The following is a 162,151-nucleotide window of genomic DNA, read 5'->3' as shown; positions in this document are numbered from 1 at the left end:
ACTTTATCCAGAATATCCATCGTGACCACTTTTTTGTCAAAACGTTTGCAAATGGTCGGTTCCTGCATTGCTACGTATTCGTTGAATTCGTTGTTGATGCTCTCGGCAAGGTTCTCGTATAGCCATCCTTTTGTGTGCGATATAAAAGAGATATACTTTTCCATACCAATGGTCTCATTGTCGTCGTCATCGTTATCAGGGCCATCTTCGGGCATTGGAGCATTTCGGAAAATGCTTGCCTTTGGATATTCCGTAAATAGTGCAAAGGCATTGGAAGCTGTCAGCCAACACTCGTGGTCGAATGCATCACTTCTTTTAAAAGTTTCTAAACGCTTTTGAAATACCTGTAAACTCATTGGGTTAAAAATCTTTTGCTCGATACAATCTCCTATGAATTCCACTTTTTCAAACTCAAGTTTATAAGCTTCATTTTCTTCTGTTTCGTCGTCCTGTTCCACCCATTCTTTGTGCATTTCATACATCCAATACAGATAACTGTTTTCGTGTCTGAAATAAGGAATGTCGGCAATGTGGTACAGGTAAGAGCAAACAGAAATAAGCAGTTGGGCGTTTGTTTTGCGCTTGGGGTCGTGGAGCATCTGATACAGTGGTTCAATCGGTATATAATACAGGGTTGTGCCTGTGTTGTATTTTTCCTCACTGATGAAATAGGTTTTCTTACTGTCCTGCACCAAACGTATTTCCTGCCAATTCAGAACACTTTGCCTTAACTTTTCTTCCATATCCCATATAGCCAATGCCATATTGTACGGATACTGAAACTGACTGGTCTGCATTGGTTCTATCTTGTAATGCCCAGCAAGTTTGGAAAGGGACTGATAAAAATCCCTTTCTGTTCTTACTGTTTCTGGGCAAGCATGTACAGTTTGCGTTTCTTTCAGTCTGGGCAGGAACGAAGTCTTTAGAAAACCATTGGCAACATTTCCACAGGTACTGACCGGCGTTTGTCTTTTTGAACCTCGGTGGCATCCTTTGGTTTTTGCATCCATTGGTTGAACTCGCTGAGCTGTTTGTACAACTGCCTTTGTCGTTTTTCTTCGGGTGGCTTTATTGTTCCCGATATGATATGTTTGTGCATAATCCATTGCTTTAAAATTTTAAATTATCCTTTAGTTCCCATTACGCTCTCAAATCGGTACTCCACTGCATCATCCTTGATGGCGGGTGCAGATATTTTGGCGGTTGTCAAAATGGGATATCTGTTAGCATAAAAATTTAGTACTGCTTCCACGCTCCAACGTGGTTCGGGATCGGTCAATATAATATCGTGTCCTTTATCTTTAAGTATAAACACTCTTTCCAATTGCGTTGCTAATAACATGATTATGAATTTTAAGTTATTACATTTAGTTTTCCTCCTCAATTTCTGCTGAGTACTCGGCAGTTACTTCGTCCGCTTTTGCGGGTTCGGGTTTTTCTTCCTCGATAGCTCCAAAAAGACTTGGCGCAGAAAACTTATCGGACAGTTCTCTTTTACGTTTGCGTATCTCGTCAGCCTTTTCAGGAAACTCCGTTATTTCGGGTACTTTAACCCACGCCTCACGGAATTTGCCCTCTTTTTCCAGTTCATCTGCCTTTGCCATTGCGTCTTTGAACTTCTTATCTTTGGCTTCCTGTTCTTTCTTTTGCCTGTCAGCTTTATCTTTCTCCATTGCCGACTGTTTTTTGGTTTCTTCCAACTGCTTCATAAAGGCGTCCATGTCGACCATTAAGCCCGAAACGGTTTGTATGGGTGTGGTTATCTTCTCGAAAAAACCGTTGTCGAGTTCTTCGGCTGTTCCCCGAAGATTAAGGGGCGGTATGATGTTCTTTGCGTTATCTCCGCACTGTTCGTTTTGGAGCATAACCGATACGATTAGGTTGTTTTCTGCTCCTTTTGCTATGGTGAGCTGCAAATCACCTGTAATCTGCAACTGTGCTATCTGATGGAAAAAATTTGTGTTCATCGTTTTAAAATTTTAAAATATTATTTAATAGTTCTTTTTCAGACTACCTGCGGTCAACGAATTGTTCAACTTGCAAGCTTGCCTTTCTGTTTTGCCAATAGACATATTCAAGGGCTCTTCTCTTTATCCTGAACTTTGTACCGTTTACATTCCAACGAACCTTTATCCTTCGGATAGTTGAGGGTGTTCTGAATGCATCATACGTAATTCCGGTAATTTCTTTCTCTTTTTCAATCTTAACAACTTTTATATATACGCCCCTGTGTTCTACATCAGGATAGTGTGTTGAGAGTAATAGGTTATTATTTCTGTCAAAGATTTCAAATCGGACAAAATCCTTATCATTTAATATGATGTTGAACAGTTCCAGTAGATTGAAATTCCAATTGAGCAGTAGCCTTTCATCATATTTCTTGTATGTTATAACTCCAATATTCATATCAGTTATTTTTATAGAAGGTTACCACCGATTAAGGCGGTAGCCTATGGTTATCTAGTTAAGGTTTAGGCTTTCTGCACCGTCCAAGGCAAAGCCTGTACACAAGTCAAATGCTTTCTGTGATTTGAGTTGGGCAGTACCGCCCAAAACAATGCTCTGCAACTTGGCTTCATCATTCTTGTATTTTCTTACGTTCTGATAGTAGCCCGTAACAGCGTTATATGCTCCGAACAATGTGCCTTTAGTAGTATCCATCTGCTGTGTGTCGCTTATCATCGCATACCCAAAAGCATCATCAACGGTGTTTTTGAACACTGTGGAAATTTCATCTTCCGCACCTTTTTTGATAAGGTCAAGTGTTTCCTTGTTTGGACAAAGTGCCAATTGGATTAGCTTTCTTACCTCTTTGTCTGATACTTTTACTTTTGCCCACTCATTGAATATGCCCTCTAACTGACTGCTCAAGGTGTTCGCCAATCCCATAATCTTGTGAGCGTTCTCGATACGCTGTTTTGCTCCCGACGTGTGTTTGATACGCACTACATTGGTCATACTGCGCAAGGAAGCGTTAAGCGTGTTTTGGCATACTATACGAATAGGCGTAAAAGCGGCTGTGATACTTCCGCTACCATCGTGCGAAGTGGTCAGGAAAATGTATTTTTCGATTACATCATCACCATTTCCAACTCGGATATAGTCGGGCAGTTTGGCTGTGATAAATATACGTTCCCCATTACCCAGCGCTCCTGCGGTTTCATATAGTATTCCCTCTCCACCGCCTACAATCGCATCAAAAAAGTTAAATGCTTCACGGTTCTGCACGATATGATAGTCTTTGCCTACCACCCCCAATACTGCATTGTTGTCTGTGCGGATATTGGCAAAGTAGTTAGGAACTTCCAATTCGTTACTGCCAATCTCGATACTGTCGGCAGTTTGAATGATACCCGAACCTTTGGTAAATAGCGGACTTTTAACGACTTCGTAATCTAACCCTGCAAATTTTATAGCTTCCTCGCTTGTTGGGTATTGCTCTACAATTTGCCCTAGTCCGTGCCACGCTTTTTCCTTTACGCTAAAGAATGAATAACGTCCTGTTTCGCTGTTAAAATTGATATTATGTGCCATGATTTTTAAATTTTAAATTGTTTAAACTATTTAGGTGCTAGTTGTTAAAATGGTAGGTCATCCTTTGTATCATCATTGTTGTTTCCTCTAGGAGCCTGTATCGCTTCGGCTTTTTTACCGCCCCCGTGCAGTTTGATTTGCGAGGTATTGAAGTTCAGTCCTGCGTGCGGTTGTCCGTCATTGCCTGTCCAAGCCCTTGCGCTCACTTTGCCTGTAAGTTCTACCACCGTACCTTTTGTGAGTATCTGCGCTACTTTTGGACTAAGCCAATAGGAGCAATCAAAATACGTGGTCTGCTCTATGCGCTCGCCCGCTTTGTTTCTGTAGCTGTCGTTGATCGCTACCGAAAAGTTTACTACTGTTTTGCTGTTTGACACGTTGCGTACCTGCGCATCCGCTGTCACTCTTCCTGTGATGTTCATAATTTCTACGATTTTTAGATTAATTTTTTTTTGAAATTTTATTCGGCAATGAGAGGAGGTGCTGTTTTGTTTCATCAAATCCATTTTTAATATTTTACTTTTCATTGCTGACATTTTTTTTATTCGTCTAAAGAGCCGGAGTATGCTATGTTTCGTTTCGGGAGCATAAAAAGGTTAGTGTTTAGCAATAGCAAGGTTTTGACAAAAAATACAACCCAAATGGGTGGAGATTTTTTGTCAAACCTGAAGGGCCTGGCCTTGCTATTGCGTTAAGGACACGGAAATACCTTTGCTGCTGAAATGAGACAAAAGCATACTGGTTTCTTGATAAAAAAATTGCGGGAAGCAATAAGGTTTATAGTAGACAAATACAGGTGTGATTAAATAACAAACCTGACTCATGAAAATAGAGTTAAATCTTACAGAAATATTTAGGTCTACTGTATTATTTTGATAAGTATCGTAGCATCATTTCTGAAAACTGACATTTCTCCTTAACTACTATCATTATCAATAAGTTAGAGATTTCAACTCGGGTTTTCAACAGTTTACTTCTATTGCCTATTTATAATATGAGTAAAATCATAGGCTAAAGGGGGAAAATAAAATATTCTTAAAGTAAAATAAATGTTTATAAATAAGAGTAGATTTGCAGAAAAATATGTCTACAATTCTCTACTTTTAAAGAGACTTAAATACTTCTAATGACACCCATAAAAAATAAAAAAGTTGAGGGAATAATAGCCGAAATTATTGATCAATATGCTTATGCAGATCAATCAGACAGACCGTGGATAATTGGATTTAGTGGTGGTAAAGATTCAACTGTTTTACTAATGCTTGTTTGGATTGCACTACAAAGAATACGAGAGGACTTGCCATTTCCTTTTCAGTTGAAAAGAAAGATTTATGTAGTATGCAACGATACAATGGTTGAAAATCCAATTATTGCAAACTATGTGGAAGATGTTTTAGTAAAAATTACTGAAGCTGCGAGAGATCAAGATCTTCCAATATTTGTTCAAAAAACAACGCCTAAACTGGAGGAAACTTTTTGGACTAATGTTATTGGTAAAGGATATCCGGTACCAAATAATGCTTTTAGATGGTGTACAGATAAACTAAAAATAAGACCAACTTCCAATTTTTTATTAGAGCAGATAGATGAAAAGGGAGAAGCTATTGTTTTATTAGGAACACGTTATGATGAAAGTGCAACTAGAGAACGCTCTATCAGAAAACATGAGGTAACAGGAAGTAGATTATCAAAGCATCAAACTACAGCAAACACATATGTTTACGCTCCAATTAAGGAAATGATTGTAGATGAGATATGGTATATTATTAATGCTGTAAAAACTCCCTGGGGTTTTGATAATTCAATCCTTTTTAAAATATATGCCGACGCCAGTGCTGATGATTATGAATGTCCAACTGTAGTAGTGAATAAAGAGCACACTTCCTGTGGGCAAAGTCGTTTCGGCTGCTGGACTTGTACTGTTGTTAAAAATGACAAATCGATGTCATCTTTAGTTAACAATGGTCAGAATTGGATGCACCCTTTATTGGAATTTAGAAATAGGTTGGTTGAAGGTAGAAATATCTCTGAAAACAGATCAGATACTAGACGAAATGGTCAAGAAGCAATAAGGGACGACGGTACTTATAATGGTAATTATACTGCAGAATACAGATACCAAATATTGAAAGATTTATTATTGGTTCAAAAAGATATTCAAAAGGAAAGACCTCATATTACACTGATTAATAATCAGGAACTTATTGCTATTCAAGTAACTTGGAATAGGGATGGATATTTTGATCATACTGTAGGAGATTTGTATAAAGAAATTTATAATAAAGAAATCAGTACCAACAATATTAAATCGCTTGATGACACTGAGCGAAGAATATTGAAAGAAGTATGTGAGGATGAACCAGATTATTACCATTTAATTGATAATTTGATTTCTTTACAAGAAACCAAAACTCTAATGATTTCTAAATATGGACTTCACAATGATGTTGAAAAAAGAATTGAAAGTTTTGTAAATGAAAATGAGCTATGAAAATCAATAAAATAAAATTCCAAAACTTTAGAATTTATAAAGATGAAAATGAGATAATTTTTACTCCAAACGCTTCTAAGAATATTAGCATAATTGCCGGTAAAAATGGATTTGGTAAAACAACATTTTTAACATCTCTTATCTGGGTTTTTTATGGTAAGATGATGAGCGAAGTCGAAGACAAGTATAAAAGAGACATTAAAAATGCCGGAGGTTATGAGAAGTTTAGTAAAACGCTTTTAAATAGGGAGGTAAGATCCGACTTTGAAAACACTGGAAAAGGTAGTCCTATCGTATCCGTTGAAATCGAATTAAAAGACATTTTAATACCTTCCATACCTTGCAAATCTGTAGTTATCAAAAGATCGTATGACTTGCGGAAAGATTCAGAGGATTTAAAGATCTACATTGATGGACTAGAAAATGAGCTCACTAAAGAGGTGGGCTTTGAGGTTTTTATTAACGATTTTATTCTACCACGTGAAATCGCTAAATTTTTCTTCTTTGATGCAGAAAAAATAGTTTCGCTTGCTGAGGCTAAGTCTAAATCAGAACTAAAAAATTTAAGTAAAGCCTATTCGGAGGTGCTAGGGATTAAGAAGTATGAGGACTTGAAAAAGAATTTGGAAACTTTGCTAACAAAACTTCGTAGAAGCGGAGCTTCCCCACTACAGCAAACCAAATTATTTGAGTTGACAGATACAGAAACTGAGATAAATGGTTTAATTGAAATCAATCAGGACAAGCAATTAAATATTGACCGTGAAATTGGGAATCATAAAATTATTAGCGATGGTCTGCAAGAGAAGTTAATTCGTGAGGGTAATGGAATCACTTTAGAAGAACTTCAAAAAATGAAGTTAGAAAGAGATAAATTAAAACACGAATCAGCAGACATTAAAAATAAGCTAAAAAAACTAATGGATATTGCACCATTGGTAATTGCAGGTAAAAAAATAGTACAGTTAAAACAACAGTTGGTTTCTGAACAAAGTGCAAACAATAAGTTGATTGATAAAACATTCTTAGATGAAGAATTGAACTCATTTTCGACTGTTTTACTAGCAAAACTAGATGCTTTAAACTTAGATAGCAGTGCTAAATCTAAAGTACAGGAGGCGCTAAAACAAACCATTTCGGAGAAGCAAACTGAGAAACAAGGAAGTAGTTCAGACAAGGTACTTTTAGATTACACCACCGAGCAATTCCGAAACTTTGAGGCTGTTTATAATAACATAAAAGGAGCATTTTCAAGCCAGTTTACCGCTGTAGTTCAAGAAGAGAAGAATAATAGAATTTATCTTAATAAGGTCTATCAACAAATTAAACAGGCAGAAGCAAGAAAAGACAATCCTTTAGCCCAAAAGTTGCGAGAAGAGAAAAAAGAAGCAGAAGACAGAATTACTGTTTTAACCCTAAGTAAGGGTAAGCTACTTGAAGAAAACGAAAGTTTACATACTAGATTAGCCTCGGTTAGAAAGGTATTATCGGAATACGAAAAGAATTTCAAATTGGTGGACACTGATCAGAAAAAACACGAAGTAACGGAGAAGTTATTAATAAAAATTAATTCGATTATACTAAAAATAAAAGAAGATAAAAAATTCTCTCTTCAAAAATCCATTATGCTCGGTTTGAAAAAAATTATGCATAAAAGTGATTTCATTCATAATATTCGTGTAAATGTGATTGATGATGTAATGGATATTGATTTGCTGGATAAAAATGATCAAATTATAGATAAGGATTCATTGTCTAAAGGAGAACAACAATTGTACGCTACAGCTTTGTTGAAGGCATTAGTAGACGAGTCCGGAATTAAATTTCCAGTGTTCATTGATAGTCCATTGCAGAAATTTGACAAATACCATTCTAAAAATATTATAAAAGAATTTTACCCTGCAATATCAGAGCAAGTGGTACTATTCCCGCTTTTGGAAAAGGAATTGTCTGAATTGGAGTATGACTATTTAAAGCCGAACGTAAATAAGGTTTTTGTTATCGAAAACAATAATAACGGTTCGAGCTTTAGACCATTTGCAGTAGACCAATTATTTATACACCTAAAACAAGAGCAAGATGTTTACGCAAATTAAAACTAGTAAAGAAAACAAGGAAGTGGTTGCGCTACTAACTCGTAAATTGGGTTTAGGAACTGAAAATGTGATAGCAAGAATTGCCTATACATATTCTCTTTCCCAAAATAAAAAGCTAGACTTAAATGAAATAAAAGATGCAGGGGGAAAGGAATATTCTAAATCGGTCCTTTTTGGAGATTACTATGACATCTATCTTGGATTGCTTTGTGTAAATTATGGTTTATACAAAACAGACAAAGATATAGCTCGCTATATCAAAATGCACGTAGATGAAGGGCTACAACTTTTAAATGAAGAAGTAAATAATCGTTCGAATATTGATGGTTTTGATTTTTTAACAGAAAAGATCAACCTAGGACTGCAAATGATTCATCTATAAGTAGCTAATAATTTTTGTTTCAATAATTCCCATGCCAAATCATGCTTTGTAAATATAATCGGAGGAGATAATGTTGCTCCTAATCGTCTTCTAACTGTTGTTACAACAGATTTTATATGTGTTAAACTGGTTGCAAATATTTCTTCATTAGAAAGACCTTTATTTCGCAGTAAGTAGAAGCCGGCAATTATATGTAAGTTCGCTGGGCCTAGAATTTTCTTATCCGAAACACTAGATGTTTTAATTTTTTGTTTCACGAATAGTGCATAACTCACGGCTTTAAAAACTTCATTCAAAGCTAAGCTTTCACTAAAGATGGTGTCATATAACGAATCACTGTCATTTGAAAATATTTTAGCCCTTGAATTTTTAGCAAAAGCAGGTTTTTCAAAAATTGTGGAACATAAAATTTGTCCCAATTCAGTGAAAAGCAGCACGTTACTTGCATTAACCTTTATCTCTTTTCGGTTATAATTAATTCCTTTTTTATTCAGGTATGATTCAAGTACTATTTGAATTTTGTCATTGGTTCTCAAATCCCATGGATTAATAGCTACTTGACTGTTGCTAGCAAAACATATTTTTTCTACTTGATTCACATTTGCTGCGAATATTTTGGATATTACAGTACCATATTTCAAAATGTTTGAACCGCGTAAAGTTTCAAAGTGTTTTGATATTGTTGTTACAGTTTGGCATCCGTTAACAATTTGAGGATTGTGAATCCAATATTTACCATTACTTATTGAAGTTATTTGATCACACACTATTGCTATACCGTTATGCAGTTTGTAAAAGTCCTTTGCACTAGCTACAGTATTCAAAGAATTGATAATTTCTTTTGTTACTTTTTTCCCATTTTGCAATCCTCGAACGTTCGATTGAAATATCATTTCCGGATGCGGCATGAAATCATAATAGAAGTCAACAAGTTCTTTTAAGGGAATTCTACAAATAAGCGAAGTAATTTGTGAATTCTCTTTTATGATTATTTGCGATGAAGTGTCACTTACATTATTTTTTGCTGCCGTGATTTTTAATCTATAATTTATTGGAATTTTGTTTAGACTCAATTCAATATCAATTAAATCTTTTAAGCTAAACAATTTTCGTTCTATAATTGAGTCATATGCAATTTGATCTAAAGCAATTTGTCCTTGAGGGTAATTGCTGTTCCCTCCACCTCTAACCACCCTTAATTTAACTTGATAATTGCTATTTGACAACAAATCTCTTGCTTCTATAATCTTATTTTTAACTAATGTATTTAGTGAATCTAAATTTCCATCACCTTTGAAAATATGACTGTCTACACTATCTCTAAAGAGACGGATTTCATTTTCACCAAATCCTACAGATACCTTAAAGTCATAGATGTAAATAATGCCATCAGATATTACTATAGCGTCTATCTGGTCATCTAAATCATCATCTGTAATACTTCTACATAATTCTCTATAAGTAATATTTGGATGTAAAATTCTAAGTCCTCCAATAATGTAACTATATGCTTGAATTGTGCTGCTACCTACATTATTATACCTTCTTATTCTTGTTGCCCAATTAGTATTTGAGCTTTTTATGGCTTCTAAATAATTTACTAAATCCATATTGATATTTAATTATTCAATTAATAACTCCCAAAATGCTTTATCCTTAATCAATATTGGATCAGATCCTGCCAGGTTTATAATACTTTGGTGCTTCTCTAAACCTTTGATGGTTTTAATCAAATTCTCTTTTTGTAATTTACTGTCTAATGAAAATAGAGATTCCACCTCTTTCATTTTGATTTCATTTACTCTGTGGATAACCCAAGTTAGAATATAATTGGAGTATTCATTTTCACTAGTAGCAAAATGGTTTAAAAATTGAGTGGAAAGTATTGTTCCAACACCAAATTCTCTTCCTTCTTTTAATATTTTGCGGATAGAATTAAAATTTTTACTCAGGAAATTATCAGCTTCGTCTACCAAGATCATCTTCTTTATCTGGCGATTATTTCCCCTTATTAAACTATGGCCGTGGCGTTGCATTTGAGTATAAAAAGCATCCAACGTAATAGCCACTATCAAGTTTTGAATAGATTCATCATAGCCTGACAAATTAATTACCACTACGCCTTCGATTAAGGAATAAAGCGACTGTGTTTTGGTAACATCAGGCTCAAAAATTTCAAATTCAGAAAGATTAGAAATAGCAGCGTACAAACTGTCCTGAGAGTTTTTTTCACTTCCCAAATAAATATCACAGACGTCCCCTAAAGTTGGAGGATTACGTGTCCAGGTGTCTTTATTGGCTTTAAGAATGCCTTTATCTTCATAAGCTTCAACGATAACGTCGCGTAATCGTTGTTTTTGCACATTCCCTAAGTTAAAAGCGTTGGAAATAGTCTCCTTTAAATCATTAGCTGTATGAAGAGGCAACATAGGTTTTGATATCTCTGTAGCGTCGAGTGCCAATGGATTGTATGGCAAATGGTAAGGATTTAATACCGTGGCATTAGTTTTAGATACAAAGTCCTCTTTAATATAGTCACCTTTATAGTCGAAGATTAAAATCCCTAGCTTTTCATTTCCAATATTTTTATTTGAATCAGTATTTAATTGAGTAATCAGCGATTTAGTAAATTGTGTTTTCCCTGTCCCCATTGTACCAATAATACCAGTATTAGTGTGCATTACTTTGTTGGTATTATTAGGCTCCCAATAAATAGTTTTTAAACTATTTAAATCAGTACCAAATTCTATCTCGATTCCTTCACCACTGTTATAAACTAAAGGATCTTCATCTAATTTAACATTCTCTGTAGGTTCAATATCCTGTTCATCTGTACTAAGGTAGTCTTGCATAATTGGTCCATCAACTACAGGGGCAATATGTGTAAATATTTCTAAATTTGCATTTGAAAAGGCATTTACTAACAAGCTGTCTTTATCAATTGTAGTTTCTGTGTTATGAAAGAGGTGAATTAAATCGTCGATTGATTTTACAAGAAAGTTATAACCATCAGCTTCTTGTAAATCTACCCGCATATACTCTTCGGTAATGCGTAATTTTCTTTTAAATACATCATTCCCAAAATGAATCAATCCAAAAATTCCAATAGTATTGTTTAATCGATTGCTTATTGTAAAATTATTATTCAATAAATCATTACGATAATTTTTGGTAATACTATCCCAGTTTTGATTATCCCACACGTGAAAAAGTTTCATTTTTTCCGCATTGGTAAGGGCAATTTTGGCAAAGAAATTTTTATAAAACTCACTTAAGAAGCCTTCTCTGTTTAAATGTTCATAAAGTAAATGAGCGGTGCGTCTACCCTGGTCAATCCCTTTTTTTACAATACCTAACCCACCAATTTTTAGTTCGACAGGATATAAATGCATTAGTAATTGATTGTCTAATTCTTCCAGTCCAATAAATAATAAATCGTCACTAAAAGAACCTATTGCCCCAAGATTTTTAGTAGAAAATAAACCGTCACCCATATTTAAGCCGGCATTACCGGAAACTCTTAAAATTTCTTCCAATGAGATTGGAATCCAAATAATATTAGGATGATGTAAAAAAGTTAATGAACTTTTAATACCAGACAAAAGGCTTAATTTTTCTCTTGGGAACTGGCTATGTTGACGAATTAGCTTTAATAGCCATTCGCCATTAATAGCATTGAAAAAATTAATAATATTAATTGTATCTGTAACCGCATTAAATTGGACTTGATGTTTCTCTAAAAATTCTTTTACTACAAATTCATATTGACTGGTTTTACGGCTAACGGTTATTGCATCATATCCATTAGAATTATTGTATTGGTCACTATAATGAATAATAACTAAATCCTTATTCTCCTTAAAAAAATCTAAGTCAACTTTAGGATCAATATATGTTACCCATTGTGAGTCATGATATAACTTTTCTAATTGCTTTTTAATATCATAATCAATTGTGGTACAAAGTGCATTATTACGTCCATAAGGGTGATTATTAGATGCAACACGAACAAATGAATTAAATAAAGAAGTAAGTTTTATTAATTCATTTTGATTTTCAGGCAAATCCATAGTACCAAATCCAGTCCTGTAATTTTCTGGTCCTGGAGTAGAGGCTACATCAGCCATTAAGCCATTAAATGAAATACCTGTTTTCACCAAACTCATTTCATCATACGATTTTTCAGTTTTAGTTACATCAAACTGATAAAAAGTAATATGGGCGTACTCGTACTTCTCTGCTTTTGTCGGCTGTTTTTTAGAATAAAATTTTACTCGTTCGAGAAAGAAATTCAAAAGGTCTTCCTTTTCAAAATTTTTCGTTTTCAATTCTATTTTTAAATGTTTTTCTATATCATCAACCTTTTCGTAAAAAGTAAGTTCTTCAAATTTAGTAACTAATTTTTCAGAGCCATAAATGCTTACTTCAATAGGCAGCAAATCAGTCAAACGTTTAGTTAGGTTGCTGTTCAAGTATTTTCTGTAATATTCAAATATCCCATCTACAACTTCTCTACAATCGCCAAGATTTATTACATTGATTTTTATAGGGGATTTTTTAGATTGATCAAAAAGAAATTCAAAATTTGTGGTGAAGTCTTTAATCTTATCAGTAACTAAATTAGATACAAAGCTTTTTGGAACAGCTTGCTCTGAGTTTAAATAGACGGTGTAATAAAGCCATTCAGGAGAATGACTCGATTCAATCGGTATATAGATTTCATTTGGTTTTCCTTCGATATAAGGAATCAAATTAGTAGGACTTAAACGTTTTAAGATAGCATTGTAAATTTCTTCACTTTTTAAATCATTATTTAATTGAAGTTGATAAGCTACATTGAGGGGATGTAAGGGACTAAATTTAATTTTTTCTTCACCTCCAATTTCCTTGACCACACCTAACCATAAGAGGTTTTTCTGTTTATACGTTAACGGTTTGTTTTCCTCTAACTGTTCCAATTGCATTATAAAGCAGCTAACATATTCAATTGCAATTTGCTTCAATTCTTCATTCAGGTATACTAAACTAGGTTGGGTTTCTTTAACTTTGTAATAAGCTCTGAGTTTATTAAAAGCTAATTTCACGTCATCACTTAATTCTAAGTCATTATTTGAAATGCTATTTTCATTACCTAAGAGCCAGGAATATCCTTCAGAGTTTATAATCTGTTCTTCCTGAATCAGATTATTTCTAAATTCACCACTAACTGTTTTTTCATTATTTTTAAACAACAATTTTATTATAGTTCCTTCCTTTTTGTATTTAAAATCAAGGCAATTAACTCTTTTTTCTTTCCATACATCAAGTCCTGATACTGGTTTTGGTGCCTCAAAATCTGTTTTGAAAGCAATAGGTATTACAACATCAAATAATTCTATTTTAAAATGAATTAGGTCCTCTTGAGCTAGTGAATAATCATTGTTTATTATTAATTTATTTTCTTCTTTTATTTCAAAAGTTCTGTTCAAACTTAAAAGTTCTGTAGTAAGTATTTCACCATCTGGGTTAAAAACTAATGATGGACTTTCTTTTATTTGGAGGTAAGAGTTCGATTTCTGTATGTTTAATTGAAAGTTTCCTTCAAATTGCGAAATGATATTTGGATTAAATGGTAGGTGCAATATCTTGATTACATACTTTTTGTCGGTTTCAGAATCTTTGTACTCAATTAAAGTAAATAAATTCTGAGCATCGAATTCTTTAAACTCTAAAACGATACTGAATCCGCTAGTGGCTGCACTAATGTTTTTTGAACCGTGCTTAATGCTAAGCCCTTCCTTTTTTATAAATTGATCATATTTTACATAAATTTTGAATGGAAGTTCCAATGAAGTATTAAATACAATGAGGTTTACATTCCTCTTTTTAGATACTGAATCACCATCGGTATTGTACCATATGGTTTGCAGTAAATTGTCCCCTTCAATATTTTGAAAGACAGGCGGGGCTTTTTCTTTCTCCTTATCCATCCATTTAACTATTTCCGAATAATCAAAGTCATGCCAGTCCTCTTTTATAATTCTGGTGAGCGCTGTGCTCGGTAAATCTTGCTCTAAATCCGAAGCAGGATTTCCGTTTAAAAAAATATTTTCAAATTTTTCATAAAGACTAAAGTTGCTAATCAAATCTTTTGTGAGGTCTCCATGTTTACTACCTAATTCTTCTTGCGGGAAAAGTCCTAAAAATCGATAATCTTTTAAATCAATTGTGCCTTTTTGCAGTGAATTAATGACCTGTTCATAATCAAAAATAGAGTTATTGTCTTCAACAACACTTTTTGTTTTTCTATCTAATACTGATTTTAAAATTAGCTTCTCGTACTTTTTTAAAGTAGAATTATTTTCAATATCATATTCAATTTGATTTTTAAATCTTGAATAATGCAAAGGCATCCCTTCCTTAATTAAACTACCGCTACCACCTAACAAGCTATCCAATTTTCCGCTAAATAATATTAGAATGGCAGTTCCTTCAAAAATATCATTTTGATCAGCTACTTTATTTCTGAGCATGGTAAAATAATCCTCAGAAGCGAAAGTACTGGAGGCAATAATTACTTTAGTATTATCGATTAATAAGCAGAAAGTAGTATAAGCTTCGCCTCCTTCAGGATGAGTATATGAAAATGGTTCAATAGCTACCGTCGAAGGATGATTCAACGACTCATAAAGAAATTCAATATTTTCCTTGTCTTCCAGATATAGATTGAAACGATCCCCAGGTTGGATTTTCTGTGAAATAAAATATCCGATTATTAAATCAGAAACATATTTATATAGTTGACTTGACGTATTGTGCATCTCCGCTATCACTTTTTTTCTCTATTAAATTAATTTTCTCATACAATTTGGTAATTTCCAATTTTGTCGTTTCATCAAAGACAATTCCCCTTTCTTTAAATTTATCCCATAATGTTTTTAAGCGGATCTTATCATCGCTTCCGATGCATAATCTCGTTAGGAACAATAAAAGTTCTTGCGATAAGACAGTTGTGTTACCTAATCTACCTCTGAACTTAGTGAAATTCACTTTACCAAACTGGGAGTACCACTTAGAATAGTCGCTATAAGGTTTGCTTCTGGACGAGTTTTCAAACTGATATTTTATTTTAAACCAAAGCGAATATATATCTTGAGATATCTTATCTGAAAGATTTTTATAAAATAAATCAAGCTCTAATAGACGATCACAATCTATCCAATTTTTTCCTGTGTCAAAAACGGTAATATTTTCTGTGTAAAAATTGATTAGTTCACTGATACAACCTTGAAATTTTTCTTTTTCATCATAATTAAAGCTATTGCAGATACTTCTAATGTTTTGATAATCTTGAACCAGTTTTCCATCAACATAGATATAATTCAATAATTCTAAAGTGTTAACATGTGCAAAAATAGATTCCGAGGATTTATTTAATTGTTTCCAACCAACAGTATGACTTAATAATCTTGTTTCTGATATGGTTTCCCAATCCATTGTGTAATAGATAGGTTTTATTTTTGCTTTGGTCGTTCCAAAATCATTAAAACGAAGTATTAACTGGCTTAAATAATGAAAATAATAATATTTAAAAAAGTCTTCAACGTGCTTTAATAGAAAAGAATTGTTTTGTGCTAAAAATGCAAAGTCTTCAACAAACCTATCCTTTATTTCTGGAAATAAATTTTGATAAGTTAGACCCTTTGGTTTAGAAGTTAAAATTGATAGTTCAGGTAAACATTGTAGCATTAATTGATGTAAAATGTTTTCATTATCCGTATCCTCATCTAAACTATTTGGATCAAAATTGTCATTTAAAAAAACATCAAAAATAAATTTCGAAACCTCTCTGATGGCATTATTAGAATTGATAAAATTCATATAAGAAAGAGTCTTAATGTTGAATTTTATCAATCCATTTTCTTCATCAAAAAATATTTTGGTAAGCATGTTTTTTAATTCCTCAATATTTTGAGTTTCGACTTTAGATATGGCTTGCTTTACAATAGTTTCTTTAAGTTCAAGCTTGAAGGAACTGTTGCTTTGCTTTAACTCAATTTGAGTTTTATTATTCAAAATTCTAAATAATTCACCAATAATACCTTGAAAAGATTTGAAATCTTCAGTAAAAGTATCGCCGCTAGGATTGGTTTTAAAAGGCAATAATCTTATTTGATTTCCAGTGACATGACTAAAGGTCTTGTTTTTCAAATATCTTTTTTCAAGACTATTTGATCCGGCTTTATTTAATTCTATTTGCATCATATCACTTGAAATTTATAACCACTAAAAGAGTCTTTGGAAAATTTATAATCAACCGGTTTTCCAATATTAACTTCGTCAATATACAATGCGGCTTTATTGTTGTTCTGATTGATTAAAGTATTGATGGAATTAACAAAATAAACATAGTTATTGTTGTCTTTTTTATTAGGCCTATATCCTTGCGAAATCATTTTTAGTATTTTAAACAAACTGAAATCTACATGAATTCTTATCCTTTCTTTTTCATTATTTATTCTAAAGGACAACGAAAATTCTTGTGTGAATTTATTAATAACGGTATCGTTTTTTTCTTTTAATGGATTCACATCTGGAATGACTTCAAAATCTTTAAATACTCTATATTGAGTCTGTTTTTTTCCAACATTTATAACGACTTTGTCATCTGCTTTTGGGTCTCCATTCCAATTCCTTGCCGCATTTTCAACAAGGTTATATATTTTTTTAATGTAAATAGGATTGTGATTATTATAATGGAAGAGCCAAATTAAATACTCATTATAATCAGCATCCTTCAAATAACTTTTTTCAAAATAATTACTAAAATAGTTTAACCTCATAAAGAAACGAGAGAGTTCAGGTTTTGAAATTATGACCTTTGCTAGTTTTGGTTCAATTTTCTCCAAATATTTTTTATCAATATGTTTTGAAAAAATATCAAGTGTATTCTCAGCATTTATCAAGGTCAATAAAACATCATCGGTAGCAGCATCTCTATAGATGCAAGGGTCTAAACTTTCAATTTTTTCAAATAAACTGGAAAGCTCTGGATGCTCAAATAAATAGTTGGGAATTAAATTTGATATATATTGAGGACCACCCATTCTTTCAATTGCCTTGAAATAGTGAACATCATTAAGAACAGAAAGATCAACCGGGACAATTATATCATATATAAAGTTTAATAAAGTACGAATCGAAACTATTTCTTTACTTTTAATTATGGACTTTACTATGAGTTGTGATATTATATTTCTATTATTTTCACTAAAGAGAAATTCATAATTGTGTAGTATTGGACAATATACTTTTTCAGAACTAATAACTTTATACTCTATATATGCTTTGTGTATAGCGTTTTCTTCATTTGCAGTAACTATTTTTTCAAGGAGAGTAGAAATGACATTAGAGGTAGGGCCATTTTCTGTCAATGAATACATGTGATAATCAGTAAAATTCACATGATGAAAATTACTTTTGCTATTAAATTCATCATCATGAATTAAATCTGTATCTAATATTTTACTCGATGAAATATAGTTTTTTAAGATTTTAAATTCTTCACCAAATTCTTCAATAAACTTACTTAAAGTACCAAGATTTATAGCTAGAATAATTTTGTCTTTTGAAGCATTTATATTTTCATCATTAAATCCCTGTAATAACTTATAAAGTGTTTCATTGGAGGATTCATTTGGATTATGGGATTCTGTCGCGTCATTATGAATTCTAAATTTTGCGATAACACTTTTTAGCTCATCATGGAGATGCGAAAGTATATGTGATTTTCCATCACCAACATTGCCACAAACTAGCAATAATTGCGCATTATCTTTTTCACTTGCTCCTGATATGATTTTTTTTAATTTTTTCTCAACGTCCCGCTCAATGTGTAGATACTTTTTAAATTCATTTAAGTTCGAATAAGCACCTTGCGCCACTGCGTACTTTGATGAATCCCTCAGTTTTTTTAATTCTTCTAGTAATGGATTTAATGACATTGAATTTTTATTAGATTAGTTGTGGCTAAAATGTAGAATGAGTCCCGAAATTTTGACAATAAGATCTAATGTTTAGATGCTGTTTGTCAAATCAGAGATTGAAAGTTGAAAAGCTTTCGCTATTTTTTCAATTACAATTATTGAAACATTTCGCTTTCCACTTTCTATACCAGGAATGTAAGTTCTATCTAAATCAGCGAGTTCAGCAAGTTTTTCTTGAGAATAACCTTTTGATATTCTTAATGCTTTGATTTTTGCGCCAAATTTTATTCTAACATCTTCCATGTAGCCAAAATCCGATTTAGTAGACAATTGTACAATAGACGACTGTCAACTATCTAATAAAAAAATGTCGTAAATTAATACTGTTTTAAAAAAACTTTGAGCATCGCTTTGAGTTTCGCGTGCATTAAGGAAGCATTGGCTTTAATATCTATAATCATTAAACATCCTTTATTATTTCATCTAGAGATTTCAATAGAAATATTAAAAATATACTAAAGAAAACTCAATTTTTGAATGTATTTTAATTCCATTTTTCATACATTTACTAAGATGAAAGTACATTGACTGACTGCGGTTAAATTGATTAAGGAAACAAAGGGATATAAGTTAAGTTATTATAAATGAGACCTATTCGGCTACCCTTTTTGGAAAAATACTTGAGAACACCAATAAAATCAACGAATTAAGGAATAGGCATGTAATCCTGCCACCCCGACAAAAGTCTTTTCATCTATTTGAAAAGACTTTTTTTTTGGACTAAACTTCTGACCTTAAAATTAAAACAGTAAGATACAGCAGAACCGTTATAACGTCCCGATTGAAAATCGGGAAGGCCGCACATTAAAATCCTGCCACCCCGACAAAAGTCTTTTCATCTATTTGAAAAGACTTTTTTTTTTGGATTTTTTATTCCTTGTACTTCACATCAACATCAGCAGTCAAAGTTTTCAGGAACGCGACCATATCATTTGCGTCTTTATCCGAAATATCTTTATTCAATTGCAACTTACCCATCATCTTTACCGCTTCATGAAGCGAAGCAACTGAGCCGTCATGAAAGTAGGGAGCTGTTTTTTCTACATTTCTTAAACCCGGAACCTTAAACAGGAATTGATCTGCGTCTTTTTTCGTTAAGTCATAAAGTCCTTTATCAATTTTTTTACTTCCGGTCATTTTAGCATAATCTCCAAAAACTCCAAATTTCTGGAACATCTGCCCTCCAACAGCCACACCGCTATGACAAGTAACGCAACCATTATCTATAAAAGAATTCAGCCCTTTTTTTTCCTGATCACTAAGCACAGATTCGTCTCCGTCTAAATATTCATCAAATTTACTTTTAGGAATAAGCTTTCGTTCAAAAGCACCAATCGCATTTGCAAGATTGTCAAAAGTAATGGGCTCTTTGTCATTAGGGAATACCGATTTAAACATCGTTTGATATTGCGGAATGGCTCTTAATTTTTTCTCCAGAAATTCTCCATTCGGAATTCCGTGTTCAACAGGATTCAACAAAGGACCTTTTGCCTGTGCCTCTACGTCTTTGGCACGACCATCCCAGAATTGCATCGAATGGAGCGAAGCATAAATTACAGTAGGAGAGTTACGCCCGCCAAGTTCTTTACTGTCTCCAAGAGATAATGACTTATTGTCGACACCAAAAGCAGCAAGATTATGACAAGAATTACAACTGATCGTTCCGTTTTTCGACAAGGCTTTGTCATAGAATAATTTCTTACCAAGATCAATTTTTTCCTGCGATATGTTTTCTTCAGATACAGTTGAAACAGATTTAAAAAAATTAGACGCTTTATTTAATAATGCTGATTTTTCGACCACCGGAGCTTTTGAGAAATCATATTCAGACGATTCTTTTTTGCAGCCTACAAATGCCATTCCTAACAGAAACAAAATAACTTTTTTCATTAGATAATAGATTTAGTAATGCAAAAGTCCTCGTAAAACCAAAGTCCCAGAGGTCAATGCATTAGATTAATCATCGAATTTAAACAAAGATTAGAGCAATAAAACTGACTATTATCATGAAGTGTATTTTGGTTGATAATTAAAAATAATCCTAATCAAATATGTCTTTTTATAGCATTAATATGACTTCAGACATCAATCTAATTTTGAATAATTGGCTCTCTTTGCACAAAATTTAGAAAGGATAAAAATGAAAAAAATACTACTCTATATCATCTTCGCTATAACACTGACTGCCAAGGCACAAGAAGCACCTCAATGCATCGAAGAGACGACCAAAACAGAGAATAATAAAGTCTATAAAGAAAGTGCTCACGCTTCTTACTATCATGATAAATTTAATGGCAGGAAAACAGCAAGCGGCAAAAGATTCGACAATAACAAATTAACCGCTGCTCATAAAAAACTTCCTTTTGGCACAAAACTAAAAATCACTAACGAATTCAATAAAAAATCTGTTATTGTAGAAGTTACGGATCGAGGTCCTTTTGTCAATGGCCGTGAAATCGACCTTTCTAAAAAAGCTTTTATGGACATTGCTTCAAACAAGAAAAGCGGGGCTATGAATGTAACGATCGAGATCATCGAAAAGTAAAACAAATTTAATAGTAAAATACTTTTTACAGACATGAGCTGTGAATTGTCTTTTTTACACTAAAAACAAGAATCAAATAGAACGAATTTTCGTTACTTTTTTTGATTATAATCGAAATTAAATTCCGCAAAACACGCACCAAACAACGATTAAACGGAGTTTCACAAATGTTAACAAAATAGATTTTCAAAAACCATAAATAATCGTATTTTTACGGTTCAAAATTCAAAAAATAAATGGGCAAAATCATTGCGATTGCTAATCAAAAAGGAGGCGTTGGAAAGACTACTACATCTGTAAATCTTGCGGCCTCATTGGGTGTTTTAGAAAAAAAAGTATTATTAATTGATGCTGATCCTCAGGCTAATGCTACATCTGGCCTTGGTATTGATGTAGAATCTGTTGAGATTGGTACATACCAAATACTTGAACACAGCCACACCCCGAAAGAAACCATTGTAAAATGTTCAGCTCCAAATGTTGATGTGATTCCTGCTCATATTGATCTTGTTGCCATCGAAATCGAATTGGTTGATAAAGAAAACAGAGAATACATGCTTAAAAAAGCATTAGAAAGTGTAAAAGACGAGTATGATTACATCATTATCGACTGTGCACCTTCATTAGGTTTACTAACCTTGAATGCTTTAACAGCTGCTGACTCAGTAGTTATTCCAATTCAGTGTGAGTATTTTGCACTTGAAGGATTAGGGAAATTATTGAACACGATAAAAAGTATTCAAAAAATACACAACCCGGATCTTGATATCGAAGGATTGTTACTAACAATGTACGATTCGAGATTGCGTTTATCAAATCAGGTTGTCGAAGAGGTTCAGAAACACTTTAACGATATGGTTTTTGACACCGTTATTCAGCGAAATGTAAAATTAAGCGAAGCACCTAGTTTTGGCGAGAGCATCATTAATTATGACGCAACCAGCAAAGGAGCCGTTAATTACATTAATTTAGCGCAAGAAATTATAAAGAAAAACAGCAAATAGTTTTTATGACAAAAGCAATTAAAAAACAAGCCTTAGGAAGAGGATTATCAGCATTATTAAAAGATCCGGAAAACGACATTGTATCAGTAGAAGACAAAAATGCTGACAAGGTTGTTGGAAACATCATAGAGCTTGAAATAAGTGCTATAGAAATAAATCCGTTTCAGCCCAGAAGCAATTTTAATGAAGAATCGTTACGAGAATTAGCCACTTCTATTAAAGAACTTGGTGTGATTCAACCTATTACTGTTCGAAAATTAGACTTTAATAAATACCAGCTAATTTCCGGAGAGCGTCGTTTACGCGCTTCGACTTTAGTAGGCTTAACACATGTTCCTGCCTACATTCGTATTGCCAATGACAACGAATCATTGGTTATGGCTTTGGTAGAGAACATTCAGCGTCATGACTTAGATCCAATTGAGATCGCACTTTCGTACCAACGCTTAATTGACGAAATTCAATTGACGCAGGAACAAATGAGCGAGCGTGTTGGAAAAAAACGTTCTACAATTGCCAATTATTTACGTCTTTTAAAACTGGATCCCATTATTCAAACAGGTATTCGCGATGGTTTTATCAGTATGGGTCATGGTAGAGCAATTATCAATATCGAAGATTTAGACATTCAGACGGATATCTACCAAAAGATAGTGAGCCAAAACTTATCTGTTCGTGAAACAGAAACATTAGTAAAAAATTATCACGAAAGCTTAAAACCAAAAATTGAAGGAAAACCAAAAGCGGAATCTTCATTTGTCATTAAGGAAACACAAAAAAATACTTTTAATGATTATTTTGGTGCGAAAGTTGATTTAAAAGTCGCTGGCAACGGAAAAGGAAAAATTACAATTCCTTTTAACTCAGAAGCTGACTTTAACAGAATTATAAAATTAATAAACGGATAGTGAATAAAATTGTCCCCATAAGTTTGTTGTTCTTTCTCATAGGAACCGTTTCTCTTTTTGCTCAGGTAAAAAAAGACACGGTTTTGGTTGTTAAAGACACTAGCAAGTTACAAGAAATAGATCCGCTTACACCAGCAAAAGCTGCCTTTTACTCTGCAATCTTACCAGGTTTAGGTCAGGCATACAATAAAAAATACTGGAAAATACCATTGGTTTACGGAGCAATTGGTACAAGTTTATACTTTTATCTTGATAACAATAAAAAATACCACGATTATCGCGATGCCTACAAACGAAGACTAGAAGGCTACACTGATGATAAATATAAATTTCTTGACGAAAGCAGACTTGTTGCTGGTCAGAAATTTTATCAGCGAAACAGAGATTTATCTGCTTTGTTTGTTGTAGGTTTTTATGTTTTAAACATTATCGATGCCAACGTTGATGCCGCTTTAATTCAATTTAACGTAAACGAAAGATTATCATTGCGCCCGGAAATTTATCCTGACGATGTAACTTTTAGACCAAACGTTGGACTAACTTTTAATTACCACTTTTAAATAGCATTTACTATTTAAATTCAAAAATAGATACAAAATGAAAATTGCGCTTTTAGGATATGGAAAAATGGGTAAAGTAATTGAACGAATTGCTTTAGAAAGAGGTCATGAAATTGTTTTAAAGAAAGACGAATTCAATAGTTATGACGGACTTTCGACTGCTGACGTTGCAATCGATTTTAGCGTTCCAACTGCAGCAGTAGCCAATATTTCGAATTCTTTTAATAATAATGTCCCTGTAGTTTCCGGAACAACGGGATGGCTGGAACATTTTGACGAAATGATTGCACTTTGCAACGAAAAAAAAGGTGGATTCATCTCAAGTTCAAATTTTAGCCTTGGGGTAAACATTTTCTTTGAATTAAATGAATACCTGGCTAAAATCATGTCCCAATTTGATTCGTATAATGTAACGATGGAAGAAATTCATCATACCCAAAAACTAGATGCTCCAAGCGGAACAGCTATTTCTTTGGCCAAAGGTGTTATCGAAAACAGTACTTATGCAAACTGGACACTGGACGAGGCAAAAACAAACGAAATTCATATCGAAGCAAAAAGAATTGGTGATGTTCCCGGAACTCATACAGTGACTTACGATTCTATTGTAGACAGTATCGAATTAAAACATACTGCTCATAACCGTGAAGGTTTTGCTTTAGGAGCTGTAATTGCTGCCGAATGGCTTGCTGGTAAAACAGGAATTTACAGCATGAAAGATGTTTTAAACCTGAAATAAACAGATTAAAATTTTAGGGTAAAAAAACCTTAAAACTTGAAACTTTAAACAAAATATTATGACACTATATCTTTGGTTTGCATTTTTCTTAGCCGTACAGGTAATTCACTTTCTGGGAACCTGGAAATTGTATCAGGCAGCAGGAAGAAAAAGTTGGGAAGCGGCAATTCCGGTTTACAATTCAATAATTTTGATGAAAATAATTAATAGACCTACCTGGTGGACTCTGTTACTTTTTATTCCGATTATTAACCTGATTATGTTTCCTGTTGTTTGGGTAGAAACCTTAAGAACATTTGGCAAAAAATCTACTTTAGATACCTTATTAGGGATTTTTACTTTTGGTTTTTACATCTATTATGTCAACTATACTCAAAAATTAGAGTACAATGCCAATAGATCATTATCACCGCAAACTAAAACCGCAGACACTATAAGTTCTTTACTTTTTGCTATTATCGTAGCAACATTAGTACATACTTATATCGTACAACCTTATACAATACCAACTTCATCATTAGAGAAATCGTTATTGATTGGTGACTTCTTATTTGTAAGCAAGGTAAATTATGGCCCTAGAGTACCTATGACCACCGTTGCATTGCCAATGGTTCATGATACAATACCATTTTTAAAAAGAAAATCATATTTAAGCTGGCCTCAATTGCCTTATTTCAGACTTCCGGCTTTAGAAAAAATAAAACGAACAGATATTGTTGTTTTCAACTGGCCTGTCGATACCGTTCATTATTTTTATGAGCCAAAAGGAAGACCGGGAGTTATAAAACCTATCGATAAAAAATCAAATTACGTAAAAAGATGTGTTGGTATTCCTGGTGACAGTTTATCAATCGTAGACGGATTTGTTTTCATTAACGGCAAAAAATTAGTTTTACCGGAACGTGCTAAACCTCAATACTCCTACACTGTAGCATTAGACGGAAAAACACCTATCGATATCGAATCTATCATGAAAGAATTGGATGTTACAGATGGTGCTTACCTAAAAAATCCTGCCAGCAGAGATACAATCTATTTTAGAGCTTTAACAGAAGCGAGTGCAGAACGTTTGAAAAATACTCCCGGAGTTACTGCTGTAAAGAGAGAAATTGACAGAGGAAACGACAATGCGATCTTCCCTCATATCAATAAATGGAGTCAGGATAACTTTGGCCCTATTTATATTCCTGAAGCTGGAAAAACCGTAGCCTTAACAAATGAATCTTTGCCATTTTACAAAGAAATCATTACTAATTACGAAGGAAACACTTTGCAATTAGAAGGTTCTCATTTCCTGATCAATGGCAAACAAGCGACAACGTATACCTTCAAACAGAACTATTACTGGATGATGGGAGACAACCGTCATAACTCTGAAGACAGCCGTTATTGGGGTTATGTTCCTGAGAATCATATCGTAGGAAAACCTGTTTTTATCTGGATGAGCTGGGATACAAACGGAAAAGGAATCAACAAAATTCGTTGGAACAGAGTTTTTACCACTGTTGATGGCGAAGGACAACCACAATCTTACTTTAAATACTTCTTATTTATTCTTGCCCTATATTTTGTTGGTGAATACTTCTGGAGAAAAAGAAAAGAAAATAAAGCATAAAAACGTTAATTCGTTGAACTGATAAATCGTTTAATCGTCTCTTAAAAAGAACGATTTACCGATTAAACTAAAATCAAAATGAACGCACTATTACTTCCTACTTATTTTCCGTCGATTAGCCACTTTGCAGTTATCGCACAATCTGAAAATATTACTTTTGAAATGGAAGATAATTTTCAGAAACAAACCAATAGAAACCGCGCTTATATCTATAGTCCAAACGGAATTCAACTACTGAATATCCCGGTCAAACATTCGAAAACACCACATCAAAAAACAAAAGATGTTCGTATTGAAAATGAATTTGACTGGCAGAAACAACATTTCAAATCCTTGGAAGCCGGATATAGGAGTTCTCCTTTTTTTGAGTTTTTTGAAGATGACATTCGTCCTGTTTTCGAAAAACAACATACTTTTTTAATGGATTTAAATCTGGACGTTCTGGACATCCTGACAAAGTGTTTACGAATGAAATTAGTATACGATAAAACTACTGAATACTTTGCCGAAACAGAAAATGTTCTGGATTTCAGAATGCTGGCAAATGGAAAAAAAGATTCTAATTCGTTCGAAAAATACACACAGGTTTTTGATGATAAACACGGTTTTATCAACAATTTAAGTGTATTGGATTTACTTTTTAACGAAGGTAAATTTGCTATGGATTATTTAAAATCACAAAAACTAGTTTAAGTTTCTTACTCCATCGAAAGTCTGGTCATGATGGGATAGTGATCTGAATTTTCGAAATCAGAAAAGCTTTCAAATTGTTTCACTTTCATTTTACTGTCTGTAAAAATATAGTCAATTCGGGCGGGATAATATCGAAACTTATACGTGGCTCCAAAACCTTGTCCTGCTTCTTCAAAAGCATCTTTCAACTTTCCTTTTATGCTTCGGTAAACATACGAAAACGGACTATTATTCATGTCTCCACAAATAATAATTGGATTCTTGCATTCTTTAATATTTTCTTTAAAAATCTCTGCCTGTTCTTGTTGTTGCCTGAACCCCTTGCTTATTCTGGTATAAATAAGCTGTGATTTTTCCTGATTAACATTGTCAATATTATTCGAAATATCTGTTACATCAGGCGAAATTTTGATCGATTGCAAGTGCATATTGTAGACCCTGATGATATCTTTACCACGTTTTATATCTGCATAGATTACATTATTGTCTGAATTGGGAAAAACAATATTTCCTTCGTACAGAATAGGGAATTTAGAAAAAATAGCCTGTCCTGTTTTAATCTGGTTTCCATCAATAAAAATATAACGATGCGGATATACTTTTAAGTCGATATGAGCAGAGTTTGAGTATTCCTGAATACAGATTATATCCGGATCTTTTTCGTCGATAAAAGCTTTAATATTAGATGGTATATCATCACGATCCAACCATTTAAACACATTAAAGAGACGCACATTATAACTCATTATAGAAAAGTCCTTTTCATCTTTTACATATTCTTTGGCCGAGAATTTATAAAACTTGCTTATAAATGTAATTCCGGTCAACAAAACCAAACCAGATAAAATAAGGCGTTTTTTAAACTGAATTGCCCAATAGACAAAGAACAAGCCATTGAGTACAAAAAAGGCGGGCATAAAGAGCGTGAGCACCGATAAAAGCGGAAAACTTTTAGGTGCTAAAAAAGGTAAAATATAAATACTAAATGTCACTACAGTTAGCACTATATTCAAAAAGAACATTATTTTATTAAACCACGAAAGGTTTTTCATATTTCTATGCTAAAAGGATTATTTTCCAGCTTTAAATAAAAACTCTTTTTCTTCTTTTGTCAGACAATCATAACCGGATTGGCTAATTTTATCTAAAATTTCATCTATTTGCTGTTGCGTTTTATCTTTCGCAACAATTCTTGATGTAACTTTTTCTGTAGGTTTTTTATAATTCTTATGAACTTTTTTGAAAGGGGTCGAAGGGGATTTTTTAAATAGATTGGTAAAAAAATCTAATGTTCTGGAAATAACAATGCTTAAATCTGTACCATTTTGAAGTAACTTTATGTAAATAAAACCAAAAAGAGCACCCGCCAAATGCGAAATGTGACCGCCGGTATTATCTAAACGGAACTGCATTAAATCAAGAACCAAAATTACGGCCGTAATATGCCAAAGCTTAACATTGCCAATAAGCAACAGGCGCACATTCATTAAAGGCTGGTAGGTTGTAACCGCAACCAAAACAGACATTATCGCAGCCGAAGCCCCAATAATAGGAGCCGAAATATTTAAAAAATAATAACTTAAAGCAAAAGCTACACCAGAAAAAATCGCCCCTAAAAGGTACAAACCTAAATATTGTTTCTGTGTAAAAAATGTCAAAAACAAATTACTGGCAAAATTCAAAACCATCATATTAAACAATAAATGCCAGAATGATGCATGAAAAAATGCGTACGTTAAAAATGTCCAGGGCTTAAACAAAAACACGTTGGGGTCTGATGATAACGCCAACCAATTTGGATAAACAAAACCTCCTCCTGAATATTGATAAAAGAATACTAATGAGATCGCAAAACAAGCAACGTTCCAGTAAATAACACGCATTGCAATGCCGCCCAATCTATATTGTAGTTTTAAATCGTCAAGAATATTCATATTAGTATCTTTTGGTTTTTATTTTCCGATATTAAAATTAAAAATTAATTCCAACGATTACTATTAAACTGATTCTTTTTCCAGTACCACATGATTAAAAAACCAAACAAAGCACCACCAATATGTGCATAATGCGCTATTCCGGATTCAATTCCCATAAACGAACTACCAAAAATACCAAAGAAACCATCGAACAATAACATGTAGATTGGAACAAAATATTTTGCTTTTATAGGAATTGGTATAAACATAATACCCAGTTCAGCATTTGGAAACATAAACGTAAAGGCTACAAGTAAACCATAAACAGCTCCGGATGCCCCAATAACAGATCCAAAATAAGCATCATAAAAATGTCTAAGCTCAGAGGCTGTTAATAATTGTTGCCATCTCGTGTCCATTTTATTCTCATTCAATAATTGCAAAATCTGCGTTTTATTAAAACCATTCGCAATCAATGTGTTCATTGCATCCTGATAGAAATAATAGTTAACCGCAAAATTGACTAAAGCGGCGCCTAAACCACATGAAATATAGAAAAACAAGAATTTTTTCCCTCCCCAAAAATGCTCCAGTGTCGAACCAAACGAATACAAAGCAAACATGTTGAACGCAATATGGGCAAAACCGCCATGCATAAACATGTGAGTAAGGGGCTGCCAGATTTTAAATGCAGGATTCTCAGGAAAAAACAAAGCAAAATATTGCTCCGATACCGGTACTAACTGAGAACCAATAAAGAATATAATATTGATTATCAATAATTGTTTTACTACGGGAGTTATTTTCATCATAAGGCAAACTTTTTATCTATATCTTCAACACGCATGGTGATGAAGGTTGGTTTTTGAAAAGGTGAAATATTTGGATCTTTACAAGCAAACAAACCGTTTACTAAGTTATCTTGTTCTTTCTCGGTTAAATACGATCCTGTTTTAACCGCCAGACTTTTGGCCATCGATTTGGCTATTGTATCATTCTGACTGTAACTACTCGCCGGGATTCCGTCTTGCAAATCGCTTAACAATTGCTCTATTACCATCGAAACTTCGCTCTCGGTAATATTTACCGGAATTCCCGAAATAACGATATGATCCAATTTTGCTTCTTCAAAAACAAAACCTGTTGTTTCTAAAGAAGGCTTTAACTCTTCGATCAACGTCATTTCATCTGAAGAATAAAACAAATCCAAAGGAAACAACAATTGCTGACTTGAAGCCTGATTTACAGTCATATTCAACAAAAATTGTTCGTACAAAATTCGTTGATGTGCGCGTTGCTGATCGACAATTACCATTCCGGATTTTATAGGCGAAACGATATATTTTTTATGAATTTGGTACGTTCCCTGACTTGTTTGCTCGATCTCATGATCGTTAAACAAAGACGAAGTAACTTCTTCATTTTCGAATGTAAAAGGCGAACTTTCGATAGTATCGGTTTCTAAACCTACATACAAACTTTCCCAGCTTGTTGTGGGTTCAACTCTTTTATTATAGCCAGAATAAGAACCAGATCCTGACCCGGAACTAAAACCGGAACCGGATCCTGAACCCGCTTTAGAATAATGCTGATTGGTTTTATCATCCGTAAAGGGATTAAAAGTTCCGTCGACCTGAATCGTAGGCGTTTCACCTTCTAAATCTTTATAATGGTATGGTGTATCTAAATTGGCATCACGATCAAAATCAAGAACAGGCGACACATTAAATTGCCCTAAACTATGTTTGATCGAAGCTCTTAAAATAGCATACAAAGCTTGCTCATCATCAAACTTAATTTCTGTTTTTGTAGGATGAATATTGATATCGATTGTGTTTGGCGGAACTTGCAGATACAAGAAATAACTTGGCTGAGAACCATCTTTCAAAAGTCCGTCATAAGCCGCCATTACAGCATGATGCAAATAACCACTTTTAATAAATCGATCGTTTACAAAAAAGAATTGCTCTCCCCTGTTTTTCTTTGCAAACTCAGGTTTGCAAACAAATCCCTGAACATTGATAATCTCTGTATCCTCGTTAACCGGAACCAATTTTTCATTGGTTTTACCGGACATAATCCCAACAATACGCTGACGATATCCTGCCCCGGGCAAATTATACATCTCGCTTCCGTTATGATAAAATGTAAAATGAATATTAGGATGTGCCAGGGCTACACGCTGAAACTCATCCATAACATGGCGAAATTCAACCGTATCTGATTTTAAGAAATTACGACGGGCGGGAATATTAAAAAACAAATTTTTGACAGCAAACGAAGTGCCTTTAGGCAAAACTGCCACTTCCTGAGAGACAAATTTACTGCCTTCGATTATAATATGCGTCCCTAACTCTTCCTGATCCTGCCTGGTTTTCATTTCCATGTGTGCAATTGCCGCAATAGATGCCAGTGCTTCTCCGCGAAAACCTTTGGTATGCAATGAAAACAAATCTTCGGCTTTACGAATCTTTGACGTAGCATGACGCTCAAAGCACAAACGTGCATCGGTCACACTCATTCCTAACCCATTATCGATAACCTGTACCAATGATTTTCCGGCATCTTTTATAATCAACTTAATGTCAGTTGCTTTAGCATCAACGGCATTCTCTAACAGCTCTTTTACGACTGAAGCAGGTCTTTGAACCACCTCTCCAGCGGCAATTTGGTTAGCAACGTGATCAGGCAGTAATTGAATTATACTCGACATTAAGAAAAAATAATTAAAAGGTTAAGGTTTAAATTTTCAAACCAAGAAGTACAAATTTAATGAATTTCTCTTGGCTTTTAGAATAAGTGTTATCATAAAAAAAACAAAAAACCTGTACTATTTTACACAGTACAGGTTTTAATATTTTTAAAACAAATGTGTTTTACTCTTTATCAATCTTTATTGGAGTTTCTTCTATTTGGATTGCTCCAGAAGACAACAAAGGTTGGTTAAACGGGTGCGACATTGAAGCTTGTTGGCGAATATAAGCCATTTTTATTGCTGCAATTGCTGCTTCGGTCCCTTTGTTTCCGTGAATCCCTCCACTTCTGTCAATAGACTGTTGTATATTATTATCTGTAAGAACACAAAAAATAACAGGAATATCAGTCTGAACATTCAAATCTTTAATTCCCTGCGTTACACCTTCGCATACAAAATCAAAATGCTTGGTTTGTCCCTGAATTACACATCCAATTACAATAACTGCATCAACATTTTGCGTTTGCAACATTTTTTTTGCACCATAAATTAGCTCAAAACTTCCCGGAACATTCCAGCGAATAATTTGTTGAGCCGGAACTTCATTATCAATTAAGGCATCAAGAGCGCCATTGTAAAGTCCTTCGGTTATAGTTTCATTCCATTCAGAAACAACAATCCCAAATCGAAAGTCTTTCGCATTTGGGATCGTGTTTTTATCGTATTCTGATAAATTTTTATTTTCCGTAGCCATCTGTATATTTTAAATTTTAGATATTAGATTTTAGATTTCAGATTCTGAAATACAAATCTACAATCTTAAATCTTAAATCTAATACTTTTATTGTGCCAATCCAATCAATACATCAACAGAAGCTGCTTCAGGAGTTGTATCGTAGTTTTCTTTGATATCTGTAAAATATTTCAGAGCGTCTTCTTTTTGACCTAATGCCAAAGCTGTTTTACCTGCTTTTAACAAGAAACGAGGTGTTGTAAAATCGTTTTTGTTAGATTCAGCTGCTTTTACATAATAGTCTAAAGCCTCTTTTTGTTGGTTTTTTTGAGAATAAGCATCTCCAATTCCACCAATAGCCAAAGCATTTACGATAGCTTCTTTAGATTTAAAGTTCCCTAAATACTTAATAGCATCATCAAATTTACCGGTATTCAAATAGGCCATACCCGCATAATAGTTTGCTAAATTTCCAGCATCAGTACCAGAATATTCATCAGCAATTTTTACGAATCCAAATTTACCTTCAGAACCATTCAATGCTAATTTGTATAACGAATCGCTAGCTACACCGCTAGTCGCTTTATCAAAATTTTGTTGAGCAACAAACATTTCGTTTGCAGCTTCGTCTTGCTTAGGTGCTTCGATAAATTTTTGGTAAGCCAAATATCCAATAGTAGCAACTGCAATACCGGCTACTAAACCAATAATGATTTTTTGATTTTTAGCAACCCAATCCTCAGTTCTTGAAGCAGTTTCATCTAATTTAGAAAAAACACCAGCTGTTGTGCTGTCTTTTTCATCAATAATTACCTGTTGTTCTTCATTTACTTCTTTAACTTCCTTTTCCTTTGGTGCTTTATATCCTCTTTTATTGTAAGTAGCCATTTAAAATTAATTTAGTGAACGGCAAAAATAAAATTTTTATTGAAACTAAAGCAAAAAAAAGCAAATTTATATCTGTTTTAAAAAAATAATTCACTAAACAGGCACTTCTCCCTGTTTTACAGCGAAATAATTGGGCATGAAATTATCTAAAAGCCTAATTATTTGGAGATTTTTCAATAATTCATACCTTCTTATTTTCTCCTTAGTATGACTTGACAATGTGGTAAAAGCAATTTTTAACCACAGATTTTACAGATTCTCCTAAATTAAGCATTTATTAAATTAAATTTGCTGAACAAAATCCTTTTTAATCTTTTCATCAGGAGCAGAAAAATCCAATCTGCCCGATAAAGCCATAATCTGGAAATGTCAATTTTTATCATTACAGTTTCAAAAAAAATGTATTTAAACAAAATTTCTTTATTCAATTATAAAAATTTCTCCGAGGCTAGTTTTGATTTTGACCGCAAGATCAATTGTTTTGTTGGCAAAAACGGAATTGGAAAAACCAATGTGCTTGATGCAATCTATCATTTAGCGTACGGAAAAAGTTATTTTAATCCGTTGGCCGTGCAAAATATCAAACACGGAGAAGAGTTTTTTGTAATTGATGCCGAATTGGAAAAAAATAACAGAACAGAACAAATTGTTTGCAGTTTAAAAAAAGGGCAAAAAAAAATCTTAAAGAGAAACGGTAAGGCTTACGACAAATTCTCTGACCATATTGGTTTTATTCCGTTAGTTATTATTTCTCCGGCTGATCGTGATTTAATTGTCGAAGGAAGCGAAACACGCCGTAAATTTATGGACAGCGTGATTTCGCAATTAGACTCAACATACCTGCATCAGCTTATTCAATATCAAAAAGTAATCGTGCAACGAAACGCTTTGTTAAAGTATTTTGCACTCAATCATACTTTCGACAACGATACCTTATCTATATATAATGAGCAACTAAATAGTTTTGGACAATCGATTTTTGAAAAAAGAAAAAATTTCCTGGAACAGTTTATACCTATATTCAATGTACATCATCAAGCCATAACAGGATCTGAAGAAACGGTACAACTGGTTTACGAAAGCCATTTGTTCGAAAAAGACCTTTTAAAACTTTTACAGGAAAACATTAATAAAGATCGTGCCCTGCATTATACAAGTGTTGGAATCCATAAAGACGATTTATCTTTTGAAATTGATTCATATCCTATAAAAAAATTTGGATCACAAGGGCAGCAAAAATCTTTTTTGATTGCTTTAAAATTGGCTCAGTTTGAATTTTTAAAGAAACAAAGTGGCGTAAAACCGTTACTGCTTTTTGATGATATTTTTGACAAACTGGACGAAACCCGTGTTGCCAAAATTATCGAAATGGTCAATAGCGAAACTTTTGGACAACTTTTTATTTCGGACACACATCCGGAACGTACCGAAGCGATTGTAAAATCGACGCATCAGAGTTATAAGATATTTAATTTGTGAGACGTTTTTGTACTGTTTTTTTGCCACAAATTGCACTAATTTCACTAATTCTTTATCTAAAATAATTTAACCTTCGGCTTATTCGAAAACTTTATCAAAATTAAACAACAAAGCAATCATCTGGTAATTTGCGCTAATTGGTAAAATTCGTGGCAACCTTTTTTCATCACAACTTAAATTTAAAAACTTTACCAAAGCTTTTTGGTATCTTCGCAATCCTAAAATTAAGTAAAGATCATGAACTCAAAAAAACTTCTTGCCCGTGTGGTATGGTGGCGGTATTGGAAACAACTGCAACGCTTTGAACAGCGTAGGACACCTAAATTGTGCGGGCTTCATATTTTCCTAAATGTTCAAAATCATGAGTACAAACACCCTATCTAAAGAAACCCAATTGCGGTTGACAGATTTTTTTAGTAAATCGATTGATCCCGAAACGATGGCAAAAAAAATGCTACTAGTATAAGAGCTAAAATTTCTAAAAATTGGTGCAATTCGTAGTAACCTTTTTTCATCACAACTTAAATTTTAAAACTTTACCAAAGCTAACAGAACATCAAAGGATTTAAAAATTTCATTTTTCTCCCAAAGTTTGTCATTCAATAAAAAGAACAATCAACACAATATTGTTAGGGTAGGCGAAGTCGAAGCTTCATAATAATAAAAACCTGAGTTCGATTGTTTTTTAATATTAAGTCCCAGCGGGACGACATATTTATAGCAATATTACATTTTGTTTTTCAGAACCCGCGGCGGCGGGTGATATTTTTATACCTAATGCGAAAACAAGTAGCTCCGCTGGATCTTGTGATAAGACATCATTATATAATCGAGTTCAGGTTAATAATCAAAAACCTTTCAAAACGATAGATAAATCCTACTATTTACAAAGGTTTATTTGGTATCTTCGCAGTCCTAAAATTAAGTAAAGATCATGAACTCAAAAAAACTTCTTGCCCGTGTGGTATGGTGGCGGTATTGGAAACAACTGCAACGCTCTCTTTACAGCGTAGGACACCTAAGCTATGCGGGTTTTATATTTCCTTAAAGTAAAGATTATGAGTACAAACACCCTATCGAAAGAAACCCAATTGCGGTTAACAGATTTTTTTAGTAAATCGATTGATCCCGAAACGATGGCAAAAAACATCCGAAGAGTAAATTATGTCATCGCCTTAAGCATGATTCGGGATTGCGAAACTCTCGACCTCGAGAAAGCAAACCTCGAAAAAGGCTTTTATTGGTTAAACGAATTAGCCGAAATTCTAAATCCTTATTTCGATGCTGAATAATTTAGAACAAAAGAGCCACTGCGAAGTGGCTTTTTTTTATAGAGCTCCCTTTGTGATTGCAAACAACGGAAAAATGCTACTAGTATAAAGAGCCAAAATTTCTAAAAATTGGTGCAATTCGTAGCAAACCGAACATATAAAATGAAAAATCATTACTTTAGCATTAAAAATTGAGCCTCATGAAATTCTCCAAAATTGTATTCTTACTACTTTCAATTGCACTGTTTTCCTGTAATGAAAAAAAAGAAGGTTCTATTGAATCAATCGCTCCAAAAGAATTTGCAGAAAAAATTAAAACAACTGAAAATCCACAAATTTTAGACGTTCGAACTCCTGACGAATTTGAATCTGAACATATTGAAAATGCCCAAAACGTAAACTGGAACAGTGACAATTTTGTAGCAAAAGCAGCCTCTTACGACAAAACAAAACCTGTTTATGTGTATTGCTTAAGCGGCGGAAGAAGCCAGAAAGCAGCAGCCAAACTAAATGAGCTGGGTTTTAAGACCGTTTATAATTTAGATGGTGGCATCCTGAAATGGAACGAAGAAGGTTTTGGCAAACCTACAACGACTCAAATAGGAATGACAATGACAGATTTTGATACTTTGTTAAAGTCTGATAAAAAAGTTCTGGTTGATTTTTATGCTCCATGGTGTGGACCTTGCAAACAAATGGAACCTTTCATTTTAAAAATGCAAAAAGAAATGAATGACAAAGTAACGATCATTCGCATTGATGTTGACAAGAATAAAACCCTGGCAACCCAATTAAAAATTGACCAACTCCCTACCGTTATTTTATACGAAAACAAAGCGGTACAATGGAAAAACACAGGATTTATAAGCGAAAAAGACTTAAAAAAACAACTGCAATAACACCAAGAATATGCTAACAAAAGAATCATTGCAATTTTTAGACGATTTAAAAAAGAACAATAATAGAGAGTGGTTTCAGGACAACAAAAAACGATACGAGATTTTCAAGAAAGATTATCACCAGTTGGTAAGTGATTTTCTGGACGCCATGAAACCGCTGGATCCGTCCTTAGAATTATTAGAGGTTAAAAACTGTACGTTTCGCATCAATAGAGACATTCGATTCTCGAAAGACAAATCGCCTTACAAAGCGCATTTGGGCGTTTGGTTATCATCTGGCGCAAAAGGTCAAAATCGTTCCGGATATTATGTACATATAGAAAAAGGTGCCAGTTTTATTGCCGGAGGATTTTATTCGCCGGAACCGGATCAGTTAAAAAAAGTGCGCAAAGAAATTGCTTTTTTTCATGATGATCTAGAAGCGATTTTAAAAGATAAAAACTTCAGAAAAGAATTCGGAAATTTAGATATCGACGAAAACAATTCGCTTAAAAATCCTCCAAGAGGTTACGAAAAAGAACATCCTGCGATCGGGTTTTTAAAATTAAAAAGTTTTACCGCAACTCAAAAATATGATATTTCTGAAGTAACTCAAAAAGATTTCGTTGCCAAAATGAGTCAAAAATTAATCGCTCTAAAACCTTTAAACGAATTTATAAATCGTGCTTTACAAACAGAAGACGAATTTTAAAAAAAAGTTAGCCACGAATTCACGAATTATTTAAATTTATTCGTGGCGAAAAAATAAAAGTTAGCCACAGATTTCAAAGATTAACACAGATTAAAAAAATCATTTTAAATCTTTTAATCTGTGGCAAAAAATAAAAGTAGCACTGAATTCAGGAATGAATTTTAAATAATTCGTGAATTCGTGGCAAAAAAAAACAGTTAAAAAATTACTACGAACTAATTAGTGAAAATTGGTGAAATTCGTGGCAAAACCACACTCCCAAATGACAAAAAAGAAAATACTTTTTCTTGGAGAATCCTATCGCGCAGACGCTATCACTTGGATGAATGGCCTGAAAGAATTTGGAGATTTTGAGATTTGCACTTGGGAACTTCAAACACCAAATAATTCAAAACTTAACCGATTCAAGCGTATTTTAGAATATATCTTCTCTCCTCTTTCAATTCGTAAAACAATTCGAAGAGAGAAACCCGATATGATTATTGCAGAACGAACAACCAGTTATGGCTTTCTGGCTGCGATTTCGGGCATGCATCCCATTGCAATTGCGCAACAGGGCCGAACAGATTTATGGCCGGAAGGCTCTGTATTATTACCTTTTAAAAAAATCATTCAGAAACACGCCTTCAAAAAAGCCGACCTGATTCATGCCTGGGGACCGGTTATGACGATTTCGATGAAGGCGATTGGTGTCGATATGAATAAAGTTCTGGTGATCCCAAAAGGAATTGATTTATCGTTATTTTCTCCTTCAACCAATCATTCGGACAAAATTGAAGCGATTGTAACCCGATCTCTACAACCGGAATATAGACATGATTCGATTTTGAAGGCTTTTGCTATTTTAAACCAAAAAGGAATTGATTTTTCGTTAACGATTGTTGGCGACGGAACAAGATTGCAATTTTTGAAAGATTTAGCAAAAGAGTTACAAATAGAAAACAAAGTAATCTTTACCGGAAGAATTGCCAATACAGCACTTCCTAAATTATTACAACAATCGAATATCTATATTAGCATGCCCATTACCGAAGGCGTTTCGGCTTCTTTATTTGAAGCAATGGCTTGCAATTGTTACCCAGTAGTTTCGGATATTCCCGGAAATCAAAGCTGGATCAAACATCGTAAAAACGGACAATTAATAGAAATTGACAATATCCAAATGCTGGCTAACGAATTGATTTGGTCCTTTGAAAATACTGAATCCCGAAATGAAGCTATTATTCGAAATAGAAAATTTGTCGAGGAAAATGCAAACTATAATACCAACATGAAGATCATTGCCAATAAATATCATGAATTGCTGGATCTGCATAAAAATTAACCGCAAAGTCTTCAAAGTTAATCTACAGGCAGTTTTATCAAAACATTGCACTCTTTGCAGTAAAAAATTCTAATTATATTGAAAGCGTAACTTTTTCAGAATTCCAACGACATATCAATGAATCGTTTAATTTAATTCTAAAAAAGATATGAATAATAGAAGAAATTGGTTAAAACAAATAGGTTTAGGCGCTGTAGGAGTAGGATTTTATCCGTTTGAAACATTTGCAAATCGTCCGGCAGAAGATTATATTTTTCCTGATTTAGAAAAATCTCCCATATTACTACGATCGAACGAAAACCCGTATGGTCCTTCGCCCTTAGCCAGAATCGCTATGACCAAAAGTGTTAATAGCAGCAATCGCTACGGCTGGAATCTTTATTCTGAATTAATTACTGCTATTGCTAAAAAAAATAATGTTGCAGACAATAATATTCTATTGGGAGCAGGTTCTACAGAAATTTTAGATCTGGTACTTCAATACATTGCTCTAAAAAAAGGCAATTTTATAATGGCTGCCAATACTTATGACTACTGGACTGATCCTTATGAAAAATTAGGTTTAAAAAAAATCAGCGTTCCTTTGACGAAAGACAAAAAAATTGATCTAACAGCAATGTTAGCCGCAATAGATTCAGACACCAAAATGATCTATATCTGCAATCCTAACAATCCAACGGGCACAATATGCGATAGAGAAAAACTCGTTTCTTTTATTACAGAAGCAACCAAAAAAGCGATTGTTTTTGTAGACGAAGCTTATATCGATTTTACCAAAGAGCAATCCCTAAGTAATCTTGTAAACGAAAATAAAAATTTAATTATAACCAAAACTTTTTCAAAAATGTATGGTTTGGCTGGAGCACGAATAGGGTATGCAATTGCGGCCTCATCGACAATTGACGAATTAAGCAGTCTAAAATCATCTCCAAGTTTATCGCTTAGCGTAGTTTCTACCGTTGCTGCAATAGCATCATTAGGTGACAAAAAATTTATTCAGGAAGTATCTGCTGCAAATGAGGCCGTAAAAAAATATACTATCGAGCAACTTACCCAACTCCACCTAACCCCTATTCCGTCTTATTCAAATTTTATTTATTTTTCGCTTGACAATTATAAAAAAGATTACTTTAAACAATTAGAACTTCATAATATATTGGGAACAAAAATTTATGAAGAAAACGGAAAGTGGACCCGAATTACAATTGGCACAATGAAAGAAATGCAACAATTTATTGGAGCTTTAAAGTAATAGTATAGCAAAACACTATTTATCACATTTCAAAGATATTTCTTGAGATTTTATTGATTGTTATTTATCAAAATTCTACTCAAATAAATTATAATCGTTACTTTTGAGCACAGAATTCTTCCGATGATTCGGAACTCAAAAAGCCTTTTATTTATGGAAATCCAATCCAATTTTTCTTTAAAAAATTACAATACTTTTGGCATCGAAGCCAAAGCGAAACAATTTGTTGCCGTTCGTTCTATCGATGAATTAAAAACCATTTTGAAAGAAAACAAAAACGAGAAAAAATTTATTTTAGGCGGAGGGAGCAATATGCTTTTAACGAAAGATATCGAAGCTTTAGTAATTCATATCGATCTAAAAGGTAAAAAAGTAATTAAGGAAGACGATGATTTTGTCTGGGTAGAAAGTCAGGCGGGAGAAACCTGGCATGACTTTGTACTTTATACTATCGAAAACAATTTTGGAGGTTTAGAAAACATGTCGCTGATTCCCGGAAATGTAGGTACAACACCGGTTCAGAATATTGGCGCTTACGGCACAGAAATTAAAGACACCTTTGTTTCTTGCGAAGCCCTGAATATTGAAACTCAGGAAATAAAAACTTTTACGAATACCGAATGTAATTTTGGATACCGTGAAAGCATCTTTAAAAACGAAATCAAAGATCAATATATTATTACAGCTGTGGTTTATAAACTAACGAAACGTAATCATAAAATAAACATTTCATACGGAGATATAACGGCTGAATTGGCCAAAAATAATATTACAACTCCTACTCTAAAAGAGGTCAGTAATGCTGTAATTGCGATCAGACAAAGTAAGTTGCCGGATCCTAAAGAATTAGGAAACAGCGGAAGTTTTTTTAAGAATCCAATTCTTTTAAAATCTGATTTCGAAAAGATCCATCAAAAGTTTCCAGAAATGAAATATTATGAAGTTTCAGAAACTGAAGTAAAAGTTCCGGCAGGCTGGTTAATCGAACAGGCGGGTTTTAAAGGAAAACGTTTTGGAGATGCGGGAGTTCATAAAAATCAGGCATTGGTTTTGGTAAATTACGGAAACGCAACCGGACAGGAAATTCTGGCCGTTTCGAAAGATGTTCAAAAAACGGTTTTCGAAAAATTCGGAATTCAGATTGAGGCTGAAGTAAATGTGATTTAAAAGTTTTTTTCCACGAATTATACTAATTCTCACCATTTAAAACATCCATAGCTTAGCTATATGAAAGAAACTATTTCCATAAAAACCATAAATCCGAATGATGAAAAAGTTCTGGCAATCATCGAAGAATTGTCGGAAAATCTTTATCTTCGTTTTGGGAGCGACGGAAAAAATTCGTTTACAGATTGGGAAAATGACAATTCGAAATTTGTATTTGTCACAGCCCAAATCGACAATGATATTGTAGGTTGCGGAGCGATTAGACCCATAAATGACACTACCGGAGAAGTAAAACGAATGTATTCGAAATTTCCCGGAAAGAAAACAGGTCAAACGATCTTAGCCTTTTTAGAGAACAAAGCAATAGCGCTGGGTTATACTAATTTGGTTTTAGAAACACGGGTAAAAAATGAAAGTGCTGTTCAGTTTTATCAAAAACAAGGATATAAAATAATTCCGAATTACGGAAAATATACAGATCGACCGGAAGCTATTTGCCTGGGGAAATCTTTAAATTAAAATGTAAAAAATGTATACGCCAAACTTATACAAAGATGAAGATCCGGAATCGATCAGAACTTTTTTGAAAGAAAATAGTTTTGGTATTCTGATCAATCAGACCCACGGAAAATTATGTGCAACACATATTCCCATAGAACTTGAAATTGATGCAGATGGAAAGGAGATTTTACAAGGACATCTTTCAAAACTAAATCCACAAGCAGAAGGTTTTGCTCAAAACGATCAGGTTTTAGCAGTATTTACCGGTCCACACAGTTATATTTCATCTTCCTGGTACGATCATGAAAATGTTCCTACCTGGAATTACATAGCCGTACATGTTTACGGTAGGATAAAAATTGTAGACGAAGCAACTTCTATAGAGCAGCTTAAAAAACTGGTCGATAAATATGAAGCCAATTCTGTAAATCCGGTTCGTGTTGAAGATTTATCTACGAAGACAATGCGTGAAGCCAGAGGAATCTTTGGTTTTGAAATTGAAATTGATGAAATTCAGGCAACCAAAAAACTATCACAAAACCGGGATGATCATAATTACAAAAACATTATTTCAGAATTAGAAAAAACAGAAAACCCTCAGGCTATTGCTGTTGCAAAAGAAATGTCAAAATGCCGAAAGTAAATCGGCTTTAGCCATTGAAATCTAGGAATTCATAAGTACATTTGCACGCGCAAGATTCAGAAATTAAAAGACATTAAAATCAGATGCTTATAACTTTATTTTACTTCTTTATTGCTATTGTTTTTATTCAGGTTTTCTATTACTTAGGAATTTTTGGAAAGTTTGCTTTTGGGAAACCACAAGAGATCATTCAAAAAAAACTTCCTGTATCAGTAATTGTGTGTGCTAAAAATGAGGAAGAAAACGTTAAAAAATTCATTCCGTTATTAGCAGAACAAGACTATCCTGATTTCGAAATTGTACTAATTGATGATGCTTCAAGCGATGAAACCTTAGAGGTTTTCGAGCAATTTGAACAACAATATCCAAACATTCGTCTGGTAAAAGTACAAAACAATGAGGCTTTTTGGGGAAATAAAAAGTATGCTTTAACATTAGGAATCAAAGCTTCGCAAAAAGAATATTTACTGTTTACAGATGCAGATTGTTATCCAAATTCAAAAGATTGGATTACTGCGATGACATCGCATTTTACAACCGAAAAAACAATCGTTTTAGGATATGGTGGTTACGAAAAAATAGAACGTTCTATATTGAATAAAATTATTCGTTTTGAAACCATTCTAACAGCTGTACAATATTTTTCATGGGCAAAAGCAGGACTTCCTTATATGGGTGTTGGACGTAATTTAGCCTATAAAAAAGAGGAATTTTTTAATGTAAATGGTTTTATCGAACACATTCAGGTACGTTCAGGCGATGATGACTTGTTTATAAATCAGGCAGCAAACAAAGCCAACACTACAATATCTTATGCACCGGAAAGTTTTACTTATTCTAAACCAAAAGAAACTTATAGCGCCTGGTTTACACAAAAAAGAAGACATGTATCTACGGCTCAATATTATAAATCTTTTGATAAATTACAATTAGGGTTGTTCTTTACTTCGCAGTTATTTTTCTTTCTATTGGCAATACTACTGTTGGCATTTCAATTTCAATGGATTGCTGTATTGGCTATTTTAGCAACCCGCTATACGGTTGCATGGATCGTAATGGGATTTTCTGCAGGAAAATTAAGAGAAAATGACCTGAAAGTTTGGTTTCCTATCGTAGAAATCGTGCTTATATTCACGCAAATTAATATCTTTATAACTAATATCTTTTCAAAACCTGTATATTGGAAATAAATTCTAAAATAGAAAAAGCAAAAAAGGGCGATCAAATCGCCTTTACTTTTTTATTAGATTATTTTTGGAACGAAGTGTACGGTTTTATGTTAAAACGTACTGAAAACGAAACTACTGCCGAAGATATCACTATTGAAACTTTTTCGAAAGCTTTTGACAAAATCGCTACTTACAATTCAGAATTTCAATTTAACACCTGGTTAATTGCGATCGCAAAAAATGTATACATTGATTTGTTGCGTAAAAAGAAAACGAATCTTTTTATCGAAATCACTGATACCGAAGACCAACAGGCATACAATATTGCCGACACTACTCCATCTGCAGAAGATGCTTTAATCAAAGAGCAAAATCTTTCCCGCCTGCTACAATGTATCAAAGAACTTAAACCTCATTATCAGGAAGTAATTCAGTTACGTTATTTTCAGGAAATGACTTATCAGGAAATTGCTGTTAAAATTAATGAGCCTTTGAGCAATGTAAAAGTAAAATTACTTCGAGCTAAAAAATTATTAGCAGAAATCATCGAACGTAATAGATAATTTATTATCTTTAGTTAAAGAATAAGATATTGTTTGTTTTATTCTTAAAAAAGTAAATTATCCACACATTAAAACTACAACATCTCTGTTGTTAGCTAAACCCAAAACCTTACCGCTTATGATTTAACGTTACTTAACCTTAAAATCCATAAACTATGTCTAAATCAAGTATCTACGAAGCAAGCTGGACTAACCTTGTTTTCGAAAACAAAAACAAAGAGTACGGTGCGTATCAATTACGCCAGGAGAATTCTAAAACTACCGTTACCGCTCTATTTATGGGTTTGCTATTATTGGCAGCTTTAGGAAGTGTATCAATGTTAATCAACAAATTTGGGACCGCAGATCCCGTAGAGACAGAACCTGTGATTTATGAACCGCTAACACCGGTAAACATAACTCCCATACCTGTTGAACCTGTAACGCCAAAACCAATCGCTCCGCCACAACAAAGTACAACTGCAGCTGCATCTACAAGTACACAACTGTCAAATCCCGTTGTAGCCCCTGTAGATCAGGCTACGCAAGCAGTTATTGCAACAAACAGAGAAAACACTCCTGTTGTTGACAATGCAAATGCCGGAGCCGGAACATCAGTAAATGTATTGCCAACAAGTGGCAGTGGAGATACGGTTGTCCCTGAACCTATTGACAACGGAAGCGGCATTGTAAACACTAACGTTCTTGACAAATTGCCTGAATTTCCAGGCGGAATGGCTAAATTCTACACTTATGTAGGAAACAATTTCAACAGACCTGAATTGGATGCTGAAAGAACCTTAAAAGTGTACGTTTCATTTGTGATCGAAAAAGATGGTTCTATTACTGATATCATGGTAAAAAACGATCCGGGTTACGGAATTGGAAAAGAAGCTGTAAGGGTTTTAAAATCATTAAAAACAAAATGGATTCCCGGAGTATTAAACGGGAAAGCAGTTCGAACTGCCTATAACCTTCCAATCACTATAAAAACGGAAGTAGAATAAAAAAGGAAAAGCAGAACTAACGTTCTGCTTTTTTTATGGGGATTTATTAAAGTATTCGAGATTAATCGCAAAAAACCTAAGCTTAATTTTCCTTAATCTCTTAAGGGCAGAAAATGAGTATTATTTTAATTTTAATTACTTTTACCACTCCTTAAAAGGAAAACTAAATCTATTAAAATTAAAATCTAAAAAATGGGAATATTTTCAGCTATTCTAGGCAACGCTGGTTCAGTAAGCCAGGAAGATTTACTTAAAAAATACGGACAGCTTTTGACTGATAACGAAGAAATCGAAATGGGTTTTAAACTAATCCGTGATACTTTTGTATTTACGAACAAAAGACTTATTCTTGTTGATGTACAAGGGATAACAGGTAGTAAAACAGAGTACAAATCGATTGCTTACAAAAGTATTACGCGTTTTAGTGTAGAAACTGCCGGAACATTTGATCTGGATGCCGAATTAAAAATTTGGGTTGCGAGCGAACTACAACCAAGTATTGTAAAGCAATTTAACAAATCTGTAAATGTTTACGAGGTACAAAAAGTATTGGCTTACCACGTTTTAGGTTAGTCTTAAAAATAAAACCCCGACAAATTTTTCTAAAACTTGTCGGGGTTTATTTTTCTATCAGAAATTATTATTTCTTTTTAGTTGTTTTCTTAGTTGTCGCTTTTTTAGTTGTTGTTACAGGAGCTGTATTTACAATTTTTTGTTGCACATACGCTTTATACAAACCATCTTTTTCGGCTCTTTTTTTGGCATCATCCGCTCTTTGTTTTGAATCCGGATGCGAACTCATCATCTGGTCGATAAATGAAGCTTCTATTCCTTCGCTCATTTTGGCCAAAATCCTAAAAGCAGATTCTTCGGCATTTACGTTGTAACCATTCTTTTTCAGGAAATCATACGAAAACAAATCAGCTTCAGATTCTTGCTTACGGCTAAATTTACTATCGATAATAGAACTTCCTATTTTTCCTAACTGGCTGTCTGTTACTGTCGCCAATTTTGTCGACTGTGATGCTGCAGCATCCATTAAAGCTTCTTTTTTGTAAGCTGCTTTTATAGCATCCTGAGAATCATGATTGGCAACGTGACCAATTTCATGACCAATTACAGCCAATAATTCATTATCGTCCATGATATCCATAAGTCCGGAATATACACGCACACTTCCGTCAGCAGTAGCAAAAGCATTTACTTCTTTTAGTTTATACACTTTATAGTTTAAAGTATAACCATCTCCGGCAGTATGTTTTCCAAACACCCTGTTCAATCTTAAAGTGTAAGGATCTGTTGCGCTTGCAACTTCATGTTCAGCATCCATTTTATCAACAGCAGCTTTAGACAATGCAGCTGCATCAGCATTACTAAAAGTAAAACCCTGTACTCCTTTTTGAACTGCACCTATAGCTTTGTCTCCAAAATTAATCTGTGCATTCATTTTAGTAAAACCAAAAGTGGCCAGCAAAACTCCTAATACAATAAATTTCTTTTTCATGTTTTTTATTATTACAATTTAACAACAAATGTATTACAATGTTTACGTATTTTTATTTCTATTGAATTCATTTTATAACAAATAAAGATATAAATATTAAACGAGTAAAAATCAGACTACTGTCATAATTATTCTTCTTCTTTAAAAAAACGAACAAAAAGAAACTATTTAAATCTGTATTCTGATTAAAAAACAATAATTTAACACAGTGTTAAAACTATCTTCAAAACAGTTTTTATAATTGCAAAGAGATCAATGCCAAATTAAATCTTAAACGAATCTCCAAATAAACTACATTCCTTATCTTTGTACTTTGAATATTGATATATGGAAACAGTCATTGAAAATATACCAACTGGAAAACCTAAATGGTTAAAGGTTAAACTTCCAATTGGACAAAAATATACTGAACTTCGCGGTTTAGTCGATAAATACAGCTTAAACACGATTTGTACCTCAGGAAGTTGCCCAAATATGGGAGAATGCTGGGGCGAAGGAACTGCTACTTTTATGATTTTAGGAAACGTTTGTACACGTTCTTGTGGATTTTGCGGTGTAAAAACCGGAAGACCTGAAACGGTCGATTGGGACGAACCTGAAAAAGTAGCGCGTTCTATAAAAATCATGAATATTAAACATGCTGTAATTACAAGTGTTGACAGAGATGATTTGAAAGATGGAGGTTCTATTATCTGGATTGAAACCGTAAAGGCAATTCGACGAATGAACCCAAATACAACTCTGGAAACTTTAATTCCTGATTTTCAAGGAATCGAAAGAAACCTGGACCGAATTGTAGAAGCAAATCCTGAAGTGGTATCTCACAATGTTGAAACGGTTCGCCGTTTGACCCGCGAAGTACGTATTCAGGCAAAATACGATCGTAGTTTAGAAGTTTTACGTTACCTGAAAGAAAAAGGAATAAACAGAACCAAATCTGGAATTATGTTAGGTCTTGGAGAAACTGAAGAAGAAGTTTTCCAGACGATGACTGATTTACGCCACGCAAATGTTGATGTTGTTACTATTGGTCAATACCTACAGCCCAGTAAAAAACATTTGCCAGTAAAAGAATTTATAACGCCTGATCAATTTGCCAAATACGAAAAATTTGGTCTTGAGTTAGGTTTCCGTCATGTCGAAAGCGGACCACTGGTTCGTTCTTCATACAAAGCACAAAAACATATTTTATAAAAAATGTTATTCGTTTTACTGTTTAATTGTTTAATCGTTAATACACGATAAAGCAATTAAACAACTGAACGACTAAACAAATCATCAAAGGATTGAAAACAAGAATTGCTATTAATGGTTTTGGAAGAATTGGCAGAAATTTATTCCGATTACTTTTAAACCATCCTGAAATTGAAGTCGTTGCGATAAACGACATTGCAGACAATAAAACCATGGCGCATTTGATAAAATACGACAGTATTCATGGTGTATTACCTTTTAAAGTTAGTCATGACGAAGAAGGGATTATTGTAAATGAAAAACATTACTTGTTTTTTCATGAAAAAAAGATTTCAAATTTAGACTGGAAAAGCCATAATATCGATTTTGTAATAGAATCTACAGGAAAATACAAAACACACGAAGAGCTAAATGCACATCTTGAAGCGGGAGCAAAAAAAGTAATTCTTTCTGCTCCATCTGAAGTTGATACGATAAAAACAGTCGTTTTAGGGGTCAACGAGGATATCCTGGACGGAAATGAAAACATTGTTTCAAATGCAAGTTGTACCACGAATAATGCTGCTCCGATGATCAAAATCATCGATGAATTATGCGGAATTGAGCAAGCTTATATTACAACGATACATTCTTACACGACGGATCAAAGTCTTCACGACCAGCCACATAAGGATTTACGCCGCGCAAGAGGCGCCAGTCAGTCAATTGTTCCAACAACTACAGGTGCAGCTAAGGCATTAACGAAAATTTTTCCTAAATTGCATGAAAAAATCGGAGGTTGTGGAATTCGTGTTCCCGTTCCCGATGGTTCATTGACAGATATCACGTTTAATGTAAAACGTGCTGTAACAATAGAAGAAATAAATAAAGCATTTCAAGAAGCCTCAAAAACAAATTTAAAAGGAATATTAGATTACACAGAAGATCCTATCGTTTCTGTTGATGTAATTGGTAACACACATTCGTGTTTGTTTGACGCACAATTAACTTCCGTTATAGACAAAATGGTAAAAGTTGTGGGTTGGTATGACAACGAAATTGGATATTCATCAAGATTAATCGATTTGATTTTGCTTATACGAAAAACATAAGATTCATTGTAAAAGCATAGCCATACATGAAATACTACTTTTTTATTCTTTTTTGTATCCTTCATTCGTTTTTGTATTCTCAAACCAAAAAGAATACAGATAGTGTTATCTATTACAATAAGTTAGTAAAAAACAATCTTAACAATAAAAATTACGACCAAGCGGTTTTTCATACTAAAAAGTCAATCGATTTTTGCGAAGTAAGTCATAATGCCGAGGGTTTAGCCAATCAAACCTTTAAGCTTGGAAAAATTTATTACAATCAAAAAAAATACGAAGAGGCACTAAAAAACTTTCATAAAAGTGTTTCTTTATTTACGGATTTAAAACCCACCTGTACCAAAATTTTGGCCTTGCATTATATCGGGGTAACCAATACTGCAAAAGGCGATTATGAAACTGCCGATCTTTATTATAAAAAAGCCAATGCTCTTTTAAAACAATTAAAGATGGTTGATAAGGCTCAGGTTCTTAACTACCAGAAGGCCGTAGCTTTAAAAACAAATAAAAACTTACCATTGGCTGCCAAGGCTTTTTATGAAATAACCCGGCAACCTGATAATTCTTCTATCTTAAAAACAAAAACCAATTCGTATTATCAACTTGGTTTGATCGAAACTCAACTTAAAAGAAATGATTCTGCTATAATTTATTTTGATAATGCTTTAGATTATAATGAGCGAACAAATGATTTACAGCAAAAATCAAAAATCATTTTAGCAATAAGCAAATACTACAAACAAAATAAAAATTTTGATCTCGCCTACTCTTATTTAGACGAACACTATCAGATCGAGAATTATATTTTAAAATTAAAAAACGCGAAACTCGACCTTAATGAGTTCGAAAAATTCAAAAAAAATCAGTCCTTAAACAATACAATAAAACGCGAAAGCGAAGAGAAAATTCAGCTAAAAACATATCGTTATTCAAAATTAGTAAGCATTTTGGCGATTGCCCTTATTTCGATTTTGTCTCTTTTAAGTTTAGCATTGTATAAAAACAATATCATTAGAAATCAGAATAATTTACTTTTAAGAGAAAAAAACAAAGAACTTATTCTGGCTAAGAATAAAGCCGAAAAAGCATCAAAAGCCCGTTCAGAATTTTTATCAACTGTGAGCCACGAACTTCGAACTCCCCTAAATGCGATCAATGGCATTACACATTTATTACTTGAAGATAGTCCTAAAAAAACGCAGTTAAAATATCTGGAGTCTTTAAAATTCTCCGGAAATTATCTCACTACTTTTATCAACGAAATTCTCGAAATCAACAAAATTGACTCGACAAAAGTTGAAATTGAGAATATTAGCTTCAATTTAAAAGAACTGCTTTTTAACATTCAAAGCTCCTTAAAGGAACTTGCAACTGCCAATAAAAACTATTTTAACCTCGAAATAGACGAAACTATTCCTGATAATCTAATTGGAGATCCTACTAAAATATCTCAAATTATTCTGAATTTAATCAACAATGCTTTAAAATTTACACAAAACGGACATGTAAATGTTATTGCAAAATTATATGCCATAACCGAAGATAGCGCTACAGTATATTTTGAAATTGTAGATACGGGAATTGGTATCCCTGAAGATAAATTACAGACTGTTTTTGAAAGTTTCTCGCAAGGATCTATTGAGGTTAATCGTAAATATGGCGGAACGGGATTAGGACTTACCATTGTCAAAAAATTAATCGAGCTTTTGGGTGGAGAAATTAAACTAAAAAGCGAAGTTGGCAAAGGCTCTACTTTTACCTTTAAATTAGATTTTAAAATCAACACAGAACCTCTAGAAGTGGTAGAAGAAAAAAAACCATACAGTGATACTCAATTAAAACATAAATCGATTTTACTGATAGAAGACAACAAAATCAATCAGATGATTACGCGAAAAATGCTCGAAAACAAAGCAATTACGTGTGAAATTATCGACAACGGCGAAGATGCTGTTGAACTTTTGAAAGTTAAACGCTTTGATATGATTTTAATGGATGTTCATTTGCCCGGAATTAACGGAACAACGGCTACAAAGCTAATTAGGGAATTTGACAAAACAACTCCAATTATTGCTTTAACGGCTATTTCGCTTGACGAAAACAGAGACATGCTCTTGTCTTATGGCATGAATGATGTGATCACAAAACCATTTGTTCCGGATGAGTTTTATAGTATAATTGCCCGGTTTTTCGATTAGGGTTTTCTAAATCTGTTACGTTTAAGTCGCTACGAATCTAAATTGACTTTGACATATTCTAAAATTGTGGCATCAAAATTTTGCTGGTGCTTGATAAAGGTACTTTTTATAGGCAAGTAATATAATTGCGAGAGTACTTCAACATCTTTTAGGCGAACATAATCTTTTTCTGTAGTGATGATTTTTTTATTTTGAGCTTTCTTTTGAATGGTTTCTAAATCTGAATCAGAGAAATTATGATGATCCGGAAAAGTTAAACATTCGTCATTTTCACTTTTCAGATACTCAAAAAAGGGTGTTGGTTTTGCAATTCCTGCAAGAAGTAATTTCGACTCCTTTTTGATTGTATTCACTGCTATTTTTTCATCCTTACCATATATGGCATCATCATAATCTATAAACGTAAAGTAGATTTGTTGCGAACAAGAAACTTTTAATTTCAAACGAATCTCCTCTTGCTTTATCTCTGATAAATCTTTTGGACATTTGGTTACAATTACAATATTTGCTCTGTTGGCTCCACTCCTGCTTTCGCGCAAATTACCTGTTGGCAACATAAAATCATCTGCATATAAATCGTCATAAGAGCTTAGCAAAATATAAAATCCTGCTTTTACTTTTCGATGCTGATATGCATCGTCTAATAAAATTACTTGTGGCTTTTTATTTTGCGAAAGCAATTGTGTGATTCCGTTTGTTCTGTCAGCATCAACTGCTACCTGAATATTGGGAAATTTTTGATAAAACTGAAAGGGTTCATCACCTAAAATTTCAGCATTTGAAGTTGAACTGGCCAATACAAAACCTTCTGATTTACGTTTATAACCACGGCTTAAGGTCGCCACTTTATATTGGACTGAAAGTAATCTGATAAGATATTCTATTTGAGGAGTTTTTCCGGTTCCGCCAACACTTAGGTTTCCAACCGCAATAACAGGAATATCAAATGAATTCGATTTTAGAATTCCTTTGTCAAAAAGAAGGTTCCTGATTGTAGTTATGAATCCGTATAAAATGGCAAACGGGAAAAGTATTTTTCGAAGTAATTTCATAAAGTTATTTATCTGAATAATGTCCCATTGCAGAAATCACAAAAACGATTACAAGTTCGTCTTCAATACGATAAACTAATCGATCTTTTTGATTAATGCGTCTTGACCAAAGACCTGAATATTCATGTTTTAATTGTTCTGGATTTCCAAAACCCTGATCTGGATTTTCTGACAGTTCAATTAAAATTTTAGCAATATTCTTTATCGAAATTTTATTTCCTGATTTTTTATGTTTTTCAATATCTTGATTTGCGATTTTAGTTACTTCAACCCTAAACTTCCCCATATATCTTTCGGATCTAGCGTTGTAGTTTCGCCATTTTTAATATTTTCTTCTGCTTTTTTAACTTTTTCAATAAATTCTGGACTATAGATACTTGGTTCCTCGTTAACTTGTCCATAAGCATCTGTTTCAATAATTTCAATTTCCTCAAAACCTTTAAAACTATCAAACATGGCGATAAAGGCTTTCCCTATCTTAGTTCGTTCGTTTATTTTTATGGTTAGCGTTTTCATGATTCTTGATTTAAACACAAAGATACAAAATTGATACTATTAGTAATATAATGTAATACCACTAGTAACAATAAGTATTACCATTAGTATCAATAAGTGTTACCAGATATAATATTTTTCGTTAATTTGTTTTATGAATTCCTTTCAGATTCTAAGTTTCAAGATTTTCTCAACAACATGAAACTTGAAACAAATCAAACCTGAAACAAAAAGCAAAAAAATGAAAATCAAAGAAATATTAACAGTTCTTGAAGAAATGGCACCTTTGGCTTACGCCGAAGATTTTGACAATGTTGGCCTTTTGGTAGGTGACGCTGAAACAGAAAGCACAGGAGTTTTAGTTTGTCACGATGCTTTAGAAAATGTAATCGAAGAAGCTATTGCTAAAAACTGTAATCTGGTAGTTTGTTTTCACCCGATTTTATTCTCCGGAATTAAAAAAATAACGGGGAAAAATTATGTCGAACGTGCAATTTTAAAAGCGATCAAAAACGACATTGCGATTTATGCTGTTCATACTGCTCTGGACAATCATTCGGCTGGTGTTAATAAAATATTTTGCGATGCTTTGAGCTTAACAAATACTAAAGTTTTAATTCCGAAACAGAATTTCATCAAAAAACTAGTTACTTATACGACTCCTGATAATTCTGATAAAGTTCGAAATGCCATGTTTCAGGCCGGTGCAGGAACGATTGGCAATTATGACAATTGCAGTTTTAATACTGAAGGCTTTTTTACTTTTCAGGGAAATGAGGACAGTAATCCTGTAATTGGAGAAAAAGGAAAATTACATACGGGAACCGAAATAAAAATCGAAGTCGTTTTTGAAAAACAGTTACAATCTAAAATCCTAAAAGCTCTTTTTGCTAATCATATTTATGAAGAAGTGGCTTATGAAGTTTATGACTTGCAAAATTCACATCAGAATATTGGTTTGGGAATGGTTGGTGAACTGGAAAGAGAAATGGACGAAAAGGATTTTCTGTTTTTTGTAAAAGATAAAATGATTGCCGACGGAATTCGTCATTCTGCTTTTAGAGGCAAAAAAATAAAGAAAGTTGCCGTTTTGGGCGGATCCGGTAGTTTTGCCATAAAAAATGCAATCGCTGCCGGAGCCGATGCTTTTTTGACTTCAGATTTAAAATACCATCAATTTTATGAAGCCGAAAACCAACTACTTTTAGCCGATATTGGTCATTTTGAGAGCGAACGCTATACAAAAAACTATATTGTTGATTATCTTCGAAAAAAAATCCTTAATTTTGCCATCATTTTATCAGAAGAAAATACAAATCCAGTTAAGTACTTATAGAATATGGCGAATACGAAAGAATTAAGTGTTGAGGACAAGTTAAGAGCAATATACGATTTACAGCTTATTGACTCTAGAATTGACGAAATCAGAAACGTGAGAGGTGAACTTCCTTTAGAAGTGGAAGATTTAGAAGATGAAGTTGCAGGTTTAAGCACGCGTTCAGAGAAACTGAAAAGTGAACTTGAGGTTATTGAAGATCTTATCAAATCAAAGAAAAATGCGATTGATGAGCACAAAGAGGTTATCAAAAAATACACAAAACAACAAGAATCAGTTCGTAATAACAGAGAATTTAATTCGTTGACTAAAGAGGTTGAATTTCAAGAATTAGAAATTCAATTGGCTGAAAAGCAAATCAAAGAAATGAAAGCTTCTATCGAACATAAAAAAGAAGTTATTTCTAATTTAAAAGAAAAACTAGACGCTAAAAGTTCGCACTTAAAACATAAAAAATCTGAATTGGATGCTATTATGGCTGAAACTCAAAAAGAAGAAATCTTCTTGTCTGAGAAATCAGCTGAGTTTTCAGGTCAGATTGAAGAAAGATTATTAGCTGCTTACACTAGAATCAGAACTAGTGTTCGTAACGGTTTGGCTGTTGTATCTATCGAAAGAGGAGCATCTGCAGGATCATTCTTTACTATCCCGCCACAAACTCAGGTAGAAATCGCTTCCAGAAAAAAAATCATTACTGATGAGCACTCTGGAAGAATTTTAGTTGACAGCGCATTGGCTGAAGAAGAAAAAGAAAAAATGGAGCAATTGTTCTCTAAATTCTAAATACGAGTCCCGATTTTATCGGGACTTTTTTTGTCATTATTTTTTTGCCACGAATTTCACGAATTAGCACGAATTAATTAGTGTGAATTCATGAAATTCGTGGCAAAACTTTTTTACTAATCTTTGAAAATCATTTTAATCTGTGGCAAAACATTTTTTACCTTTAGAAAAAAATTAAGTTTTGGGAATTAAAAAAGGAATTCGTTTTATTACATTAAAATCAGTTGGATCATATATTAACTTCCTGAGTTACGTCCGTCCGCAAAAAGCTGTTGAACTTTCTTATGCCCTTTTTAGTCAGCCCAGAGTTGGGAGATTGCAAAAAGAAAGTTTACCCAAAATATTAAAAAATACAGAAACTGAAACGTTTCATCATAACGAACATAATTTCCAGACCTATATCTGGAAAGGAAATGAAACCAAAATTCTACTCGTTCACGGATGGGAAAGTAATGCTTCGCGCTGGAAAAAAACATTACCACATCTTCAACAATCAGGAAGCACTATTATTGCCATTGATGCTCCGGCTCACGGACAAAGTAGTGGTAAAGAATTTAATATCCCACTTTATGCTGAATTTATAAACAAAGCAGTAGAAAAATACCAACCCACCATTATTATCGGTCATTCTATTGGTGGTGCAGCTTGTGTATATCATCAATATTTATTTCCAAACACAAGCATTAATAAAATGGTGATCCTTGGAGCTCCGTCAGATTTAAAGACCTTAATAGACAATTATATCGCGATGCTGAGTTTAAACACTAAAATGTTTTCGCTCCTGGAAACTAAATTTATCAGCCGTTTCAATTTTAAAATTGGGGATTTCTCCGGTCAAAAATTCGCTTCACAATTTAATGTTTCAGGGTTAATCGCACATGATACTTCTGATACTGTTGTTGCGTTTGAAGAAGGAAAAAAAATCGCCAGCAATTGGAAAAACAGTCAGTTTATCGAAACCAAAGGTTTAGGACACGGAATGCATGATGATGAATTGTATCAAAAGGTAATTGAGTTTTTGTTTGCTTCTTAGAGAAAAGGTTCAAAGTTGGGGAGGTTCAAAGGGACAAAGGTTTTTTTTAGCTTCTAAAGTTCTAAGAAGCGAAGTCTTTTTTAGAAGGAAGAATTTACAGAATTCAAAATAATTCAACAATTTAAAGTTTTAAGAAGTCTGAACAATTATTTTAAAATATTTCAAGAATTCTTTTTCGCCTTTTCCTGTTATTGTTATGGCTCTAGAATCTTTAGTTTTTCTAATCCAGTCTTGTTCGAGCATCTTATTTAATAATGATGTTCCTATTGATCCTGCAATATGATTTCGTCTTTCGCTCCAGTCAAGACAAGGTTTTAAAAATATTCGTTTTTGCTTTTGGGCTTCTGCGGTATTAATCCCAAAATCAGAAAACCATTTTTCTCCTTCGGGGCTAATTTCAAAAGCTGAATCCTTTTCGATAATAATTTTTTGTTCTAATAAACTATCGGCTAATGCAACGCCAATTTTTCCGGCTAAATGATCGTAACAGGTTCTGCAATATTTAATTGGAGGATATTCTCCGGTTTTCTTTTTTAAAGAACGCTCTGGTTTCGGAATAAGATTTGCCATTGCTTCAACGACATAAGCGACTTCTTTATTAAAGAATCGATAATATTTATGACGGCCTTGTTTTTCTACACAGAGCAAATTTGCTTCAAGAAGTTTCCCTAAATGCATACTCATATTTTGGGGAGAGGTATGAACTGCAATCGAAAGCTCAGTAGCTGTAAAAGCCCGACCATCCAGCAAAGTCCACATAATGGCTGCCCTTGTAGGATCTCCTATCAATCCTGCTGCTTTTATAAATTGATCTTCCATTTAAGTTTTCATAGTTAAATACAGAATGAAGTATTCTTTTGTAAAGTTAAATAACTTTGCTAAAAACATACTAATATGACCTCTTCTTTATTCCTGCAATCTGATGTTTGCGATCCTTATTTGATCTATCAATCTATGTTGGACAAAAACCCGATATACTGGGATGAAGAGAATAAAATCTGGGCAATTTATTCTTATCCGTTTTGTGTCGAAATTCTGGAAAACCCTAACGCTTTTATTCCGGTAATAAACCCAAATAATAAGCAGAAACTTAATAAATATGCTTTAGATATCCTGACCAATTTAACCCGATTATCAAATGGTATACAGCATGAAGTAACCAGAGAAATTGCAATGTTGTTATTCACCAATATGAAAGCTATTGCAATTGCCCCAATCACTTCTCAATTGCTACAAAATGATACAACCGAAGACAAAATCGACTGGGTTGATTCTGTATGCAAAAAACTGCCTGTTCTGGTGATCCTGAAAAGTTTTAGTTTTACAGAAAATGATTGTGTTTTTATTTTAAAAAAAATCGAGGTTTTAGTCCAAATAATGCTTCCGGACAAAACGGAAGATCAGGTAAAATTGATAAATGAAGTTTGTGAAGCAATCTTTTCTATCGTCGAAAAACAACTCTTATCGTTAGATTTTACTGAACCTATATTAAGTAAAATATCAGAATCGCATATTCTTTCGCCAGACGAAACCAGAAAAATATTTGCAAGTAACCTGATCGGATTGTTTATCCAGAGTTACGATGCCGGCAGAGGAATTTTGAGTAATTCATTATTACAAATTATGGAACATAATAACTTTCCTGCCAAAGCTGCCATAGAGAAATCGATTGTAGAGACTTTGCGATTCGATCCGCCAATTCATAACACCAGACGCGTTGCAAATACGGCTATTCGTTTAGGAGAAACAATAATAAAAAAGGGCGACAAAATACTCGTTGTTCTTGCAGCGGCAAATCGTGACATTGATAAATTTAAAGAAGCATCAAATTTTGATACAGAACGTTTTAATAACAATGATAATTTGACTTTTGGGATTGGTGGTCATAATTGTCTGGCAAAATATTTTTCGATTCATTTGGCTACTGAAGCTTTATGTTTTTTATTTAAGGAACATAAAACGATTACTCTTTTAGAAAATAATATAAAATATGAACCTTTGATGAATGCCAGATTGCCTAAAGAAATTTGGATTTCAATATCTAATAAATAACATAACTATGATAGCTGTAATTTTTGAAGTAATTCCTAACGAAGGAAAAAAAGAAGAATATCTTGATATCGCAGCAAGTCTGCGACCGGAACTGGACCACATCGAAGGATTTATTTCGATAGAACGTTTTCAAAGCATTAGCAATCCGGAGAAGGTTTTGTCTTTGTCTTTCTGGAAAGATGAAGAAAGTATTCAGCAATGGCGAAATCTGGAAATGCACCGTCATGCGCAAGCTAAGGGAAGAAATGAGGTTTTTAAAGATTATCATTTAAGAATCGCTACTGTTGTTCGCGATTACGGAATGTTTGCCCGGGAAGAAACACCCGCAGATAGTACATCATATCATCGATGAAGGTTCAAAGTGGCAGAGGTTCAGAGGTGCAAAGGTTTTTTTTAAAGCTGCTAAGGTTCTGAGTTGCTAAGTTTTTTTTTAGACATTATTTTACAGATAAAGTAACTGGAAGTTTGCCCTCTTGAGAACGAAAATTAAAATCAGAAAAAAAATCCGTTTAAATCCGCGTCTTTGCGAAGCGAATCCGCATCATCCGTGTACTAATAAACTTTTGTCGGGATTTCGTTCCTCAGGATAATCAGATTGTGCAAAATTCACAATACAACAATACAACAATACAACAATCCAACAATCTAATAATCTAACATTCTAAGAAGTCTAAATTTTGCTTACTTTTGCAGTATGGAAGAGAATTTAAAACGTCTAAATAAATTTATTGGTGAAACAGGGTATTGTTCTCGTCGTGAAGCCGATAAATTGATTGAAGAAGGACGTGTAACAATAAATGGTGTTGTACCAGAAATGGGAACTAAAGTTTCGCCAAATGACGAAGTACGTATTGATGGGAAACTGATTGTAGAGAAACATGAAAAATTGGTTTATCTGGCTTTCAATAAACCTGTTGGAATTGAATGTACAACCAATCTTGAAGTTCGCAATAATATTGTGGATTATATTAATTATCCAAAACGTATTTTTCCAATTGGGCGATTAGACAAAGCGAGTGAGGGACTCATTTTCATGACAAATGATGGCGATATCGTAAACAAGATTTTACGCGCCAGAAACAATCACGAAAAAGAATATACGGTTACGGTAAACAAACCTATTACAGAACGTTTTATACAGCGCATGGGAAATGGTGTTCCGATTCTGGATACTGTAACCCGAAAATGTAAGGTTGAACAAATTAGCCAATTCACGTTTAAAATCATTTTAACACAAGGTTTAAACCGTCAGATTCGTCGAATGACTGAATATCTGGGTTATGATGTAACAGCGCTAAAACGTATTCGAATCATTAATATATCACTTGATATTCCGGTTGGTCGCTATCGTGATCTGACGGAGGATGAAATTAAAGAATTAAATCATTTGATTGAGCCATCAAGCAAAACTGAAGAAGCGAGTTTGCCAAAACCTGAAGCTCCAAGACGAAGAACCGATTTTTTATCCAAAGATGATGTTCCAAAACGACGAACTGATTTTATTTCAAAAGATGATCCCCGATTTAAGAAAAAAGGAGATTACTAAATAAGTGCTCCATAAAAAAATTCCCTTTTGCCAAAACGAAAGGGAATTTTTTTTGTGGTAAAACATTGTATCATTAAAACCATCTTCTTCTTTTAAACAAAAAGACACCTACAGAAGACAGCGTTACTGATATTAGAAGTAAAATCCAGATTCCATACTTACTTTCTTCTAAACCATTAGGGACGTTCATTCCGTACAAACTGGCAATTAAAGTCGGGATCATTAAAATAATAGAAATCGAAGTCATTTGCTTCATTATATTATTCATATTATTCGAAATTACTGATGCATAAGCATCCATCATTCCAGTCAAGATATTGCTGTAAATATTTGCTGTATCTTGTGCCTGACTTAGTTCTATATCAACATCTTCTAATAAATCCTGATCAAAGTTTTCTCTCTGGGCTTTTATATTTTTGATTCGGTGAAACAAAACATCGTTTCCTTTTAAAGAGGTAATAAAAAATACCAGACATTTTTCTATTTGCAAAAGTGCCTGCAATTCTTCATTTTTAATGGATTTCTCCAAATTGTCTTCGGCTAATTTTATCTTTTGATTAATTTGTTTCAGATACTTTAAATACCAAACACTTGATGATAGTAGTAATCTTAAAACCAGATCGAGGTTGTCTTTTATACTGATGTTTTTTCGCTTGGTATATTGTACAAAATCAGTAATTATTTCTGTCTTATAAAAACTAATGGTCACACAAACATCCTCTTTAAAAATTAAACCAATCGGAATGGTTTGAAAAGGTAGTTTTATATCATTACTTTTTATAGGCACACGCATGATAAACAAATTCCAGCCGTCTTCAGACTCCATGCGGGGTCTCTCGTCGATATCTTCAATATCATTATAAAAGGCTTCCGGAATTTGAAGTTCTTCGAGCAAGTATTTTTTTTCTGTTTCTGAAGGAGATTCAATGCTAATCCAGCAGTTTGGAGTCCATTCTTTTGTCTCGATTAATCCGTTGTTGTTTTTGTAAAAGGCTTTCATTTCAAAATTGCAGGGTTTTATCATAGCAATTTGAAAAATTCAAAAAGCTACTTTAATTTAATACTAACGAATAATAATCGTCCATTGGAGAAGTTTTTTTTAGGTGCTGCAAAAGTATCCTTTATTTTTAAAACCCGAAACTTTAAAACAATAATTAGACATTAAAAAACCGTCTTCATAAAATATTAAGACGGTTTTATCAGTAAACTTTTATTTATTATTTACAAAATCATAATACAACGCTTTCGAGAGAAATGATTTGTATTGATATTGCTTAATTTCTTCTTCTCTATAACTTTCGATCAATTTACCATCTAAATGATTTTTTGAAAAATATTCTTTTCGCACTTCATCATTAAAATTCAAATTGCTCAAAAATTCAGGCTCTACAGATTTGTTTACTGAGATATTGTAATTGGTAATCAGGTTTCCCCAATTTACAAAACTGCACAATAAAACTGTTCCATAAAAATACCATACCATTTGATTTGCCAAATAAGCATTTGTTTTTTGTTTCATAATTTTAAGAAAAACAAAAACTAAACCTATAATCGCCAAAATCAGAAAAGCATAAACTCCTAATCGTTTGTAGGTTAATCCGAAAACTGAAATATATTCTGAGTTTTTAATGATCGTACTTAAAATTAAAAGACCATTTAAGACAATCCAAATTTTGGCTAATTTTTTAAGCCACACTGCTTTTTTATCAAAATTAAATCCTCCTTTAAAGTAGAATAAAATTAATCCAACCGCCATTACTATCGAAAAGATAACTGAATTTACTCTCTCGTGAGTATCTGCGCTTAAGTTTGATGTAGTTTTTGCTTCAAAAAATTGTTCGTAATTGTAGGTTATAATAAAAATCAGAAGCATAAAATTGAGCAGTATTAAAGTGATTTCACCACTTTTTCGTTCGAAGTCAAGATCAAGAAACGAAAATGTATTTTGATTTTTAATTTCGGCTCCAGTATCAAAATCATTATTCAGCAAAGCATTTTTATCATAACAAATATCCGGCACCCAGTAATTCCAGAAACTAAATGAAATATAAAAACCAAGTATTCCTATAACGATAACTTCTATAATATCAAGATCTAAGGTATAATCTGTTAGTAATGACAAAAAATGAGTGCTTCCAAAAGAATAGGCAGCAAAAAAAACAACAATAAAAATCGCTGGAATAACAAAATAAGCAACCAGCTTTTTAGCAAAATTATTGTGAATTCTTTTTTCCGGAAGCCATTGACTAAATACAAAAATACGACCCACAGAGCTAATTGCATTTAAGAATACCAACGGAAAAACATGTATTACTTTAAGCTCTGATTCCTGTGTTTTAAATTGCAAAATGAGAACCGACATTGACAAAGCCAAAAAGGAAACAAAATCACCATACCAAGCAAATGCCAGGCAGGACAAAACCGAAGTTACAACTAAGATCAAATGAGATCTTTGAGTAAACCGATCCTGAAAGGAATAACAAATGAGACCCGTTAATAAAAGTGCAAAAATAGAAAGGTTTACTCCTACTGATTCCTTGTAAAAAAGCAGTGTAAAAATTATACTGCAAGCTAGAATAATCTGATGTTTTTTCATGTTTATTTAATTTATTTATTAGACATTGAATCTGTTATCGCCTTTTTATGCTACAATCTTCCAAGGGCAATTTCATGATTTTTAATTTTAAAAGTACTTTGTGTTTCAAAGTATTTAGATAAAAAAATATAGTCTTTACGATTTCATTAATTTTTCCAGATACGAAAGGTGTTCTTTAAAGGCCGCACGTCCTCTTGGGGTAACCTGATAAGATGTTTTGGGCTTTTTGCCTACAAACTCCTTTTTAATCTCTATATATTCTGATTTTTCAAGTGCTGAGGAATGACTGGCTAAATTACCATCTGTTATATTGAGAAGATTTTTCATTTCAGTAAAATCAATCCATTCATTGACCATCAGAACGGACATTATACCCAATCTAACGCGGCTTTCAAAATCTTTATTTAGTTTATCAATGATTCCCATTGCGTGGATTATTTATATTTTTTGAACATTATTAATCCGTATAAGATATGCAAAATACCAAATCCGACGATCCAAAAAACCAAACCATATCCGATATAAAACAGAGAAATAAATCCTAAAATAAGTTCGCAAAACCCCAGATACTTAATATCCGAAAACGTAAATTTCTCTGCATTTACAAGTGCTAAACCATAGAAAATTAAAGTCGTTGGAGCTATTAAACCGTATATGTTGTGATACAAAAGTCCTAAACAAAATAAACCTCCCACCAATAATGGAAAGGCTAGATTAAACAGCATATTTTTTGTAGCAGAAGTCCAGATTGGTAAGTCATATTTTCTACTTTTTCGTATCGTAAAAGTAAGTCCAAAAATAAAAGCAAAAGCCAAAATGATCAGACCGGTAAAAAACAAGTGAGATACTAAACTGGCAGGAATCGTGCTATACTCTCCGCCAAAATACTCAATACCGTTAGCTTTAAACAATTCATAAACATACAATCCGCCAACCAATGCTGACAGTCCCGCAAAAACTCCTGAGAGTCCACTTAAGGATATAAATCTTGAAGAACGCTCCATCATGGAACGAATATGGGCTAAATCTTCTTGGTGCTTCTGATTCATAATAAAAGTACTTTGTCCTGCAAAGTTATGTTTTATTTTGAATTGACAAGTGTAAATGTTGATTTTTTTATTTCGTTTAATAGATCGGTTGTATCTAAAATGTATAATCCCTACGGGATATTTGTGGGGTTCGCAATATATATTTTAGCTACCAACCTGTAACTCCTAGCGGAGTATTTTCTGGAAATTAAATATGGACATTTCTATATCACCCCAATGGGGTTCTGACAAACATGATTAATGAATCTCTATAAATATACAATCCCGAGGGGATTTTATTACATTAATCCCATCGGGATATTTGCAGGGTTGGCTAAATATCTTTTCCTGCCAACCTGTAACTCTTAACGAAGTTTTTTCTGGAAATTAAATATTTGAAGCGATAATTTATTTTACTTTCTACCAATAATACCTATCGGACTATCTAGGAGAGATTACATATTGGTAAAAAATAATTATCCAATAGTCTTTTGTCCCGTAGGGACTACACTCCATTAATTCATTACTAAACAATACAAACCTGCAAGGTTTTTAAAACCTTGCAGGAATAGATATTTTATTAACGCAAAGTTGCGGGAGGGATAGTCCGTCCAGAGTATATAAACCAATAAAGCCTACTCGATTGAATAGGCTTTGGTTGTATTTATTTTGGAAAAAATTATTTTTTGACACTTCTCATTTTTCTGGCGAGAAGTGTGTTTTTAAGCAACATCGCGATTGTCATTGGTCCTACTCCACCAGGAACTGGCGTAATATAGGATGCTTTTTTACTTACTTCATCAAAATCAACATCGCCTTTTATAACATAACCTTTTGAGTTTGATGTATCTTCTACACGCGTAATTCCAACATCTACAATTACAACTCCGTCTTTAACCATATCTCCTTTTAAGAATTCAGGAACGCCTAAAGCTGTGATAATAATATCAGCATTTTTAGTAAATTCGGCTAAATTTTTAGTTCGGCTGTGTGTTAAGGTTACGGTCGAATCTCCAGGGTTTCCTTTGCGACTCATTAAAATACTCATTGGTCGGCCTACAATATGGCTTCTACCAATAACAACGGTGTGTTTTCCGGCAGTTTCTACTTTGTAACGCTCTAGTAATTGCATGATTCCAAATGGTGTTGCAGGAATAAAGCTTTCCATCTCCAGAGCCATTTTCCCGAAGTTTGTTGGGTGAAATCCATCAACATCTTTATCAGGATCAATCGCCATTAAAATCTTTTGCTCGTCAATATGTTTTGGCAATGGCAGTTGTACGATAAAACCATCAAGATCGTCATCTTCGTTTAGTTCTTTGATTTTTGCCAGTAAAGCTTCTTCGCTAATATCTTCCGGTAAACTTACCAAAGTAGAATCGAAGCCTATTTGCTGACAAGATTTTACTTTACTTCCTACGTAAGTTAAACTTGCTCCGTTTGTTCCCACGATTACGGCTGCCAAATGAGGTACTTTTCCTCCGGCATCTTTTATGGATTGAACTTCGGCTGCGATTTCGTTTTTAATGTCTTCAGCTGTTTTTTTACCGTCTAGTAGTTGCATTTCTTGTAAGTTAAATGTTTTGAGTTAAAAGTGAGAAGTTAACTGCTTCTCTATTATTAATATAATTAAAAAATTTAAGGTCTAAAATTCCAAGCAACTTGAAACTTTAAACCTTAAATAAATTTTTCTCTATCTCGGCATTCCGCCTGGCATTCCTTTCATGCCTCCCATCATTTTCATCAGGTTTTTTCCGCCCGGACCCTGCATCATCTTCATCATTTTGCTCATTTGGTCAAATTGCTTCATTAACTGATTTACTTGCTCGACTTTGGTTCCGGAACCTTTAGCGATTCTGGCTTTCCTTTTTACGTCGATTAGGGCAGGTTTGCTTCTTTCGATTGGTGTCATCGAATGTATGATTGCTTCGATATGCTTAAAAGCATCATCTTCTATTTCTACATCTTTCATGGCTTTTGAAGCTCCCGGTATCATCCCAACCAGATCTTTCATATTACCCATCTTTTTTACTTGCTGTATCTGAGTTAAGAAATCATCAAAACCGAATTCGTTTTTAGCGATTTTCTTTTGAAGTTTTCTGGCTTCTTCTTCGTCAAATTGTTCTTGTGCTCTTTCTACAAGAGACACAACATCTCCCATACCTAAGATACGCTCTGCCATACGATCCGGATAGAAAACATCAATTGCTTCCATCTTCTCGCCTGTACCTACAAATTTGATTGGTTTGTTTACAACCGATTTAATCGAAATTGCAGCTCCACCACGTGTATCACCATCTAACTTCGTTAAAATAACTCCATCAAAGTTTAAGATATCGTTGAAGGCTTTTGCTGTATTTACAGCATCTTGTCCTGTCATTGCATCTACAACAAACAAGGTTTCCTGTGGCTGGATTGCTTTATGTACACGAGCAATTTCATCCATCATTTCCTGATCTACTGCCAAACGACCAGCCGTATCGACAATAACTACATTAAAACCATTTGCTTTTGCATGTTTGATTGCGTTTTGAGCAATTTCTACAGGATTTTTATTTTCCGGCTCTGAGTATACCTCAACGCCTATTTGATCCCCAACAACATGCAACTGATTAATCGCCGCAGGACGGTAGATATCACACGCTACAAGAAGTGGCTTTTTATTTTTCTTTGTCTTTAAAAAGTTGGCAAGTTTACCAGAGAAAGTCGTTTTACCAGAACCCTGAAGTCCTGACATCAAAATAACACTAGGAGTTCCGGAAAGATTGATTCCTGCAACATCACCACCCATTAATTCTGTTAGTTCGTCTTTTACCAACTTCACCAATAATTGTCCTGGCTGAAGTGTTGTTAAAACGTCCTGACCAATTGCTTTTTCTTTTACTTTGGTCGTAAAATCTTTAGCAATTTTAAAGTTAACATCGGCATCAAGTAAGGCACGACGAACTTCTTTTAAGGTATCGGCAACGTTTACTTCTGTAATTTTACCGTGTCCTTTTAATATATGGAAGGCTTTATCTAACTTATCACTTAAATTATCAAACATAATTTTTTCTTTATTTGAAGTGCAAAGATAATCTAATTAGATATTTCAGGCAATTTTTATTTAAGCGCAATTTTTTACCACGGAGTTTTGTTTTGCCACGAAGACTCAAAGACACAAAATTTGCTTTTTTAAATTTCTTTGAGCAAAAATTATAAAAAAAGGCACAAAGAAAAAACTTTGCGCCTTTGTGCCTTTGTGGCTATGAACCTTTGAACCTTTTTTTTAAAACTGGAAATAAATAAAAGGCTGTGAACCGGCAACTGCTGTTGCGTAAACAATCCAGTATACAAATCCCAGTACAATTGCTTTTCCTATTAATGGTGTTTTATCAAAAACTAATTTCATTTTTGAGGTAAAAACTTCTGGCAGGAAATGCCATACATATCCAAAAAGCATTAATAAAAACACATTTTTATATCCTAGTACTATTGCTTGCCAATGATCCGGCTCAAAAGTCAACTGACCAATATTGTTGATTACCTGCAAGGCCGTTTCAAAATCTCTGGCACGGAAAAAGATCCAGCAAAAAACTACGAAATGAAATGTAACTACGATTGAGAACAATTTCCATAAAAAACCGGAACCTTTGCCTTCGTTTTTAGAAGGGAAAAATTCTATAAAAATTTTATGAATCGCCAGTGCCAGACCGTGCAATGCTCCCCAAATAATAAATTGTGCTCCGGCACCATGCCATAATCCGCCTAAAAGCATTGTAGTAAACAAATTGAAATTGGTTACCAATGTCTGGTGTTTCTTTTGCGAAAGCAAAAATGTTAAAGAAAACAATACGATTGCCCCAATTGCTATTGCAAGCGGAATAAAACTTTCGTTTGTATTAGAGATTCCCCAAAGCAATAACCCGAAAAAGAATAAACTTGGAAATAAAAACCCTGCAAATGTTCCCTTACGATTTCCGCCTATAGAAATGTACAAGAAATCTTTTAACCAGGTAGATAACGAAATATGCCATCTTCTCCAGAAATCTGTAATTGAGGTTGATTTATAAGGTGTTCTAAAGTTGGCTGGTAATTTGAATCCTAATAACAAAGCGATTCCGATTGCCATATCTGAATATCCGGAAAAGTCACAATAAATTTGAATAGCATATCCGTAAGATGCCATTAAATTTTCGAATGACGTATAATTCATTGGTGTGTCAAAAACACGATCAACAAAGTTTATCGAGATATAATTTGAGATTACCGTTTTCTTGATTAATCCGCCAATGATCAGGAACAATGCATTGTTTACATCTTGCTTTGTCAGGTTTAATTTTTGATAAATCTGAGGCAGGAAGTCTTTTGCCCGAACAATTGGTCCGGCAACTAACTGAGGGAAAAAGGAAACGAAAAATAAATATTCGATATAATTTTTTGTAGGCTTAATTTCTTCTCTGTAAATCTCAATGATATAACTCATGGACTGGAAAGTATAAAACGAAATTCCCACAGGAAGAAAAATATCATGAAGCTGAAAATTACCGTGAAACATATCGTTGTAGGTAACAATCATAAAATTCATGTATTTAAAATAGCCCAGTAAGCCCAAGTTGAGAATTACACTGATGACTAAATAAATTTTCTTTCGGCTGTCTTTTGCTTCTTTATAAATAATTTGACTCAGGCTGTAATCTACAACCGAGGACAGCAACAACAGCAAAAAGTAAATTCCGCTTGACTTATAATAAAAGAAAAGCGAAAAGAGAATAACGTATGTTAGCCTCAAATAAAATGTTTTGCGTAAAAAGGCATACACAAAATAAAAAACGAGAAATAAGCCTAAGAATAACCCGGTATTGAACAGTAGTTTTTCTTCAGGATTGTATATAAACCAACTTTTAGCCTGTTCTAAAGTAACGGTGCCAAAATTGTGAACAAACCAATTATTTATGCTATCAATTGTAATCAACTTAATTTTTTAGTTTAAAATTATCGTATGCTTTTAAAAACGCCTCTGTAAACAAGTTCCCTTGTTTTTCGTATCCTTTTTTAGAATAATGAACCCAATCCGGTCCAATTAATCCTGAAGATTTTAGATTTTTAATTCCGTCAAATCCTCCAAATTCATCATATAAATCCCAAACGGCAAAGCCATCTGTTTTTGCAATTTCAATAATTGCTTTTGCATAATCCCGTACATAAACATTGGGCCTTCTTGCTTTAAGTAAAGAAGGTGGCGGGGTCATGACAATTATAGCAGCATCACTATTTTGATCCCGGATATTTTTTATAAACTCCCGCAATTCTCTAATATAGGCAGCATCTTCCATGTGGTCATAACTTTCATTTGTTCCTAACGAAATAATGAATAACTCCGGATGTAACGCTTTTAATTGTTCAAAAAATAACGGATACTTGATGTAATCTGAAAACTTGGCACCATTTACACCAATACTATTATAGATTAAACCCGGAGCATCTTTTTCTAAAACTATTCCGTTCAATTCATATTTTGAGGCTTCTTTATTGGGCACCAGAAAAATTTTATCTAATGCTTTTTCAGAATGGTAATAATGAGAATTTGCATCTGCTTCTAGCAACAAAGAAACAAACTCTGAACTGGTAATGTTTTTAGGTTTTGTTTCGTTCGTTAGAATTTTTAATGTTCTTCCTGCACGAATATTATTAGACTTTAAATGATTTTCTCTTTTTATTTCGGCGATCGAAATATTGTATTTATCGGCAATCGTAGAAATAGCTTCGCCTTTTTTTATTTTATGCGTAATTATTTTACGTTCTGTTGATTGGATTGTTTTGGTTTGAGATGAGATCGACAAATCAAACATATTCTGGTTTTGCGGCGTAATAATTTCTATCGAATTAAACTTATACGCCGGATCTTTTATATGAACTTCGATTGCAAATCCGCCGGTATCTCTCCACAATGCAATTCCGCTTAAACCTACAGGATCATTTTTATGGGGATGGATGTTTCGATAACTTTCCCATTTTCTATTCGAATAAAACCGCTCGTTATAGGAACCATTTGTTTGAGCCAATTGGTACGGAAAAACGAAACCTCGGCCTGCATTCCCAAATTTTTGCTGTAAATTCTTCCTGATCTCATTGGTCATTAAATCGCTCTGAATATGAGAATCACCAATGTGTACAATATTTATTTTCTGATTATTATATTCCTGGTTCGACTTTAATTTCTCAAAAAAACGCTCTAAGACTTTTGCATTATAGATTCCATCTTCAGAAAAAGAATCAACCGCTGCTGTATCGACTTTATGAATCATATTTTTTGTTATTGGAATTGAATCTGCCTTTTGCGTTTTATCATTTGTTGAGAAAAAAAGACAACAAAAGAAAATAATAAGTTTATTCATTTACACTATCTTTTTTTACAGAAACGGAATCTGTATTTGTTTTTCGGACTGTTTTCCGTTTAGTAACATCAGTCTGTCTATTTTCTCGTAATACTTTGTATTGCTCGTATCCTTTGTTTAGTTGGTCGTATAATAGTTTACCAATTGCTTTTGCACCACGCTGGTTAAAGTGTGTATAATCTTTATTGGCTTTTGCCGGAGTTCCGTCGACCCATTTTACCATCGATCCGTCGCCACCCATTAAGGTATACAAATTTACGAATCCTGATTCCGTTTCAAGTGCATATCTTTTTTGTGATTTCATCAACGGAACTACGGCAGAATCTGTTTTCATTTCCATATCATATTTCGTCGATTTATCAGCTGTTGATATAATTAAAACAGAAACTCCCGGAAAAGATTCCTTAATTTTATTTACTGCTTTTGTCATTCCTCTCTGGTACCAGGAATAATTCTTGGTTCCGTAGTTTAATACGTTGGTTCCGTAATGCAAAATAACCAGATCATACTTTAAACTATTATTAAATCCTTGCATTACACTGGTGTTGAACATAGAGATTGGCAATCCTGAATTTCCTCTTTGAGAGAAGTTATCCACGTGAACCCCAATTCCGTTATCAAAATTAAAACCATAAATTGGAATTGAATCTGCATGATTAAAATTTGCTTTGAATGCTTTTATACTTCCCGAAGTCACTTTTAGAGTATTGATCAGGTTACTTGAAACAAGGCTTTTATGCAGGGTATCTTTACCAATAATAAAACTAACATTTCCTTTTTTAGATGATCTTCCATAAAACAAAGTAGGATTGTCTAAGGTTGTTGCATATTTATTAGGGCCTGCTTCGTATTGAACCCAGGTTGAATTGGCTTTATCATTTGCAAAAAAGACGTGTCCGTTTACGCCAAAAGGGCTTATTGGCTTTTTGACATTTAGATACGATTGCGTTTTCCAGTTTTTAGAATAAGATGATTTTACAGAACCTCTTGAAGCAGAAGATTCTGAGGTTATAGATACAAAACCAACTCCGTTACCACCAAAACGTTCCTGATAATTAGAGCGAACGTCTTGCACAATCAAATCTCCATCTGTCATTGAATCTCCATAATAGGCGATCCTGACTTTGGCTTGCGGGTTGTTTTCAAGTTGATACAGTTTCTCATAGAAAGAAACCAAATATTGATATCCTTTATAATTATCGAAGGTTTCAGATGGAAACTCAATTCCTTCTGAAGCATCAAAAACTATTTTTTCTTTAGCTTCTTTTTTTTCGTCTTCGGTAAGCGTATCGCCTTCCTGTGCCAAAGAATCATTTGCTACTGACTCTAAAAGCAAACTATCGATAAGTACGTTTTTAGAATCGACTTTGCTATCCGGGAAAATTTTATCCGGTAAGATTTGCTTAAATCCAATGAAAGCTATGAATGCTAACGCAACAATTGCAAAAGACTGAAAGAAATAAGATTTTGTATTCACTAGTGGCTATAAATTTGAAGAAAGGCTTTTGGGATATTTTTATTAAAAATTCTTAGTAATTCCTTATAAAAATATCCGCAAAGATAAAATAAACATTAATTTATTGATTGTTTTTAACATATAAATAAAACAAAAAAAAGAGGTTAGAATTATCTAACCTCTTTATCAAAAAAAATAAAAAAAACAAAGCTAATGATTAACTAAACTTTTATCCCGTTTTATGATTATTAGTTTAAGATCGCGTATTCTAAAGCAACATTACCTCTTTCTCCTGCATCATTTGTCATTGCAAGGAATTTAACTTTATAGTAGTTTCCTGCACCATCTTTTACCACATAAAAACGGTCTGTTCTAATACTTGGCAAAGAACCAGGACCTCCCCCGCTTCTCCAGTTAGAACCAATAGCTCTTTGATCTGTTACTGATGCTGTAAAATTAGCCTCAACAACTTTAGTCTTTGTAAAATCAGCATAAGTTCCTCCTGTAGCGACCAAAACCTGATACACTTGTGTTCCTCCTTTAGCATTAGACGACACAAAATCAGCATATCCGTAAGTAACTTCAGTTGGATTTTTGTTTGCATCCTGAGATGGGATGTAATTGGTAAAAGTGGTAAAGTTCAAATCCCATTTACTTTTTGCAGGCTCTACTGAAACAGTACTTCCTGAAGTTAAGCTAAAAAATGAGAAATTAAAATCTGAATCTTTTGAAATTGTTTTTTCAGTAAAAGTTGCAGAATTTAAATCCGCATATTGAATTTTATATCCATTTCCGCTTCTTAAGATTCTAACTTTTTTCCAACCTCTTGCATCACCATCAACACTTACTGAACCAACAGCCGGTTTAGTAGTCGAAATAGCAAATCCCAGATTTACCAAGTACACTTTGTTATCTGCATCTGTAGCAGAAATTTCAGCAATCGAAGTTCCAATTCCTGCTCCTGCACCTGCCAAAACTCCTGTTGGGTTATCAACAAATCCGTTTGACGAAAGAGTTTCTCCAGCTCCAACAGAAACATTTGCATCGATTACTTGTGGTAAAGTAATATCTGAAGTCGCTAATTTTTTAGCTGCCATTTTAAGAGAACCGTTAAGGATTACTCTAAATTCTGAGTTTGAAGAAAAACCAAAATCCCAAGTTGCTCTGTTTACAGATTTAGATTCTGCAGCACTTAAATCAAGATAAACCTGATTTGGCTCATTTGCTCCGCCTACTGTTTCTTTTAATGTTGCTCCAACAGTTGGAATTTCAACCGGAGTATCGTCATCACTTGAGCATGCTGCCAGTGAAAGTAAAGCTATTGATAAAAATAAAAGTTTTTTCATTGTAATTATATTTAATATTAAAGATTAAGGTTATATGCTAATTTTAAAAAATAAGAACGGCCATAAGCAAGCATTACTTCGCTTGACGCAGCATGTGCTGCCCCGTTATTCGTCCCTGTTTGATTTATGTTTGTTATATTAAGAATGTTTCTTGCCCCAATGGTAACTTCAAAATGATCTTTGAAGAAATTTTGTCTTACAGTTGCATCAAGCCAGTTACTTGCATCAATTGTCGACAAAGTATAAGCAGCAGTTCCCTGAATAAACTGTTGCGTTCTGCCATTATATTTGTAGTATGCTGAAAGAACTGTTTTCCATTTTGGCAGTTTATACGAAACACTTGCATTTAAGTTGAAAGAGTAAAGAAACTTATCGTCTGAGGTAAAGACCTGGTTTTTTATTTCCTGAGAAATTCCAATTAATGCAGCTCCAAAATTGAATGTTAGATTGTCTTTTTTGAATTGATTCATCGTCGAGAAATTCCACATTCTGTATTTACTGATATTGATGTATTGATATTCCGGATTTCCTGTATCGGGATTAAACCTGATAAGTGCCATACCAATTCTGTCATCAACATTTAAGTAACTTCCGGCAAATGTGTTCGAAAGTTGCTCTCCTGACGAGAATGTGGTTCCTTTTTTAAGGCTGGCTTCATACGAAGTACTTGTTTCGGGAATAAGGTTTTCATTGCCGGTAAAAAAGTGTCCGTCAAAAATTTGTTTTGAATATAATTCTTCAAACGTTGGGGTTCTAAAAGAGTTTCCATAAGAACCGCGAAGCTCAATTCCTTTATCAAACAAGTATCTTAAACCAAGAGATGAAGCATATTGATTGTCAAATTGTGATTGAGCCGAAAATCTAATTCCCGGTCGGACAGATAATCTCTCTGTTGCCATAATTTCTGAAGAGGCAAAGAAGTCATAGTTCTCAAGTGTTTTACGAACAGGTGTCATGATATTATTTGCTTCCTGAACTAACGAATATCCGCGATTATTCACGAACTCATACCCCAACTGCAAATCAACCGTTTTGCTTGAGAAAAAGTTATTTAAGGTTCCTGTAGAATAAAGTACTTCCATCGACTGATCTTTGACAGTAACATTATTGGCTTCGGTTTTTGTAAATAAATAATACCTGAAATCTTCTACATCCCGCGCTTGCTTCTGGTGAGAAAGCGAAACATTATAATTTAATTGCGAAAACAGTTTACCGGTAGCATTTAAATTATGAAAATATCTGTTGGTCAAATATCTCTTGTCATTTGCATAACGATAAGATCCCAACACATCATTAAATCCTGATTGTACGGTACTGTTATAATAATCTACATTTTCGTCTAAATATTCGAATTTATAAAAAAAGCGAAAATTATCTTTATGATATGCTATCAATGCTGTACCGTTGATCTGGTCTTTTGGCAACCATCTATAACCACGCGTTCCATCATTTTCGATATAGTCAATTCCGTTTTTATCACTCAAAAAACCCTGAAAATCGTTGCGGTTTCCTCCAATCGAAATAAACCAATTTTTATTGAAGGTATGAGAGACTTTTAAAGCCTGAATATGTCGTCCCTGATCAAAAAGAGAATATTCGTTGTTGACTGTTTCTTCCTGAACTGATGCTGTGATTCCCCATTTATATTGCGACGTTTTTTTGGTAATTATATTCAAAACACCACTTACGGCATTCGCACCATAACTAACTCCCATCGAACCTTCGACAATCTCAATATGATCGACATCATTCAGATTGATTTGCGATAAATCTGTATTGTTACCAAAACCTGCCTCATTAACTAACGGAACATTATCGACCAGAATTTTAAAATATTGCGCATCTAAGCCAAATAACGAAACGGTAGAACGCCCACTTGTTCCGCTGGGACTTACCGTAATATTTAAGTATTGATTTAAAACATCGGCTAAACTATTTGCTGCTAAATTTTGTATGTCCTGATTGGAAATAACACGAACATTAAAAACTGATTTCTTAATAGACTGTGGTTCAAATTGTCCCGTTACAACCACTTCCGAAAGCTTATTTACAGCCGTAGTATCTTTTTCCTGTGCAAAAGATATTTGACAAAAAAGAACAACTGTAAAAAGGGTAAATTTTATTTTCATTATTTTTATTGAGTCTTAATAACCGTGCAAATATAGAAACTATTTTTATTTGTTCTAAATAAAATCTCTATATTTGCAAAAATTATAAAAAACAAAATAATAAGTTATGATTTCAAAAAGCCTCTATTTTTCAGCCGTTATGGCTTTGACTTGTAGCCTTGGTTTCAGTCAGGACAAAAAGCAACAGGACATTAAGTCAATCAAATCAATGTGTGGTTGCTACGAAGTGAAATTTAATTTTGCCGAAACTTTTCAGTATCCTAAAGATTCGCTTACTTACAAACCTTCGCAAACAAAACACGAATCTGCTTTAGAATGGGTAGAGTTGCTGGAAGACACTCCAAACAAAATTGTAATGCAACACTTATTAATAGTAAGTGATGATATGATTATTAAACACTGGAGACAAGATTGGTTATATGAAAACACTGATTTATATTCATTTGATAAAAACACTTCCTGGAAATATAAAAAACTGGACAAAAAAGCAGTAAAAGGACAATGGACTCAAAAAGTGTATCAGGTAGATGATAGCCCGAGATACGAAGGTTCATCGACTTGGGTACATGTTGACGGACAAGATTACTGGGCAAATGTTGCTGATGCTCCTTTGCCAAGAAGAGAACAAACAAAACGTAATGACTATAATGTTTTAAAAAGAAGAAACATTCACGAAATTACTGCTACCGGATGGAATCATGAGCAAGACAATGACAAATTGATCAGAGACGATAGCGGAAAAGATGTTTTGTTGGCGCAAGAAAAAGGATTTGATGTTTATACTAAGGTTGCAGATATTAAATGTATTGCAGGACAAAAATGGTGGAAGGAAAACAATGCCCTTTGGAAAAATGTTCGTGACAAATGGCAAACGCTTTTTGACAGACATAAAGACTTAAACCTGGAAGCCAAAGTAGATAGAAAAGCGCTTTATTCTCTTTTGTTTGATTTAAAACCAACCGCTACAAAAGCAGAATCTGATGCAATTATCGACAAATTCGTAAAATAAAAATGTTTGTGTTAGTTATAAAAAAGCCGATAGTTTTAGGACTATCGGCTTTTTTTGTATTCTCTGTTTTCGAACTTTTTACATTCTTTCCGGAACTTCTATTCCCAATAATGTAAAAGCAGATTTTATAACTTCGGCTACTTTTTGAGAAAGCTGAACTCTAAATACTTTTTTAGTCAAATCTACTTCTCCTAATATATGAACAGACTGATAAAAGGAGTTGTACTCTTTTACCAAATCATAGGTATAGTTTGCAATTAATGCAGGACTATGATTTTGAGCTGCATTTTGAATTACTTCCGGAAACAATTCGATTTGTTTTACCAATTCTTTTTCTTTCTCGTGCAATTCTTCTGTATTTGTTGTTGCCGAAAAATCAAAATCGGCTTTACGAATAATCGATTGTATTCTCGCGTATGTATATTGAATAAACGGACCTGTATTTCCGGCAAAATCAACAGATTCCTCGGGATTAAACAAAATACGTTTTTTAGGATCTACTTTTAATATGTAATATTTTAAAGCTCCAAGACCAATTGTTTTGTACAATTTTGCTTTTTCATCTGCGGAATAACTATCTAGTTTCCCCAGATCTTCTGATATTTGTTGTGCGGTATCTGTCATATCCTGCATCAAATCATCTGCATCTACAACAGTTCCTTCACGACTTTTCATTTTACCGGAAGGTAAATCAACCATTCCGTATGATAAATGATATAGACTGGAAGCCCAGTCAAAGCCTAATTTTTTAAGGATTAGAAACAATACTTTAAAATGATAATCTTGTTCGTTACCAACAGTATAAACCATCCCGCCAACATCCGGCATATCTTTTACACGCTGAATCGCAGTTCCTATATCCTGCGTCATATAAACAGCAGTTCCGTCTGAACGTAATACAATTTTACGATCCAGACCTTCATCTGTTAGATCAATCCATACAGAACCATCAGGATCTTTTTCAAAAACTCCTCTGTCAAGACCTACCTGAACAACATCTTTACCTAATAAATAGGTATTGCTTTCGTAGTAATATTTATCAAAATTAACGCCTAAGTTATTGTATGTAATGGCAAAACCGTCATAAACCCATTGGTTCATTTTTTTCCAAAGTGAGATTACTTCTTCATCACCGGATTCCCATTTTTGAAGCATTTCCTGCGCCTCAACAATAATTGGTGCTTGCTTTTTAGCTTCTTCTTCGGTTTTTCCGGTTGCTATCAATTGAGAAATCTCTGCTTTGTAAGCTTTATCAAACTCAACATAATATTTACCAACCAGTTTGTCTCCTTTTAAATGGGAACTTTCGGGAGTTTCACCATTTCCAAATTTCTGCCAGGCAAGCATAGATTTGCAAATATGAATTCCACGATCGTTGATAATTTGTGTTTTGTATACTTTTTTTCCCGAAGCTTTAATAATTTCGGCTACTGAATATCCTAACAAATTGTTACGAACGTGTCCTAAATGCAGCGGTTTATTGGTATTTGGCGAAGAATATTCGACCATAATTGCTTTATCGTCCGGATTTGGGGTTGCATAGCCAAATTTTAGATTTTCTCTTATTTCATTAAAGAAATTCAAATAATAACGATCTGCAATTACAATATTCAAAAATCCTGAAACCACATTAAAACGTGCTACTTCAGGAAGGTTTTCTACCAGATAATTTCCTATTTTATTTCCTAATTCTACCGGATTGCTTTTAATCACTTTTAGTAAAGGAAAGATCACCATTGTAATATCGCCTTCAAACTCTTTTCTGGTAGTTTGAAATTCGATTTTATCAACAGTAACATCAAATAATGCTTGTATTGCTTTTTGTATAGAAGGGGTAAGAATTTGTGATAATGACATGTAAACTTATTTTTAAAGTGAGCAAAGATACTGCTTATTCATCAATTAGAGAAAATGAAAAACATATAAAATACAACAAAACACTTAGAAATCTGTAAAAAGGATTTTGATTTGATTGTTAAAATTATCAAAAAATTAAAAGCGTAAACTATTAAGAAACAGGTTCTCTTAAAAAAAATACAATATTTTTTATTTTTTCCTGTAACATATCGATCGTTAAAGAGTCTTAATAGGAACCTGAATTCGTTTAAGGCAAAAAAAAATCTAGCAAAAAACAAAAAAACAAATCATCATCAATCAAATCAAATCAAAATAATCAATACCACATTATGAAATTAAAATTCTTTCTGTTCGCATTACTGGGTGTAATTGCAACAGCTCATGCCCAGAACGCGGGAACGGTTTCGGGAAAAATTATCGAAAAATCAAATAACGCCCCTATTTCTTACGCAACAGTCTCAATCAAAGACAACGGAAAAGTCGTTACTGGTGTTAACACAGACGAAAATGGAACTTACACGATCAAAAATTTAGCTTTAAAAAGTTATACGATCGAAATTCAATACATTGGGTTTAAAAAATATGTTGCGGCAATTATTTTAAGCGATGCTAAAAAAACAGCAACTCTCAATGTTTCTCTTGAAGAAGAAGCTACACAACTTAAAGGCGTAAATATTGTAAGTGATCGCTCGACAATAGAACAAAAAATCGACCGTAAAGTAATCACTGTGGGAAAAGACCTTACTACTGCGGGAGCTTCGGCATCTGATATTATGAACAACATTCCGTCTGTAAATGTTGATCAGGACGGAAAACTTTCTCTTCGCGGAAATGACAATGTACGTGTTTTAATAGACGGAAGACCATCGAATATTGATCCTGCTCAATTGTTGAAACAAATACCATCAACTTCTATCAAAAAAATTGAGTTGATTACAAATCCAAGCGCAAAATACAATCCCGAAGGAATGTCAGGGATCATTAATATCGTTTTGCATAAAAATGCAAATACTGGTTTTAACGGAACTTATAGCGGGGGAATTACTTTTGGAGAAACGGCAAAATACAACCAATCTTTAAATTTAAACTATAAAACAGGTAAAGTAAATTTCTTTGGAAACGTAGGTCAAAACTTTGGAACGTATTTTAATGACGGCCATATTTCAAGAGTAGATCAGGACATTACTCAAAATTTGAATATCAAAAATGAGAATGATTCGTATTTGTACAAAATTGGAATGGATTATTTAATCGACGATCATAACACTTTATCATTTTATACGAACCAAAATAAATCTAACGGAAAAGGTTTTGTAGACACCAACATTGATTACAAAAATGTAACCGATTCTGATTTGGCCAACATTTTTCAAAAATCAAAATACTCAGGTCCGGATCAGGTTGGAACTTATAATTTAGCATACAAACACATCTTTAAAAAAGAAGGTCATACTTTAGATTTTGAAGGAAACTATAGTGACAACAAAGAAACGCAATATGCTTCTTTTGATACACAGTCCACAAAACTTGACAATACTGTAAACAGTGTTCTTTATGATGATTATATTAGAGGAACCCGTAAACTAAGTACTTTGAATGTTGATTACGTAAATCCGTTAAACGATAAAACTACTCTTGAAGCTGGTGCCGAAGCGAGAATTACTAAAACAGATAACGATTATATTACCGGAAACCCACTTGCAGCGGTTCCTGTTTCTAATTATACGTATGATACTGATATTTATTCTGCCTATGTTACTTTTGGTCAAAAATTTAAAAAATTCAGCTACCAATTAGGGGCTCGTTTTGAAAGCTATAAAGTAGCTGCTAACTTAAACCATGGCGAAACTAAATTTGATGATGATTATATTACTTTATATCCATCGGCTTATTTTACTTATAATCTGAATGAGAAAAATACTTTTCAATTTAGCTATAGCCGTCGTGTAGACCGCCCTAGTTTAGAACAAACAAAACCTATTCGTGAGTTTTCTACTCCGTTAGTAACTTCATTGGGAAATCCGGAGTTAAGACCTCAGTTTACCAACTCGGTAGAAATAAACTATACAAAAACTCTTGAAAAAGGAAGTTTTACTACCGGTATTTTTGTTAGAAGCATTAACGATCAAATTAGTAGAATTTTATATCCGGACGACACAGACCCTAGTGGTAACAAGCAAATCATGACTTTTACAAATTATGATCACAATACTTCTTATGGTTTCGAGGTTTCTTTCAATTACAAAATCACAAAATGGTGGGATATCCAGCCGTCTATCGATTTCTCGAGCATCAATCAACAAGGAGTTGTGTTTTTGTTTGACCCAATTACAAAAACAAGTAATCCAATCGAAAGAAAAGTTACTGTTGCTGCATTTAATGGTCGTATGAACTCAAACTTTAAAGTAAACAAACGTTTAAGCTTTTTATTATTCGGATTTTACAGAGGTGCTGTTGATGGACTTCAAAATAATAGCCATGAAATGTACAAAATGGACATGGGTTCGCGTTATACATTGTTAGACAGCAAGATGAACATTAGTTTACGTTTTAATGATGTCTTTAATACTATGAAATATGCTTTTGATACAATGTATCCTTATCCTCAGTCAGGACAATTTAAATGGGAAAGTCAAACTGTTTATTTAGGATTAACCTATAATTTTGGTGGAGCAAAAATCAAAAACCTGGAACGTAAACAAAGAGAAGATAACACTAATAAAGGTGGTGGCGGAATGTTTTAATCCCACTTTTACTAGTAGATTTTAATAGTTCTTGTAGAAAAAGAAAAGCCTGGAGTTTGCCAACTTCAGGCTTTTCTTATTTAATATTTTAACCCGTCGGGTGTAATTACTTCGTCTGTTCGCTTGGCTTGGGTCAAAATATATATTTAACACATAGAAACATAGATTTTTTTAGCTAAAAAGAATGCAAAAAGAAATACATTTCTTTCCCATAGCCTGGCTATGTGCGTTTTAAATAAGTGAAACGCCTTTTTTGAAGGTTCAAAAGTTATGTTTCTTTGTGTTAAATTAATTACACCCAACGGGTTAATATTTTATAAAAAATCCTTTAATTCTTTTATCTCTTCCGGATTTGCAGTTTCGGTGCCATTTGTAATGGCTGATGAATGGTAAAATGTAGGCTCTAGTTTTTCTTGCAGCAGTTTAATGTTCGAAGATCTTAAACCACCTCCCGGCATAATTTCGATTCGGCCTTTGGCCAGTTTCTGAATCAGTTCTAAATCAGCAATTCCTTCTTCGACATTTTTTCCTCTTCCCGAAGTTAAAATCGTTTGAAAACCACAATCAATTACATCTTCCAGACCTTGCTCTATAGATTTGACAACATCAAAAGCACGATGAAAAGTACAGGAAAGCGGACTTGCCAAATTGACCAATTCCTGATTTTGTTTTTTATTAACGCTTCCGTCCGAATTTAAAATCCCGAAAACAAAACCATCAATACCCAATTTTTTAAGGTGTTTTATATCTTGTTTCATTTCAATAAATTCATCATCGGTATAATTAAAATCCCCTCCTCGCGGTCTGATAATAACATGCATTTTGATCGATACTATTTCACGAACTCGTACTGCCAAAACAGCATTTGGCGTTATGCCGCCCAATTGCATGTTTTCGCATAATTCGATTCTGTCTGCACCATTATCTTGTGCAATTATTGCCGATTCGTAATTGAAACAGGCTATTTCCAGTTGATTTTTTTTCATTTTGATTATTTAAAAAAGGTCTGCAACTTCGCTCAGATTTACATATTTTCTCTAAACAATAATTGTAACTAAATGTCATCCTGAGCGAAGTCGAAGGCGCGCCAATTGTAACGTGTCTTCGACTTCGCTCAGACTGACAAATCTTATAGACAAAACATCAATTAAACCTAATATCACCCGGAGCGAAGTCGTGGGCTAATTTACTACTAAACATTCTTTTTATGAAAATTTTTATGTGTAGTTTCATTTAAACATTCCGAAAGTTTTTTTAAATCTTCCCACTTATCATTTATTATGGCTTCTTTCTTTTTTCTACTCCAGCCTTTTACTTATTTTTCGAATACGATAGCTTGATTCACTTCATTAAATTCAGTACAAAAAACCAATTCAAGAGGTCTCTTATCATAAGTGTAACTTCCTTTATTTAAACCAAAACAATGTTCATTAAATCTTCTTTCTACATCATTTGTAACTCCTGTGTAATAACTATCATCAGAACATTTTAATATATAAACATAATACCTTTTCATTTACTCACTTTTTTAGAAACTCAAAAGTAAGAAAAATGTTTCAAAATTAAATTCTCTTTATTCGGGATGTCATCCTGAGCGGAGTCGAAGGCTTGCCAATTGGAACGTGGGCTTCGACTTCGCTCAGCCTGACATAGAAAATCTAAATAAACAAAGCACAAGAAATCTCGTTTGTCTTCCTGAGCGAAGTCGAAGGCATACCAATTGGAACGTAGGCTTCGACTTCGCTCAGCCTGACATAGAAAATCTAAATAAACAAAGCACAAGAAATCTCGTTTGTCTTCCTGAGCGAAGGCGAAGGCGTGCCAATTGGAACGTGAGCTTCGACTTCGCTCAGCCTGACATAGAAAATCTAAATAAACAAAGCACAAGAAATCTCGTTTGTCTTCCTGAGCGAAGTCGAAGGCGTGCCAATTGGAACGTGAGCTTCGACTTCGCTCAGCCTGACATAGAAAATCTAAATAAACAAAGCACAAGAAATCTCGTTTGTCTTCCTGAGCGAAGTCGAAGGCGTGCCAATTGGAACGTAGGCTTCGACTTCGCTCCTCGCAAAGACAAGATTACCTAACAAAACACGAAAGTATAAAAAAACCTGCCCTTAAAAAGAGCAGGTTTTAAAATATAATGCAAGATGAATTAATTTACCATTTAATGATAGCACTTGCCCAGGTAAAACCACTACCAAAAGCAGCTAAAACAACTGTATCTCCGGATTTGATTTTTCCTTGTTCCCAAGCTTCAGTCAAAGCAATAGGGATAGAGGCTGCGGTTGTGTTACCGTATTTCTGGATATTATTATGAACCTGATCATCTGTTAGTTTGAACTTGTTCTGAATGAATTGTGAAATTCTTAAATTTGCCTGATGGGGAATCAACATATCGATATCTGAAACTTGTAAACCGTTTGCTTCCAGACCTTCGTTAATTACTTCGGCAAAACGAACTACTGCATTTTTAAATACAAATTGTCCGTTCATGTACGGATAATAACTTTCGTCGTTCGGGTCATTATCAGCCAAAATATCAGTTACCCAACGTGCTCCCATTCCCGGTGCCTGCAAAGCTAATTCTTCTGCATGTTGCCCTTCTGAATGTAAATGTGTCGATAAAATTCCTTTGGTCAAATCTTCTTCACGGCTTAAAACTGCTGCTCCTGCTCCATCTCCAAAAATTACAGAAACACCACGACCACGAGTAGTCATGTCTAATCCGGTTGAATGTACCTCTGAACCAATTACCAGAATATTTTTATACATTCCGGTTTTAATGTATTGATCTGCAACCGAAATGGCATAAACAAATCCAGAACATTGATTTCTAACATCTAGTGCCCCAACGGTTCTTAATCCTAAATCACGTTGTACTAAAACTCCTGGCCCTGGAAAATAGTAATCCGGACTTAATGTAGCAAAAACTACAAAATCGATATCTTCTTTGGCTATGCCAGAACGTTCTATAGCAATTTTAGCTGCTTTTACTCCCATTGTAGTTGTGGTATCCTCGCCGCGAATAATATGTCTGCGCTCCTGAATTCCTGTACGCTCCTGAATCCATTCGTCATTGGTATCAATAAGCTTAGATAAATCGTCATTGGTTACAACATTTGAAGGAACATAATATCCTAAGCCTGCTATTTTTGAATGATACATATTCTTTTATTGTTTGTTAAAAATTGGATTGCAAATTTAAGTATACTTTAAAACATAAGCGTACAAATTACTATTTTTTTCGTTATTAGCAATTTAATATACTTTAAATATACAACCTTTTAAAACCATTTATCTTGCAAAAAACCAGCTTTTATCTCAAAAAGATGAAAAGTATGAAAAATAACAAATAAAATGTAACAAGTTTAAAGTACTTTAGTCAAACAATATGAATAGCATTTTTTTTAAACCACTAAAATTCAAATTATGAAATTAAAGGTTACTCTCCTCTTATTTCTAAACATTGGCTTTTTTGCCTTTGCTCAAGAAAACTTAACCTATCAAAAACCATCTAAATCTATCTTAGATTTAGCCGATTACCAAAAGGCTCCAACAGTATCTATGGATACTAAAAACGAGAATATACTATTTTTGTATAGAAACACATACAAAACTTTAGACGACTTAAATCAGGAAGAGCTCCGTTTAGGCGGCTTAAGAATTAATCCCGTTACCAATATTTCGAGCACGGTAACATATACGATCAATCTTAAACTAAGAAAAGTTAGTGAAAAAGATGAAATTCAGGTCGTAGGTCTGCCTGAAAATCCTAAAATCAGTAATATTTCCTGGTCGCCAAACGATAAGAAAATTTTGTTTTCGAATACCGTTGCCACTGGTGTAGAACTTTGGGTTTTGGATGTTGCGACTGCAAAAGCAACCAAACTTACAGAAGCTACTGTAAATGCAAATCTTGGCAATCCGTTCAGCTGGTTTTTAGACAGCGAAACTGTTTTGGTAAAAATGCTTCCTAAAAACAGAAAGCCTTTATTAGATGCTAAAAAAGATTTACCAACCGGACCAATTATTTCAAGCACAGCCGGAGCAAAATCGCAAAACAGAACGTATCCTGATATGTTGAAAAATCAAAATGATGAAATTAATTTTGAAAACATCATTACTTCTGAATTGTATAAAGTTACGCTAAACGGAACTGCTACTTTGTTCAAGGATGCAGCAATGTATGCCGGAGAAAGAATCTCACCGGATGGTAATTATATTATGCTGACTACAATTCAAAAACCGTTTTCGTATGTAGTTCCTCTAAATAGATTTCCGTCTAAAACAATTGTTTATGATGCGAGAGGAAAAGAAGTAAAAACAGTTAACGAAGTTCCTTTAAACGAGGTGATCCCAAAAGGTTTTATGGCGGTTCGAAAAGGAAAGAGAGAGATGACATGGAGAAATGATAAACCTGCAACATTATCGTATGTTGTCGCTTTAGACGAAGGAGATCCGGCAAATAAAGTAGATTTTAGAGATGAAGTTTTTCTTTGGGAAGCTCCTTTTGCAAATAATGCAACTGCATTGGTAAAAGTACCACAACGCTACAACAACATTGTTTGGGGTAATGACAATATTGCTTTTCTTACAGATGAGTGGTACGATACCCGTAACACCAAAACATATTTGATTAATCCATCCAATACAACCCAGCAGCCAAAAATAATTACAGATAGAAATCAGCAAGATGTTTATTCTGACCCGGGAGCTTTTGAGACTAAAAAGAATGAATACAACAAATACGTTTTAGCACTTGAAAAAGACAATGCGTATCGTATTGGTGAAGGATATACAAAAGAAGGTCAATTTCCTTTTATTGATGAATTCAACATCAAAACCTTGCAATCCAAGCGTATTTACACTTCAACTTACAAAGACAAAAAAGAAGATTTACTAGAAATTAGCGATTTAAAATCCGGCAAAATTTTAGTTCAGATTCAGTCTAAAAGCGAAGCTCCGAATTATTATTTCAGAAATATCAAAAAACAAAACAGTCTAACACCAATAACAGCATTCAAAAATCCGTTTGAAAGCATTAAAAACGTAAGCAAGGAAGTAATCAAATACAAGCGTAAAGATGGTGTTGAACTTTCGGGAACTTTATATTTGCCTGCCGGTTATGACAAAGTCAAAAAAGAGAAATTGCCGTTATTAATCTGGGCTTATCCAGCGGAATATAAAGACAAAAACAGCGCCGGACAATCGACTCAGAACTCAAATGAATTTACGGTTCCTTATTACGGATCGTTTGTATATTGGGTAACCAAAGGTTATGCGGTTTTAGATGATGCTGCGTTTCCTATTATTGGAGAAGGAACCACAGAACCTAATGATAATTTTATACCTCAACTTGTAGATAATGCAGCTGCTGCAATTGATGCTGTTGATGCTTTGGGATATATTAACCGCAAGAAAGTAGCGATTGGCGGACACTCTTACGGTGCTTTTATGACGGCAAACTTATTGACTCATTCTAATCTTTTTGCTTGCGGAATTGCCAGAAGTGGTGCTTACAACAGGACTCTGACCCCGTTTGGTTTCCAGAGCGAGCAACGTAATTACTGGGAAGCTCCTGAGGTTTACACAGCGATGTCTCCTTTTATGAATGCAGACAAGATGAAAACACCTCTTTTATTAGTTCATGGTGAAGCAGATAATAATCCCGGAACTTTTACTTTGCAAACAGAGCGTTACTACCAGGCTTTAAAAGGTTTGGGAGCAACTACCAGAATGGTGATTTTGCCTAAAGAAGCGCATAGTTATGTTGCCAAAGAAAACATTTTGCACCTGCTTTGGGAACAAGATCAGTTCTTAGAAAAGTATTTGAAAAACTAGATTTCTTCAAACAATTTAAAATAAAAAACCCGACAGATTTTTAAAGGCCTGTCGGGTTTACTATTTTATTAAGTAAAAAAAGAATTATCTAATTTTCTAATTGACACATTCTCTAATTATAAATAATTTAAGCCTAAAAATATTTCCTGTTCAAGTGGCAAATCAATTTCACTTTCAAAGAACACAAGCTGTCTTTTATAGACTGTTTCGATTAAATAGTGATTTCCTCTAAAATAAGTTCTTCTAATTTTTACCGGCAAATTAGATTCTGCTACCATTTTGAACTGGTGCGGATAGACCAATGTTTTATGAGTTTGATCTTCGTAAGAAAGTAATAAATGAGTAGGAACTTCATTTACTTCTCCAAAAAGTGATGCTACATATTTCGTTTCGGGATCTTCGTATATTTTTATAGGATCGTCCTTTACTATTATTTCTCCGTTTCTCATTACGATCGCCTGATCTGCAAACGACAAAGCATCTGTACTATCGTGGGTTGCAATAATGCAGGTAATCTCTTTTTGTTTTAAGTATCGAAATAAATTCCGGCGTAAAGCATTTTTACGAAAAGCATCAATCTGGCTAAAAGGCTCATCGAGCAAAATAACTTCGGGCTCTAATGCCAAAACTCTTACCAATGCTACTCTTTGCTGCTGTCCTCCACTTAAAAACTTAGCTTTTACATTCGAGAACTGCTCCATTTCGACCATCTCCAATAATTCCTGAACACGTAATTTTTTCATGTTCGCAAAACCATTAGAAAGAAATTTCCCAACATTCTCTGCCACTGTTTCAAAAGGAGACAAATCAAAATCCTGAGCCAGATATTTCATAAATGGCATTCCGGGAATCAAATTGTATTTAGGACCATAAATTGGCTTATCGTTATAAAAAATCTTGCCTTCATCTAAGTCATATAAACCGTACATTAATTTAAGAAGTGTACTTTTTCCGCAGCCACTTTCGCCAATAATAGCAATATTTTCGCCTTTATTAATGGTAAAAGAAACGTTTTTTATAACGGGGCTATCGGTATACGAAAAAGAAATATTTTGAATGTCGAGCATGGGTTGTATTTGAGAGTTCAAATTTACAATGTTTAATTTCTAAAGTCAAAAAAAAGCTGCTTCAATTATGAAACAGCTTTTAAGAAATTTTATTGCGCTTGAAACTTATTTTCCAGCCTGAGTTTTTGCATCATTTACCATTTTGTCATTTGCAGTAATAGAAAACTCTACACGACGGTTTTGTGCTTTTCCTTCGGCAGTATCATTTGTTGCAATTGGATCTGCAATTCCTAAACCTGAAGTTTTGAAACGGCTTGATTTTAATCCTTTTGAAACTAGATAAGCTTGCACTGATGCAGCTCTTTGTCCTGAAAGTGTTAAGTTATATTCTGGCTTTCCTGTATTATCAGTATATCCAAAAATTTGAATATCAGTATCTCCGTACTCATTGAATACAGGAACTAATTTATCAAGATTTGCTTTTGCCTGAGTTGTCAAAGTTGATTTGTTAGTATCAAAACGAACAGAATTTTCATTTAACGTTAAATGAATTCCTTCACCAACTCTCTCTACAGAAGCACCTGGCAAAGCCTGATCAATTTCACGAGCTTGTTTGTCCATTTTATTTCCAATAAGGGCACCAGTTCCACCACCTACGGCAGCACCAATAGCAGCACCTAAAGCAGCGTTTCCGCCGTGTCCTAAATTATTTCCTAAAATACCTCCAATAAGACCACCTGCAACTACTCCAATTCCGGCTCCTTTTTGTGTATTATTTGCATTTTTTACTGAATCGCAACTTGCAAAGAAACTTACTAAAACCAGTAAACTACTTAAACCTAATACTGTTATCTTTTTCATATTATATATTTTTAATTTTAATTAGCTCTTTGAAATTGGTATACAACATCTTTTACCTGTCCACCAACGTTGATATTATCTACTAACTGAAATGAATTATCAGTTAAACCGGCAACTTTTAATAAGTATCCGTCTCTTACTTTTTTTGCTTTTATACCAGCATCAAGAATTTTAAGTACAAACATGCCCTGATTATTGATACTCCAAACAATTGGCGAGTTAAAAGCCGTACAGCTTGGCGCTGTCAAAGCCATTGATCCTTTATTATTGTTTGAGATAAAATTCCAGGTACTTCCAATAAAACATTTAGAATCTGCAAGATCAAAAGAATTTACCTTGATGTATTCAGAACCAGGATAAGACACATTGGTTAAGACCCAATTTCCTTTAATCGCTACCTGAGTCGATTTGTCAAGTTTAGTCGATAGCGTAGTTGCTCCTGATGAAGCAGTTGTAGACGAAGCTGATTTACACGCGAATAACATCGTGGCGATCATGCAAATGAAAATAATTTTCTTCATTTTGTACTTTTATTTAAGTTAATACTTACTTATTTAACAATTATTATAGCACAAAGATACAATTCGTAGAAACATCTTCGGTTTTAAAATCTACTTTTTTTCTTTCAAAATTAACACTTACGCCATTTTGTCACCCAAAAATACATTGGTATTCTATTTGAAGAAATGAGAATCATCACTTTAAACTAAAAAATAATAAAAATATGACAACAGGTAAAATTAATGTTTCGGTAGAAAACATCTTTCCCTTAATCAAAAAGTTCTTGTACAGCGATCACGAAATCTTTTTACGTGAGTTAATTTCGAACGGAACCGATGCTACTTTAAAATTAAAACACCTTATTAGTATTGGTGAAGCCAAGGTAGAATATGGAAATCCGGTTATCGAAATTAAAATTGATAAGGAAGGAAAAAAAATACATATTATTGACCAGGGTCTGGGTATGACAGCTGATGAAGTTGAAAAATACATAAACCAGGTTGCTTTTTCAGGAGCCGAAGAGTTCCTTGACAAATACAAAGACTCTGCCAAGGATTCTGGAATTATTGGTCATTTTGGTCTTGGATTTTATTCTGCTTTTATGGTTGCAGAAAAAGTAGAAATCATCACTAAATCATACAAAGACGAACCAGCTGCACACTGGACTTGTGACGGAAGCCCGGAATTTACCTTAGAGCCTGCTGACAAAACTTCACGTGGTACAGAAATCATCCTGCATGTTGCTGAAGATTCTCTTGAATTTCTTGAAGATTCTAAAATCACCGGATTATTGAATAAGTACAATAAGTTTATGCCTATTCCGATTAAATTTGGAACAAGAACAGAAACACTTCCAAAACCGGAAGATGCTCCTGAGGATTACATAAACGAAACTATAGAAGTAGACAATATAATCAATAACCCAAATCCAGCCTGGACTAAACAACCAACTGAGTTATCTGATGAAGATTATAAAAGCTTCTACAGAGAATTGTACCCAATGCAATTTGAAGATCCGTTGTTCAACATTCATTTAAATGTAGATTATCCTTTTAACTTAACCGGAATTTTGTATTTCCCTAAGTTAGGATCGGATATGCAAATTCAGAAAGATAAAATTCAATTGTACCAAAACCAGGTTTACGTTACAGATAATGTAGAAGGAATTGTACCTGAATTTTTGACGATGCTAAAAGGTGTTATTGATTCTCCGGATATCCCTTTGAATGTTTCCCGTTCAGGATTGCAAGCAGATGGTGCTGTTAAGAAAATCTCAAATTACATTACCCGTAAAGTAGCAGATAAACTAAAAGCGTTGTTCAACGAAAATCGTGCTGATTTTGAAGCAAAATGGAACGATATCAAAATCGTTTTAGAGTACGGAATGCTTTCTGAAGATAAATTTTACGAAAAAGCAGGTGCCTTTGTATTGTATCCAACGGTTGATGATAAATATTTTACTCTTGAAGAATTAAAAGAGAATTTAAAAGACAAACAAACCGATAAAGACGGAAAATTAGTTGTTCTGTATGCCGGAAACAAAGATGCGCAACACTCTTATATACAAACAGCAAAAGACAAAGGATACGAAGTATTGCTTTTAGATTCTCCGATTATCTCGCATTTGATTCAAAAAATAGAAGGGGATAACCAAGAGATAACTTTTGTTCGTGTAGATTCTGATCATGTTGATAACTTGATCAAAAAAGACGAAAACACCATTTCTAAATTATCTGATGAAGAAAAAGAAACGCTAAAAACTTCATTAGAAGCTTATATTCCTAAAGCATACAGTGTACAACTGGAAGCTATGGATAGCCAGGCTGCTCCGTTTATCATCACGCAACCAGAATTTATGCGCAGAATGAAAGAAATGAGCCAATCTGGTGGTGGCGGAATGTTTGGAATGGGTAATATGCCTGAAATGTACAATCTGGTTGTAAACACAAATTCAGATTTGGCTACAAACATCCTGAACACTGAAGACAAAACGCATCAGGAACATTTGGTAAAACAAGCTTTAGACTTAGCTAAATTGTCACAAAACCTTTTAAAAGGCGAAGCTTTGACTGCTTTTGTAAAAAGAAGTTTTGAAATGATCAAATAAGGTTTTTAAAATCTTAACCCAATTATTCAAGCCTCGTAAGTTAAACTTACGGGGCTTTTTTTTGTTTTGTAATAATAATTTATAAATTTAACCTTATTAAAAAACGAGGATTTAGTCCCTTTTTAATAAGGTTTCTTTAATTTTATTTATCCTAAAAAAATCAAACAAGTGATTACCAATCCCTAAATCTAAAAATCATGGATAAAATAAAATTTACTGAAAACGGAGAAATCCTGACTATTCTAAAAGAGCTGAAAGAACAAATCAAGGATAAAAATTTCTCGGATATTGTAGATGCCAACAATTACCAGTATGTCGATCTTGTCCAGGAAGGTGGTGGTGTATTGGGCATCGCACTGGTTGGTTATGTTTATATTCTGGAACAAATGGGTATTCGGTTTTTGAGTTTAGCAGGAACATCAGCCGGAAGTATCAATACGATGCTAATGGCGGCGGCAGGCACAATCGATATTCCAAAATCCGAATGGATATTAGACTGCCTGTGCAATAAAAACTTATACGATTTTGTTGATGGAGATCATGATGCAAAAGAATTTATTGATGCTTTGTTAAGCGATTCCAGCAATCTAAAACTAATTATGAAAGGATATCAGGTGGTCGATAATTTTAAGGACGATCTGGGCTTAAATCCCGGCAACAATTTTCATCAATGGATGACAAATTTACTTTCGCAAAAGGGAATTAAAAATTATGCCGACTTAAAAGCTTTACGTCAAAAAGGTGTTTCGGATCAAAACAAATTATTTCGCATCAATAAAGTTAAACTTGGAGACAGAGCCGAATATGATCGCCCTGACCATTGGAGCGAAATAGCGATAATTGCAGCAGATATTACAACGGAAAGTAAAATTATTTTCCCAAAAATGATTGATCTGTTTTATTCGAATCCGGATATTCAAAATCCGGCTGATTTTGTGCGGGCTTCTATGTCAATTCCGCTATTCTTTACTCCTTTTAAAATAAAAAATATTCCCACAGGTATTGAATCCTGGAACAGGTGGAACGATGCAACAGGTTTGAGAACTTCTGTCCCATCAGAAATTATGTTCATGGATGGAGGGATTATATCAAATTTTCCTATCGACATCTTTCATGAGAATCTTTCTATTCCCGCCTCTCCTACTTTTGGGATTAAACTGGGTTATGATAAAAATGAAATTAATGCAAACGAAAAAATAACAAACGTCATCAGCTCTATGTTTGATACTGCGAGATATGGTTATGACTCTGAATTTTTAAGAAAAAATCCGGATTTTAGAAATCTAATAGGGTACATTGATACCGGAAGTCACAACTGGCTAAATTTTAATCTTACCGATGACGCAAAAATTGACCTTTTTATTCGGGGAGCTCAAAAAGCTGCCGAGTTTCTGAACAGATTTAACTGGGAAGAATACAAGAAAATAAGAAAAGCCAAAAGCGAGTATTACAGAACTGTTTAGAAAAAAAATAGCAATCCCAATTTAGAAATAGATTGGGATTTATTTTTGAGTAAAATTTAAACACTACTTCCTTACATTCAAACTATTTTCTTTATTTTGCAGCAAAATCTAAAAACCAATGAAAAAATCAATTATTGCCTTTGTTACTCTTGCCCTGTTAGCATCTTGTAGCAAAAAAGAATCAACTGACAATTTGCACCTTACAGGAAATATAAAAGGATTAAAAAACGGAACTTTATATATTCAAAGAATCGTTGACACATCCCTTGTAGCTATAGACAGTATTAAGATAGACGGGAACTCAGCGTTTGAAAGCGACATAAAATTAGAGTCTCCGGAAATGCTTTATTTATATCTGGATCGTGGTGTAACCAATTCATTAGACAATAATATTTTATTTTTTGCTGAACCGGGAAATATTAACATCGATACCAACTTAGATAATTTTATTTACGGTGCCAAAATTACCGGATCTAAAAATCAGGAATTATACGACGAATACAAAAAAATAAATTCTCGTTTCAATGACGAAAGTCTTTCTATGGTCGAGACCAGGTTTAATGCTATAAAAAGACAAGATCAAAAAGCTCTTGACAGCATTAATGTAAAACAAGAATCAAATATCAAACGAAAATATTTGTATGCTACAAACTTTGCCATTAACAACAAAGATCACGAAATAGCCCCTTATATTGCTTTATCCGAGATTTACGACATCAATATTAAATTTCTTGATACCATTCAGAAATCAATGACTCCTAAAGTAGCGAATTCTCTTTACGGGAAGAAATTAACGAAGTATGTTGCTGATCGTAAAAAAGAACAACAATAGAAATAACTTAAAAAAATTAAACCATAAAACTAAAACGCCCTGAATTCAGGGCGTTTTTAGTTATAAATTGGTTTGAATTCTACTTGAATTCTTTTAAACATTTGTAGCTAACCCTGAATAAAATATAATAAAGGAGTATCGTAGCACAAATAAACCAAAAGAGCAGAAAAACGAGTCCAAAAATATTTGCCAGACCCGGCATGGCATCGTTCTCGACAGGATATATAAAGGTTGCAACAAAGGGTTCTGCTATAATTCTAACAAGCGTTAAAAAAATGGCAAGACCAAATCCCGAAAATCCTAAAACGGATAAAAGATTGGGCTCTCCTGTTCTCTCTTTTGCGTAATCATTTGCGAGTTGATCATTTTTTAGTTCAACTCCTTCATAACCTGAAGCATCTTCAATCTGTAGCATTTTTCTTAATTTTTTACAAATGTAAGAATTATGCTTCATATAAAAAATTATCTCTTTTAAACTAAAAAAACGCGCTGAATGCTCAGCACGTTTTTTTCTTAGTAAAGGCTTCCCTTAAATAACCAAAATCTGTTATTTGAGTTTATTCCAAAAAAAAACCACCACTAAAAGTGATGGTTTTATGTTGAGCCGGCGGAGGGACTCGAACCCACGACCTGCTGATTACAAATCAGCTGCTCTAGCCAACTGAGCTACGCTGGCGACTCATTATGGGCGCAAAGATAAACATGTTTTTCGTTTTTCCAAAAAAAAATACGCTTCTTTCCCAAGCATTTTTCTGAGAAATTAAATCTAATTTCCTAAAACTCTCAAAATGAATATCCTTTGTATTTTTAAACCTCCTAAATAATTAAAAAAAAATAATTATTCGCATTTTGTTTTTATGATAAGAGAGATCCCAGGCTAATTGCAAAGAAATAAAATTTGAATTTTGAGTTTATTCCAAAAATAAAACCACCACTAAAAAGTGATGGTTTTATGTTGAGCCGGCGGAGGGACTCGAACCCACGACCTGCTGATTACAAATCAGCTGCTCTAGCCAACTGAGCTACGCTGGCGACTCATTACGGGTGCAAAGATAAGCCTGTTTTTCGTTTTTCCAAAAAAAAAATAAACTTTTTTTGCTTTTTTTTGCTTACAATTCGTTGATTTTAGCAATCAATTGATTTGCAGTTTGTTCCAATTCAACATTTATTTGTTTGAAGTGTGCTTTTTTATTTTCAACATTTTTAGCATTTACTTTAGTGATCAAAGTATCAAAAGCAGCGATAGCTTCGTCGATCAAAGTATTTGTTTCCGGAGTAGGACTTCCTGTTGTAGACATTTCAAATAAGTAAACTGCCTCTATAATATCTCCTAATACGAAGTTGATGTCTTTCTTTAAATTTTTAACGTTTGCCATTTTTATTTTAATTTTAATTTGCGACTGCAAAAGTACATATAATCTTTTTATTAAGCGCTATGAAATGTAAATTTCTAAAATTGAAGCTTTTCCATTTAAAATAAATGCATTTATCTCAGCGGGAACCAAAATCGTATCTCCTTTTATATAGGTTTGTTTAAACTCCGGATATTCAATTTCAAAAGTTCCTTCGATACACATATAAACCGTAAATGTTTCTCCTGATTTGACAACATTAATTTTATCTTGCAACGGAATAAAATTGGTGGTAAAATAAGGACAATCTACCACTACATTTGATGTATTTGCTTTTGTCTCATATTTTTTTTGTGTATCGACTTTATTATAGTTTATAGCATCAAGTGCCAGATCTACATGAAGCTCTCTTTTATTGCCTTGTGCATCTACCCGATCAAAATCGTATAAACGATAGGTAATATCAGATGTTTGCTGAATTTCGGCTACTACCAATCCTGCACCAATGGCATGAACGGTTCCGGTTTCCAGAAAGAAAACATCTCCGGCTTTTGCTTTTACATCGTCTAAAATAGAAACCAATGTAGCATCATTTAGATGTTTCAGATATTCGGTTTTACTAGAATCTTCTTTAAACCCAACGATGATTCTGGCATCTGGATCAGCTTGGGTAACATACCACATTTCTGTCTTACCAAAAGAGTTATGACGTTCTTTGGCCAATTGATCGTTTGGATGTACTTGTATCGAAAGATCTTCGCGAGCATCTAAATACTTAAAAAGCAACGGAAATTGTTTCCCAAAGCGTTCGTGAACTTTTGTTCCCAAAATTTCGTTTGGCAGTTCCTCAATAAGTTCTGTCAATGATTTTCCTTTCAAAACTCCATTAGACACAACACTCACGTCACCTTCTACGGTCGACAATTCCCAGCTCTCGCCTGTTATCTTAGAAGTGATTGGTTTATTGAGAATTGTTTTTAACTTTTCTCCTCCCCAGATTCTATCTTTTAAAATGGGCTCAAATTGCAACGGATACGTCTTTATACTCATGTTTTTTTAATGCTAATATCTTTATTAATTCAATATCAATCTGATACTATTTTTTACTTCTATAATACTAATTCTTTGATTGTTTCTAGTGCTTTCGGAATGTGTTTTCCGGCATTCATACTATCAAAAATCAAAATAACAACGCCATTTCTGTCAATAACATACGTTACTCTGCCAGGTAAAAGACCAAACAAACTATCGCGAACACCAAAAAGGTGTCTTAATTTTTTATCCTGATCAGATAATAATATAAATGGCAGTTGATGTTTGTTGGCAAATTTATGATGCGATTTTACACTATCGCTACTAATACCAATTACCTCAGCACCTAAGTCTTTAAAATCTTCGTACTGATCTCTAAAACTACAGGCTTCTGTAGTACATCCGGGCGTATTATCTTTTGGGTAAAAATAAATCACAAGAGGTTTTCGTCCCAAAACACTTTGGCTTTCAAAAACTTCTCCATGACTATCTTTTGCAGTAAAATTGGGAACTATATCTCCTATTTTTAGTGACATTTATTCTTCTCCTTTATAAGTTACAAAATTGCGGTCCGTTTCATTCAATACGATTTCTAAGTCAAAATCGGGTTGAATTCTTTTTTTAATTTTATTCCATATCACAACAGCAATATTTTCAGCAGTTGGATTCAAATCCTGAAATTCCGGAACATCCAGATTCAGATTTTTGTGATCAAACGGTATTTCTACTTCTTCGTGTATAATATCCGCTAATACTTTCACATCTACAACAAAACCGGTTTCGGGATCAATTTTTCCTGTAACACTTACTGTTAAACCATAATTATGACCATGAAAATTGGGATTATTACATTTTCCAAAAACAGCATCGTTTTTTTCAAATGTCCAATCTTTTCTGTGCAATCGATGTGCAGCATTAAAATGTGCTTTTCTTGATATGGTTACTTTCATTTGGGAGGTTGGTTAGTCTTGGGTTAAAGCTTGTGGTCTTCTAAATAATGATCAAATTCATCAAAAATTATTTTAAACCAAACGGTATAAATTTCAGGTTGTTTCTCTATATCTTGTTTTACATCTTCGATCTTCATCCATTTCCAATCTTCGACTTCATCCATATTTATGGCCGGATTATCATTATAATACCCAATCATAACATGATCAAGTTCGTGCTCTGTTAACCCGTTATCAAAAGGTGCTTTATAAATAAAGTGAAAGAGCTCTTTTAACTCTGCATTAAAACCCATTTCTTCAAACAATCTTCTGCTTCCGGCCTGAACATTCGTTTCTCCTTCACGCTGATGGCTACAACATGTATTGGTCCAGAGTAAAGGCGAGTGGTATTTGTGATGTGCGCGCTGTTGCAACATAATCTCGTTTTTATCATTTAAAATAAAAACTGAAAAAGCGCGATGTAAAACAGCTTTTTCATGTGCTTCTAATTTTGGCATTAAGCCAATTTGCTCATCGTTTTGGTTTACTAATATTACGTTTTCTTCTATCATAGGGCTTATTGATCAAACAAAAATACGAAAAAAGAAATGGCTTGAAAATCCTGAACAAGATTGTGAAAAGTTTAACGAGCTTACTTTTGTACAAAAAACTGACTTACAACAAAATACATATCATATACAGGCTAAATTCCTTTAGAAATAAAGCCTTAAAAACTAAAACCCTGTGTTTTACGTACATAATAAAAGTTAAAACATACTTAAAAAACTCTCAATTGTAAAGTACACGACATTTCAAGGCGAAATCTAGTTGTACCTTTGATAAACAGAATTAAAGCTCTCACAAAAATGAAAACAAAAACCCAAATCTTCAGCCTTTGCTTTTTAATTCCGCTCTTTATTTTACAGGCATGCGGACAAAGCGCAAAAAAACAAAATACCACAACAGTAGTCATGGAAAACAAAATTAGTAAACCCGGAAATCCTTATTATTCGAATACAGATACCACCAAACTCAATGTGAGTAATGCAGAGTGGAAAAAAGTATTGCCCGAAGATGTATATGATGTTATGCGAAATGCAGATACTGAAAGACCTTTTACGGGAAAATACTGGAATACAGATGAAAAAGGAACTTATTATTGCGCTTCCTGCGGAAACAAACTTTTTCGCTCCGGCGCTAAGTTTGCCAGTAGTTGCGGATGGCCAAGCTTTTTTGAGCAAGACAACAAAAAAAGCGTAGTGTATAAAAGCGACAACTCTTTAGGAATGGAAAGAACCGAAGCACTTTGCGGGCGTTGTGGCGGTCATTTAGGTCACTTATTTGACGATGGACCCGAGCCAACCGGAAAACGCTATTGCATGAATTCGATTGCACTTGATTTTGTTCCTGATACTAAATAATAAAAAACATGAAAAATATATTTCTGATTGCCATTTTTGCATTATCCGTAAATGGATTTGCGCAAAGTAATAAAACAAAAAGCGCCTCAAATCTTGAAACCATTACACTTGGCGGAGGTTGTTATTGGTGCGTTGAAGCAGTTTACGAAAACTTAGACGGAGTAAAATCTGTGGTTTCCGGTTTCTCCGGAGGAAAAGTTGCCAACCCTACTTATGAAGAAGTTTGCACAGGAACAACCGGTCATGCCGAAGTAGTTCAGATTACGTATGATAAAAATGTAACCGATCTTGACGAAATCTTTAAAGTTTTCTTTACAGTTCATGATCCTACAACATTAAACAGACAAGGTGCAGATGTTGGAACGCAATATCGTTCTGTAATTTTTTATAAAAATGCAGAACAAAAAACTGCTGCCGAAAGTATTATTGCCGAGTTAAACAAAGCAAAAGTCTACAGTAGTCCAATTGTAACAAAAGTAGAACCTTTTAAAGCTTTCTATAAAGCCGAAGATTATCATCAGAATTATTATGCCAATAATAAAAACCAACCGTATTGCAAGATGGTTATTCAGCCTAAAATAGAGAAATTTGAGAAAGTCTTTAAAGACAAACTAAAAAAGAAATAATTATTAATTCATCTAAAGCCGTTCATGTGAGCGGCTTTTTTTTTGCCACAAATTGCACAAATTTTCACGAATTAGAATTAACATTCAGTAGAAAAAAATTTGTGAAAATTTGTGCCATTCATGGCTAACTTTTTTCTCTAACCCAATTCATATTTTTTGTAATTTGCAGCAATCAAAAAACCAGAATCAATCCTCAATAAACCAGAAAATGAAGCAATTACTACTATTTTTCACTTTATTAATCACCATCTCCCCAATTCATTCTCAACAAAATCTCCCTACAGATTATCTCTCAAAAGAATTTCATAAAGAACGTCGCGAAGCTTTTAGAAATCTTATGCCAGCCAACTCTGTTGCTGTAATTTTCTCTTATCCGGAAAGAGTTTTTTCAAAAGATATCAATTATAATTATCATCAAAATCCAGATCTCTATTATTTGTCCGGTTACAAAGAACCTGATGCTGTTTTGTTTCTTTTTAAAGAACCACAAGGAACAGGTGAAACCTATACTGAACTCTTTTTTGTAAGAGAAAAAAATGCCAATCGCGAAATCTGGACCGGAAGACGTTTGGGTATCGAAGGCACAAAATCGAAACTAGGTTTTACAAATGTGCACAACGGAAAAGACTTTAAAGATTTTGTTCTAGATTTAAAAAAATTCGACAAAATAATTGGTGATAAAATTCCAACCGATATTGGCTCTGACAAAAGTGGATTTGATCTTTATGGCTTACTGGAAACTTTTAAAACTAAAGCAGGAATTACAAAAGAAAACGAAAACTCAGCAGACCTTTTTACCACTATCACAAACACACTTCGAGAAATAAAAACTCCTGAAGAAATGGAGTTAATGCGTAAAACTATCAAACTTTCCTGCATTGCACACAACGAAGTTATGAAAGCGGTTGGACCCAATATGAGCGAAAACGAAGCCGACGGAATTCATGCTTACGTTCACAGACATTATGGTGCAGAGGGCGAAGGGTATCCGCCAATAGTAGGCGCGGGAGCAAACGGATGTATTTTGCACTATGGCGAAAACAACAGCACAAAAATCGACAATCAGTTGCTATTGATGGATGTAGGCTCTGAATACCACGGCTATTCTGCCGATGTTACGAGAACAATTCCGGCAAACGGAAAATTTACCGAAGAGCAAAAAGCCATTTATCAATTGGTTTATGAAACTCAGGAAGAAGTTTTTAAAATTTGCAAACCAGGAACTCCTATTCAGAATTTGAACCAAAAATCGAAAGAAGTAATCGCCGCCGGACTAATTAAACTAGGGATCATCACAGATCCTAAAGATGCCAGAATATATTATCCGCATGGCTGTTCTCATTTTCTTGGATTAGATGTTCATGATAAAGGAAATTATATGGGAAACTTAAAAGAAAATATGATCCTGACAGTTGAACCGGGAATCTATATTCCGGCAAATAGTAAATGTGATAAAAAATGGTGGAACATTGGTGTTCGTATCGAAGATGATATCGCAATTACCAAAGATTCATACGAAAATCTTTCGGCAGAATCTCCCAGAAAATGGCAGGATATCGAAAAACTAGCCGCACAAAAAAGCACTTTTAACGAAATGAAATTTCCTAAAATATAATTTGTTTTCAGCCACGAATTACACAAATCCCCACAAATTATAAGCAATATTCTGCAAAAAAATTAGTGCAAATTTGTGTAATTCGTGGCTTATCATTTTTACTGGTAATTTTAAGAAAAGCTTTTAAAACTTAAGCCTGATTTTTACCGTACTTTGTATCCTTAAATATATTAAAAAATGAAAGCACTCACCTTCTCTTCTTTCGGAAATTCTGATGTTTTAGAATATATCGAAATTCCGAATCCTGAATTAAAAAGTGATGAAATTCTAGTCGAGATGAAAGCTATTGGACTAAATTTTGCTGATGTTTACAGGCGAAAAGGGAATTACCACTTAAAAGGAAATCCACCTTTTATTGCCGGTTACGAAGGTGCCGGAATTATAATTGACGCAAACAATCATCCTGAATATAAAATTGGTGATCGTGTGGCGTTCGCCGATGTTCCTTTTGCAAACGCAGATTTGGTTGCTGTAAATATAAACCATGTTTTGCCATTGCCTGAAGCAATTTCTTTTGAAACTGCTGCATCTATTTTGCTACAAGGTTTAACCGCACATTATCTTGCAACGGATAGTCATAAAACCACAAAAGGCGAAACGGTTTTGATTCATGCTGTTGCTGGCGGAGTAGGACAATTTCTAACTCAAATAAGCAAATTATCCGGCGCAACTGTTATTGGTTTAACCTCTTCTTCAGACAAGGCAAAAGTTGCGATCGAACAAGGTGCCGATCATGTTTTTTTATATCATGAAGATTGGAAATCGGATATTTTTAAAGTGGTCCCAAAAGGTGTTGATGTTGTTTATGACAGCATCGGAAGCACCCTGACAGATAGCTTTAAAGTTACAAAAGAATGCGGACAGGTTGTTTTCTTTGGGATGGCGGGAGGAGATCCTGAACCTGTAGACCCTAGAATGTTAATGGATACCTCAAAAACTTTGACGGGAGGAGATCTATGGAGTTACTTAAATTCGAAAGAAGAACGAATTAAAAGAGCCAATCAATTATTCCGTTGGATCATCGAAGGAAAAATTACACTTTCAGAACCTACGTCTTTCAAATTATCAGAAGGGAAACTGGCGCATGATTATCTCGAAAGCCGAAAAAGTACCGGAAAAATAATCCTGATCCCGTAAAAAACCAACATAATTTTTTTCGCCACGAATTAACGAATTACTATAAAACTAAAATTCGTTAATTCGTGGCTGTTATTTTTTTAAGTTTTATTCTATAATTGGTTAACCTCAATTTTTGTCAATTCAGATAATTCTAAAATTCTGGCCACATCCTCTTTATTCGCTACAAAAAACAAGTAATTATCTCCGTTCGTCTCGTAAGTCATTAATTCGAGATTGTGTTTTTCTAAAGCTGACTGAATATAAGGAAACAAATCATGGCTGTAGGTTTCTTCCGGATATTCGAAATTAAGGTCTTTCCCAATCATTTCTGAGATAAAATATTCGGCATCTTCGGGATCAAATTTCCAGTCGCTGTTCCAGCAATCGATACTTTCAAAAAAAGCCCACTGCCCCTGAATAATTGAATCATATTCTGTTACTTCTTTTTTAAAATTCTTCAAAAGCTTTTTTGATTGCTTTTGAGCCAATTTCTTGTCGACATCTCCTCGTGAAACCAGCTTGATAAATTCTTCAAAAGTTTCCTGAGTAACTTCTATTTCTTCCGGTAATAAATTTTCCTGCGAAGGGAGCTCGATACTCTCGGGTAATTCTATTTTCAGGTATTGACAAATTCCCTGTAATACTCTTTCAAATTCTTTAAATCCAATTTTCTGAATATCATTTTTTGGATCATTTATAGTAATAGACTCAGCATCTAATATCCCTTTTGTATAATCCAGAAAATAACTGTTGTTATAAAGCATTCTAAAATCGTTTGTCTCTAAACTATTCGTACAACAAAAGAAAATAATAAAATTATGCAAAACATGTTTTAAGTACTTTTTTGCTTCCGGAGTTGGCTCTGTATAAAACTGAATATGAATATAATCGTACTCTAATTCCTGAAGCATTTGCTCTTCAGAAACGGGTCCAATATTATTTTTTTTATACAGTTCGTTTAAGATTTCGTATGCATTTTTGAAACCGGCTTTCTTAATTTCATTTTGTGCTTCTTCATAATCAAATGATGTTGGAAAAGAATACAAATTCACCAAAACAGTATCATGAATACCTTTTATCTTAAAGTCGAGTTTATTGTGCTCATTGTACAAATAAGAATAAACAGAATTTACAACATCAAAAGAAACGATGGATTTAGGATCGTTATTTCTGCCAAAAAAATTAGAAAAGAAGTTTTTCATAATGAGCTATTATTTCAACGTTTCTGCAATCATCAAAGCACATTTTTCGCCATCTATTGCCGCTGATATAATTCCGCCGGCATAACCAGCTCCTTCTCCACACGGATACAACCCTTTTATTTGCAAATGCTCATAAGTTATTGGATCTCTGGGAATACGAACCGGAGACGAAGTCCTGCTTTCCGGAGCATGCAAAATGGCTTCATTGGTCAAATAACCGCGCATTGATTTTCCGAATTCTTTAAAACCTTCCCGTAAAATCTGTGATAAAAACCCCGGAAAAACCTGTCCCATTTCTACCGAAGTTGTTCCGGGAACATAAGATGTTTTAGGGATCTCTGTCGAAACTTTATTCTGGGTAAAATCGATCATTCGCTGTGCCGGAACTTTTTGAGTCTCTCCTGCTAGATGCCACGCTTTTTGTTCGATGCTTTTTTGGAATTCCATTCCTGCCAAAGCACCAAATTTTTCGAAAGGTTTAAAATCTTCTAATTTTAGTTCGATTACAATTCCGGAATTTGCTGTAACCTGATCACGTTTCGATGGCGACCAACCGTTTGTCACTACTTCTCCGGGACTTGTTGCACAAGGCGCAATTACACCTCCGGGACACATACAAAACGAATACATACCACGACCATTTACTTGTTTTACAATAGAATAGGGTGCCGGTGGCAAGTGCTCTCCACGATAATCACAGCTATATTGAATACTATCTATTAATTCTTGCGAATGTTCTGCACGAACGCCTAAAGCAAAAGGTTTGGCTTCGATAAATATTTTCTTTTTATCTAATAATTCAAAAATATCACGCGCCGAATGTCCGGTTGCCAGAATTAATTTATTTGCCAGAATCTTATCTCCGTTTTGAGTAACGATTCCTTCAACTTCATTATTCTTTACTAAAATATCGGTTACTCTGGTATCAAACAAAACCTGACCCCCAAACTCGATAATCTTGTTTCGGATATCTTCAATAATTTTAGGCAGCTTATTTGTTCCGATGTGCGGATGTGCTTCTACCAAAATATCTTCAGATGCTCCAAAAGCAACCAAAAGCTCCAGAATTCTGGTTACATCACCACGTTTTTTAGAACGTGTATATAATTTTCCATCCGAATAAGTTCCTGCTCCGCCTTCGCCAAAACAATAATTAGAATCTTCGTTGACCAAATGGTCTACGTTTATTGCTTTCAGGTCACGACGACGCCCTCGAACGTCTTTTCCGCGTTCGACTACAATTGGCTTTAAGCCTAATTCTATCAATTGCAAAGCTGCAAAAAGTCCGGCTGGTCCAGCGCCAACGACAATCACTTCTTGTGCTGTAGAAACGTCATTATATATAGGTAGCTCTATTTTGGTTTCCTGAAAAGGTTCTCCTTGCAAATAGATAATTACTTTCAGATTTATTTTTATCGCTTTTTGGCGCGCATCAATAGAACGTTTTAGAATAGAAATATGTTGAATTTCTTTGGGAGAAACCTTTATTTGTTTAGACAAATAGTCTTTTAGCAACAATTCGTTTGCTGCAATTTCTGGAGAAACTTGTAATAGAAGTTCTTTTGGCATCTTTTATGAATTCTGAAATTTTATGGAAATAACTTATAAATATCTTCCCGTTTTGCAAATCTAGCAAGTTCTATGACTTCTTCATCAAAAAAAAATCCTAATCGATATTTTTCAACTCTTATTCTATAAACTTCAGAATGTCCTTTCATCTTTTTTACATTAGATAAGTTGCTTAAATTTTCTGCATTTTTTAGATTTGTAATTACTTCAAACAAACTATCTTTTAAACTTTGATCATTAATTTTTAATAAATCTTTAGAAAATTGTTTTAAATATTCAACCTTCATTTACCTAAGATTTTGAAAATTTCTTCTTCGCTAACTTTGTCATTTCTGTCTACTTCCTGCATCAACATCATCAACCCTACATCTTCTTTTTCTTCATCTGTCAAATTATTGAATTGATTAGCTTGCATACTTTTTACATAAATTTGCACCGCATTTTCAATCAATCCCTTAACACTTGTTTTTTCAAATATTGAAATAACTTTCAATTTTGTCAATGTCTTTTCATCTATATCTATCAATTTTCTCATCTGAAATAAATTTTAAACAAAAATATACCATATATACCATATATACTATATATACAATTTAATTAAATAGTATTCTTTAAATCCATTTTCAAACTAACCTTTGTACCTTTGCACCTTAGAACCTTCGTACCTTAAAAAAAATGTCTAGAAAAATAAAACTGATTTGGGATTTTCGTGGTCCGGCTTCTGCAAAAACAGCTGAACATCACGAAATTCATTTAAAAGAATATATTGCAATTGAAAAATTGCCTTTGAATATTACAGGATTTAAAATCATAAACGATATGCACGCAATCGCTTTTATGGTAGTAAGCGATGAAAATATGATTCCGGTAAGAGATGCCTTGAAGCCGCATCGAGGGGAAGTATACGAGTAGTTTTTAGTTTTCAGTCGCAGTTCTCAGTGGCAGTTTACAGTTTTAATCGAGAATAAATTTAAGTCGCAGTCTCAGTTTTCAGTCTTAGTAAAAAACTGCAAACTGTAAACTGAGACTGTAAACTTTTTTAATTTGCTACTTCGCTAATAAATTTTATTCGCATTAAGCGCAATTCATCAATATCATAATCGCCATCGAATTCCTTAAGAGCATCTTCGATTTTGTCTGATTCTGATTCCATGAAGTAATCGTGAATTTCTTCTTGCTGATCATCGTCCAGCATATCATCAACCCAATATTTGATATTGAGTTTTGTACCAGAGTATACGATCATTTCCATTTCTTTGATCAAAGCATCCATCGAAAGTCCTTTTGCAGAAGCAATATCGCTTAATGGCAGTTTTCGATCAATGTTCTGTATGATGTACAATTTATTTGCTGAGTTGACTCCGGTAGATTTTACTACTAAATCGTCTGGGCGAATAATATCATTATCTTCTACGTATCGATTAATTAAGGTTACAAAATCGTTACCGTATTTCTTGGCTTTTCCTTCACCAACACCATGTATATTGTACAGTTCTGTTAAAGAAATTGGATATTTTAAAGCCATATCTTCAAGAGAAGGATCCTGAAAAACGACAAACGGAGGAACGCCCAATTTTTTAGCTACTTTTTTACGCAGTTCACGCAACATGCCCATCAAAACTTCATCGGCTGTTCCTGATGATTTTGCTGCCGTTACGATTGCTTCATCTTCAGATTCATTATATTCATGATCTTCAGACATTAAAAACGAAACTGGTTTTTTAATAAAGTTCAGTCCTTCTTTGGTGATTTTTACCACACCGTACGTTTCTATATCTTTAGACAAATAACCTGCTACTAAAACTTGTCGAAGCAAGGCCATCCAGTATTTCTCGTCATGACCGGAGCCGGAGCCAAAAAAGGATTGTGTATCTGTTTTATGTGCTTTAATGACCGCATTGATACGACCAATTAAAGTAAATACAATTTCTTTAGATTTATAAATATGTTTGGTGTCGCGAACGATCTCAAGCAATTTAACGACTTGATCCTGGGCTTCAATTTTATTTTTAGGATTGCGAACATTGTCATCCATATCTGCGCCTTCACCGGTTTCGCTGTCAAATTCTTCTCCAAAATAGTGCAGTAAAAATTTCCTGCGTGACATCGAGGTTTCGGCATAAGCTACTACTTCCTGCAATAAAGCAAAACCAATTTCCTGCTCTGCGACTGGTTTTCCGGACATAAATTTCTCCAGCTTTTCTACATCTTTATAGGAGTAATATGCCAGACAATGTCCTTCGCCTCCATCACGACCGGCACGACCGGTTTCCTGATAATAACTTTCTAATGATTTCGGGATATCATGGTGAATCACAAAACGAACGTCGGGTTTATCGATTCCCATCCCAAATGCAATTGTTGCTACAACCACATCTACATCTTCCATCAAAAACATATCCTGATGTTTGGCTCGGGTTTTAGCGTCTAAACCTGCGTGATAAGGCACCGCACTGATTCCGTTTACTTGTAAAACTTCGGCAATTGACTCTACTTTTTTACGGCTTAAGCAGTAAATAATTCCAGATTTGCCTTTATGTTGTTTGATAAATCGAATAATATCCGATTCTATGTTTTTAGTTTTGGTCCGAACTTCGTAGTATAAATTCGGTCTGTTGAAAGATGCTTTAAAAGTATTTGCATCAGACATGTCCAGATTTTTAAGAATGTCTTCCTGAACTTTTGGGGTTGCAGTTGCTGTAAGTCCAATAATAGGCACTTGCCCTAATTGCTTGATTATATTTTTCAGATTTCTGTATTCAGGTCTAAAATCGTGACCCCATTCTGAAATACAATGCGCTTCATCTATGGCGACAAACGAAATAGGCACACTTTGCAAAAAAGCCACATATTCTTCTTTTGTCAAAGATTCCGGAGCCACATACAAAAGTTTGGTCAAACCAGAGGTAATGTCTTTTTTTACTTGTGCAATTTCTGTTTTTGTAAGGGAGGAATTTAAGACATGCGCAATTCCGTTTTCTGAAGAAAGGCTTCGAATCGCGTCAACCTGATTTTTCATCAAAGCAATCAAAGGAGAAACAACAATGGCTGTTCCTTCCTGAATTAAAGCGGGTAATTGATAACAAAGAGACTTTCCACCGCCAGTTGGCATAATTACGAATGTATTTGTTTGGTGTAAAATACTCGTAATAACTTGCTCCTGTAAACCCTTAAATTGGCTAAAGCCGAAATACTTCTTTAATTCCTTGTGTATTTCAATTTCGTTTGAATTCATTCTTTATATTAATGGTATTTTGTATAAATTTGCAACACATAAAGATACAACTTTCTTTTATACATACAAATTTTAAATATTCTGTTTTGATCACAAAAGAAAATATATTGGCCATAGCCAAGAAAACCATACTCTCTGAAAGTGAAGCGATTACAAAGTTAATTGATTTTTTGGACGAAAATTTTTACGAAGCAACCCAACGCATTTACGAAACCAAAGGTCGATTGATCGTTACCGGCATCGGAAAAAGCGCCATAATTGCTCAAAAAATGGTCGCCACTTTTAACTCGACCGGAACGCCCTCAATGTTTTTGCACGCTTCAGAAGCTATTCATGGTGATTTAGGAATGATACAAAAAGAGGATATCATAATTTGTATTTCGAAAAGCGGAAATAGTCCTGAGATTAAAGTTTTAGTTCCTCTATTAAAACGTTTTGGAAACATATTAATTGCCATTACCGGAAATATAACTTCATCATTGGCCAAAGGTTCCGATTATGTTTTGAATACAACGGTTGATATGGAAGCCTGTCCAATAAATTTAGCACCAACAAACAGTACCACGGCTCAACTTGTTATGGGTGATGCTCTTGCAGTTTGTTTGATGGAAATGCGTGATTTTAAACCAGAAGATTTTGCGGTTTATCATCCGGGTGGGGCTTTAGGAAAAAAACTACTGCTTCGCGTAAAAGATATGATTGAACATTCGTTAAAACCAATGGTTACTCCGGATACTTCAGTTAAAAAAGTTATTTTTGAGATCTCTGAAAAAAGATTGGGCGTAACAGCCGTTATCGAAAACGACAAAATAATAGGAATTATTACTGATGGAGACATTAGAAGAATGCTAAACGACAGAGATTCTATTGCAGATTTGACAGCAAAGGATATTATGTCAAAAAACCCTAAATTAGTATCCTCGGAAACTATGGCAGTTGATGCCTTAAATATTTTAGAAGATTTTTCGATAACACAACTGATTGTTTCAGACAACGGCGAGTACAAAGGAGTATTACATTTACATGACATATTAAAAGAAGGAATCGTATAATGGCAAAGAAAAACCTTGGCGAGATGTCATTTTTAGACCATCTTGAAGAATTAAGATGGTTACTGGTTCGAAGCACAATTGCAATATGCATTATGGCTTTTATCACTTATTTTATTAGTGATTATTTATTTGATCAAATTATTTTAGGTCCTATCCGGCCTACTTTTTTTACCTATGTATGGTTTTGCGACTTATCGCATCAACTAGGTTTTGCGGATAGTATTTGTATTACCGAACTGAATTTCATTATTCAAAACACCGAAATGGAAGGGCAAGTAAATATATTTGTCTGGATGTGTCTTTTGGCCGGTTTTATCCTAAGCTTTCCTTATATATTATGGGAACTCTGGAAATTTATTAGCCCTGCTTTATATGAGAAAGAAAGAAATAATGCTAAAATATTCATCTTTACGTCTTCCCTTCTTTTCTTTTTAGGAGTGTTATTTGGATATTATATCGTAATCCCGATGTCGGTAAATTTCGTTGCGACTTTCTCTGTGAGTGATGTGGTAAAAAACCAATTTACGCTTGAATCGTATATGGGAATGGTAAAAACGAGTATTCTTGCGAGCGGCTTGTTTTTTGAATTGCCTATCATTATCTATTTCTTAACTAAACTAGGATTAGTAACTCCTGATTTCTTAAGGAAATACTGGAAATATGCCGTGGTTATTATTTTAATTATCGCAGCTATCGTAACGCCTCCGGATGTAGTAAGCCAGACTATTGTAGCAATACCAATGTTGCTTATCTACGAAGTAAGTATCCTGATCTCAAGGATTGTTTATAAAAATAAATTAAAAGAAAATGTCTGATATCATAAAAGAATTTAACGACTATCGTTCTAAAATGAACGAAAAACTACTTGCTGATAATAACAAAATTGTTAAGCGAATTTTTAATCTTGACACTAATGCTTATGCAGCCGGAGCTCTTGATGTAAAGACCAAAGAACTCTTAGGATTAGTAGCATCAGCGGTTTTACGTTGTGATGATTGTGTAAAATATCACTTAGAAACAAGCCATAAAGAAGGTGTTACTAAAGAAGAAATGATGGAAGCAATGGGAATCGCAACTTTGGTTGGAGGAACGATTGTTGTACCTCATTTGCGCAGAGCTTATGAATTCTGGGAAGCTTTAGAGGAAGCCGAAACTAAATAATTGTTAATAGGTTTATTTGTTGAATCGTTTATTCGTTAATTTGTGGCGAATAAACGATTCAGACGTTTAAACGATTAAACTTAAAAAATGAAATTAAGAGCCGATAATTTAATCAAAACCTATAAAGGTCGTAGTGTTGTAAAAGGAATTTCTGTTGAAGTTAATCAGGGAGAAATTGTTGGTCTTTTGGGACCAAATGGTGCCGGAAAAACTACTTCTTTTTACATGATCGTGGGATTGGTAAAGCCAAATTCGGGAAATATTTACCTGGACGATCTGGATATTACTGATTATCCAATGTACAAACGTGCACAACAAGGTATTGGCTATCTGGCACAGGAAGCTTCGGTTTTTAGAAAACTAAGTATTGAAGACAACATTTTGAGTGTTTTGCAACTGACTAAACTTTCTAAGGAAGAGCAAATTGCAAAGATGGAAAGCCTTATCGAAGAGTTTAGCTTAGAACACATTCGTACTAATAGAGGCGATTTGCTTTCCGGAGGAGAACGTCGTCGTACCGAAATTGCACGTGCACTGGCAACTGACCCTAAATTTATTTTATTAGATGAGCCTTTTGCAGGGGTTGACCCCGTTGCTGTCGAGGATATCCAGAGAATTGTAGCACAGCTAAAAAACAAAAATATCGGAATTCTAATTACCGATCACAACGTTCAGGAAACTTTGGCTATTACTGACAAAACGTACTTAATGTTTGAGGGTGGAATTTTGAAAGCCGGAATTCCGGAAGAATTGGTAGAAGACGAAATGGTTCGTCGTGTTTACTTAGGTCAAAACTTTGAACTTCGTAAAAAGAAACTTGAATTTTAAAAAAAAAGTACACAGTCGCAGTATTCAGTCTCAGTAAAAACTGTAAACTGCGACTGAATACTGTAAACTTATTCAACAGTTATAAACTGAAGTTGTTCTATATCTCCATTGTAAATATTGACATCTACGCGATGTTTGATTCCCGGCAAAGATGCTTTTTCTGTAAATTGCCAAAAAAGCCAATCGTCTTCGATTTTCTCTCTGTAGAAATTGTAATTGGCTATCCAGAATAAATATTCTCCAAACTCTTCTTTTAGAAAATCGCTGTAATAACGTTCTCCTGTATAAATTATGGGACGAACCTGATAATGTGCTTCGACTTTATTCAACCAACGTTTTAGTCCTTTTTTCAAACTATCCAAGGGTTGATTCTTCGGCAATCTTTCGATATCCAAAACGGGTGGCAAATCGCCTTTTTGCAATTTTACTGTTTTTATAAAAAGGTCTGCCTGCTCAATTGAGTTTTCGTTTGGTCGATAATAATGATAGGCTCCACGTATTATTTTATGCTCTTTGGCACCTTCCCAATTTTTTTTAAACTGGCGGTCTACTCTGTCATTTCCTGCGGTCGCGCGAATAAAAACAAACTTAACAGGATATTTTTCTTCTAAGACTTCGACTTCATCCCATTGCACTTTTCCCTGAAATTCAGATACGTCAATACCTATAACTTTTCCTTTATGGTTTTCGAGAACCTGAATGTTTCGAACATCCGAAAGATGTTTGTCGACCTCATCTTCCTCCAAAATTTTGCCTGATTTAAAGCCAAGATAATAGGACAGTCCATCACGATAATGATATACTGCACCCAGAAAAAACACTACTAAAAAGGAATAAATCAGGAACCGAATTGCTCGCCCAAAAACAGATCTTTGAGGTTTTGCTTTTCTGGAATAAGAAGTTCGTCTTGTTGTTTTTCTTGCCATTCAAATGAAACTACTTTTTCAAAAACATATTATTCACAACCGATAAGAACACATAAAAAATGATAATTACCGGTATTGCCATGTATTGAAGCACTACTACCAAAAGCAAAGAGATCAATAAAAACACTACTTGAAGTACATTATCTTTTAGGTTAAATTTTTTGATTTTTAAAGCAAACAACGGAATTTCGGCATTCAGGATATAAGCACTAAACAATGTGATTACTATTAAAACCCATTGATTGGTTAATATTTCGAGAACCAAAAGTGACGAATCTGAGTACATGTCCAGAACTACCTGCAAACTAATAATAAAAAGTGCGTTTGCCGGAGTTGGTAAACCAATAAACGAATCAGTCTGGCGTGTATCGATATTAAAATTTGCCAAACGGTAACAAGATCCTAAAGTTATAATAAATCCCAGAAACGGAATTGCAGGGCTTGTCCCTAACTCGTGTGCACTGTTTACAAACATAGAATACATAACATAACCCGGCACAACTCCGCTGGTAACCATATCTGCCAAAGAGTCTAATTGTAAACCAAGCGGACTTGAAACTTTGAATAATCTGGCAAAAAAACCATCAAAAAAATCAAAAAAGATTCCGAGACAAACCATGTAAAAAGCCATTAAGTAGTTGGCTTCTGAAACGAAAACAACGGCGATACAACCACAAAATAAATTGATTAATGTGATTAAATTAGGAATGTGCTTTTTAATATTCATGTTTTATAGTTTTGATATATGGAAAGGACAAATTTCGCATAATATGTGACAATTTCTACTATTAGTCTAAAAAAATTATAACCATTGGTAATAATAAATATTATATTTTTGGTAAAAATTAAAACAGACTTCGGTTTGCTAAAAAAAATCCGTTGAAGAAAATCTTTGTATTCTTATTATGTTGGAGTTGTACGCAACAGTATGCACAAACCGTTCGAAAATATTCAAATGAATTTATGAATATTGGTGTCGATGCAGCTGCATTAGGAATGTCGAGTGCAGTTGTGGCTTCTACAAACGATGTTAATGCGGGATATTGGAATCCGGCAGGTTTGACCAATCTTGAGGACCATCAGCTCTCTTTAATGCACGCCAATTATTTTGCCAATATTGCGCAATACGATTATATAGGTTATGCAAGCCCAATTGATGACAGAAGTGCCTGGGGTATTTCGATGATTCGTTTTGGTGTTGATGATATCATGGATACGACACAATTAATCGACAATCAGGGAAATATAGATTACAACAGGATTAGTTTGTTCTCGACTGCCGATTATGGTTTTACTTTTTCTTATGCCAGAAGATTGCCTGTTGAAGGGCTTCAATATGGGGTAAATGCCAAAATAATTCGTAGAATTATTGGAAAATTTGCAAATTCCTGGGGATTTGGTTTTGATGTTGGCCTACAGTTCGAACGAAACAATTGGAAATTTGGATTGATGCTTCGTGATATTACCACTACTTATAATGTCTGGAATATTGATGAGGAGGAATATGCAAAAATTGCCAATGCAATTCCGGGAGAGAATAATGAATTGCCGGAAAGTACTGAAATAACTTTGCCAAAAGCACAATTGGGAGTTTCAAGAAAGTTTGATTTTCATAATGATTACAGTCTTATGGTTGCTACTAATTTGAATATGCGTTTTGAGCAAACAAAAGACATTATCTCTACAAAAGCAGTAAGTATTGATCCTGCTTTGGGGTTTGAATTTGGTTATACTGATCTTGTTTTTTTAAGAGCGGGAGCAGGAAATTTTCAGAATGTAACGCAATTAGACAATACCGAAAAAATAAATTTTCAACCTAATATTGGTTTAGGTTTTAAATACAAAGGCATTCAGATTGATTATGCTTTGACTGACTTAGGAAATCAAAGTACTGCTTTGTACTCCAATATCTTTTCTTTAAAAGTAGATTTAGGTATCTTTAGATAAAATTTCAAAACCACAAACTTCTTAAAATTTTAAAGTATGAAAAATGTCATTTTAAAAAGAACACTTTTTAGTTTACTATTATTACTAAGTTTTATTGGTTACAGCCAAAGTTTGCCTTTGTCTAAAGAGGCTAAAATAAGCGTTATTACTTGCGGTTTAGGCAACGAAACTTATTCTTATTTTGGTCATACTGCTTTGCGTGTCGTTGATCCGGGAAATAATATTGATGTTGTTTTTAATTATGGTGCTTTTGATTTTTCTACACCTAATTTTGTAGCAAAATTTGCAAAAGGCGATTTGCAATATTTTGTAGTAGTACATTCTTTCCCTGAGTTTCTAAATGATTACACGAATGAAAAAAGAAGTGTTTTTGAGCAGGAATTGCTTATTTCTCCAGAGGCAAAACAAAAGCTTTTTGATAATTTGAATACTACTTTAGCTTCTCAGGATCGTTTTTATACTTATAAATTTATTGATAAAAACTGCACCTCGATGGTGGTAGATATTATTAATAAAACTTTAAATGATGTTGTTATTACCAAAAAAGGAGATACTGACAAAACATACAGATCGATCTTATTTCCTTATTTTGACGGGCACTTTTATGATCAGTTGGGCACAAGTATTATTTTTGGAACTAAAGTAGATCAATTGGGAACTAAGATATTTTTGCCGTTTGAGTTAAAAAACAGTCTGGAAAAAACGACCTGTCAAAATAAACCTTTAGTTTCTAAAACAAAAACATTATTAAGCTTTGAGAAAGAAAACCCAAGTTCATGGTGGAATAATGTTTATACCTATCTTTTTATCCTTGCTTTTGTAGTTTTGGCTCACAACAAAATAGTTGACAAAATCTATCTTTTGATTTTATCTTTTATAGGAATCTTTTTTACGTTCATGGGATTTTATTCCTCTCACCACGAATTGGCCATGAACTACAATGTACTTTTATTTAGTCCGTTATTGTTGATTTTGATTTTCTTTTCGATTGCAAAGAACAAAAGATGGACGTATCGTTCTGCTGTTTTACATCTATTATTTTTAATCGTTTACAGCATTTTCCTAATTAACAAAGCGCATTTTTTAATTGTTTTACCACTAATTATTACTAGTGGTTTTGTTCTGGTAAGAGTTGCCATTCGAAACAAAAAACGAATTCCAATTATTATCTAAATTATTGTCCGCGGTAAAATAAAACGGTCGTAATGGTTTTAAAAGTAATGCTTAGATCAAGAAATATACTTCGGTGCTTGATGTAGTATAAATCATATTGTAGTTTTATCAGGCTTTCTTCGATCGATTCACCATACGAATAATTGACTTGTGCCCAACCGGTAAGTCCCGGTTTTACAACATGCCTTGTTTCATAAAAAGGCATTACACGCGCTATTTCTTCAACAAAAAATGGTCTTTCGGGTCTTGGACCAATTACAGCCATATCGCCTTTTAAAACATTAAAAAACTGAGGCAATTCGTCTATTCTTGATTTACGCATCATTTTGCCAAACGGAGTAATACGTTTATCGTTTGAAGTTGCAAAAACAATTCCGTCAGACTCAGAGTCCGTAATCATGGTTCTAAACTTATAGATTTTAAAAACGATCCCGTTTTTGCCTACACGTTCCTGGGTATAAAACAAAGGTCCTTTGTTTGCAAAAAGATTGGCAATAAAAATTAAAGGAATAAAAAGGATACAAACCAATAATCCCACAAAAGAAAACAAAAACTCGATAGAGCGCACTAAAAACAGGTAAAGCTTATTGTTGTTGCTTCGGCTAAAAGGAAAAAAACGATAAAAATCCCTCGCTATATATTGTACCGGAATACGCTGGGTTTTACTTTCATATACCTGTGTATATTCTCTAATGATATTTCCGGATTCTAATAAGTGAAGTAATTGCTGGTATAAATCGGCTGTAATTCCGTCCGTTTTCTGAGAAGCGATTACAATTTCAGAAACCTGATTTTTGATCACAAAAGCTTCTAAGTCGCTCTTTTTTACTTCTTTTACGTAATGAAATTCTAAATCTTCCTTAGAAACTGAATCTGAATTTACGAAGCCAATAATTTTATAATGCGGGTCTACACTTTCTAATCCCAAAACCAACTCTTCGACTTGATTTTGATCGCATATTAAAACGACACTTTGAGAAAACCGATGCGATGCTAAGAAATAGACATAAAAAAACCGCCATAATAACAGGGTGATTAGTATCGTAAAATAAAAAATAATGATAATTAATCGCTGTTTGGGCAGTTCCGGAGATAAAACGGGCGTAAACAAATACGCTAAACTTGAAGAGGTGGCGGTAAAAACTACACTTTGAAGAATTTGCAACTGACTGCTTGCGACCTGCAAATTATACATCTCGAATATTACGCCAAATACGTAGACGTAACCAAGAAGCAAAATAATACTTAAAGCATTGCTTCTGTCAAAAACGAAGTAATGATAATCAAATACCAGGCTTAATACATAGAGCGCTGATAAAATGAAAATAGCATCAAAAACAAGAAGTAGTATTCTTCTTTCCGATATTTCGAAATGCATTTTATTGTTAGAAAACATTTATTCAACTTTGTTTAGGGGCTTAAACTTGAAGCAAATGTATCATAAAAAATTAGAATTTAGCCTAACGAATTTTCTGCTTTTTCAGGAATTTTAACTTGTACTAAAAGCAGTGATAAAGCATATACAAAAGCCGGCGCTGCTGTTCGCATCGCGGCATGATTAATCGTTAAGAGCCAAAAGACAAAAAAAGATAAAAAATACAGATGCTGCCTGTTGTTTACATAAACGATAAAAGGGGTCAAAAAAAGTATTAAAAGACCAAATACACCAAACAAACCATGCTCACTTAACATACGGGTAATCTCATTGTGCGAAGCCGCTTCTTCTCCAAATGTTTCTTTTCGGATTTGCTTACCCATTCCTGCACCAACTCCCAAAATAGGATTGTCCATAAAAAGTGCAAGCTCTTCGTTCATAATTTCTTCCCGACCTCCTAAACGATCTTTTTTTACGCGTCCTGCGGCATCTTGATTTGCATAACGCTTTTCTATAAGTCCATTGGTCTGAAAGGATGAATATCCCCAAACTCCTACCCCCATTAATCCGGTAAGAATAAAAACCAATAAAAATTTGCTTTTCCCTTTGGGATTTGAATACATATAAAGCAGGAACAATAAACAAACAATCATGGCAACTGCGGTTATGACTCCTCCTCTCGAAAAAGTAACAATACCTCTATAGGTTACAAATATTAGTAAACCCCCATTTAGGAGCATTATTTTTTTTGATTTTGAAAACAGTATTAATTGCGTAAAAAACACAAACATTCCTAACCCTAACGCAGTAGAAACCTGATTGGGACCAAAACCTCCCGAAGTTTCAAAATTAGATTGTGTTCCGGTAACCACATCACGAACACTGGGATTAAACAAAAATAAATATACTGTTGTACTCAGTATTGGCAACCCCATTGCTACTAATACGTTTTGTAAATCCGTAAACAAAATTCTTCGTTTAAACATATAAATCGAGGATATGGCTAAACATAACGGTCCCGACAAATTGAAAACCAATGATTTTTTTATATCTATAGAAGGATTAAACGCGGTAGATGTAATGAGAATAGCCGGAATTAGTAAAATCAGGAAAAACCAATATATAAATGCGTTGGTCGAAAAATTGCTGTAGATCATGCCTAACATCATGAAAAAAATGACATTGACTTTTACAAATTCATTATTAAAATTACCACCTGTCATTCGCAAAAATACCTCAACACCTACTAAGTATGCTGCCACTATAAGGACCTCATTGTTGGCATTTTTAGTTCGATAAACAATAAAAAAACCAACAGCCGGAATTACAAGGGCATATATCTTAGACAAAAAAGGCAATGCAAAAACAGCCACAGCAATTACTGCATGAATTAAAAGCAGGAAAATATATGACAACTTTGTATTTTTCATTTTTTATTTATTGTTTTCTACTGCAAAAGTAAGCAAAGATTCTAACCATAAAATATACTCTTTTATAATCGCGTTTTCGCTAAAGTTTAATTGAACTTTGGTGTATAATGCTAACCCCATTTCGGCTCTGTTTTTTTCAGAAGCAATCAATTTCTCAATTGCAGCAGCAAACTCCTCTAAATCGTTGGCTGCTACAATTATTCCTTCTTTTTCTGAAGTTATAATTTTCGAGATTTCGCCTACGTTTGTTGCCACAACAGGCAATTTGTATACGCCATATTCTAAAACAGCTAGCGGAAGTCCTTCTGAAAGTGATGGTAATACTGCGATCTCGCATTGCTCTAATGCAGAGCCAACGCTATTTGTTGTGCCATAAAAATAAACAACCTCATCTAGTTTTAAATCCTTTACCTTTTGTTTTAGTTTTGCCGAATACTCATCCTCAAAATCTTTCCCGAACAAATGAAATGTCCAATCCGGAAATTGCTCTTTGATCATATTAGCTGCATCAATTAATAATTCATGATTTTTTTGGGGACGTAAATTAGCGACACAAATAATTCGTTTTCCTTCTGATCCTTTTAGGATTTGTTTTTCAGGAGAAACGGAATCAATTATAAAATTTGGAAAGTAAACAATATTGGAAGACCATAAATATGATTTTGCCCAATTTTTTAAAGCCGAATTTACGGCAATACTACCTGCAAAAAAAAAGGAACTTAATTTTAAACTTAGGTTTTTTCGAGCAGACAAATCTTGTGAAATACCATAATGATCGTGCCAGATAATTTTGATTTTGGGCAATGTTAGTTTAACCAAAACTGCTATAAAAAAAGAAGAACTATGTGCATGAATCATATCTACTTTATTCTTTTTTAAATAGTTTCGCAATCTAAAAACAGCCTGAAAATCTATTGTTTTCTGTTTCTTTAAAAACAAATAAGATACTTTTTGATCGATTTGGCTAACCAGTAATCCTTCTTTACGAGAGACCACTAAACCAGAAAACTGTATGTTTTTTGCTAATGCATTGGCATAATTAATCGCCATACGTTCTGCACCTCCTGCTTCGAGGGAGTCTATAATTTGTACGATTCTCATTTTGACAATAGTTTTTTTATTTCGGTTTCAAAAACATCTGTTGTATAATTTTGCGACCATTCGAGTGCTAAATTACTTTTGGCAGAAAAGCTTTCGGGGTTCTCAAGTATTTCTCTTATTTGATTTATATCTTGCTCTGGATTCATTTCTAGCAAAAGGCCTCTTTGCCCATAATCGAGCATAAAAGGAACGCAGGAAACTTTGCTTGCAATAGGCACACATCCCCAAAACATTCCCTCGGCAATGGCTTTGGGCCAACCTTCGCTTTTTGAGGGCAGGATTACAAAATGACTTTTTTGATAGGCTCTTTTTACTGTTTCCTGATTTTGATTGCCGTGCAAAAACACCTGTTTTTCTAAATTATGGGTTCGAATATAGTTTTCTAAAGAAGTTCTTTCATTTCCTTCTCCAAATAAACTTAAGGTTGCATGATATCCTTTTTCAAGTAATTCATGAACTAATTGTATGGCATACAATGGATTTTTTCCGGGAGCCAGACTTCCAACAAAAATAAATTCTATGGTTGTATCTAAGCTCGTTTTTTGAATAGTTTCTTTTTCAGCATTGGCATAAGTAGCGGTAAAAAAAGGCTTGATGTTTTTAGACTGATTTTGCCAGTCCCCATATACCAAAACTTGCATATTTCGGGTCAAAAAGGTATTGCTCAAAATCTTTTTTTGCAATTTATACGAGAAGGGCTGTTTACTTTCCGGGTCCCAATTTCCGGCATATTTGGCTGTTTTCTTTTTAGATGGAAAAAAAACTTGTACAAAACACACCAATAAACCTATATTTCCGGGACAACGCAAATGAATATGATCTGCATTTTTCATTGCACGAAACAAAACTAAAATATTATAAAAACTGAAAAAAAAGGCTTTCAGAATATTTGCAAATGAACTTAAACTAAAATCTATTAGCTTAAAATGTTTTTTGATGGGAAACGGAATTTTGGTTATTAAAAGACCATTTTCTTTTTCCCAAACGGGACAACAAAACATAAACTCATCGGCAAATTTTTCTAATACCACGAGTTCATTTACATAAGGGCTATACGCAAACGGAACCTGATCTTTGTAAATTATTGGTGCTGTCGAAACAATTAATAATTTCATTAAATATATCCTTTTGAGCCTCTTTGCGAGATTATTATTGCCGGAACCCCCATTGCAACAGCATTGTCCGGCAAAGAATCTTTTACCATTGAGCAAGCGCCAATAAGTACATTATTACCAATCTTAATTTTGCCGGCAACCACTACATTTGCCCCAATATAGACATCGTTGCCCAAAACAGGAGTTCCCCGTTTTTCACCAGAGCCTGATACTCCAATAGTAACACCTTGCGATATATTGCAATTGTCGCCAATACTTGCATTTGCGTTGATAATAATACCTCCAAAATGACCTATATAAAAGGAATGTCCAATTTTTACAGAAGATGGTATAGAAATTCCGGTTAGAATTTCAATCCATTTTTGCCAAATTAAAGTTGAAAACAATAAGGGAAGTCTAAATAACTTCCAGGTGATTTTTGTATAAACATAATGCGCAATTCTATGCTGAAAAGTAGCCCAAAAACCCTGAGTAAAAAATACAATGACAAAGAAATGGCCGCCATATTTTTGGCATTTCCTGTAATCTGATTTTATAAGTTGAAATACATTCATTATATATTTATTCTCTTGGTTTATTAAAAATCAAACTAAACCATCCTAAACTTCTACCGATACTTTCTGTAAAAGCAGCTTTTTTATGATTTGAAGTAAATGTATTGCTAAATCTAACGAATGTCAAAAGTAATGTAATTGCATTCCATTTTAACCAGTCCTTGAAATTTGGGTTTGGATTTTTAACACGCCATACATACCATCCGTTTCTAACGACCATTTTTCCGTATTTATATTGATTTGGACGCCCTGAGGCAGCATGAAAATGACCTAGTTTTGCAGCTGTATTTACATATAATCTTCCCGTTTTAGCAACCCTTAAAGAAAAATCGGCATCTTCGTAGAGACCATAACCTTCAAAATAAGTTGAAAATGAAAGTTGTTCAAAAACCGATTTTCTAAATGAAGAAACTCCTCCCATCAATTGTTCAACTTCGTATGTTTTGTAGCTTGGGGGTAAAAAACCAACACTTCTTCCATGCGAAAACAAAGGGGAGAAACCTGGCAGACAATTACTGTCTAAATTTAGTCTTTTGCGTAAAACGAACCTGCTTCCATCTTTACGTTTCCATCCATCAAAATAAAATTCATTTATAGAAGGCTTGTAGTCATCATTAGTTTTAATCCAATTTGTTTCATTGGTAATATAGCCGCCAACTCCTAGTGCATCCGGATAAAGTGTATAGGTTATAATTAATTCTTCAAAATAATTTTCTTCCAGGATTGTATCATCATCAAGAAAACAAACAATCTCGCAATTTGGGGCTACCTGAGCTATTCCAAAATTACGCTGTTTTGTCAATCCTCTTTCTTGATCCGGAACAAGAAAATATTTTAATTTCTCAATTTTATTTTGATCTAATATTAGTTTTGTCTTATTATCTGTAGAACCGTCAATAATTAAAATTTCAGCGGGATATAAATTTTGCCTCCTAATCGATTGTAATAAAGTTAACAATGGCTCAGGGCGCATATACGTGCAGATTATAAGAGAAAATTGCATCACTTTTATTTGTATCTAATTCCTAATTCGTTCAATTTTCCAGCATAAAACAAAGACTTTTTAAATTGCAGGTTTTTGTATGGCAATCTAAAAAAACGATATAAAAACAACTTCTTAGGCCCTTTAAAGAGGTACAGAAAAAAATGTTTGTACTTATACTCTTTTACTTGCATAGGTGTAAAATGCTTAACAATTCCGTACATAACTGTAGGGCTGGGAACGGGTTTTATTTTTTTTACCGGAATGCCAAGTTCCCAAGGTTGGGTTTTTCTTTTTTTGCCAATAATTTTAGCCTGATTTCCCCAAAATCGATATCCGCCTACTGGTGGCTTTAGATGCAAATTAGCCGAAAAAGGATTTGCAATAACAGTTAATCCCAGTTTAGTCAATGACATTCCAAAATCATTGTCTTCTCCGTATCCCCCATCAAAATTAACATCATTACCAACTAATTTTCTAACATATTCTGTTTTAACACAAGAATTTGCATTACTAAAAATTTGAGTAGTACCTACTTTCCATCTTTTATCGTTTAGCTTTTCTAATTTTAAATCGAGATCTTCTAAGTTTTGTTGTTGGTTGTCTGCCCTGATATCTAATCCATTGCAGGCAAACACATTATAGGTTTGCAAGATACTAAGATGATTTTTTATAAAATCTGATTTAAACCGGATATCATCATCTCCAAAAACGATGTAATCTCCAGTGCATAAATCAATCGCTTCATTTCGGGCCCTACAACTTCCTTTGGTTTCCTGCCACTTAATAATGAGTTCAAAAGGATATTTCTTTTTATAATACAGACTTTCTTCTCTTTGTTCTTTTGGAGTTGCATCGACTACCACAACCTGAGAAACCGGATAATCCTGATGGACCAAATCGTCCAGTAATTTTAAAGTAAAATCCTGTCGCATCATTGTTGGAATAATGTAACTTACTGTTGGATTTCCTTTTATGTCTTGCAATTCACGAGGCTTTATAATAGGTTTTGCATTTGACTTTTTAAAGTTTTTACTGGCATAAAAAAAAGCATTCCACTCTTTCCATTTCCAGAAACCTTCTCTGTAAAGCATAAATACAGAATGTTCTTTTTTGAAATTTTTTCTAAAAAAGACATATCTGTCTTTCTCTGATATATTGATTTTCTCTTTATTGTTATCTGCAAACAGACCTTTTATGTAAAGCGGAATTGCACCGGAATTTCGTAAAGCGTTATAGCCAAAATCCAATGCCTGAATTTGCAGATTTTGATATTCTGTATCAAATCCCCCTAAAGTTTCCCATACTGATTTTCGAACGGCAAAAGAATTTGAATTAATCCTCCAGCTTACACATTCGTCTAAATTATCAAAATCATTTATGTACCAAAAAAATGTAGCCGTTTGATAAACTAATTCCGGAAATACATTTTTATAACCTTGTTCAAATGAACTATGCCAAATATCACCCGCGCCAGAAGATAAAATCTCCAGTTTTGCCAAGTCAGGTTTCCCATTGTAAAGAATAATTTCTCCCGTAGTGGTTACAAATTCGCTTAATTTCATTTCTCTATTCCGGATTTATTATTTCTTTATAAAAATTAATGTTGTCATTTGTTATTTTATCTGCACTAAAGAATTGTTGCACCCTAATTCTGGCTTTTTTTCCTGTTTCTTTTGCCAGACCTGAATGATCCAGAAGTTGACTAACTCTTGTTGCAAATAGATCATGCTCTTTTGGATGCACTAAAAAACCACTTTCATCATTAATAATCACTTCGTTTGCCCACCCAATATTAGATGCCACAATTGCTTTTTCCATAGCCATAGCTTCAAGCCAGGAAACCGGAAAAGCTTCGGCAAAAGAAGGGAACACACAAACTGTTGCTTGTTCAATTTTCTTTTTAATTTCAAGATAAGGAACACTTCCTAAATACGAAACATTTGCTTTGGCCCTTTCTGAGAACAGTTCTTGCATCATTTGATATGTCGAAGAATTACCGGAAATAATATCAGGCACATCTTTACCTACCAAAATTAGTTTTGCGTCAGGATTAGTTTCTATAACTTTATTAAAGATCAAAGGCAACTCTAAAAGTCCCTTTTTTCTAATTAAACTTCCAAAATAAAATATGTTTTTATTTATTGATGAAATATCGTTTGAAGGCTGAAATAAATTTACATCAATAAGATTTTGAATCACTCTAAATCTTTTGTTCAGTCCAAAAATGGCATTTGTTGTATCTGCCGTAAACTGACTGACTGACAATAAAGTGTCTGCTTTTTTTAAAGCTCGTTTTTCATGAAATTTATTTATCCACTTTACTGGGCGATTATCTAAATGACAAAAATAAGTATCTGAACCGTGTAATCGAATTATCAAAGGGCATTTTTCAGGTTGGATAAAAGAAGTAATTCCTGTCCAGTCTGGTGCCTCTACTAAATCGATCTTTTTATCAGCATATAATTGATTAATAACTTTTTCGATTTTTTTTCTGGTTAAGAACCAGGATAAACCTTTCAGTTTTACATTCTTTATCTGCTGAATAATTATTCCGTTATCATCAAAAATTTCATCTTCTTTCTGACCATAAACCAGAACGCGAACTGAAATTCCTTTTTGTAAAAGTCCAATTGCCAAATTTTTAATACTAGTCCCTAAACCGCCGGAGTTTCCGGTTTTAGAATGTGGATATTCTGGGGTTAGAAAAGCTATTTTCATCGTTTATTTATTGAAAAAATCTTTTAAAATTCTAGTTGTAAACATTTTTGCTCCTGTATCAGTCATGTGTCCACAAGACGAAAAATACTTGTTTTCGACTACTACATTTTCATAATTATGAATTTCAGGATAGCCTTTTTTTACTTTATCAAAATAATTCATCCCTACGACATTTTCGCACATTGGGGTCATTACTGCAATAAAATTGATCTTGTTCGCCTTGCACGTATTTTTGATTTCTTCGTAATATTTATTGTGTGACAAAGGATTCAAATTGACAATATTGTTTTTCATATTGCCGTTTTTATGTTTTTTTAACGGATAATAACCTAAATTGTCTAATGCATTTGTTGATTTTCCTTTTGCAATATTATATATTTCCCTAAAACCTATCTTAGCATCATATTTTATATATCTGTAAAAAGGAACATAATACAATTCGTTAAAATTTTCCTGAGTCAAAAAATGATCTTTAATAACTTCTGAATGATGAATATAGGGCAAAAACTTTGCTCCAACACCTTCTGATTCATGATCTGTAGAAAGATTTAGATCTGCTTCCAGAATAACATTTTTTATAACATATTTTCTTTCGATCATTAATTTCAACAGTAACGATGCCTCGAATAAATGTCCGCCGCTCATCCCATAATTAAAAGTTTTTAATCCTTTGTCTTCGAACATTTGTGCAACAAAATGATTATTTGCTCTTGATGAACCTAAGATTACAACATCGTATTTTTTTGCTTTAGAATTCACAACCGTTTCTATCTTTCCACGGTTTTTAGATTGCATAAAAATTGCCGTATACAATCCGTCTAATGCAACTGCTATGAGGATTGTTATTAGTAAAATTTTGGTGGTATAAATTAAAAAACGTTTCATTAAAATTGAAAATATATAAATTCTTTATAGTCAGAAAAAGTTCCAAATGCCATAATTGCTGCTATTGCCAAAGCGATTTTAAGTACTGTTCTTTTTCCTGACAGAGGCTCTACTCTGGTACGATTGTTCCATTCTATCAAAACAAAAACAGCAATCATGATTAACAATTCATAACTGTAGCGTTCATTATCGAGGTATTGAAAGCTAAAATCCCTATTGGTAATAATTCGTTTTAAATACAAAACCGCATCTGAAATCGTTCTTGCTCTAAAAAACACCCAGGCTGTACAGGTTAACAAAAAAGTATAGAAAATACTCCAAATTACTTTTACAGAATCAAAATTAAATTTGAGATGAATAGCATCCATATTATTTCGGTTGCTATTTGATAAAAGTAACGGTAGAAAATAAACCGCATTTATAAATCCCCATGCTAAATAGGTCCAATTGGCTCCATGCCAAAAGCCACTTACTACAAAAATGATAAAGGTGTTTCTGATTTTCATCCAGATTCCGCCTTTGCTTCCGCCTAACGGAATGTATAAGTAATCTCGAAACCACGATGAAAGCGATATGTGCCAACGACGCCAAAACTCAGCAATGTCTCTCGAAAAATAAGGGTAATTAAAGTTTCGCAATAAATCCAGCCCAAACAGTTTTGAAACTCCCAAAGCAATATCTGAATATCCGGAAAAGTCACCATAAATTTGAAAAGCAAAATATATTGCTCCTAAAATAAGGGAAAATGAATTCATTGAAGGATAATTATCAAAAATAGCGTTGGCATAAGTTGCACAAGTATCTGCGATGACTATTTTTTTGACCAATCCCCAAATTATCTGATAAATTCCTTCTTTGGCAATTTCAAAATTAAATTCTCTTTTTACTTTTACCTGAGGCAATAAATGTGTCGCTCGTTCTATTGGTCCGGCAACCAAAAGCGGAAAATAACTTACAAATAAGGAATAATCTACAAAGTTATGTTCTGCTTTTATTCGTTTGTAATAAATATCGATAACGTATGATAACCCATGAAAAGTGTAGAATGAAATTCCGACAGGAAGAATTACATTTAATAATAAAGGACTTGCCTTAACGCCAACTGTATTTAATAATTCTGAAAAAGATGCGGCGAAAAAATTGTAGTATTTAAAAACACCCAAAAATCCTAAATTAACTAAAATACTGAGCCAGAACCAAAATTTACGGCTTCGCTCTGATTTTCCTTTTTCAATTTGAATTCCGGTGTAATAATCTAAAAAAGTAGAAAAAACCAATAAAAATAAAAATCGCCAATCCCAACAAGAGTAAAAATAATAGCTTGCAACAATTAATAAAGCATTCTGAGTACTTTTTGTTTTATTAAATACAAACCAATACAGAAAAAAAACGACTGGTAAAAAAATAGCGAATGCTAACGAATTAAAAAACATATTTTATTGCAGTAATTTAAAATTTAATACATTTTGTTTTGGAGTAGTTCAAAATGATTTTCTACCATTTTTGGCAAAGAAAAGGAATTAGCTATTAATTCTCTTGTATTAACTGATATCTTTTTGTTTCCCAAATAAACATCTTCAAGAATTTTTGCCAGCGCTTTTACATTTTTTGCATCAAAAATATATCCATTCTTTCCTGAAGTTATGGCTTCGGTATTACCCCCAACATTGGTCGTAATTACTGGAACATTTGCGGCAAGACTTTCTAAAATTGACAAACTAAAACATTCCATATGCGTGGGCTGCAACATATAATCATATTGCGAAAAAATTTCATTCAGATTTGGTTTACTTCCCATAAAAGCAAAACAGTTTTGTAATTGGTGTTTTTCGATTTTTTGCACTAGCTGTTCTTTATAGGGTCCGTCACCATAGATTGCAATTTGAATTTGATTTTTGATGGCAACAGGAAGAAGATTTACTGCTTCAATTAAATCCTGAATTCCTTTGGATTCTCTAAGATGAGAAGCGACTAAAAAAACAGGTTTTACATTATTTCTATTTTCTCTAGCCAAAATACTATCCAGAATTACGCCGTTGTAAATAGTTAAAGTTTTAGATTTTAAGTGAGACCCGAAATCCTTTAAAATTTCATTTACCGTATAATTTGAAACTCCAACAAAAACATCAATGTATTTCGAGAATAATACTCCTTTAAGTCTTTTATTTATTTTTTTTTTGAACGAATATCCATTCAAAGGTCTTGGATTATGATCTACAGCAATTATTTGAGCATTTGAAACTTGTTTTATACTATAAAAAAAAGAAGTACATAATTCTACAAAATGAGTAATTATATGCGTGTATTCCGGTTTGTTTTCTTTGTAGAAAGAAAGAAAACTGTTTTCTATACTTTCTTTTGTATTGCTATAAATAGTTAAATGCGAATAATGACCATGATTTGATTGATTTGGAAAAAACCAATCTGTCTCAATATTATTTTCTTTACATTTTTTATCAAAATCCCAGAAAAAATAATCCATACCTCCTACACGTTCCGGAAGTAATTGGTAATTGCATAAAATTGCTATCTTTTTTTTTACCATTATAAATGCGATAAAATTTCAGCAATTCTTTTACTTGTATCTTGCAATGATCCTCCAATTTGGAGTTCAATAAATTTGGCTCTTTCTGCTTTTTTAACGTCAACATTATTTAAAATTTTATTGATTCCTTCCAGATATTCTTCTTCATTTTTGACAATATCTGTTGAATTTGAATCTACTAATTTAGATAAATGTTCATATTTTAAAAACTTTTGATCATCAAACCATCCATTTGTTTCATTCCCAAAAACAGGATTTATCACCGGTTTATCAAAAAGAAAAGCATCTAATGTTATGGTTGACAAAACATTAATAGATAAGTCGCAATATTGTAATAACGATTTTAAATCATTAAGATCTGCTACAGATGGCACTCTTTGTGTCCATGCTTCCTGATGTCCTTCGCGACTAATATTCCAATCCGGAAAATTCCATATTATAAAAGGATATTTTTTAATATGTTTTTCAAATCGGGTTGGTTCTTCTGCCGGAGATGTTCTCACGATAAGATTCACCTCTTTTGCCAATTTTTTTTGAGCTATAAATTCAGCTAAAATTTCTAAGTAAATTGGGTCATTCTCACTGCTGGCATCGTTGCAGGTAAAAAAAATAGTTGGCTTATCCGGATTTAATTTAAACTTATTTTGAAAGCCGGCTTTATCATAACCATATTTATTTAAAACATACGGTTCGAATTGTGGTGTTCCCACAACCGCTATTTGATTTTCTTTTACAGATCGATAAAAAGTTAACAATTCTTGTTTCATCAAATTACTCCAAACAAAATAAAAGTCAAAATTACCCGCCATTCTTCCTTTTGAAGCCAGGTTATCCCAGCTAAAAATAAAAGCAGAAGTTTTTATTTTTAATTTTTCGGCAGCATATATAAGCGGCGCAATAAAGGGTGGCCGCTGATGTGTAAAGAACAATACCGAAATATTATTTTCTTTTAATATTTGCCCGTATTGCTTTGTTATTGCATTAGATCGAAAGGTTTTTTGCTGCCATTTATTGTATTTAAGAATCCAATTTTCAGAATGGACTAATTTTGAATATTGATGAATAAACCGAGTCGCATAACCTCTTGGATTTTTAGCTTTTGATTGGGTAATTTTTAAATTATCAGCAATACCAAAATTGCCTTTTGCATGCAATTGCAAATGGGTAACTTCTTTGGCTTTTCTAAAAAACCAAGTATAAAATGATTCTTCAAAAACTTCTAACTCTATAATTTTACAGTTTAGATCAAAATTATCGTAAACTTTTTTGGGCAAACATGAAAAAATGATTACTTCATTAAAATTAGCTTTGGCTTCATAAATAAAATCGCTTAATATAAAATTGCGAAACCCAACTCCATCAGTAATTACAACACCTAAATTTTTCATCAATTTTATTTTAAGCTTCCTATTCTTCCATGATCCGAGTAAGATCTGTGCACTACAAACTCATTATCCAGAGGTTTTTCTGAAAGAAATGTTATATCGCAAAAATACTTTTCTTCGACAGGATTTAATCTCCAGGGCACGATGTTTTTGTAATCTAATGTCCAGTTGTTTTTCTCTAAATCTTTTGTTTTCAAATCATTCCAGGATGTAATATAATCTATCCATAAATAGCCTAATTGCCAAGCTTGTTTTTCCAGATTTTCCAGATTTTCGATATCTGTAATTCTCAGTCCGCCAACATTTTCCTGACTTACTGCTCTGGATCCGTCTTCTAAAACTATTCCTTTTATAGAGGGTTGTTGAAAATAATGTGTATCTTTTTTTATTAAATGATCTACCTCTACCGCAACTTTTTTACAAACTGTCTCGAAACTGGTTTCCATAAGATTAGGATTTATTTTTACATAGCGAACTAAATCATAATATCTTACCCAGCGCATATTTTTATACAATCCTAATCCGGCCTCATTTGCAGCTGTTGCTGCCAGAGGATAATAATTTCGAGCCAATTCATATAGCTTTCCTAAAATACCTTTTCCTCTGCATTCTTCATTAAGGTATACATTGATTATCCAGGCGAGTTCTCCTCCAAAATTGGCTCCAACGTGCCCAACGACTGCTCCTTGCTCGTTTAGACAAATAAAAGAACGTCCAAATTCTTTATTTCCAAATTGCCATTCCCAAAATTCCTTGTGGTGTAACGGATGGTTTTCTCTATAAATTATTTTGAAAAAAGAGTGTAAAATTTCCCAATCTTCTACGGTTGCTTCTCTGGTGATCATATTTTATTATAATTTTTTCCTCCAATTAAATCGTTACAATCAAATCTGTTTAATAACAACGGATTTTCATCTAAAGTATTAATTCCTCTTGTGGTTGTAAATCCTATTTTATATCCGGTCTTTTTTGCCAAATCTGCTACCAAATCTGTACAAACTTCCGGAGTTCCGTACGGATAGGAAATTATATTTACAGCTGAGTTTGTTAATTGATCTAGATACGTTTTTGTTTTTTCAAGTTCGGTTTTAATAGTCTCAGTCTCTAACAATCCTAACGGATAATGGCTATGTGTATGACTACCCAAATAACCTTTACTGGCAAGTTCTATCAAATTTTGTTTGGTCATATAAAGAGAATCCAGAACAGTATTTTGGTCAAAATGAAGATCAAACAACTTGTTTACTATTTGCTCTTGCTGTTTAAAATCTAATTTGAAATTTAATATATATTTTAGGGCTGCACTTTTTTCATCATCATATCTGTAAATTTCCTGTGCCTTTTTTTCCTCTAATGGGGAAAATGGCAGATCAATAAATTTTTCCAAAAATTCTGAAGACGAAATAATTGATCTTAACAAATGAATTTTATGAACGGTGCTTACTTTTTTTTCTTCACGATTAATTGAATTAACAAAAAAAACAGCCGGAATGTTCAGTTCGTCTAAAACAGGTAAAGCCAGATCGAACTGCTCTTTTAATCCATCATCAAACGTAATAAGCAAATTATTTTCTTTTGATTGTAATATTGTATTTAGATTGGAAACTAAATCATTTGGATGAACAAAATGACCCTGATTTTTAAGCAAAATTAATTGCTGCTTAAATTCATTAGGAGTTAGTCCAAATATACTGGGATATTTAGTTTTAAAATCTAATCGGATATAATGGTAATTACTAACTGTAAGCATGTTTAAACGATGGCTATTGTTTCGTTATGGCGGGTATGATTAAAATTTTGGAATATACGTTTCTATTTTTCTTTTCAATTTGAAAATCTCCTTTTCTATCGTAATAATAATGGGATAATTGTCAAAATAGGCATTGCCTCCTTTAAAATGAACCAGCTCTTTTGGTGTATTTACAGCATCTGATTTTTCTAATCCTAAAGTCTTAATCTGATTTACCAGGAAAGGAAATAACTGGTATTCATTTAAAATCAAATCTCTGGCTTTTGATATTGCATCCAGATTTTCTTCCCATTTATTCGAGTTTACAATTTCTTTTAAAAATAAATCAATATGTTTATCATTAGGATCGATCTGAATAAAAGAACCTTTAGGAAAAAACTCTTCAATTCTGTTGCAGCCAAAATACAATGGCATCGTATAGCTTAATAAACAATCTGTAATTTTTTCTGTCCAATTGTAATCACTTTGAAAATTTTCGTAAGCGATGGCATATTTAGCTGTATTTAAGACCTCCCATTTATCATCAATAGGATTGATCCCTCTTCCGTAAAGATGAACAAAAGGTAAGGGTTTAATCCTGTCTAAAAAATCCATTCTTTTATTATGTCCCTTTGATGTTCTTTGATTACTGGTTACCCAAACAATCTTATTTTCTTTTTGCAGGCTTTCTACTTTTAAATCCTGCAGAAAATCAAAATCTTTGTCGATATGCCAGGGTAATGCGCCATGAGAAAGAATATTATTTTTTTTAATGTCTAATTGATTAAAAATCAACTTTACATTTTTATTGGCATATTGCCTGTATTTAGAAACCTCATTAGCAGGCTCTAAACAAATATGTATGATATTGTTTTTATTTACTTGTATCGAAAAATCCTTTTTGGGGTATTCTAAAATTACCAAATAATCACATTCTTCAACAGCATCTTCTGTAAATGTAAAGTCGCCCCATTTCATAGAATGATTGGGTGTCTGTCTCTTTAGATCAGGATAACTGAAATAACGTTCTATCTTTATTACCATATTTTAAAGTCAAATCTGTTCATATATTTTACGAGTTCTTTCCCTTTAATATTAGGAATCAAAATTCGATTAATTTTTTTACTTAATTTATTTTTATAATTTGAGTAATTGTTATTCGCTAACAGCATTCCTAAACAGTCTAATTCCTGAAGAACTTTGAGTGTTTCGCCATTATAGGAACCATGAGGTAATGCCAAATATCGTATCGATTTCGTAATTAGTTTATTCAATTTTTCTATTGAAAAACTTAGTTCTTCTTTCTGTTCCTGATAACTTAAATTCTCAAAAGAGTAATGATTATGAGTATGTATCCCAATATCTATTAATGGATGATCAGAAAGATATTTAAGCTCTTCATTACTTAATGATCTGAAATCTTCCTGATCGTAAAATGGAATTTTATTTAATTTTTCAAATTCTAAAAGCCATATTTCCTTTTTCTCCGTTGATAATTTGCTGATGAAACTGGAAATATTTCCGTAAGAATGCGTTTTTTTTGATACTTGTTCTTTTACATCCGGAAGATAAAAAAAAGGTTCACAATGTGTATAATCAAATACAAAACGATCCCACCAAAACTCTTTTTTACTGTCTATATTTAATGTGGTTACAAAAATAGTTGCCGGTATTTGATATTTCTCTAAAAGAGGCAAAGCATTTAGTAAATTATCGGCATATCCGTCATCAAAAGTAATAACTATTCCGGTTTTTTTTAATGAACTCCAATCCTCTGACAGTCTAAGAATTTGATAGTTTTTTTTGAAATAGCAAAGTTGCTCTTCAAAACTAACCAAATCAACGGTCAGGTATTGCAATTCTTTTCTAACCTCATTACTTGTTCTATGATACATTGCTACTAAAACCGGTTTTCCTGAAAACATCCGGTTTTTGGCTTTGTTGCATTTGTAATATATAGCTTTAAGTTTCGTTTTCATTAATTAGATAAATCTCTAAATTGTTTTTGGTGATTCAATTGCCAAATATCTGCTTTTTGAAGGCATTCAAGAAATAATAAATTACTATTTCCTTCACCAAAATCATTGGCTATATTTTGCACTTTATGTGAATCTATCACTGAAAGTGCTTCTTTTATACCGTTTTCAGAATAATCTGTATTGATTATATCTGCGTGAACTGCTCTGTTTTGCTGGCGGGTTCCAATATTTATGATTGGAATACCATAATACGGAGCTTCTCTGATTCCTGCACTACTATTGCCAATAATGAATTGACTATTTTTTAATAATGTTAAAAAATATTCGAAACGCAACGATGGAAAGATTCGGAATCTTTTATTCTCTTTTAGTTTTTTGTAGGCTTCAATAATAAATTGGCTTCCTAAATCATTGTTAGGAAAGATCACTATATAATTATGATTGTCTTGCAACAACGAAGCTGTAAAGGCTTCGGCATATTTTTGCATTTCTTTAATTTCTGTAGTTACCGGATGAAACATTACTATTGCATAGGTATCATAATCAATTTTATAATAGTTTTTTGCAACATCTAAATCCGGCAATTGGTCTGAGAACATAATATCAATATCAGGAGAACCAATGGTAAAAACAGACTCTTTAATTTCTCCCATTTGAATCAGTCTTTTTGCGGCTTGCTGGTTGGAGACAAAATGTATGTGGCTTAATTTACTCACACTATGCCTGATCAATTCATCGACTGTTCCTGAAACTTCGCCGCCCTCGATATGTGCTACCAAAATATTGTTGAGCGAACCCACTATGGCCCCGGCAAGAGTTTCGACCCGATCTCCGTGCACCACTATCATATCCGGGTTTATGGTTTTGCAATAACCGGACAATCCTTCGATGGTTTTGGCCAACGTAAGATCCATTGTCGTTTCGTGTGTGTGATTTTCGAATGTAAAGACATTCTTAAAATTACAACGCTCAATTTCTATCAACGTATAACCGTATACTTCCTGCAAATGCATACCGGTTACAAAAACAAAAACCTCAAAATCAGCGCGGTTTTCCAATGTTTGTATTAGTGATTTTATTTTACCAAAATCAGCACGGGTTCCTGTAAGAAATAGAATTTTTTTTGTTGAATTACTCAAAGTCTGAAAAATCTAATTGTTCGTCATTTTCAATATCTCTTGCCGCTATTTTGCCTATTAAATCATTAAAATGTTCTGCCAGGATTTTTCCTGTACCAGGACGTTTTACCCAAATATTTTCTTTGGTTAATCGTTCGCCTTTTTTAATTGGAGCAATCGCACAAACGGTAGCAAATGCAAAATCTATTGTAACTTGTTCTTCTGCTGCCGGTTTTTTTGTACCACCGCGCATTAATGCTATTTCTGCGCTTGAAACAATTAATTCCTGACAAGCTTTTTCATCCATACTACAAATGATGTCCGGACCTGTTCGTTGCATATAATCTGTAAAATGTCTTTCTAAAATGCTGGCCCCTAAAGCTACAGCGCCCAAACATGCATTATTGTTCAAGGTGTGATCGCTTAAACCAAAAACTTTATCCGGAAATGCTTCGTGCAATTCTACCATCGCCCCAAAACGTACTAAATGAATAGGTGTTGGATATAAATTTGTAGTATGCAACAACGCTACGGGAATATTGTGTTTGTCGAAAATAGCAACTGCTTTTTGTACGCTTTCTATCGTATTCATTCCGGTACTTAAAATTACCGGTTTCCCAAAGGAAGCAATATGCTCCAGTAACGGATAATTATTACATTCGCCGGAACCTATTTTGTAAGCGGGAATATCAAATTTCTTTAATCGCTCTGCTGCTGCTCGAGAAAATGGTGTCGAAATAAAAATCATGCCTTTACTTTCGACATATTTTTTAAGTTCGAGTTCTTCATTTTCATTCAGGGAGCATCGTTCCATTATTTCATAAATCGAAACATCGGCATTTCCGGGAATTACTTTTTTTGCAGCACCGCTCATCTCATCCTCGACAATATGGGTCTGATGTTTTACAACCTCAACTCCTGCCCTGTGTGCAGCATCAACCATTTCTTTTGCAACTTGCAGGGAACCTTCATGATTAATTCCGATTTCGGCAATTACTAAAGGTGGAAAATCTTGTCCAATTTTTCTTCCTGCTATTTCTATATATGGGTTCATAAAGTAGGTTCTTAAGGTTTTATATGTTTATGGTATAAATATTGGGCATAATCAAAATCTTCTTGCGTGTCGATATCTACATGGGCAAAAATATGATCTATTTCGAAAGGAAATGCATTTTCAGAAACAATTACATTATCCATAATCAATGTGGCATTTGTAATATATAATAATCCATTTTCGAAATAAAGTGGTTCAAGATCCTGACTTCTTTGCCCAATTTTATAATTGTATGGAATAAACTTTTGATCTTCTATTTTTCCAAATTTTTGATGATTTCTGGAAACACTGAATAAACTGCTATGGCTTTCTTTTTGATAGATCGTAAAAGCTTCTTTTAGTAAATTTTCCGGTCGAACGGGATTTGTAGGCTGAAGTAAAACAATATTTTCTGTATCCTGATCGATGTTTTGCAAAATATGCTTTAATGCAGAAACTGTTGGCTCAAAATCTCCTGAAATGTTTGCAGGTCTGACAATTACTTTTGCACCATACTCTAAAGCTACTTTTTTTATACTTTCATCGTCTGTCGAAACATAAATTTCGTCAATAATATCGCTGTTTTTTTGAGCGTAAATAATGCTGTGTGCCAACAAAGGAATTCCGCCCAAAAGTTTTATGTTTTTTTGAGGTAGTCTTTGAGAGCCTCCGCGTGCCGGAATAATAGCGATAGTTTTCATCTTTAACATTTAAAATTTGTTACAATCTTTTTTATGGCTTCCAATACAATTTTGTATCTTCTAATTCCTGATAAATCTTGTACTCTTTTGAAGATAATCTATTGCTGTTTTTTATGATTTTAGGAATTGCAAAAACCAAATCTATTGCTGCTAAAAATAATGCTTTCAAAGCTTTAAGATCTCCCTTAAAAACTTTTGATTTAAGTTGCATCCAAACTGAATAGGCTAATTTTCCGGGAATAGTCTTAAAAGGATAAAACAAAAAATAAAGATACCAACCGGAACGTAATGACCGTTGTAAGCGCAAGCTGTAATCGGCATTATTTTTTCTGGATTTTAGATTTACTCTGTGATTTACTAAAACTTCGGGCAAATAATAAACTTGCCATTCCTTTTTAAATAATTGAAAAGAAGCGAAATCTTCTTCGCCATAAAAAATAAACCAGGCAGGATAATTGGGTATGTCTCGCCAAGCCGACATTCGCCATACATTTGCTCCTCCTGCAAAACTTTTCATCTGATGCGAAACTTCATTGCAATGAGTTGTTTGAGGTTCTTCTAAATTCCAATAAATTCTAAAACTGAACAATCCTACTTTAGGATTTTCGTTAAAAGCTTTTTCTATAATATCTAATGGATTTTGAGTAACAAAATGCAAATCATCATCAATAGAAATCGCAAATTCAGAAGTTACCAGACTCATTAATCTGTTTCTGCTATAAATTAAACCTTTGCTTTTATTATTCTGTATTAATTGAATTTCAGGATAATTCTCCTGAATAAATAAATAAGTCCCATCTGTTGAGCCATCATCACAAATAATGCACGTAACATCTTCTCTATCGATTAAATGCTGAATTTTATGCAATGTAAAATCCAAATCATCTTTCCGATTTTTAGTGGTAATGAGGATAGAAAATTTAGTATTGTGCATTTATTTAATATTTTCTAATCAGTTGTTTTGGTATTTTTTTATAGCGTAAAAATAGCCTCATTATCCATTTAATGGAAATAAATTTTACAAATACTCTATTTTTTATAAAATATAAAACGGGGTTTAATTTTATGTTTTTATTAAATCCGCTATAAGGTATTCCAGTATGGGTTGCATCAGAAACTAACATCCAATCTTCCAGAGTATTCCCTAAATGATAAGCGTAATTATCTTCTGTTGTTAATCTCCAATAATTTTTTTTAAGAGGCAATTTATCTAAATAGCCTTCACTGGTTCCTCCCATCTTAAAACCTATATAACTTACTATTTCGTCAAAAATATCCTTTTTGTAAGTTGCAACAAAATGTCCTGAACCAATCAATACTTTAAAATCTGAATTAATTTCTAGCCCTAAGTTATATTTTAAATAATCCTGATTGTAATTTCTTTCCCAGCCAAGACTATCATAAAACTGAATTAAAGCTTCTTTATTTTTTACCTCAAAAAATTTTAATCTTCTATTAAATAAATTATCAAAAATTACATTTCCACAATTAGATTCATACATTTTAAACTGAGGTACAATACCTACAACTCCCGCATTAGGAACGTGTTGAAAAACTTTTACGGTTTCAACTTGCCAATTGGGCAAAAACAATACATCTGAGTCTGAAATCGTAACCAGTTCGATCCTGTTACCTGCTAAACCTTTAAGGATAGCATTAAGTTTACCAATGTTTTCAGTATGAATTAGTTCTTGTATTTTGTTTTGCTGTAAAAGTGTGTCTAAATATTGGGCAATACTTGTATCACTTCCGTTATTGGCAATCGTGATAAAAGTTTTTTTATGTATTGTTGCGAACAAAGATTCCAGACATAGTTTTAAAATTGCAAAACTATCCTTAAAATATCCTTCCTGATTTGGGATATAAACAGGGATTATGACCTGATGCGTAAACTCAGAATCTTGTTGTGGCTCATCTTTATGTGGATTAAAACCTACTCGCATCTTATTTATTAAATATAATTTTTAGTCTGTGAAAAACTCTTTTCTTTAATTTCGCCAGTTTTAGGGCAAAGGTATCATTCCTGATCTGTTGTTTAAAGAAAGGCTTATTTTTTGAAATAATTTTAGGGAATGTTCTTTTGATCTCAAAATAAACACTTTGCTTTTTTTTGTTTATATAAGTTGAATTAAAATCGTTGTATCTTGCCTGATACAAGGTTTCTATTATTTTCCAGCTCTCTACAAGACTTAAAGCTTTAGCTGCTGTTTGCAAGGAACTTAAATTATCACTGGAACTATTTTGTCTGTACAAAACATAAGTGGTGGGTGCAAATATTATTTGATCGCAGTTTAATACTACCCTAAAAAAAAACTCCCCATCATCATTCATGGTTAAAGTTTCGTTCCAATAACCGGAAAGATTTATTAACTCTTTGGGTATTAAAAAACTATGGCATGGAAAAAAGCCACCCTGTAGCCCTATCAGGTCAAAGTATTCTTTTGAATTTCTAAAATCTCTATAGTCCTGATTGTTTTCAAATAAAGTTACAGGATCATTAAGCTCAGTAAACTTTCCCCATTTGCAGGTTGAAATCGTAAAATTGCTTTGAACTGATAAAATGGCAATTTGTTCTTCTATTTTATTTGAAGCCAATATATCATCTGAATCCAGAAACTGGATATATTCTCCTTTTGACAATCTTAGCCCAATATTTCTGGAACTACTGGCTCCCCGAGCGATTCCATCCGGTTTTACGGTAAACAAAAACCGACTGTCGTTGGTCTCAAACTCATTGACAAGTTCTTTGGTCGAATCTGTAGAACCGTCATCGACAATTATACACTCCCAATTGTCATAGGTTTGTGCCAAAACACTCTCGATTGTTTCTCTGAGAAGGTTTGCCCTATTGTAAGTTGGGATAATAATGGAGACTAAAGGGTTCATTATGATTTGATACTAATTAAGAATCTTCGGATACACTTAAAAAATGGAACAACTCTAAAATTTTTCAAATACAATTGGATTAAAAATAACCAATCTTTTAAGTTTAGATTTCTGTTTTTTATAATGGCAACTTCATATATGTATAACAATTCTAAACGCTGATTTTTATCAAAAATATCAAAATTCTGAATCAAAATATCTTTATAAAAATCTTCGGCAGCTTTGTTCTTTACTGCTTCGTTATCTGTTTTTCCGGTTATGCTAAAATCTGAGATTCTAACAAAGACAGTACTTTCATTTATACTGTAAATACTTTTTTTATTCGAAAAGTCTAGCCAGGCTTTATCATCACTATGCCAGGCCAAGGGGTAACTTTTGAATCCGTATTTTAAATAACTTTCTTTGCTAAAAACATATTCAGACAAGGAGCTTCTTGTTTCTCCTTTTACTCTTCTAAAATAAGAATCAGCTGCTTTTTCCCATACCGGATGGGTATAAAAGTTGGTGTTATTACTGTTTCTCTCTCCTACTCTTTTTGCGGCATATCTTACGATGTGGGTTTTGTTGTCGAATGTACCATGATTTTCATACCATGCTTTTACGATATTCTGATCTAAATAATCATCATCTCCCAAAATCATTATCCATTTTTCATCGCCCGTAAGGGCAATACATCGATCCCAGTGTTTTGCTAATGATATGCTGCCTAAATTGTTTTGAAAGGATTGATACAAAAAATCGAACCTGCCTTTGTATTGTTCTAAAAGCTGTGATGGATCTTCAGGACTGGCATCATTGCCTATGTATACCCTGAATCTTTTATCTGTCTGTCCGGATAGTGACTTTAAAGTTTCTTCGAAAAAAATTAGTTTATAATAGGGTATAACTATAGCCAGCATCTATTTTTTATTTATTTTTCCGAAAATTGTAAACCCAAAAAAAGTTTTACAAAACAAATCAATTACAAATTTTTCGCTTTTTAGTTTAGCATAAAAATAGTCTCTTTCTTTTTGCAAATTATCATTTAGAGCACCAAAAGAGCCTAATTGTTCGACAAAAAAATCAGCGTGTTTGATACTTAAATAAGTAAACAGCTTGTTCTTTTTTGTAGTATCCAGCTTTTTTTGTCTGGAGACTAATTTTATTCTATAATAAAAACCAGTCAGATCTAAACATAAAACTTTGCCACCATTTTTAAGAAGTGTTATCCAAAATTCCCAATCTTCAAGTCCTTCAAGCATTTTAGTATCATATCCTCCTGCCAGCTCCCAGTCCTTTTTATGATATATTGCTGAGCAAAAAATCATGTTATCTACTGCCAATCCTTTTAGCGAGAATGGTGCGAGATTCCAGTTTCCGGTTTCATCTCCAAATTTTTCTGCTCTACAATAAACGAGTTTTAATGAATTGTCGTTTCTAAAGGCTTCGATAGCTTGTTTTATATAATCCCGGGCAATTTTATCGTCGCCATCAAGTGGTAAGATAAATTCGCCTGTGCTCTTTGTAATACCCAGATTTCTTGCACTGCTCACGCCTGCATTTTGCTGGTAGTAGTATCTAAATCTTTGATCCTTTGCCACCCAATTTTCTGCTATTTCTTGTGTGTTATCAGGACTGCCGTCGCTAACGATAATACATTCCCAATTTTCATAGGTTTGGTCTAATACAGATTGCAAAACCTCATCGAGATATTGCGCCTGATTATAACAAGGAACTATTATAGAAACTATTGGGCTTTTCATTTTTTGTTGTAGAAAATTATTGATTTTACAAACAATTTAATTTCATCTAAGAACTGTAATTTAATTGACCACTTTTTTTTAATTTTCAAATATTGAGAATAAACTATTGGTGCAAATTTGTCTCTTTTTAAAAAGTAATCTTTGAACAGATTGTTCTGAATCCCAAACAGGTATTTCTCAAAACCTGTTGGCTCAAAAAAAGACGTTTGATTGGCTAAAAGTAATTTATTTTTTAAATCTTCGAACTGATTCATTTCTGTAAACGAAACGGTTTCTCTTCGTGCTATTATCTTTTTTAAAAAATCGTGTGTCTGCTCGTTTTTTTCGAAACTTAGATTATTTAATAAATTGACTTTGATCTCAAGTGCGGTATTTATTTGTTGCTCGTTTCTTTTGTGAGATACCTGCGAACTATGAACGCGATAATGAAGCAAAACTTCCTGCAAATTATGCAGTTTGCCTACGGCTAATAACCTGGTCCAAAGATCATAATCTTCTGCCGGTTCTTTTTTTGCATCGTAAAGTAAAGAAAACTTATCTAAACAGTTTTTCCTTATCATCACGGTTGGGTGTGCGATGCAGCAATCTTTAAGCATGGCCAATTTTATAGCGTCATGATGTTCAGGAACCGTAATAATTTTATCTCTGCCAATAATCTTAAAGAAGGTACCAATAAGTACCGTTTCAGGATTTTTGTCTAAAAAAGCCACTTGTTTTGCAAAACGTTCGGGCAAGCTTATATCATCGCCATCCATTCTTGCTATATAGGCTCCTTTTGCAATACTTAGTCCGTAATTTAAACTATTGGTGTAACCTGAATTTTGTGGTTTTACGATTAGTTGTATTCTGGGATCGTTATATTTTTTTATAATTGATACTGTCGCGTCTGAAGAGGCATCGTCTATTATTATAAATTCGAAATCGGAGTAGGTTTGATTTAAAATGCTGTCGACTGCTTCGTTTATATAAAGTTCGCAATTGTAGACCGGCATTAAAACCGTTATTTTTGGGATTGAAGACATTATTTTATTTCTTTTTCAAATAATTCGATGTCTGCTGCAACCATTTGTTTTACGATATCTTCTAAATTAAATTTTGGCTGCCATCCTAAAACTGTTCTTGCTTTTTTCATTTTTTATATTTTAACCCAACTTGTCGGGATTATGTCATTAGTATTTATCGAATCGTCATTGAACCAAAGTTTTGGAGCGATTACAATTTTATCAGGATTTTTATTAAGCCATGCACCCCACCAGCTAAAACTGCTGTTGACGATCACATTATGTTTACAGGCGGCCATTAATTTTAAATCTTCAAAATTTGTCGCAGCATCATTAAAGTCAATAAATACGGTTTCTTGCTTTGTTGAGAAATTTGCTTTTACCCAATTCATATCGTCCGAAAAAACAAATAAAACAGGATTAGTAAGCTTACTTTCTATTATTTCTAAGGCTTTGTTATAATATTCGTCTTTGCTCGTATTGTGTAACGGATTGTTTAAATAATCTCCTCTACGAATGTGTATGGATACAGAATTTACAGATTCAATTTTTGCAATAGCAGCTTTAGTCTCTTCTTTTAATGGTGTAAGCACTTCGAAATCCTCGCGAATTTCTTTTTCATATTTTATAAAATATTGTTCTGACTGAAAGTAACCTTCCAGGAATACCACGTCTCCTTTTAAAGTAATCAGATCCGGGTTATATCCAAAATCGACTTCTTTGTAGGAAGTCTTTTTTTGATAGAAACTTTTTATCTTTCTTAAATATCTATTGGGCTTTTTGTAGGTTTTTGAAATAACATTAAGATGGTTTAAAGCATAATTATGTAATTTATAACTCTCAAATTGCGATACGTCAAGATAAAGCTTTTGCTTGGTTTCTAATGCCAAAGCTTTGGCTGCTGCATATTGAAACAACTGGTTTCCTAAACCACCTATTAACTGAACTACGATCATTTATTTTTTTAATAAATTCTCAATAATTAACAAATCTTCTACGGGAAGTTCAGGATAAATGCCTGTAGCATTGCTAAATTTGCATTCAATATCCATACTTAATCTGTCTGCAGTAAGAATGAAATCAGCCAAAGCTTTTTTAGTTTGTTCTTCTTTAAGAAATGCTCTTCGCGTTAAGGGTATTTTCATTTTTTAATTTCATTAAAATATGGTTTTTCTAAGTATTCATAAATATAGATTGACAATAAAATGGCAAAAGAAAATGATAGTATATATTCTAAAAGTATTGATGTAAAACCAGATATAGGTAAATACAGCATCAATTTGGGAATAAGATTTAGTTTTTCAATTATAAAACAATGAATAATATAAAATGAATAACTAACCATTCCTAATAATTGCATAAAGCTATTAACCAGCAAAAACTCCAGTCTATTTCCTTTTATTAAATTACCAAGAATTATCAGGAAGAAACCTATTTGAACTGTTATATAAAATAATGCGCTATACAGTTTACTTGTTGCCACAGATTCTGCCCAATTAAAATTTTGCCAACCATACATTTGAAAAAATATGATACAAAAACCGATACTAACAATGCATTCTTTGTACTTTGATAAAAACTTAGATTGCTCAATTTTTGTCTGATATTTTGCCAATAAAATACCAAAAAAGAATCCTAAAAATCTAACAGGTTCTTCTATTATATGCTGGTCAATAAAAAAATGAATTAAGAGGTCTGATATAAATAGTAATAATAAAAATAGAATACTTGTGGTAATTTTATTTGGAAGAATAATATATAATATGCCTGCTAAAATATAAAAATATATTTCGTAAACCAATGACCACGTGACTATAACAATACTTGAACTTGAATTAAAGATATTTAGAAAAAAAATATTATCTAAAATAATCTTTATATTGAATCCATTATAAATTACAAAAGGGATAACTAAAATAAAAATAATCACAGGTAATAACCTAGAATATCTTTTGTACATAAATTGTATAAAAGATATTTTATTATTAGGATTGGTTAAAGATTTGTAGATTAAAAATGAACTGATTAAAAAAAAGCAATCTACACCAATATGACCAGAATGTAAAAATTTAATAATGGGTCTAAAAAAAGAATCCTGACTTAGAAAATACTCTTTCTTCTGAAATTTTCCAAAAAAATGAACTCCGAACACCAATAAAATAGCAAAACCTCTTAATCCTTCAATGAAAGAATATTTATTAGTATTGTTATTTAATTTTAGGACATTATGAATCATTTCAATTTTTTATAATTTTCTATTACCTATTTTAGACCTATTTCTAATGATTTTGCACGCTCGAATCCTTCTTCTATCATATTAGAAACATTCACACATTTTTTAAGCATTCTGTTTGGTTTGATATCATCCCACAAAATTTCTCCAGTATATCCTTTTTCTTTAAAAAAATCGAAAGTCATACTACCCAAAATTCCTGTATAACCTGTAATATATATTTTGGCGTTTTTATTTATCATCTTGCTCAAATAATCCTGTTAATTCTAATTTTTCTATTAATGACTTGGCTTCCTTTAGTTCTTTAGACCACCAATCCGATTTCTGAATTCTTTCTATTGTTGAATCTGGAAATCTCATCTTAATGAATTTTGCAGGAGCTCCGGCTACAACTTCAAAAGGCTTTACATCTTTGTTTACAAATGAATTTGCCCCAACTACTGCTCCATCTCCTATGGTAACACCTCTTCTTATAACTGAATTTGTACCAATCCAAACATCATTACCAATTACACATTCTTTTTCTGTTAGGGTTTCCCAAGGGTTTTTATAAAAAATACTATTTGTAGAAACTCTATTAATCTTATGTTCTCCTATACCAATACTCACATTTCCGGCAATAGAGCAATATCTTCCAATTTTTGATTTGGTTATTATACTATTAAATCCAATATAAGTATATTCTCCAATTTCATTTTCACCACTTAATATTGCCGACGACATAATTTCGACATTAAGAAATTTGCCTTGATTTGGGTTCACTAACAAATGTTCTTTTTTAGCCAACTTGCGAGTAACAGCTTTATAAATACGCTTTAATATTTTTTTCATCTTACTAAAACTCTTTTTATTTTACTAAGAAATCTAACCAAAACATTTCTCTTATTTATCTCAAATTCAGGTCTTATTTTTACAAATTCCTTTTTTGAAAGAATACTTTTCTTGTCTAATATATTTACTAAAAAAGGAAAAAGGTTGTCTCGATGAAGACTTTCTGTTGATTCTTTTTTAAGTAGCTCTACTCTTTTATCAAATTCATTTTGTTGGATAGCTTCCTCAATTATTTTTACACTTGATTCAAAATCATCTATATTAATTCGGATAAAAGAATTTTTGTTAACTATACTTTCCAGATTTGGACAGCCATAATAAAATGGTAATGTATGGGTATAGAGGCAATCGAAAAATTTTTCGGTAACCCAATCTTCACAATAATCGTTTTCTATTGCTATCGAATATTTATAATTTGCCAAAACATCCCATTTATCATCAAAATCTGCTATACCTCTGCCATAAACATCCAGTTGATCTCCAAAATATTCTTTGAGTTTCTTTACATAGTCAACTCTTTTTCTATGCCCTTCGGTAAAAGCTTTATCAGAAGAAATAACCGAAATTAATTTTGTTTTATCCGGCGTTTCTAACGAATTTAATTCATCGAAAGATTTACCAATAAACCAGGGATTTGCATTATGAGAATAGATAATGTTTTTATGTTTTAGCTCTTTTTGTACCGTAATAATTGTACCAAATTGATCTAAGAACTTTTGGGCGAACTTAGGACTTGTGTTATAACATTCTCCAGGAATAAAAATTACGTTTTCAGGAGTGCATTTTACAGTCTCTGTTTGTATTTTATAATCGGTATATACGATCCAAAAGTCACATTCTTTTAGATCATCATCAATAACAAACTTATAATCACCCCAGATCTGGGAGAAATTTGGAGTTTGCCTAAAAAGGGGCCAATCGTAATTGAATGTCAGTTTAACGATTTTCATTGCTTACAATTTTTTCCATTCCGGATTTAAAAAGAAAAGACCGGCTGCTCTTGGCAAACTTCTAATCGTATATTTGCCTCCGTCTATAATTTGAAAAGACAATGCGTTTTCAATACTGTCAAATATCTGGTGTCCGGTAGTAGTATTACTTGTAAAACTAATTGTATAAATACCCGGAAAAAGTCTGATATCTTTTATACTTACAACGAACTCTTCTTGTGCTTCTGAATGGATTAACTCAAAATTTGAATCTCTTCCCATAATATGAAATATGGGCATTTCGTCTGAAGATCTTATTTGAATTCCTACTTCAGATTTTGCTTCGTTGGTATTATTTTTTAATCTGAATTTTATATTTAAATCATCTCCAATAGAAAACTCGTTATTTAATATATCGTTCTGATCTCTAATTTCTGCCGAGATAAATTCTATATTTCTGGAACCAATTCGCTTTGTATCTGAGTCGAAGATAACGGTATGTCCTGTAGAACTATCATTGCTTGAATAGACATCTAACGCTTCATCAATATTTCCATTGAATTTAATTTTACCATTTTCGAGTACAATACCTCTGGTGCACAAACTCTTTACGGCTGCCATATTGTGGCTTACAAACAAAACGGTTCTGCCTTGCCCTTTGGAGATATCCTGCATCTTTCCGATAGCTTTTTTCTGAAACTCTGCATCTCCAACTGCTAAAACCTCATCGACAACCAAAATTTCAGGCTCTAAAAAAGCCGCTACAGCAAATGCCAATCGAACGGTCATTCCTGAACTGTATCTTTTTACAGGTGTGTCGATGTAACGCTCACAACCTGAAAACTCAATAATTTCATCCAGCTTTGAGGCTATTTCTTTTTTGGTCATTCCAAGAATTGCCCCATTTAAAAAAATATTCTCACGTCCTGTCATTTCGCCATTAAATCCTGTTCCTACTTCAAGAAGTGACGCTATTCGACCACGGGATTTTATAATTCCTGTAGTTGGTGCTGTTACTTTTGAAAGTATCTTGAGAAGTGTCGATTTTCCTGCTCCATTTTTACCAATAATACCCAGAACTTCTCCGCGTTCTACTTCGAAATTAATGTCTTGCAAAGCCCAAACATAATCTGAATTGCCTTTGGTTGAGCGATCATTTGTTTCGCCTATCTTTAGATACGGATTTTCTTTTCCTCTTATCTTATGCCACCAACGATTGATGTCATGAATCAATGTTCCTGTACCAACTTCTCCTAAACGGTATTGTTTAGAAATATTCTCGGCTTTTAATATTATATCTTTTTTCAATTGCAAATTGTAATAACTAGGAATAGTAATGAAATTTAAAAATTCTGTTTTTAAACTGTATCTATAAAACTTTTTTCGGTTTTATTAAAGACTAAAAGTCCAACAAAAAATACTGCTACGGTTACAACCAAAGTATAGGACAATCCTAAAACCGAAACTTCGCCAACGTTTAAAAGCATATATCGGGCTGTTTCTATTATATAAGCCAACGGATTATATTCGACAAGCCAGCCATAACTGGGTAATTTATCTTTAATTAATTCCATTGGATACATTACAGCAGAAAGGTACATTAGCAATTGTATCCCAAAACCAATTAAATGACTAAAATCACGGTATTTTGTTACCATTGCCGAGATAAGCATTCCTAACCCTAATCCTAAAATTCCCATAATCACGATCAAAACAGGAAAAAATAAAATCAGACTGTTTAAGCCTAAATTTGCACCTTGAAAATAATAGAAAATATAGAATCCGATAAAAATAAAAAATTGAATTCCAAATTTTACAAGATTAGATATTACAACTGAAAGTGGCGTAATAATTCTGGGAAAGTATACTTTACCAAATATTGCCGCATTTGCCTTAAAAGTATCTGATGTTCCTGTTAGACAGGCTGTAAAATAATTCCAAACCGTTATTCCTGCAAGATTAAATAAAAACGGAGGAACTGTTCCGGTATCGATACCGGCTACATTGTTGAATATTATTGTAAAAGTTACAGAAGTAAATAAGGGCTGAATTAAGTACCAAAGCGGCCCTAAGACAGTTTGTTTGTAAACTGTAATAACATCCCGTTTTACAAAAAGAAATAGTAAGTCTCTATATTGCCAAACCTCTTTTAAGTTTAAGGAGAAGAATTTATTTTTAGGTGTTATTTCAAACAACCAATCATTGGGGCTATTGTTGTCGTTCATTTTATATTTATTACAAATACATTGTAATCTTGTTTTCTTTAAAGCTATTTTTATATATTCTTGTCTGACTACTTAATTAACAAGATTTTTATTCGTTTATAAATTATTTAAAATGCAAAAAGGCGTTTTTTAAAAAAACACCTTTTTATTATTATTTTGAATCAAAGTTCAATTATTTGCACGAAACTACTTATCTAAAACTTCGAAAGTAGAATTCATACTTTTAAACTCCGGAACAATTTTTTTCATTTTAGTTACAATATCATCATTATCATAAAAATCAGCGATACCTATAAGCTCATCGATCTCGATATGCAAATTTTCGTATTCATCTTGTATTTCCTGAGCAATCATAATTTTGTTATGATAGGTTGGTAACGTTTTAGAAGTATCATTTAATAATTCTTCGTATAACTTTTCACCTGGCCTAAGTCCAACAATTTTAATTTTTATCTCTTTGTCAGGAATAAAGCCTGCCAGTTTAATCATTTTTTTTGCTAAATCAATTATTCTGACTGGTTTACCCATATCAAAAATATAGATCTCACCTCCGTTACCCATTGCTCCGGCTTCGAGAACCAATTGGCAAGCTTCAGGAATAGTCATAAAATAACGAATAATATCCTGATGTGTTATAGTAACCGGACCTCCTTCGGCAATTTGTTTTGTAAATAAAGGTACAACTGATCCATTTGATCCTAAGACGTTTCCAAAACGGGTTGTGATAAATTTAGTAGAACCTTCAATATTTTCTTTCTGATTTTTTAAGAATAGAGACTGTACATATTTCTCTGCTATTCTTTTGCTGGCTCCCATCACATTGCTCGGGTTAACGGCTTTATCTGTCGATACCATTACAAATTTTTTGACACGATATTTGCATGATAAATCAGCTAAATTTTTTGTTCCTTTTATATTTGTCTGGATAGCTTGCGACGGATTTTCCTCCATCAAAGGAACATGCTTGTAGGCCGCAGCGTGAAAAACAACATGAGGATTATAATTTTTAAAAACTTTTTCTAATGCTTTTTTACTTCTTACATCCGCTATTACAGCTACAATTTTTGTTTCAGACCCTATCTCTGCCGTTTCTAAACATAAATTATGAAGAGGTGTTTCGGCATGATCTAAAATAATGACCATTTTAGGATTGAAACCTAAAACCTGCCTTACGATTTCGCTTCCTATTGATCCGGCAGCACCAGTAATAAGAATCGTTTTGTCTTTTAATTGTTTAGATATAGATTTACTATCGAGAACTATTGGTTTTCTTTCCAGTAAATCTTCAATTTGAATGTTTTTTACTTTTTGAGAAATCTCTTTTTGATTTTCCCAATCTGAAATTAAGGGAACTGTATAAACTCTGTAGTTAAACTCTAAACATTGATCTACAATAATTAATTGTTCTTCTTTAGATAAACTCTTATCGGCAATGATAACACCTTCTGCAGCTACAGAACGCATAAGAGCCGGTAATTTTTTTCTCAAGATCAAAATTGGCAAATCTAACATTCGTTTAGATGCATTTTGATTATTTTTATCTACAAAACCAACAATTTTAAATCGCGAAGGCGTTTCAAATTTTAATGCATTAGCAACCGAAATCGCATTGGCATCTGTTCCGTAAATAACCGTTCTAATTAGCTTAGAATTCGTTTTTTCTGAAAAATATAATTCGAAAGTTTGCTTTACTATAACACGATATAAAAATAGTCCGCAAAATGATAAAACCAAATTGATAAAAAGTGCCGTGTTTAAAAACGCTTTATGCCCTGTATATAATTCAAAAACTAAATTAAAAAACAAGAAAAACACCAAAACCGACATTTGAGAGAACAACAACTTAATCGCATCTATATAGGAAGAATGCCTGATAATACCGGAATAAGTTCTAAAAAGCCAAAAGAAAAATACATTAATAACAATTAAACTCGTGACAAAATAAAACTGATGAGATGTAATTATATATCCTAATGCAGTTCCTTCGAACAGCATATAAGTAAACGTAAATGAAAAAATCAAAACCATTACATCTATTGCAACAATAATCCACCTAGGCAAGTAGCTCAGGTTGTTAATGTTAGCCCTAAGGTTCCTTGGGGAAAAAGAGTTATACAACAATGATGTTATTTTAGGTTGTTTATCTGTATTCAATTTAATTGAGTTTGATTCTGTGACGTTTGTCGTTCCTACAAAAATACAAATTAAAGAGTTAAAAAATTATTTCTTATGCTAAATTAAATTTTTACACCTTTTTTCTTTTGTTTCAAAAAATCAATCAAATATGTTCCGTATCCGGATTTCAATAAAGGTAAGGCAAGTTCCTCGAGCTGAGCATCATTTATAAAACCCTGTCTCCAGGCAATTTCTTCGATACAACCTACTTTGAGACCTTGTCTTTCTTCAAGAACCTGAACAAATTGTCCTGCCTGCATCAAACTGTTAAAAGTTCCTGTATCCAGCCAGGCAGTTCCTCTACTTAAAATACCAACTTTTAAAGCATCTTTCTCTAAATATACTTTATTTACATCCGTAATTTCATATTCTCCCCGAGCACTTGGCTTGATATTTTTTGCAATTTCTACGACAGAATTATCATAAAAGTATAATCCCGGAACTGCATAGCTTGACTTTGGCTCTTCGGGTTTTTCTTCGATAGAAATAGCCTTAAAATTTTCATCAAATTCTACTACTCCATAACGCTCCGGATCTGAAACATGATAGGCAAAAACAACACCTCCAATTGGTTTTGTATTCGATTTTAACAACTCTTGCATATTAGACCCGAAAAATATATTATCCCCTAATATCAAAGCAACATCATCATCTCCTATAAAATCCTCGCCAATTACAAAAGCCTGTGCTAATCCATTAGGAATTGCCTGTTCTGCATAACTAAATTTACACCCTAGGCTAGAACCATCTCCTAATAATTTTTTGAAATTAGGCAAATCATGTGGAGTAGAGATAATTAATATTTCGTTTATTCCTGACATCATCAAGGTAGACAATGGGTAATAAATCATTGGCTTATCATAAACAGGCATCATTTGCTTACTCATAGCAAGCGTTAAAGGATGTAAACGTGTGCCAGAACCTCCGGCTAAAATAATTCCTTTCATAAATCTTGATTTTAGATTTTAGATCTTAAATCTTAGATTTCACATCGCTGAAATTCTAAAACTTAAATCTAAATCATTTATATTTATATGAACATCTTTTTTAAACTCTCTTTATAATCTGGGATAACTAAATTATAAACTTCTTTAATTTTCTTTTTATCTAATAATGAAAACTCTGGTCGCTTTGCCGGGGTTGGATATGATGCAGATGGTATGCCGCTAATATTGCAATTATACACTCCAAATTCATTTATAGTCAACGCAAATTCATACCAACTTATTTCGCCTTCATTCGAATAATTGTAAATCCCGGGAGTCCAATCAGGAGATTTTAAAATCACTATCATAGCTTGCGCCAGATCAGCAGCGTAAGTTGGTGAACCTATTTGATCATTTACGACATTTAAAGCATCTCTTTCCTGCATTAATCGTTGCATGGTTTTTACAAAATTATTTCCAAATTGACTATAAACCCAAGAAGTTCTGATGATAATTGCATTTGGGTTTTCTTGCAAACAAGCAATTTCACCAGCTCTTTTACTGGCTCCGTAAACATTTATTGGATTTGTAGCTTCATCTTCATTTAAAGCAATTGATGACGTTCCATCAAAAACGTAATCAGTAGAGATATGAATTAATTGTACATCATTTTCTTCAGCGTATTTTGCAATTAATTCTACTGCCAAATGATTTACTTTAAAGGCCAATTCTTTTTCTGTTTCAGCTTTGTCAACTGCCGTATAAGCGCCACAATTAAAAATTATATTGGGTTGAATTACTTCTAATTGAGTTTGAAGTATTTCTAAATCATCTAAAGTAACCTTAGTTCGATCAGCAAAAATCCATTCATATTGAGGATAATTTGAAGACAAAACAGCCAACTCAGACCCTAACTGCCCGTTTGATCCTGTAACAAGTATTTTTTTCATTAAAATAAACTATTACAATTGTCTATAAAAGGAAGGATTTGATCTTTCTCAGAAACGATTGCTTCTTTTAGATCCATTCCCCAATCTATATTTAAAGAAGTATCATCAAATTTAATTCCACCTTCAGATGCTTTATTATAAAACTGATCGCACTTGTACATTACAGATGCTGTTTCGCTTATCACAGAAAAACCATGTGCAAAACCTTGCGGAACTAATAATTGCTTTTTATTCTCGGCTGATAGTAAAACACTAAACGATTTTCCGTATGTAGGAGAATCTTTTCGTAAATCTACGGCAACATCAATAATCTCACCTTCAAGAACACGAACCAATTTTGTTTGTGCAAAAGGCGGGTTTTGATAATGTAAACCTCTCAAAGTTCCTTTCTTAGAGAACGATTGATTGTCCTGAACGAAATCTATATAAATTCCTAAATCTTCAAACTTAGTTTTGCTATATGACTCAAAAAAATAACCTCTTTCGTCTCCAAAAACTGTTGGCTCTACAACTACTAAATCTTTTATAAATGTTTCTTCAATTTTCATATTAAAATATAATATTCTTTATTTTTTATCTTAATTAAAAAAAGTTCTAATAACCTCTTTTATTTTATTTTTATCTTCATTTGTAAGATTTGATCCAGACGGCAAACATAAACCTTTTTCAAATAACTTTTCAGCAACTTCATTTCCATAATAAGGATAATGCTCAAAAATTGGCTGTAGATGCATTGGTTTCCAAAGTGGGCGGCTTTCTATATTTTCATTTTCAAAAGCGAGTCTTAAACTTTCCCTATCTCTTTTCTCTGATACATTGGGCTCTATTAAAATTGTACTCAACCAATAATTAGAAAAGTAATCTTCATTTATGGTTTCAAGGAGTTTAACGTCTTTAATATCGCTAAAAATTTCTTTGTAAAAATTGTGAATTTCTCTTCTTGAATTTACATTTTTATCAAGAATTTTTATTTGCCCCAATCCAACGCCTGCACAAATATTACTCATTCTAAAATTGTAACCTATTTGGCTATGTTGATAATGCACAGCACTATCTTTAGATTGTGTGGCATAAAAAATAGCCTGATCTTTTATTCTTTTTGAACTTGTAACTAAAGCACCACCACTTGAAGTTGTAATGATTTTATTTCCGTTAAATGAAAAAATTCCAAAATCTCCAAAAGTCCCACATTTCTTGCCTTTATAAGAACTCCCTAAAGCTTCTGCGCTATCTTCTATAATTGGAATACCATATCGATCCGCAACAGCATGGATTTCATCTACTTTATAAGGATTCCCATAAAGATGAACGGCAATAATTGCTTTTGGGTTTTTACCTTTTTTAATCCTGTCTTTAATCGCAATTTCTAAATTTTCCGGACAAATATTCCAGGTATCTAACTCACTATCTACAAAAACGGGAATTGCTCCCTGATATAAAATTGGATTAGCCGAAGCTGAAAATGTCAGGCTCTGACAGATTACTTCATCACCTTGCTGAACTCCCAACAAAATTAGTGCTAAGTGAATCGAAGAGGTTCCAGAATTTAGAGCGGTAACAAACGAACTGTCTTTAATATAATTTTTCAGCTCTTTTTCGAAATCATCCACATTAGGTCCACCAGAAGTAATCCAGCTAGAATCAAGTGCTTTTTGAATATATTGTTGTTCAAAACCACTTTGCTCAGATAATGACAAAAAAATCCTTTTCTTATCCATTAATATTCCAATAATTCGAATCATATCGAACATCATCTTCCCTAACATTCGAAAGTGGTAAAGTCGAAAATGAAATTAATTTTGAATCTTTTTCAAGTGATTCAATTGCATTTGCATATCCCGCAGGAATATGAACAATTTTACTCTCTAAAGTGGAAACGAAAACGGTCTCTATTCTTAAATCCCTCGATGGATTTTCCCAATTATCAATTTTTACAAAATGAATTTTGAAAGAACCATTCAAACAATAAAAATTTTTCGAATCTAATTTGTGCCCCTGCCAAGCACGAATTGGATAATCATCAGAATTACTTATGATATAAAATCTCTCTATATCCTTAAAACTAAAATCATTTACGTATGATATAATTCCGCGATGATCAGAAAAATTTCCTCCCATAATTACTTTAGGAATCATGAGTTTAAGTTTCTTTTCTTTAACAAATAAAACTTACTGCAATATATCAGAAGTAAAGGTGTAATTATAATTACAAACAACAATGCATCCTGAACTTTTTGGTATAAAAACACAACCAAGCTCGAAACTAATATTTGAAATATTGCATAATACAAAGCAACTAACCTATGTTCGATTTTATATTCATTACTTAAAACCTGATAAAAATGCAAACGATGCGCTTCAAAAATATTTTGCTTGAGGTATAATCTATGCAAAATAGTAAAAATCGCATCGACCCCATAAATCGCTAAAAATAAAAGCCAAACAACTGAATTTGTTACTAATATTAGCTTTAAAAATAAATAAATTACCCAAAAGGCAATTGCTATACTACCAATGTCTCCGGCAAAACATTTAGCTTTTTTTCTGTAATTGAAAAATAAAAAAACTAAACTGGCAATCATCGCATACTTTATAAAAACAGCATCAATAAAAAACTGAATATTTTTATTTACGTATAGCAATGATCCCATAACAGCCAGAGTATATAATCCTGTTATACCATTAATACCATCCATAAAGTTGTACGCATTAATTAAACCAATGGCTAGAATATAAGTGATGATAACCCCGTATAATGGTATTAAATTAAAAACTCCTAAATCATAAAATATCAAAGTAATCGCAAGAAAATGAATTGATATTCTAATCTTATTAGACAAGCTTTGAATATCATCCCAAAAACTAACCAAACTAACCAATGTTATTCCTGTAAAGAAAAAATAATTGCTCTGAATGTTTTGAATAAAATAAAGTAGAGCGGCAAACCAAAAAATAATCCCGCCACCTCTTAAGGTAATTTCTGTATGTGAGCTTCTTTCGTTAGGCTTATCAATGATGTTAAATCTATTTGCTACTATAAAATAAAGTAACATTATTATCATTAAAACAATTCCGAGTATTGTGTATTGCATTATTTATTTTATAAAGCTTTTTATTGTTTTTTCTAATCCTTCCTGGGCTGAATATACCTGTATTTTATTTATTACTTTTTTATACATTCCGATATTCCTAATCTTTAAAAAACATTTATTAATTACTATTGGAAATTATTAATTCTTTTAATACAAAAGGAACATCGGAACAACTATATGGGAAAATAATTTTATTTTATTTCCTCAATAAACTCTCAAAAACAACCAAATCTTCTTCTAATAACTCCGGATAGTTTCCACAATAAAACCCATTAGAATGCATCATATCAGCTCCAGGCATTTCATATAAGTCACTAACGTATTTTTTATAAAATGGCTGTTCTTGCATATTTCCAGCTATCATTGGCCTGATTTCTACACCAGCAGCAGTAAATTTATTAAGGTATTCTTCTCTTAATTCAGGAGTTTTACAAACGAGAGGAAACGCAAACGTAGATAATGTTAAAATATGATCATGCTTCAAGTAGACAAAATCATCATTTTCTTTAATAATTTTTTCAATCCTTAAATAATTTTGCTCTCTTTTTTTAATATTTTCTTCAAGAAATTCCATTTGATACTGTCCTAAAAATCCTGTAATCTCTGTAGGTCTAAAATTATAGCCTAAATCATAAAATGTATATTTAGCTTGAAATTCAGATTCAATATTAAATTTGCTTCTCCACTTCTTTTGCTGATCATTTGTTAAATTTCTATCCCAACCATTTGCTCGAACAATTGTTAACATTTCTGCAAAATCATCATCATCCGTACAAACCATCCCACCTTCTATAGTAGACATGTGGTGGGCTACGAAAAATGAAAAACTTGCCCCTATACCAAAATTACCGGCTTTCCCTTGTGGCAATTCTGTCCCTAAAGACTCACAATTATCCTCAATTAAAACAATATTTTTTTCGTTACAAATTTCTCTAATTACATCTATATCTCCTGTAAAACCTAAAATATTAGTAATGAAAAGAGCTTGTAAATCTGTGCTTTTTAGTCTTTCTAACAAATGAGATGACATTGTGTTTAAAGTATCTGGCTGACAATCTAAGGCTACAGGAATCATCCCTAATTGAATTATTGGCATCGTATTAGTTGACCATGTCAATGCAGAAAAACCAACTTTGTCACCATCTTTTAATTTACCTAAATTCTTTAACGCCTGAAGCATTGCTAAATTCGCGCTACCCCCACTATTAAATAGAATCGCATGCTTACACTTTTGATATAATGCAAATTTATTCTCAAATTTTTTACATTCAATATCCATACTTAATCTGTCTGCATTTAATATAAATTCTGACAGTGCTTTTTTAGTTTCTTCTTCTTTAAGAAATGCTTTTCGCATTAATGGTATGTTCATTTTTTTGCTTTTTATAACTTATTATTACTTGATCAATTCCTTCTTCTAAACTTATTTTTGGCATAAAATTTTCATTCTGCATATTTGTGACATCCATACACTTTCTTAACATGCCATTTGGTTTTGTTTCATCCCACAAGATATCTCCTTCAAATCCAACTTTTTTTACAATGAGTTTTGCTAATTCACTTATGCTTATATCTTCTCCCGGACCTACATTAATATAATATGGAGAATTATAATTTTCAAAAAAATGAATAACCGCTTTTGAGAAATCTTCGACATGTAAAAATTCTCGTCTTGCAATCCCAGTTCCCCATAATGTAATTGATGGATCTAAATTATCTTTTGCATCAACAATTTTTTTCACAAGAGACGACAAAACATGGGCATGATTTAAGTCAAACGTATCATTTGGTCCATATAAGTTACTCGGAATTAAACTTATTCCATTAAAACCATATTGTTTATTATATGTTTCTAATAATTTTATCCCTGCTATTTTCCCAATAGCATAACCTTCATTTGTAGGCTCTAATTTACCATCTAAAAGATATTCCTCTTTCATTGGTTGTGGGCTATCTTTAGGATAAATACATGAACTAGCAATAAAAACAAATTTTTCAACTCCATTTTTATAGGATGAATTAATTACATTCGCTTGCATAATTAAATTATCATATAAAAATATAGCTGGATTATCTATGTTTGCTTTTATCCCTCCTACTTTTGCTGCTATATGTATTACAAATTGTGGCTTTTCAGTTTTAAAGAATTCTTCTACATCATTTTGATTAGTTAAATCTAACTCTTTATGCGTTTTAGTAATAATATTAGTATACCCCTTTTCAATTAATAACTTTTGAGTAGTACTCCCTAACATTCCTCTATGACCTGTTAGAAATATTTTATCATTTTTTTTCATTCTTTCAATATATTTATAACATCATTAAAAAAATCTACAACTAATTTTGATTTTTATTCAAATTGATTTTTAACTCGATATCCCGCCGCTTTTAACATTTTTTCTTTTTGAAAATTCTCTACATCTGAAGCCATCATCTCTTTTACCAGCATAGGTAAATCATACTTAGGTTTCCAACCTAACTTACTATTTGATTTAGTTGGATCACCAATTAACAAATCGACTTCTGTTGGACGGAAATATTTTGGATCTATAACTACCACTTCTTTACCTACCTCTATTTGATAGTCTGGATTTGAGCAGCTAACAATATATCCTTTTTCATTTACTCCTTCTCCTCTAAATTCAATAGCAATACCTACTTCTGAAAATGACATTCTCACAAAATCACGAACTGTTGTTGTAACTCCGGTAGCAATAACATAATCTTCAGGCTCTTCTTGTTGTAATATTAGCCACATTGCTTCAACATAATCCTTAGCATGTCCCCAATCTCGTCTTGCATCTAGATTTCCTAAAAACAAATTATCTTGTAATCCCAATGCCATTTTAGAAACTGCTCTCGTAATTTTACGAGTAACAAAAGTTTCTCCTCTTAAAGGACTTTCATGATTGAATAAAATCCCGTTGCATGCAAACATGCCATATGCTTCTCTATAATTTACTGTAATCCAATATGCATACATTTTAGCAACAGCATAAGGAGAACGAGGATAAAAAGGTGTAGTTTCAGATTGTGGAACAGCCTGAACTAATCCATATAACTCCGAGGTTGAAGCTTGATATATCTTGGTTTTCTTTGTAAGATTTAAAATACGCATTGCCTCTAACAAGCGGAGCGTACCAATCCCATCTGCGTTAGCAGTATATTCCGGAGTATCAAAACTCACCTTTACATGACTCATTGCTCCAAGATTATAGATTTCATCTGGTTGCACTTCTTGTATAATACGGATTAAGTTAGTTGAATCACTCAAATCTCCATAATGCAATTTGAAGCGTACATTTTCTTCATGAGGATCTTGGTATAAATGATCAATACGATCTGTATTAAATAGTGAACTACGGCGTTTAATACCGTGAACTTCATATCCTTTTTTTAATAATAAATCAGCCAAATATGCCCCATCTTGGCCTGTAATCCCTGTTATAAGTGCTATTTTCATTTTTGTTATTTATGTTAATTTCTAAACGTTTTAAACGTTTTTAGTAATCCATTCTCAACTGAAATCGGAAACGATTTACCTAAAGCTTTAACTATTTTTTGATTACTTACTACATAATTTTCTGTAAGCTTTTCTAACCTTTCTGAATTTAAAGGCAAATGTAAAAAATCCCCAACTTTAGAGAATACTTTAATCCACGAAATCGGTACTTTCCAAATGTTGCTTTTTTTCTCTAAGCTTAATGCAAGTAGTCCAATTAATTCATTTGTCGATAATGATCCATCATCTGCCAAATGATAAATACCTGAAGGTATATTTTCATTTTCTAACAATTCCTGAATCACAAAGCATAGATTTTCTACGCTTAAGAAAGAACGCTGATTTTCGAAAGCTCCTAATGGCCATGGAAATCCTTTTATTACCAAATGATAAAGTAAGTTTAGATTTCCTTTATTCTCAGGCCCATGAATCATACATGGTCTTAATATATAAACCCTTTTGCCAATTGGTATATTATGGGATAAGATGTACTCTTCTGCTTGATGTTTAGCTATCCCATAATGAGTTTTAGGATTAGGAATAAACTCTTCAGTCAAAACACCTTTAACTTCATCTGCTACTGCTTTTACTGTACTCATAAATATAAAAGTAGAGCACTTCGAAGTTAAAAAAGAATCAAACAACTGTTTTGTTAACTCAAAATTTGCCTCATAATAATCTATTGGTTGTGAAACTTTTTTTAGATCATGTGCTTTACCTGCTAAATGAATAACCGAATCTCCCTTAAAATGAAACGTTTGATTTGGATAATACCTAACTTTCATTAAATTAATCTCATTATCATCCTTTAAGCTATTAATAAGATTGCGTCCAACAAAACCTGAAGCTCCAGTAATAGATACTTCCATTATAGATTTTCTAAAGTTTTATCTTTGAATATTTCTCCAATTTTTTTCAATGCAATACCAACAACATGATGCATGTCATAATATTTATAATCAGCTAGTCTTCCTCCAAAAATTACATTTGATTCTTTTTTAGCCAGATCTTTATATTTTTTAAATAATTGATCGTTTTTGTCATCATTAACAGGATAGTAAGGCTCATCTTTTTTTGTCCATTCTTGCGAATATTCTTTTGTTATAACTGTCTTTTCCTGAGTACCAAATTCAAAATGTTTATGCTCTATTATTCTTGTATATGGTGTATCTGAATCCGTATAATTTACTACTGCATTTCCTTGATAATTTTCACAATCATGAATTTCATTTTCAAATTTCAAACTTCTGTACTCTAAAGTCCCAAATTTATAATCAAAATACTGATCAATCATACCTGTATAAACAATAGTCTCTGCCAAACTATTAAGGTTCTCTTTATCTGTAAAATAATCTAAACCTAGTCTTACATCAATACCGACAAGCATCTTTTCAATAATTTTAGTATATCCTCCAATTGGTATACCCTGATAGTTATCGTTAAAATAGTTATTATCAAAGGTAAATCTAACTGGTAATCTTTTAATAATAAAAGACGGTAGTTCAGTAGCCTTACGTCCCCATTGTTTCTCTGTATAATCTTTAATTAATTTGTAATAAATATCAGAACCTACTAAAGATAATGCCTGCTCCTCCAAATTTTGTGGATCAGTTATCCCCGTTAAAGCAACTTGCTCATCTATCTTTGCTTTTGCTTCAATAGGCGTTTTAACTTTCCATAATTGATAAAATGTATTCATATTAAAAGGAAGATTATATAATTCTCCTTTATAATTTGCTACAGGCGAATTTGTATACCTATTAAATTCAACAAAGGAATTAACATAATCCCAAATTACTTTATTACTTGTATGAAAAATATGTGCCCCATATTTATGAACGTTAATGCCTTCAATATTCTCGCAAAAAATATTACCCGCAATGTGATCACGTTTATCAATAACCAAACAGCGCTTACCTCTTTTAGTCGCTTCATGAGCAAAAATGGCTCCATAAAGTCCTGCACCAACAATTAAGAAATCATATTCTTTTTTCATTTTCTATATTTAAAATAACTAATGAATGCCCAATTACCAAGATAATACAAGCTTTTAATCAACCCTAACTTTTCTACTTTATACAGAACCTTAAAATGAGGAATAATAACTTTATTTTTTTTGCGGCTGGCAGAAGAATTTAGTATTCTATAATTTGCTATAACCTCTTTATTACCATAAGCTATTTTTACTTTCTTCATTATTTCTAACCAATACACATAATCGTCACGCAAACTTTTCATGTCCTCTCTCAAATATATCTTTCCATATACTGAAGTATCATATAAGCCAGTCAAACAAGAGATATAACAAGATTTTAAAAGATCATTATAATTTATTTTTTCTGGAACTATAAAAGGTGTCAATATTTCCTTTGAATGTTCGTCGATTCTCGTATGTGAAGAATAAACCAAAAGAGCATTTTTGTCATTCATTAATTTAATTTGCTTTTCCAAAAAATCTGAATTCCATGTATCATCAGCATCTAATAATGCAATATACTGTCCTTTTGCTCTTCTAATACCATTATTTCTAGCTGCTGCTGAACCTCCATTAGCTTGGCTAAAAATACTAATTCGATTATCTTGATCAGCAAATTTCTTTACTTTTTCTGGTCCGTTATCTTTTGATCCATCATCTATAACTATAATTTCCCAATTAGAGTATGTCTGATTTAAAACTGAATTTATAGTATCTCCAACAAAACGTTCCCCATTGTACATTGGAGTTATAATTGACACTAATCCTTTTTCCATCTATATTTAATTAAAAATCGAGTTATTTCTCGAAACATTATTATTCTTCCCTTAATTTTCTTCAAAATACTTCTTTTACTCTTACTCATTCCTGTAACAGTAAAAGCTAATGTATGCCTTCTATATAATATCAATGGTTCATCATAAAAAAGCACGCTTCCGGTCATCTCCGCTACTAGACCAATCCATAAATCATGTCCAATTTCTTTAGTATTAGGAAATGGCAAACTTTTATCTAGTAAACTTTTTCGAAAAGCCATACATGAACCATAATATGAACTTTTTACTACATTTTTTAATATGCCTTTTCCTGATCCAAAAAATTTAAAAAATGACGGTTCTAATATATTTAAAGTCTCATCTACAATCATTGAATCAGTAACAACTAGTTCATAATTCTTCAAAAGATCAACTATTTTATCACACTTTTTTTCTATCCAGACATCATCTTGATCAGAAAGGAAAATATACTCACCCGCAGCATATTGTAAGCAATTTTGAAAATTTTTTATTGGATCTCTGAAACTATTACCTGCCAATAGTTTTATTCTGGAATCCTTTATTGACTTAATTACATCAATAGTGTTATCAACAGAACCATCATCAGATATTATTAATTCATCATCTTTTTGTAATTGAATTAATATTGACTCAATCTGTTCTTTAATGAATTTTTCACCATTATATGAAGCTAGACAAACTGTAATTCTAGGCTGTATAATCTGCATTTAATAAAATAGGTATTTCTTGATATAAATAATTATAAATTTATGACTTTTAAGTTTGTAAGTCAGACCTAAAGTATGTCGTGTAACAGTGTAAAAAAATCCAAATTTATCATATATACTTGGTTTATAACAATTATGAACGTCATTTAGATAAATATTGAATCTTTTTAATTGTTTTTCAACGGAAGGTTCAAACGCAGAAAAATCCTGTATAGCAACAGAATCAACAACAACAAATAAGGGATTTTTAACATATACCTTTTCTATAAATTGAAAATCACAAAAATCAACTTTGATTTTTTCATTATATCCTCCAACCTCATAAAATAATTTTAAAGCGATCAGCATTCCACTATTAATAGGTGAAAAATTATTCAGACTATATATTCCTGGAGAAATTGTTTTTGGAGGGTATCCTCTCTTGTGTTTTACAATACTTGGAGAAAAAATTACATTATTATTTAATTTAACAATTGGAGCAAACAAATGTATATTAGGATATCTCTGGATATTGAAATTAAAAGATTCCAATAAATTTTTAAATGTTGTATCCTGGTCTAATAAAAGAATCCAAGTTTTTTTTAATTCTGTAGCTAATTTAGCTCCCATATTATAGCCTGCACTTAATCCTCCATTATCCTTATCATGATGATAAATAATGTCAAGATTTTCAAATCTATCTACTTTATTATCTATGTCTAAAATTTGTGAATTATCATATATAAAAATCGTCATCCTAATGTTTAATTTCTGAAGTTCAGAATTTAGAGTTAAGATAGTATCTGATGTTTTAATCTTTTGATTGTAAATTATTACAATTGGTAATATTTGATTGAAAAATGGACTAAACATTATAAATTAAAATAAGCGGAAATTAATCCATTGTAAAACAGTTCTATTGATAACATACCTAAAGCAACTAATAATACAATTGATGTCATAAGGTATTTTTCTCTAAACAAATATATCATAAATGGCCAGAGTATAATTTCAACAATACATAACAATTGATTTACTCTAAAAGCCATTACTGGCATACTTGCCAGCAGAACTAAACAAAAAAGTGACCAACTATATATCTTAATTAGAACCGTCGAATAAACATTAATGCTTTGAAGTAATTCTTGTTTATAAATCAAAATAATCATATAAAATACTCTTAAAATCATTAAAATATTGATTACGTTAATCTCAACATTTTTATCTTGATCCATTAATATTTGATATGAGTCGATTTTAACTTGAAGAAAGCCAAGTGGAATTAAACTTAATATTGAAAAAACATTTAACCCAAGGAAATAAAATACATAAACAAAAATAATTCCTCCTAAATAAAATATTTTATTGATTTTGGTTCCTCCCAAAAAATAAAAAGGAAGAAACACTATCATTGAATAGTGAAATAAACAACCAATCAATACCTTTAAAAGAAAAGGAGTCAATTTTCTATTATAAATATCCGGCACTGCCAAAAGTAAAATTCCCGCACTAACACCAACTCTTACCTGAGTCATTTCATGTAGCAAAAAATAATACGAAAAATAAATAATTAATGATAAAAACCAGAATTGAGTAAGATTTGTAATAGCCTTGGCTTTAATTGAAACCCCAACAATAGCATAAATTATAAATAAAATTACAGAACTTCCCAGCAACAATGAAATGTGGGCTATAATGAAAAATGTGGGCTCAAGCTGAATTAAAGATAAATTATCTAAATCTTTTAAATAAGAAATATAAGTTAGATAGTCTCTATCAACATTATCTCCTCTAAATGCAGCTATGACTATCAATAAGAATGTACTAAAAACAAAAAAACTTTTTTTTGTTTTCGTATCTGTAATAAGCGAAAACAGAACAAATAAAGCGAAAATTAAATAGTAGAAATACATTATTTTAGTACACTAAGAAAATAGATGTTTAAAAGAAGATTATACATCTATTTTGCACGAAATATAATTTAACATATTTCGAAATAGCTATTATTTTAAACGTTAATAAATTGGTAAAGACCCTTGTAAAAATTCATGCAAATTAAATATCATAAAGTAGTATTGTTTTACTAACAAATAAATATAAAACAGCATTTTTTAACATCGTACAATTGTAAGATTACATAAATTAAATTTGGAG

Annotated in this window: 153 protein-coding genes, 2 tRNA genes and 1 pseudogene (1 of these 156 only partly in view); 49 read left to right on the top strand and 107 right to left on the bottom strand. The window is 33.1% G+C overall.

The features are described 5' to 3' along the window. The 7 genes from B0A64_RS05640 to B0A64_RS05615 form a co-directional block, all read right to left on the bottom strand. Positions 1–797: hypothetical protein (locus tag B0A64_RS05640; protein WP_208863517.1), on the bottom strand; the 797-nt coding region annotated here is incomplete at its 3' end. A 125-nt stretch (positions 798–922) separates the two neighbouring features. Then, complete coding sequence (locus B0A64_RS25395; protein WP_208863516.1) at positions 923–1,099, bottom strand: hypothetical protein; 177 nt, start codon at positions 1,097–1,099, stop codon at positions 923–925. 24 nt (positions 1,100–1,123) lie between these two features. After that, complete coding sequence (locus tag B0A64_RS05635) at positions 1,124–1,342, bottom strand: PRTRC system protein C (protein ID WP_089478534.1); 219 nt, start codon at positions 1,340–1,342, stop codon at positions 1,124–1,126. 25 nt (positions 1,343–1,367) lie between these two features. Then, positions 1,368–1,967: a PRTRC system protein E gene (locus tag B0A64_RS05630; RefSeq protein WP_089478533.1), complete on the bottom strand. Its 600-nt coding sequence runs from the start codon at positions 1,965–1,967 to the stop codon at positions 1,368–1,370. A 43-nt stretch (positions 1,968–2,010) separates the two neighbouring features. After that, positions 2,011–2,406 (bottom strand): hypothetical protein, encoded by a 396-nt coding sequence (locus B0A64_RS05625; protein WP_089478532.1) that lies wholly within the window; start codon positions 2,404–2,406, stop codon positions 2,011–2,013. Between the two features lie 54 nt (positions 2,407–2,460). Beyond that, a complete protein-coding gene (locus B0A64_RS05620) occupies positions 2,461–3,534 on the bottom strand; it encodes a DUF932 domain-containing protein (protein ID WP_089478531.1) in 1,074 nt (357 codons plus the stop codon). A 44-nt stretch (positions 3,535–3,578) separates the two neighbouring features. Then, entirely contained in the window at positions 3,579–3,956 is a 378-nt protein-coding gene (locus B0A64_RS05615; protein WP_089478555.1) for a single-stranded DNA-binding protein, read from the bottom strand. Positions 3,957–4,660: 704 nt separating this feature from the next. On the opposite strand from B0A64_RS05615, the gene dndC reads away from it, so the two are divergent. Genes dndC through B0A64_RS05600 form a run of 3 tightly spaced genes read left to right on the top strand, consistent with a single transcriptional unit; the run spans position 4,661 to position 8,503 of the window. Next, complete coding sequence (gene dndC, locus B0A64_RS05610) at positions 4,661–6,025, top strand: DNA phosphorothioation system sulfurtransferase DndC (RefSeq protein WP_208863515.1); 1,365 nt, start codon at positions 4,661–4,663, stop codon at positions 6,023–6,025. Then, positions 6,022–8,121 (top strand): DNA sulfur modification protein DndD, encoded by a 2,100-nt coding sequence (dndD, locus tag B0A64_RS05605; protein ID WP_089478530.1) that lies wholly within the window; start codon positions 6,022–6,024, stop codon positions 8,119–8,121. Before dndC ends, dndD begins: the two co-directional genes overlap by 4 nt. After that, positions 8,105–8,503 (top strand): DndE family protein, encoded by a 399-nt coding sequence (locus B0A64_RS05600; protein ID WP_089478529.1) that lies wholly within the window; start codon positions 8,105–8,107, stop codon positions 8,501–8,503. Before dndD ends, B0A64_RS05600 begins: the two co-directional genes overlap by 17 nt. Here B0A64_RS05600 and B0A64_RS05595 read toward each other — a convergent pair. The 6 genes from B0A64_RS05595 to B0A64_RS05570 form a co-directional block, all read right to left on the bottom strand. Beyond that, entirely contained in the window at positions 8,494–10,113 is a 1,620-nt protein-coding gene (locus B0A64_RS05595; RefSeq protein ID WP_089478528.1) for an AIPR family protein, read from the bottom strand. The genes B0A64_RS05600 and B0A64_RS05595 overlap by 10 nt on opposite strands. Positions 10,114–10,125: 12 nt before the next feature. Beyond that, entirely contained in the window at positions 10,126–15,303 is a 5,178-nt protein-coding gene (dptH, locus tag B0A64_RS05590) for a DNA phosphorothioation-dependent restriction protein DptH (RefSeq protein WP_089478527.1), read from the bottom strand. Continuing rightward, complete coding sequence (dptG, locus tag B0A64_RS05585) at positions 15,275–16,747, bottom strand: DNA phosphorothioation-dependent restriction protein DptG (protein WP_089478526.1); 1,473 nt, start codon at positions 16,745–16,747, stop codon at positions 15,275–15,277. Before dptG ends, dptH begins: the two co-directional genes overlap by 29 nt. Then, complete coding sequence (gene dptF / locus B0A64_RS05580) at positions 16,744–18,486, bottom strand: DNA phosphorothioation-dependent restriction protein DptF (protein WP_089478525.1); 1,743 nt, start codon at positions 18,484–18,486, stop codon at positions 16,744–16,746. The genes dptG and dptF overlap by 4 nt, the downstream gene beginning before the upstream one ends. Before the next feature lie 72 nt (positions 18,487–18,558). Further along, positions 18,559–18,771 (bottom strand): helix-turn-helix domain-containing protein, encoded by a 213-nt coding sequence (locus B0A64_RS05575; protein WP_035620570.1) that lies wholly within the window; start codon positions 18,769–18,771, stop codon positions 18,559–18,561. A gap of 627 nt (positions 18,772–19,398) precedes the next feature. Next, positions 19,399–20,418 carry a cytochrome-c peroxidase gene (locus B0A64_RS05570; protein WP_089478524.1) on the bottom strand — a complete coding sequence of 340 codons (1,020 nt, stop codon included), beginning with the start codon at positions 20,416–20,418 and terminating at the stop codon, positions 19,399–19,401. Positions 20,419–20,668: 250 nt separating this feature from the next. Here B0A64_RS05570 and B0A64_RS05565 point away from each other — a divergent pair, with 250 nt between their 5' ends. The 7 genes from B0A64_RS05565 (at position 20,669) to B0A64_RS05535 (ending at position 26,592) form a co-directional block, all read left to right on the top strand. Beyond that, positions 20,669–21,073, top strand: coding sequence for a septal ring lytic transglycosylase RlpA family protein (locus B0A64_RS05565; protein WP_089478523.1), 405 nt, complete (start codon positions 20,669–20,671; stop codon positions 21,071–21,073). A gap of 236 nt (positions 21,074–21,309) precedes the next feature. Further along, on the top strand, positions 21,310–22,077 hold the full coding sequence (locus tag B0A64_RS05560; protein ID WP_089478522.1) for a ParA family protein: 768 nt from the start codon (positions 21,310–21,312) through the stop codon (positions 22,075–22,077). Positions 22,078–22,082: 5 nt separating this feature from the next. After that, positions 22,083–22,985, top strand: coding sequence for a ParB/RepB/Spo0J family partition protein (locus B0A64_RS05555; RefSeq protein WP_089478521.1), 903 nt, complete (start codon positions 22,083–22,085; stop codon positions 22,983–22,985). Continuing rightward, positions 22,985–23,545, top strand: a complete 561-nt coding sequence (locus B0A64_RS05550) for a DUF5683 domain-containing protein (protein WP_089478520.1) — start codon at positions 22,985–22,987, stop codon at positions 23,543–23,545. Before B0A64_RS05555 ends, B0A64_RS05550 begins: the two co-directional genes overlap by 1 nt. 37 nt (positions 23,546–23,582) lie before the next feature. Continuing rightward, the gene (dapB, locus tag B0A64_RS05545) at positions 23,583–24,284 is read left to right on the top strand and encodes a 4-hydroxy-tetrahydrodipicolinate reductase (protein WP_089478519.1); all 702 of its coding nucleotides are present in this window, start codon (positions 23,583–23,585) and stop codon (positions 24,282–24,284) included. 58 nt (positions 24,285–24,342) lie between these two features. Beyond that, positions 24,343–25,899 (top strand): signal peptidase I, encoded by a 1,557-nt coding sequence (gene lepB, locus B0A64_RS05540; RefSeq protein WP_089478518.1) that lies wholly within the window; start codon positions 24,343–24,345, stop codon positions 25,897–25,899. 78 nt (positions 25,900–25,977) lie between these two features. Continuing rightward, positions 25,978–26,592: a WbqC family protein gene (locus B0A64_RS05535; RefSeq protein WP_089478517.1), complete on the top strand. Its 615-nt coding sequence runs from the start codon at positions 25,978–25,980 to the stop codon at positions 26,590–26,592. 5 nt (positions 26,593–26,597) lie between these two features. Here the strand turns inward: B0A64_RS05535 and B0A64_RS05530 are convergent, their stop codons facing one another. The 6 genes from B0A64_RS05530 to B0A64_RS05505 all read right to left on the bottom strand — a co-directional run bounded on the left by B0A64_RS05530 (position 26,598) and on the right by B0A64_RS05505 (position 32,824). Beyond that, complete coding sequence (locus B0A64_RS05530; RefSeq protein WP_165769765.1) at positions 26,598–27,644, bottom strand: endonuclease/exonuclease/phosphatase family protein; 1,047 nt, start codon at positions 27,642–27,644, stop codon at positions 26,598–26,600. An 18-nt stretch (positions 27,645–27,662) separates the two neighbouring features. Continuing rightward, positions 27,663–28,526, bottom strand: coding sequence for a rhomboid family protein (locus tag B0A64_RS05525; protein ID WP_089478516.1), 864 nt, complete (start codon positions 28,524–28,526; stop codon positions 27,663–27,665). A gap of 44 nt (positions 28,527–28,570) precedes the next feature. Beyond that, positions 28,571–29,320: a rhomboid family intramembrane serine protease gene (locus B0A64_RS05520; RefSeq protein ID WP_089478515.1), complete on the bottom strand. Its 750-nt coding sequence runs from the start codon at positions 29,318–29,320 to the stop codon at positions 28,571–28,573. Next, complete coding sequence (gene mutL, locus B0A64_RS05515) at positions 29,317–31,221, bottom strand: DNA mismatch repair endonuclease MutL (protein ID WP_089478514.1); 1,905 nt, start codon at positions 31,219–31,221, stop codon at positions 29,317–29,319. Before mutL ends, B0A64_RS05520 begins: the two co-directional genes overlap by 4 nt. A 163-nt stretch (positions 31,222–31,384) precedes the next feature. Continuing rightward, entirely contained in the window at positions 31,385–31,957 is a 573-nt protein-coding gene (ribH, locus tag B0A64_RS05510; RefSeq protein ID WP_089478513.1) for a 6,7-dimethyl-8-ribityllumazine synthase, read from the bottom strand. Between the two features lie 87 nt (positions 31,958–32,044). Next, positions 32,045–32,824 (bottom strand): tetratricopeptide repeat protein, encoded by a 780-nt coding sequence (locus B0A64_RS05505; protein WP_089478512.1) that lies wholly within the window; start codon positions 32,822–32,824, stop codon positions 32,045–32,047. A gap of 399 nt (positions 32,825–33,223) precedes the next feature. On the opposite strand from B0A64_RS05505, the gene recF reads away from it, so the two are divergent. The 13 genes from recF (at position 33,224) to B0A64_RS05440 (ending at position 45,342) form a co-directional block, all read left to right on the top strand. Next, on the top strand, positions 33,224–34,303 hold the full coding sequence (recF, locus tag B0A64_RS05500; RefSeq protein WP_089478552.1) for a DNA replication/repair protein RecF: 1,080 nt from the start codon (positions 33,224–33,226) through the stop codon (positions 34,301–34,303). 1,058 nt (positions 34,304–35,361) lie between these two features. Continuing rightward, positions 35,362–35,595, top strand: coding sequence for a hypothetical protein (locus B0A64_RS05495; protein ID WP_089477727.1), 234 nt, complete (start codon positions 35,362–35,364; stop codon positions 35,593–35,595). A 179-nt stretch (positions 35,596–35,774) separates the two neighbouring features. Continuing rightward, positions 35,775–36,473 carry a thioredoxin domain-containing protein gene (locus B0A64_RS05490; RefSeq protein WP_089478511.1) on the top strand — a complete coding sequence of 233 codons (699 nt, stop codon included), beginning with the start codon at positions 35,775–35,777 and terminating at the stop codon, positions 36,471–36,473. Positions 36,474–36,483: 10 nt separating this feature from the next. Next, entirely contained in the window at positions 36,484–37,164 is a 681-nt protein-coding gene (locus B0A64_RS05485; RefSeq protein ID WP_089478510.1) for a DUF2461 domain-containing protein, read from the top strand. Positions 37,165–37,426: 262 nt separating this feature from the next. Beyond that, positions 37,427–38,488 carry a glycosyltransferase gene (locus B0A64_RS05480; RefSeq protein WP_089478509.1) on the top strand — a complete coding sequence of 354 codons (1,062 nt, stop codon included), beginning with the start codon at positions 37,427–37,429 and terminating at the stop codon, positions 38,486–38,488. A 148-nt stretch (positions 38,489–38,636) separates the two neighbouring features. After that, positions 38,637–39,740 carry a pyridoxal phosphate-dependent aminotransferase gene (locus B0A64_RS05475; RefSeq protein WP_089478508.1) on the top strand — a complete coding sequence of 368 codons (1,104 nt, stop codon included), beginning with the start codon at positions 38,637–38,639 and terminating at the stop codon, positions 39,738–39,740. A gap of 153 nt (positions 39,741–39,893) precedes the next feature. Further along, positions 39,894–40,907, top strand: coding sequence for a UDP-N-acetylmuramate dehydrogenase (murB, locus tag B0A64_RS05470; protein WP_089478551.1), 1,014 nt, complete (start codon positions 39,894–39,896; stop codon positions 40,905–40,907). Between the two features lie 60 nt (positions 40,908–40,967). Further along, positions 40,968–41,426: a GNAT family N-acetyltransferase gene (locus tag B0A64_RS05465; RefSeq protein WP_089478507.1), complete on the top strand. Its 459-nt coding sequence runs from the start codon at positions 40,968–40,970 to the stop codon at positions 41,424–41,426. Positions 41,427–41,436: 10 nt separating this feature from the next. Then, a complete protein-coding gene (locus B0A64_RS05460; RefSeq protein ID WP_089478506.1) occupies positions 41,437–42,051 on the top strand; it encodes an FMN-binding negative transcriptional regulator in 615 nt (204 codons plus the stop codon). Between the two features lie 83 nt (positions 42,052–42,134). Then, positions 42,135–43,241 carry a glycosyltransferase gene (locus tag B0A64_RS05455; protein ID WP_089478505.1) on the top strand — a complete coding sequence of 369 codons (1,107 nt, stop codon included), beginning with the start codon at positions 42,135–42,137 and terminating at the stop codon, positions 43,239–43,241. Further along, entirely contained in the window at positions 43,232–43,783 is a 552-nt protein-coding gene (locus B0A64_RS05450) for an RNA polymerase sigma factor (RefSeq protein WP_089478504.1), read from the top strand. Before B0A64_RS05455 ends, B0A64_RS05450 begins: the two co-directional genes overlap by 10 nt. 155 nt (positions 43,784–43,938) lie before the next feature. After that, the gene (locus B0A64_RS05445; RefSeq protein ID WP_089478503.1) at positions 43,939–44,769 is read left to right on the top strand and encodes an energy transducer TonB; all 831 of its coding nucleotides are present in this window, start codon (positions 43,939–43,941) and stop codon (positions 44,767–44,769) included. A gap of 192 nt (positions 44,770–44,961) precedes the next feature. Further along, a complete protein-coding gene (locus tag B0A64_RS05440) occupies positions 44,962–45,342 on the top strand; it encodes a PH domain-containing protein (RefSeq protein WP_089478502.1) in 381 nt (126 codons plus the stop codon). Between the two features lie 67 nt (positions 45,343–45,409). Here B0A64_RS05440 and B0A64_RS05435 read toward each other — a convergent pair whose 3' ends face one another. Next, positions 45,410–46,273 carry a M48 family metalloprotease gene (locus tag B0A64_RS05435; protein ID WP_089478501.1) on the bottom strand — a complete coding sequence of 288 codons (864 nt, stop codon included), beginning with the start codon at positions 46,271–46,273 and terminating at the stop codon, positions 45,410–45,412. A gap of 327 nt (positions 46,274–46,600) precedes the next feature. On the opposite strand from B0A64_RS05435, the gene lipA reads away from it, so the two are divergent. The 3 genes from lipA to B0A64_RS05420 all read left to right on the top strand — a co-directional run bounded on the left by lipA (position 46,601) and on the right by B0A64_RS05420 (position 50,756). Next, entirely contained in the window at positions 46,601–47,467 is an 867-nt protein-coding gene (gene lipA, locus B0A64_RS05430; protein WP_089478500.1) for a lipoyl synthase, read from the top strand. A gap of 92 nt (positions 47,468–47,559) precedes the next feature. Further along, positions 47,560–48,558, top strand: coding sequence for a type I glyceraldehyde-3-phosphate dehydrogenase (gap, locus tag B0A64_RS05425; RefSeq protein WP_089478499.1), 999 nt, complete (start codon positions 47,560–47,562; stop codon positions 48,556–48,558). A gap of 26 nt (positions 48,559–48,584) precedes the next feature. Further along, positions 48,585–50,756, top strand: coding sequence for a tetratricopeptide repeat-containing hybrid sensor histidine kinase/response regulator (locus tag B0A64_RS05420; RefSeq protein WP_089478498.1), 2,172 nt, complete (start codon positions 48,585–48,587; stop codon positions 50,754–50,756). 29 nt (positions 50,757–50,785) lie between these two features. On the opposite strand, the gene lpxK is transcribed toward B0A64_RS05420, so the two are convergent. From lpxK to B0A64_RS05405, 3 genes are read right to left on the bottom strand one after another with little or no spacing between them, the layout of a single operon-like run. After that, positions 50,786–51,808 carry a tetraacyldisaccharide 4'-kinase gene (gene lpxK / locus B0A64_RS05415; RefSeq protein ID WP_089478497.1) on the bottom strand — a complete coding sequence of 341 codons (1,023 nt, stop codon included), beginning with the start codon at positions 51,806–51,808 and terminating at the stop codon, positions 50,786–50,788. 4 nt (positions 51,809–51,812) lie between these two features. Further along, positions 51,813–52,094: a Txe/YoeB family addiction module toxin gene (locus tag B0A64_RS05410; protein WP_089478496.1), complete on the bottom strand. Its 282-nt coding sequence runs from the start codon at positions 52,092–52,094 to the stop codon at positions 51,813–51,815. After that, the gene (locus tag B0A64_RS05405; RefSeq protein WP_089478495.1) at positions 52,070–52,324 is read right to left on the bottom strand and encodes a DUF2683 family protein; all 255 of its coding nucleotides are present in this window, start codon (positions 52,322–52,324) and stop codon (positions 52,070–52,072) included. Before B0A64_RS05405 ends, B0A64_RS05410 begins: the two co-directional genes overlap by 25 nt. Positions 52,325–52,544: 220 nt before the next feature. Between B0A64_RS05405 and B0A64_RS05400 the strand changes: the two genes are divergently transcribed. From B0A64_RS05400 to B0A64_RS05390, 3 genes are all read left to right on the top strand, one after another. Next, positions 52,545–53,639 carry a Nif3-like dinuclear metal center hexameric protein gene (locus tag B0A64_RS05400; protein ID WP_089478550.1) on the top strand — a complete coding sequence of 365 codons (1,095 nt, stop codon included), beginning with the start codon at positions 52,545–52,547 and terminating at the stop codon, positions 53,637–53,639. Between the two features lie 3 nt (positions 53,640–53,642). Beyond that, positions 53,643–54,422, top strand: a complete 780-nt coding sequence (locus tag B0A64_RS05395) for a zinc ribbon domain-containing protein (RefSeq protein ID WP_055093298.1) — start codon at positions 53,643–53,645, stop codon at positions 54,420–54,422. A gap of 181 nt (positions 54,423–54,603) precedes the next feature. Next, entirely contained in the window at positions 54,604–55,455 is an 852-nt protein-coding gene (locus tag B0A64_RS05390) for an alpha/beta fold hydrolase (protein ID WP_089478494.1), read from the top strand. A 129-nt stretch (positions 55,456–55,584) separates the two neighbouring features. Here the strand turns inward: B0A64_RS05390 and B0A64_RS05385 are convergent, their stop codons facing one another. Next, positions 55,585–56,274 (bottom strand): ArsR/SmtB family transcription factor, encoded by a 690-nt coding sequence (locus B0A64_RS05385; RefSeq protein WP_089478493.1) that lies wholly within the window; start codon positions 56,272–56,274, stop codon positions 55,585–55,587. 75 nt (positions 56,275–56,349) lie between these two features. Here B0A64_RS05385 and B0A64_RS05380 point away from each other — a divergent pair, with 75 nt between their 5' ends. The 3 genes from B0A64_RS05380 (at position 56,350) to rluF (ending at position 59,053) form a co-directional block, all read left to right on the top strand. Next, the gene (locus tag B0A64_RS05380; protein WP_089478492.1) at positions 56,350–57,507 is read left to right on the top strand and encodes a cytochrome P450; all 1,158 of its coding nucleotides are present in this window, start codon (positions 56,350–56,352) and stop codon (positions 57,505–57,507) included. A gap of 7 nt (positions 57,508–57,514) precedes the next feature. Next, positions 57,515–57,859: an antibiotic biosynthesis monooxygenase family protein gene (locus B0A64_RS05375; RefSeq protein WP_089478491.1), complete on the top strand. Its 345-nt coding sequence runs from the start codon at positions 57,515–57,517 to the stop codon at positions 57,857–57,859. A gap of 342 nt (positions 57,860–58,201) precedes the next feature. After that, a complete protein-coding gene (gene rluF / locus B0A64_RS05370; RefSeq protein ID WP_089478490.1) occupies positions 58,202–59,053 on the top strand; it encodes a 23S rRNA pseudouridine(2604) synthase RluF in 852 nt (283 codons plus the stop codon). Between the two features lie 73 nt (positions 59,054–59,126). On the opposite strand, the gene B0A64_RS05365 is transcribed toward rluF, so the two are convergent. The 11 genes from B0A64_RS05365 to B0A64_RS05315 all read right to left on the bottom strand — a co-directional run bounded on the left by B0A64_RS05365 (position 59,127) and on the right by B0A64_RS05315 (position 73,985). After that, positions 59,127–60,053: a magnesium transporter CorA family protein gene (locus tag B0A64_RS05365; RefSeq protein WP_089478549.1), complete on the bottom strand. Its 927-nt coding sequence runs from the start codon at positions 60,051–60,053 to the stop codon at positions 59,127–59,129. Positions 60,054–60,263: 210 nt separating this feature from the next. Further along, positions 60,264–61,649 (bottom strand): DUF4153 domain-containing protein, encoded by a 1,386-nt coding sequence (locus B0A64_RS05360; RefSeq protein ID WP_089478489.1) that lies wholly within the window; start codon positions 61,647–61,649, stop codon positions 60,264–60,266. Between the two features lie 135 nt (positions 61,650–61,784). Beyond that, positions 61,785–62,075, bottom strand: a complete 291-nt coding sequence (locus B0A64_RS05355; protein WP_089478488.1) for a winged helix-turn-helix domain-containing protein — start codon at positions 62,073–62,075, stop codon at positions 61,785–61,787. 8 nt (positions 62,076–62,083) lie between these two features. Further along, the gene (locus tag B0A64_RS05350) at positions 62,084–62,698 is read right to left on the bottom strand and encodes a hypothetical protein (protein WP_089478487.1); all 615 of its coding nucleotides are present in this window, start codon (positions 62,696–62,698) and stop codon (positions 62,084–62,086) included. A 658-nt stretch (positions 62,699–63,356) separates the two neighbouring features. Further along, positions 63,357–64,241: a bifunctional 5,10-methylenetetrahydrofolate dehydrogenase/5,10-methenyltetrahydrofolate cyclohydrolase gene (locus B0A64_RS05345; protein WP_089478486.1), complete on the bottom strand. Its 885-nt coding sequence runs from the start codon at positions 64,239–64,241 to the stop codon at positions 63,357–63,359. A 129-nt stretch (positions 64,242–64,370) separates the two neighbouring features. After that, positions 64,371–65,723 carry a signal recognition particle protein gene (gene ffh, locus B0A64_RS05340; RefSeq protein ID WP_089478485.1) on the bottom strand — a complete coding sequence of 451 codons (1,353 nt, stop codon included), beginning with the start codon at positions 65,721–65,723 and terminating at the stop codon, positions 64,371–64,373. Between the two features lie 222 nt (positions 65,724–65,945). Continuing rightward, positions 65,946–67,631, bottom strand: coding sequence for an MBOAT family O-acyltransferase (locus B0A64_RS05335; RefSeq protein WP_089478484.1), 1,686 nt, complete (start codon positions 67,629–67,631; stop codon positions 65,946–65,948). Between the two features lies 1 nt (position 67,632). Continuing rightward, entirely contained in the window at positions 67,633–68,964 is a 1,332-nt protein-coding gene (locus B0A64_RS05330; protein ID WP_244285352.1) for a GDSL-type esterase/lipase family protein, read from the bottom strand. A gap of 82 nt (positions 68,965–69,046) precedes the next feature. Continuing rightward, entirely contained in the window at positions 69,047–70,531 is a 1,485-nt protein-coding gene (locus B0A64_RS05325; RefSeq protein WP_089478482.1) for an SGNH/GDSL hydrolase family protein, read from the bottom strand. A gap of 227 nt (positions 70,532–70,758) precedes the next feature. After that, positions 70,759–71,856, bottom strand: coding sequence for an HmuY family protein (locus B0A64_RS05320; protein ID WP_089478481.1), 1,098 nt, complete (start codon positions 71,854–71,856; stop codon positions 70,759–70,761). 17 nt (positions 71,857–71,873) lie between these two features. Next, positions 71,874–73,985, bottom strand: coding sequence for a TonB-dependent receptor plug domain-containing protein (locus tag B0A64_RS05315; protein ID WP_089478480.1), 2,112 nt, complete (start codon positions 73,983–73,985; stop codon positions 71,874–71,876). A gap of 106 nt (positions 73,986–74,091) precedes the next feature. On the opposite strand from B0A64_RS05315, the gene B0A64_RS05310 reads away from it, so the two are divergent. Then, a complete protein-coding gene (locus tag B0A64_RS05310; RefSeq protein ID WP_089478479.1) occupies positions 74,092–74,994 on the top strand; it encodes a DUF6607 family protein in 903 nt (300 codons plus the stop codon). Between the two features lie 78 nt (positions 74,995–75,072). Here the strand turns inward: B0A64_RS05310 and argS are convergent, their stop codons facing one another. Beyond that, positions 75,073–76,851 (bottom strand): arginine--tRNA ligase, encoded by a 1,779-nt coding sequence (gene argS / locus B0A64_RS05305; RefSeq protein ID WP_089478478.1) that lies wholly within the window; start codon positions 76,849–76,851, stop codon positions 75,073–75,075. A gap of 329 nt (positions 76,852–77,180) precedes the next feature. Between argS and B0A64_RS05300 the strand changes: the two genes are divergently transcribed. Then, the gene (locus tag B0A64_RS05300; protein WP_089478477.1) at positions 77,181–79,595 is read left to right on the top strand and encodes a TonB-dependent receptor domain-containing protein; all 2,415 of its coding nucleotides are present in this window, start codon (positions 77,181–77,183) and stop codon (positions 79,593–79,595) included. A 314-nt stretch (positions 79,596–79,909) separates the two neighbouring features. On the opposite strand, the gene B0A64_RS05295 is transcribed toward B0A64_RS05300, so the two are convergent. The 3 genes and pseudogenes from B0A64_RS05295 to B0A64_RS05280 form a co-directional block, all read right to left on the bottom strand. After that, positions 79,910–80,581, bottom strand: a complete 672-nt coding sequence (locus tag B0A64_RS05295; protein ID WP_089478476.1) for a copper homeostasis protein CutC — start codon at positions 80,579–80,581, stop codon at positions 79,910–79,912. A 206-nt stretch (positions 80,582–80,787) separates the two neighbouring features. Further along, positions 80,788–81,111: pseudogene (locus B0A64_RS05290) on the bottom strand (GIY-YIG nuclease family protein). Between the two features lie 641 nt (positions 81,112–81,752). Next, on the bottom strand, positions 81,753–82,760 hold the full coding sequence (locus B0A64_RS05280) for a 3-oxoacyl-ACP synthase III family protein (protein WP_089478474.1): 1,008 nt from the start codon (positions 82,758–82,760) through the stop codon (positions 81,753–81,755). Positions 82,761–83,024: 264 nt separating this feature from the next. On the opposite strand from B0A64_RS05280, the gene B0A64_RS05275 reads away from it, so the two are divergent. After that, positions 83,025–85,436, top strand: a complete 2,412-nt coding sequence (locus B0A64_RS05275; RefSeq protein WP_089478473.1) for an alpha/beta hydrolase family protein — start codon at positions 83,025–83,027, stop codon at positions 85,434–85,436. Between the two features lie 116 nt (positions 85,437–85,552). Here the strand turns inward: B0A64_RS05275 and B0A64_RS05270 are convergent, their stop codons facing one another. The 3 genes from B0A64_RS05270 to B0A64_RS05260 all read right to left on the bottom strand — a co-directional run bounded on the left by B0A64_RS05270 (position 85,553) and on the right by B0A64_RS05260 (position 87,825). Beyond that, positions 85,553–86,503: an ABC transporter ATP-binding protein gene (locus tag B0A64_RS05270; RefSeq protein WP_089478472.1), complete on the bottom strand. Its 951-nt coding sequence runs from the start codon at positions 86,501–86,503 to the stop codon at positions 85,553–85,555. A 105-nt stretch (positions 86,504–86,608) separates the two neighbouring features. Beyond that, positions 86,609–87,304 (bottom strand): OmpA family protein, encoded by a 696-nt coding sequence (locus B0A64_RS05265; protein ID WP_089478471.1) that lies wholly within the window; start codon positions 87,302–87,304, stop codon positions 86,609–86,611. A 17-nt stretch (positions 87,305–87,321) separates the two neighbouring features. Continuing rightward, positions 87,322–87,825, bottom strand: a complete 504-nt coding sequence (locus tag B0A64_RS05260; RefSeq protein ID WP_089478470.1) for a lipocalin family protein — start codon at positions 87,823–87,825, stop codon at positions 87,322–87,324. A gap of 203 nt (positions 87,826–88,028) precedes the next feature. On the opposite strand from B0A64_RS05260, the gene htpG reads away from it, so the two are divergent. From htpG to B0A64_RS05245, 3 genes are all read left to right on the top strand, one after another. Continuing rightward, positions 88,029–89,912: a molecular chaperone HtpG gene (gene htpG, locus B0A64_RS05255; protein ID WP_089478469.1), complete on the top strand. Its 1,884-nt coding sequence runs from the start codon at positions 88,029–88,031 to the stop codon at positions 89,910–89,912. Positions 89,913–90,109: 197 nt separating this feature from the next. Beyond that, positions 90,110–91,375 carry a patatin-like phospholipase family protein gene (locus B0A64_RS05250; protein ID WP_089478468.1) on the top strand — a complete coding sequence of 422 codons (1,266 nt, stop codon included), beginning with the start codon at positions 90,110–90,112 and terminating at the stop codon, positions 91,373–91,375. Between the two features lie 118 nt (positions 91,376–91,493). Further along, complete coding sequence (locus B0A64_RS05245; RefSeq protein ID WP_089478467.1) at positions 91,494–92,207, top strand: DUF4369 domain-containing protein; 714 nt, start codon at positions 91,494–91,496, stop codon at positions 92,205–92,207. Between the two features lie 79 nt (positions 92,208–92,286). Here the strand turns inward: B0A64_RS05245 and B0A64_RS05240 are convergent, their stop codons facing one another. The 8 genes from B0A64_RS05240 to idi all read right to left on the bottom strand — a co-directional run bounded on the left by B0A64_RS05240 (position 92,287) and on the right by idi (position 96,092). Next, complete coding sequence (locus B0A64_RS05240; protein ID WP_123875877.1) at positions 92,287–92,622, bottom strand: hypothetical protein; 336 nt, start codon at positions 92,620–92,622, stop codon at positions 92,287–92,289. A 187-nt stretch (positions 92,623–92,809) separates the two neighbouring features. After that, positions 92,810–92,883, bottom strand: a tRNA-Thr gene (locus tag B0A64_RS05235). Between the two features lie 282 nt (positions 92,884–93,165). Beyond that, positions 93,166–93,239 (bottom strand) — tRNA-Thr (locus B0A64_RS05230). 77 nt (positions 93,240–93,316) lie between these two features. Next, positions 93,317–93,583, bottom strand: coding sequence for a hypothetical protein (locus B0A64_RS05225; protein ID WP_089478465.1), 267 nt, complete (start codon positions 93,581–93,583; stop codon positions 93,317–93,319). Positions 93,584–93,640: 57 nt separating this feature from the next. Beyond that, the gene (locus B0A64_RS05220) at positions 93,641–94,609 is read right to left on the bottom strand and encodes a type I phosphomannose isomerase catalytic subunit (protein WP_089478464.1); all 969 of its coding nucleotides are present in this window, start codon (positions 94,607–94,609) and stop codon (positions 93,641–93,643) included. Positions 94,610–94,668: 59 nt separating this feature from the next. Beyond that, positions 94,669–95,127, bottom strand: coding sequence for a peroxiredoxin (locus B0A64_RS05215; RefSeq protein ID WP_089478463.1), 459 nt, complete (start codon positions 95,125–95,127; stop codon positions 94,669–94,671). Then, a complete protein-coding gene (locus B0A64_RS05210; protein WP_089478462.1) occupies positions 95,128–95,541 on the bottom strand; it encodes a 6-pyruvoyl trahydropterin synthase family protein in 414 nt (137 codons plus the stop codon). 23 nt (positions 95,542–95,564) lie between these two features. Next, positions 95,565–96,092: an isopentenyl-diphosphate Delta-isomerase gene (gene idi, locus B0A64_RS05205; RefSeq protein ID WP_089478461.1), complete on the bottom strand. Its 528-nt coding sequence runs from the start codon at positions 96,090–96,092 to the stop codon at positions 95,565–95,567. A 294-nt stretch (positions 96,093–96,386) separates the two neighbouring features. Between idi and msrB the strand changes: the two genes are divergently transcribed. From msrB to B0A64_RS05185, 4 genes are all read left to right on the top strand, one after another. Next, positions 96,387–96,941 carry a peptide-methionine (R)-S-oxide reductase MsrB gene (gene msrB / locus B0A64_RS05200; protein ID WP_089478460.1) on the top strand — a complete coding sequence of 185 codons (555 nt, stop codon included), beginning with the start codon at positions 96,387–96,389 and terminating at the stop codon, positions 96,939–96,941. A gap of 8 nt (positions 96,942–96,949) precedes the next feature. After that, entirely contained in the window at positions 96,950–97,567 is a 618-nt protein-coding gene (gene msrA / locus B0A64_RS05195; protein WP_089478459.1) for a peptide-methionine (S)-S-oxide reductase MsrA, read from the top strand. Positions 97,568–97,775: 208 nt separating this feature from the next. After that, complete coding sequence (locus tag B0A64_RS05190) at positions 97,776–99,182, top strand: aminopeptidase P N-terminal domain-containing protein (RefSeq protein WP_089478548.1); 1,407 nt, start codon at positions 97,776–97,778, stop codon at positions 99,180–99,182. Between the two features lie 177 nt (positions 99,183–99,359). Further along, positions 99,360–100,319, top strand: a complete 960-nt coding sequence (locus B0A64_RS05185) for a quinone oxidoreductase family protein (RefSeq protein ID WP_089478458.1) — start codon at positions 99,360–99,362, stop codon at positions 100,317–100,319. Positions 100,320–100,411: 92 nt separating this feature from the next. Here B0A64_RS05185 and B0A64_RS05180 read toward each other — a convergent pair whose 3' ends face one another. Genes B0A64_RS05180 through B0A64_RS05165 form a run of 4 tightly spaced genes read right to left on the bottom strand, consistent with a single transcriptional unit; the run spans position 100,412 to position 103,607 of the window. Next, on the bottom strand, positions 100,412–101,503 hold the full coding sequence (locus B0A64_RS05180) for a DUF6630 family protein (protein WP_089478457.1): 1,092 nt from the start codon (positions 101,501–101,503) through the stop codon (positions 100,412–100,414). A 9-nt stretch (positions 101,504–101,512) separates the two neighbouring features. Next, positions 101,513–103,072, bottom strand: coding sequence for an NAD(P)/FAD-dependent oxidoreductase (locus B0A64_RS05175; protein ID WP_089478456.1), 1,560 nt, complete (start codon positions 103,070–103,072; stop codon positions 101,513–101,515). Between the two features lie 20 nt (positions 103,073–103,092). Further along, on the bottom strand, positions 103,093–103,359 hold the full coding sequence (locus tag B0A64_RS05170; protein WP_089478455.1) for a type II toxin-antitoxin system RelE family toxin: 267 nt from the start codon (positions 103,357–103,359) through the stop codon (positions 103,093–103,095). Beyond that, entirely contained in the window at positions 103,356–103,607 is a 252-nt protein-coding gene (locus B0A64_RS05165) for a hypothetical protein (protein ID WP_089478454.1), read from the bottom strand. The genes B0A64_RS05170 and B0A64_RS05165 overlap by 4 nt, the downstream gene beginning before the upstream one ends. A 140-nt stretch (positions 103,608–103,747) precedes the next feature. Between B0A64_RS05165 and B0A64_RS05160 the strand changes: the two genes are divergently transcribed. Continuing rightward, positions 103,748–103,984, top strand: coding sequence for a hypothetical protein (locus tag B0A64_RS05160; protein ID WP_089478453.1), 237 nt, complete (start codon positions 103,748–103,750; stop codon positions 103,982–103,984). A 127-nt stretch (positions 103,985–104,111) separates the two neighbouring features. On the opposite strand, the gene recQ is transcribed toward B0A64_RS05160, so the two are convergent. Beyond that, positions 104,112–106,307: a DNA helicase RecQ gene (gene recQ, locus B0A64_RS05155; protein WP_089478452.1), complete on the bottom strand. Its 2,196-nt coding sequence runs from the start codon at positions 106,305–106,307 to the stop codon at positions 104,112–104,114. An 86-nt stretch (positions 106,308–106,393) separates the two neighbouring features. Here recQ and B0A64_RS05150 point away from each other — a divergent pair, with 86 nt between their 5' ends. From B0A64_RS05150 to lptB, 4 genes are all read left to right on the top strand, one after another. Next, the gene (locus B0A64_RS05150; RefSeq protein WP_165769764.1) at positions 106,394–107,359 is read left to right on the top strand and encodes a KpsF/GutQ family sugar-phosphate isomerase; all 966 of its coding nucleotides are present in this window, start codon (positions 106,394–106,396) and stop codon (positions 107,357–107,359) included. Then, entirely contained in the window at positions 107,359–108,174 is an 816-nt protein-coding gene (gene tatC, locus B0A64_RS05145) for a twin-arginine translocase subunit TatC (protein ID WP_089478451.1), read from the top strand. Before B0A64_RS05150 ends, tatC begins: the two co-directional genes overlap by 1 nt. Continuing rightward, a complete protein-coding gene (locus tag B0A64_RS05140; RefSeq protein WP_089478450.1) occupies positions 108,167–108,520 on the top strand; it encodes a carboxymuconolactone decarboxylase family protein in 354 nt (117 codons plus the stop codon). Before tatC ends, B0A64_RS05140 begins: the two co-directional genes overlap by 8 nt. 87 nt (positions 108,521–108,607) lie before the next feature. Further along, on the top strand, positions 108,608–109,348 hold the full coding sequence (gene lptB / locus B0A64_RS05135) for an LPS export ABC transporter ATP-binding protein (protein WP_056255108.1): 741 nt from the start codon (positions 108,608–108,610) through the stop codon (positions 109,346–109,348). Between the two features lie 68 nt (positions 109,349–109,416). On the opposite strand, the gene B0A64_RS05130 is transcribed toward lptB, so the two are convergent. Further along, the gene (locus B0A64_RS05130) at positions 109,417–110,274 is read right to left on the bottom strand and encodes a glycoside hydrolase family 25 protein (RefSeq protein WP_089478449.1); all 858 of its coding nucleotides are present in this window, start codon (positions 110,272–110,274) and stop codon (positions 109,417–109,419) included. Between the two features lie 10 nt (positions 110,275–110,284). After that, positions 110,285–111,001 (bottom strand): CDP-alcohol phosphatidyltransferase family protein, encoded by a 717-nt coding sequence (locus B0A64_RS05125; protein ID WP_089478448.1) that lies wholly within the window; start codon positions 110,999–111,001, stop codon positions 110,285–110,287. 152 nt (positions 111,002–111,153) lie between these two features. Between B0A64_RS05125 and B0A64_RS05120 the strand changes: the two genes are divergently transcribed. After that, positions 111,154–112,221: a putative type IX sorting system protein PorV2 gene (locus B0A64_RS05120; protein WP_449528509.1), complete on the top strand. Its 1,068-nt coding sequence runs from the start codon at positions 111,154–111,156 to the stop codon at positions 112,219–112,221. Positions 112,222–112,257: 36 nt separating this feature from the next. Beyond that, positions 112,258–113,394, top strand: a complete 1,137-nt coding sequence (locus tag B0A64_RS05115) for a lipoprotein N-acyltransferase Lnb domain-containing protein (RefSeq protein ID WP_089478446.1) — start codon at positions 112,258–112,260, stop codon at positions 113,392–113,394. Position 113,395: 1 nt separating this feature from the next. Here B0A64_RS05115 and B0A64_RS05110 read toward each other — a convergent pair whose 3' ends face one another. The 50 genes from B0A64_RS05110 to B0A64_RS04865 form a co-directional block, all read right to left on the bottom strand. Continuing rightward, entirely contained in the window at positions 113,396–114,790 is a 1,395-nt protein-coding gene (locus B0A64_RS05110) for a sugar transferase (RefSeq protein ID WP_089478445.1), read from the bottom strand. Positions 114,791–114,849: 59 nt separating this feature from the next. Continuing rightward, the gene (locus B0A64_RS05105) at positions 114,850–116,199 is read right to left on the bottom strand and encodes an O-antigen ligase family protein (protein WP_089478444.1); all 1,350 of its coding nucleotides are present in this window, start codon (positions 116,197–116,199) and stop codon (positions 114,850–114,852) included. Positions 116,200–116,202: 3 nt separating this feature from the next. Beyond that, entirely contained in the window at positions 116,203–117,300 is a 1,098-nt protein-coding gene (locus B0A64_RS05100; protein ID WP_089478443.1) for a glycosyltransferase, read from the bottom strand. Then, the gene (locus B0A64_RS05095; protein ID WP_089478442.1) at positions 117,297–118,415 is read right to left on the bottom strand and encodes a glycosyltransferase; all 1,119 of its coding nucleotides are present in this window, start codon (positions 118,413–118,415) and stop codon (positions 117,297–117,299) included. The genes B0A64_RS05100 and B0A64_RS05095 overlap by 4 nt, the downstream gene beginning before the upstream one ends. Continuing rightward, positions 118,415–118,969, bottom strand: a complete 555-nt coding sequence (locus tag B0A64_RS05090; protein ID WP_089478441.1) for a serine O-acetyltransferase — start codon at positions 118,967–118,969, stop codon at positions 118,415–118,417. Before B0A64_RS05090 ends, B0A64_RS05095 begins: the two co-directional genes overlap by 1 nt. A gap of 7 nt (positions 118,970–118,976) precedes the next feature. Continuing rightward, positions 118,977–119,972, bottom strand: a complete 996-nt coding sequence (locus B0A64_RS05085; protein ID WP_089478440.1) for a glycosyltransferase family 2 protein — start codon at positions 119,970–119,972, stop codon at positions 118,977–118,979. A gap of 5 nt (positions 119,973–119,977) precedes the next feature. Beyond that, positions 119,978–121,516: a glycosyltransferase family 2 protein gene (locus tag B0A64_RS05080; protein WP_089478439.1), complete on the bottom strand. Its 1,539-nt coding sequence runs from the start codon at positions 121,514–121,516 to the stop codon at positions 119,978–119,980. Between the two features lie 4 nt (positions 121,517–121,520). Further along, positions 121,521–122,672, bottom strand: coding sequence for a glycosyltransferase family 4 protein (locus B0A64_RS05075; RefSeq protein WP_089478438.1), 1,152 nt, complete (start codon positions 122,670–122,672; stop codon positions 121,521–121,523). A gap of 3 nt (positions 122,673–122,675) precedes the next feature. After that, complete coding sequence (locus B0A64_RS05070) at positions 122,676–123,557, bottom strand: hypothetical protein (RefSeq protein ID WP_089478437.1); 882 nt, start codon at positions 123,555–123,557, stop codon at positions 122,676–122,678. Then, positions 123,557–124,990, bottom strand: coding sequence for an MBOAT family O-acyltransferase (locus B0A64_RS05065; RefSeq protein WP_089478436.1), 1,434 nt, complete (start codon positions 124,988–124,990; stop codon positions 123,557–123,559). The genes B0A64_RS05070 and B0A64_RS05065 overlap by 1 nt, the downstream gene beginning before the upstream one ends. Positions 124,991–125,013: 23 nt before the next feature. Further along, positions 125,014–126,102 (bottom strand): glycosyltransferase family 4 protein, encoded by a 1,089-nt coding sequence (locus tag B0A64_RS05060; protein WP_244285351.1) that lies wholly within the window; start codon positions 126,100–126,102, stop codon positions 125,014–125,016. Next, on the bottom strand, positions 126,102–127,490 hold the full coding sequence (locus tag B0A64_RS05055) for a glycosyltransferase family protein (protein WP_089478435.1): 1,389 nt from the start codon (positions 127,488–127,490) through the stop codon (positions 126,102–126,104). The genes B0A64_RS05060 and B0A64_RS05055 overlap by 1 nt, the downstream gene beginning before the upstream one ends. A gap of 5 nt (positions 127,491–127,495) precedes the next feature. Next, on the bottom strand, positions 127,496–128,332 hold the full coding sequence (locus B0A64_RS05050; protein WP_089478434.1) for a GNAT family N-acetyltransferase: 837 nt from the start codon (positions 128,330–128,332) through the stop codon (positions 127,496–127,498). Then, positions 128,329–129,237, bottom strand: coding sequence for a polysaccharide deacetylase family protein (locus tag B0A64_RS05045; RefSeq protein WP_089478433.1), 909 nt, complete (start codon positions 129,235–129,237; stop codon positions 128,329–128,331). The genes B0A64_RS05050 and B0A64_RS05045 overlap by 4 nt, the downstream gene beginning before the upstream one ends. A 39-nt stretch (positions 129,238–129,276) precedes the next feature. Then, positions 129,277–130,260, bottom strand: a complete 984-nt coding sequence (locus tag B0A64_RS05040) for a glycosyltransferase family 10 domain-containing protein (RefSeq protein WP_089478432.1) — start codon at positions 130,258–130,260, stop codon at positions 129,277–129,279. Next, positions 130,254–131,195, bottom strand: a complete 942-nt coding sequence (locus B0A64_RS05035) for a polysaccharide deacetylase family protein (RefSeq protein WP_089478431.1) — start codon at positions 131,193–131,195, stop codon at positions 130,254–130,256. The genes B0A64_RS05040 and B0A64_RS05035 overlap by 7 nt, the downstream gene beginning before the upstream one ends. Next, positions 131,195–132,334, bottom strand: a complete 1,140-nt coding sequence (gene neuC, locus B0A64_RS05030; RefSeq protein ID WP_089478430.1) for a UDP-N-acetylglucosamine 2-epimerase — start codon at positions 132,332–132,334, stop codon at positions 131,195–131,197. Before neuC ends, B0A64_RS05035 begins: the two co-directional genes overlap by 1 nt. Then, entirely contained in the window at positions 132,327–133,367 is a 1,041-nt protein-coding gene (gene neuB, locus B0A64_RS05025) for an N-acetylneuraminate synthase (RefSeq protein ID WP_089478429.1), read from the bottom strand. The genes neuC and neuB overlap by 8 nt, the downstream gene beginning before the upstream one ends. An 11-nt stretch (positions 133,368–133,378) precedes the next feature. After that, positions 133,379–134,047 (bottom strand): acylneuraminate cytidylyltransferase family protein, encoded by a 669-nt coding sequence (locus B0A64_RS05020; protein ID WP_089478428.1) that lies wholly within the window; start codon positions 134,045–134,047, stop codon positions 133,379–133,381. A 31-nt stretch (positions 134,048–134,078) separates the two neighbouring features. Next, positions 134,079–134,981: a glycosyltransferase family 2 protein gene (locus tag B0A64_RS05015; RefSeq protein WP_089478427.1), complete on the bottom strand. Its 903-nt coding sequence runs from the start codon at positions 134,979–134,981 to the stop codon at positions 134,079–134,081. A 4-nt stretch (positions 134,982–134,985) separates the two neighbouring features. Beyond that, the gene (locus B0A64_RS05010) at positions 134,986–135,990 is read right to left on the bottom strand and encodes a glycosyltransferase family A protein (RefSeq protein ID WP_089478426.1); all 1,005 of its coding nucleotides are present in this window, start codon (positions 135,988–135,990) and stop codon (positions 134,986–134,988) included. Between the two features lies 1 nt (position 135,991). Continuing rightward, complete coding sequence (locus B0A64_RS05005) at positions 135,992–136,933, bottom strand: glycosyltransferase family 2 protein (protein ID WP_089478425.1); 942 nt, start codon at positions 136,931–136,933, stop codon at positions 135,992–135,994. Next, positions 136,933–137,832 carry a glycosyltransferase family A protein gene (locus tag B0A64_RS05000; RefSeq protein WP_089478424.1) on the bottom strand — a complete coding sequence of 300 codons (900 nt, stop codon included), beginning with the start codon at positions 137,830–137,832 and terminating at the stop codon, positions 136,933–136,935. The genes B0A64_RS05005 and B0A64_RS05000 overlap by 1 nt, the downstream gene beginning before the upstream one ends. Further along, the gene (locus B0A64_RS04995) at positions 137,833–138,675 is read right to left on the bottom strand and encodes a glycosyltransferase family 2 protein (RefSeq protein ID WP_089478423.1); all 843 of its coding nucleotides are present in this window, start codon (positions 138,673–138,675) and stop codon (positions 137,833–137,835) included. Continuing rightward, on the bottom strand, positions 138,672–139,697 hold the full coding sequence (locus B0A64_RS04990) for a glycosyltransferase family 2 protein (protein ID WP_089478422.1): 1,026 nt from the start codon (positions 139,695–139,697) through the stop codon (positions 138,672–138,674). The genes B0A64_RS04995 and B0A64_RS04990 overlap by 4 nt, the downstream gene beginning before the upstream one ends. A 113-nt stretch (positions 139,698–139,810) precedes the next feature. Then, positions 139,811–140,632, bottom strand: a complete 822-nt coding sequence (locus B0A64_RS04985; RefSeq protein WP_089478421.1) for an alpha-1,2-fucosyltransferase — start codon at positions 140,630–140,632, stop codon at positions 139,811–139,813. Beyond that, a complete protein-coding gene (locus tag B0A64_RS04980) occupies positions 140,633–140,821 on the bottom strand; it encodes a hypothetical protein (protein ID WP_089478420.1) in 189 nt (62 codons plus the stop codon). It abuts the gene before it with no gap. After that, on the bottom strand, positions 140,818–141,912 hold the full coding sequence (locus B0A64_RS04975) for an acyltransferase family protein (RefSeq protein WP_089478419.1): 1,095 nt from the start codon (positions 141,910–141,912) through the stop codon (positions 140,818–140,820). Before B0A64_RS04975 ends, B0A64_RS04980 begins: the two co-directional genes overlap by 4 nt. A 26-nt stretch (positions 141,913–141,938) precedes the next feature. Continuing rightward, a complete protein-coding gene (locus tag B0A64_RS25390; RefSeq protein ID WP_089478418.1) occupies positions 141,939–142,151 on the bottom strand; it encodes a hypothetical protein in 213 nt (70 codons plus the stop codon). Further along, positions 142,141–142,740, bottom strand: a complete 600-nt coding sequence (locus B0A64_RS04965) for a CatB-related O-acetyltransferase (RefSeq protein ID WP_089478417.1) — start codon at positions 142,738–142,740, stop codon at positions 142,141–142,143. Before B0A64_RS04965 ends, B0A64_RS25390 begins: the two co-directional genes overlap by 11 nt. After that, positions 142,737–143,690, bottom strand: a complete 954-nt coding sequence (locus tag B0A64_RS04960; protein ID WP_089478416.1) for a glycosyltransferase family 10 domain-containing protein — start codon at positions 143,688–143,690, stop codon at positions 142,737–142,739. The genes B0A64_RS04965 and B0A64_RS04960 overlap by 4 nt, the downstream gene beginning before the upstream one ends. Before the next feature lie 3 nt (positions 143,691–143,693). Then, positions 143,694–144,977, bottom strand: a complete 1,284-nt coding sequence (locus B0A64_RS04955; protein ID WP_089478415.1) for an ABC transporter ATP-binding protein — start codon at positions 144,975–144,977, stop codon at positions 143,694–143,696. A gap of 50 nt (positions 144,978–145,027) precedes the next feature. After that, positions 145,028–145,894, bottom strand: a complete 867-nt coding sequence (locus B0A64_RS04950) for an ABC transporter permease (RefSeq protein ID WP_089478414.1) — start codon at positions 145,892–145,894, stop codon at positions 145,028–145,030. A 186-nt stretch (positions 145,895–146,080) separates the two neighbouring features. After that, positions 146,081–148,048 carry a polysaccharide biosynthesis protein gene (locus B0A64_RS04945; protein WP_089478413.1) on the bottom strand — a complete coding sequence of 656 codons (1,968 nt, stop codon included), beginning with the start codon at positions 148,046–148,048 and terminating at the stop codon, positions 146,081–146,083. Between the two features lie 83 nt (positions 148,049–148,131). Then, a complete protein-coding gene (rfbA, locus tag B0A64_RS04940) occupies positions 148,132–149,016 on the bottom strand; it encodes a glucose-1-phosphate thymidylyltransferase RfbA (RefSeq protein ID WP_089478412.1) in 885 nt (294 codons plus the stop codon). Between the two features lie 83 nt (positions 149,017–149,099). Further along, positions 149,100–149,945 (bottom strand): dTDP-4-dehydrorhamnose reductase, encoded by an 846-nt coding sequence (gene rfbD / locus B0A64_RS04935; RefSeq protein ID WP_089478411.1) that lies wholly within the window; start codon positions 149,943–149,945, stop codon positions 149,100–149,102. Then, a complete protein-coding gene (gene rfbC, locus B0A64_RS04930) occupies positions 149,945–150,493 on the bottom strand; it encodes a dTDP-4-dehydrorhamnose 3,5-epimerase (protein WP_089478410.1) in 549 nt (182 codons plus the stop codon). Before rfbC ends, rfbD begins: the two co-directional genes overlap by 1 nt. Before the next feature lie 30 nt (positions 150,494–150,523). Then, a complete protein-coding gene (locus tag B0A64_RS04925) occupies positions 150,524–151,663 on the bottom strand; it encodes a DegT/DnrJ/EryC1/StrS family aminotransferase (RefSeq protein WP_089478545.1) in 1,140 nt (379 codons plus the stop codon). Further along, positions 151,656–152,081, bottom strand: a complete 426-nt coding sequence (locus B0A64_RS04920; RefSeq protein WP_089478409.1) for a cupin domain-containing protein — start codon at positions 152,079–152,081, stop codon at positions 151,656–151,658. The genes B0A64_RS04925 and B0A64_RS04920 overlap by 8 nt, the downstream gene beginning before the upstream one ends. Beyond that, positions 152,078–153,037, bottom strand: a complete 960-nt coding sequence (locus tag B0A64_RS04915; protein ID WP_089478408.1) for an MraY family glycosyltransferase — start codon at positions 153,035–153,037, stop codon at positions 152,078–152,080. Before B0A64_RS04915 ends, B0A64_RS04920 begins: the two co-directional genes overlap by 4 nt. A gap of 196 nt (positions 153,038–153,233) precedes the next feature. Then, positions 153,234–154,409 (bottom strand): DegT/DnrJ/EryC1/StrS family aminotransferase, encoded by a 1,176-nt coding sequence (locus tag B0A64_RS04910; RefSeq protein WP_244285350.1) that lies wholly within the window; start codon positions 154,407–154,409, stop codon positions 153,234–153,236. Then, positions 154,375–155,334: a GDP-L-fucose synthase family protein gene (locus B0A64_RS04905; protein WP_089478407.1), complete on the bottom strand. Its 960-nt coding sequence runs from the start codon at positions 155,332–155,334 to the stop codon at positions 154,375–154,377. The genes B0A64_RS04910 and B0A64_RS04905 overlap by 35 nt, the downstream gene beginning before the upstream one ends. 53 nt (positions 155,335–155,387) lie before the next feature. After that, positions 155,388–156,500: a GDP-mannose 4,6-dehydratase gene (gmd, locus tag B0A64_RS04900; protein ID WP_089478406.1), complete on the bottom strand. Its 1,113-nt coding sequence runs from the start codon at positions 156,498–156,500 to the stop codon at positions 155,388–155,390. A gap of 14 nt (positions 156,501–156,514) precedes the next feature. Then, positions 156,515–157,408 (bottom strand): NAD-dependent epimerase/dehydratase family protein, encoded by an 894-nt coding sequence (locus tag B0A64_RS04895; RefSeq protein WP_208863514.1) that lies wholly within the window; start codon positions 157,406–157,408, stop codon positions 156,515–156,517. Continuing rightward, a complete protein-coding gene (glf, locus tag B0A64_RS04890; RefSeq protein WP_089478404.1) occupies positions 157,408–158,535 on the bottom strand; it encodes a UDP-galactopyranose mutase in 1,128 nt (375 codons plus the stop codon). Before glf ends, B0A64_RS04895 begins: the two co-directional genes overlap by 1 nt. Further along, the gene (locus B0A64_RS04885) at positions 158,532–159,290 is read right to left on the bottom strand and encodes a glycosyltransferase family 2 protein (RefSeq protein WP_089478403.1); all 759 of its coding nucleotides are present in this window, start codon (positions 159,288–159,290) and stop codon (positions 158,532–158,534) included. Before B0A64_RS04885 ends, glf begins: the two co-directional genes overlap by 4 nt. Further along, the gene (locus B0A64_RS04880; protein WP_244285349.1) at positions 159,275–160,018 is read right to left on the bottom strand and encodes a glycosyltransferase family 2 protein; all 744 of its coding nucleotides are present in this window, start codon (positions 160,016–160,018) and stop codon (positions 159,275–159,277) included. The genes B0A64_RS04885 and B0A64_RS04880 overlap by 16 nt, the downstream gene beginning before the upstream one ends. Then, positions 160,019–160,753 carry a glycosyltransferase family protein gene (locus B0A64_RS04875; protein ID WP_244285348.1) on the bottom strand — a complete coding sequence of 245 codons (735 nt, stop codon included), beginning with the start codon at positions 160,751–160,753 and terminating at the stop codon, positions 160,019–160,021. Between the two features lie 116 nt (positions 160,754–160,869). After that, a complete protein-coding gene (locus tag B0A64_RS04870) occupies positions 160,870–161,910 on the bottom strand; it encodes an EpsG family protein (protein WP_089478401.1) in 1,041 nt (346 codons plus the stop codon). Positions 161,911–162,139: 229 nt separating this feature from the next. Further along, a protein-coding gene (locus B0A64_RS04865) for a glycosyltransferase family protein (protein WP_089478400.1) crosses the window boundary here: on the bottom strand, positions 162,140–162,151 show its 3' end. 1,053 nt of this gene lie beyond the right edge of the window; only the last 12 of its 1,065 coding nucleotides appear in the window; its start codon lies beyond the right edge, outside the window; the stop codon is at positions 162,140–162,142.

Origin of the sequence: Flavobacterium araucananum, assembly GCF_002222055.1 — a bacterium.
Taxonomy (GTDB): Bacteria; Bacteroidota; Bacteroidia; order Flavobacteriales; family Flavobacteriaceae; genus Flavobacterium; species Flavobacterium araucananum.
The sequence above is the reverse complement of the archived record's forward strand: the minus strand, read 5'-3'. Positions and strand labels throughout refer to the sequence as shown.

What these genes read in the sequence shown, in the direction of transcription:
- B0A64_RS25395 (WP_208863516.1), bottom strand. Translation starts at nt 1,099, where the DNA reads ATGCACAAACATATCATATCGGGAACAATAAAGCCACCCGAAGAAAAA.
- B0A64_RS05635 (WP_089478534.1), bottom strand. Translation starts at nt 1,342, where the DNA reads ATGTTATTAGCAACGCAATTGGAAAGAGTGTTTATACTTAAAGATAAA.
- B0A64_RS05630 (WP_089478533.1), bottom strand. Translation starts at nt 1,967, where the DNA reads ATGAACACAAATTTTTTCCATCAGATAGCACAGTTGCAGATTACAGGT.
- B0A64_RS05625 (WP_089478532.1), bottom strand. Translation starts at nt 2,406, where the DNA reads ATGAATATTGGAGTTATAACATACAAGAAATATGATGAAAGGCTACTG.
- B0A64_RS05620 (WP_089478531.1), bottom strand. Translation starts at nt 3,534, where the DNA reads ATGGCACATAATATCAATTTTAACAGCGAAACAGGACGTTATTCATTC.
- B0A64_RS05615 (WP_089478555.1), bottom strand. Translation starts at nt 3,956, where the DNA reads ATGAACATCACAGGAAGAGTGACAGCGGATGCGCAGGTACGCAACGTG.
- dndC (WP_208863515.1), top strand. Translation starts at nt 4,661, where the DNA reads ATGACACCCATAAAAAATAAAAAAGTTGAGGGAATAATAGCCGAAATT.
- dndD (WP_089478530.1), top strand. Translation starts at nt 6,022, where the DNA reads ATGAAAATCAATAAAATAAAATTCCAAAACTTTAGAATTTATAAAGAT.
- B0A64_RS05600 (WP_089478529.1), top strand. Translation starts at nt 8,105, where the DNA reads ATGTTTACGCAAATTAAAACTAGTAAAGAAAACAAGGAAGTGGTTGCG.
- B0A64_RS05595 (WP_089478528.1), bottom strand. Translation starts at nt 10,113, where the DNA reads ATGGATTTAGTAAATTATTTAGAAGCCATAAAAAGCTCAAATACTAAT.
- dptH (WP_089478527.1), bottom strand. Translation starts at nt 15,303, where the DNA reads ATGCACAATACGTCAAGTCAACTATATAAATATGTTTCTGATTTAATA.
- dptG (WP_089478526.1), bottom strand. Translation starts at nt 16,747, where the DNA reads ATGATGCAAATAGAATTAAATAAAGCCGGATCAAATAGTCTTGAAAAA.
- dptF (WP_089478525.1), bottom strand. Translation starts at nt 18,486, where the DNA reads ATGTCATTAAATCCATTACTAGAAGAATTAAAAAAACTGAGGGATTCA.
- B0A64_RS05575 (WP_035620570.1), bottom strand. Translation starts at nt 18,771, where the DNA reads ATGGAAGATGTTAGAATAAAATTTGGCGCAAAAATCAAAGCATTAAGA.
- B0A64_RS05570 (WP_089478524.1), bottom strand. Translation starts at nt 20,418, where the DNA reads ATGAAAAAAGTTATTTTGTTTCTGTTAGGAATGGCATTTGTAGGCTGC.
- B0A64_RS05565 (WP_089478523.1), top strand. Translation starts at nt 20,669, where the DNA reads ATGAAAAAAATACTACTCTATATCATCTTCGCTATAACACTGACTGCC.
- B0A64_RS05560 (WP_089478522.1), top strand. Translation starts at nt 21,310, where the DNA reads ATGGGCAAAATCATTGCGATTGCTAATCAAAAAGGAGGCGTTGGAAAG.
- B0A64_RS05555 (WP_089478521.1), top strand. Translation starts at nt 22,083, where the DNA reads ATGACAAAAGCAATTAAAAAACAAGCCTTAGGAAGAGGATTATCAGCA.
- dapB (WP_089478519.1), top strand. Translation starts at nt 23,583, where the DNA reads ATGAAAATTGCGCTTTTAGGATATGGAAAAATGGGTAAAGTAATTGAA.
- lepB (WP_089478518.1), top strand. Translation starts at nt 24,343, where the DNA reads ATGACACTATATCTTTGGTTTGCATTTTTCTTAGCCGTACAGGTAATT.
- B0A64_RS05535 (WP_089478517.1), top strand. Translation starts at nt 25,978, where the DNA reads ATGAACGCACTATTACTTCCTACTTATTTTCCGTCGATTAGCCACTTT.
- B0A64_RS05530 (WP_165769765.1), bottom strand. Translation starts at nt 27,644, where the DNA reads ATGAAAAACCTTTCGTGGTTTAATAAAATAATGTTCTTTTTGAATATA.
- B0A64_RS05525 (WP_089478516.1), bottom strand. Translation starts at nt 28,526, where the DNA reads ATGAATATTCTTGACGATTTAAAACTACAATATAGATTGGGCGGCATT.
- B0A64_RS05520 (WP_089478515.1), bottom strand. Translation starts at nt 29,320, where the DNA reads ATGATGAAAATAACTCCCGTAGTAAAACAATTATTGATAATCAATATT.
- mutL (WP_089478514.1), bottom strand. Translation starts at nt 31,221, where the DNA reads ATGTCGAGTATAATTCAATTACTGCCTGATCACGTTGCTAACCAAATT.
- ribH (WP_089478513.1), bottom strand. Translation starts at nt 31,957, where the DNA reads ATGGCTACGGAAAATAAAAATTTATCAGAATACGATAAAAACACGATC.
- B0A64_RS05505 (WP_089478512.1), bottom strand. Translation starts at nt 32,824, where the DNA reads ATGGCTACTTACAATAAAAGAGGATATAAAGCACCAAAGGAAAAGGAA.
- recF (WP_089478552.1), top strand. Translation starts at nt 33,224, where the DNA reads ATGTATTTAAACAAAATTTCTTTATTCAATTATAAAAATTTCTCCGAG.
- B0A64_RS05495 (WP_089477727.1), top strand. Translation starts at nt 35,362, where the DNA reads ATGAGTACAAACACCCTATCGAAAGAAACCCAATTGCGGTTAACAGAT.
- B0A64_RS05490 (WP_089478511.1), top strand. Translation starts at nt 35,775, where the DNA reads ATGAAATTCTCCAAAATTGTATTCTTACTACTTTCAATTGCACTGTTT.
- B0A64_RS05485 (WP_089478510.1), top strand. Translation starts at nt 36,484, where the DNA reads ATGCTAACAAAAGAATCATTGCAATTTTTAGACGATTTAAAAAAGAAC.
- B0A64_RS05480 (WP_089478509.1), top strand. Translation starts at nt 37,427, where the DNA reads ATGACAAAAAAGAAAATACTTTTTCTTGGAGAATCCTATCGCGCAGAC.
- B0A64_RS05475 (WP_089478508.1), top strand. Translation starts at nt 38,637, where the DNA reads ATGAATAATAGAAGAAATTGGTTAAAACAAATAGGTTTAGGCGCTGTA.
- murB (WP_089478551.1), top strand. Translation starts at nt 39,894, where the DNA reads ATGGAAATCCAATCCAATTTTTCTTTAAAAAATTACAATACTTTTGGC.
- B0A64_RS05465 (WP_089478507.1), top strand. Translation starts at nt 40,968, where the DNA reads ATGAAAGAAACTATTTCCATAAAAACCATAAATCCGAATGATGAAAAA.
- B0A64_RS05460 (WP_089478506.1), top strand. Translation starts at nt 41,437, where the DNA reads ATGTATACGCCAAACTTATACAAAGATGAAGATCCGGAATCGATCAGA.
- B0A64_RS05455 (WP_089478505.1), top strand. Translation starts at nt 42,135, where the DNA reads ATGCTTATAACTTTATTTTACTTCTTTATTGCTATTGTTTTTATTCAG.
- B0A64_RS05445 (WP_089478503.1), top strand. Translation starts at nt 43,939, where the DNA reads ATGTCTAAATCAAGTATCTACGAAGCAAGCTGGACTAACCTTGTTTTC.
- B0A64_RS05440 (WP_089478502.1), top strand. Translation starts at nt 44,962, where the DNA reads ATGGGAATATTTTCAGCTATTCTAGGCAACGCTGGTTCAGTAAGCCAG.
- B0A64_RS05435 (WP_089478501.1), bottom strand. Translation starts at nt 46,273, where the DNA reads ATGAAAAAGAAATTTATTGTATTAGGAGTTTTGCTGGCCACTTTTGGT.
- lipA (WP_089478500.1), top strand. Translation starts at nt 46,601, where the DNA reads ATGGAAACAGTCATTGAAAATATACCAACTGGAAAACCTAAATGGTTA.
- B0A64_RS05420 (WP_089478498.1), top strand. Translation starts at nt 48,585, where the DNA reads ATGAAATACTACTTTTTTATTCTTTTTTGTATCCTTCATTCGTTTTTG.
- lpxK (WP_089478497.1), bottom strand. Translation starts at nt 51,808, where the DNA reads ATGAAATTACTTCGAAAAATACTTTTCCCGTTTGCCATTTTATACGGA.
- B0A64_RS05410 (WP_089478496.1), bottom strand. Translation starts at nt 52,094, where the DNA reads ATGGGGAAGTTTAGGGTTGAAGTAACTAAAATCGCAAATCAAGATATT.
- B0A64_RS05405 (WP_089478495.1), bottom strand. Translation starts at nt 52,324, where the DNA reads ATGAAAACGCTAACCATAAAAATAAACGAACGAACTAAGATAGGGAAA.
- B0A64_RS05400 (WP_089478550.1), top strand. Translation starts at nt 52,545, where the DNA reads ATGAAAATCAAAGAAATATTAACAGTTCTTGAAGAAATGGCACCTTTG.
- B0A64_RS05395 (WP_055093298.1), top strand. Translation starts at nt 53,643, where the DNA reads ATGGCGAATACGAAAGAATTAAGTGTTGAGGACAAGTTAAGAGCAATA.
- B0A64_RS05385 (WP_089478493.1), bottom strand. Translation starts at nt 56,274, where the DNA reads ATGGAAGATCAATTTATAAAAGCAGCAGGATTGATAGGAGATCCTACA.
- B0A64_RS05380 (WP_089478492.1), top strand. Translation starts at nt 56,350, where the DNA reads ATGACCTCTTCTTTATTCCTGCAATCTGATGTTTGCGATCCTTATTTG.
- B0A64_RS05375 (WP_089478491.1), top strand. Translation starts at nt 57,515, where the DNA reads ATGATAGCTGTAATTTTTGAAGTAATTCCTAACGAAGGAAAAAAAGAA.
- rluF (WP_089478490.1), top strand. Translation starts at nt 58,202, where the DNA reads ATGGAAGAGAATTTAAAACGTCTAAATAAATTTATTGGTGAAACAGGG.
- B0A64_RS05365 (WP_089478549.1), bottom strand. Translation starts at nt 60,053, where the DNA reads ATGAAAGCCTTTTACAAAAACAACAACGGATTAATCGAGACAAAAGAA.
- B0A64_RS05360 (WP_089478489.1), bottom strand. Translation starts at nt 61,649, where the DNA reads ATGAAAAAACATCAGATTATTCTAGCTTGCAGTATAATTTTTACACTG.
- B0A64_RS05355 (WP_089478488.1), bottom strand. Translation starts at nt 62,075, where the DNA reads ATGGGAATCATTGATAAACTAAATAAAGATTTTGAAAGCCGCGTTAGA.
- B0A64_RS05350 (WP_089478487.1), bottom strand. Translation starts at nt 62,698, where the DNA reads ATGAATCAGAAGCACCAAGAAGATTTAGCCCATATTCGTTCCATGATG.
- B0A64_RS05345 (WP_089478486.1), bottom strand. Translation starts at nt 64,241, where the DNA reads ATGCAACTACTAGACGGTAAAAAAACAGCTGAAGACATTAAAAACGAA.
- ffh (WP_089478485.1), bottom strand. Translation starts at nt 65,723, where the DNA reads ATGTTTGATAATTTAAGTGATAAGTTAGATAAAGCCTTCCATATATTA.
- B0A64_RS05330 (WP_244285352.1), bottom strand. Translation starts at nt 68,964, where the DNA reads ATGATTCATAAAGTCGATACAGCAGCGGTTGATTCTTTTTCTGAAGAT.
- B0A64_RS05320 (WP_089478481.1), bottom strand. Translation starts at nt 71,856, where the DNA reads ATGAAAAAACTTTTATTTTTATCAATAGCTTTACTTTCACTGGCAGCA.
- B0A64_RS05315 (WP_089478480.1), bottom strand. Translation starts at nt 73,985, where the DNA reads ATGAAAATAAAATTTACCCTTTTTACAGTTGTTCTTTTTTGTCAAATA.
- B0A64_RS05310 (WP_089478479.1), top strand. Translation starts at nt 74,092, where the DNA reads ATGATTTCAAAAAGCCTCTATTTTTCAGCCGTTATGGCTTTGACTTGT.
- argS (WP_089478478.1), bottom strand. Translation starts at nt 76,851, where the DNA reads ATGTCATTATCACAAATTCTTACCCCTTCTATACAAAAAGCAATACAA.
- B0A64_RS05300 (WP_089478477.1), top strand. Translation starts at nt 77,181, where the DNA reads ATGAAATTAAAATTCTTTCTGTTCGCATTACTGGGTGTAATTGCAACA.
- B0A64_RS05295 (WP_089478476.1), bottom strand. Translation starts at nt 80,581, where the DNA reads ATGAAAAAAAATCAACTGGAAATAGCCTGTTTCAATTACGAATCGGCA.
- B0A64_RS05280 (WP_089478474.1), bottom strand. Translation starts at nt 82,760, where the DNA reads ATGTATCATTCAAAAATAGCAGGCTTAGGATATTATGTTCCTTCAAAT.
- B0A64_RS05275 (WP_089478473.1), top strand. Translation starts at nt 83,025, where the DNA reads ATGAAATTAAAGGTTACTCTCCTCTTATTTCTAAACATTGGCTTTTTT.
- B0A64_RS05270 (WP_089478472.1), bottom strand. Translation starts at nt 86,503, where the DNA reads ATGCTCGACATTCAAAATATTTCTTTTTCGTATACCGATAGCCCCGTT.
- B0A64_RS05265 (WP_089478471.1), bottom strand. Translation starts at nt 87,304, where the DNA reads ATGAAAAAGATAACAGTATTAGGTTTAAGTAGTTTACTGGTTTTAGTA.
- B0A64_RS05260 (WP_089478470.1), bottom strand. Translation starts at nt 87,825, where the DNA reads ATGAAGAAAATTATTTTCATTTGCATGATCGCCACGATGTTATTCGCG.
- htpG (WP_089478469.1), top strand. Translation starts at nt 88,029, where the DNA reads ATGACAACAGGTAAAATTAATGTTTCGGTAGAAAACATCTTTCCCTTA.
- B0A64_RS05250 (WP_089478468.1), top strand. Translation starts at nt 90,110, where the DNA reads ATGGATAAAATAAAATTTACTGAAAACGGAGAAATCCTGACTATTCTA.
- B0A64_RS05245 (WP_089478467.1), top strand. Translation starts at nt 91,494, where the DNA reads ATGAAAAAATCAATTATTGCCTTTGTTACTCTTGCCCTGTTAGCATCT.
- B0A64_RS05240 (WP_123875877.1), bottom strand. Translation starts at nt 92,622, where the DNA reads ATGCTACAGATTGAAGATGCTTCAGGTTATGAAGGAGTTGAACTAAAA.
- B0A64_RS05225 (WP_089478465.1), bottom strand. Translation starts at nt 93,583, where the DNA reads ATGGCAAACGTTAAAAATTTAAAGAAAGACATCAACTTCGTATTAGGA.
- B0A64_RS05220 (WP_089478464.1), bottom strand. Translation starts at nt 94,609, where the DNA reads ATGAGTATAAAGACGTATCCGTTGCAATTTGAGCCCATTTTAAAAGAT.
- B0A64_RS05215 (WP_089478463.1), bottom strand. Translation starts at nt 95,127, where the DNA reads ATGTCACTAAAAATAGGAGATATAGTTCCCAATTTTACTGCAAAAGAT.
- B0A64_RS05210 (WP_089478462.1), bottom strand. Translation starts at nt 95,541, where the DNA reads ATGAAAGTAACCATATCAAGAAAAGCACATTTTAATGCTGCACATCGA.
- idi (WP_089478461.1), bottom strand. Translation starts at nt 96,092, where the DNA reads ATGATAGAAGAAAACGTAATATTAGTAAACCAAAACGATGAGCAAATT.
- msrB (WP_089478460.1), top strand. Translation starts at nt 96,387, where the DNA reads ATGAAAACAAAAACCCAAATCTTCAGCCTTTGCTTTTTAATTCCGCTC.
- msrA (WP_089478459.1), top strand. Translation starts at nt 96,950, where the DNA reads ATGAAAAATATATTTCTGATTGCCATTTTTGCATTATCCGTAAATGGA.
- B0A64_RS05190 (WP_089478548.1), top strand. Translation starts at nt 97,776, where the DNA reads ATGAAGCAATTACTACTATTTTTCACTTTATTAATCACCATCTCCCCA.
- B0A64_RS05185 (WP_089478458.1), top strand. Translation starts at nt 99,360, where the DNA reads ATGAAAGCACTCACCTTCTCTTCTTTCGGAAATTCTGATGTTTTAGAA.
- B0A64_RS05180 (WP_089478457.1), bottom strand. Translation starts at nt 101,503, where the DNA reads ATGAAAAACTTCTTTTCTAATTTTTTTGGCAGAAATAACGATCCTAAA.
- B0A64_RS05175 (WP_089478456.1), bottom strand. Translation starts at nt 103,072, where the DNA reads ATGCCAAAAGAACTTCTATTACAAGTTTCTCCAGAAATTGCAGCAAAC.
- B0A64_RS05170 (WP_089478455.1), bottom strand. Translation starts at nt 103,359, where the DNA reads ATGAAGGTTGAATATTTAAAACAATTTTCTAAAGATTTATTAAAAATT.
- B0A64_RS05165 (WP_089478454.1), bottom strand. Translation starts at nt 103,607, where the DNA reads ATGAGAAAATTGATAGATATAGATGAAAAGACATTGACAAAATTGAAA.
- B0A64_RS05160 (WP_089478453.1), top strand. Translation starts at nt 103,748, where the DNA reads ATGTCTAGAAAAATAAAACTGATTTGGGATTTTCGTGGTCCGGCTTCT.
- recQ (WP_089478452.1), bottom strand. Translation starts at nt 106,307, where the DNA reads ATGAATTCAAACGAAATTGAAATACACAAGGAATTAAAGAAGTATTTC.
- tatC (WP_089478451.1), top strand. Translation starts at nt 107,359, where the DNA reads ATGGCAAAGAAAAACCTTGGCGAGATGTCATTTTTAGACCATCTTGAA.
- B0A64_RS05140 (WP_089478450.1), top strand. Translation starts at nt 108,167, where the DNA reads ATGTCTGATATCATAAAAGAATTTAACGACTATCGTTCTAAAATGAAC.
- lptB (WP_056255108.1), top strand. Translation starts at nt 108,608, where the DNA reads ATGAAATTAAGAGCCGATAATTTAATCAAAACCTATAAAGGTCGTAGT.
- B0A64_RS05130 (WP_089478449.1), bottom strand. Translation starts at nt 110,274, where the DNA reads ATGGCAAGAAAAACAACAAGACGAACTTCTTATTCCAGAAAAGCAAAA.
- B0A64_RS05125 (WP_089478448.1), bottom strand. Translation starts at nt 111,001, where the DNA reads ATGAATATTAAAAAGCACATTCCTAATTTAATCACATTAATCAATTTA.
- B0A64_RS05115 (WP_089478446.1), top strand. Translation starts at nt 112,258, where the DNA reads ATGAAAAATGTCATTTTAAAAAGAACACTTTTTAGTTTACTATTATTA.
- B0A64_RS05110 (WP_089478445.1), bottom strand. Translation starts at nt 114,790, where the DNA reads ATGTTTTCTAACAATAAAATGCATTTCGAAATATCGGAAAGAAGAATA.
- B0A64_RS05105 (WP_089478444.1), bottom strand. Translation starts at nt 116,199, where the DNA reads ATGAAAAATACAAAGTTGTCATATATTTTCCTGCTTTTAATTCATGCA.
- B0A64_RS05100 (WP_089478443.1), bottom strand. Translation starts at nt 117,300, where the DNA reads ATGAGAATCGTACAAATTATAGACTCCCTCGAAGCAGGAGGTGCAGAA.
- B0A64_RS05095 (WP_089478442.1), bottom strand. Translation starts at nt 118,415, where the DNA reads ATGAAATTATTAATTGTTTCGACAGCACCAATAATTTACAAAGATCAG.
- B0A64_RS05090 (WP_089478441.1), bottom strand. Translation starts at nt 118,969, where the DNA reads ATGAATGTATTTCAACTTATAAAATCAGATTACAGGAAATGCCAAAAA.
- B0A64_RS05085 (WP_089478440.1), bottom strand. Translation starts at nt 119,972, where the DNA reads ATGCAATTTTCTCTTATAATCTGCACGTATATGCGCCCTGAGCCATTG.
- B0A64_RS05080 (WP_089478439.1), bottom strand. Translation starts at nt 121,516, where the DNA reads ATGAAATTAAGCGAATTTGTAACCACTACGGGAGAAATTATTCTTTAC.
- B0A64_RS05075 (WP_089478438.1), bottom strand. Translation starts at nt 122,672, where the DNA reads ATGAAAATAGCTTTTCTAACCCCAGAATATCCACATTCTAAAACCGGA.
- B0A64_RS05070 (WP_089478437.1), bottom strand. Translation starts at nt 123,557, where the DNA reads ATGAAACGTTTTTTAATTTATACCACCAAAATTTTACTAATAACAATC.
- B0A64_RS05065 (WP_089478436.1), bottom strand. Translation starts at nt 124,990, where the DNA reads ATGTTTTTTAATTCGTTAGCATTCGCTATTTTTTTACCAGTCGTTTTT.
- B0A64_RS05060 (WP_244285351.1), bottom strand. Translation starts at nt 126,102, where the DNA reads ATGGTAAAAAAAAAGATAGCAATTTTATGCAATTACCAATTACTTCCG.
- B0A64_RS05055 (WP_089478435.1), bottom strand. Translation starts at nt 127,490, where the DNA reads ATGAAAAATTTAGGTGTTGTAATTACTGATGGAGTTGGGTTTCGCAAT.
- B0A64_RS05050 (WP_089478434.1), bottom strand. Translation starts at nt 128,332, where the DNA reads ATGATCACCAGAGAAGCAACCGTAGAAGATTGGGAAATTTTACACTCT.
- B0A64_RS05045 (WP_089478433.1), bottom strand. Translation starts at nt 129,237, where the DNA reads ATGCTTACAGTTAGTAATTACCATTATATCCGATTAGATTTTAAAACT.
- B0A64_RS05040 (WP_089478432.1), bottom strand. Translation starts at nt 130,260, where the DNA reads ATGGTAATAAAGATAGAACGTTATTTCAGTTATCCTGATCTAAAGAGA.
- B0A64_RS05035 (WP_089478431.1), bottom strand. Translation starts at nt 131,195, where the DNA reads ATGAAAACGAAACTTAAAGCTATATATTACAAATGCAACAAAGCCAAA.
- neuB (WP_089478429.1), bottom strand. Translation starts at nt 133,367, where the DNA reads ATGAACCCATATATAGAAATAGCAGGAAGAAAAATTGGACAAGATTTT.
- B0A64_RS05020 (WP_089478428.1), bottom strand. Translation starts at nt 134,047, where the DNA reads ATGAAAACTATCGCTATTATTCCGGCACGCGGAGGCTCTCAAAGACTA.
- B0A64_RS05015 (WP_089478427.1), bottom strand. Translation starts at nt 134,981, where the DNA reads ATGCACAATACTAAATTTTCTATCCTCATTACCACTAAAAATCGGAAA.
- B0A64_RS05010 (WP_089478426.1), bottom strand. Translation starts at nt 135,990, where the DNA reads ATGCGAGTAGGTTTTAATCCACATAAAGATGAGCCACAACAAGATTCT.
- B0A64_RS05005 (WP_089478425.1), bottom strand. Translation starts at nt 136,933, where the DNA reads ATGAACCCTTTAGTCTCCATTATTATCCCAACTTACAATAGGGCAAAC.
- B0A64_RS05000 (WP_089478424.1), bottom strand. Translation starts at nt 137,832, where the DNA reads ATGCTGGCTATAGTTATACCCTATTATAAACTAATTTTTTTCGAAGAA.
- B0A64_RS04995 (WP_089478423.1), bottom strand. Translation starts at nt 138,675, where the DNA reads ATGAAAAGCCCAATAGTTTCTATAATAGTTCCTTGTTATAATCAGGCG.
- B0A64_RS04990 (WP_089478422.1), bottom strand. Translation starts at nt 139,697, where the DNA reads ATGTCTTCAATCCCAAAAATAACGGTTTTAATGCCGGTCTACAATTGC.
- B0A64_RS04985 (WP_089478421.1), bottom strand. Translation starts at nt 140,632, where the DNA reads ATGATCGTAGTTCAGTTAATAGGTGGTTTAGGAAACCAGTTGTTTCAA.
- B0A64_RS04980 (WP_089478420.1), bottom strand. Translation starts at nt 140,821, where the DNA reads ATGAAAATACCCTTAACGCGAAGAGCATTTCTTAAAGAAGAACAAACT.
- B0A64_RS04975 (WP_089478419.1), bottom strand. Translation starts at nt 141,912, where the DNA reads ATGATTCATAATGTCCTAAAATTAAATAACAATACTAATAAATATTCT.
- B0A64_RS25390 (WP_089478418.1), bottom strand. Translation starts at nt 142,151, where the DNA reads ATGATAAATAAAAACGCCAAAATATATATTACAGGTTATACAGGAATT.
- B0A64_RS04965 (WP_089478417.1), bottom strand. Translation starts at nt 142,740, where the DNA reads ATGAAAAAAATATTAAAGCGTATTTATAAAGCTGTTACTCGCAAGTTG.
- B0A64_RS04960 (WP_089478416.1), bottom strand. Translation starts at nt 143,690, where the DNA reads ATGAAAATCGTTAAACTGACATTCAATTACGATTGGCCCCTTTTTAGG.
- B0A64_RS04950 (WP_089478414.1), bottom strand. Translation starts at nt 145,894, where the DNA reads ATGAACGACAACAATAGCCCCAATGATTGGTTGTTTGAAATAACACCT.
- rfbA (WP_089478412.1), bottom strand. Translation starts at nt 149,016, where the DNA reads ATGAAAGGAATTATTTTAGCCGGAGGTTCTGGCACACGTTTACATCCT.
- rfbD (WP_089478411.1), bottom strand. Translation starts at nt 149,945, where the DNA reads ATGAAAAAAATACTTGTTACAGGATCAAACGGGCAGTTAGGGTCTGAG.
- rfbC (WP_089478410.1), bottom strand. Translation starts at nt 150,493, where the DNA reads ATGAAAATTGAAGAAACATTTATAAAAGATTTAGTAGTTGTAGAGCCA.
- B0A64_RS04925 (WP_089478545.1), bottom strand. Translation starts at nt 151,663, where the DNA reads ATGGATAAGAAAAGGATTTTTTTGTCATTATCTGAGCAAAGTGGTTTT.
- B0A64_RS04920 (WP_089478409.1), bottom strand. Translation starts at nt 152,081, where the DNA reads ATGATTCCTAAAGTAATTATGGGAGGAAATTTTTCTGATCATCGCGGA.
- B0A64_RS04915 (WP_089478408.1), bottom strand. Translation starts at nt 153,037, where the DNA reads ATGCAATACACAATACTCGGAATTGTTTTAATGATAATAATGTTACTT.
- B0A64_RS04910 (WP_244285350.1), bottom strand. Translation starts at nt 154,409, where the DNA reads ATGAACATACCATTAATGCGAAAAGCATTTCTTAAAGAAGAAGAAACT.
- B0A64_RS04905 (WP_089478407.1), bottom strand. Translation starts at nt 155,334, where the DNA reads ATGAAAAAAAATGATAAAATATTTCTAACAGGTCATAGAGGAATGTTA.
- gmd (WP_089478406.1), bottom strand. Translation starts at nt 156,500, where the DNA reads ATGAAAATAGCACTTATAACAGGGATTACAGGCCAAGATGGGGCATAT.
- B0A64_RS04895 (WP_208863514.1), bottom strand. Translation starts at nt 157,408, where the DNA reads ATGGAAGTATCTATTACTGGAGCTTCAGGTTTTGTTGGACGCAATCTT.
- glf (WP_089478404.1), bottom strand. Translation starts at nt 158,535, where the DNA reads ATGAAAAAAGAATATGATTTCTTAATTGTTGGTGCAGGACTTTATGGA.
- B0A64_RS04885 (WP_089478403.1), bottom strand. Translation starts at nt 159,290, where the DNA reads ATGGAAAAAGGATTAGTGTCAATTATAACTCCAATGTACAATGGGGAA.
- B0A64_RS04880 (WP_244285349.1), bottom strand. Translation starts at nt 160,018, where the DNA reads ATGCAGATTATACAGCCTAGAATTACAGTTTGTCTAGCTTCATATAAT.
- B0A64_RS04875 (WP_244285348.1), bottom strand. Translation starts at nt 160,753, where the DNA reads ATGACGATTTTTATATATGATAATTCACAAATTTTAGACATAGATAAT.
- B0A64_RS04870 (WP_089478401.1), bottom strand. Translation starts at nt 161,910, where the DNA reads ATGTATTTCTACTATTTAATTTTCGCTTTATTTGTTCTGTTTTCGCTT.